Annotated in this window: 198 protein-coding genes, 3 tRNA genes and 1 riboswitch (1 of these 202 only partly in view); of the genes, 88 read left to right on the top strand and 113 right to left on the bottom strand. The window is 37.4% G+C overall.

Features of this window, described 5'->3' with window-relative positions; translation table 11 throughout:
* Positions 1-66 precede the first annotated feature (66 nt).
* The 5 genes from HNP77_RS05140 to HNP77_RS05160 form a co-directional block, all read right to left on the bottom strand.
* Positions 67-1,521 (bottom strand): alanine/glycine:cation symporter family protein, encoded by a 1,455-nt coding sequence (locus HNP77_RS05140; protein ID WP_184652104.1) that lies wholly within the window; start codon positions 1,519-1,521, stop codon positions 67-69.
* Between the two features lie 80 nt (positions 1,522-1,601).
* Positions 1,602-1,693: riboswitch (glycine riboswitch) on the bottom strand.
* A 99-nt stretch (positions 1,694-1,792) separates the two neighbouring features.
* Positions 1,793-1,864, bottom strand: a tRNA-Val gene (locus HNP77_RS05145).
* A gap of 147 nt (positions 1,865-2,011) precedes the next feature.
* Positions 2,012-3,370, bottom strand: a complete 1,359-nt coding sequence (gene gdhA, locus HNP77_RS05150) for an NADP-specific glutamate dehydrogenase (RefSeq protein WP_184652105.1) — start codon at positions 3,368-3,370, stop codon at positions 2,012-2,014.
* A 133-nt stretch (positions 3,371-3,503) separates the two neighbouring features.
* Complete coding sequence (locus HNP77_RS05155) at positions 3,504-4,406, bottom strand: DMT family transporter (RefSeq protein ID WP_184652106.1); 903 nt, start codon at positions 4,404-4,406, stop codon at positions 3,504-3,506.
* Positions 4,407-4,414: 8 nt separating this feature from the next.
* Positions 4,415-4,621: a SlyX family protein gene (locus HNP77_RS05160; RefSeq protein WP_184652107.1), complete on the bottom strand. Its 207-nt coding sequence runs from the start codon at positions 4,619-4,621 to the stop codon at positions 4,415-4,417.
* 133 nt (positions 4,622-4,754) lie between these two features.
* Between HNP77_RS05160 and HNP77_RS05165 the strand changes: the two genes are divergently transcribed.
* Complete coding sequence (locus HNP77_RS05165) at positions 4,755-6,254, top strand: P83/100 family protein (RefSeq protein WP_184652108.1); 1,500 nt, start codon at positions 4,755-4,757, stop codon at positions 6,252-6,254.
* A gap of 80 nt (positions 6,255-6,334) precedes the next feature.
* Positions 6,335-7,453, top strand: coding sequence for an aldo/keto reductase (locus tag HNP77_RS05170; protein WP_184652109.1), 1,119 nt, complete (start codon positions 6,335-6,337; stop codon positions 7,451-7,453).
* A 139-nt stretch (positions 7,454-7,592) separates the two neighbouring features.
* On the opposite strand, the gene HNP77_RS05175 is transcribed toward HNP77_RS05170, so the two are convergent.
* The 3 genes from HNP77_RS05175 to HNP77_RS05185 all read right to left on the bottom strand — a co-directional run bounded on the left by HNP77_RS05175 (position 7,593) and on the right by HNP77_RS05185 (position 11,344).
* Positions 7,593-9,083 carry an acyl-CoA carboxylase subunit beta gene (locus HNP77_RS05175; RefSeq protein WP_184652110.1) on the bottom strand — a complete coding sequence of 497 codons (1,491 nt, stop codon included), beginning with the start codon at positions 9,081-9,083 and terminating at the stop codon, positions 7,593-7,595.
* A 90-nt stretch (positions 9,084-9,173) separates the two neighbouring features.
* A complete protein-coding gene (gene lgt / locus HNP77_RS05180; protein WP_184652111.1) occupies positions 9,174-10,202 on the bottom strand; it encodes a prolipoprotein diacylglyceryl transferase in 1,029 nt (342 codons plus the stop codon).
* Positions 10,199-11,344 (bottom strand): P-loop NTPase, encoded by a 1,146-nt coding sequence (locus HNP77_RS05185; RefSeq protein ID WP_184652112.1) that lies wholly within the window; start codon positions 11,342-11,344, stop codon positions 10,199-10,201. The genes lgt and HNP77_RS05185 overlap by 4 nt, the downstream gene beginning before the upstream one ends.
* Positions 11,345-11,450: 106 nt before the next feature.
* On the opposite strand from HNP77_RS05185, the gene HNP77_RS05190 reads away from it, so the two are divergent.
* Genes HNP77_RS05190 through HNP77_RS05205 form a run of 4 tightly spaced genes read left to right on the top strand, consistent with a single transcriptional unit; the run spans position 11,451 to position 15,495 of the window.
* On the top strand, positions 11,451-12,911 hold the full coding sequence (locus HNP77_RS05190) for a S41 family peptidase (protein WP_184652113.1): 1,461 nt from the start codon (positions 11,451-11,453) through the stop codon (positions 12,909-12,911).
* Positions 12,908-13,747, top strand: coding sequence for an RsmE family RNA methyltransferase (locus tag HNP77_RS05195; RefSeq protein ID WP_184652114.1), 840 nt, complete (start codon positions 12,908-12,910; stop codon positions 13,745-13,747). The genes HNP77_RS05190 and HNP77_RS05195 overlap by 4 nt, the downstream gene beginning before the upstream one ends.
* The gene (locus tag HNP77_RS05200; RefSeq protein WP_184652115.1) at positions 13,729-14,469 is read left to right on the top strand and encodes a WecB/TagA/CpsF family glycosyltransferase; all 741 of its coding nucleotides are present in this window, start codon (positions 13,729-13,731) and stop codon (positions 14,467-14,469) included. The genes HNP77_RS05195 and HNP77_RS05200 overlap by 19 nt, the downstream gene beginning before the upstream one ends.
* A gap of 12 nt (positions 14,470-14,481) precedes the next feature.
* Positions 14,482-15,495 carry a sigma 54-interacting transcriptional regulator gene (locus HNP77_RS05205; protein WP_184652116.1) on the top strand — a complete coding sequence of 338 codons (1,014 nt, stop codon included), beginning with the start codon at positions 14,482-14,484 and terminating at the stop codon, positions 15,493-15,495.
* On the opposite strand, the gene HNP77_RS05210 is transcribed toward HNP77_RS05205, so the two are convergent.
* Entirely contained in the window at positions 15,465-16,202 is a 738-nt protein-coding gene (locus tag HNP77_RS05210) for an RNA methyltransferase (protein WP_184652117.1), read from the bottom strand. The genes HNP77_RS05205 and HNP77_RS05210 overlap by 31 nt on opposite strands.
* Positions 16,203-16,248: 46 nt before the next feature.
* On the opposite strand from HNP77_RS05210, the gene HNP77_RS05215 reads away from it, so the two are divergent.
* The 16 genes from HNP77_RS05215 (at position 16,249) to HNP77_RS05290 (ending at position 38,714) form a co-directional block, all read left to right on the top strand.
* Positions 16,249-16,947, top strand: coding sequence for an SDR family NAD(P)-dependent oxidoreductase (locus HNP77_RS05215; RefSeq protein ID WP_184652118.1), 699 nt, complete (start codon positions 16,249-16,251; stop codon positions 16,945-16,947).
* Between the two features lie 117 nt (positions 16,948-17,064).
* Positions 17,065-18,630 (top strand): cysteine--tRNA ligase, encoded by a 1,566-nt coding sequence (cysS, locus tag HNP77_RS05220; protein WP_184652119.1) that lies wholly within the window; start codon positions 17,065-17,067, stop codon positions 18,628-18,630.
* 31 nt (positions 18,631-18,661) lie between these two features.
* A complete protein-coding gene (locus HNP77_RS05225; RefSeq protein ID WP_184652120.1) occupies positions 18,662-19,219 on the top strand; it encodes an RNA polymerase sigma factor in 558 nt (185 codons plus the stop codon).
* Complete coding sequence (locus HNP77_RS05230; RefSeq protein WP_184652121.1) at positions 19,203-19,934, top strand: anti-sigma factor family protein; 732 nt, start codon at positions 19,203-19,205, stop codon at positions 19,932-19,934. The genes HNP77_RS05225 and HNP77_RS05230 overlap by 17 nt, the downstream gene beginning before the upstream one ends.
* Positions 19,931-21,610, top strand: a complete 1,680-nt coding sequence (locus tag HNP77_RS05235; protein ID WP_184652122.1) for a transglutaminase domain-containing protein — start codon at positions 19,931-19,933, stop codon at positions 21,608-21,610. The genes HNP77_RS05230 and HNP77_RS05235 overlap by 4 nt, the downstream gene beginning before the upstream one ends.
* A 21-nt stretch (positions 21,611-21,631) precedes the next feature.
* The gene (gene pyrH / locus HNP77_RS05240) at positions 21,632-22,363 is read left to right on the top strand and encodes a UMP kinase (protein ID WP_184652123.1); all 732 of its coding nucleotides are present in this window, start codon (positions 21,632-21,634) and stop codon (positions 22,361-22,363) included.
* Between the two features lies 1 nt (position 22,364).
* On the top strand, positions 22,365-22,946 hold the full coding sequence (locus HNP77_RS05245) for a glucosaminidase domain-containing protein (RefSeq protein ID WP_184652124.1): 582 nt from the start codon (positions 22,365-22,367) through the stop codon (positions 22,944-22,946).
* Between the two features lie 49 nt (positions 22,947-22,995).
* Complete coding sequence (locus HNP77_RS05250; protein WP_184652125.1) at positions 22,996-24,168, top strand: phosphoribosylaminoimidazolecarboxamide formyltransferase; 1,173 nt, start codon at positions 22,996-22,998, stop codon at positions 24,166-24,168.
* Positions 24,169-24,302: 134 nt separating this feature from the next.
* A complete protein-coding gene (locus tag HNP77_RS05255) occupies positions 24,303-24,842 on the top strand; it encodes a glutathione peroxidase (protein WP_184652126.1) in 540 nt (179 codons plus the stop codon).
* Between the two features lie 58 nt (positions 24,843-24,900).
* A complete protein-coding gene (locus HNP77_RS05260; RefSeq protein WP_184652127.1) occupies positions 24,901-27,831 on the top strand; it encodes a VIT domain-containing protein in 2,931 nt (976 codons plus the stop codon).
* An 88-nt stretch (positions 27,832-27,919) separates the two neighbouring features.
* Positions 27,920-30,958, top strand: coding sequence for an adenylate/guanylate cyclase domain-containing protein (locus HNP77_RS05265; RefSeq protein WP_184652128.1), 3,039 nt, complete (start codon positions 27,920-27,922; stop codon positions 30,956-30,958).
* A gap of 48 nt (positions 30,959-31,006) precedes the next feature.
* Positions 31,007-32,200, top strand: coding sequence for an urea ABC transporter substrate-binding protein (urtA, locus tag HNP77_RS05270; protein ID WP_184652129.1), 1,194 nt, complete (start codon positions 31,007-31,009; stop codon positions 32,198-32,200).
* 98 nt (positions 32,201-32,298) lie between these two features.
* Entirely contained in the window at positions 32,299-34,062 is a 1,764-nt protein-coding gene (locus HNP77_RS05275; RefSeq protein WP_184652130.1) for a bifunctional metallophosphatase/5'-nucleotidase, read from the top strand.
* A gap of 284 nt (positions 34,063-34,346) precedes the next feature.
* The gene (locus tag HNP77_RS05280; protein WP_221266526.1) at positions 34,347-35,996 is read left to right on the top strand and encodes a peptide ABC transporter substrate-binding protein; all 1,650 of its coding nucleotides are present in this window, start codon (positions 34,347-34,349) and stop codon (positions 35,994-35,996) included.
* Positions 35,997-36,017: 21 nt separating this feature from the next.
* Positions 36,018-38,135: a methyl-accepting chemotaxis protein gene (locus tag HNP77_RS05285; protein WP_184652132.1), complete on the top strand. Its 2,118-nt coding sequence runs from the start codon at positions 36,018-36,020 to the stop codon at positions 38,133-38,135.
* An 18-nt stretch (positions 38,136-38,153) separates the two neighbouring features.
* Positions 38,154-38,714 carry a rubrerythrin family protein gene (locus HNP77_RS05290; RefSeq protein WP_184652133.1) on the top strand — a complete coding sequence of 187 codons (561 nt, stop codon included), beginning with the start codon at positions 38,154-38,156 and terminating at the stop codon, positions 38,712-38,714.
* A 119-nt stretch (positions 38,715-38,833) separates the two neighbouring features.
* Here the strand turns inward: HNP77_RS05290 and HNP77_RS05295 are convergent, their stop codons facing one another.
* The 11 genes from HNP77_RS05295 to xylB form a co-directional block, all read right to left on the bottom strand.
* Positions 38,834-39,484 (bottom strand): MmcQ/YjbR family DNA-binding protein, encoded by a 651-nt coding sequence (locus HNP77_RS05295; protein WP_184652134.1) that lies wholly within the window; start codon positions 39,482-39,484, stop codon positions 38,834-38,836.
* A gap of 76 nt (positions 39,485-39,560) precedes the next feature.
* A complete protein-coding gene (locus HNP77_RS05300) occupies positions 39,561-39,794 on the bottom strand; it encodes a hypothetical protein (protein WP_184652135.1) in 234 nt (77 codons plus the stop codon).
* A gap of 286 nt (positions 39,795-40,080) precedes the next feature.
* A complete protein-coding gene (locus tag HNP77_RS05305) occupies positions 40,081-42,693 on the bottom strand; it encodes a heavy metal translocating P-type ATPase (protein ID WP_184652136.1) in 2,613 nt (870 codons plus the stop codon).
* 12 nt (positions 42,694-42,705) lie between these two features.
* Positions 42,706-43,068 (bottom strand): metal-sensing transcriptional repressor, encoded by a 363-nt coding sequence (locus HNP77_RS05310; protein ID WP_184652137.1) that lies wholly within the window; start codon positions 43,066-43,068, stop codon positions 42,706-42,708.
* 132 nt (positions 43,069-43,200) lie between these two features.
* Entirely contained in the window at positions 43,201-45,228 is a 2,028-nt protein-coding gene (locus HNP77_RS05315) for a GGDEF domain-containing protein (protein WP_184652138.1), read from the bottom strand.
* A 136-nt stretch (positions 45,229-45,364) separates the two neighbouring features.
* Positions 45,365-46,099, bottom strand: coding sequence for an acyl-[acyl-carrier-protein] thioesterase (locus HNP77_RS05320; protein ID WP_184652139.1), 735 nt, complete (start codon positions 46,097-46,099; stop codon positions 45,365-45,367).
* Positions 46,100-46,111: 12 nt separating this feature from the next.
* The gene (locus HNP77_RS05325) at positions 46,112-47,449 is read right to left on the bottom strand and encodes an MATE family efflux transporter (protein WP_184652140.1); all 1,338 of its coding nucleotides are present in this window, start codon (positions 47,447-47,449) and stop codon (positions 46,112-46,114) included.
* Positions 47,446-48,387: a TraB/GumN family protein gene (locus HNP77_RS05330; protein WP_184652141.1), complete on the bottom strand. Its 942-nt coding sequence runs from the start codon at positions 48,385-48,387 to the stop codon at positions 47,446-47,448. Before HNP77_RS05330 ends, HNP77_RS05325 begins: the two co-directional genes overlap by 4 nt.
* Positions 48,388-48,701: 314 nt before the next feature.
* Positions 48,702-50,201, bottom strand: coding sequence for an L-fucose/L-arabinose isomerase family protein (locus HNP77_RS05335; RefSeq protein ID WP_184652142.1), 1,500 nt, complete (start codon positions 50,199-50,201; stop codon positions 48,702-48,704).
* 78 nt (positions 50,202-50,279) lie between these two features.
* The gene (locus HNP77_RS05340) at positions 50,280-50,918 is read right to left on the bottom strand and encodes a DUF4867 family protein (protein WP_184652143.1); all 639 of its coding nucleotides are present in this window, start codon (positions 50,916-50,918) and stop codon (positions 50,280-50,282) included.
* Positions 50,919-50,950: 32 nt separating this feature from the next.
* The gene (gene xylB / locus HNP77_RS05345; protein WP_184652144.1) at positions 50,951-52,474 is read right to left on the bottom strand and encodes a xylulokinase; all 1,524 of its coding nucleotides are present in this window, start codon (positions 52,472-52,474) and stop codon (positions 50,951-50,953) included.
* Between the two features lie 100 nt (positions 52,475-52,574).
* Here xylB and HNP77_RS05350 point away from each other — a divergent pair, with 100 nt between their 5' ends.
* Positions 52,575-53,453: an EamA family transporter gene (locus HNP77_RS05350; RefSeq protein WP_184652145.1), complete on the top strand. Its 879-nt coding sequence runs from the start codon at positions 52,575-52,577 to the stop codon at positions 53,451-53,453.
* 36 nt (positions 53,454-53,489) lie between these two features.
* Positions 53,490-54,227 carry an IS30 family transposase gene (locus tag HNP77_RS05355; RefSeq protein ID WP_246428871.1) on the top strand — a complete coding sequence of 246 codons (738 nt, stop codon included), beginning with the start codon at positions 53,490-53,492 and terminating at the stop codon, positions 54,225-54,227.
* Positions 54,228-54,261: 34 nt separating this feature from the next.
* On the opposite strand, the gene HNP77_RS05360 is transcribed toward HNP77_RS05355, so the two are convergent.
* Together HNP77_RS05360 and HNP77_RS05365 are read right to left on the bottom strand one after the other, a co-directional pair.
* Complete coding sequence (locus HNP77_RS05360; protein ID WP_184652146.1) at positions 54,262-55,077, bottom strand: NADase-type glycan-binding domain-containing protein; 816 nt, start codon at positions 55,075-55,077, stop codon at positions 54,262-54,264.
* 2 nt (positions 55,078-55,079) lie between these two features.
* Positions 55,080-56,666: an RHS repeat domain-containing protein gene (locus tag HNP77_RS05365; protein ID WP_246428872.1), complete on the bottom strand. Its 1,587-nt coding sequence runs from the start codon at positions 56,664-56,666 to the stop codon at positions 55,080-55,082.
* 608 nt (positions 56,667-57,274) lie between these two features.
* On the opposite strand from HNP77_RS05365, the gene HNP77_RS05370 reads away from it, so the two are divergent.
* The 7 genes from HNP77_RS05370 to HNP77_RS05400 all read left to right on the top strand — a co-directional run bounded on the left by HNP77_RS05370 (position 57,275) and on the right by HNP77_RS05400 (position 61,669).
* A complete protein-coding gene (locus HNP77_RS05370; RefSeq protein WP_184652147.1) occupies positions 57,275-57,655 on the top strand; it encodes a type II toxin-antitoxin system RelE/ParE family toxin in 381 nt (126 codons plus the stop codon).
* On the top strand, positions 57,624-57,929 hold the full coding sequence (locus tag HNP77_RS05375) for a helix-turn-helix domain-containing protein (protein ID WP_184652148.1): 306 nt from the start codon (positions 57,624-57,626) through the stop codon (positions 57,927-57,929). The genes HNP77_RS05370 and HNP77_RS05375 overlap by 32 nt, the downstream gene beginning before the upstream one ends.
* A gap of 101 nt (positions 57,930-58,030) precedes the next feature.
* Positions 58,031-58,423 (top strand): hypothetical protein, encoded by a 393-nt coding sequence (locus HNP77_RS05380; protein ID WP_221266527.1) that lies wholly within the window; start codon positions 58,031-58,033, stop codon positions 58,421-58,423.
* Positions 58,424-58,630: 207 nt separating this feature from the next.
* Positions 58,631-59,308, top strand: coding sequence for a hypothetical protein (locus tag HNP77_RS05385; RefSeq protein ID WP_184652150.1), 678 nt, complete (start codon positions 58,631-58,633; stop codon positions 59,306-59,308).
* Positions 59,305-60,108 (top strand): ankyrin repeat domain-containing protein, encoded by an 804-nt coding sequence (locus tag HNP77_RS05390; RefSeq protein WP_184652151.1) that lies wholly within the window; start codon positions 59,305-59,307, stop codon positions 60,106-60,108. The genes HNP77_RS05385 and HNP77_RS05390 overlap by 4 nt, the downstream gene beginning before the upstream one ends.
* 159 nt (positions 60,109-60,267) lie before the next feature.
* The gene (locus HNP77_RS05395; RefSeq protein ID WP_184652152.1) at positions 60,268-60,957 is read left to right on the top strand and encodes a hypothetical protein; all 690 of its coding nucleotides are present in this window, start codon (positions 60,268-60,270) and stop codon (positions 60,955-60,957) included.
* Positions 60,958-61,354: 397 nt separating this feature from the next.
* Positions 61,355-61,669 carry a hypothetical protein gene (locus HNP77_RS05400; protein WP_184652153.1) on the top strand — a complete coding sequence of 105 codons (315 nt, stop codon included), beginning with the start codon at positions 61,355-61,357 and terminating at the stop codon, positions 61,667-61,669.
* A gap of 524 nt (positions 61,670-62,193) precedes the next feature.
* On the opposite strand, the gene HNP77_RS05405 is transcribed toward HNP77_RS05400, so the two are convergent.
* From HNP77_RS05405 to HNP77_RS05415, 3 genes are all read right to left on the bottom strand, one after another.
* A complete protein-coding gene (locus HNP77_RS05405; protein ID WP_184652154.1) occupies positions 62,194-63,201 on the bottom strand; it encodes a glycoside hydrolase family 43 protein in 1,008 nt (335 codons plus the stop codon).
* A 91-nt stretch (positions 63,202-63,292) separates the two neighbouring features.
* A complete protein-coding gene (locus HNP77_RS05410; protein ID WP_184652155.1) occupies positions 63,293-64,507 on the bottom strand; it encodes a glycoside hydrolase family protein in 1,215 nt (404 codons plus the stop codon).
* Entirely contained in the window at positions 64,508-65,617 is a 1,110-nt protein-coding gene (locus HNP77_RS05415) for a glycoside hydrolase family 43 protein (RefSeq protein ID WP_184652156.1), read from the bottom strand. It lies immediately after the preceding gene.
* A 158-nt stretch (positions 65,618-65,775) separates the two neighbouring features.
* Between HNP77_RS05415 and HNP77_RS05420 the strand changes: the two genes are divergently transcribed.
* Together HNP77_RS05420 and HNP77_RS05425 are read left to right on the top strand one after the other, a co-directional pair.
* Positions 65,776-66,807 carry a LacI family DNA-binding transcriptional regulator gene (locus tag HNP77_RS05420; protein WP_184652157.1) on the top strand — a complete coding sequence of 344 codons (1,032 nt, stop codon included), beginning with the start codon at positions 65,776-65,778 and terminating at the stop codon, positions 66,805-66,807.
* Between the two features lie 91 nt (positions 66,808-66,898).
* Positions 66,899-68,245, top strand: a complete 1,347-nt coding sequence (locus HNP77_RS05425; protein ID WP_184652158.1) for a hypothetical protein — start codon at positions 66,899-66,901, stop codon at positions 68,243-68,245.
* Positions 68,246-68,309: 64 nt separating this feature from the next.
* Here the strand turns inward: HNP77_RS05425 and HNP77_RS05430 are convergent, their stop codons facing one another.
* Both HNP77_RS05430 and HNP77_RS05435 read right to left on the bottom strand, forming a co-directional pair.
* Entirely contained in the window at positions 68,310-68,984 is a 675-nt protein-coding gene (locus tag HNP77_RS05430; RefSeq protein WP_184652159.1) for a DUF4956 domain-containing protein, read from the bottom strand.
* 21 nt (positions 68,985-69,005) lie between these two features.
* The gene (locus HNP77_RS05435) at positions 69,006-69,725 is read right to left on the bottom strand and encodes a polyphosphate polymerase domain-containing protein (protein ID WP_184652160.1); all 720 of its coding nucleotides are present in this window, start codon (positions 69,723-69,725) and stop codon (positions 69,006-69,008) included.
* Positions 69,726-69,903: 178 nt separating this feature from the next.
* Between HNP77_RS05435 and HNP77_RS05440 the strand changes: the two genes are divergently transcribed.
* From HNP77_RS05440 to HNP77_RS05465, 6 genes are all read left to right on the top strand, one after another.
* On the top strand, positions 69,904-70,734 hold the full coding sequence (locus HNP77_RS05440) for a carbohydrate-binding domain-containing protein (protein WP_184652161.1): 831 nt from the start codon (positions 69,904-69,906) through the stop codon (positions 70,732-70,734).
* A 28-nt stretch (positions 70,735-70,762) separates the two neighbouring features.
* A complete protein-coding gene (locus HNP77_RS05445; RefSeq protein ID WP_184652162.1) occupies positions 70,763-71,554 on the top strand; it encodes a carbohydrate-binding domain-containing protein in 792 nt (263 codons plus the stop codon).
* A 94-nt stretch (positions 71,555-71,648) separates the two neighbouring features.
* Positions 71,649-72,674 carry a helix-turn-helix transcriptional regulator gene (locus HNP77_RS05450; RefSeq protein ID WP_184652163.1) on the top strand — a complete coding sequence of 342 codons (1,026 nt, stop codon included), beginning with the start codon at positions 71,649-71,651 and terminating at the stop codon, positions 72,672-72,674.
* A gap of 47 nt (positions 72,675-72,721) precedes the next feature.
* Positions 72,722-73,558 (top strand): carbon-nitrogen hydrolase family protein, encoded by an 837-nt coding sequence (locus HNP77_RS05455; protein WP_184652164.1) that lies wholly within the window; start codon positions 72,722-72,724, stop codon positions 73,556-73,558.
* 36 nt (positions 73,559-73,594) lie between these two features.
* A complete protein-coding gene (locus HNP77_RS05460; protein WP_184652165.1) occupies positions 73,595-73,852 on the top strand; it encodes a type II toxin-antitoxin system HicA family toxin in 258 nt (85 codons plus the stop codon).
* A gap of 1 nt (position 73,853) precedes the next feature.
* A complete protein-coding gene (locus HNP77_RS05465; protein WP_184652166.1) occupies positions 73,854-74,246 on the top strand; it encodes a type II toxin-antitoxin system HicB family antitoxin in 393 nt (130 codons plus the stop codon).
* A 357-nt stretch (positions 74,247-74,603) separates the two neighbouring features.
* On the opposite strand, the gene HNP77_RS05470 is transcribed toward HNP77_RS05465, so the two are convergent.
* The 7 genes from HNP77_RS05470 to HNP77_RS05500 form a co-directional block, all read right to left on the bottom strand.
* Entirely contained in the window at positions 74,604-75,821 is a 1,218-nt protein-coding gene (locus HNP77_RS05470) for a hypothetical protein (protein WP_184652167.1), read from the bottom strand.
* Positions 75,822-75,940: 119 nt separating this feature from the next.
* Positions 75,941-79,060 (bottom strand): sacsin N-terminal ATP-binding-like domain-containing protein, encoded by a 3,120-nt coding sequence (locus HNP77_RS05475; RefSeq protein ID WP_184652168.1) that lies wholly within the window; start codon positions 79,058-79,060, stop codon positions 75,941-75,943.
* Between the two features lie 40 nt (positions 79,061-79,100).
* Complete coding sequence (locus tag HNP77_RS05480) at positions 79,101-79,268, bottom strand: hypothetical protein (RefSeq protein WP_184652169.1); 168 nt, start codon at positions 79,266-79,268, stop codon at positions 79,101-79,103.
* A 30-nt stretch (positions 79,269-79,298) separates the two neighbouring features.
* Positions 79,299-82,682, bottom strand: a complete 3,384-nt coding sequence (locus tag HNP77_RS05485; RefSeq protein WP_184652170.1) for an InlB B-repeat-containing protein — start codon at positions 82,680-82,682, stop codon at positions 79,299-79,301.
* Positions 82,683-82,699: 17 nt separating this feature from the next.
* Positions 82,700-83,614 (bottom strand): hypothetical protein, encoded by a 915-nt coding sequence (locus tag HNP77_RS05490; protein WP_184652171.1) that lies wholly within the window; start codon positions 83,612-83,614, stop codon positions 82,700-82,702.
* 17 nt (positions 83,615-83,631) lie between these two features.
* Positions 83,632-84,618: a hypothetical protein gene (locus HNP77_RS05495; RefSeq protein WP_184652172.1), complete on the bottom strand. Its 987-nt coding sequence runs from the start codon at positions 84,616-84,618 to the stop codon at positions 83,632-83,634.
* Between the two features lies 1 nt (position 84,619).
* Positions 84,620-85,327, bottom strand: a complete 708-nt coding sequence (locus tag HNP77_RS05500) for a hypothetical protein (protein WP_184652173.1) — start codon at positions 85,325-85,327, stop codon at positions 84,620-84,622.
* A gap of 98 nt (positions 85,328-85,425) precedes the next feature.
* On the opposite strand from HNP77_RS05500, the gene HNP77_RS05505 reads away from it, so the two are divergent.
* From HNP77_RS05505 to HNP77_RS05530, 6 genes are all read left to right on the top strand, one after another.
* On the top strand, positions 85,426-85,647 hold the full coding sequence (locus HNP77_RS05505) for a helix-turn-helix domain-containing protein (RefSeq protein WP_184652174.1): 222 nt from the start codon (positions 85,426-85,428) through the stop codon (positions 85,645-85,647).
* A 135-nt stretch (positions 85,648-85,782) separates the two neighbouring features.
* A complete protein-coding gene (locus HNP77_RS05510) occupies positions 85,783-87,330 on the top strand; it encodes a glycoside hydrolase (RefSeq protein WP_184652175.1) in 1,548 nt (515 codons plus the stop codon).
* Positions 87,331-87,566: 236 nt separating this feature from the next.
* Positions 87,567-87,719, top strand: a complete 153-nt coding sequence (locus tag HNP77_RS05515) for a hypothetical protein (RefSeq protein WP_184652176.1) — start codon at positions 87,567-87,569, stop codon at positions 87,717-87,719.
* A 394-nt stretch (positions 87,720-88,113) separates the two neighbouring features.
* Positions 88,114-89,826 carry an efflux RND transporter permease subunit gene (locus tag HNP77_RS05520; RefSeq protein ID WP_184652177.1) on the top strand — a complete coding sequence of 571 codons (1,713 nt, stop codon included), beginning with the start codon at positions 88,114-88,116 and terminating at the stop codon, positions 89,824-89,826.
* Positions 89,799-90,365 (top strand): hypothetical protein, encoded by a 567-nt coding sequence (locus HNP77_RS05525; RefSeq protein ID WP_184652178.1) that lies wholly within the window; start codon positions 89,799-89,801, stop codon positions 90,363-90,365. The genes HNP77_RS05520 and HNP77_RS05525 overlap by 28 nt, the downstream gene beginning before the upstream one ends.
* Before the next feature lie 19 nt (positions 90,366-90,384).
* Positions 90,385-90,537, top strand: coding sequence for a hypothetical protein (locus HNP77_RS05530; protein WP_184652179.1), 153 nt, complete (start codon positions 90,385-90,387; stop codon positions 90,535-90,537).
* A 1-nt stretch (position 90,538) separates the two neighbouring features.
* Here HNP77_RS05530 and HNP77_RS05535 read toward each other — a convergent pair whose 3' ends face one another.
* Positions 90,539-91,486, bottom strand: coding sequence for a DMT family transporter (locus HNP77_RS05535; protein WP_184652180.1), 948 nt, complete (start codon positions 91,484-91,486; stop codon positions 90,539-90,541).
* Between the two features lie 101 nt (positions 91,487-91,587).
* Here HNP77_RS05535 and HNP77_RS05540 point away from each other — a divergent pair, with 101 nt between their 5' ends.
* Entirely contained in the window at positions 91,588-92,925 is a 1,338-nt protein-coding gene (locus tag HNP77_RS05540) for an MATE family efflux transporter (RefSeq protein ID WP_184652181.1), read from the top strand.
* 67 nt (positions 92,926-92,992) lie between these two features.
* Here HNP77_RS05540 and HNP77_RS05545 read toward each other — a convergent pair whose 3' ends face one another.
* The 4 genes from HNP77_RS05545 to HNP77_RS05560 form a co-directional block, all read right to left on the bottom strand.
* A complete protein-coding gene (locus HNP77_RS05545; RefSeq protein WP_184652182.1) occupies positions 92,993-94,246 on the bottom strand; it encodes a diguanylate cyclase in 1,254 nt (417 codons plus the stop codon).
* Positions 94,247-94,309: 63 nt separating this feature from the next.
* On the bottom strand, positions 94,310-96,028 hold the full coding sequence (locus HNP77_RS05550) for a DUF4080 domain-containing protein (RefSeq protein ID WP_184652183.1): 1,719 nt from the start codon (positions 96,026-96,028) through the stop codon (positions 94,310-94,312).
* A 24-nt stretch (positions 96,029-96,052) separates the two neighbouring features.
* A complete protein-coding gene (locus HNP77_RS05555; protein ID WP_184652184.1) occupies positions 96,053-96,655 on the bottom strand; it encodes a GNAT family N-acetyltransferase in 603 nt (200 codons plus the stop codon).
* A gap of 62 nt (positions 96,656-96,717) precedes the next feature.
* Positions 96,718-96,790, bottom strand: a tRNA-Ile gene (locus HNP77_RS05560).
* 213 nt (positions 96,791-97,003) lie between these two features.
* Between HNP77_RS05560 and HNP77_RS05565 the strand changes: the two genes are divergently transcribed.
* The gene (locus HNP77_RS05565) at positions 97,004-97,336 is read left to right on the top strand and encodes a hypothetical protein (RefSeq protein ID WP_184652185.1); all 333 of its coding nucleotides are present in this window, start codon (positions 97,004-97,006) and stop codon (positions 97,334-97,336) included.
* A gap of 225 nt (positions 97,337-97,561) precedes the next feature.
* Here the strand turns inward: HNP77_RS05565 and HNP77_RS05570 are convergent, their stop codons facing one another.
* The 7 genes from HNP77_RS05570 to HNP77_RS05600 form a co-directional block, all read right to left on the bottom strand.
* On the bottom strand, positions 97,562-98,464 hold the full coding sequence (locus tag HNP77_RS05570) for a hypothetical protein (RefSeq protein ID WP_184652186.1): 903 nt from the start codon (positions 98,462-98,464) through the stop codon (positions 97,562-97,564).
* Positions 98,465-98,932: 468 nt separating this feature from the next.
* Positions 98,933-100,702, bottom strand: a complete 1,770-nt coding sequence (locus HNP77_RS05575) for a DUF6788 family protein (protein WP_184652187.1) — start codon at positions 100,700-100,702, stop codon at positions 98,933-98,935.
* 292 nt (positions 100,703-100,994) lie between these two features.
* Entirely contained in the window at positions 100,995-102,320 is a 1,326-nt protein-coding gene (locus HNP77_RS05580) for an MFS transporter (RefSeq protein ID WP_184652188.1), read from the bottom strand.
* A gap of 145 nt (positions 102,321-102,465) precedes the next feature.
* Entirely contained in the window at positions 102,466-102,750 is a 285-nt protein-coding gene (locus HNP77_RS05585; protein ID WP_184652189.1) for a hypothetical protein, read from the bottom strand.
* Between the two features lie 21 nt (positions 102,751-102,771).
* Positions 102,772-103,371, bottom strand: coding sequence for a cytidylate kinase-like family protein (locus HNP77_RS05590; protein WP_184652190.1), 600 nt, complete (start codon positions 103,369-103,371; stop codon positions 102,772-102,774).
* A gap of 43 nt (positions 103,372-103,414) precedes the next feature.
* Positions 103,415-104,791, bottom strand: a complete 1,377-nt coding sequence (locus tag HNP77_RS05595; protein ID WP_184652191.1) for an ArsB/NhaD family transporter — start codon at positions 104,789-104,791, stop codon at positions 103,415-103,417.
* 101 nt (positions 104,792-104,892) lie between these two features.
* A tRNA-Ser gene (locus HNP77_RS05600) sits at positions 104,893-104,979 on the bottom strand.
* A 136-nt stretch (positions 104,980-105,115) separates the two neighbouring features.
* Here HNP77_RS05600 and HNP77_RS05605 point away from each other — a divergent pair.
* A complete protein-coding gene (locus HNP77_RS05605) occupies positions 105,116-106,525 on the top strand; it encodes a sodium-dependent transporter (protein WP_184652192.1) in 1,410 nt (469 codons plus the stop codon).
* A 68-nt stretch (positions 106,526-106,593) separates the two neighbouring features.
* Positions 106,594-107,622, top strand: a complete 1,029-nt coding sequence (locus HNP77_RS05610) for an aldo/keto reductase (protein ID WP_184652193.1) — start codon at positions 106,594-106,596, stop codon at positions 107,620-107,622.
* Positions 107,623-107,890: 268 nt separating this feature from the next.
* Here the strand turns inward: HNP77_RS05610 and ettA are convergent, their stop codons facing one another.
* Entirely contained in the window at positions 107,891-109,654 is a 1,764-nt protein-coding gene (gene ettA, locus HNP77_RS05615) for an energy-dependent translational throttle protein EttA (RefSeq protein ID WP_184652194.1), read from the bottom strand.
* 182 nt (positions 109,655-109,836) lie between these two features.
* On the opposite strand from ettA, the gene HNP77_RS05620 reads away from it, so the two are divergent.
* From HNP77_RS05620 to HNP77_RS05630, 3 genes are read left to right on the top strand one after another with little or no spacing between them, the layout of a single operon-like run.
* Complete coding sequence (locus HNP77_RS05620) at positions 109,837-111,684, top strand: M30 family metallopeptidase (RefSeq protein ID WP_184652195.1); 1,848 nt, start codon at positions 109,837-109,839, stop codon at positions 111,682-111,684.
* A gap of 42 nt (positions 111,685-111,726) precedes the next feature.
* Positions 111,727-112,830, top strand: a complete 1,104-nt coding sequence (locus HNP77_RS05625; protein WP_184652196.1) for an aminopeptidase — start codon at positions 111,727-111,729, stop codon at positions 112,828-112,830.
* A gap of 23 nt (positions 112,831-112,853) precedes the next feature.
* Positions 112,854-113,051, top strand: coding sequence for a hypothetical protein (locus HNP77_RS05630; protein ID WP_184652197.1), 198 nt, complete (start codon positions 112,854-112,856; stop codon positions 113,049-113,051).
* On the opposite strand, the gene HNP77_RS05635 is transcribed toward HNP77_RS05630, so the two are convergent.
* A complete protein-coding gene (locus HNP77_RS05635; RefSeq protein ID WP_184652198.1) occupies positions 113,052-113,447 on the bottom strand; it encodes a hypothetical protein in 396 nt (131 codons plus the stop codon). It lies immediately after the preceding gene.
* Between the two features lie 84 nt (positions 113,448-113,531).
* Here HNP77_RS05635 and HNP77_RS05640 point away from each other — a divergent pair, with 84 nt between their 5' ends.
* The 3 genes from HNP77_RS05640 to HNP77_RS05650 all read left to right on the top strand — a co-directional run bounded on the left by HNP77_RS05640 (position 113,532) and on the right by HNP77_RS05650 (position 115,261).
* Positions 113,532-114,008, top strand: coding sequence for a YkgJ family cysteine cluster protein (locus HNP77_RS05640; protein WP_184652199.1), 477 nt, complete (start codon positions 113,532-113,534; stop codon positions 114,006-114,008).
* A gap of 77 nt (positions 114,009-114,085) precedes the next feature.
* On the top strand, positions 114,086-114,859 hold the full coding sequence (locus HNP77_RS05645) for a NifB/NifX family molybdenum-iron cluster-binding protein (protein WP_184652200.1): 774 nt from the start codon (positions 114,086-114,088) through the stop codon (positions 114,857-114,859).
* Between the two features lie 15 nt (positions 114,860-114,874).
* Positions 114,875-115,261: a C-GCAxxG-C-C family protein gene (locus HNP77_RS05650; protein ID WP_184652201.1), complete on the top strand. Its 387-nt coding sequence runs from the start codon at positions 114,875-114,877 to the stop codon at positions 115,259-115,261.
* Between the two features lie 75 nt (positions 115,262-115,336).
* Here HNP77_RS05650 and HNP77_RS05655 read toward each other — a convergent pair whose 3' ends face one another.
* Entirely contained in the window at positions 115,337-116,455 is a 1,119-nt protein-coding gene (locus HNP77_RS05655) for a cation diffusion facilitator family transporter (protein WP_184652202.1), read from the bottom strand.
* Between the two features lie 260 nt (positions 116,456-116,715).
* Here HNP77_RS05655 and HNP77_RS05660 point away from each other — a divergent pair, with 260 nt between their 5' ends.
* On the top strand, positions 116,716-117,711 hold the full coding sequence (locus HNP77_RS05660) for a 2-hydroxyacid dehydrogenase (RefSeq protein WP_184652203.1): 996 nt from the start codon (positions 116,716-116,718) through the stop codon (positions 117,709-117,711).
* Positions 117,712-118,039: 328 nt separating this feature from the next.
* Here HNP77_RS05660 and HNP77_RS05665 read toward each other — a convergent pair whose 3' ends face one another.
* The 14 genes from HNP77_RS05665 to HNP77_RS05730 all read right to left on the bottom strand — a co-directional run bounded on the left by HNP77_RS05665 (position 118,040) and on the right by HNP77_RS05730 (position 131,561).
* Positions 118,040-120,130 carry a methyl-accepting chemotaxis protein gene (locus HNP77_RS05665; protein WP_343042528.1) on the bottom strand — a complete coding sequence of 697 codons (2,091 nt, stop codon included), beginning with the start codon at positions 120,128-120,130 and terminating at the stop codon, positions 118,040-118,042.
* Positions 120,131-120,446: 316 nt separating this feature from the next.
* On the bottom strand, positions 120,447-120,845 hold the full coding sequence (locus HNP77_RS05670; protein ID WP_184652205.1) for a hypothetical protein: 399 nt from the start codon (positions 120,843-120,845) through the stop codon (positions 120,447-120,449).
* Positions 120,842-121,432, bottom strand: a complete 591-nt coding sequence (locus HNP77_RS05675; RefSeq protein ID WP_184652206.1) for a hypothetical protein — start codon at positions 121,430-121,432, stop codon at positions 120,842-120,844. Before HNP77_RS05675 ends, HNP77_RS05670 begins: the two co-directional genes overlap by 4 nt.
* Before the next feature lie 191 nt (positions 121,433-121,623).
* Complete coding sequence (locus HNP77_RS05680) at positions 121,624-121,911, bottom strand: helix-turn-helix domain-containing protein (protein ID WP_184652207.1); 288 nt, start codon at positions 121,909-121,911, stop codon at positions 121,624-121,626.
* On the bottom strand, positions 121,901-122,260 hold the full coding sequence (locus tag HNP77_RS05685) for a type II toxin-antitoxin system RelE/ParE family toxin (RefSeq protein ID WP_184652208.1): 360 nt from the start codon (positions 122,258-122,260) through the stop codon (positions 121,901-121,903). The genes HNP77_RS05680 and HNP77_RS05685 overlap by 11 nt, the downstream gene beginning before the upstream one ends.
* Positions 122,261-122,673: 413 nt before the next feature.
* On the bottom strand, positions 122,674-123,276 hold the full coding sequence (locus tag HNP77_RS05690; protein WP_184652209.1) for a hypothetical protein: 603 nt from the start codon (positions 123,274-123,276) through the stop codon (positions 122,674-122,676).
* Between the two features lie 248 nt (positions 123,277-123,524).
* Positions 123,525-125,081, bottom strand: coding sequence for a phenylalanine--tRNA ligase subunit alpha (gene pheS / locus HNP77_RS05695; protein ID WP_184652829.1), 1,557 nt, complete (start codon positions 125,079-125,081; stop codon positions 123,525-123,527).
* Positions 125,082-125,162: 81 nt separating this feature from the next.
* Positions 125,163-125,576 (bottom strand): hypothetical protein, encoded by a 414-nt coding sequence (locus HNP77_RS05700; RefSeq protein WP_184652210.1) that lies wholly within the window; start codon positions 125,574-125,576, stop codon positions 125,163-125,165.
* Between the two features lie 15 nt (positions 125,577-125,591).
* Entirely contained in the window at positions 125,592-126,362 is a 771-nt protein-coding gene (locus tag HNP77_RS05705) for a hypothetical protein (RefSeq protein ID WP_184652211.1), read from the bottom strand.
* A complete protein-coding gene (locus HNP77_RS05710; RefSeq protein ID WP_184652212.1) occupies positions 126,338-127,000 on the bottom strand; it encodes a rhomboid family intramembrane serine protease in 663 nt (220 codons plus the stop codon). Before HNP77_RS05710 ends, HNP77_RS05705 begins: the two co-directional genes overlap by 25 nt.
* Before the next feature lie 4 nt (positions 127,001-127,004).
* The gene (gene dgcA / locus HNP77_RS05715) at positions 127,005-128,147 is read right to left on the bottom strand and encodes a diguanylate cyclase DgcA (RefSeq protein WP_184652213.1); all 1,143 of its coding nucleotides are present in this window, start codon (positions 128,145-128,147) and stop codon (positions 127,005-127,007) included.
* Complete coding sequence (locus HNP77_RS05720) at positions 128,147-129,724, bottom strand: DUF5312 family protein (RefSeq protein ID WP_184652214.1); 1,578 nt, start codon at positions 129,722-129,724, stop codon at positions 128,147-128,149. Before HNP77_RS05720 ends, dgcA begins: the two co-directional genes overlap by 1 nt.
* A 37-nt stretch (positions 129,725-129,761) precedes the next feature.
* A complete protein-coding gene (dusB, locus tag HNP77_RS05725; RefSeq protein ID WP_184652215.1) occupies positions 129,762-130,775 on the bottom strand; it encodes a tRNA dihydrouridine synthase DusB in 1,014 nt (337 codons plus the stop codon).
* A gap of 3 nt (positions 130,776-130,778) precedes the next feature.
* On the bottom strand, positions 130,779-131,561 hold the full coding sequence (locus tag HNP77_RS05730) for a TatD family hydrolase (RefSeq protein ID WP_184652216.1): 783 nt from the start codon (positions 131,559-131,561) through the stop codon (positions 130,779-130,781).
* A gap of 208 nt (positions 131,562-131,769) precedes the next feature.
* Here HNP77_RS05730 and HNP77_RS05735 point away from each other — a divergent pair, with 208 nt between their 5' ends.
* The 4 genes from HNP77_RS05735 to HNP77_RS05750 are packed head-to-tail and all read left to right on the top strand — an operon-like array spanning position 131,770 to position 134,684.
* The gene (locus HNP77_RS05735; protein ID WP_184652217.1) at positions 131,770-132,780 is read left to right on the top strand and encodes a M23 family metallopeptidase; all 1,011 of its coding nucleotides are present in this window, start codon (positions 131,770-131,772) and stop codon (positions 132,778-132,780) included.
* Between the two features lie 5 nt (positions 132,781-132,785).
* Positions 132,786-133,199, top strand: a complete 414-nt coding sequence (locus HNP77_RS05740) for a bactofilin family protein (protein WP_184652218.1) — start codon at positions 132,786-132,788, stop codon at positions 133,197-133,199.
* A gap of 2 nt (positions 133,200-133,201) precedes the next feature.
* Positions 133,202-133,726, top strand: coding sequence for a YaaR family protein (locus HNP77_RS05745; protein ID WP_184652219.1), 525 nt, complete (start codon positions 133,202-133,204; stop codon positions 133,724-133,726).
* Between the two features lie 40 nt (positions 133,727-133,766).
* The gene (locus tag HNP77_RS05750; protein WP_184652220.1) at positions 133,767-134,684 is read left to right on the top strand and encodes a PSP1 domain-containing protein; all 918 of its coding nucleotides are present in this window, start codon (positions 133,767-133,769) and stop codon (positions 134,682-134,684) included.
* Here the strand turns inward: HNP77_RS05750 and HNP77_RS05755 are convergent.
* The gene (locus HNP77_RS05755) at positions 134,677-135,408 is read right to left on the bottom strand and encodes a class I SAM-dependent methyltransferase (protein ID WP_184652221.1); all 732 of its coding nucleotides are present in this window, start codon (positions 135,406-135,408) and stop codon (positions 134,677-134,679) included. The genes HNP77_RS05750 and HNP77_RS05755 overlap by 8 nt on opposite strands.
* Before the next feature lie 65 nt (positions 135,409-135,473).
* Between HNP77_RS05755 and HNP77_RS05760 the strand changes: the two genes are divergently transcribed.
* A complete protein-coding gene (locus tag HNP77_RS05760) occupies positions 135,474-135,926 on the top strand; it encodes a low molecular weight protein-tyrosine-phosphatase (RefSeq protein WP_184652222.1) in 453 nt (150 codons plus the stop codon).
* Here the strand turns inward: HNP77_RS05760 and HNP77_RS05765 are convergent.
* The gene (locus tag HNP77_RS05765) at positions 135,916-137,295 is read right to left on the bottom strand and encodes an OmpP1/FadL family transporter (protein ID WP_184652223.1); all 1,380 of its coding nucleotides are present in this window, start codon (positions 137,293-137,295) and stop codon (positions 135,916-135,918) included. The genes HNP77_RS05760 and HNP77_RS05765 overlap by 11 nt on opposite strands.
* Positions 137,296-137,841: 546 nt before the next feature.
* Here HNP77_RS05765 and HNP77_RS05770 point away from each other — a divergent pair.
* A complete protein-coding gene (locus HNP77_RS05770; protein WP_184652224.1) occupies positions 137,842-138,258 on the top strand; it encodes an Hsp20/alpha crystallin family protein in 417 nt (138 codons plus the stop codon).
* Positions 138,259-138,508: 250 nt separating this feature from the next.
* Here the strand turns inward: HNP77_RS05770 and HNP77_RS05775 are convergent, their stop codons facing one another.
* On the bottom strand, positions 138,509-138,859 hold the full coding sequence (locus HNP77_RS05775; RefSeq protein ID WP_184652225.1) for a hypothetical protein: 351 nt from the start codon (positions 138,857-138,859) through the stop codon (positions 138,509-138,511).
* 9 nt (positions 138,860-138,868) lie between these two features.
* Positions 138,869-139,663: a leucine-rich repeat domain-containing protein gene (locus HNP77_RS05780; protein ID WP_184652226.1), complete on the bottom strand. Its 795-nt coding sequence runs from the start codon at positions 139,661-139,663 to the stop codon at positions 138,869-138,871.
* Positions 139,664-139,825: 162 nt separating this feature from the next.
* Here HNP77_RS05780 and HNP77_RS05785 point away from each other — a divergent pair, with 162 nt between their 5' ends.
* Positions 139,826-142,390 (top strand): phage tail protein, encoded by a 2,565-nt coding sequence (locus HNP77_RS05785; RefSeq protein ID WP_184652227.1) that lies wholly within the window; start codon positions 139,826-139,828, stop codon positions 142,388-142,390.
* Between the two features lie 284 nt (positions 142,391-142,674).
* Here the strand turns inward: HNP77_RS05785 and HNP77_RS05790 are convergent, their stop codons facing one another.
* The 4 genes from HNP77_RS05790 to HNP77_RS05805 all read right to left on the bottom strand — a co-directional run bounded on the left by HNP77_RS05790 (position 142,675) and on the right by HNP77_RS05805 (position 144,542).
* Complete coding sequence (locus tag HNP77_RS05790; RefSeq protein ID WP_184652228.1) at positions 142,675-143,130, bottom strand: hypothetical protein; 456 nt, start codon at positions 143,128-143,130, stop codon at positions 142,675-142,677.
* A 35-nt stretch (positions 143,131-143,165) separates the two neighbouring features.
* Entirely contained in the window at positions 143,166-143,636 is a 471-nt protein-coding gene (locus HNP77_RS05795) for a hypothetical protein (RefSeq protein WP_184652229.1), read from the bottom strand.
* A 46-nt stretch (positions 143,637-143,682) separates the two neighbouring features.
* Positions 143,683-143,916, bottom strand: a complete 234-nt coding sequence (locus HNP77_RS05800) for a hypothetical protein (RefSeq protein WP_184652230.1) — start codon at positions 143,914-143,916, stop codon at positions 143,683-143,685.
* A 128-nt stretch (positions 143,917-144,044) separates the two neighbouring features.
* The gene (locus tag HNP77_RS05805) at positions 144,045-144,542 is read right to left on the bottom strand and encodes a hypothetical protein (RefSeq protein WP_184652231.1); all 498 of its coding nucleotides are present in this window, start codon (positions 144,540-144,542) and stop codon (positions 144,045-144,047) included.
* A gap of 134 nt (positions 144,543-144,676) precedes the next feature.
* Between HNP77_RS05805 and ribD the strand changes: the two genes are divergently transcribed.
* Genes ribD through HNP77_RS05830 form a run of 5 tightly spaced genes read left to right on the top strand, consistent with a single transcriptional unit; the run spans position 144,677 to position 149,245 of the window.
* Complete coding sequence (gene ribD / locus HNP77_RS05810; RefSeq protein ID WP_184652232.1) at positions 144,677-145,825, top strand: bifunctional diaminohydroxyphosphoribosylaminopyrimidine deaminase/5-amino-6-(5-phosphoribosylamino)uracil reductase RibD; 1,149 nt, start codon at positions 144,677-144,679, stop codon at positions 145,823-145,825.
* Positions 145,826-146,491, top strand: a complete 666-nt coding sequence (locus tag HNP77_RS05815) for a riboflavin synthase (RefSeq protein WP_184652233.1) — start codon at positions 145,826-145,828, stop codon at positions 146,489-146,491.
* Positions 146,492-146,516: 25 nt separating this feature from the next.
* Positions 146,517-147,728, top strand: a complete 1,212-nt coding sequence (locus HNP77_RS05820; protein WP_184652234.1) for a bifunctional 3,4-dihydroxy-2-butanone-4-phosphate synthase/GTP cyclohydrolase II — start codon at positions 146,517-146,519, stop codon at positions 147,726-147,728.
* 14 nt (positions 147,729-147,742) lie between these two features.
* Entirely contained in the window at positions 147,743-148,219 is a 477-nt protein-coding gene (gene ribH, locus HNP77_RS05825; protein WP_184652235.1) for a 6,7-dimethyl-8-ribityllumazine synthase, read from the top strand.
* A gap of 21 nt (positions 148,220-148,240) precedes the next feature.
* Positions 148,241-149,245 (top strand): alpha/beta hydrolase, encoded by a 1,005-nt coding sequence (locus tag HNP77_RS05830; protein WP_184652236.1) that lies wholly within the window; start codon positions 148,241-148,243, stop codon positions 149,243-149,245.
* Positions 149,246-149,356: 111 nt separating this feature from the next.
* Here HNP77_RS05830 and HNP77_RS05835 read toward each other — a convergent pair whose 3' ends face one another.
* The 3 genes from HNP77_RS05835 to HNP77_RS05845 all read right to left on the bottom strand — a co-directional run bounded on the left by HNP77_RS05835 (position 149,357) and on the right by HNP77_RS05845 (position 152,454).
* Complete coding sequence (locus HNP77_RS05835; protein ID WP_184652237.1) at positions 149,357-150,700, bottom strand: tetratricopeptide repeat protein; 1,344 nt, start codon at positions 150,698-150,700, stop codon at positions 149,357-149,359.
* Positions 150,701-150,793: 93 nt separating this feature from the next.
* Positions 150,794-151,963: a pyridoxal phosphate-dependent aminotransferase gene (locus HNP77_RS05840; protein ID WP_184652238.1), complete on the bottom strand. Its 1,170-nt coding sequence runs from the start codon at positions 151,961-151,963 to the stop codon at positions 150,794-150,796.
* Positions 151,960-152,454 carry an Lrp/AsnC family transcriptional regulator gene (locus HNP77_RS05845; protein ID WP_184652239.1) on the bottom strand — a complete coding sequence of 165 codons (495 nt, stop codon included), beginning with the start codon at positions 152,452-152,454 and terminating at the stop codon, positions 151,960-151,962. Before HNP77_RS05845 ends, HNP77_RS05840 begins: the two co-directional genes overlap by 4 nt.
* 134 nt (positions 152,455-152,588) lie before the next feature.
* On the opposite strand from HNP77_RS05845, the gene HNP77_RS05850 reads away from it, so the two are divergent.
* Positions 152,589-153,419, top strand: a complete 831-nt coding sequence (locus HNP77_RS05850) for an undecaprenyl-diphosphate phosphatase (protein ID WP_184652240.1) — start codon at positions 152,589-152,591, stop codon at positions 153,417-153,419.
* Between the two features lie 209 nt (positions 153,420-153,628).
* Here the strand turns inward: HNP77_RS05850 and HNP77_RS05855 are convergent, their stop codons facing one another.
* Positions 153,629-154,747 (bottom strand): hypothetical protein, encoded by a 1,119-nt coding sequence (locus HNP77_RS05855; protein WP_184652241.1) that lies wholly within the window; start codon positions 154,745-154,747, stop codon positions 153,629-153,631.
* A 43-nt stretch (positions 154,748-154,790) separates the two neighbouring features.
* Complete coding sequence (locus HNP77_RS05860) at positions 154,791-157,592, bottom strand: PQQ-binding-like beta-propeller repeat protein (protein WP_184652242.1); 2,802 nt, start codon at positions 157,590-157,592, stop codon at positions 154,791-154,793.
* 56 nt (positions 157,593-157,648) lie between these two features.
* Here HNP77_RS05860 and HNP77_RS05865 point away from each other — a divergent pair, with 56 nt between their 5' ends.
* The 4 genes from HNP77_RS05865 (at position 157,649) to HNP77_RS05880 (ending at position 161,081) form a co-directional block, all read left to right on the top strand.
* Positions 157,649-158,605: a diacylglycerol/lipid kinase family protein gene (locus tag HNP77_RS05865; RefSeq protein ID WP_184652243.1), complete on the top strand. Its 957-nt coding sequence runs from the start codon at positions 157,649-157,651 to the stop codon at positions 158,603-158,605.
* Positions 158,606-158,689: 84 nt separating this feature from the next.
* Positions 158,690-159,352 carry a TVP38/TMEM64 family protein gene (locus HNP77_RS05870; RefSeq protein WP_184652244.1) on the top strand — a complete coding sequence of 221 codons (663 nt, stop codon included), beginning with the start codon at positions 158,690-158,692 and terminating at the stop codon, positions 159,350-159,352.
* A 104-nt stretch (positions 159,353-159,456) separates the two neighbouring features.
* Positions 159,457-160,263, top strand: a complete 807-nt coding sequence (locus HNP77_RS05875) for a CDP-alcohol phosphatidyltransferase family protein (RefSeq protein ID WP_184652245.1) — start codon at positions 159,457-159,459, stop codon at positions 160,261-160,263.
* 2 nt (positions 160,264-160,265) lie between these two features.
* A complete protein-coding gene (locus HNP77_RS05880) occupies positions 160,266-161,081 on the top strand; it encodes a phosphatidylserine decarboxylase (protein ID WP_184652246.1) in 816 nt (271 codons plus the stop codon).
* Here HNP77_RS05880 and HNP77_RS05885 read toward each other — a convergent pair.
* The 7 genes from HNP77_RS05885 to HNP77_RS05915 all read right to left on the bottom strand — a co-directional run bounded on the left by HNP77_RS05885 (position 161,057) and on the right by HNP77_RS05915 (position 170,840).
* Positions 161,057-162,355, bottom strand: a complete 1,299-nt coding sequence (locus HNP77_RS05885; RefSeq protein WP_246428873.1) for a hemolysin family protein — start codon at positions 162,353-162,355, stop codon at positions 161,057-161,059. The two genes, HNP77_RS05880 and HNP77_RS05885, sit on opposite strands and share 25 nt — an antisense overlap.
* Positions 162,348-163,601, bottom strand: coding sequence for a hemolysin family protein (locus HNP77_RS05890; protein WP_184652247.1), 1,254 nt, complete (start codon positions 163,599-163,601; stop codon positions 162,348-162,350). The genes HNP77_RS05885 and HNP77_RS05890 overlap by 8 nt, the downstream gene beginning before the upstream one ends.
* Positions 163,602-164,606: a thioredoxin family protein gene (locus HNP77_RS05895; protein ID WP_184652248.1), complete on the bottom strand. Its 1,005-nt coding sequence runs from the start codon at positions 164,604-164,606 to the stop codon at positions 163,602-163,604.
* 106 nt (positions 164,607-164,712) lie between these two features.
* Positions 164,713-168,645 (bottom strand): phosphoribosylformylglycinamidine synthase, encoded by a 3,933-nt coding sequence (locus tag HNP77_RS05900; RefSeq protein ID WP_184652249.1) that lies wholly within the window; start codon positions 168,643-168,645, stop codon positions 164,713-164,715.
* A gap of 249 nt (positions 168,646-168,894) precedes the next feature.
* A complete protein-coding gene (fabV, locus tag HNP77_RS05905; RefSeq protein ID WP_184652250.1) occupies positions 168,895-170,124 on the bottom strand; it encodes an enoyl-ACP reductase FabV in 1,230 nt (409 codons plus the stop codon).
* Between the two features lie 91 nt (positions 170,125-170,215).
* On the bottom strand, positions 170,216-170,566 hold the full coding sequence (locus HNP77_RS05910) for a type II toxin-antitoxin system RelE/ParE family toxin (protein ID WP_184652251.1): 351 nt from the start codon (positions 170,564-170,566) through the stop codon (positions 170,216-170,218).
* Positions 170,556-170,840 (bottom strand): type II toxin-antitoxin system Phd/YefM family antitoxin, encoded by a 285-nt coding sequence (locus tag HNP77_RS05915; protein WP_184652252.1) that lies wholly within the window; start codon positions 170,838-170,840, stop codon positions 170,556-170,558. Before HNP77_RS05915 ends, HNP77_RS05910 begins: the two co-directional genes overlap by 11 nt.
* Positions 170,841-171,187: 347 nt before the next feature.
* On the opposite strand from HNP77_RS05915, the gene HNP77_RS05920 reads away from it, so the two are divergent.
* The 3 genes from HNP77_RS05920 to HNP77_RS05930 all read left to right on the top strand — a co-directional run bounded on the left by HNP77_RS05920 (position 171,188) and on the right by HNP77_RS05930 (position 173,667).
* Entirely contained in the window at positions 171,188-171,751 is a 564-nt protein-coding gene (locus HNP77_RS05920) for an MptD family putative ECF transporter S component (RefSeq protein WP_184652253.1), read from the top strand.
* Positions 171,748-172,209, top strand: a complete 462-nt coding sequence (locus HNP77_RS05925; protein WP_184652254.1) for a CbiQ family ECF transporter T component — start codon at positions 171,748-171,750, stop codon at positions 172,207-172,209. The genes HNP77_RS05920 and HNP77_RS05925 overlap by 4 nt, the downstream gene beginning before the upstream one ends.
* A gap of 93 nt (positions 172,210-172,302) precedes the next feature.
* Complete coding sequence (locus HNP77_RS05930) at positions 172,303-173,667, top strand: ABC transporter ATP-binding protein (protein WP_184652255.1); 1,365 nt, start codon at positions 172,303-172,305, stop codon at positions 173,665-173,667.
* A 1-nt stretch (position 173,668) separates the two neighbouring features.
* On the opposite strand, the gene HNP77_RS05935 is transcribed toward HNP77_RS05930, so the two are convergent.
* Complete coding sequence (locus HNP77_RS05935; RefSeq protein WP_184652256.1) at positions 173,669-174,385, bottom strand: hypothetical protein; 717 nt, start codon at positions 174,383-174,385, stop codon at positions 173,669-173,671.
* A 33-nt stretch (positions 174,386-174,418) separates the two neighbouring features.
* Complete coding sequence (locus HNP77_RS05940; RefSeq protein ID WP_184652257.1) at positions 174,419-176,089, bottom strand: SPOR domain-containing protein; 1,671 nt, start codon at positions 176,087-176,089, stop codon at positions 174,419-174,421.
* A gap of 83 nt (positions 176,090-176,172) precedes the next feature.
* On the opposite strand from HNP77_RS05940, the gene HNP77_RS05945 reads away from it, so the two are divergent.
* On the top strand, positions 176,173-176,943 hold the full coding sequence (locus tag HNP77_RS05945) for an RluA family pseudouridine synthase (protein ID WP_184652258.1): 771 nt from the start codon (positions 176,173-176,175) through the stop codon (positions 176,941-176,943).
* Here HNP77_RS05945 and HNP77_RS05950 read toward each other — a convergent pair.
* Together HNP77_RS05950 and HNP77_RS05955 are read right to left on the bottom strand one after the other, a co-directional pair.
* Complete coding sequence (locus HNP77_RS05950) at positions 176,924-177,919, bottom strand: Gx transporter family protein (protein WP_343042529.1); 996 nt, start codon at positions 177,917-177,919, stop codon at positions 176,924-176,926. The two genes, HNP77_RS05945 and HNP77_RS05950, sit on opposite strands and share 20 nt — an antisense overlap.
* A complete protein-coding gene (locus HNP77_RS05955) occupies positions 177,888-178,235 on the bottom strand; it encodes a NusG domain II-containing protein (protein WP_184652260.1) in 348 nt (115 codons plus the stop codon). The genes HNP77_RS05950 and HNP77_RS05955 overlap by 32 nt, the downstream gene beginning before the upstream one ends.
* A gap of 96 nt (positions 178,236-178,331) precedes the next feature.
* Here HNP77_RS05955 and HNP77_RS05960 point away from each other — a divergent pair, with 96 nt between their 5' ends.
* Positions 178,332-179,345 (top strand): omptin family outer membrane protease, encoded by a 1,014-nt coding sequence (locus HNP77_RS05960; protein ID WP_184652261.1) that lies wholly within the window; start codon positions 178,332-178,334, stop codon positions 179,343-179,345.
* 174 nt (positions 179,346-179,519) lie between these two features.
* On the top strand, positions 179,520-180,167 hold the full coding sequence (locus HNP77_RS05965) for a cytidylate kinase-like family protein (RefSeq protein WP_184652262.1): 648 nt from the start codon (positions 179,520-179,522) through the stop codon (positions 180,165-180,167).
* 73 nt (positions 180,168-180,240) lie between these two features.
* Here the strand turns inward: HNP77_RS05965 and gltA are convergent, their stop codons facing one another.
* From gltA to HNP77_RS05995, 6 genes are all read right to left on the bottom strand, one after another.
* Positions 180,241-181,740, bottom strand: coding sequence for an NADPH-dependent glutamate synthase (gene gltA / locus HNP77_RS05970; protein ID WP_184652263.1), 1,500 nt, complete (start codon positions 181,738-181,740; stop codon positions 180,241-180,243).
* Positions 181,741-181,782: 42 nt separating this feature from the next.
* On the bottom strand, positions 181,783-182,622 hold the full coding sequence (locus tag HNP77_RS05975) for a sulfide/dihydroorotate dehydrogenase-like FAD/NAD-binding protein (protein ID WP_184652264.1): 840 nt from the start codon (positions 182,620-182,622) through the stop codon (positions 181,783-181,785).
* A 106-nt stretch (positions 182,623-182,728) separates the two neighbouring features.
* Positions 182,729-184,006 (bottom strand): hypothetical protein, encoded by a 1,278-nt coding sequence (locus HNP77_RS05980; protein WP_184652265.1) that lies wholly within the window; start codon positions 184,004-184,006, stop codon positions 182,729-182,731.
* A 2-nt stretch (positions 184,007-184,008) separates the two neighbouring features.
* Positions 184,009-186,987, bottom strand: coding sequence for a hypothetical protein (locus tag HNP77_RS05985; protein ID WP_184652266.1), 2,979 nt, complete (start codon positions 186,985-186,987; stop codon positions 184,009-184,011).
* A 145-nt stretch (positions 186,988-187,132) separates the two neighbouring features.
* Positions 187,133-188,494: a PFL family protein gene (locus HNP77_RS05990; RefSeq protein ID WP_184652267.1), complete on the bottom strand. Its 1,362-nt coding sequence runs from the start codon at positions 188,492-188,494 to the stop codon at positions 187,133-187,135.
* 57 nt (positions 188,495-188,551) lie between these two features.
* On the bottom strand, positions 188,552-189,547 hold the full coding sequence (locus HNP77_RS05995) for an LPP20 family lipoprotein (protein WP_184652268.1): 996 nt from the start codon (positions 189,545-189,547) through the stop codon (positions 188,552-188,554).
* Between the two features lie 153 nt (positions 189,548-189,700).
* Between HNP77_RS05995 and HNP77_RS06000 the strand changes: the two genes are divergently transcribed.
* Entirely contained in the window at positions 189,701-190,123 is a 423-nt protein-coding gene (locus HNP77_RS06000) for a cytidine deaminase (protein WP_184652269.1), read from the top strand.
* Positions 190,124-190,173: 50 nt separating this feature from the next.
* Positions 190,174-190,605, top strand: a complete 432-nt coding sequence (locus HNP77_RS06005) for a hypothetical protein (protein WP_184652270.1) — start codon at positions 190,174-190,176, stop codon at positions 190,603-190,605.
* A gap of 44 nt (positions 190,606-190,649) precedes the next feature.
* Here the strand turns inward: HNP77_RS06005 and purD are convergent, their stop codons facing one another.
* Genes purD through HNP77_RS06030 form a run of 5 tightly spaced genes read right to left on the bottom strand, consistent with a single transcriptional unit; the run spans position 190,650 to position 199,373 of the window.
* Positions 190,650-191,963, bottom strand: a complete 1,314-nt coding sequence (gene purD, locus HNP77_RS06010; protein ID WP_184652271.1) for a phosphoribosylamine--glycine ligase — start codon at positions 191,961-191,963, stop codon at positions 190,650-190,652.
* Positions 191,964-192,017: 54 nt separating this feature from the next.
* Positions 192,018-192,716 (bottom strand): hypothetical protein, encoded by a 699-nt coding sequence (locus HNP77_RS06015; RefSeq protein WP_184652272.1) that lies wholly within the window; start codon positions 192,714-192,716, stop codon positions 192,018-192,020.
* 10 nt (positions 192,717-192,726) lie between these two features.
* On the bottom strand, positions 192,727-193,074 hold the full coding sequence (locus HNP77_RS06020; protein WP_184652273.1) for a hypothetical protein: 348 nt from the start codon (positions 193,072-193,074) through the stop codon (positions 192,727-192,729).
* Position 193,075: 1 nt separating this feature from the next.
* The gene (locus HNP77_RS06025; protein ID WP_184652274.1) at positions 193,076-195,340 is read right to left on the bottom strand and encodes a fibronectin type III domain-containing protein; all 2,265 of its coding nucleotides are present in this window, start codon (positions 195,338-195,340) and stop codon (positions 193,076-193,078) included.
* Entirely contained in the window at positions 195,306-199,373 is a 4,068-nt protein-coding gene (locus HNP77_RS06030; protein WP_184652275.1) for a fibronectin type III domain-containing protein, read from the bottom strand. Before HNP77_RS06030 ends, HNP77_RS06025 begins: the two co-directional genes overlap by 35 nt.
* A 266-nt stretch (positions 199,374-199,639) precedes the next feature.
* On the opposite strand from HNP77_RS06030, the gene HNP77_RS06035 reads away from it, so the two are divergent.
* Positions 199,640-200,500 (top strand): flagellin N-terminal helical domain-containing protein, encoded by an 861-nt coding sequence (locus HNP77_RS06035; RefSeq protein WP_184652276.1) that lies wholly within the window; start codon positions 199,640-199,642, stop codon positions 200,498-200,500.
* 122 nt (positions 200,501-200,622) lie between these two features.
* On the opposite strand, the gene HNP77_RS06040 is transcribed toward HNP77_RS06035, so the two are convergent.
* The 5 genes from HNP77_RS06040 to HNP77_RS06060 all read right to left on the bottom strand — a co-directional run bounded on the left by HNP77_RS06040 (position 200,623) and on the right by HNP77_RS06060 (position 207,455).
* Positions 200,623-202,215, bottom strand: a complete 1,593-nt coding sequence (locus tag HNP77_RS06040; RefSeq protein ID WP_184652277.1) for a DUF3502 domain-containing protein — start codon at positions 202,213-202,215, stop codon at positions 200,623-200,625.
* A 104-nt stretch (positions 202,216-202,319) separates the two neighbouring features.
* The gene (locus tag HNP77_RS06045; RefSeq protein WP_184652278.1) at positions 202,320-203,285 is read right to left on the bottom strand and encodes an ABC transporter ATP-binding protein; all 966 of its coding nucleotides are present in this window, start codon (positions 203,283-203,285) and stop codon (positions 202,320-202,322) included.
* Between the two features lie 54 nt (positions 203,286-203,339).
* Positions 203,340-204,983 carry an ABC transporter permease gene (locus tag HNP77_RS06050; RefSeq protein WP_184652279.1) on the bottom strand — a complete coding sequence of 548 codons (1,644 nt, stop codon included), beginning with the start codon at positions 204,981-204,983 and terminating at the stop codon, positions 203,340-203,342.
* Between the two features lie 33 nt (positions 204,984-205,016).
* A complete protein-coding gene (locus HNP77_RS06055; protein WP_184652280.1) occupies positions 205,017-206,009 on the bottom strand; it encodes an ABC transporter substrate-binding protein in 993 nt (330 codons plus the stop codon).
* A 102-nt stretch (positions 206,010-206,111) separates the two neighbouring features.
* Positions 206,112-207,455 carry an aminopeptidase gene (locus tag HNP77_RS06060; protein WP_184652281.1) on the bottom strand — a complete coding sequence of 448 codons (1,344 nt, stop codon included), beginning with the start codon at positions 207,453-207,455 and terminating at the stop codon, positions 206,112-206,114.
* Positions 207,456-207,530: 75 nt separating this feature from the next.
* Between HNP77_RS06060 and HNP77_RS06065 the strand changes: the two genes are divergently transcribed.
* Positions 207,531-209,864, top strand: a complete 2,334-nt coding sequence (locus HNP77_RS06065; RefSeq protein ID WP_184652282.1) for a radical SAM protein — start codon at positions 207,531-207,533, stop codon at positions 209,862-209,864.
* A 79-nt stretch (positions 209,865-209,943) separates the two neighbouring features.
* Here the strand turns inward: HNP77_RS06065 and HNP77_RS06070 are convergent, their stop codons facing one another.
* From HNP77_RS06070 to HNP77_RS06085, 4 genes are all read right to left on the bottom strand, one after another.
* Positions 209,944-212,331, bottom strand: coding sequence for a helix-hairpin-helix domain-containing protein (locus HNP77_RS06070; protein WP_184652283.1), 2,388 nt, complete (start codon positions 212,329-212,331; stop codon positions 209,944-209,946).
* Positions 212,332-212,458: 127 nt separating this feature from the next.
* Positions 212,459-213,271, bottom strand: coding sequence for an ATP-dependent sacrificial sulfur transferase LarE (gene larE / locus HNP77_RS06075; RefSeq protein WP_184652284.1), 813 nt, complete (start codon positions 213,269-213,271; stop codon positions 212,459-212,461).
* A 75-nt stretch (positions 213,272-213,346) separates the two neighbouring features.
* Positions 213,347-214,897, bottom strand: a complete 1,551-nt coding sequence (gene putP / locus HNP77_RS06080) for a sodium/proline symporter PutP (protein WP_184652285.1) — start codon at positions 214,895-214,897, stop codon at positions 213,347-213,349.
* Positions 214,898-214,973: 76 nt separating this feature from the next.
* Positions 214,974-216,254, bottom strand: a complete 1,281-nt coding sequence (locus HNP77_RS06085; protein WP_184652286.1) for a DUF763 domain-containing protein — start codon at positions 216,252-216,254, stop codon at positions 214,974-214,976.
* A 47-nt stretch (positions 216,255-216,301) separates the two neighbouring features.
* Here HNP77_RS06085 and HNP77_RS06090 point away from each other — a divergent pair, with 47 nt between their 5' ends.
* Together HNP77_RS06090 and HNP77_RS06095 are read left to right on the top strand one after the other, a co-directional pair.
* Positions 216,302-216,997, top strand: a complete 696-nt coding sequence (locus HNP77_RS06090; protein ID WP_184652287.1) for a tRNA1(Val) (adenine(37)-N6)-methyltransferase — start codon at positions 216,302-216,304, stop codon at positions 216,995-216,997.
* A 59-nt stretch (positions 216,998-217,056) separates the two neighbouring features.
* Entirely contained in the window at positions 217,057-218,775 is a 1,719-nt protein-coding gene (locus HNP77_RS06095) for a hypothetical protein (protein ID WP_184652288.1), read from the top strand.
* A gap of 197 nt (positions 218,776-218,972) precedes the next feature.
* Here HNP77_RS06095 and HNP77_RS06100 read toward each other — a convergent pair whose 3' ends face one another.
* The 4 genes from HNP77_RS06100 to pheT form a co-directional block, all read right to left on the bottom strand.
* The gene (locus tag HNP77_RS06100; RefSeq protein WP_184652289.1) at positions 218,973-219,359 is read right to left on the bottom strand and encodes a hypothetical protein; all 387 of its coding nucleotides are present in this window, start codon (positions 219,357-219,359) and stop codon (positions 218,973-218,975) included.
* On the bottom strand, positions 219,352-219,933 hold the full coding sequence (gene lspA / locus HNP77_RS06105) for a signal peptidase II (protein ID WP_184652290.1): 582 nt from the start codon (positions 219,931-219,933) through the stop codon (positions 219,352-219,354). Before lspA ends, HNP77_RS06100 begins: the two co-directional genes overlap by 8 nt.
* Entirely contained in the window at positions 219,926-220,759 is an 834-nt protein-coding gene (locus HNP77_RS06110) for a hypothetical protein (protein ID WP_184652291.1), read from the bottom strand. Before HNP77_RS06110 ends, lspA begins: the two co-directional genes overlap by 8 nt.
* Positions 220,760-221,064: 305 nt before the next feature.
* Entirely contained in the window at positions 221,065-223,407 is a 2,343-nt protein-coding gene (gene pheT, locus HNP77_RS06115) for a phenylalanine--tRNA ligase subunit beta (RefSeq protein ID WP_184652292.1), read from the bottom strand.
* A 144-nt stretch (positions 223,408-223,551) separates the two neighbouring features.
* Here pheT and ppdK point away from each other — a divergent pair, with 144 nt between their 5' ends.
* The 3 genes from ppdK (at position 223,552) to HNP77_RS06130 (ending at position 228,774) form a co-directional block, all read left to right on the top strand.
* Positions 223,552-226,500 (top strand): pyruvate, phosphate dikinase, encoded by a 2,949-nt coding sequence (gene ppdK / locus HNP77_RS06120; RefSeq protein WP_184652293.1) that lies wholly within the window; start codon positions 223,552-223,554, stop codon positions 226,498-226,500.
* A gap of 74 nt (positions 226,501-226,574) precedes the next feature.
* On the top strand, positions 226,575-227,363 hold the full coding sequence (locus tag HNP77_RS06125; protein WP_184652294.1) for a histidinol-phosphatase: 789 nt from the start codon (positions 226,575-226,577) through the stop codon (positions 227,361-227,363).
* A 43-nt stretch (positions 227,364-227,406) separates the two neighbouring features.
* On the top strand, positions 227,407-228,774 hold the full coding sequence (locus HNP77_RS06130) for a GntR family transcriptional regulator (RefSeq protein ID WP_184652295.1): 1,368 nt from the start codon (positions 227,407-227,409) through the stop codon (positions 228,772-228,774).
* A gap of 4 nt (positions 228,775-228,778) precedes the next feature.
* Here the strand turns inward: HNP77_RS06130 and HNP77_RS06135 are convergent, their stop codons facing one another.
* Together HNP77_RS06135 and hrpB are read right to left on the bottom strand one after the other, a co-directional pair.
* A complete protein-coding gene (locus HNP77_RS06135) occupies positions 228,779-229,573 on the bottom strand; it encodes a hypothetical protein (protein ID WP_184652296.1) in 795 nt (264 codons plus the stop codon).
* Between the two features lie 77 nt (positions 229,574-229,650).
* On the bottom strand, positions 229,651-230,686 hold the 3' end of the coding sequence (gene hrpB / locus HNP77_RS06140) for an ATP-dependent helicase HrpB (RefSeq protein ID WP_184652297.1). It continues 1,346 nt past the right edge of the window; 1,036 of the gene's 2,382 nt are visible here — the last part of the coding sequence; its start codon lies beyond the right edge, outside the window — the gene reads right to left on this strand; it ends in the stop codon at positions 229,651-229,653.

Genomic DNA, 230,686 nt, shown 5'->3' on the forward strand with positions numbered 1-230,686 from the left:
ATTTGAAGTGCACTTCAATTTTCTGTCCAGTCTGAGGGGTATTCTTTTTTTATGCCAGACTATTAATTACTGGTTTTCTGACTGCAGTGTCGGGTACTTCTGGAAATAAGCTTTTGTTGCTTTTGAAACAACTCCGCTTAATACTATCAATGAGATACAGTTAGGAATTGCCATGAGACCGTTTGCAATATCAGCAATGTCCCATACCTGACTTACTGTGAGATACGGACCGATAAATACGGCACAGATATAAACAATTCTATAGAATTTTACGATGCCCATCTTACCGTTTGTAAGATATTCAATACAGCGTTCTGAATAATAATCCCATCCAAGAATTGTTGTAAATGCAAAGAATACAAGACAAATCATAAGAAGGAACTGTACGCTCTTTCCGTCTCCGCCAAGTACATTATTGAATGCAGCAGAAGTAATTGCTACTCCTTCAAGTCCTTCAGGAATTCCTGCTGAATTACCTGTAAAGAATGCGATTACAATTGCAAGACCTGTCATTGTACAAATGATGATTGTATCAATGAATGTTCCCGTCATGCTTACAAGTCCCTGAGCTACAGGTTCTTTTACGTCAGCAGTAGATGCAGCAATTGGGGCAGAACCAAGACCAGCTTCGTTTGAGAAAATTCCGCGGGCAACACCTTTCTGCATGGCTTCTCTTATCGTCCATCCTACAGCACCGCCGGCAACAGCCTTAAGTCCGATTGCAGACTTAAAGATTACTTTGAAAGCCTGAGGAATATATGTTGCATTCATAATAATTACTGAAAGTCCGAGGAAAACATATATAATTGCCATAAAAGGAACAACTACAGATGCTACTTTAGAGATTCTCTTAAGACCGCCGATAATTACAAGTGCTGCAAAAAGAGTTACCAGGAGACCTGCAATAACAACTGACCATGAATAGCTGTTGGAGCCGATTTCAAATGCAATCTTTGCTTCCGTAGGGTCAAAAGCATTCTTTACAGCAGAAGTAATTCCATGAACCTGTGTAATTGTACCGATTCCAAGAAGTCCTGCCATAATTCCGAATACTGCAAACAGAACTGCAAGCCACTTCCAGCTGAATCCTGTAAGTTCTTTCATTCCCTTTTCAATAGTATAGAAAGGTCCGCCAAGAATATGACCATCCTCTTTCTTTTCGCGATAGAGAACAGCGAGCATACATTCAGCATATTTAGTTGCAATACCCACAAGAGCTGCAACCCACATCCAGAACAAAGCACCTGGACCTCCGGCTGCAATAGCTGTTGCAACACCAACGATGTTTCCTGTTCCGATTGTTGCAGAAAGAGCAGTACACAATGCACCGAAAGATGAAACTTCACCATGTCCGGAATCTGATTTTCTAAAAATAGATTTCAATGCACGTCCAAGTTTTGTAAACTGCATTCCCCTCATTCTGACAGTCAGAAGAATTCCTGTTGCCAGAATCAAAATAATTGTAGGAAGCCCCCAGACTACATCGTCTATGAGCTTAAGAATTGAAGTGAACTTTTCCATAAGACAAGTCCTTTAAAAAAAATTAGAGCCGGGATTCATCTTTTAATGAAATCCGGCTCTCCAAAGAGGTGGAAGGAACTTTTTAACACTCCGTCCTTTGTGCCTGAGATATCAGTCTTTCTGACCTTAACCCTTCGGCGTCACATAATGTGATCTCTCCAGAGAGCAGCATACTGACAACGCAGTATTACAGCATGAAAAAAGTTTAGCATAAAATAATTTTTTATTTCAATGTAGAAATCGGAAATAAAAAATATCAGGACTCAACATATGGTCGATGTTAGGATTGAACTAACGACTTCCACCATGTCAAGGTGGCACTCTCCCACTGAGTTAATCGACCGGATTTTTATGCCCAAATAATATTGGAGCTGAGTTTTATGGTCAACCGTTTTTAAATAAAAACAGCCGCCATTTGAATTGCACTTTTACAGTACACTTCAACAGACGGCTGCTTTACTTTTAATATGATACTACCTTAAGGTTCTTATCAAACAAGACCCTGTGCAATCATTGCATTTGCAACTTTTACAAAACCAGCAATGTTTGCTCCGGCAACGTAGTTTACAAAGTTACCGTCTTTTGCACCAAACTTAACTGCTGTATTGTATGCATTGTCATGAATGTTGATCATGATGTTATGAAGCTTTTCATCAACTTCTTCAGAAGACCATGAAAGGCGTTCTGAGTTCTGGCTCATTTCAAGACCAGATGTTGCTACACCACCTGCGTTAGAAGCTTTTCCTGGAGCATAAAGGATTTTTGCAGCAAGGAACTTGTTAACAGCATCGATGTTTGAAGGCATGTTTGCACCTTCTGCAACAAGTTTTACACCGTTATCAAGAAGTTTCTGAGCATCTTCACCAAGAAGTTCGTTCTGTGTTGCACATGGGAATGCACAGTCACATTTTACTTCCCAAACTTTCTTTCCTTCAAAATATTTTGCTGAAGGGAACTGCTTAGCATATTCAGAAATGCGGCCGCGGCGAACACCTTTAAGTTCTTTAACCCAGTCAAGTTTTTCCTGAGTAATTCCATCTGGATCATAAATGTATCCGTTTGAATCAGAAAGTGTAACAACTTTAGCACCAAGCTGAAGAAGTTTCTGTGCTGCATAAGTAGCAACGTTTCCTGAACCAGAAACAACACATGTCTTACCCTGGAAGTTGTCTCCAACTTTCTTAAGCATTTCCTGTGCAAAGTAAATAAGTCCGTAACCTGTAGCTTCTGTACGGATCAAAGAACCACCGAATGTAAGTCCTTTTCCTGTAAGAACACCAGTGTATTCATCACGGATTCTCTTGTACTGGCCGAAAAGATAACCGATTTCACGTCCACCAACGTTCTTGTCACCTGCAGGAACGTCTGTATCAGGACCAATATGACGATAAAGTTCTGTCATAAATGACTGGCAGAATCTCATAACTTCTTTATCAGATTTTCCGTGAGGATCAAAGTCTGAACCACCTTTACCGCCTCCCATAGGAAGTGTTGTAAGAGAGTTCTTGAGAACCTGTTCAAATCCAAGGAACTTCAAAACTGAAAGGTTTACTTCTTTAGAAAAGCGCAGACCTCCTTTGTAAGGTCCGATTGCACTGTTATACTGTACGCGGAAACCACGGTTTACGTGATAATTACCTGCATCATCCATCCAAGGTACTCTGAACTGAATAACGCGCTCTGGTTCTACAAGGCGTTCAAGAATTGCATTTGGCTCAAGTTCCGGCATCTGATCTACAACTGGATCAAGTGTTGTCAAAACTTCTTCTACAGCCTGAAGAAACTCTGGTTCGTTCGGGTTCTTTGCTTTTACTTCTTCCCAAACACGATTTACGTATGCGTTTTTCATAATTTGTAACTCCTAGTTTCAGTTGTGATTCTCACGGTGAAACTTTCTTCAGTTTAATAAAAATTATTAAATACGTAAGGGAAAATTGTAAATTTCGGAAATAATTTCATTGTAAATTTCGGCAGTCAGAGAATTATTCAGCCTGATTTTTAGAAGTCTGACCTGCAGCTGCCTTACGGTTATACAGAAAATTCAATACAGCCATCATGATGATTATTACATAGCCTGTAATGCTCATCCAGTCAGGTATCATTCCGAAAAAAATAAATCCCATGGCTGCAGAAAAAATTATCTGTGAATAATCGTAAACCGAAATTTCACGGGCAGGTGCGTAATAATATGCTGCCGTAATTCCAAACTGCCCGCCGGCTGCACATATTCCGGTACAAATAAGCATTGTCAGCTGATATAAAGAAAGCGGTTCCCAGTGAAAAATAAGATATGGTACAGAAAGCAAAGTTGAAAAAGCAGAAAAGAAAACTACAATCAGTTTTCCGTTGCACTTCATCGAGCTGAGTTTTCTTACACAGGAATAGGCAAGTCCCGCACCTGCTCCACCGGCAAAACCGACTAAAGTAGGAAGCATTGCAGAAAAATCAAATCCCGGTTTTACGACAAGAAGCGCTCCCATAAATGCACCCGTAATTGCAAGAAGAGGAACAGGCCGTATCTTTTCTTTCAATAAAATAATGCTGAATAACACTGCAAAAAAAGGAGACATCTTGTTTAAGATTGCAGCATCAGAAAGAACAAGATGATCTACAGCATAAAAATTTCCGAAGATTCCCACAGAACCAGCTGCGGATCTGATTAATAAAAATGGAATGAATGCCCTGCGTATTTTTATAGATTCAATTCCGCTGGTTTCTGCATCTCTTATTAAAAGTACCAGTGCAATTATAAAAGCAACACTGTTTCTGAAAAAAGCTTTTTCAATAAAGTAAACATCACCTGCAAGCCTGACAAAAAGTGCCATGGCTGCAAAAGAGAATGCTGAAAGTATTATGCAGATTATTCCTTTAGTTGTATTTGTCATTTTAAATATCAATAATGCGGAGGACGGCGGTTCGGTACGTCAGCATTTTCTAAGAGCTCTTTATAACGGTCTGCAAGAATCTGATTTTCTTTTCTTAAAATTTCTATCTGCCTTGACTGCTCTACTGTTTCCGTCTGAAGTTTTTCTACAAAATCTTCCATATAAGCGAGTTTTGTTTCAAGCGCAATGAATCTTTCTTCTGTTTCTGCGTCCATGCCCTGCATATTATACTTTTGTAAGAAATAAATCAAAAGAAAAATACTATTTCTATTTTTGAAATTTCCCTTCCTTAAATAGAGATTTACATTTATAAAAAATGTGCCGATAATCATAAAAACCGGAGTATATATGAAAAAACTTACACTCACTTTAATATTTGTTTTTGCATCAGCCTTTGCTTCTTTTGCACAGGAAGAATCTCAGGATCTCTCTGCAATTTCCATAAACAGAAGTGAACTTGAAAACACGGCAGAACAGGCAGTTCAGTTTGAAAACTTCGGAGGCCCCTATGCCATTATAGAAACTGCTGCTGCCATTAAAGGAATCGGAGAAAACTTAGGACGCATTGTTGCCCGGGATATTTTTTCGCAGGGAGTAATTGAACCGCTGGCAAAATACACCCTCATACATGCAGTGAATCCAAATGATACGGAAAAACTTTCTGCAGACATTCTTGTTCTTAATGAAAATGCAGGCGTTGACCATATAAACAACCTCAGAAGAATTTTAAGCGGCTACCTTGAACAGGCCTACGGATATTCTGAAGAGGAATCAGCAACACTTTCTGTATTCATCACTGTATACAATGCAGTATACCGTGGCAACATGAATAACTTTACGGAAAAATACAATGACGTGGTACTTCAGTATCTTTCTCCGGAAAAAGCAGGTTTAAGTACAAACTGGGAAGAATGGAAAGGAAACTCTCAGATTGTAATTCCCCTGGGAACGCTTTCGGAAACTGTTTCTTCAGTTGATACTACTACAATAAGCGATGACAATGTAATTGAAGCACTGCGCACGACTGAAGACAAAGGCATTGAAGACAGAGAACAGCTTACGGAAATAAAACAGAAGGAAGCTGCTGCTGCCAGTGAAAATGCAAAACAGTCTCAGAAAGAAGCCGCACAGCAAAAAAAAGACGGGAACAAAGAACAGGCTCAGGCTTCAGCTCAAAAATCTTCTGAGCAGCAGAAAATTGCTGACCGCAAGACAGAAGAAATAAAAAAAGAAAAAGCTGAGATTGAAAAAGATAAAAAAGAACTTGCAGCAGAAGTTCCTGCAGATTATCTGACCGGACTTTTTATCTCTGATGAAAAAAAAGGATTCTACCAGCTTGTAACAGTAGATTCTTCAACAGGCAAAATCATCCGTAAATCTCCTGTATCACAAATCAGAAGCAAAGCTGTTTATATAGTAGACAGTGTTACAATAACAAATCTTGAAAATGAGGTAAAAACATATCCGCAGCTTTACATGGCAGTGTGCGGTACAAACGACAAACATTCCGCCGTACGACTCTGTCTTATTGATACAGAAAAACTTGAACTTCAGAAACAGAGCGAAGAAATTCTTTCGGAAAGTGCAGAACTCATTTTAACGAGAGCAGGATTCATCACTGTCGTTCAGGATGGAAAAAATTACCGCATTGCCCTTTATGATAAAAATCTTTCTGTTACTGCAAGAAGTCAGGAAACTGTAAAAGAAAAGACTCCGCTTAACATGACGCAAAAGGGACTGCTTGTAACTGCAGAAAACGGTTCACCACTGCTGCTGGATCCAAAAACCCTTTCATCCCTCTGGAACAAAGGAAACACAAATGTTCATAACGCAGGAAATGAAAAATAAAAACCATGTCGGAAATCTAAAACTTTTTTTAAGCTGACTGAATACTAACCGGGGCTGTATTTATTAAAAGAGGAGAATACATGGAAAATAAATTTTTTTCTGAAGTAAAAAACAACTTTGGCTTTGGATGCATGCGCCTTCCCATGAGAAAAGACGGAGAAGTAGATACACAGGAATTCTGCAAAATGGCAGATGCGTTTATTGCACAGGGCTTTAATTATTTTGATACGGCCCACGGTTATATAAGCGGTAAAAGTGAACTGGCCATAAAGGAATGTGTCTCTAAACGATTTAAAAGGGACAGCTTCATTCTTACTGATAAACTTACCGAACCATATTTTAAAACCCAGGATGACATCAAACCATTTTTCTACAGTCAGCTTGAAGCCTGCGGGGTTGAATACTTTGACTTTTATCTTGCCCATGCACTCACACAGGAAGTTTATCCGAAATTTGTAAAATGCAATGCCTTCAAAGTTCTTGGGGAACTTAAAGCTGAAGGTAAAATCCGCCATGTAGGTTTTTCTTTTCATGACAGCCCGGAACTTCTGGAAAAAATCTTAAAGGAAAATCCTGAAGTAGAAGTTGTACAGCTTCAGATAAATTACGTTGACTTTGAGGATTCCGGTGTACAGGGAAAACGCTGCTACGAAATTTGCGAAAAATATAATAAGCCTGTCATTGTAATGGAACCTGTAAAAGGCGGCGGTCTTGTAAATCTTCCTGACTCAGCAAAGAAAATTTTTGACAGTCTTAACGGAGGAAGCTATGCAAGTTATGCAATAAGATTTGCAGCATCGTTCCCGAAAATTTTTATGGTACTCTCCGGAATGGGCAGCATGGAAATGATGAACGACAACCTGAGCTTCATGAAAGACTTCAAGCCTCTTTCTGATGCTGAATTCGAAGCCGTATGGAAAGTCCGTGATATTCTCAATGGCATGGGAGGAATTCCATGTACCGCATGCCGTTACTGCACTGATGGCTGTCCTAAAAAAATTCTTATTCCAGATTTGTTCTCTGATTACAATGCAAAGACAGTTTTTAACGACTGGAACAGCGGAATGTATTACGGAATACATACAACATCAAACGGCAAAGCTTCTGACTGCATAAAATGCGGAAAATGTGAAAAAGCCTGCCCGCAGCACCTGCAGATTAGAGAACTGCTTAAAAAAGTAAGTAAAGTATTTGAATAGAACAATAAAGTTACTGTTTCATTCACAGCAGCAACGATAAAAAAAAGCCGCCGGTTCTTTCTGAAGTGCTTGAAGTGTACTTCACTTCAGACTTCAATAAGTGCCGGCGGCTTTCTTGTTCCCTGTAATCTGAAATTAATTACAGAGGAATATTTCCATGTTTCTTCAAAGGTTTATCCATAGATGTCTTTTCAAGAAGAATGTCAAAACTCTTTGCAATGTACTTGCGTGTATCAGCAGGCTGAATAACTTCACTGATGTAACCGCGTTTTGCAGCAATTGTCGGTGTCATGATTTCCTGTTCATATTGAGCCTTCTTTATTGCAACTTCCTGAGCACGATTTGGATCAGCCATTTCTTTTGCATAAAGAATACCAACAGCACCTTCAGCACCCATAACAGCAATTTCTGATGCCGGCCATGCATAAACAAAATCAGCACCGATGTGTTTTGAACACATTGCGATATAAGCACCACCATATGCCTTACGGGTAATTACAGTTACCTTTGGAACCGTACTTTCTGAATAAGCATAAATAACTTTTGCACCGTGACGGATGATACCTTTCTGCTCTTCCTGTGGTCCAGGAATAAATCCAGGAACATCAACAAAAGTAAGAAGCGGAATATTGTAAGCATCGCAGTAACGTACATGACGTGCAATTTTATCTGAAGCATCACAGTCAAGAACTCCACCCATTCCGGCAGGATTATTGGCAACGATACCTACAGAACGGCCTTCAATCTTTGCAAAACCTGTTACACAGTTAATTGCAAATTCAGCTGAAGTTTCAAAGAATGAATCATCATCTGTTACATCATTAATGATTTCACGGATATCGTATCCCTTGCGTGTATTTTCAGGAAGAACTGTTTCAATATGCTTTGCCTTTTTCTTTTCATCGAAATGGAATTTGGCAGCCTGAACAATTTCATCCCCGTAATAATGAGGAATATAATCAAGAAGCTTGCGTACGCTTTCGTAGCAGGAATTTTCATTTTCACAGCGGAAGTGTGCAACTCCAGATTTCTTTGAATGAATTGAAGCACCGCCAAGATCTTCAGCAGTAATGTCCATAAACATAACGGACTTAACTACTTTAGGACCTGTAATAAAAAGCTGGGAAATCTTATCAACAGCAAAAATAAAGTCTGTAATTCCTGGTGAATAAACTGCACCGCCGGCACATGGACCTGCAATAATTGAAATCTGTGGAACAGAACCGGATGCGCGTACATTCTGATAGAAAAGGTCACCGTAACCGCAAAGTGCGTCTACACCTTCCTGAATGCGGGCTCCACCCGAATCATTGATTCCGATGACCGGACAGCGGGCCTGTATTGCTTTATCGATAAGCTCAGCAATTTTCTTTCCGTGCATAAGTCCAAGAGAACCACCCTGTACGGTAAAATCCTGAGCATAAACAGCTACTCTTCTTCCGTTGATTTTTCCAAAACCAGTAATTACACCGTCGTACGGAATGTCTTTTGTTTCCATACCGAAACTTGTGCAGTTATGACGAACGCCTGAATAGATTTCAGTAAATGTGTCTTTATCGCAAAGAGCATTGATGCGCTCAATTGCATGAAGCTTGCCTTTTGCATGCTGCTTCTCAACATTGTATTCCATGTTTTCCTCCAGGAATTGATAGTTGAAAAAATCATACAAAAAGGCTCAATAAGTGTCAATGACACTTTTTAAATATTTGTCATTTTAAATTCAATGTTTTAAATTTGTTTTACGTTTACTAAGGCGCCACAAAACAAACATAAGAATAAGCCCGCCTGTAATCATACCGAAACACAGAATCTGTCCTGTAGAAATATTAAGCAGGGAGGTATTCCTGTAAAGTTCCGCAGCCCCGGACTTTGAGTCAGGCCCGATTCTGTAACCAAGATTTGCTCCTGAATCAGGATTACGGAAATATTCAATTACAAAACGAACGCAGCCGTACAAAATCGTGTACATGGCACCTAAAAAACCATCAAAAGGCTTTTTCTTCCTGAGAAGCCAGAGGACTCCCCATACAAAAAGTCCTTCAAAGAAAGCTTCGTAAAGCTGACTCGGATGACGCGGAAGATTAACAAACCTTTCTCCTGCCTTTACCATAACACCGCAGGCTTCTGCCATTTCCTGAACCCATTCATTATGATAGTCAAGGTGTTCTGCCGTAGGGAACATTATACCCCATGGCATCGAAGTAACACGGCCATACAGTTCTCCATTAAGGAAGTTTCCAAGACGACCGAAAGTATATCCCAGAGGAATGGCAACGCACATTGCATCTATCCATTTCCACAGAGGCTTTTTCTTTCTGAGGCACCAGACAATCATACCGATAAGACCGCCGATGAATCCGCCGTGGTAACTCATTCCTGCAAGGCCTGTAAATTTTCCTTCAGAATCAAACGGCCAGAAAATAAGCCACGGTTTGTGAACATAATCTACGGAAGAAGGATCCTCCGGATTGTAAGAACTATATACAAGGGTAGAGAAAATTCTTGCACCTAACAGAAGAAATACAATTCCGCAGAAAATAAAACTGAAAAGATCATCATCTGTTGCCTTATAATCTGCTGTATCAAGAGCACCCTCTTTTTTCTGCCTGCGTAAAACAATAAATGCCGTGCCGAATGCAAAGATATACATAAGTCCATACCAGCGCAGCATGCTTAAACCCGGCACGCCAGGAAAAATCTCAGGTTTTATCCATGACGGATAATTCAAAAATAACGGTGAAAAATTCATACTTTAAATCCCATACGAGCTGCATCAAGCAGTTTTTTCTTTAACAGTGTGTTTTCATTTCTCAGCTGAGTAATCTCATACTGCTGCTGTCTCAGAGTTTCTGCCAGTTCTCCGGCTGTTAATGCACCTGTTCCTGCAAGTTCTTCCACATAAGCCATTTTCTGACCGAAATCATCACCGGCTTCTTCTGCAGCAATATCAAAAGAAATATCTGATGCTTCCGTAAGGTCATATTCATCATCAAACGACCTTGCTTCCGACTGCATTATCTTTTCTGCAATTCTGTAAACCGCCTGACTTAAAATTGACTGCGGTTTATAAACAACAACAGGAAGCCTTGAAGAAAGTGCCTTGTCCTGCATTGTATCCCGATAAATGACACCAAGATGTTCCAGATCCAGTCCCAGATACTGCTGGCATGAACGCCGTATTTTCTGAGCACGCTCCGCATCTTTAGGATCATCAATCATGTTAAGCACAAGCCGCGGCCTGAATTCTGCCATGCGCTTTTTAAAAAGTTCCGTACTTTCAGGATCTTTTTCGGAAAGAATCTCTATAAGCTTCGGAATATAAAGTCTCTGAAGGGAAGCAGTATCTTTTTTCAGTGTTTCCAGATATTCATAAGCTTTAGAATTTTTCTTAAAAGTATTGTACATCATGCGGAATACAATATTTTTAAGGAACAGATAACCGTTAAGCGTTGCCGTTACCGTAGGTGCCGTAACAACAATTCCCTGTGGAGAAAGAAGGAACATATCAAGAATGGTAAGATGTGTTCCTGCACCAAGATCAAGAATAAGGTAATCGTAATCTGTTTTTGTAAAACTCTTTATGAGTTCATTTTTCTGAGAAACTTTAAGGGATGTCAGCCCCGGTATTTCGGAATCTCCGGCTATAAACCATACGTTTTCATAATCCGTCGGCATTACAATGTCTTCAAACTTTGTCTGGCCTGTAAGAAAAGTTCCTATTCCGTTTTTTGGAGATTGCTGACCTATTACTAAATGAAGATTGGACGCACCAAGATCCAGGTCTACAAGGAGAACTTTTTTCCCAGCCTGACCTAAAGTAATGGCAAGATTTGCACTTAAAAGACTCTTACCTACACCGCCCTTTCCGCTTGCTATTGGAATTATCTGCATGTTTCCATTATATCACAGTATCCGGACAAATTTAAAGCAATGAAGACCCATTAATAAGAAAAGATTAGTTGAAAACGCAACCTTTTTTGCATAAAATATCAATATTATGAAAAAGAAAATTTTATTACTTACAGCATCCGTTGCAGTCTGTGCTTTCTTTGCAGTGCAGTGTTATTCACAGAGTCTTCGCCGCTCAAGCACATCTGAATCCGATAAACAGTATACAGAAATATTAGACCAGGTTTTTGCCTACGTTCAGCAGAATTATGTTGAGGAAGTTGATCCTGAAGTTCTATATCAGGGAGCCCTTAAGGGAATGCTTGAAAGCCTGGAAGATCCTTATTCAGTTTACATGGACAAGTCTGAATGGAGAAGCCTTACCGATACCACTATGGGAAACTTCGGAGGAGTAGGACTTTCCATTACAAAACCGGCTGAATCAACTCCAGAAAAACCGGCTTATGTAGAAGTTGCATCTCCGATTGACAATTCTCCGGGATTTAAGGCCGGAATTCAGTCCGGTGACCTTATCATTAAAATAGAAGGCGTGGACACTTCTACAATTTCCATGGATGAAGTCCTTAACATGCTTCGGGGAACTGTAGGAGAAAGCGTAACTGTAACTATCCGCAGAGGTAAAACCCTGGAATTCGACAAAACCCTTGTAAGGGCAGTTATTGAGAATCCTACGGTAAAATACGGCATGATCGGAAAAACCGGTTACATTGCCTTAAGCGAATTCTCCACAAATACGGCAAAACGTTTTGATGAAGCAATCGAATCCTTCAGGAAAGAAGGTTATACAGCACTGATAATCGACCTGCGCAACAATGGCGGCGGACTTTTAAGTACAGCAGTTGCCCTTGCAGATAAATTCATGGAAAAAGGAATTATTGTTTCTACAAAAAGCCGCATCGCCTACGAAAATTCCGTTTACTATGCAAGCCGTGCCAAAACTACTGTAAAAGACATTCCTGTAGTCGTTCTTATTAACAGAGCCAGTGCCAGTGCTTCAGAAATTTTAAGCGGTGCCCTTAAAGATTCTAAGAAAGCAATCCTTATCGGAGAAAATACTTACGGAAAGGGAAGCGTTCAGGTTCCGGCAGGGCTTTTGAACAATGACGGATTTAAAATTACAGTTGCCCGCTATTATTCACCTAGTGATGCAAACATCGATAAAATCGGAATTGCACCGGACGTTGAAGTTAAGTACTACGAATTCACGGAAGATGAAGAAAAAGCTTACACAGAACTTGTAAAAGCTGAAATCATTCCTGAATACGCAGAAAACCATCCGGACATGACGGAAAGCGATATTGCAGCTTATGCAGATACTCTTAAAGCAAAATATAACGTACCTGTTCAGTATATCCGCAAACTTATCCGTAATGAACTTGACCGTAAAAAGTCATCAAGACTTTATGACCTTGATTTCGACGTTCAGCTAAATGCCGCACTGGATATTTTAAAAGATAAAAAGCGTTATGATGAAATTCTGTCAAAGAGCAGAACTCTTAAACAGATAGAAACAGAAAAAAACTCAGAAGAAACAAAAAAAGCTGAATGAGACAGTTCATAGCAGAAACGGAACTTGATTCAAAAGGATGCCTCTATGTAACCGGAAAAAAATTCCGGTACCTGTCTTCTGTTTTACGATGCCGCGGGGGAGACATGATTGACGTACGTCTTCCCGACGGTTCCCTTCAGCCCATGACAGTTGCATTCATCAACACGGATGAAAAAAAAATAACCCTTCAGGTTGCAGGAACAAACGTTACTTCAAAAAATAACTTTCATGCAAAAGCAGAATCCTGCCTCACTTCAAAAACGGAATTCTGGCTTTTTATGTTTGCGGCAAAACCGCCTAAAATGGAACTCATAATAAGACAGGCTGTTGAATGCGGAGTAGCTGCCATCGTTCCTGTCGAAGGAGAATTCTGTCAAAAAAGCTGCATCGAATCTGCAATAAAGAAATCTTCACCGTCAGACGACAGATGGCAGCGGATTATAACGGAAGCAAGGCAGCAGAGCGGAAGTCCAGTTGAGACAAAAATTTATCCCTGTATGAAACTTCAAAAGGCACTGGAACTGTGGCAGACTCACGTAAAAGAAAAATGCCCTTCAGAAAAAAACAGTCTCGCCATTGTTTTGTACGAACAGACGGCAGGAACAAAAACTCTTCATGAGTGTGCTGCAAATGCCGAAAATATAACAGCAGCCTGTGTTGTTTCAGGTGCTGAAGGCGGAATTACCCCCGATGAAATTGCACTGATGCAAGACAGCGGTTTTATTCCCGTACATTGCCGGACAAACATTTTAAGATGTGAAACGGCAGCACTTTACGGGACAGCCGCATTACAAACCGTTCTTCTGGAGAAAGAGTTATGGCAGTCGAAAGAATAAACTTACTTGGTGTCGGCATTGACATCTGTAAACCTGAAGACATGGAAAAAACAATTCTTGATCTTCTGGACAAGCAGGGACCTAAGCAGATTGTTTTCTTAAATATCTGGGACTTTCTTAAAGCACGGGGTAAAAGCCAGTATGCAGAATGCGTAAGAAATGCAGATCTGGTTATTCCGATTTCCAAAAGCATTTTAGGCGGTGCAAAATTCCTTAAAAAAACAGTTCCTGTAAGATATAATCCTTTTAATGCCCTCATAAACATTCTTTCAATTCTGGAAAATCATTATAAATCCGTCTATTTTTTAGGCGGAAGAAAAAAGACTGTAATGACGGCAGAAAAAAACGTCCGCAGTACTTTTAAGAACCTGCAGATTGTAGGCAGATGTGTCGGTTACTATCATAAGTCAATTGAAGAAGATGTAGTTCAGGCAATTTACAAGGCATGCCCGTCTCTTGTTCTTATGAGTGAAGGTATAAAAGAAAAAGACTGCTGGTCCTATTCAAGGCGGGACAGACTCAACTCAAGTATTTTTCTTTTTTACAATGACGCAATCGGTATTTTCAGTGACCGCAAAAAACGCATAAGTGAAAAAACCTTCGAGCATGGAACAGAATTTTTACATGAATTGGCAAAAAAACCTCTTAAAATAGTATTAATATTTCCGTTCTTCTACTATATAATCCGCCTGGTTTGGGAAAAAATATTTAAAAAAGGTTGATTTAAAATTGAAGTGCCATTTTCAGATTGTCTGTTTGTTACAAACAGTCCGGATACCGCAGTTACAGTAAACTGCTCACAGAATTTTTCTTTTAAAAACTGCAGGGATTATTCTTTTTCAGAACTTTTAAGAGAATGCAGAAAGGCAGCCTTCCACAGCGAACCTGCCTCACTTGTTTTTTCAGAAAAATTTTCCTGCAGGCTCTATGAACTCCAGGCATCATTTCCTCAGCTGTATTTTAAAAAAATGAATTCAAAAATTCATTCCGACTCAAATCAGCTTAACAATACAATTAATAAAAAAAACAGAGACTATCTGCTTAAAATAAATCAGGCAATCAAAACAAAAATTCCTGTACTTATGATCGGTGAAAGCGGCTGCGGTAAAAACTACAACGCAAGACTCATTCATAAAAAAACCGGCAACCCGCAGAATAATTTTTTTGAACTGAACATCAACGAAATAAACCCTAACCTTATGGAAACAACTCTGTTCGGTTCTGTAAAAGGAGCCTTTACCGGAGCTCAATTTGATTCCATGGGATTTTTTGAATGCGCAAAAAACGGCACACTTTTTCTGGACGAAATTTCTTATCTTTCAAGAGACATGCAGGTAAAACTGCTGGGAGTTCTTGATAAAAATACCTTCCGCAAAGTTGGAGGAATAAAAGAAATTGCCTCTACAGCAAGAATGATTTTTGCAACAGACTCAAACCTCAGGAACCTTGTAAAAGAAAAAAAATTCATACAGCCGCTGTTTTACAGAATCAGCGTCCTCATCATAAGAATTCCTCCGTTACGGGAACGGCTTGAAGAACTTACAATGCTTGCCATAAACTTTGCCCGGGAACAGCAGAAAACAATTGCTCCGGATGCACTTAAAAAGCTTCATTCCCATCACTGGCCGGGAAACATCCGTGAATTAAAAAACTGCATTCAGAGAAGCTGCGTTCAGACTTATGAAAATACGATTCACAGGGAAGACATTGCCTTCGATCATGAATTCTTTGATTTTTCTGAAGCCTGAGTTTTTTCTGAAAGTCCTGCTGCCTTAGTAAAAGTTTTTTCTATATATTGAGCTTCACTTTCGCTGAGAGCTGAACGGGACAATATGCTGCGCCAGAATAATTCCATGTCTTTACGGCCGGTAACTTTGAAAAACCCAATCTTCTGCAAAGAATCGGCTATCGTTTTTACAGCTTTATCCAGACGTTCAAGAGTAACAGGAGTATAACCCTTTTCTCCCTTTTTAGTTTCTCTGAACAAATGATAGCACATAACCTGAACTGCATGACTTAAATTCATTGAACCGAATTCTTCACTCGTCGGAATTGTAACTGCAATAGTACACTCTTCAAGTTCATCATCCTCAAGCCCCGTACGTTCATTTCCAAAAACAACGGCACACTTTCCTTCCTGAACATTTATGAGCGAAGTAAGTTCTTCCGGCAGAAGAAGCTTTCCCTTGCGTTTCTTACCGCGGCGGCGGGTTGTAGCAGCAACAAGAGTACAGTCAGCAGTTGCTTCTGTTATTGATGAATAAAACTTTGCATTGTCATAAATTGAACCTGCATGAATTGCAAGTATGTGAACTCTTTCTTCATCGATAGTACTTTTATCTGCGACAATTCTCAAATCATGAATTCCACAGTTTGCCATTGCCCGGCACACGGCTCCGATATTTCTGGATTCTTCAGGTCTTGAAAGAACAATTACAACATTATCTAAATTCATGGTTCTATTTTACCGTTTTTTTATAAAAATCTGCTATACTTTTTTTATGGAAACGAAATCTGTCTTTTATAAAAAAATTGCATTTGTTGCAGGAGCCACTAAAGGCACCGGTCTTGAACTTACAAAGCTGCTTCTTAAAAACGGCGCGCACGTTTTAGCTGCAGGCAGAAATTATTCTTCAGAAATAAAACAGCTGCAAAGTGAATATGACGGGCTTACCTTTGAACAGATTGATTTTAATTCCCTGACACCGGCTCAGATAATTCAAATACCTTCCATAAAAGATGTGCTTTCTAAAATCCAGATACTTGCAGTTCCTTACGGACCATTCATTCAGAAAAAACTGGAAGAAACAACTGCTGAGGACTGGACAAGTCTTGCCCTTAACGACATTGCCCTGCCCGGAACTCTTTTAAGTGCTTCCCTTCCCTCAATGCAAAAAAACGGTTTCGGAAGAATAATTCTCTTTGGAGGAACAAGAACAGATTCCGTCCGTTCATATAAAACTACTGCTGCATATTCTGCATGTAAAACAGCCCTCAGCGTACTCGTCAAATCTGCTGCTGCCTGCGGAGGACAGAACATTACCTGCAATGCCATACTACCAGGATTCACATCAAATGCTCCTGAAAATACAACTGAAGTTTCTGCGGATTTTCTTGCAAGACAGGCCTTTTATCTTATGAGCACGGAAGAACTTAACGGAGTACTATTGAATGCAGACAGAGGCTGGACTCCGGCATAAAAACAGATAGCGCCGGATACCAGAAAGCGGCTCTACAAATAACATAAAATAACAACGAATTGAAACAAGAATGTTTTTAAGATATTCTATTAACTAGATTTTTACAAAGAGGAAACCATGTCACTTAAACTTTATAATACAATGGGTCGCAGATACGAAGAATTTAAACCTATCCACGAAGGTTTCGTTGGTTTTTACGGATGCGGTCCTACAGTTTACAATTATGCCCATATCGGAAATCTCAGGGCCTATGTTTTTCTTGACACCCTTGACCGCACCCTTACATACCTTGGCTACGATAAAAAGCACGTAATGAACATCACTGATGTAGGACACCTTACAGGCGATGCAGATGAAGGTGATGATAAAATGGTCAAAACTGCAGAAGAACGCCACCAGTCTGTAATGGAAGTCGCAAAATTCTACACAGATGCGTTTCTTGCTGACATTGATGCACTTAACATAATACGCCCGGATGTAATCTGCAAGGCAACAGACCACATTAACGAAATGATTGAGCTTATCAAGAGAATTGAAGCCAACGGACACACTTATATGGCAGGGGGAAACCTCTACTATGATGTAACTACATATGAACATTACGGAGATCTTGCCCAGCTTAACATGGATGAACTTCGTGCCGGAGCCGGAAAACGCGATGTTGTAGTTATTGATGAAAACAAGCGCAATCCTCAGGACTTTGTTCTCTGGTTTACAAAATCAAAATTTGAAGATCAGGCCCTTACATGGGACTCTCCATGGGGAAGAGGATATCCCGGATGGCACATTGAATGTTCTGCAATGAGCATGAAATATCTTGGAGAACACTTTGACATTCACACCGGCGGAATTGACCATGTTCCAATTCACCACACCAATGAAATTGCACAGAGTGAAGGTGCTACCGGTCATAAATGGGTAAACTACTGGCTGCACAACGAATTCCTTGTTGTCGTAAAAGATAAGGATGCCTCTGCTGACGGTTCAAAAGAAAAGCCGGAAGTAGAAAAAATGTCAAAATCCAAAGGAAACTTCCTTCGTCTTCAGAGTTTAATAGATAAAGGCTATCATCCTCTGGACTACCGCTTCTTCCTTTTAGGCGGACACTACAGAAAACAGATTTATTTCAGCTGGAGTGCAATGGATTCTGCAAAAAAAGGCCGTGAAGCCCTGATTCAGCGTCTGGTAAAACTCGTTCAGAATGCAAAACTGGAATCTTCTATAGAGCAGCTTGCAGCAAAAAAATACGAAAAAGGTCAGGCTGATGACAGGACAGGTCTTTCAGAAAAAGCTGCTGAATATCTTGAAAAATTCCGTGCAGCACTGGAAAACGACCTTTCTACACCGGTTGCCCTCAGCCAGCTTCAGAAAGCTGTAAAAGATTCTTCTCTTGAGCCTGCGGAAGCTCTTGAACTTGTAGCAAGGATGGACTCGGTTATAGGACTTAAACTCCTGTCAACTACTGCAGAAGCTGTAAAAAAAGCACAGGAAGCAGCAAAAGCAGCTGTTCCGGATCACTCAAATGACCCTGAAGCAGCACAGATTGATGCCCTTGTTGCAGAACGTATTGCAGCTAAAAAGGCAAAGGACTTTGCGCGGGCAGACCAGATTCGTGATGAACTGACGGCTAAGGGTATTGTCGTTACTGATACTCCAAACGGCCCTGTCTGGGAACGAAAATAATTTCACTGAATGTAACCTTAAGGGCATAAAATTGTTTGTTAACGGAAAGAAAGTTGAATCCGTACAGATAAACTGTGATGATTCAGCTGATTTTAGAAAATTATATGACGCAACCTATACTACGCTTTTTAAAGTCTGCTACCGCATAGTTGAAGACGAAGAAGCAGCAGAAGACCTTGTGCATGATTCATTTATAAAAGCAAATGAAAAGCACATGGTTTTTCCGACAATGGATGATGCCAAGTTCTGGCTTATCTGTGTCGTAAGAAATGCTTCACTTAACTTTGCAAAAAAGAGACTTCGGGAGGCAAAAGCGTACCATAAGGCGTTATATGAAGGACGTCAGCATATTGAAAGCGGAGAAGTCGACCTTCTTAAAGGAGAATCAGTCCGTCTGACCCGTGAAGCAATAAACAAGCTCAGCCCTAACCTGAGGGAAGTTGTTATTTTGCGTGAATATGCCGATATGAACTACAAAGATATTGGAAAGGCACTGGGAATCACTGAAGGCAACGTTAAAGTAAGGATTTTCCGTGCCAGAGAACAGCTTGTTAAAATATTAGGAGAAGAAGATGTCTACCTGTCCTGAAAAAAGCATTCATTCTGTTTACCTTGACGGTGAACTCCCGCAGAATTATGTTACCCGCTATGAAGCTCATGTTGCATCATGTCAGGAATGTCAGAAAATACAGAACGCTCTTAAAAAGCTTCGTGACTTCATGCAGAAAGATGCAGATTTGCCGGCTTTCAGCAGGGAAGATCTTGATTCAAGTTTTAACAGGCTGCAGGTTAAGCTTTCTTATCACAAGATTACAGGTCAGAGCCGGCCGGCTTCCGGCAGATTTACTGCACTTAAATACGCTGCAACCGGAATTGCAGCAGCTGCCGCAGTTGCCCTGGTTCTTCCTTTTGCAATTACAAAGAAAACTAATACCGTTACTTCCGTAGAAGAAAAATTCCAGCCGATTACAAGGAATGTCCTTAAATCTCCGGCAAACAATACAGTTTATACAGACGGAACCTTCAACACAGCAGAACTTTCTTCTGTTTTCGGAGGAAAATCAACTGTTGATTATTCCGTTCAGGCAACGGAAACAGTTCCTTACGTAAAGTTAGCTACTTCTGCAGAAAAAAATAAAGATAATTTTTCAAGAATGCATCTTTCCAGCTATGACATGTTCATTCAGAGTCCGGACATGATTAATGAAATCCCAAGTTATGAACAGTATTCCGGAAATTCATTCAACTTTTATACACCGACAACTGTATCTTACAATAACTTTAATTCGGATCATACAAAGTGAATTTTAAAAATCCATTTTTTAATCTCATAAGACGCTCTCCGGCAGTCAGATTCGCACTGTTTTTTGGTCTGATTGCCCTTATTATTTTCGGTTCCGCATTCATCGGAAAACAGACTCAGAAAAAACCTGTCATCAGCCGGATAACTCCAGTCATAGGACTTCCGGGAAGCATGATGACAATCTACGGAGAAAACTTCGGAAAAGTAAAGGACAGTTCTTACGTAGAAATTTCAGGCTCAAAAATCAATGAACAGAATTTTTCTTTCTGGTCCGATACTAAAATTCAGTTTACCATCCCGGACAATGTATCCGACGGACTTGTAATCGTAGGAAACTCTTCAGGCAGGTCGGCTCCGGCTTTTTTTGCCAATGAAAACAGAATTCCTGTTGCAGTACGGCCGGATCCTCAGACAACAATTCCTGTCGTATCTTCCATAACTGATTCTGCACAAATCGGTGACATAATTACGATAACCGGAAAAAACTTTGGAACAGCCCGGGGCAATTCAAAAGTATTCTTTACGGCAAACCGGGATGAAATTTCCCTTGATAATACCTTCGAAAACTTTATCTGTGCCAGCGAAAATGATTATGACTACATTCTCTGGACGGACGGAGAAATTTCTGTAAAAGTTCCGGATGGAGCTGCTTCAGGTCCGGTTTATGTAATGACTTCAAAGGGCTCAAGCGAACCGGTACGTACGGCAATCAGCTTTCCTGCCGGGAAAAAATCCTTTAACAATAAACATACTTTTGTAGTTCAGATTACTGCAGACGTTTCTACCGGAAATGCAGCAAATGAAGCATTCATTACTCTTTATATGCCGCGCCCTGCCGAAAGTTCCGTTCAGCCGTCAGTAAATCTTAACGAGTATTACCCTGAACCTTTAATTAAAGATGATCCTAAAGATATTATTTATCAGAAATCAATTAATTCAATTACAAATCATAAACAGAGATTCAGCCAGACCTATGTAATTTCTTCATATTCCATGAATTCAAATATTATTCCGGCAAAAATTACAGGCTATGCAGATACAAAAAGCGTTCTGTACAATGCATATACAACCCCGGATTTTTGTATTCCTTCAAACAATGAAACGGTTATCGAACTTAAAAACCACATAATCGGAAAAGAAAAGAATCCTTACAAAAAAGCACTTCTTATATACAACTATCTTCTGGATAATTATAAACTGGAATCAAAAGTACGTACCGGAGACGCAAGCGTTCTGGATCTTCCACGACGGAATTCCGGAGATGCGTATGACTTTGCAATAATGTTTACAGCTTTGTGCCGTGCTGCAGGTATTCCGGCTATTCCATGCAGCGGAATTCTTGCAGAAAGTTCTTCCGTTACACATCCCCACTGGTGGGCTGAAATTTACTTTGAAAAATTCGGATGGTTCCCGGTTGATCCGGCTCTTGGTTCAGGAATGGAATTTACACCTTTCGTTCCGGTAGAAAATCCGAGAAACTATTACTTTGGAAACATCGACTGTCAGCATATTTATTTCAGCAGAGGCTGGAATCAGATACGTGCCTCCCTTACAAACAGCAAGACTGTTTATCTGCCGAGAAGTTATGCACTTCAGTCAATCTGGGAAGAAGCAAGTGATGAAACTTCCAGCTACAGTTCACTATGGAACCCGCCGTCTATAAACGGTATTTACTAATATATTAAGGAGACCTGAAAAATGACTACAAAAGTTTTAAGTGTCGGAGGATCAATTATTGCCCCTGATGCACCTGATACTGAATTTCTCAGTGCCTTTGCAAAAATGATATGCACATGGCTTGAAGAAAACAAAGATGCCCGCCTTATTTTTGTTGCCGGAGGCGGCGGTCCTGCAAGAACATATCAGAATGCATATAAAGATGTTGCTGCAAAATTCGGAGATACAGAAAAAAAAGCTGCAGCTTTTGAAAATGAAGCAGATCTGAACTATGCCTGTGACTGGCTTGGAATCATGGCTACCCGTCTTAATGCACAGATTCTTAAAACAGTTTTCGGACCTTTGTGCAAACAGGATGTGGTTACAGATCCTACTGCCGTTTCTGATTTTACAGGACGCATTCTTGTTGCAGCAGGATGGAAACCAGGTTTTTCTACAGATAACGATGCCGTTCTTCTTGCTGAACGTTTTAATGCCGACACAGTTGTAAACCTTTCTAATATTGCAAAAGTTTATACTGATGATCCAAGAAAGAATCCTGATGCAAAACCGATTGATGAAATCAGCTGGGCTGACTTCCGTAAAATTGTCGGAGATGAATGGGTTCCAGGTAAAAACTGTCCGTTTGATCCGATTGCTTCTAAAAAATCACAGGAACTTGGTCTTACAGTAATCTGTGCTGCAGGAAAAGATATTCCTAACATCCGTGCAATTCTTGACGGAAAAAACTATACGGGAACAACAATCAGATAAGATGAAAAAACTTATAGCTGCATTATTCTGTGCAGCTGTTTTTATTTTAAGCAGCTGCGTATCCACCTCCTCTAACGGTTTTAGAATTTCGAGGAACCTTACTGATAAAGGGGTCATGTCAAAAGACTCTCTTGTAAACTTCTTTATGGCAAACAATCCGGATGCAGACAGGAAGGAAATTAAAAAACTTGCAGCCCTCTACATCAGCGAGGCAAAAACTGAAGGAATAAACAGTGACTGCGCTTTTATTCAAATGTGCCACGAAACAGGCTTCCTTAAATTCGGAAACCTTGTTACTCCAGACATGCACAACTACTGCGGACTGGGGGCAATAGATGCTGAACATACAGGAGAACGTTTTGCCACAATGAAAGACGGAGTCAGGGCACATATTCAGCATCTTCATGCCTACGCTACACCCGAAACAGTTTCTCTAAAAAACAAATGCATCGACAGCAGGTACAAATGGGTAAGACCGCGGGGAAAAGCACCCACAATAGAAGGACTTACAAAAACCTGGGCTGCAGATCCTGAATATTCAGTAAAGCTTGAGGCAATGCTTGTCCGTCTGGAAAAGTTTTAGCACTCAACCTTCTTTACGTAAGGGCCACTTTTAAACTATGATGTGGTGCATGAAAGAAATCGAATTAAAGTACGGATGCAATCCAAACCAAAAACCCGCAAGAGTTTTCATGGAAGACGGGGACTTGCCGCTTACAGTATTAAACGGAAAGCCCGGTTACATCAATTTGCTTGATGCACTTAACGGCTGGCAGCTTGTAAAGGAATTAAAAGAAGCTACCGGAATGCCTGCTGCAACAAGCTTCAAACATGTATCTCCTGCAGGAGCTGCTGTCGGACGTCCTTTAAGTGACACTCTTAAAAAGATTTATTACACGGACGATGTTGAACTTACACCTTTGGCCTGTGCTTATGCCAGAGCAAGAGGTGCGGACAGAATGTCCAGCTTCGGAGATTTTATATCTCTCAGCGATAAGTGTGATAAAGCAACTGCCCTTCTTATAAAAAAAGAAGTCAGCGACGGAATCATAGCCCCTGGTTATGATGATGAAGCTCTTGAAATTCTTAAGGCAAAGAAAAAAGGCAACTACTGCGTTCTTCAGATTGATGCAGATTATGTTCCTGCTGCTTCTGAAAAGAAACAGGTGTTCGGAGTTACTTTTGAACAGGGACACAACTTCATTAAAATTGATGACAGTGCCGTTTCTAATTTTGTAACGGAGAATAAAACAATCTCTAAAGAAGAAAGAGACAATCTTCTTATAGCACTTATAATACTTAAATATACACAGTCAAATTCTGTATGTTACGTTAAAGACGGACAGGCAATCGGTATCGGTGCCGGACAGCAGAGCCGCATTCACTGTACACGCCTTGCCGGAGACAAAGCTGATAAATGGTGGCTCCGACAGTCTCCAAAAGTTCTTAACCTTCAGTTTAAGGATGACATCAAGCGCGCTGACCGTGACAATACTATCGATGTCTATACAAGCGATGATTATGATGACGTACTTGCAGAAGGCGTATGGCAGAACTTCTTTAAGGTAAAGCCGGAACCATTTACACGGGAAGAACGTAAGGAATGGATTTCTAAAAATACCGATGTTGCCCTTGGAAGTGATGCATTCTTCCCGTTTGGAGACAACATCATACGTGCTCACCGTTCAGGAGTAAAAGTAATTGCACAGCCGGGCGGTTCAGTTCGTGATGACAATGTCATAGAAGAATGCAACCGCTACGGTATCGCAATGGTATTTAACGGAATAAGACTTTTCCATCACTAATCCAAAACATACTGATGCGTAAACATACACGGCAGGCTTTAAAGCAGGCCGTGTTTTTTTTGTCTATTTGCTTGACATTATTTGATTGTATACAATATAATTGTATTATAAGTTAATTAACAGGAGGCTTTTTTATGGCAATTTACGATTACACAGTTAAAGACAGAAACGGCAATGATGTTCCCCTTTCTCAGTACAAAGGCAAAGTTATGCTCATCGTTAACACAGCAACAGGATGCGGATTTACTCCTCAATATGAAGGTCTTGAAAACCTCTGGAAAAAATTCCATGACAGGGGACTGGAAATACTTGATTTTCCGTGCAATCAGTTTGGCAATCAGGCTCCTGAAAACGATGAAGAAATTCATTCCTTCTGCCAGATGAAATACAACACAAGCTTTGATAATCTTAAAAAAATAGAAGTAAACGGACCAGATGAAATTCCGCTGTACACATTCCTTAAAAGTCAGAAAGGATTTGCAGGATTTACAGGCGAAAATGCTGCTTTTATGGAAAAGCATGTTGCACAGTTTGATCCTGACTTCAAAAACAATGCCGAAATTAAATGGAACTTTACAAAATTTATAGTAGACCGGAACGGAACTGTTGCCGCACGTTTTGAAAGCACCACTGAACCTTCAGAAATTGAAGCCTGCATCGAAAGCCTGCTTTAATAACCTTTAACCTTTTCAATTTTTCTTTGTTTGCATACTATATAAGCGAGGTATGCAAATGAAGAAAATTTTTATTACATCCATATTTCTTTTTTTTACTGCAACTATTTTTGCACAGCAGACATCTTTCATAAATATAAGAATTCGTGACTCAAAAACAGAAGGCACTGTAAGACTTAAAGAACTTTCTGCAGAAGCTGAAGTTTATGCAGACATTGCTGTAACAAAGCTGGACATGATTATAGAAAACACAACCGCTTCAATTCTTGAAGGAGAAATTGAATTCCCCCTTGGAGAAAATGAATCCATAACAGGATATGCTCTGGACATTGACGGACGGATGAGGAACGGTGTTGTTGTAGAAAAAGAAAAAGGCCGGCAGATTTTTGAAGCAGTTGTCCGCCAGGGAATTGATCCGGGACTTGTAGAAAAAACAGCCGGCAATAATTTTAAAACAAGAGTATATCCGATTCCTGCAAACGGAGTACGCCACCTTCAGATTACATATCAGACAGAACTTAAAAACACAGACAGATATATTTTTTCTGCACTCCCGGAAAACCAGCTGGATTCTTTTGATTTTAAAATTACTATTTTAAAAAACAATGCCCTCATGCCAAAAGAACTGTCTGATAAAAATACCTTTTCATTTTCAGAAATGAATACGGGAATTACTGCAACCATTTCTAAAAAAAATTATAAACTGACCTCACCAATTATTTTTGAAATACCTTCAGAAACTTCTGATGTGCAGGATGTTTATACGGAAGACATAGGAAGCAGCACATATTTTTATTTCAGTAAAAAAATAAAAACTGAACCGGAAGAAAAAACTCTGCCTGAAAAACTTACTGTGTGGTGGGACATTTCTTCTTCAGGAGAAAAAAGAAATATAGAAAAGGAAGTACAGCTTCTTGAAACCTATGCAGCACGCCTTGATAATCCTGAGATTATGATTATTCCGTTCTGCAATGAAGTTCACAAGGCAAAAGTATTTACAGGAAATTCAAAACAGGAACTTAAAAAACTCCGGGATTTTATTTTATCCCTTGAATATGACGGGGCAACAAACCTTGACGTAGATTTTAATTTTGCCGGTGGGGATGAACTTCTGATTTTTACCGACGGCCTTTCTTCCTGGAAAGACGGCTCTGATTTTCAGCAAAATATTTCCGTCCCTGTATATACAATAAACTCAAGCCCGTCAGCAGATCACTCCCGGTTAAAAGCAATGGCAGAAAAAAATTCAGGAGCTTACATAAATCTTTCAAATCCATCTGCTGATGTTTCTTACGGGTTAAAAAAGCTTCTGGAAAATCCGCTGAGGCTTATAAAAATTGAATATAATAAAAAAGCTGTTGAAGAAATTTTTCCTTCAGAAAAATCTATAGTTGATGAAAATTTTTCTGTTGCAGGAATTCTAAAAAAGAAGGAAGCTGATGTGACACTTTACTTCGGACATGGTACAAAAATTGAAAATTCCTTCACCGTTAAAATCAGTGCTACTGATACAATTCAAACTAAAAATATTGCAAGACAGTGGGCAATAAAAAAGATAAACTTCCTGAATGAAGACTATAAAAAAAATAAACAGCAGATTATTGAAACTGCAAAAAAATTCGGAATAGTAACAGACGATACTTCACTTATAGTTCTTGATACGGCAGAAGATTATGTAAGATACAATGTAATTCCTCCAAAGGAAGACGAAAAACTCTACCGCAGATATTCTGAACTCATAAAAAATTCAAACAATAATTCAGCAAAAAATAACCGTGAAGAAAACAGCAGAAAAATTCCTGAAACTGTTTATAAGAATTTTGAAGCCTTCAGAAAATGGTGGAATACTTCATCTGAAGAATTTAAAAAGAAAACTAATTTAAAAAGCAAAGATGAATCTGATTCTTACGAAATAGAACCGCCTGTTTTAAGCAGACTGTTTTCAGCAGGCAGAAATAATGAAAGAGAAAATTATGCAGCAGAATCCGCTTACGCTTTTACAGATTCACTCAGTCTTGAAGTAGAACTGGAAGAAAAAGAAGCTTTTGCAGAAAATCCTTCTGCACAAAACAAAGAAGCTTCCATTCAACTTGAAGCCTGGTCTCCTGATGCAGATTATCTTTCTATCCTAAAACGGACAAAAACAAATGAGATGTATAAAAAATATCTGGAACTGAAAAAAGAACATTCTTCATCCCCTTCATTCTATATAGCAGTGTCAGATTATTTTGCACAGGAAAATCTTTCTTCAGAAAGTCTCCGCATACTTTCCAATCTGGCAGAACTGAATCTTGAAAGCACAGATATTCTGCGAGCCCTTGCAGATAAGCTTGTTGAACATAAATACTATAACCATGCAATACAGATTCTCGAAAAACTTGTTACCTTAAAATCAGAGATACCTCAATTCCTGAGAGATCTGGGCATGGCCTGTTATCTTAACGGCGAATACCAGAAAGCAGTCGATACGCTGTATTCAGTTGCATACAAACACTGGGACGGAAGATTTGCTGAAGTGCAGCAGATTGCCCTCAACGATATGAATGCTATTATTGCTGAATGCAAACAGAAAAAAATAAAACTGAACCTGTCTGACATTGATAAAAAACTGATTCAGAATTTTGACTGTGACATCCGCATCATCCTTACATGGAATATGGACGACTGCGATATAGATTTATGGGTAACGGATCCTGATAACGAATTATGCTATTTCGGGAATAAACTTACATATCTTGGAGGAAGAATCTCAAATGACTTTACACAGGGGTACGGCCCTGAAGAATTTTGCATACACGAAGCTCCCGAAGGAACATATAAAATTGAAGCAAATTACTATGCAAATCATCAGCAGAAAATCCTCCAGCCGGTAACCGTTCAGGCAGAAATATATACAAACTTTGGACGGCCTGATCAAAAAAGACAGGTTCTTACCCTGGAACTTACCGAAAAGAAAGAAACTTTCCTTATAGGAAATATAAATTTCTAAAGACATAAACGCAGAAGCAGTACAACTTCTGCGTAACAGCAATTTTAATATTGTAAATTCCAATTTTAGCTTTATAATTTAAATTATTATGAAGAAAGTTGGAATTTTTTTTATTTTTTCCCTTCTATGCTCTACCGAAATATTTTCACAAACATCTTTTTTTGACAACTATGTTTATCAGTCCTGGAATTCTTTCGGTCAGCTGAACGGCACTACCGCAACTGACATCATTCAGACAAAAGACGGATACATAGACATAGGTACTTATGAAGGCCTTGCCCGCTTTGACGGTCTGACATTCACCACTCATAAACGTTCAACGACAAACGATCTTTCTTTTGTTTCTGTAAGGTGTTTTTTTCAGGACAGCCACGGTGCACTCTGGATTGGTTCCAACGATGAAGGCGTTCAGAAAATAACTGGTGACAGAAAAAAAACTTATACCACGCAAACTGGACTTCCAAGCAATTCAATACGCAGCATAACCGAAGACAACGATGGAAATATATGGATCGGAACTGCCTCTGGTGTAGTTTATCTTACCCCCGACGAACATCTTATTACTCCCCAATTCGAACCTGGAACTATTACCAAAGGAATCATTACGACCCAGATTTTCTGTGATACAGCCGGAAGAATATGGCTGCTCACTGCAAATGAAAAAGGACTTTTTATTTTTACTGACGGTATTTTTAAATACAATGTAGCCTTTGACTATCTTGGTTCGTATCTTCCTACAGCAATCACTCAAGATCCTAAAGGAAAATTCTGGCTTGCCCTGGGAGATAAAGGCATATTCTGCATGAGCGACGGAACAATTGAACATGTTACAAGCGGAACGATAATCGACTATGTTCCGACAACTGCGTTCTATTGTGCCGGAGACGGAACCGTCTGGATTGGAACAGAAAAAGGACTTGTTACTTACTACAACGGAAAATATTACGAATATAACGGAGACATCTTAAACAATGCAAAGATAAGTAAAATAATTGGAGACAGAGAAGGAAACATCTGGATTGCAACCGACAGATGCGGTATCGGAAAACTTACCCACGGAAAATTCAAAATGCTCAGGCTTGGAGTTCCAGTAAACACAATCTGCAATGACTCAGACGGAAATTACTGGATAGGAACTGATAATGGTCTTCGCTGTATAAAAGATGATGAAGAAATCACAAACGAACTTACCGAATTTGCCAAAGGTGTCAGAATCAGAGATGTTACTGCAACAGAATATGGAAATATTCTTGTAAGCTGCTATTCCAAATACGGACAGATAAAATACGACGGTAAAAAAATTACGAACTGGACCGTAAACGAAGGTATTTCTGGAAACAAAGTCCGGGTTGCCATCGAAACAAAACCTGATGAATTTTATATTGGAACTACAACCGGATTAAGCATAGTACATGCTAACGGTTCAATTAGAAACTTCAAACAGGCAGACGGTCTTGATAACGAATACATAATGGCTCTTCTTAAAGACATTAATGATATCGTCTGGATAGGAACTGACGGCGGCGGAATTTATCTGATGAAGGATGAAAAAATAATAGCCCGGATAACTTCTGATGACGGTCTTGCAGGAAACGTTATTTTTAAAATAACACAGGAAGCAGACGGTTCTGTCTGGGTAACAAGTGGAAGCGGTATAACCAGATGCCGCCGCTTTTCTGAAACAGATTACAAACCGACGATATACGAAACCTTAAACTCAGAAAACGGTCTTCAGACTGATGCTGTCTTCCAGATTCTTGCTGACAACACAAATAACCTCTGGATGACCAGCAACCGCGGTATCTGTTCCGGAAAATTTTCAGATATTCAAAATGCAGCTGAAGGAAAAACAAGAGACATCAGCATAAAATTTTACAATAAAAGTGACGGTCTTGATTCAGGAGGACCAACTTCTACTTCAAAAAGTATCATTGACGTGTACGGACGTATATGGTTTGCAATGATTGATGGAGTTGCAATTTATGATCCCATCAAGGTAAAAGAAAATCAGGTTACGCCACTCATTCAAATTGAAACGGTAACTGTTGATGATGTAGTGGTTCTTGATAACAGATTTTATCCTCAGGAATCTTCAGCAATTACACTTCAACCGGGAACTAAACGTGTAGAAATTACATTTACAGGTTTAAGCTTTGACGCACCGGAACGAATAATGTTTACTCATAAACTTACAAACTTCGAAGATGACTTCAGTGCGCCTTCTCCTGGAAGAACACTTTCATACACAAACCTTTCTCCTGGAAAACACACTCTTCTCCTTAATGCAATTAATGGAGACGGATTTTATTCAAAACAGGCAGAAACGGTTTTATTTGTACAAAAGCCATACATATATCAGATGCCGGCATTCTGGATTATATCTGTAATAACAATTTTGGGTTCAGTGATTCTGCTCTTCTACTTAAAGCAGCGTGCAATCATGAAAGAAAATCTTAAACTGGAAAGCATGGTTCTTCAGCGAACAGCTGAACTTAATCTTGAGCGGGAAAAATCTGATGAACTGCTCCGTGCAATTCTGCCAAACGAAATTGCAGATGAATTAAAAGACGGCATTCATTCCATCGGTCAGAATTATAATGACGTTACAATTCTCTTTGCGGATATCGTAAACTTTACAAAAACTTCAAGCGATTATTCTGCAAATGAAATCGTCAGTGCCCTTAATGACCTTTTTACCCTGTTTGATGTACGCGCGCAGAAAATGGGTGTGGAAAAAATAAAAACTATCGGAGACGCATACATGGCAACCTGCGGACTTCCAAGTCTGAATGAAAAACATGCACTAATAATGGTTGAATATGCAAAAGGAATGATTGAAGACGTCAGACAGTATAATCATACGGCAAAAATTCCTTTCAATATACGAATCGGTCTTAACAGCGGACCTGTCACTGCAGGTGTCATCGGAAAAACCAAATTTATCTATGATGTCTGGGGCAATACGGTAAATGTTGCCAGCCGAATGGAAACCGCAGCGGAAGCCGGACATATCAGAGTTTCTGAAACTGTGTATAAGCACCTGCAGGACTCTGACATAAAATTCAGTTCTCCGATGGAATGCAACATTAAAGGAAAAGGTTTAATGACCACCTACGATATTTTATAGAAGACATTCCCGCCAGATAAAAACAGCGGGGATTTAACAGGAGGAATAATGAAAAAGAAACTGTTTTTGATTCTTGCTTCTATTCTGACAGTAATGACTTTTATTTCTTCAGGCTGTAAACATAAAAATAAAAATACTGTAAAAGTCGGACTCCTTCATTCACTGACGGGAACAATGGCCATCAGTGAAAAACCCGTCCTAAACGCAGAACTTCTTGCCATAAAAGAAATAAATAACAAAGGCGGGGTTTTAGGAAATATTATTGTCCCTGTAATAAAAGACGGAGAAAGTGATCCTGATGTTTTTAATGAACATGCAGAAGAATTACTTACAAGTGAAAAAGTTGCCACCGTCTTTGGCTGCTGGACATCTGCCTCCAGAACCGCGGTAAAGAAAACCTTTGAAAAAAACTTTGGCTTACTGTGGTATCCGGTTCAATATGAAGGTCTTGAAGCAAGTCCCAACATAATGTACATGGGTGCAGCTCCAAACCAGCAGGTTATTCCGGCGGTAAAATACTGTTTTCAAACATTTGGAAAAAGAATGTACCTGATTGGAAATGATTATGTTTTTCCTCATACCGCAAATAAAATGATAAAGGCTCTCCTTAACTATACAGGGGGAAAATGCTGCGGTGAAGTTTACGTTCCCATGGATGCTTCAAATTTTACCAGCATAATAAAAGATATAAAGCAAAGTCATCCCGACGTAATTTTAAATACTCTCAACGGAGATTCAAACGTTCATTTCTTTCAGCAGATGATAAAAGCCGGACTTACTGCAGATATTATTCCAACAATGAGCTTTTCAATTTCTGAAAACGAAATAGAAAAAATCGGCATTGATAATTTAAAAGGCCAGTATGTTACGTGGAATTATTACCAGAGCACGGATACTCCGGAAAACAAAAAATTTGTTTCTGCATACAAAGAGGAATATGGTTCTGAAAATGTTACGGGAGATCCTGTAGAAGCCGCCTACATTGCAGTTTACATGTGGGCTGCAGCCTGTGAAAAAGCAAAAACTTTTGATGTAGAAAGCGTCCGTATTGCTGCAAAAGGTTTAAGTTTTAAAGCCCCGGAAGGAACAGTAACCATAGACGGAAACAATCAGCACTTAAACAAAACAGTCCGCATAGGACAGATAAATGATGACGGACAGATAAATGAAATATGGACTACAGAAGGACCTGTCCGCCCTGATCCATACTTAAGTACTTATGAATGGGCACTGGGATTATAAAATTTCCTGCAGATAAAATTTTAAACTCCTCTTTATAAAATTCAGGTGTATAATAGTCAGCATAAAATCTATACAACCAAAATCAGGAGATTTGAAAAATGAAAAAAATTATCGTCGGTCTCAGTGCTGCTTTAATTCTTATAGGGCTCCCTGTTTCTGCAGAAAAAGTTACACTTACAATGCTTGAAACAAGTGACATTCACGGTGCAATTTCACCTTATGACTATGCAACAGACAGTGTAACTGACAATGGTCTTGCAAAAGTTGCAACCGTTGTAAAATCAGAGCGGCTAAAAGATCCGGACCTGCTTTTATTTGATGCCGGTGACTGCCTTCAGGACAATCTTATTCAGGAATTCCGTTTTGAAAAAAAGAATCCTATGATAAATGCAATGAATACCTTAAAGTACGATGCAAATGTTTTAGGAAATCACGAATTTAATTTTGAATTTAAGACGCTTCTTAAAGAAATAAAACAGTTTAAGGCTCCTGTTCTTGCAGCAAACATATACAAAAAAGACAGCAAACGTTTTGTAGAAGGCTGGACTGTTGCAGAAGTCAAAGGCGTACGTGTAGGAATCATCGGAATTACGGCTCCTCATGTACCAGTCTGGGAAGCAAGCGCTCCTGAACACTACAATAACATGACCTTTACATCTCCGATTGAAGAAGTTGGAACTGCCCTTTCTGAAATAGAAGGAAAAGCAGATATCATTGTAGTTGTTGCTCACTACGGTCTTAATGGTGAATTCGGTGAGCACGGAATGGGCGATGTTGCAGAAAAATACGGTGACAGAATACCGGTATTTTTTATAGGTCACGCTCACGATGTTGTAAACCAGACAGCTTCCAGCGGTGCACTTATCGTTGAACCTGGAGCAAAAGGTGCATATGTTGCAAAAGTTACAGTTGAACTTGATAACGAAAGCGGTTCATGGAAAGTTACTTCTAAAAAAGGAGAACTTCTTGCAGTAAAGGGTGCCGGAATTGAACCGGATGCAGAAATTGAAAAACTCAATAAATCTACCCACGAAAAAAGTCTGAAAATTGCAGGCAAGGTAGTAGGAAAAATAAAGGATAACTTCCTTCCTTCCCTCTGGTGGAATGGACTTGAAGGAATTCCGACAGCTGCAGTACAGGATACGGCAATGATGGACCTGATTAACAAAGTTCAGATGGACAATGCTACTCTAGGTGGAAAAAAAGCCGACGTTTCAATGGCAGCTCTTTTTGAATCCTATTCAAATCTCGAAAAAGGAGAATTCCACAAGCGTGACGGTGTAAAAATCTATAAATTTGACAATACACTTTTTGCTGTTCGTGTTACAGGCAGACAGCTTAAAGCCATCATGGAAAAACAGGCAGGTCGTTTCTTCAATACATTCAGAGCCGGTGACGTAACAATATCCTTTAATGAAAACATGAGACTTTATCTTTATGACATGTTTGCAGGTGTTGACTATGAAATTGATATTTCTAAACCGGAAGGAAGCCGCATCCAGAATGTAATGTTTAAAGGAAAACCTCTCAATGATGATGAATCGCTGATTTTAGCCCTCAACAACTACCGCTTCGGAAACCTTAAATCTGAAGGAATGTTCGGAGAAAATCCTGAATACCGTGATACTTCTCTTGCCGTACGGGATATGATAAGTGACTATGTTGCAAAACACAGTCCTCTTGCTCCGGAATGTGACAATAACTGGAAAATTACCGGCTATGAGTTTGCTCCTGAAGCAGAACAGGTTTATGCCCTTGTACATGATGGAAAACTTAAAGTTCCTGCAAGTGCAAACGGCAGGACACCAAACGTAAAGGCCCTTAACGTAAATGACCTCCGTGCTCAGGGACTTTTAAAATAAAAAGATTTTAATATACAACAGCAGCTTTACAGCAAAAATATATAATGAATAATATTTTTTTGATAAAAGAAGCTGCTGTTTTTCTTTATTCTCATCCTAAAGGTTCTGGTAAATTATATAGAAAAAAATTATAATAGAGATAATAAAATTTTGATAAAAATTTAAAAAAATATGAAAAATTCTGCCATTTTTGAAAAAAAGACATCATGCCGTTCTTGTAAAGATTAGTATTCTCCAGTTTAAAGTGTTATAATCAAATTTAAGAATATACAAAGGAAGTACACATGAAACACACGACTTTATTATTAACTTCGATGCTGTTCGCTATTCTTCTGCCAGGATGTTCAAAAAACGGCTCAGGTAAAAAAGGACCGCTGCCTGCAAAAACAGTGAATGGTCCTGTTCTCAACGTTTCTCTGGAAGCAGCAATTGATACTCTGGATCAGCAGACTGCCGTATTTGCAACAGCATTTGAACTTATCGGCAATATGGTTGACGGTCTCATGCAGATGGCTGACGATGGTTCTGTAAAAAAAGCAGTATGTAAAGATTATACAATGTCTTCTGACGGTCTGAAATACACATTCAAGCTCAGAGATGACGTTTACTGGTCTAACGGTGATCCGGTTACAGCCCATGACTTTGTATACGGCTGGCAGCGTGCCATTGATCCTGCGACAGGTTCTGAATATGCATTCATGATAAGCGACATTGCACAGATAAAAAATGCAACAGCAATTCAGGCAGGTCAGATGGATCCTAACCAGCTTGGAGTACGCGCCGTTGACGACTATACTTTTGAAGTAGAACTTCAGGTTCCTGTTTCTTATTTTGAACAGCTGCTGTATTTCTGCACTTTCTATCCTGCAAATCAGAAATTCGTTGAAAAATGCGGCGATAAATATGCAACAAGTCCGGAAACCTGTCTTGCAAACGGAGCATTCGTAATTACAGAATACTCTCCTACAGGCAGAACAATTTCATTTAAGAAAAATACGGCCTATTATGATGCTGCAAACGTTAAACTTGGAGGACTTCACTATGAAATCATCAGCAATGGTGATGAAGCTCTAAGAAAATATCAGAGCGGTCAGCTTGATTTCGTTGAGCTTTCAGGAGAAGCCGTAGAAAAAATGAAATCTTCTCCAGAATTTACACCGGTTGACTCTGGATTCCTTTATTACCTTACCTTTAACTTTGATGATCCTATGTTTGCAAATAAAAACCTTCGTCGTGCATTCACCTTTGCCATCGACCGTGAACGTGTCATCACAGAAATGGCCGACGGTTCCGCTGCAGCCTATTCTGCAATACCAAGAGGTTACGCTTTCTCTTCAACAGGAGAAGACTTTACTCCAAAAGGAATCGAATTCCCGGATGACTGTTCCTACAATATAGAAAAAGCTCGTGCTCACTTACAGCAGGCAAAACGTGAACTTGGAGTAAGCAAGTTCAACCTTCAGCTTCTTACAGCAGATGGTGAAACCCAGGTTATTGCTTCAAATTCAATCAAACATCAGATAGAAGCCCTCTTCCCTGAAGTAAACATTTCCATCAAAGCTGTACCTAAAACCGAGCGCCGTAAGATCATGAGTTCCGGAAACTTCCAGTTTGGTCTTAACAACTGGGGTCCTGACTATGCAGATCCTATGACATATCTTGCCATGTGGGTAACAGGAAACGACAACAATCAGGGAAATTATTTTAACCCGAGCTACAATGCACTTATTGCAAGCTGTACTGACGGAGATCTCTGTACAAGAATTCCTGAACGCTGGGCAGCTCTTAAAAAAGCAGAATCAATGATCATGGAAGATGCAGTAATCTCTCCTATCTATCAGAAATGTAATGCAAACCTGATTAAGAAAAATGTACGCGGCATAGCATTCCATGCAGTAGCTATCAACCGTATCTATAAAAACACAACAAAATAATTAAGGCAGAGAGGTATCTTTATGGAAGAATCTACAGACAATAAAGAAAACACACCAAAGAAAAAATATGCACGCCTTGCCTTTCAGTTTTCAATAAAAATTCTGGCAATCCTTATTGCTTCATTTGTAATCCAGAATATTTTTATTGTTCAGAGTGTAAAATCATCTTCAAAAGATGACTATTCTTCTTTCAGTGAAAAAATTATTGAAGAAGATGCAGGTAAAATACAGCACTGGAACGAAGTTCTTGTAAATGACCTGCGTATTTATTCTGACAATGACGTAACAAAAGACGGGAATACTGACGCAATCATTGAATGGCTGCTTACTCACGAAAGCATCCGTAACAAGCTCTTTAACTACGTAATGTTCTGTACTCCGGACGGTGTCGGACATTCCAGCGACGGAAAGATAATTACAGTTATTTCTAAACCTTTCTTCCGCGCAATCATGAATGAAAGAAAAAGCATTTTCGTTTCTAACATTGACTTCCAGCTCGATGGTTCTGTCTGTTATTACATTGCACGTCCGGCATACAATAACAGAGGTGACCTTATCGGGGTATTTGCAGGAGCAGTTAAACTTGATGAAATTGACAAGATGATTTCCAGCCTTACCATGGGAAAAAACGGAAAAGCAATTCTTGTAGGTTCAAACGGAGTTTTGATTTCTCATATCCGCGGAATGGATAAATACATGGACCTTTCTTACAGTGATAAAGCAGGATACAAAGGACTCGATGAAATTGCGCTTAAAGCCTGCAACGGACAGCAGGGAGAAGGTTACTATACAGATCCGGACGGAGTTACAACTTTTGCTTCCTACACACCTGTTGAAGGAACCCCATGGTCAGCAATCCTTACAATTCCTCAGAGTCAAATTGATGCTGCCGGAAATTCTCTTGGAACTGTCATTATCTTCATCAGTATTTTTGTAGGTCTTATAGTATCTGCTGCATGTTCATTCATGCTTGTAATTGCAGTTAAGCCTCTCCGCATCGTACAAAACTCCATTCAGCATATTGCTTCCGGTGATGCAGACCTTACCCAGCAGATTGTCGTTAAAAGTAAAAACGAAATCGGTGCTCTTGGTGACGGCTTTAATGCATTCATGAACAAGCTGCGTACAATTGTCGGCGGAGTAAAAGATTCTAAGGAAATGCTTGGAGATGTAAACGTTGGTCTTCAGAAGCGTATTGAAGATAACGGAAGTTCCATCTCTGAAATCATCCAGGACCTTCACAATATCGGTTCACAGGTACAGAATCAGGCTGCCAGTGTTTCTGAAACAGCAAGTGCCGTTGAAGAAATTTCTCAGAACATTGAATCTCTTGAACGAATGATTGAAACCCAGTCTTCCGGTGTAACTCAGGCAAGTGCCGCTGTAGAAGAAATGATCGGAAACATCAGGAGCGTTAATGTTTCTGTCGGCCACATGGCTGAATCATTTGAAAGCCTTACCCGTAATGCAGAAGACGGTATTCAGCGCCAGAATGATGTTAATATCCGTATCAAGAAAATTGAAGAACAGTCTAAGACACTTCAGACTGCCAACAAAACAATCAGTGATATTGCAAGTCAGACAAACATGCTTGCCATGAATGCCGCAATCGAAGCTGCCCATGCCGGAAAAGCAGGACAGGGATTCAGTGTAGTTGCAGATGAAATCCGTAAGCTTTCTGAAACTTCAAGTGCACAGTCTAAGACTATTCGTGAAGAACTTAAAAAAATTGCAGGCTCTATTGATGATGTTGTAAACGCTTCTCAGGCTTCAAGTGATTCTTTTGCAGCCGTTAATAATTCAATCAATGAAACACAGCAGCTTGTTCTTCAGATTAAATCTGCAATGGAAGAACAGCAGGAAGGTTCAAAACAGATTGGAGATGCACTTAAGCTTATGAACGACAACACAAGTGAAGTTAGGGCAGCATCACATGAAATGGCAGAAGGAAATAAATCTATTCTTGTTGAAGTTGACCAGCTCCGCAATACTACCGGAGAAATCAAGGACAGCATGGATAAGATTTCTAAAAGCGCCGGTAATATTCGTGAAACAAGTAATTCCCTTTCTGAAATTGCAGACAGCGTAGAAGCAGCCGTAGGTCAGATTGGAAATCAGATTGACTTGTTTACAGTATAATAAAAGGAGAAACGAAATATGAGTAAATACTCAGGAACAGAAACAGAAAAAAACATCCTTGCCGCATTTGCAGGAGAATCACAGGCAAGAAACAAGTACACATATTTTGCTCAGGTTGCAAAAGCAGAAGGCAATGACAAAATAGCAGATGTATTTACAAAAACTGCTAACAATGAAGAAAACCATGCCAAAATGTGGCTTAAAGAACTGGAAGGTATCGGAGACTCAAAGACCAACCTTACTAATGCTGCCAGCGGTGAAAACTATGAATGGACAGACATGTATGTTAAGTTTGCAGAGACAGCAGAAAAAGAAGGCTTCCCGGAACTTGCTGCAAAATTCCGTGCAGTAGCTTCTATCGAAAAACGTCATGAAGAACGTTACCGCGCACTTCTTAATGATGAAGATGCAGCTTCAGCACAGCTTAAAAACAGTTCCGTAAAAGTATGGGAATGTGTAGTCTGCGGTCATATTGTTGTAGGACCATCAGCTCCAGAATACTGTCCAACCTGCAATGAATACAATGCCTACACACAGGTGACAGAAGAAAACTATGACTTAATCCGTACATGGGGTTAATTCATAATATTCCCTAAAAAATTACAGCTTCTGAAATAACAGCAGCTTGAGATTTAAAAAATTAAATCTGCTGTTTTTCAGAAGCTATGTAAATTTACCGTTTATGCCATTATTTGTATTTATTTCTGAACCAGGGCAAAACTTTTCTTTGTAAGCTCACACAGCTTTTCGAAATCTGTCACAGCAGTAAGCAAGACTGTGATCCAGTATTTTTTATTCATGTGATATGCAGGGAAGATTGATTTTTTATCTGTGATTGATTCAACCTTTTCTGCTTTCAGATTAACAGCCCAGACCAGCTCATCACTTTCAAATCCAAGATTCTTAAACTTGATTTGCATTATGAGGGCAAACCATTTATTATTCGGGCAGCGGTAAACAGTGCTGCTGTTATAAGGTTCTTCTGCCCAGGGATTATCCCCCGGTGCATTAAAATATGAATGCAGAAAATCAACATATTTTTCTTTGATGTCCCGGCTGATAAAACACTTGTCCCGGATTTCTTCAATCACATTCTGAACTTCGCTGCGAATCTGTCCGACAAAAGCTCCCTGCGCAGAAGCTACATTAAAAAGCACATACTTTTCATCTGTCGCGGTTTCAAAAACATCAGCGGTAAGAGTTTTTTCTGAAAGTTTGATTTCTGCATAAAACTGGCTGTCAGTGATTTCTTTCTTAACTACAAGATTGCCATCAGCTTCTGTAAATCCATAAGCAAGCAGTTTTTCTTTCTGAGGAACGGATGTATTCAAGATATAGCTGTAATCCATTTTATAAGAAAATTGTAATAGTCTTTAAATTTGTTTTCAACAGATGTGAGAAATGACAGAAAACATTACAGCTCACTCATTCTTCCACAACCTCTTTTCCAAGTATTCTTCCATACTCATCACGAATAATATATCGTGTTGTCTTTCTGCGCTTTTTTGCTGCCTGATTTTTTTTCATGCGCTTTTTCAGCAGTCTCATCCTTTCCCGATGTCGTCTCTCTGCTTCTCTTTCTCGATATTCAAACTCTTCTTCACAGCACCAGCTGTTCAGACCATAAAGCAAAAGGATAACTATTATAAGTGTAAACACAATCTGCCTCCTCTCACAATGGCATGTTTGTATGCTACTTTAATTATATACCTGTTTCTTTTCACCTTACAACAATAAATGCTGTCTTCACTCTATACTGTCACAACTTCAGTCTGCCGCAATGAAAACGGGGCTGTCCAAAAAGTTTACATCCTAGTGTCATTTTCGGGCACGACCCGAAAATCCCCCTGCATGAGATTGCCGCATCAAGTGCGGCAATGACAGGCTGTCGAGCACGGCAATGACTCATACTTTTTGGACATCCCCCACTTACAATAATAAAAAACTACGCAATTACTCCGGCATACTCATAACCGGCTTCTTCAACGGCAGCTTTAATCACGCTTTCATCAACAGGCTTTGATGTTTCAATAGTAACCTCTGCCTTTTCGTGAGAAGCTGCTGCTTCTGTAATTCCATCAATTGCTTCCAGTGCTTTTTTTACGTGCATTTCACAATGACCGCACATCATTCCTTTTACTGAAATTTTCATTTCTGTCTCCTTATTTTGAAAATTGTTTAATATTAGATTTCCCGTAACAGGATTCTTCACTTTTTTATCTCGTCTTGAATCCTGAGACTTCAGGAAATTCAGACGAAGGGCGTTAGAAACGACACAGAAACTGGAAAGTCCCATTGCAGCCGCACCGAACATCGGATTAAGCGTCCAGCCGAAAGCAGAAACATAACAGCCGGCCGCAAGAGGTATTCCGATTATATTATAGAAAAAAGCCCAGAACAGGTTTTCATGAATGTTTTTTATGACAGCCCGTGAAAGCCTGATTGCAGCGCTCACATCCCGTAAACTACCTTTCATCAAAACTACATCGGCAGCATCTATTGCTATATCAGTTCCGGCACCAATTGCTATTCCCAGATCTGCGCGGGTAAGAGAAGGAGCATCATTTATTCCGTCTCCAACCATGGCAACTTTTCCACTCTCCATAAGTTTTCGGATTACAGCTTCTTTTCCATCAGGAAGTACACCAGCCACAACTTCATCAACTCCAGCCTGTTCTGCAATTGCCCGGGCAGTTATTTCATTATCGCCGGTAAGAAGCACAGTGTGGATTCCCATGTTTTTAAGTTCACTTATCGCCTGAGCAGAATCTTCTTTGATTGTATCACTGACTGCAATAATTCCAAGAAGTGTCCTGTCCCTGGCAAAAAGAACCGGTGTCTTTCCCTGAGAAGCAAGTTTTTTAACTTCCGTTTGGATGAATGCTGAATCAAATTCAGCATGATGAAGTTCAAGATTGTCATTCCCAACTCGTTTCGGAATCTCGTTTACGACAGATTCGATATATCTTGCGTTTCCGCCGGTGATTGTTTTTCCGTCGAGTCTGGCAGAAAGTCCGTTTCCAGCCTTGATTTCAAATCCACTCGTTTCAAGAAGTTTAATCTGATTTTTTTCGGTATATTCAACAATAGCTTTTGATATAGGATGCTCACTTTTTACTTCAAGGGCATAAGCTGCTTCAAGTAAGTCTTTTTCCGAAGAATCTTCTGCTGCAATAACATCTGTTACCTGCATGATTCCCGTGGTGACAGTTCCTGTTTTATCAAGGGCAACTATCTGTGTTTTGCCTGCCATTTCCTGAGCAGCAGCAGTTTTAAACAGAATACCTGACTTTGCCCCCATCCCGTTTCCAACCATGATTGCAACCGGTGTAGCCAGTCCCAGCGCACACGGACAACTGATAACAAGAACGGAAACTGCACGTGCAACAGCATATCCGACACTCTGACCTGCAATCAGCCATACTATAAAAGTCACAAGAGCAATCAAAATAACTGCCGGAACAAATACTCCGGAAACCCTGTCTGCTATTTTTGCTATAGGTGCCTTTGTAGCAGCAGCATCACTTACCATCCTGATAATGGCGGAAAGAGTTGTATCTTCACCGACACGGACAGCTTCACAAATCAAAAACCCTGAAGTATTTATCGTTGCAGCAGAAACCGTACTTCCAGCGGATTTTTCTACAGGAAGACTTTCTCCTGTAAGCGCTGCTTCGTTTACGGCACTCTCCCCTTCAATTACAATTCCGTCAACCGGAATACTGTCTCCAGGCCGTACAATAAAACGATCACCTTTTTTTACCTGATCAACCGGCACAGTTTTTTCAATTCTGGCTTCCCCTTCCCCTTCCACAAGCACTGCAGTTTTTGGAGCCATCTTCATCAGGGATTTCAAAGCATCTGTGGTCTTTCCCTTAGATTTTGCCTCAAGCATTTTTCCTACAGTAATAAGAGTTAAAATTGTTGCGGCAGATTCAAAATAAAACTGATCCATCAGGTACTTTATTTTTTCATCATCACCAGCCAGAACCGCACTACTCATTGCAAAAAGTGCAGTCACGCTGTAAACAAAAGCAGCCCCTGCGCCAAGGGCAACAAGGCTGTCCATATTCGGAGATTTATAAATCAACCCCTTGAATCCGCTTACAAAGAATTTCTGATTTATCACCATGATAATTACAGAAAGCAGCAGCTCATACAAACCCATCGCCACATGATTTCCGTCAAGAAATGCCGGCAGCGGCCAGTTCCAGAGCATGTGTCCCATAGAAACGTACATAAGCGGAATCAAAAAAAGAACGGAAGCGATAAGTCTCTTTTTCATTTTTGGAGTTTCCCTGTCCCGAAGCTCATCCCCGTACGCATCTGCTCCAGCGGAAGAATTAGCTCCAGAAGAGGATTTTTTCAGGCTGGCACCATAACCTGCATTTTCTACCGCTTTGATTATTTCTGAAGGCGAAATATCCCCTTCCACTCCCATAGAATTTGTAAGCAAACTTACAGCACAGCTTTTTACCCCAGGAAGCGCATTCACAGCTTTTTCAACACGAACCTGACAGGCTGCACAGCTCATTCCAGTAACATTATATTGTTCCATGACATACCCCCCTTATTTCATCAGTTTTTGCAGTGTTACGACAAATTCATCAATTACAGAGTCATCTCCCCTGCGGATTCCTTCTGCAACACAGGTTTTCATATGATTTGCAAGCAGGGCTTTATTAAAACTGTTAAGAGCACTTGTTACTGCACAAACCTGTACAAGAATATCAGTACAATAAGCATTGTTTTCCAGCATTCCCTCTACACCACGAACCTGACCTTCAATACGCTTAAGACGATTCATCAAATCTTTATATTCCGAAACATCCCGCTTTTTATGTTTTCCGGAACAATGCGGACATGAAGCTTTTGCTTCTACAGACTGTTCAATTTCTTCACAGCACAAATCTATATTCTGATTTTCTGACATAAAGAGCCTCCTGAAAAATAATACCCCTTAGGGGTATACGCGCTTTAAAAGTAAAATATACCCTCTAGGGGTATAATGTCTAGAGGCATTTTATTTTGCTAATAATTGATTCTACAGGGAATAAATAAAAAACTATCTCCTGGACTTAAGCTTCTTTTTGTCTTCGTACATTTTTTTGTCAGCACGCTCAAATACTTCTGAAACAAAACTATCATTTTCAGAATCATATTCAGCCATTCCGACTGCAAGAATTATTCTGGAATGTTTCTTTTTATTTTCTTGAACCTGACTGCGTAATTTGTCCATAAGTTCGTTTCTTGCTGAATAATCATTACCATGAAGAAAAACAACAAACTCATCTCCGCCAACTCTAAACACAGGACTATGAACAAAAATATTACACAATAGACGCGCTGATGCCTGAATACATTCATCACCGGCACTATGCCCCTGAGTATCATTTATATGTTTCAGATTATTCATATCGCAGACAACAATTGCAAAATTCAGATAATCCACGCCATTGTCAATATTTCCCTGCACAGAATTTTCAAGTTCCATATAAGCAGTTTTATTCTTTATTCCTGTAAGTTCGTCTCGTCTTGCCAATTCTTTTTCAAGTTTTAATTCTTTAAGACGCTGCTTTTCTTTTTGAATCTCATTATCTATATTTTCAACACCAATAATAAAATGCGTTCCGTCGCTGCTTTTTCTAACCGTCATTCTCGTATACTGGTCTTTTCCTGCCACAATAAGCCGGTAATTTATACTGCAGTCTTTATGTTTTTCCATTACGGAAATCAAGTTTTCTTTCTTGATAAATGTACTAACCCGTTCACAATCCTGCTTATGAATCATCTCTGGAATAGTAATAAGAGATTCTCCAAAAAAATCATCGCCTGACCTGTATACTTCAAGCTGACCATAAATCGCATTAGTCTGATAACAAATATAAGATGAATCCACAATGTTAACGTAGTAAATTACATCATATACAGAAGCCAGGCTCTCTGCAATCTGACCGAATGTAATAGTCTGCTTCTGATTTTCTTTCTGAACTTTTTCTGCATTAAGTTCATCTTCAATATCCTTTTCATAAAAAATAAGATACTTTCTGTTACTATCCTGCATCATCGTAAAAAGAAAGAATCTTGGTTTATTATTTATCAAAACCCTGTATTTAAATGAAAATGAACGCCTTCCTTCAAGATTCTTTAACATTGTTTCCTTGTTATAAAAACTCTTTGCATATTCTATATCTTCAGAATAAACACATTCATCAATACTTTTCAGAGCATCCGTAAAAAAATCCTTTCCAGTTTCTATGGCTTCAATATCCATATACTCCTTACTTTTGGAAAAACTCTGATATTCACAGGATTCTATATCAATATAAAAAATCGCATCATAATCTTTCGCCATTGCATATGCAATATGGTTATAGACTTCCTTTTCTTTTTTTTCGCTTGTTTGCACAAAAGAATGAATAAGACATATTCCAATCAAAAGTCCTAAAGCATAAAAAGGAAAAAGAGCATATATAATCTGGAATGTAAGAAATATTCCAAGTACCATGCTTGTTCCGGCAACCGCCTTATATCGTGTTTTCTGACGCCCCGTACTATTATGGGCAACATACATCATATAAGTAGTAATTACAGCATAAAAGGCAATCTGAAAAAGAAAAGAAATATTCCTTCCCACTTCTCCAATATATTCATGCTTATCGTTATATGAAAACATAAAATGATAGAAACGATTAAGTATCAGACATACTACACCAGTTATAAACAATGCCCATACCATATGAATGAGCAGATTACTGCGCCATCCGCTTTTATCAAGATATGCAACCATATAATGTGTCCACGTCAGCATAGTCAGAAGCATGAACATAAAATAAAACACGGTCAAATAATATGTATATGGAAAAAAAGCAGAAACTTCTTTGTGTTCATACAAAAGTCCCCATGTCATATCCACAACAATGTATAAACACGCAGAAAGAAGAAATCTATTGTAAAGAACATTTACAAGATTCTGTTTATCGTGAGTCCGGTCAGCCTTTTTTCTGGTAAAAAATCCATACCTTGTAAATAATTCCCAATTCAATATTAAATTCAAAATCAGCATTGATGCCGGGGTTATCGCATAAAGCATTAACTTTATAACCTCCATATATTTCAGGGTCTTGCTGAATCATTCAAATTTTTAAAATGAATCCTATATAATTATAACATGATTTTAGAAATTTTCATAAATTTGGAGTTTTTACCAGGCAAATTTCTTTGCAATATCAGTTGAATTTTATTTTCATCTCAAATACAGACCGTTCCATTTCTTTAATTACTATATAATAAGACTCACCTTCCAGACGGCTGTATACACGAAGAACCTGTCCTTCTTTACTTTCTCCAGTATAATGCACTTCAAGTTCAGAAGGCTCATGATCAAGAAGAAACTGTTCATCAAAAATATTCAGGGCAAGCTTAATGTATTCGATGTTATTCAGATGATGCGACATATCAATCTGCTGGGAACGGATTATATGTTCATACTTAAAATCAGAATCTGTAAAATCAGATATGAATTTTTCAAACGGCTGCGTAAACACTGGATCCGGAAAACCATCCTGCGGATATGGAACAGTCGAAAGCTTTACAGGACGATGGCGAATCAGATCAAGAACACAGGCTTCCTGATTTGCCGTAATCAGGGTTTTTCCGTCAGCATCAGTAAGAACAGTATTTACATGTGTTTTAAAACCGGCATTATCAACAGGAAAAGTTGCTGCAATAATTTTTTCTCTCCAGTCAGGTCTCCTTGTAAAACTTACTTTTGTTTTTGTAAAAACCCAGAATGAATTATACTTTTCACGATATACGATTCCATCACAGCCTAACTTTGCAAAACATTCAGTAAGATTATCCTGAACCATCAGAACAGTCTGTGCGATTCCCATTTTTACTGAACTGTCAATAAATGCAGAAGAAATATTTCTCTGCTGAGAAAAAACAAGAACTTCATCCATAATAATTTACCTCTAGGAAAGAACTTTATACCATTTTCCGGATTTTAACCTTAACAGCCCGGCACTTGCCTTAAAAATCTGCTCTGTACAGATTGCCATATAAATAAGATACCCCGGTGCATGTAAAACAAAAGCAACCACACAAGCTAAAGGAATAGAAATCAGATACATCCAGCCAATATCATTTACAGCAGCATAAACCGTATCACCGCCGGAACGACAAAGTCCGACAATGAAGAACATGTTAAATGCATTAACCGGATACAGACACATCAGAATGTAAAGCATTCTCTGCGCCTGAGTAATAACTTCCGGCCCAACCTTAAACAGCAGCGGAAGCAGAGCGGACAGAGGAAACAGAAGCATACCCAAAAAAACAGCACACAGCGGCATAAACCATGCAAATCTGTGGGCATAGGCTTTTGCAAGATCATGGTTTCCCTCACCAATTTTATGACCGATTATAATTCCGGCAGCATTTCCTACACCAATAAAGAATACCCAGGTTAACTGAGAAATTGAACCGGTAATGTTGAAGGCTGCAATAATGTCCGTTCCTGCATGAGAAAAAATTGAATTCTGCATTGTAACACCGAAGCCCCATAATGATTCATTTAGAATAACCGGAAGTGCAATCTTAAAAAACTTTGCCAGCGCTGAACTGTCAAAACAGAAAAGTTCTTTAAATGAACCGCAGCCAGAAAACTTTTTACGGTATGAATAAACTATGAGTATTGCAAATTCCAGAAAGCGGGAAATAACCGTAGCAATTGCAGCACCTTTTACTCCCATCGGGCTTACGCTGCCAAAGCCGAATATCAAAAGATAATTAAGTACAGCATTTACCAGAAAAGCAACTGCCGTTGTTACCGTCGGAAGAATTACGTGATTTGTCGAACGGAATGCAAACTGAAACGGAAAGCTTAACGCAATGAGAATATAGCTTAATCCTACAGTACGAAGATATTCCTCTCCCAGGGCTAAAACGGCAGCATCTTTAGAATAAAACCGCATCAGTGCCGAAGGAAAAAAAATTGCTCCTACAGAAAAAATCAATGCTGCAATAAAAGAAAACGTTACCATAATTCCCACGGTACGCTTTATTCCTGCAAAATCTTTTTTTCCAAAATACTGCGCTATAAAAATTGAACCGCCGGATGAAATTCCAAACAGAACCATATTAAGCAGAAAGAAAATCTGATTGCCCAGTCCCACGGCTGCTATTTCTACTTTGCCGAGACGACCTATCATTATAGTGTCCAGCATGTTTACAAGAGTCATGAGCATGTTCTGCAAAATAATCGGCAGTGCTATTTTAAAAACTGAACTGTAAAATTTTTCCAGCTTCATTTTTCTATAACTCCATCTGCCTTAAGCAGTTCGAAGACAGATTCTTCTCCAAGCCAGTGTGCCGCACCGGTAAAAATAAATGTTGTACCACCGGCATCAAGATATTTTTTTATGTCCTTTACCCAGTCAGTATTTCTATCCAGCATCATAGCTTTTTCGTACTGCTCATAATAGGGAGAATCTATCTTGTCCTCTTCCGATTCTTTTTCTGCTTCTTCTAAAAATACTTCCAGATCATCATCCAGATAGGCTTCATACATATCAATAAACTGTTCGGATTCACCTTCGCTAAGCCCTGTTAAAAAATATTTTAAAACCGCAATCTGAAATTCATAATCACCAAAAGAAAATAGTTTCAACTGCTCCTCAAGTTCATCAAGTCCTTCAACTGACTTTCCGTTTTTTCTGGCACGATCATAAAAAAACATATCAAGACCGGATTCTGAATCAAGACCAAATTCCGATGCAACTTTTACAGTAAGATAAGATTCAAGAACAAGAGGATTCATCCTTATTAAGTTTTCATATCCAGGTTCACCACCGATATATTCATTTAATTCAATTATTTCTGCATCATTCAAATAATCAGTAACTACTTTTCCGTCTTCATTCGGACGAACAATCCTCAGTGAATAAAATCCCATCCGGTTATAATCCCGGGAAGAACATTCTGCAACAATCCTGTCTGATGAATCAAATGCAGCGATAACTTCGTCATCCAGAGGAAGCAGCCTGTCATCTCCAATATGAATCGTCCCCTGAACATAAACAGTAGAACTTCTGCCTTTTAAATCTGTTCCATCAATACGCCAGAACATTCTGTGAGGGGTTTTTGTTACTCTGGCTTTTTCACGTACCGGAACAGAAGCACAGGATACAAAAACAAAAAAAACTGTAGTTAAAAATAATCTTGTAAAATTCTTTTTCTGATTTCTCATATCAAAATCATTTTAACAGAAGAATAAAAAATAGGGGAGAGTCTGAAAATACGTTTAAACAAGGCTTGCTTCGTTTAAATAAAAACGGGGCTGACCAATAAGTATGGGTCATTGCCGTGCTCGACACGGCAATCTCTTGTATTGAGGGGATAGTACAAACCCTCAAAACGGCGAAGTCAAGGCTTTAAGCGTTAGCGTGCCTTGACTCGACGTATTGTAATTAAATAGATTTTCGGGTCGGGCCCGAAAATGACATTTTTTGAACTTATTGGTCAGCCCCTTCAATCCATTACAGTCAGTAATAACTATAGTAATTAGAATGGATTTTCATCCGGATATCTTTCTGTCTTAGGCTGGTTGTATGCAACATCAGGAATTCCAAGATATTTGAACAGAGTCCAGAGAGCTTTTCCGTGATGACCGAATGCAACTGCACCGTGATGAGGATACTGTTTGCCGATCAGTACATGACGGTAGAAGCGTCCCATTTCCGGAATTGCAAATACACCGATTCCACCAAAGGAACAGGTTGGTACAGGAAGGATTTCTCCCTGAGCAATATATGCCTGAAGTTTTGTATCAGGAGTTGTCTGAAGACGGAAGAATGTAATTTCACCAGGTGCGATATCTCCTTCAAGAGTTCCGCGGGTAAAGTCTGGAGTACCACCATTTTCAAGAATACGGTTCTGAATAAGCTGGAATTTTACGCCAGGCTTTGACTGTGGATTAAGACGGCACAACGGTGTGTTTCCGCAGTGGAATGCCATGAATGTATCCTGAAGAGTATATGGATATGCAAACTTTCCTTTGATTTTGTTTTCATACATGTCTGCAGGAACAGAGTTATTAATATCAAGAAGTGTAACCGGTGCTCCAGAAATACAGGTTCCGATATATTCAGACAATGCTCCGAAAATATCTACTTCACATGCAACAGGAATTCCGCGGCTTCCGAGACGGCTGTTTACATAGCAAGGTTCAAATCCGAATTCCTTAGGGAAAGCAGGCCAGCATTTATCTGCAAGAACAACATACTTGCGGCTTCCTTTATTCTGTTCAATCCAGTCAAGAAGTGTAATTTCAAACTGAGCCATACGTGGAAGAAGATCCGGGAACTGATTACCTGAACCAAGTTCTTTTTCCATATCAGCAACAACTTCAGGAATGCGCTTGTCATCTTTATGTGCACGGTATGCAACCAGAAGATCAAGTTCTGAGTTTTCCTGAATTTCAACACCGATGTCATAAAGTCCTTTAATAGGTGCATTGCAGGCAAAGAAATCCTGAGGGCGTGGACCGAATGTAATAATCTTAAGTCCCTTAAGACCGATTATTGCACGGGCTACAGGAATAAATTCTTCAATCATCTTAACGATATCATCTGCCGTACCAACAGGATATTCAGGAATGATTCCAGGTATCTTGCGGAGATTAAGATTGTAAGAACAGTTAAGCATTCCGCAGTATGCATCACCGCGTCCGTTAATAAGATCTTTATCTGTTTCTTCTGCAGCTGCAACAAACATACACGGACCGTCAAAGTTCTGCGCAATTTCTGTTTCCGGTGTTTCAGGTCCAAAGTTTCCAAGGAAAACAACAAGTGCATTACAGCCGGCTGCCTTAACCTCTTCAACAGCCTTAAGCATGTCACATTCGTTTTCTACAGTAGTTTTTGCTTCGTAAAGTTCACCTTTTCCATTAAAAGCTTTTGCAATAGCAGAGCGTCTCTTTTCAGAAAGCGAAATCACAAAACAGTCACGGCTGACCGCAATAATTCCCAGCTTTACGTCAGGAATGTTCGTTACCTTTTCCATATATTCTCCTTATCATAAGCGTCACGGATGACGCATATTTAACAGACATAGTATGCCTAAAATTCAAGTTAGACATAGCTAATTTACAAGGTCAATATTTTTACCGAGTATCCCTTTAAAGGCTCCGAGCTTTGCTTCTGCAGTTGAAGGATGAGCTATAAGCCATTTATTTTTTGCCCATAAAAGTTTATCTTCCCAGTTTTTAATTTTTATTTCTTCTTTATCTGTATTTGTATCTGCAGGAAGAACAATAGCAACCCTGAATCCATCCGAAACTTCATTTCCTCTGACGTCACAGCAGGGAGCATAGTGCAATGTAGTTTCATAAATTTCTACAACCGTACCTGCCGGAACTCTGAAGGCTTCAACTTTTTTTGAATGAATAAAACCTTTCTTTACATCTGCAAGAGATGCAACTAGAAGAATCATATCCTGCTCCGGAATATTCAGTTCACTTCCCCGGTGATATTCAAGGCAGTTGAGTTTTGTATTAAAGCCGTTGCAGTAACCGATTTCTACAGCAAGCCCGCCGTAAGCATTAACAGAAAACTCTTTTGCTACAGGAAGCTTTTCCATTTCTGAATGAGGTTCATAAATAACAGCTGCAGCCGGTTTATCTGTCTTTTTTAATTCTTCAATAAGAGGCTTAATGTCATAGCCTTCAAGAACTTTTCCGTATTTTGCAAATGAATCAGAAAACACACTTTTTATTTTCAATTTAAATTTTCCTCCAAAAAATTTTACTGCCTTTACAGAGAACTCAGTTTTGCAAAGTTTTCTTTTAATGCGGGATAAAGACTTTTATAAACTGAATAAAACTTTTCGTATTCAGCAGAATTTTCTGCAACAGGATTCTGAGCAGGATTAGTCTTAATAATACTACAGCAGGCTTCAGGAACCGATGCATAAATTCCTGCTGCAACTCCGGCAAGAATTGCTACACCCAGAGCAGGACCTTCTTTACTTGCTACAGTTTTTACAGGACAGCCAAAAACATCTGCAAGCATCTGCCTCCATAAAGGACTGCTTCCTCCTCCGCCACAGGCATACATTTCTTCTATAGAAATACCCATTCCCCGAAGAACTTCAAGAGAATCTCTCTGACTGTATGTAACGCCTTCCATAACTGCACGAAGTAAATGCTGCTTTGTATGAAGTGCAGAAAGTCCAAAAAATACACCCCGGCAGTTTGGATCAAGATGAGGAGTACGTTCGCCCATAAGATACGGAAGATACAAAAGCCTTTCACAGCCAATAGGAATTCTTTCTGCCTGAGCATCCATTATATAGTAGGGATCTTTATTCATTCCCTTTGCTGCAAGAATTTCTTCATTACAGAAATTATCCCTGAACCACTTTAAAGAAAGTCCTGCGGCCTGAGTTACACCCATAACATGCCATTCACCTGGAACTGCACAACAGAAAGTATGAACTCTTCCAGCCGGATCAATGCTGACTTTAGAAGTGTGGGCAAAAACAACTCCGCTGGTTCCTAAAGTTGTAAAGGCCTTTCCGTCAACAACTGTTCCCGTACCGACAGCAGCTGCTGCATTATCTCCCGCACCCCCTGCAACAACAGTTCCTTTTTTTAAGCCTGTAACTTCTGCAGCCTTCTGACATACAGCCCCTGTAACCTCCGGAGACTCGTAAACCTTTGCAAGAAGAGCTTTATCAATATCAAGTTTTGCTAAAACTTCATCAGACCATTTGCGCCCCGGAACATCAAGAAGCTGCATTCCGGAAGCATCGCTTACTTCCGTTGCAAACTCTCCCGTAAGCATATAGCGCACGTAATCTTTTGGAAGAAGAATGTGTGCCGTCTTTTCATAAACTTCAGGCTCATGATTTTTTACCCACAGAATTTTTGATGCCGTAAAACCTGTAAGAGCAGGATTTGCTGTAATTTCAATCAATCGTGAAGCGCCCACCTTCTGCGTAATTTCTTCACACTCTGCTCCGGTACGCTGGTCACACCAGATAATTGATTTTCTTAAAACATTTCCGCCTTTATCAAGAAGAACAAGGCCATGCATCTGCCCTGAAATTCCGATTCCCTTTATCAAAGATGAATCAATTCCGCTTTCTCCAAGAACCGATTTTATTCCTTCAACAGAAGCATTCCACCAGTCAAGAGGATCCTGTTCTGCCCATCCGTTCTGCGGCTGATATAAAGGATACTCCACAGTTTTTGATGCAACCGGAACTCCTTCTAAATCAAAAAGCACGGTTTTTGTTCCGCTGGTTCCTAAATCGATTCCAAGTAAATATTCCATGTAAAAAACCTCTAGGCTACATTATCAGCCTGAACCAAAGAATTTGAAATATCAATTTTTTCAGTTTTTTTGTTTGAAATTTTCTGATATAACTTTACCCATGTGGATTGCGCTGGTTTTATTCTACGGAATATGTAAAGGAATCCGTGAAGTCGGAAAAAAAGAAGCATTAAAAACAAGTTCAACTTTTGAAGTTCTGCTGATTTATTCAGCCATAAGTTTTTTATTTGTTCTTCCTGATTTTAAAAATGCAATGGGACTTGAGGCAAAATACTACGGATATATAGGGATAAAATCTTCCGTAATTTTTCTTGCATGGATTTTCAGTTTTATTGCAATAAAAAAACTTCCCATAAGCCTTTACGGAGTTCTGGATTTATCCCGGGTACTTTTTGCTTCCTTCTCAGGACTCATTATCCTTCACGAAACGATGAATCTTCTTCAGTGGACCGGACTGGCTTTAGTCTGCATCGGACTTATAAGCCTGAAATTTTCAAAAAAGAAAACGTGTGAATCTTCTGAAAAAACTCAGAAACCTCAGACCGCTTTTGTAATCCTTGCCTTTGCTTCCTGTGCCCTTAATGGAATTTCCGGACTGCTAGATAAAATACTCATGCGCCAGATTAACAGTTCCCAGCTTCAGTTCTGGTACATGCTTTTTATCGTGCTGCTGTATACTGCCTACTCTATTATTACAAAACAAAACATCCGCATAGTTAAGACATTAAAAAATCCCTGGGTATGGCTCATCAGCATCCTCTTTGTAATTTCTGACAGGGCACTTTTTATTGCCAACGGAATGGAAGGCAGCCGCATTACAGTAATGACGATGCTTAAACAGTCCGGCACGCTGGTTACGATTCTTGCAGGAAAATTCATTTATAAAGAAGAAAGTATCCTGCATAAATTAATCTGTGCCGCAATAATAGTTACAGGAATTCTTTTTGGAGTTTTATTTAAAGATGAATTTACAATCTAAGTGCAACAAAAGAAAAGACTCATAAAATCAACTATAATGGTGTTTGTTCAAGACATTATTACAGGAGATAATATGAGTCAGTACAAACATTTTAGCACGAAAGAAAGAGAATTCATACTGTCCGGAATATCAAAAGGGCTTTCTCTTTGTATGATTGCTAAAGGAATAGGAAGAAATAAATCCACTGTAAGTCGTGAACTGAGGCGGAATAAAGTAGCAGAATATTACAGTCCTTGTGAAGCACAAAATTACTATTTAGAAAGACGAAGAAACTGCTGTCCGAAGAAAAAACTATTAAATCAAGAAATATTTAATCTCGTAAAAGATAAATTTCTGAATCAACAGTGGTCTCCTCAGCAAATTTCTGAAAGGCTCAGGCTTGAAAAGATAGAATATTTTGTAAGTTTCAATACAATCTATCGCGGAATATATTCAGGGATGTTAGATTCCAGGAAACTTTCACACGGTGAAAAGGGAGCAAAAAGACACTTAAGACACAAAGGCAAGCCAAGGCACAGAAAAGGAAATGAAGAAAAAAGGGGAAAGATTCAGATAACTAACAATATTGCAGTTGGTTTGGTGCAATTGCATATTCATCAGTATTTTCTGCAAAAAACTCATCTATTGTCAAAAATGGCAGTTTGTCTATCTAAGCAGGTGGTTTTATGGCAAAAGTACGGTTTTCTGTACCAAACTGTGTCCTTCCCTAAAAAATTTCTGCCTCAAATCTATCACACTGACTGCGTTTTGTATGCAGGGCTTACGATTTGCTGACATGAGGCAGACAAATTTCTATTGATGGGAATAGTTAATAAACTCTAAAAAATATTGTATTGATACATGTATCCTGATATTTTGTTCCTTCATAGACTTCAAGAATTTCCAGTTCTACATTACTTTCTATTCTTTCTCCTAAAGTAATTTTTTGAGGAGCGGGCGTATCTTCAAGTTCTATTATCATCGGTTCCTTACTCACATCAAGAAATGTAAGCTTAATTTTTTTTGGTCGTGAATTTTCTTTATAGAGATATGGTTTTTCATAAGATACGTATCCTGTCATTATGTAAATAACACTATCGTCAATTCCAAATGTTACTTTCTGACCAATCCCGTTTCCTTTAACATTTTCTACCCAGGGAGTTTCCAAATCCCATGTTCCAATATTTTCTGCAGGATATTCTTTATTTTTTTCTTTTAAATATGTACTTGCCTCAAAACATAATTTATTAGGAAGACGTAAAGCCTCATAAGCTCTAAGATTAAAATATCCAAAATACTCAGGTTCTTTTTTATTTTGTTTATAGAGAAGTAAAACGTCATCAGATGCTATACAAAGATAAGTTGTTCCATTTTCTAAATCAAGAAAAGTTAGGCCGCCATCCTTTCTTTCTCTATATTTGTAACTTTCAATGATATAGTTTTCAGATTTTTTTCCTTTTTCATAATCAATGAAAGACATAGTATTATCTTTAAATCTGATACTGTGATCTACGCTAACACCAAGATCGATGTCATACCATTTATCTTCAAGCGTAAAATCTTTCATATCTATTTTCTGAAAAGTTTCAGCCTGCAAAAAAATTAAATTCACTATAAATAACAAAAATAAAATATTCTTTTTCATGATTATTCTCCTATTGGTAATGGATCTCTTATTATTATTTTTATTTTATCTCCAGCTTTCCATTCCTTAATTTTATCAGTTTCTTTTGGCTCTCCTCCATGCATATCAAACTCATGCAGAATATTCATAATCTCCTGAAAATTATTAAGCTCTGAAATCTGACATGCTAAACTCTGAGGTTTTCCATCAGAGCGATATGGAGTATTTATCCCTTTTGCAGTATATGCATTTGGATGAACTAAAACCCATTCTTCATATGCAACACCATTTCCTGTAATTGAGATTGCACATAAATAACATCCGGACATATTCAATAAAGTTCCTGTATACTCCCCAGCTGGAATTGTCCTGCCTTCATATTTTGGCTCACCATTATTCAACTTATCATGATCGGCAGTTGATTGTATTGGAACTTCATTAAGTGATATATCAAAAGCCTTAAGAGTTGCAGTTGAACGATAATACATTCCATTAAAGCCATTATCATCTGCGCTTCGCTGTATTTCCAGTACAATATTGTTTTTTAGACTTTCCTTAAAGTTTGAGTCCCCTGATGCTAAATTTGAAAAAGCGGTAACCTGTTTCTTTTGAGCATCGGTCTGCTCATTTCCATCCGGGTCCACATACTTAACCGGATTATTTCCTGCGTAGTGGTACAAATTGCTGTTGATCGGGTTAAAGAGACCTCCCATACCCGGTAAACTTCCAGAATCTTTAGCATTTGCCTTGCCTACGGCAGGTATATACTCACCTAAAGCAGGATCTGTTGATATCCAAATACTGTATTTTGGATCAAGATAGCGTGCTCCATAGTAATAAAGCCCTGTTTCTTCATCCATTTCCTTACCAGTAAACTTATATGGAAGATACTCATTACCAGTATTAGTAGTTTTTTTTATCCAAATTTCACCGTAAGGTGTATATTCCAGTCTTTGATACTCATCACCTTTATAATCACTTATAAGTGAAGCAGAACCTAAATGATCACTGTGATAATAATACTGCTTATAATATTCCTCCTGATATGTAGGTGAATTGCCGGAATTTAGTTTTGTAACAATTCTGGTATCACCAAGATATATATTTTTCGCATACTGTCCACCGGATACACTATTTCCGCTATCTGTATGCAAAGTCCACATTTTATTAAAATATACTGTTTCTGATGTTTGTGTAAATTTATTACTACGTTGTCCATCCTGTCCATAAACATAAGTTGTGCTATAAGTAGAATCAACACTGCTTATCAGCTGATTCTTTTCATTCCATGAATATGAACGCTTATAACTTACTGACGACTGATTATTATCTGACGATTCTTTATACAATCCCCATCCGTAATCAGTTGAATAAACATTTTCTGTTTCTTCATTTATTGCATGTCCATAAGTTATCTTTTCTTCAGACGGTTTTCCATCCTGTTCGCAAATTATATTACCGTTATCATCATATGTATAATATCTATTGCCAACATTAATAAGGCGATGAGCATAATTTACATTATCATAATTGTACTTTAATTCATAATTTAAATCATCACCAACCTTTTTATCTGGCGTAACATTTTCTGTGCTTATCTTTGATGTCATATTACCAAGACCAACAGGCCCATTTTCATCAAATTTAAATACTTGATGGTAATTTGAAGTGAACTCTGGAGTAGCGGAAGAATAAGGATTATAAACAGAAGTTCCGGAGACATCTATTAACTGGTAAAGAGAATCATATGTATACCTTTGTTCTGTACTATAGTTTCCATTTACGCCAGAAAGACAATCATTCTTATAATATTGAACATTTCCTACACTATCAAATTCATAATCAATTTTTTGGAATTGAACATTCCATTTATTGTGTGTCTCAATATTTTTAAGCCAACGCCTTTTTGAGTCATATACATAACTGGTTTTTGTTCCATTTCCATATTCAATATAAATACGCTGTCCATATTCATCATACCCAATATCATTTACATAATTAAATGTTTTATTAAAGTTTTTTCCAGTAACAGAAATAACTTGTCCACCCTCATCAGCTGTGTTATAAAAGAAAATGAATTGATTTTTGGATTCGGAAATATTGATATAATTCAGCCATAAGTAAAGTAATCACATATCAAAAGTTAGAGAGCTACGGCGGGTTAAGCCCGCTTTTTTTTGCCTTGACAAATATTCACTTTAGTTCATATAATAATTTCATGTGGAATGTTGATTCATCAGATGAATATGATGCTTGGTTTCTGAGCTTGGACGAAGACTGTAAAGAAGCTGTATTACAAAGAGTTCTTTTACTACAACAGTACGGCCCAAATCTTACTCGTCCTTATGCAGATGTTCTTCATGGTTCAAAAAAATATAAGAACCTGAAAGAATTAAGAAATCAGACTCAACAACATCTTTTGAGAGTTTCCTATTATTTTGATTCCAAAAGGAAAGCATTTTTGCTTACCGGCGGAGATAAGAAAGGGAAAGATCAAGAAAAATTTTACAAGGATTTGATTACAGAATCCGAAGTAATCATCGAAAGACATGAGAAGGAGTTGGAAAATGAAAGACGCAATCAAAATGATGGAAAGTAATATGTCTCCCGAAGCTGTTAGAAGAGCTCATATAAAGGCTGAACAGGATATTATGTCAATTCGACTTGCTCAGCTTCGAGAAGAGCAAAATATAAAACAATCAGAAATGACTAATTTTACTCAGTCATCTGTTTCAAAAATCGAAAAAAGAAAGGATATGAAAATTTCTACTTTAATAGATTACCTGGACAGTCTTGGAATGGGATTGGAAATAATTACATATCCAAAGGTTGCCGTATCAAAGAAACAAGAAAAAGTTTTGTTGAAAGTATAAATTCACATAACAAAAGTTCAAAACCGACAAACCGGTCAAGCCGGTTTGTCGGTTTAACTCATTATTACCATCACCCATGAACACTACATTAAAACCTAAATGTGCTGTATGATTTTCTGAATTTTCAGTTTTATGTTGCTTTATATTTGTCTGATATTATAACCAAAGAGAAGTGTCTAGATTATATTGGAGCTGTATATCAAAAGTATATTTCATCAAATTCTGGATATGAACAAATAAAATTTCCCTATGCAGTATATTTGTATTTAACAAATAAGAAAAAAGATTCAGAACTTCTTTTGAATGAAATTTATCATAGGGACTATGTTTATAATTATACTAATCCATCTAATAAAGATGTAAAAAATTTTGTGTCAGGAGTTTTACTTTCCAAAGTTAAAATTGAAGATTTTGAAAATACTTTTTATGAATCTTTATATTATACACTTGATGACGACGAATACATTACCTTGCTTCAAGGACTTTATTCATAGGTAAATCAATAGAAATTTGTCTGCCTCATGTCAGAAAACCGTAAGCCCTGCATACAAAACGCAGCCTATGTGATAGATTTGAGGCAGAAAATTTTCAAAGAAGGACACAGTTTGGTACAAAAAACCGTACTTTTGCTGTAAAACTGCCTGCTTAGCTAGACAAACAGCAATTTGTACCACTACGCAGGAAACAATCCGGTTAAGTATGTGGATCCGGATGGAAATGAAATAACAATTAAAGGGTTATGGATTGATATTGGAGAAAGCGGATTCCGAGATGGTGCACCACAAGGAATAGCAGGTTATGGAGACTGGATGGATTCTGCCAGTTCTTTAATAGGATTTGATATAGATGCAATTTCTATTAATGCAGGTAATTGCACTGTAAGGCTTTGGAAGGGAAATTATGCAGGTGTAGCTAAAAATATGCAGGAAAGATGTTCAAAAAAAGGCTTAAATATTATAGCTGATGCTTTATCAAATATTGGTGGTTGCGGTGGAGAAATAGGATTATATAATAAAGATAATGGTGGTATTGGTGGTGGTTCATCAATGAGTCCTGAGCAAATGGCAGAGATGGGGATAGTAAGTACAGAAATTGCTATTGTCAATAAACTTTCTAGAAGAATAATTGGTCGTAGAAAAGAATCTACACCAAGTTTTTGGACAACTTATTTTAGCTGGGGAAATAATTCTTCTAAGGAAGAAATATTTACACTTAATATATTTAATTTTAAGGATAAAGATTCAGCATCTTCATTTGCGAATAAACTTAAGGATAACCATGATAAAGCCATTGGTTATAAACATAATAGAAATCTGGACTATAAAGTTTATCAAAGGGGAACAAAAGTAACAGTATCATGGGGGGATTCGTATAAATGAAAAAAATAATTAGTTTTTTTATTTTAACTTTGATTTTTTTATTATCTGGCTGTGATTTTATTAATAAACGATTGGAAAAAAAAGTAAAAAATGTTCTTACTGAAATAAGAGAAAATGCTGTAAATCATATGACTGAAGAGCAAAAAGAAAACAGAAGGATGTATTATGCAATCAATTGGTATGAAGACAATCCCTTACTTTTAAAGGAATTATTAGAAAATGGACATAATCCTGATTTATGTTTTGGTGAATGCGGGTGGATTGAATCAAATCCATTATTGTTAGTAGCAGAAAGTCATTATACTACTTATTATAGATTATTACGTGGAGAAAAAATTCCAGATCCAACGCCAGACGTGCAGGTATTAAATCTTTTAATAGATTATGGTGCTGATATTTCTTTGTATCCTTATGTTTTTGTAATCGTATATGACAGTTTCTTTATTGGCAAAAAGGGATATAAAGAACAGGTCTGCTATGTAGAAGATACCAACAGACTGTTAAAGGCATTTTTAGACAAGGGTGCAGATGTTAATGAAAAAGGCAACGGTAAGGCGTTTGACTGGCAGACATATAAAGATGAATTATCCTATAACGAATTTAAGAAAATGTGCAGGGCAGATGATGCAACAACGCCACTATATGAAGCAATAAAAAAAGGAATGATGTGGGAAAGCCAGGTGGATTTGCTTCTTGAATATGGGGCAATACTTGATGAATCCTGCTTAAAAGCAGCCAAATTAAGCAACGATAAAGAGATGATAAAAAAGATAGAAAGTATTTATTATTCCCATCAATAGAAATTTGTCTGCCTCATGTCAGAAAACCGTAAGCCCTGCATACAAAACGCATCCAGTGTGATAGATTTGAGGCAGAAAATTTTCAGGGAAGGACACAGTTTGGTACAGAAAACCGTACTTTTGCCATAAAACCACCTGCTTAGCTAGACAAACAGCAATTTGTACCACTACGCAGGAAATAATCCGGTTAAGTATATTGACCCTGATGGAAAACAATCTTTAAGTTTTAGTTTTCAGGATTTTATAAATTTACTTGATAGCGCTGGAGATCCAAGTGTAAAAGTTTATAATGAAATGAGAAGAGCTGATAGTGGAGATGAATTTGCAAAGGCTCGTTTAAAATATATTTTCCATGAAGCAAGTAAAGAAACTTTAAAACAAGCATCTTCAAAATTAAGTGATATGGCTATTATTAGTCTTTGTATGGGATTTCCAGAAGGAACAACTGTATTTGGAAATGCAGCAGGTGCTTGTGATCTTGCCTTAGCAATAGATTCTCTTGTGACAGATTTAAGTAATTCAAAAAACATGAGTGATTGTTTAAATGCTGCAAAAAACTTTGGTACGACAGGAAGCGTAGTTATTGCAGCCTTTGCTTGGGGGGAAGTAACAAAAAAAAGTGCAACCGCAATTTCGAATGCCATAAATGTAAAAATTGGAAGTACAGGACGTTTTTATGAACTAGGACATCGTGGATCTATAAAGTCAAGAGAAGGATTTAGAAAATTACTAGAGAAAGATATTGCATCAGGTTATTTTGGACAAGAAATTATTCCAAATGCTCCTCTGATAGTACAAGAAGCAATGAAAGTTTATGATGCGATAAAGGAAACTGAAAATGAAAAATAAATATCATGTTAAGTTTTTATTTTTGGGGATATTTACGGTATTGTTAAACATTGTTTTAATATATTTTTTTAAAGATACTACGCATCCTTTTGTTTTTCTTATTTTAAATTTTTTGAGTTGCTTATTTTTACTTCCAAATGCAATTCATAATATTCAAGCTGGGCAAGACCCAACACCTACTGATTGGAGAATATTTTTTGGTCTAATAATTTGGACGATAGGTTCAATTATTGGTCTGATAATATGTGTAGTATATTTAATTAAATTTTTATAATTTTTTTTGAAAATATAAAAAAATTAAAGGCGGTGCTAAATCAGTATCTGATGCACCGGGTCTGCAAGACCTAATCAAGTGCATCATTTTGCAACTAATAAAAGTTCAAAATATACACAATCGATGTCAGATATTGCTGATAAATATAGACTAAAAATTGTTGCTCAAGGTCAGGTAGATTTTATGACCGGGGATTTTAATTGTGAAATTACTGATACAGGAGCTGGTGCTTCATTTGAAGTAAACATGGCTTCTGTCTCTGGAACAATTGGAGGTAAGTTAAAAACTGAAAATCGAGATATAAAAGCTACAGTAAGTGGCTCTGTAGGCATAAATTTTGGTGGTGGTATTCAGTTTGATTTAGATAGAGGTATAAAAATTAATGCAGCATTTATTTTTGGTGGTTGTATTGAAATTTCTTGGAGGAAACGTAAATGAAGATTAGGAATTTAATAATATCATTATCTGTTTTTATTATTAATGTAATATTAGGAATTGTATTTTATAAAAAAAATGCAGAAACAGAAAAAATCTCATTTAGTTCTTGTGTATTTATTATAATATTATCTTATATAGTTTATGCATTTGTAAATTTACATTTATTTGTGCTACGTACATTGAAGCAAGATGTTAATTCTGAAGTATTTACTTTTCTAGGTACATTTGTTTGTACGTTAGCATTTATTGTTATTATGGTTAATATAAGACATGATCCTTTTTTATATTTGCCATTGTTATTTATTACTTCAATACTCGGTACATTAATCAATTATATAATATATCGTATTACTAAACGATAAATATTCCCATCAATAGAAATTTGTCTGCCTCATGTCAGAAAACCGTAAGCCCTGCATACAAAACGCAAACGTTGCATTTGATTTAACAATTCAAGAATAAAAAAAGGACTGACCTGCAAGCCTTTCTGCCTGAAGTCAGTCCTGTATTACTAAAAAACAAAACTATCTGTTAAGAAGTTTTTCCAGTTCTTCTTCCGTTACGCGTACTGTATTTGCATGGCGTACACCGAATGGAAGTGAATATTCTTTTTCATCAAGAAGGCGCCAGTCTGCAGGATCTGCTTCAAGATCTGTAGTTTCCCAGCATCCGAATACACCGTCTCTTCCATAGAAGTCTGCGTAAAGATACCATTTGTTTTCTTCCGGAAGTTTAATAATGAACGGACCTTCTGTATACATCTGTTCATCCTGTTTTGTTCCGCGGGTAATGTATTTTTTATTATTAATTACAGTGAATGAACCAGGTTTAAGCGAAGTTGATTTTGCTTCCTGAATATCTTTTGCATCATTTGCTTCACCCTTAAAGAACATGTACCAGCTGCTGTCATTTTTAATAAGGGTTGCATCGATTTCTGTAATGTTGTTTCCATTATCATCAAGAAGTTCAAAGAAAAGTTCCGGCTTGCTGAATGTAACAAAATCTTTTGTGTAGTTTACATATGTTCTGTTAATAACACTGTTTCCTTCAAGATCTCCGTCTCCGCTCCAGATTACACCATATTCACCGCGAGTCTCATCATAGAAAACCTCAGGAGCCCATGCATGCATATCAGGCCATCCGTGTGCCCTTCTGTTTGCTGTAGCTTCAGGTGTAAACTGTGCAAAATCAATACGGCGGGTATTTGTAAAGTGAATCAAATCATCTGAATCTGCAACGATAAGATAAGGACTTGGATTTGACCAGTAACCTTCACTGATGGCAGCAGGTGTCTGCCACAATGTCCAGTCGGTTGCAATCATAATGAATTTACCGTCATTCTTACGGTAAACAAAAGGATCGCGGATACGATTACCGCCAATACCTTCTACAACATATGCCGGTTTTCCGCCATTCAAGTTTTCCCAATGAAGTCCGTCACGACTGTAAGCCAGGAACAATGCATTTTCTTCTGCTGAGTTTCCCTGTCCCAGGAAATATGAAAGTACCCAGGCACCTTTTTTTTCTGACATTTTTTTCTCCTTTTTTGAGCACGATGTAAATGCGAAAGCTACACTAAGCATCATCAATAAGCCCATAATTTTTTTCATATGAAAACCTCCGCTATATATTCTCAAGTCCGAAAGCCCGTACAAGAGATATTGCCTCTTCCAGTGTGACGCTGACGGTAGAACCATGACGTATTACCCCGTCCGGAAATTCCGTAGCATCATTTTCTGATTTCCAGTTTTTTAAATCCGTAGAACTGAATGCTCCAAAAACTTTTTCTGCGTGAGCATCATGACAGTCTACAAAAAGATACCACAAGTTTCTGTCCTTGTACGGACGGAATGCAAATGGTCCTTCCCCTTCATTATACAAAGAACCGGTTACTTTAGTAATATCACCGTTTCCTTTATCTTTACTGTAAATTACATTAGAAAAATCTTTAGCCGCATCAAAAGAGTGAGAATCCAGGGACGAAGCTTCTACCTGACCAATTCCATGCTGATGCTCAACCTGATCCTTAAAAAACAGATAATATTTTTTTTCTGAAGAACCTGTCATTGCAGTGTCAGTTAAAACACTGGCATCAATATTCGCACTGGAATTTGCAAAATAAATTTCTCCCGGCGTAAAGGTTTCAAAATCATTCGTCCAGTTTACCCAGGTTTCATTATATTCCCTGTCATCAGAAATTTTTCTATGGCCGTTTTCTTCTCCGTCACCACTCCAGATAACCCCATAGCGGTATTCCGTTCCGTCTTTTGCAACATGAATTACTTTTGCACAGCCATTTTCATCTGTGTCAAAAACAACTTCCGGTGCCCAGCAGTGCATGTAATTGCCGCAGTTTTTATAGAATTCTTTTTTTAATTCATCACTGACCATCTGAATCTGACGGGGATTGCTCCAGTGAATCATGTCAGGACTGTCTGCAAAAATAAGGCAGGTGGTATTAACATCCCAGTAATTGTCGGTTTCGTAATCCCAGGAATTTTCTTTACTGATGCTTCCGTCATACAGTCTGTGATTTGCGTGAACTTTTTCTGCTCCGTAGAGAGTCCAGTCTGTTGCAATCATAAGATAAGTTCCGTCTGCTTTCTTTACAATATACGGATCCCTTATAAGATTTGAACCAATGCCTTCAACTGTATAAACAGGATTATTTTTATTCAAAGCTTTCCATTTTAATCCGTCTACAGTAAGGGCAAGATAAAGCGACTGATCTTTAAGGGAATGATCGCTGTCTTTAAAATATGCCATAACCCTCAGACAAAGATTATCTTTTGCCTGAGCAACAAGTTCTTCAAATTTCTTTACGTCTGCTTCTGCCATTTATTCTGCCTCACCAAAATCTGGAGTTCCGTCTGCTTTCCATTCAATCTCTTTTACCCTGGCACTTCTGTGAGGATCAAAAAGTCCGTCTTTTGTAGTACTGTAAATTGCACCACCTGTATAAAGCCCGTAATAATTTCTTGCATGGTAAACAATAAGATCTTTTCCGTCTTTATCGGTTGTAAAAGAACAGTGCCCCGGACCGTAAACACTGTTTGCAATGGAAGTAGTAAACACAGGAACCGGAGATTTTTTCCATGAAGTCATTTTTGTAAGGTCAGAATCTTTTTCTGCCGTAAGAAGTCCAAGACAATAAGCTTCATCACAGGCACTGGCACTGTATGCAATAAAGACTTTACCGTTTCGTTTAAGAATTGCAGGCCCTTCATTAACATTTACGTTTCCGGAATTATGTTCATAATGACCGCCGCGGAATTCAAAAGTTTCTGTTCCATACTCCCATCCGTACTCTGGAACAGCAATTATTGCAGCATCCGTTACTTTTGTAAAATCAGCAGGATTTGTTTTTCCGATAAAAATGCAGGACCAGCCGTTATTGTTTGCACCGTTTACATAAGACTTCCCGTGAAGAGTAAAGCAGCTTCCGCCTTTTACTTCATCAAAAGGCCCGTCTTTATAAACATACTGCGCCCAGGTATAGTACCACTGACCGTCAACTTCAAAAGCAGTTCCGTCAAGGTTAAAGCAGGTCATTATATCTTCACTTCCCCCTGGAACCGTTGCCTTAATTTTTCCAAGCAGCTTCCATTCACCTGTTAAAGGATCTGAATCCGAACACTTAGCTACATGAGAACGGACTGACCATACATTATTCTTTTCTACGCCTGCCGTAAAAAACAAATACCAGGCCCCTTCTATAAAATGAATTTCAGGAGCCCACACATGAGGATAAAGATTTTTCATCCAGCCAGTATCTGCAATTCCCAGAGTATATTCCTGAGCTGATTCAAGTTCCTCAAGAGAAGAGGCTTTGCGGATAATCAGCCGGTCAAAAGCATGATATGTAGCTGTATAATAGTAGAAACCGTCACTATGACGATAAACCCACGGATCTGCCTGATTTAAAGTAATTGGATTATTATATTTCATAATTTGCTCCGAATAAAAATAAAGTATCAGCCTGTCTGTAAAAATTATATTTCCTTAAGCCTTTTTATAAATTCTTGCGTTCCTTTGATAAATCCCTTATAATTTATGAAAAGGTTTTCATTATAAAATTATATTACCATAATGGTTCAAGGTGTACAATGAAAAAAAACATCACAATTGTTGATATCGCGCGAGAAGCCGGTGTTTCAGTTTCTACAGTTTCAAGAGTTCTTACCGGCAAAGTAAAGGTCAACGAAGAAAAACGTAAAAAAATTCAGGCTGTTATTGATAAGTATAATTTTCAACCTAACGCTTTAGCCCGTGGCCTTATCAGCAGCAAATCAAACCTTATTGGAATCCTTACAGCAGACATCCGCAACCCGTTTTACTCAACTCTTTTTGTAAGCTGTGAACAGGCAGCCACTGAAAGAGGATACAACCTGCTGCTTTGTAATTCTTTCAGTGACAGGCTGAATGAATTTTCTCTGGTAGACCGTCTTTCTCAGCAGAAGGTAGATGCAATGATTCTTATAGGCGGTGCTCCTGATGAAATAAACACTGATCAGGAATACGCTTCAAAAGTAAATGCAATTGCTGAAGACACTCCTGTTATCGTTACCGGAAATCTTACCGGAGCAAACTGTACCCGTGTAAATATTAACGAAAAAAAAGCCATGACCCTTGTTATGGATTATCTTCTTTCTCTAAAAGGAATCAACAGCATTGCCTTTGCCGGAGGAAGCTGCAAAAACTTATCAAAAGTCATTTTACATGACTGCTATAAAACCATGCTGAAAAAAAAGGGAATACCATACATTCCTGAATTTGATGTAGAAAATGAACGCTATGATGAAGTCGGCGGACATGAAGCCATGAACAAAATCTTCGACAGCGGAAAAGTTCCTGACGTAGTAATTGCCGTTAATGACTTTACGGCAGTTGGCATCCTTAAATCTATCCATGAGCATAATCTGAATGTTCCTCAGGATATAAGCGTTGTCAGTTTTGATGATACTTATATTGCTTCGCTTGTTACACCGCAGCTTACAAGTATCGGATATAATTACTGGGAATTCGGAGAAAAAATCATCTCTACCGCAATCAAGCTTATTGAGGGCGAAGATGTTCCATCAGAAATTCTTATTGAACCAAAGCTTATTATCAGAGGTTCCTGCAAAACTGAAAAATAACACAGGTTTATCTAAAATTTAAAATACTTAAAGATTCATATTTGAAAAATCCTTCATAATTGCTTACGTTAAATTATGGAGGACTTTTTTTATGAAAAAGATTTTTCTTACCGCAGCAGTTTTAACAGCAGCTGCCTCTGTTTCTGTCTACCCGGAAAAATTAACAATAAAAAATACAATAGGCTCAGATTTAGATACTCTTGGTGAATATGATTTATATTCACATACAAAACAGAAAGTGTATTCTGCATCAGGAGACACAATTTCTGAAAATGACAGTCTCGCTTTTGGAGATGAACTTCAGGCGGAATTCGAATCTGATTCAATAGAAATAAAAGGACGTCTGGAATTTTTATGGACTGATAATGAAGAAGCATATTCTGATCTTATTTTTATTCCATCGGGATACGTCTACTTTAAACCTTCACAATATTTTTCTATTGCAGCAGGTAATAATTTTTACAAACGGTTTTCAATTCCCTCAGCATATCTTGCCGCTGCAGATGATACTACTAAATACGGAAGACTGCTGACTGATTCTCTGGGGCACGAAGAATATTTTGGAACAGATTCTTTTTCTGTTTTCAGCAATGGTTTTGCTTTAGGTGCCACAAGTGAATGGAACTGGGGAGACTACAACCAGTTTAATCTTATCCTTGCAGCCGGTTCTACAATGTATCCGGGAAAAAATGAATTTGAATCGGCTTATGATTTTGGAACAGACTTTAACGTTACAGAGTTTATGGATTTTGGATTTACCATTCATAACTTTACGGCAGAGGATTATAAAATGGGATTCTTTGCAGGACTGACTTCTATAGATAATCTTATTCTCAATGCAGCTTTCTATTACAATTTTACAACTTCAGACTACCTGCCTGAAACCTGCGTCATCGGAAATGATGATGAAGACAATGATATTTACAAATTCAAAAAGCAGTCTACAAAATATGCTGTCGGCTTAAGCGGCGGATACAATTTTGAAAACCTCGGTTTCAGTATTTATGCAGATGTGATTTCCGGACTTAACGATGAATACATTGGAACTATAAAATACTATGACAGCAACGGAAACCTTATCGACACAAAAACAGCAACAATTTCCCGAGGTTCAACCATAGTAAAATATAAAAACGGAAAAGCAAAACGCAATGATAAATTTACTTCAGGTGCAATACCTTTCTATCATCAGCTCAGACTGTCAAAAACAATATCAGAAAACCTTGAACTGGAATTGAATTTCAAACTCAGGACGATGTTCGGAAATACAGATTCAACCTGGACTACCCTTTATCCGAAAGTCACCGTTGAACTTCCTTCTGATGCAGGGAGTATCAGTACAGGTATCCGGTTCGACTGGAACAATGCTCAATACGACGGACTTTCTTCAGTTTCAATTCCGCTTACCTGGAGCTATAAGTTTAAGAAAAAGTTCTAGCAAAAAAAAATGGGGCGCATCCGTAAACAAAATCCGGACACGCCCCAAATATAAATTTTTTTTTTTACAATACCGGCACCATCATATCTTCAGGATTTTCTATAATAATATTCAGATTACCGTTACGGGTTCTTAATTCATCAATAAAAGCTTTTGTATCAATATTTTTCTTCGGCTGAATCCAATACGAAATCGTAAACAGAGTTCCCATATTGGAAGTCTTTACATTTTTTACATCATACTTTTCAACATACTTTTCAAAAATATCTGTAAACACATCTTTGTAATTCATATCTTCAGGAATCGTAATTTTAAGAATCTGTTTATCTTCAACTTTCCAAAGTCGGGATGTCAGAACAAAAATAATGCTTACACAGAATACAAGAAGGAATCCAACAAAGTAACTGTTAAGACCGATTATAAGTCCCGTTGCAATTGAAAAGAAAACATAAAGAATGTCTTTTGAATCTCCAGGAATACTCCTGAAACGGCACAAAGCAAAAACCCCTGCAAGGGAAAGTGTCTTCTTAAGATCGCTGGCAATAAACGGAATCACAATAGTCATTATCACAGGAAGAAGCATAACTGTTATTACAAAATTCTTGGAAAACTTTTTATTTCTGTTTGCAAGAATATAACCGCAGGAAATCATCACTCCGGCAATAAGTCCAAGAATCATGTTCATAAAGATTGTTACATCTTCTGCCTTAATTGAAAAGCCCAATAAAAATTCTTTCATAATAAACCTCTGTCAGTAAATTTATTTTTTTGTCAGCACGTAATTTTTATATTCCGTACCGTATTTAGAAAAAGAAGTGCTGTAAATTTTCCTTGAAGAAAGGAACCTTACAAACCATAACGGAAAAGCCTTAAATGCCTTTGCTTCCATAAGCCACTTTCCTTCCGGAAGAAGCTGCTGTCCATATGCAGGAGAATCCAGTCTCAGATCTGTTCTCCGGGACTGAATGTTCCTGTCAATTGTCAGGCGAAAATCTGAATTATTTTTTTCAAAGAACGCAAGACGGTCATAAGAAATAAAAACCTTCGGTTTTAAATTATAAAAATTCATGATGTAATCTATTTCTTTCATAACCTGAGGATTCATTTTTACTTCAGGGTTTTGAGGTATTATTCCTTTTTCAAAATATTCATATACATCAGAAAGAATAAAAGCCGTGCGCCGCTTATTTACAACGTGATCATATTTCTTCTTACTTTCAAGATAAACTTTATCTGTCAGTGCAACTGTTCCATAGCTTCTTAAACGAATCTTTTCTTTAAATACAGGTTTTTCCAGCGATTTACGAATCAATTCATCAGCTTCTGTATCGAGATATAAATTGCAGATGGAATAAGTTTTTCCGTCTTTATTAAACGGATCACTGTTCATGTATTCACCAATAATCGAAAGCAATGCATTTTTGTCGTCATCATCGAGCATATATTTTATTTCACGCCTGTTGAAAACTTCAATTGCCATCTTAATCTTACCTCCTTGAAAAAAAAGTATAATTCAAAAACTCTTACAATTCTTAAAAAAATAAAATATAAAAAAAAATTATACGAATAATATTTATTTATATTTTGAATTCTTAAATTATCTTCATTGTTTTTAGAAAAACCGATGAATATAATTTATTTATATAAAGGAACTGCTTATGAAAAAACTTTTTTTATTTTCAATAATAATTTCTCTTATGTTTACATCCTGCTTTAAGAAAGTACCTGTAAAACTTTCTGTTAATTATGATGAAGCAAGAAAAAATTATGGAACGGAATTACAAATTTCACCTTTGAATGATTCCGTAAAATTTGGAAAAAACACTATCGTAATTGCACCAGAAGCAGAAGATGTTACCTATACACTCAGCGGATACTACAACGGAGAAATCTGCTGCACAACAAAAAACACTGTTATAAAACTAAAGAATGCATTTATCGAAAACTCAAACGGACGACCTGCCCTTCTGTGTGAAGCCAAAGCAGAAATTTCTGCAGCAAAAGACAGCACAAACTACATCGTTTCCTGGGGAAAAGGATTTGCTAAAACCGCAGCTCTTGAAGGAAAACGGGGACTTGTTTTAGGTGGCGGCGGAACTTTGTACGTATCGGGAAAAATCTGTCACGGAGTTGAATCAGAAGAAGCAAAAATAAAAGGTACCGGAAAGTTTTATATTGAAGGGACTCTAAAAGGCTCAGCCCTTAAATGCACGACACTTACTGTTGAAGAAGACAAAACCTTCTCCTGCTATCTATTAAATTCAAAAAACGGAATAAAAGCTGACAGCAATATTTCTGTTGCCTCAGGAAACTTTTATTTATACGACAACGGTACTGCCCTAAAAACAGATACTTCCGAAGACTCTCCTAATACGGCTCATTACATAAACCTGGCAGGAGGAACATTTCATTTATTCAACAATACAAGTCTTTATACAACCGATGAAGACAGCTGGAACACATCAGGCGCTATATTTATAGAAGACTAATACTTTTTAAAACCAGGGAGAAAACTTTATGAAAAAACTTTTTTCTGCAGCAATAATTTTTATTTTAGGAACATTCTGTTTTTCTCAGGACAAAAAAAATTACGGTGAATTCAAAATTATTCCTTCTGATTCATCTGTTAAAATAGAAAAAAACACCGTCACCCTCTGCCCGAAAAAGGAAGGAGCCGAATATATAATCTCAGGTTACTTTAACGGACAGATTATAAACAAAACAAAAAATACCGTCTTAAAACTTAATAATGCGTTTATTGAAAACACAAACGGACAGCCTGCAGTTTACGGAGAAGCAAAAACAGAAATCTCTTCAGTAGAAAAAAGCGTAAACTATATAATCGCTTCTGGTTCTTCCGGAAGTAAAACCGCCGCAGTTCAATGTAAAAAAAATCTTGAAATCGGCGGAAAAGGAACTATTTATATTTCCGGAAAAACTTATCACGGTGTAAAAGCTGATGATGTAAAACTCAAAGGTTCCGGCACTTACCACTTTGAAGGAACAAAAGACGGTTCTGCCATTAACTGTAAAACCTTTACTGTTGAAAAAGGAAAAACTTTTTCTGCATACCTTTCAAATTCAAAAAACGGAATAAAAGCAGATAAGACTATTTTTATTGATTCCGGAAACTTTTTTATTTCAAATAACGAAACAGCTTTCAAAACCGACACAAAAAAAGACGATGCCTCATCTGTTCACGAAATTAAAATTACCGGGGGAATATTCAAGCTGCAGGAGAACAATACACTCTTCTCCACAGAAAAAAACGGCTATAAAAAAACCGGTGGAAAATTCCTGGACGAATAACTTCACAAAAAATCCTCCCTGTTATTTCAAAGTGAGAAATAAAATTGACAATTCAATCTTATAGTCTAAAATATAAATAACGGGCGGAGATTTTATGGCCATAGACTTTACAGAAAAAGCAAAACGATTTCAGGCTATTGATGAAATTATAGCATCTGGACGAAAACTGAAATGGAATCAGATCATTTCTGAACTTAATGACAAGTATAAAATAAAAACTGGAAGAACATCTTTTTTCCGTGACATAAAGGAGCTTACAGAAAAATATCAGGCTCCAATTGATACAGATTTTGAAACAAGCGGATATTTCTATACTGATCCAAAATACCGGTTACCGCGTTTTTATACAGATGACAATGCTGCAAAAGCCGCAAAACTGATTAAGACTCTTATGGATATTGTAAAAGGAAATCCTCTTTACAAGGAAGCTCAGGAAGTTTTTGAATCCCTTGCTATAGAAAAGCAGGATTTATCAATTGAAAATATTAAAATAAATAAATCTCCCGATAATGACAGAATAATTTTTGTCGGTGCACCAAATAAAGACATTCCTGCAGAAACCTGGCGGCTTCTGGATAAAGCCCTGAGAGAAAACCTGATAATTACTTTTGATTATCAATCCCTCACGGATACCAAACCATCTCCAAGACGAGTACAACCGTGGCAGCTTATTTTTGATAACGGAAACTGGAATCTTCATGCTCTTGACGTAATAAAAAATGGAAAACGACGATATTCCTTAGGCGAAATGAAAAACATTCAGCTTACAAAAGAAGTTTTTACACTTCCTAAGGACTATGATTTCCGCAAAATGACAAGAGGGTCCTTCGGCTGTATGTGTCATGATTGTTTTTTAGATTATAAAATCCATCTTCACGGTTATGCAGCCCGCTATGCAAAAAACCGCATCTGGGGAGAAAACCAGAATATTTCTCCTGATAAAAAAAATCCCGGCCCTGACGGAGATGGAATTATATTAAGCTTCCGAAGCAACCAGCTTTTTTCTATTCGGCGATGGACCTGGCAATGGGCTGATGAAGCTATTCCAATCGCACCGGAAGAACTTGTTACAGACTGGCAGGAAAGAAGAAAACGGGTTAATTTAATTGATGAAGTGTAATATAAGTTATGTGGACGCCCGCATTGGGCAGCTAGATTGGAGAATGTATGAAGATAAAAATTGCAATGTTACAATTGCTTCCTGAAGCTTCAATTGAGCAAAATTTAAAAAAAGGATTGGATGCCTGCATAGAAGCAAAAAAACTCGGAGCGAATATAGCTTTATTTCCAGAAATGTGGAGTACAGGTTATAAAATTTCATTGGATCAAAAAGAACTTGAATCTCAATCAATAAATAAAAATTCTAATTTTATTCTTTCTTTCAAGAAACTAGCGCAAGAACTAAATCTTGCAATTGGAATCACTTTTTTAGAAACTAACAATCCCAAGCCGTTGAATTCCGTAATCTTCTTTGATAAGAAAGGAAACGAAGTTTTACATTACTCAAAAGTTCATACATGTGATTTTGACGTTGAAAAAGTACTTTCTTCGGGAGATGATTTTTACGTTGCTGATTTAGATTTGGGGTTTACAAAGGTAAAAATCGGTACAATGATTTGCTTTGACAGAGAGTTTCCAGAAAGCGCAAGAGTACTAATGCTTAAAGGGGCAGAAATAATTCTTGCTCCAAATGCCTGTCCTATGGAAATTAACAGGTTATCAGCATTGCGAACTCGTGCATATGAAAACATGCTGGCAGTTTGCACATGTAATTATCCTGCCGGTCAACCTGATTGCAACGGTCATTCCACTCTTTTTGATGGAGTTGCCTGGCTTCGCGAAGAAGACGGTGTACGGGATATGTGTGTATTTGAAGCTCCTGAGACAGAAGGTATTTATCTGGCTGAAGTTGACTTGGATTTGCTTAGAAATTATAGAGAAAATGAAATTATGGGATGGAAGTATAGGAAAGCCAAGAGTTATCAAATACTAATTGGAAAATAACTTGACACCATATATGACACCATATACAATATAATCATGGCACAATGGGAAAAATTATTAAGCAAAATAAAATCGCTTGATAAGAATATGCGGTTTGCAGAACTAAGCAAAATTCTGCAAAGCTATGGGTATGTTGTATCACAACCAAAAAGCGGTAGTAGTCATTATACATTCCGAAAACCCGGGTGCAATCCTATTACCATCCCAAATCATGAACCGATAAAAGTCGTTTATGTAAGAATGGTAAAAGAAATAGTTGAGGCAGAAGAAGCCAACAAGAAGAAGGAGGACTGATATGAAAACTTTTGAAGAATATATGAAATTACCATATAAATTGGAAATTATTCCAGATACAGAAGAATCTGGTTTCGTCGCTTCATATCCGGAACTTCCTGGCTGCATTACTTGTGGAGAAACTGTAGCTGAAGTCGTTGCAAATGCTGAAGACGCAAAAAAAGCATGGTTAACCGCTGCAATTGAAGATAATATAGAAATAGCAGAACCAGAAACCGCAAATTCCTATTCCGGTCAGTTTAAGCTTCGTCTTCCAAAGACATTACATAAAATTCTCGCAGAAGATTCAAAAAAAGAAGGCGTAAGCATGAATCAATATTGTGTATATCTTCTTGCTAAGAACTCAGAAAAAGAACATATATCTATTGCAAAGAAGAAGTCTGTACTCGTATAACAAGAAGTTCAAAGCCGACACAGGCTCAAGGCCTGTGCGGTTTAAGCAGTTGTTATCTCTGTGAATTAATAGTTATACAGATATACGCACTGTTGGCTGATGCTACGGTGTATATTTAATGTAACATGATAAATAAAAATCAGGTCTAACTTGACTTTGTGCAAAATATTAAATTTCATTCTCTAATTGTTGCTGGAGGTTTAATATGTCAGATGCACTTGCTTATGTAGAAAATCAAGCCTGTCAACCGTATGGGAGAGCATAAAAAATGACTCGTGGTGATGTTTATATACTTGATTTTGGTATTCCGTTCGGAAGCGAGCCATGAATGCATCGCCCTGTACTTCACATTCACAATTAATCCTTTATAAGAAACTGTCTTGCTTTTTCCGGAGTTTTTGGATATGAATATTTTCCATCGCGAATGTAACATGTAACATTATTTGCAACATTACTAAAAACTCGATAAAAATCCTTCTTAGACATAGCAAATGTACCTTCTGGTGTTATACATTCAAATATATCATTATCACCTAATGGCTCAATTATATCCCGATAAAAGATTAATCTATTAGAATAATACCTTGCTTTTACATCACAATCTTGAATTTTATGCTCCAGACTTATATCTACTGATTTTGAAAAATTATAATCTTCTTTGGCATTGTTTTTTGATTCCAGCGAAAACTTTTGCCAGCGAATTCCAATATCATTATTTAAATCTTTATTTTTTGAATAATTACCACTATCAGTAATCATAATTAATTTTAGAAATTCATCATAACTTTTACCATATAGTTCTGAAAATCTTTCTCGCGCGAATACCTGCAGAGGAGAATATTCTGCTATATCACTAATACCATTTTCACATTTATGATAAGAAATCCCATTTCTCATTGGCTTAGGAGTTAAAAAATAATTCATTGGGTCAATAAAACGTAAATAATGTGCAATTATAATACTTTTAGCTTCATCTGAAACCAATAAATCTCTAATATATTTACTTCCATCAAATTTCCAGTCTTCAATGTTACCTGCAGGAAAATATTTATCACAAATTTCCTGCATGTCTAATAACTTTCCTTCAACACAAAAATTCTTTCCAGAATCAATAATATGCGCCAGCTTATATTCACCATAATCAAATTTTTGAACTGGATAAAAAGCACGGCTCTTTTCTAAACTTCCTATAAATTCACTTACAGGCATTTCACCCGAAGACATGTATTTTTTAAAATCTGCATAATCCAATTCAATATTAGAATAAACTAATTTTGCAATAAATTTTGCAAATCCATTATCAGAATAAGTAAATAAAAACTTTTTATTTGTCCTTGTTAAAAGATCCCTTCTTGGAGTTTTATTTGTATTTGAAAATGCTCTTATAACAAATATAGGATCGTTTTCATTTATATATTCCATTAATAATTTATTCCAATAAAGAACAGTTTTCTCATTTGGTAACCTGGGTTCGACAAAATTATCCCAGAATTCTGGAATTGTTACCGCATAACCAGCATCAAATTCCGGCATAGTAGTTTTTCTCAAATTCACTAAAGCTTCATTAAATGTCATTTCATTCCTCCGTTTAGTTTAAAAATATACAATAGAGTCTACAGTTCCAATTGTTATTCTATTATGAACCAAGTTAATTAAGAAGTTTTAAAATAACTTTTCCTATCTCAAATGTATATTCATATTTTATTATTCATACTCTGTTTTAATTCCGAGATATGACATTCTGAAAAAAGGATTTCCTCATCTCTATCAAGATTAATTCTAAAAACATTAGTATTAGGCTGACTATGATAAATTCTATCATATAACTGTTTCTTACTATTTTTATTATACTGATAGTACACTTTCATTTTTGCAGAACATACAGGACATAATGCAACATAATTTTCCTTTACTTCTTTTTGAACTAATTCAGTCGAAAATAATTGAACACTTTCAAAATAATCTTCACCATCTTTATTTTTAAATGGCATAGTTTTTTTACATATTTGACAATGAATTCTATTATCCTCATCACTATAAATACTTCTTAAAAATGATTCTATAAGTTCTTTTTGTTTTTTACTTATCCGAACGCTTTGGTTTCTCATTTCATCAGATATCTCATCTATAAAATTAGAATCTTCGTTTTTAAGTATATTCATAGATTCTACAATTCTCTGTTTTGAAATACCTTTATTTTGCAAATCTTTGATTAGATGAACAAAATCTATATCTACTTCCATAAGAGATGAATCATTTTTTTGACTCTCATTTTTTCCAAAATTCATTAAAAGAAGCCATTCTTTGATACTCGAATTTTCATATTCCTTTTCATAATATTCTGGTAATCGAGATAAACAAGCATCTTCTGGTTTTACAAAATAAGTCTTATCATCCGTAACTTGTAAAACCCATTCATTATTACATAAATCTAAAACAATATGAGAATTATATGATTTTGGTAAATACTTTTTAGCAGGACTATATTCACAATTTTTCCATTCTAAATTTGCACTTTTTAAAAAATTCCAAATAAGCTCAAAAACAACAGCCTTAGAAGATCTTTTTAAAAATGAATCTAGATATTTTATTTCGTAATCCACATCTGTTTCAGTTGCATTTCCACCAAAAAACTTTTCAGAATTTTCCTGAATTTTCAACCACATTGGATTCATCTTACACGGCGATTCCCACACAACTATGGAAGTATATATTCCTATTATATCAAGAAAATCTAAAAATTTAGAGAAATCCACATCAGAGTAAAAGAAAGTCTTATATTCGGGATTTAATTTATACATATTTGGATAACTATAAGACTTATTATAAATCTTTTTATTTTCTTCATTCACTTTTAAATTATAGTAATCATAATAAATTGAAAGATTTTTACATGAATCCTTTAATTCTTCTGATAAATAAAAAAACTCAGCTTTATCCCATACACCATTATCAGAACAAAAAATTTTATACTGCTTTAATATATCAATAATTGAATTATCTTCTTTATAAAACTCATAAAACATCAAAGACTCTTGTATAGTTTTATTACTTTTTTCTTCAAATTTTCTACACTCGTTATGTATCAGATCTGATAATTCATATTCCTTTATTCCAACCAGATCTTCAAAAAAATACTCTAAATCATGTCTTGTTTCTTGACTAATCAAACAATCTATATTAACACAATGTATCGATTCTGAAGCCATTGATGAAACAGAATTTATTAAATAACAATCCTCAAATGGATAAAGCTTCTCATCATTACAATAACATAATTGCAACAATCGGATTGAATCTCTTGAAAATTGCGTTTCAATGGATTTCCATGCATCAAACATCAAAGAATATAATCGTACAAACCACGATATATTTCGATTTTGAAATCTTTCAATTATTGTATTAAAGACTTCTTTCTCGTCTCTTTGCTTTTTTATTAATATTTTTAAAAATTCTACAATTCCAAATTCTTTTATCCCAAGCGAAATAAGAAAATTATAATCTCGATTATTTTGCATTGGATTCTTTACCCAAAACTTTCTTTGATTTACATTATAGAACAAAGATAAATCTTCATCACTTAACAAATTTTGTATATTATGAGAACCAATAAACTTATTATGTGGATCCTCATAAGAACCATCAGACATTAAAATATATGGATTATTCAAAAAATAAGTAATTACTTTTGATCTTATTTTCTCATACTTTCCTAAATCGATATCATCTTTTAAATTTGGAAGTGTCTTATATAATTCTAAAGAAACTAATCCAACATCTTTTAACTCTTCCATTGACTCACAAATTAATTGCCCAATACACTCTATAACCCTAATATTTGCTTCATCATTTTCACGTAATTTCTCTCTATCAACAGTTAAAGCAAAAGGAGCATGTATATGAAAACAAAACTTACACTCCTCAGACTTACATGGAAAATATGCAAAAATTTCTCCACCCGGAGATGAATCTTTCTTCACTATTGGAAAAATTTTCCAATTTTTTTTCTCACTATTAATAACCTGAAAAGCAATACCAATTGTTATTTTTTTTTCATCAGTTCCATTTCTAACTTTTATTTTCTTAAAAAATCTTTTATAAAACTCAGGCTTTGTGTTTTTTCTATTGTTTCCACTGAAAGTACTTTTTTGAATTCTACAAACATTTTTTGGACAATTATCAAGTATATATGAATTTGTTCTTGAGATTTTAATTTTTGTTTCTTCAAAAACACAAGTTATTTCAGCAATATTTTGTAAGAATAATAAAACATCACTTTCTAATTCATTAAAAGAATTTTTTATTTCTTCATAACATGTTGTAGCATTTTTTTCAGTATTAAAAGGTAAAATAATTACAGTTTTAGATGGATCATAGTCCTTATAAGCATCTATACTTTTTGGAATAAATAAATCAATAATTTTAAAATGATAATTCGCTGAATGTATTTCCGGAGAAGCAGTATATTCAAAAACAGATTTAAAACCTACTCCATATTTTCCAATTGAATTTCCATCATCTTCTTTTGTACTATCTCCAATGTTTGTAATTGAATTAATATCATCGATATCAAAAGGTCGAGAACCATTGTGTTCAAAAACTAATCTATCTGTATATAATTCAAACTTTACTTCAGTTGCATAAACATCTTCCGCATTTTGAAGTAATTCAAAAATGAAATGACCTGAAGATGTATAAAGCTTTGTTAATGTATTTTTTATTCCATTAAAATTATTTAATTTTTTTGTTTGAACAACCCAATCTGCTTTTTCTTTCGACATTTCTTCAATTGTATTAAAATTAGATTTTTTCATAGTTAATATTTTCACTCCTAATTTATATATATAAAAAACTCTATTTTGAATTTTTAACTAACTTGCCTATACATCTATTTGCTCTCGAAATATTTACTGGCCAATATTTCCTTGTACATTCGTAAAGAGATTCCCTACCTTTTACTATAATTCCATTTGAAAATTTTTCAAAAGACTTATTAATACAAACAAACATTACTTTTTCCATAATAATCCCCCTCACTCAAAATGTATTTATCTACAGTTCTATTTCACCATCGCTGCAAATGATTTTTGTGATAGCAGAATTCTTCCCCATCCAGCTTGATGACTTAGATATTACATTCCACTGACTCTTTGTTCCTTCATAGTTAATTTCTGATAAAGAAGTGCACATTCCAAAAACACCTTCTCCCATAGTCTCAACAGTGTCAGGAATTACTATGCTGACTAATGAATCACAATTATAAAATACTTCTTTTTCAATTTCCTTAACACTTTCAGGAATATTTATAATTGTTATTTGCATACAGTGTCCAAACGCATTTTCTCCAATAGTTACAACAGTATCTGGAATTTCAATAGATTTTAAGCTATCACAATAATAAAATGCCTGATTACCAATTCTAGTTAATCCAGGTTTTATTAATACAGAACTAAGAGTTCTACAATTACCAAATGCATTCCACCCAAGAGTAGTAAGAGAAGATGGAATTGTTAATCTTTCAAGCCCAAAACAGTTATAAAAAGCAAAATCTGAAACCGATTCAAGCCCTTCCGGTAAATTTATTTCCTTTAGCCCTGTGCAATACACAAAAGCCGATTCACCAATGTTTTTTACACTTGAAGGGATAATTATAGACTCCAGCGTTCTACAGTCTCTAAAAGCATATTCCCCTATTTCTGTCAGATTCTCCGGTAGAATCACATTTGTAATATTACTGCATCCGTCTAAAAAAGAAGCTTTTCTGGAACCATTTGTTTCTGAAATATAAATACATTCCAAAGTTGATAAACCTTCTGCTTTTGATAAATCAAGTGTTGTTACTGAAGAAAACTTATTCAATCGTAATGCAAGTGTTCGTAATCCCTGCACTGCAATTTCTCCGGAAACGACAACTGTATCAACAGTACTTGCATCAAATGTGTTTACTGTCTTTGCCGTAACAACACATCCATAAATCCATTTTGCATAAAGAGTTACATTTTCATCATCAATACCAGATATCTGCGAAACCGGCTCTCCATTAAAATCAGCAGATGCATACCATCCCAGAAAAGAATAATTTTTTCGTACCGCAGGTTTTAAAACAAGCGGAATATCTTTTATTGTAAAAGTATTTAAATTCGCAGAAGAATTTTCTCCTTCGTTTAAATTATACGTAATTGAACAGGTTATTATCTCCCACTTTGCATATATAGTTTTATTTCCTGTTGAACCAGATTCAATTTCTGAAACCTGTTCTCCGGAAAAAGATGAATCCAGATACCAGCCTTTAAATATATAACCGGTTCTTGATGGATTTTCTAACAGAATTGTACTGCTTTCTATTGTATATGAATCAGGATTCTGACTGTTATTTATTCCCTCATCAAGTTCATACATAATCGTATAAACTGTTGGAGTCCATTTTGCATAAAAAGTTTTATTTCCAAAACTTCCATTTACAATTTGAATTGATTTATTTCCTGAAAATGAAGAATTTGCATACCAGCCAGCGAAAGTATATCCTGTCCGAACAGGAGTCGGTAAATAAAATGTTGCAGTCGTGACATAATAAGTTTCAGGATATGAAGTTATAAAACTTCCTCCATTTAAATTATAACCTATTGTATATTGTACAAGTTCCCATTTTGCAAAATAAACTTTATTTCCTGTTGAACCACTTTCAATCTGTGTTACTATATTTCCAGAATAGTTTGATGATGTATACCAACCTCTGAATATACATCCGCCACGAGTTGGATTCTGTAAAGTTATTAAATCACTTTCAATCGTATAAGTCCGGGGATTATTACTGTTGTTTTTTCCACCATTTAAATTATAAGTAATGGTATAACTTTTTACAGTCCATTTTGCATACAGAACTTTATCGCCATAAGAACCTTTTGAAATTTGATTACAGCTGCTTCCGTTAAAATCCGGATTATCATACCATCCAGCAAACGTATATCCAGTTCTAACAGGAGAATTCAAAGCAAAAGTTGATGTCACAATTGTATATGCTTCAGGATTTGATACCAGCAAAGTTCCTTCATTCAAAATATATGTTACTGAATATTTAATTATTTCCCATCTGGCATAAAAAGTTTTGTTTCCTGTTGTTCCGGCAGTAATCTTTGTAATTGAACTCTCTGAGAATGAAGAATCTGTATACCAGCCCAAAAAAACATATCCTTCACGAATTGGATTACTCAAAATTACTTCATCTTCAATTGTATATGAAAAAATATTTAATTCTGAATTCTTACCATTATTCAAAACATAATTTATAGAATAACTCACAGGTTCCCATACAGCATATAATGTAGAATTATTTTCTATTGCGTAGTAATCTTCATTCTCATAATCAATATTTCCTGTCTCTGTTTTTGACCAGCCTGCAAACACATATCCGCGTTTTTCAAAAGTATTGTCCGGTAACTGCGTGTTTACCCCATACCAGAAATTTTTATTTTCTATAATTCCACTTCCACCATTGGAATTAAAACTTAATGTATATATATTTCTATCATAATAAATTTCTACAGTAGTACAATTATCATCAGAAATTATTTTTTGCGTAAATGGAATTGCAGTAAAACCAGGATAATTTTTTGCAACAGCAATTGTTTGTTCCTCGGCAATACCATATTTAGTTTCATATTCAATAAATGTATATGAATTCCGGGATGTATCCTGCTGATAATGCTTTACAGTATAAATTGAATTACTTGCATCTACCCATCCTGCATATAAAGTAATATCTGAATTTACTTGATATGGAAACATAACCTGATTCACAAGTGCAGATTCTTTATACCATCCAATAAAAATATTTCCATCTTTTCTTGTAACAGGTGCACTGTTAATAATTGCAGTCTGAATAGGATTTATCCTTGTTCCATCATTTGTTTCAAAACTAACTGTATATATCTTCAACCACTTAGCATAAAAAATTGTTTCTTTCGTAACCTGATATGGGACTGTTACAGCTTCTCCTCCAAAATCAGACTGTTCATACCATCCCGCAAAAAAATACCCCTCTCGAGTTATGTCAGGTAACGTTAAAATTTCTGCCGTTTTATAACTTGCAATTTCAGATCCGCCATTTGATTCAAACTCAACTATAAATTTTTGATTCCATTTTGCATAAAGCGTAATATCTTTTTTTACTTCATATGGAAAAGTTATTGCTTCTCCTGCAAAAGAAGAATTCGTATACCATCCCACAAACATGGAATCAGGTTTTTCAAGCAGGGGAATACTTTCTATTTTTTTTGTACGATAACTTTCAAGTTCAGTATCTGTATTTGTCTCAAAAGACACTGTATACAATCCTGCCGCATCAATAAAAAAAGAATTTTCACATGATGAAAAACAGAAAAAAATAATAAACAAAACAACTACTCTGCTAAATTGATTTATTATTCTATTAAACATTTCTTCCTCCTGTTTTCCTAAAATCTTATTCCAGCTCCGACACCAGCTCCGAATAAATAGGGATACCCAGCACGAAACACAGGTTCCACATAAATCTTATTTAAAACAAATCTAAAACCAACAGCTCCACCGGCATTAGCTGCATTATCAAGTTCTGAATTTATAAATAAAAAAGACAACCCTCCCATAGCCTCTAAAAACAAACCAGATAATGGTTCACCTGTCGGAGATACAAGATAAAACCTCGAAGTCAAAAGTGATTCGACTGTTAAGACAGAATTATTTTTTTCATACAAATCAAAGCTTGTAATGAAATTAACTCCAACTGAAAAATTTCTTGTAAGCCCATAATTAAAAACTATTCCTATGGAAGGAGAAATAAATTCAAGCGAATTCTTATTAATTTCTAAAATATTTCCAATCGATGCCTTATGCCAGACTGAAGCCCGTCCTAAAAGCTGTTCCGTTTTGGACGACCGAGAAATCTCATAACTCTTCCTAAACAAATATGAAGCCTTCTCCACATCCAGCATTCGAACTCTGAGAATATACCCACCATTCAATTCTTCAAATTTTCCAAACACAATAGATTTTGCTCCAAGACGTTCTGCAACAGACACTATTGTTCTTTCACTCACTTTTCCTGAATTTTGAAATATTAATTCTTTTTCTATAATGTCCATTCTATCTCTTGTTACAATCTGGACTAAACCATCTTCGTGATAGATCAAATCTGCAATCTGTTCCCGAATATAAAAAGTCATTTCTTCAGCAGGTGATTCAAAATCATCAATTACAAGAATTGAATCTGCATCACATTTTTCCACAATATCACTCGCAACAATATTAAGAGTTTCATCAAGACTTTTTGCAGCAAAAGAACTACTGCAAAGAAATATAAACTGCAAAAGTTTTAAGAATCGTCTTTTCATTTTTTACTCCATAAAACTTAATACAGACATTCTTGAACAAATTGTTCTTCAAGAATTTTTTCAAGATTTGCCAGCGAAACTTTTTCTACCGTCTGTGCATTGTAAGCAGAAATTTTTTTTAATTCCGCTGCAAATGATGCCACCGTACTACCAGAACTATCTATAAATATTTCTATCTGCGGCATACATGAATACATTCCATTGTATTCATATACATCTGCCCGAATTGTTGCATTCAGTTTATATGCACCGTCTTTAGAAACTGTAAATCCATTTTTAGAAAGCTGACTTTCAATTTTAGTTTTTATCTGTTTAGAAAAATCACCACTTACTGTTACAGAAAAAGTAACATTCTTTTTCAGCACTGCTGCTTTTTGTTTTTCAATTGCAAAGCGCCGGGCTGTCTTAGTATAGGTACCACATCTTTTCGGATATACAGCAAGTGCCATTACATAAAGATTAAAAAAATCTTCTTCCTGCGAAAAAGTATGATTCACAGCAAGCAATTTTTTAAAAGGCTCCGTTTCTGATTCCGCAATAGAAATTCCATTTATGAATGCATTCTGCACAACAGAAAGTTTTTGCGTCAGAATACTCCATGCCTCATCTCTTGAAATATAAGCACACACAGTATAATTCTTACTAGCCGAATCAAAATAACACTCTGTATGCTTTATACCAAACAACTCAATATTAGATTTTATAATTATTTCTCTCGAAAGATTTTCTTTCGCTTCATCTGCATTTGAAAGATTTTGAGTAACTCTGGTAAGCGAAGAAATTTCTCGAGAAAAATAAGAAGCAAGATTTCCGTCCGCAGCAGAAACAGCCATCTCCCTTGTTTCTGCATACCCCAAGCCTGTAATATATTTTTCAGGCGGAAAAACTTGAACTACGGAAAAAGAATCTGCCCACAAAGGTTTTTTATTCTTTGGTAAAGAACTGCACGATGCACAAATAACTACGGTAAAAAAATAGAAAATAATGTGAACAGATTTTTTCATTTTAATACTGATAAGCATCTGTAATGCTACCGTCACTAACGGAATCCATCAAATCTTCCATAATTTTTTCCTTAAGTGCTGCTGTATCAGTTGCAGTTTCATCAATTCTCTTAAGGGCTTCTTTTAACTGATTGTTAAAAAGCTTTTTATCCATACCCCATACGGCATAGTATTCATAAAACGTTTCTATTGTTTCACCATCATCATCAACAATCTTATTTTTAGTCCAGTAACTTGCAACTTTTTCTAATCCAGAAAGTCTTACACTTGATAATGATTCCCTATACATTTTTATAGTTTCCTGCAAATCTTCATTATCACTACCGCTCATTGTTGCTTCTACAGATTTTACAGCAATTCTTTCCATAATACCGGCAACTTCAGTTTCTATTTTTACCAAATCTGTCCACTGCTCAATATAATTCAACTTATTGCCCCGGTTAGTAACTACAAACACTTTTTTTTCTTCAACACCTGGCATCGACTTTGATAAAACTTTTTCTGAATACTGTCCATCGGCTACAAGTTTAACCCACTCTGGAATTTCTGAACCAAATGTACCACCCTGATAATCAATCATAACACGCTTGCCTGTATCTATTGTCGATCCCTGACCTTTTATACCGGCTCCTTTTGTTTTAGTTGTATTACAAGCAATAAAAAGCAATGCAAAACACAACCCAGAAATTACAATTAAACCTTTTTTCATAAAAATCCTCCATTAATTTTATATAAGTAACTGCTTATATTCATAATTATAAGCTATTGCTTATAACTTTTCAATTTAAATGCCTTTATCCTATAAACATGCCGATTAATAATGCAGTTGCAGAAACTCTGCGGGAACTGCGCCAAAAAAAAGGTGTATCTCAAGAAAAATTTGCCGATGCAATCGATTCCCATCAGGTATATATTTCTGAAATTGAAAACGGCAAAAAAATTCCATCTTTAACCACTCTCTATAAAGCCGCTCATTATTTTGACCTCTCTTTAAGTGAATTCACTGCACTCATCGAGAAAAAAATATAACTCACTTCCATTCCCAATGCACGGGAACGGATAAATTTTTTCCTGCCTGGAAATAAAATTGACAACAAAAACTATCACTGATAATCTTAAAGGTGAAAACCTTTTCATATTATAGGTAAATTTTTCGGAGGAAAAATGAAAGCAAAAAAGATCATTGCAGCAACGGCTTTAGGTGCCATGATTGCAGGTTACGGATTTTCTCAGGACAATGAAACTTCAGACGCAGATAAAAAAACTGCTGACGTAATCGTTGTAGATAAAAAAAATGCATCACCATTCGGTCCTTTTGAAGGCTGGGGTACAAGTTTCTGCTGGTGGGCAAACAGAATCGGATATTCTGACGTTCTTTCACAGCAGGCAGCTGAACTTCTTTACAGCAATGAAGGAAACAGCCTGGGCTTTAACGTTATCCGCTTTAATATCGGCGGCGGAGACGATCCTTCCCATCATCACATCACCCGTACTGATTCCAACATGCCGGGTTATGCAACCCTTAATGAAGACGGCACTTTAAAATATGACTGGACAGCTGACCATAACCAGCGCAATGTTCTTCTTCGTGCACTTAAAGTAGGAGGCGACGGAGTAATCGTTGAAGCCTTCTCCAACTCAGCACCATACTTCATGACATATTCAGGCTGTTCTTCCGGAGCAGAACATGCAGAAGACAACAACCTTCGTGATGACCAGTACGAAAATTTTGCAGAATATATGGCAACTGTAATGGAACACTACAAAAAAGAATGGGGTGTAAGTTTCCAGAGCTGTGATCCAATGAATGAACCTGCTACAAATTACTGGGGTGCAAATTCCTGGAAGCAGGAAGGATGCCATTTTGACATCGGAGAAAGTCAGAGCCGCATGCTTGTAGAAATGAATAAAGCACTTAAACGCCACGGACTTTCTAAAGTAATTCTCTGCGGAACTGATGAAACAAGTATCGACACTCAGACTTACGCATTCAGCCAGCTCAGTGATGAAGCAAAAAAAGTTCTTAAAAGAATTGACGTTCACACTTATGAAGGTGTTGGCCGTGAAGAACTTCGCGAACTTGCAGTTGCAAATAAAAAAGGTCTCTGGATGAGTGAAGTTGACGGTGGCGACCGTGCAGGAGAAGATGCAGGAGAAATGGGACCAGCCCTTTCTTTTGCAAAAAGAATCGTTATTGATATGAACGGACTTCTTCCTTCAACCTGGATAATGTGGCAGGCAATCGACAATCATATTTCTAAAGTCGGCATGAATGGAAATGAAGACCGCCATGACATGATTGACCTTAATCATGAACGCTGGGGATACTGGGGACTTGTTGTAACAGATCATGACAACGAAAAAATTATTCTTACAAAAAAATATTTTGCATGCGCTCAGTTCTCAAAATATATTCGTCCAGGATGTACAATTCTTGAATCAGCAGACTTCTCTGTTTCTGCTTACGATCCAAAAAAGAAACAGGTTGTTATAGTTGCCGTAAATGATAAAAAATCTGACAAAGAAATTCAGATTGATCTTTCTTCATTCAAGAAGACCGGAAATACTTCCCGCGTAATCAGAACAAGCGGAAGCATGGCTGACGGAGAAAACATTAAGGAACTTGATCCTATCAACCTTGATGGAAGAATTCTTAACGCAACTCTCCTTCCAAACTCAGTTACAACATTCATCATTGATAATGTAAAATAAAAAATAAGGAAATCTCTAAAAATTGCAATTTTTAGAGATAACTCTGAAAGAGCGATGTTTTAAGTCGTGACATTACAACGACTTAAAACAAGACAACTGCCTGATAAGAAGCATCATACTTATCAGGCAGTTTTTTTTCTCCGGGTATTTTGCATTGACATTCATAACACTGTTATATAATATTAGATTTAGAGTTAGCCATTGCTAATATATTTCTATATTAAAGGATGTGTACCATGCAGATTTCTAACATAAATTCCTTTTTTAAGAAGGCTGGGCAGTTTCAGTTGCGGTTCAGATGGGTTATCCTGATTCTCATCTGTATTTTCTCAATCATCAGTCTTTCAGGTCTGCCAAAATTAAAAATGGCAAATAACGAAGAAGACTGATTTGAAGACTGGAAAAAGGTAAAAATTGACTCCGACAGATTTAAAGAATTATTCGGAAGTGATGACTTTATACTTGTCATGGTTCAGGCTGAAGATGTTTTTGCACCGGAAGTTCTTGAAGAAATAAAAATTCTGGGTGAACGGCTTGAAAACGAAGTTCCCTATGCAGACAAAGCTACTTCGATAATGACGGTTGAAATTCCTGTAGGAACAGAAGACAGCATCGAGATTAAAAATCCTTTTGACAATGAAGTTCCTCAAGACAAAGAAGAACTGCAGAGAATCAAAGATTTTATCTTGAGCAGGGAATCTCTTGTAAACAATATCGTATCTGATGATTCTAAAGAGACTTACATTATTCTCTCTTTGGAAAATTATGAGGGAGGGATTGAATATGCTTCAGAAAACATCGCACGTCCTGCTCTTATGTCTTGTTCTTTTTGTACGTTCACTCAGAGGTGTAATTGTTCCTATGATTGCAACTTCAGCAGGAATCGGTTCAGTTCTCGGCCTAAGTTCCCTTATGGGAATCACGGCAGACTCAAACATGATTACTCTTCCGATTCTTTTAGGAATGGCACTGTCTGTAGGATATTCCGTTCATTATGTTAATTCCTTCCGAATGCATTTCAGACGGACAGGTCTCCGAAAAGACTCCGTAGTAAAAGCCGTTGAAGAAACCGGATGGCCGATTTTATTTACCGTAATAACTACCGTTGCATCTTTGATTTCATTTCTGTTTGCCGGAATCGGACCTATAAGATGGGTCGGAGGAATTTCCGCTTCAATAGTATTTACGGTTTATCTTTACGTCATAACATTGATTCCTATTTTGATGAGTTTCGGAAAAGACAAACAGATACTCATTACAGAACCGGAAACAAAAAAAAACGGAGCAACAAAAGCAGACCTCTGCTTTGAAAAAATCGGAAACAAAATAATTGATAAAAAACTTCTTATATCCGCTGCATCATTTATTATCATAGCCGCCATGATTCCTGGAATTTTCAAAATCAGTGTAAACATGGATTACATTGAAATGATGGAAAAAAAAATTCCTTATGTTGAACGACTTCTTAACATGCTTTCCGGAAAACTTGGAAGCCTTTACAGCTACGATGTAATGATAAGCTATGACGATCCTGAAGCATTTAAAAATTCTGATTCACTTAAAAATCTTGAAGCTCTGGAAAACAAGCTGGGTAGTCTTAACCTGACAAAAATTTCAGGAGAAAAACCCCGTGTAACTTCTGCCTGTCAGATGATGAAAGAAATAAACAGAATGTTCAATGAAGATGACATTAACTTTTATTCAATTCCTGATGATGACGACATAATTGCACAGAATCTTGTTTTCTACTCCGACAGTTTCAAGGACTGGTTTGATATTGAAAGTGACAACTTTGGAATAACCCATGTTCATGTTGAACTTTCAGGTTATGATGCAAACCTCATTGTAGAAGATATTGATAATGCAAAAAAATATGCAGCAGAACTTTTTCCTGATGCCGGTATAAGCATTGTTGGAGAAGTTGTTGAATATGCGGAGATGAACCATAAGCTTGTTACCGCAGAACTAAAATCCTTTACACTTTCATTTATTGTAATCGCAATTCTTTTAATACTTGCATTCTCAAGCATTAAAACAGGTCTTATCGGAATGATTCCGAATCTTGCACCGGTTATTGTTGTTGGAGGAGTTATGGGATATGCACACTTCTCACTGGATATGCTTACCATGACAATCATGCCGATGATTCTAGGTATAGCCGTTGATGACACAATCCATCTTATTAACCATATAAAATATCAGCTGGAAGTGACAGGAAGCTATAAAGAAGCAATAATTATTTCCTTCCGGGAAAATGGTGGGCTCTACGGATTGGGCGCCAGATTACATCATGGGGAAAGGCAGACGGCCTGGAAGTTACAGACATTCTGTACCCTAAAGACGAAACTTCACTTTCTGCCTCTGACTATGCTGAATCACGATTGGGAATTAATGCAGCAAAACTTTCTTTTAAATCAGAAAAAATCTGTACCGACATTTACTGGATTCCGGTTTTTACACCAAGCACTTTGCCCCTTGCAGAAAATAATCCGTTAAAAAAAATTATTGTTCCTGACTCAATACAAATCGGAGAATATACTTTTCCTGTAAATAATGTCTCAGAAAAAAATCTTATTTTACCGGATAGAAATATTTTCAATTCAGAAACTGCCCTGCGAATAAGTTCCTATTTTTCTTCAGCAGATATTTCTCTTTACGGATTCTACGGCTATGACAGGGAACCTGTTCTTTCATATGCTGTCCGCACTGATGAAAATGATTCTTCCAAAACAATAGACATAACAGGAAACTACAAAAGACTTTCGATGTTTGGACTTGATGCTGCAATTCCTGTTAAAGAAATAGTTATCAGACTTGAAGGAGCATTTTTTTATAAACGCTTTATAACCGATGAATTAAAAAAGAATCAGTTTAAAGCTCTGGCAGGTTTTGACTGGATGCCTTCCTCATGGACAGTTACAGCACAATATTACATGGATTATATTTCCGGAACAAAAAATGAATTAAACCGGGAATCCTTTATTCATCAGACAAGCCTCAGTCTTTCTAAAACCCTTTTTTACAGGTCTTCTTGATTTAAATGAATTTTCATCCATGCTTTCTGTTGAATCTGAATACAGTATTTCTGACAGCCTGAAACTTTCTTTAAAAGGAGATTTCTTTATTCCAGGAAATACAGAAGACGGCCTTTATGGAAAATACAAAGACTTAAGCTGTTTCGGAATAACTGCAGTTTATAAATTCTAATTCAATTCAATGTTGAAGATTTTTTTTCGCTTATAAAAAGTCCCATAATTGTAATAACCGCTCCTGCAAATCCCAGGAGCGTAATTTTTTCACCAAGGACAAAAAAAGCAAAAACAATCGTTACCACAGGAATCAGATAAATTCCGCAGTTTACATTTACTGTTCCTAAAATATTGCAGGCTTTATTCCACATTGTAAAACAAATACCGCTTGCAACGACACCAAGGAACAGCATGTTGATAACATTCATTATATTAGAAAAACGAGCAGCATTAAAAGAAAGATTAATATTAAACGAAAGTGATTTAAGAAAATCTCCGTCTGCATGAGTAAAATTCATTCCAATCAATGATAACGGAATCATCATGATAACGGCATAAAAGAAAATACGCCGGGTCATACAGACAAGATTATACTTTCTTCTATTCAGTATAGAAACAATAACTGAATAGAATCCCCAGCATATTCCCGATGAAAGTGCAAGCAGATCTCCCTTCGGATTAAATTTCAATGCAGTATCTCCGTTAAGACATACAAGAGTTACACCGATTATTGAAATAATAAATCCGGTAATAAACCAGAAAGAAATATGCTTTTCTTTTAAGAAAAACTGACTGGCAACAGCAGTAAACAGGGGACATATACTTACGATAACACTTACGTTAGATGCATTCGTAAAATGAATGGCAATATTCTCAAACAGCTGATATAAAACTACACCGGACAAACCTGCAAGTGCAAAAAGGATGTTATCCTTAAATTCAATTTTTTCGTACTTAGGATGAAGTATCCACAATCCTGCATATGCTGCAACAAACCTGTAAAATAAAATTTCAAGAGAAGAAAAGTATCTGAGTAGATATTTAGTACATACAAAAGTTACACCCCAGATAAAAATAGAAAATGCTGCTAATAAGACACCAAAAAATTTCTGACGATTTTCAAACATAATCAGAGATTATAATGAATGAAAAAAAAAATTTACATCTGCTCCTATTAAAATTAAAAAACTTTTCCACTATACTTTAACCAGATTAAGTGAGACAAACTATGTCAAAAAAAATTGAAATGCTTTCAGGCTCCATCACAGATAAAATACTCTTATTTGCACTTCCTCTGGCATTAACAGGAATTTTACAGCAGCTGTTTAATGCAGCAGACGTGATGATCGTAGGAAGATACTCCAGCAAATTTGCAATGGCGGCAGTTGGAAGCAATACACCCGTAATAGGTCTTCTCATAAATCTTTTTGTAGGAATCTCACTTGGCGTTAACGTTATAATTGCAAGATATATAGGACAGAAGAATCCCGACAAAATAAACAAAGCAACAGGAACTGCCGTAATCATAAGCGTTTCAGGAGGAATTTTTCTTGCCATTCTCGGCCAGATAATTGCACGCCCGATTCTTTCCTTAATGTCCGTACCGGAAAACGTTCTTCCTATGGCAACTTCATATTTCAGAATCTACATGATGGGAATGCCGGCTATACTTTTATATAATTTTGAATCTGCAATATTCCGTTCATACGGTGATACAAAAACACCTCTCTTCTGTCTTATCATTGCAGGAATCCTTAACGTATTCCTCAATCTTTTTTTTACAATATGCCTCAAACGAAATGCAGATGGAGTTGCAATTGCTACTGTACTTTCTAATCTTGTAAGTTCACTTATAATGTTTTTTATTCTTCTGAATAATAAAACAGGAATTCGTATAGAAAAAAAATGCTTAAAGATAAATGGTCTTATTCTCAAGGAAATTCTTAAAATCGGAGTTCCTGCAGGAATACAGTCCATGCTGTTTTCTTTTTCAAATATCATCATTCAGTCATCAATAAACTCTCTCGGCGCAGACATAATGGCAGCTTCTGCAGCAGCATTTAATATAGAAATATTTGCATATTTCGTAGTTAATTCCTTCAGTCAGGCAGCCTCAACTTTTATAGGACAAAACTATGGAGCAGGACAGACAGAGCGATGTAAAAAAGTAACCCGCAGGGCTCTTCTTCTTGATGCAGGTTTTACTGTAATAATTTCTTTTATACTAATAGTTTTTGCAAGAAAAATTTTATTCTTCTTTAATGAAGACCCTGATGTTATTTCTTACGGACGGACAAGAATTTTATTCATCACATGGTTCCAGCTTGTAAATGTTTTAATAGAAGTCTTCTCCGGTACACTCAGAGGTTACGGACAGTCTTTTGCGCCTGCTGTAATTTCTTTCTTCGGAGTATGCGGTGTAAGAATAACATGGGTATATACAGTCTTTAACTCTCACAAAGATTTTTATACACTCCTTACATGCTACCCGATAAGCTGGTGCGTCACTGCAGTCATACTTACCGGATATTATTTCTGGTTCATTAAGAAAAAAATATGCAATTAAAACATGACAGAAACATGCTGTCTATCTAAAAACAAAATACAGAGTACATCCTCTTAAGTTTTAAGAATCAAAGAATATAGTAAGTGTTCTTTTTCCGTTTAGCCAGATAAAGCGCATCATCAATACGTTTTATGGCATCAACATACGATCTGTCTTTGGAATTAAAAATACTTGCTCCTATCGAAATCGTATAATTAATTTTCTCTCCAGAATCTGTAATAACCGTCTGCTGAGAATTCTTTTTATTTATTTTTCCTAAAACAGAGTCCAGACTACCAGACAGATTGTTATATGTAAGGATAAATTCATCACCACCCCAACGAATAATATGATCATCTGAATTCTGAAATTCTTTTATTGTATTTACCATAACTTTTATTACATCGTCACCAGATTTATGGCCATAGGTATCATTTATTTTCTTGAAATTATCTATATCAAGTATTGCAAGCGAATAATTTTTTCCAGATGAAATAAAATTATTATAGTATTCCTTCAACAAGGATTCTCCGTAACGACGGCTGCATGCTCCGGTAAGAGCATCTGTTGCCAGATTCCCCCTCAGCGATTCTGTTTCTCTTATCAGTTTTCTTGAACTGATAAAGTTAACTGCAACAATATAAACAAAAAGCAATACCGAAAGTGTAAATAGAATCATGCATAACGTATAAAAAATTAATTTGCTTTTATTGCTTACACCGCCAGCAGGTTCATATAACGAATTCAAATAAGTTCCTGTACAGACAATCCAGTTATAAGGTTCATATAATTTTGCATAAGTAATTTTTTCAGAAACATTATCCGAGCGATATTCTTTAAAATAATACCTGTACAGGATTTCTCCTTTTTCCTTTATTCCCTCAAGTTCAGTCAGATAAGGAGTGTTTCCTTTTGCATCTTTCATGGAAGTTGAAAGAAACATACCTTCTGTTTCCGGAAGATTTCCGTGAACCTGCCTTATACCGTAATTCTCACCGCCGTTAAAATCTACAACTTCATTAATCCATAAATAAGCACCGTTGGCAAAATTTGCTTCATGAACAACATGTCGAACAAAAGTTAAAGTTGCATTCTTTATGCTGTCTTCAGTATATTTAACTCCCTTTTTTTCAAGGTTAGCTATCATGTCCTTACGCATAAAATCAATAATCTTTATGAAATTTTCTACGGAAGATTTCATTTCTCTTTCCTGAAAGACAGAAAGATTTACTTTTAGTCTGTATTCATCAAATTTTTGAATGGAAAAAAACAAACCGGATATTAAAACAATAATGATTGCCGGTATGACAACCAGTGAATTCTTTTTAGAATGTACTTTCATCGTAATAAGTTCCTGCAAATATATAAAAGACTATTCTTAACGTATTATTTTATAGCAAAATTTTCAATTTACAATGTCATACTTTACAATAAATTCCGTGTGCCCCTGATTCTCTTCAGGTCTTTCTGTCCTGACATCATAATCAAATTCTTCATATTCCGTTACGGCAAAACCCATTCTGGCATCCTTCAGCTGAATGTCCTCTTCCAGCAGCTGTCTGTGTCTTGCTCTATCATAATTATGTTTATACCATGATGGAAAATTTCCTTTTTTTCCAGTTTTTATAAAATCATAACGGAGCAGATCGTTCATAAGAATTAAATTTAAACCACAGCTGCTTAAAAAATCTGCCTGTGAATTTATAAAATCATGAATAAGCTGAAACCAGTATGAATCTTTTCTTGCCTGGGCAAAGGCTTTTATGCTTCTGCCATAATCCAGCAGCCTGCAGAAAAAATTCCACGGACTCATTTTCCTGAATACATAATTCATCAGATGTAAAAAGTTTCCTTTATTCCAAAATGAATCCGTAATTATTTCCATATCTTTTAAAAAAGCCATGTCTTTAAAAGTCAGATATGGAGTAGAAAAGGTTTCATAAACAGGACTGTCCATCCACTTCCAGCCATTTTCCCTTGCATACTTTTCCATTGTGGTGCCATTCAAAACTTTTAAAAAACCAAGCTGCAGTGCATCAGGTCGAAGTTCCATAACAAAATCATAACTATGTCCGAAGCTTTCAAGATCTTCATAAGGAAGTCCTGCAATCAAATCAAGATGCTGATGAATTGTACGGGGAATAAGTTTTATTTTTTCTGCCAGCCCTTCTGTATTTGTTGAACGATTAATAGCTTTAAGAGTTTTTTTATTTGCAGACTGAACGCCCATTTCAAACTGCATTACACCTTCAGGAACCTTCTGTAAAAAATCCAGTGCTTTTTTTGAAAGGTATTCTGCCTCAATTTCAAAATGAAACATAGTCTTTCCATTGTGATGTTCCAAAATATAATCCCATATTCCGATATAACGTTCTTCATCCAGGTTATATGTGCGGTCTACAAATTTTACAAGTTTTATATTGTTATCAAGAAAAAGCTGTAATTCATTACAGGTACGTTCCAAGCTTTTAAATCTGACACGCTTATCTATGGAAGAAAGACAATAAGAACATCCAAAAGGACATCCTCTGCTTGATTCATAATAATAAATCTTATGATCAGGATCTGCTTCACCTTTTAAAATTTCTGGATACGGAAAAGGAATTTCATCCAGATTTTTTATCAGTTCCCTGCTACCGGTGTATTCTATGTGTCCGTTGCTGTTTCTGTAATATATACCTTTTATCTCTTTTAGCTTTGAAAGAATACCTGATGAATCAAATTCACTTTTTTCTATCATATCCACAAAGGTTAATTCCCCTTCACCAGATACAATAAAATCAAGAGCACTTATGGCAGAAAGATATTTTTCTGCACCGTAAGAATACTCTGGTCCTCCTGCGCCAAGCACACATCCCGGAAGAACTTTTTTTATTTCCGGCAAAAGTTTACTTACATATTCAGCATTCCAGATATAAGTTGAAATCAAAACCCAGTCCGCTTCAGAAAAAGCAATTTCTCTTAAAACCTCTGACAGCGGCTGATTGATTGTATATTCAGCAAAAGTAATCTGCGGCTTTTCAATTTTATTTTCAAAATATCTGTCGGCATAATTTTTTAAATCACGAACTGCAATATTTGTATGCATGTAACTTGCATTAACAGAAACAAGAAGTATTTTCACTTTTTCAGTATATCAAAATTCACATCACAAAGTCTTTTTAAAAATAAAAGTGGCATACTTATTTTTATCATCAGAAAATGGTTCGTAAATATTTTTCTCAACTAAATCAAATCCGTGTTTTTCATACCACTGCCAGTTGCATTCACAGTCTGTCCATAGAAAAACTTTTTTATGTCCCGCTGCCTTTAATTCTGTAAACACCCTTTTTAAAATTTCTGAACCGTATCCAGGCGCAAGGCTTATGAACAAAGCAAGCTTAACATCCTCCGAATCCATCAGAGAAAAAGTTCTGCTGTCCATAAGATTAAGATAAGTCCTGCACATTCCCGTAGTTACTTTAAGTTCCGTATTCAATCCTGAAAATGCTGAATCAAACCAGTCTTCAGCAACAGTATGCTCTCCTTTACGAGCAGCAAAAGCTGCAGCACAAAATGCTCCTGTTTCTGAATCATCCAGTTCAAACTGATATTCATTTTTAAATATATTATTGCGAATAATATATTCAACATAAAGTCTCTTAAAAACTTCATCCCCTGCCGGTGGCTGCCACAACGGATAAACTTTTTCAATTAGTTTGGGAATATTATTCATATCAAAATGCTGGAGTTTTATATTATCTGACTTCATCTTTACACTGACTGACTAAAAAAAAAGCTGCCACAAAAAGTAGCAGCTTGATATATAAAATGTGGGCCATCTAAGATTTGAACTTAGGACCAAAGGATTATGAGTCCTCTGCTCTAACCGCTGAGCTAATGGCCCGATGTAAAAAAGATTATATCAGAAAAAGGAAATTTTGGTCAATAAGCAGTTAAATAGTAAAACTAATATTAGACAATAAAGGTATTTAGAAAAATTGGGAACGGCAACAGCAACTCTTGTCCTGTAGTATACATCTCAATATAATATTTACATCCCTAATGTGTTTATAAGAGTTCTCAGAACTCAAAATAAATCATTTTTAAGGGGGTTTCTATGAAAAAGAAACTAAAAGATTTTTTTAATTCTCTGGAGGCTAGGCCTGAAGTAGTTGCACATGGTTGCCAAAAGGAAGTTTGTCAACTTCGTTCCTATGTCAGTGGCATAGATAGCAATCGCATTTATGCTTCACCTAAAGTCTACAATCGAATAACAAGGATTACAGTTCATTTACAAAGAATTGTTTTTGAAAAAACGATTATCCATGAACTAAGAAAAATCCAAAGTAAATATCAAAAGAAACATAATCGTCAAAATCATGATGAATACTGGGACTCTGTTTATCCAGAAATCGATTATTCTTTATGTATGTGTAAAGATGATTATTAATCTTTGATTGCTTAGTTTCTTGCTCCTTTGTGGAAAAAGAATTTATGGTTCGTGTATTCAGACAGGTTAGAGAATAACAAATTTGAATATACCTTATTACACTGTAATATTGCATTTATTCATCCACTCTGATAGGTATTTTCGTTGGTTGCTGTAAAAAGCCAAGATACCTTTTTGTTACTTTCCTTAAAAATGAAAACCGCAGATTGCCTGCGGTTTTGTTTTTTAGACTTCCATCATATCAATCAAGCTTCCATTACATTCTGGATAATGCTTACAGTAAACTAAAGGTTCATCATTATCTGGAAATTGAACAACATTTGCTTCTCTATATAAATATTCTTTTCCACAGTGAATACAATGTACTTTTGTATCCATTGTAAAATGAGTTTTAAAGGAATGTATTCCTTTTTCCAATGCAGCCTGTCTTGATTCTTTGTACATAATTGTTGGACTTAATACTTTATAATCAAGATAAGTTCCACGACAATCCGGATAGTTTTTGCAAACGACCATTGTAATGTTTTTTGTGTTTGATTTAATAACTTTTGATTGATTAAAGTTATAAGCTTTGTTACAGCGAGTACAGAAAATATAAGAATCTTTGCGCATAGACCGATTTGGAGCATGTTCAGCATCAAATTGTTTCATTTCATTTGCTTTTTGTTTACCTGATAGAATTGTGACTTCATCTACAGGTAAATATGCAATACTTTGTATTTCTTGCAATCCATAAAAGTATTGAGCATAATCTAATAATTCTTCTGCATTGTCAGGCGTAATGTGTGGGTCACCTGTCACTTCTTCCCATTGTTGTAAATCCTGAGCGTCTTTGAAATGGCGCAACAAGAACTCTGCTAATTCAAGTTCTTTTTCAGATGCGTTAGTCAGATCATCCCATTTCTTAAAACCAACCATCTGAGCAATGTAATGTTGTGCATGGCCAAGGCTGTAATTCTGTTCGTCTTTATCATCTAATTCAAAATAAAAGAACAGATCTCCAACATCGTAGAACTTCCAATCATAGTGATAAGAAATGTACCCATCACTTTCAACTGTTTTGGTTTGAGTCTGCCAATCCTTTAAAAAGTTTTTGGCCTGCTTTCGGATGAATTCAATATGATTCATAATATCTTCCTTGAGCATACATTTATTGCTTTTGCTTACTGTGTCAGTACCTTAAAGCAGCAATATCCCGATGCTCTAGGCAAATATTATTTAATTAGATTAGATATGGTATGATTAAAACCTTCACACTGACTGCTAGCTCTACCACGGAACTTCTTTAAATATAATCATGAAGAGAAAATATGTCAATTATTTTGGTTATATATCATTTAAGTATAGATGATTCCATCGGCGAAATTAAAAATGATTTTAATATTAAATATATAGACTTATTAGTTTTAGTAATTGAGAACAGCCGCATGAAAAATAATTTAAGAATTTAGGGAATTCACAGATTCAATTCCATCCTTGCAGTGTTTTACAAGCTCTGATTTATAAAGGCTCCAGTTTGGCGGAAGCGACATAAAATATATATGAAGCCCCTTTGCCTTTAATGAACAGGGCCTAGCTTTCAAGAAATTATATACATCAATTCTCAATCAAATATTCTTCCACATTTTTGTAGTGGATGCCATTTTCCTCTTCACAGGTTTCGCCACGATATAAGACGACTTTTTCCAGAATTTTTCCAAATCTGAATTCTGTCTGTTTACAATTCTCTTCGTTAATCAAATGTCTGTACTGGAACGGTGATTTTTCTTTGCTATGTTTTACTTCATAGATTTTGCAGCATACATTTTCCGGATCATAAACGACCATATCAAACTCACCAACGGCAAACTGGAGTTTGAATACTTCCAGATCTGGATTTGCTTTTTTTGTTTCAAGCTGCACGATTTCTTCAAGCATTCGGCCTTTTACATCATCAAGGATTCGTTCCGTAATACGCTTGCGTTCCTGAGCATCAACATTTCTGAAAGTTTCGTCCATCATTAAGCTCTTTATTAAAGATTCGACCTGTGAATATCGTAGACCTGGCTGGCTGAAAACTGTAGTAACTTTTTTGCTGGTTAAATCATTCATATTAACAAGAGGAATATCGCAGGTTAAATCAAGCAAATCAAGATATTCTTTTATTTCAAGCCTGTGGGCTTCCTGAATTTCAATTTTCTGTTCTTCCTGGTTCAGAATTCTTAGAAGCTTTTTAAGTTTTTCAGTAATTTTTTCACCGTCAACATTATCAAGAATATCAGTAGGATTTTCACGGTCCTTTCGCATTATATCTTTCGCACTGCCAAAGTCATGTGATTTGAACGTTCTTGTAAGTACTTCAATCGTGAAATCATGATTCATATCTTCAACGATTCTGTTTATGGCATTTGTAAGCTCACCTTTATCATAAAGTGCTTTTAGGTTTCTAAAGTGACTTCCATACTGATAATTTTTAAGTGAGTGCTGAATATTGCGGGCAATTGCAGTATTAACATATTCTGCAGTGCTTTTCTTCGTACCAAAAATTGCCTTGTTATAATTATCGCCACTCTGGCTCATCGTTCCGCCAAATTCCATGTACTGGTCAATATCATAAATTCCCAGAACATTTGCAAACTCACGGAAAGGAATAAATGTGGTATGCAATAGAAAGCATCTGTCGTAAAGCTGTTCATCTTCTGAAAATACAAATCCAAGAGAATCAGTACCTGAAAGTACAATCTTCATTCCGCTTGAGGCGAAAACATCAGAAAACAATGCGGCTCCCTGGATAAAATCATCCATCATCGTGACTTCATCGATGAAAACATATTTATATCCGAGAGTCTCAAGTTTGTGTAAGTCTTTATTTACTTCAGCCAATGTATTTGTAGGATTAATCTGAATGAAGACACTTTTATTTTTCTCTTCATCCTTCATGTTATAAATAATCTGCCTGATTAACGTTGTTTTTCCAGTTCTTCGCAGACCATAAAGAATGAATACTTTGTCGTGACTATCGCCATATACATATTGCTCAATTGCTGAGTATAATTCACGCTTCTTATAGTCTTTAATTGAAGCAGAAAAATCGTCCAAAGTTTTACCGATTCTTACATTCGTAATAAAAGCTGGTGTTTCTTCCTGTGAGGTTGCAGCATTTTTATTCTTATAAATCTCAAGATTTGAAAGCTGAGCCTGAAGTTCTTTTCTTTCCTCAATCTGATTTTTTAGATTATCGTACTCTTCTTCTTTTACAATTCGTGAACGTTGTTTTCCGTTTTCTGTCCATTGATAATAAGTATAAGCCTTGTCCCTGATTGTTTTTGTAGTAAGGCCACCTGATGGAAGAGAGTCAATTTTTTTAAGTATTTCTTCTGCATTCATAATGTTATTGTAACTTATGTAACTTAATATAGCAAGTTAATTAAGTTACATGTATTATTTGTTACTAAAATTGTATAGTTTTAGTAACAAATTTGTGTCGTTTACATAGTAACCGTAGTTGCATAATCCAATAAACAAAATTTCACCGAATTCGTATATCAGACTATACAAATTCTACTCAAACAACCTGTGTCTTACATTAAAAAACATACTTTTTAATAAACCCCAAAAAAAAGCGGTCCCGCAGTAACAGCTGCAGAACCGCCTTATAATTATTCTAGCTTTTCAAACTCTATTTCTTTACCGGTTTTACCAGGAATACAGAAAGAAGAAGTGCCACAATGTAAAGTGCACCGGTTACGATAAGAACATTCTGATATCCTGTAGGATTAACAAGAACACCATGCTGTTCAACAAACTTACCTGTATGACTTACGATTGCATTAGCCATCTGATTTCCGGAAAGACCTGCAAATGCCCATGCAGAAAGAGTAATTCCGTGAATTGCAGAAATTGAACCCATTCCATAGTGGTCAGAAAGAAGTGTCGGAATATTAGAGAAACCGCCGCCATATCCTGCGTTTACAATAAAAATAAGAGCGAGAACAAAAATAATCAGAAGAAGATTTCCGTCTCCGTTCGCAATTCCCTTTGTAAAATAAACAACTGCAGTAAATGCGATTGAAAGAATAAAAATAAGCTTGTAAACCGTATTGCGGTCTTTCATGTGATCTGCCCATGCAGAAAAACCAAGACGTCCGCCGGCATTAAATACAGCAGAGATTGTTGAGAAGAGACCTGCATAAGCTGCAAGACCGATACACTTAACAATCATCTTTTCCTGAGAAATAAGTGCAAGACCACAAGTAATGTTAATATAAAACATAAGCCAGATTGCAACATAACTTACAATCGGTTCACGTTTAAGAGTTGCAATGATTCCCTCATCCTTTGCCTTAGTCTGCGGTTCAACCCAGTCAGCCGGTTTTGCAAGAAGAAGATGTCCGAGGAACATCATTACAAAATAAACGCCGGCAAGAATAAAGAACATCATGTAGATTCCGCCTTCACGCTGAATCTGATTCTTAACATCTGAATAAAGAAGCTTCTGCATGATAGGAGAAGCAATTGCCTTTGCAGCACCAAATCCGGCTACGGCAAGTCCTGTTGCAAGACCTTTCTTATCCTTAAACCAGAGCATAAGAGTCTTTACCGGAGAAAGATAACCGGTACCAAGACCGATACCCATGATAAAGCCATAGCAGACATAAATACCTACCAGAGCAAGAACGCTGGCGTGACCTGCACCACCATTAAAGCTCTTTCCTCCGTACCAGATAAAGAAACCTGTTCCGGCCATACCTGCAGCAAATGTAATTGTTGCAATTAAAGAAGACTTGTGAATGTTTTTTTCAACAAGATTTCCAAGAAATGCAGCTGACATGCCCAAAAAGAAAATGGCAAAACTGAACGCCCATTCAATTGCCCCTTTTGAAAACCCGATGTAGCCGGCGATTTCCTGACTGAAAATAGACCAGCAGTAAACCGTACCGATACTGCAGTGAAGCAGCAGGGCCGGAATTGCACCCCTGATCCATTTGTTCTGAATGTTTTTCATAACAACCTCAGTTAGATAAAATAAACTATCCTATTATAATGTAATATGAACAAAAAAAACAGTGCCTGAGTAACCGTCAGCAGCAACTTCACTGCCATCCAGTCACTCAGGCACTGTCATAAGAATATAAAAATTTACTCGAAATTTACTTATGCTTGCGGGAAACATCATCAAAGAAATCATAGCTGCTCTTGGTTTTCCTGGTTCTCTTAAATAAAGTCTTATCCTGAACAGAACCGGTTTTTTCCATAGCTTTCGTTATACCCTTTTCATAAGGATTAAGCTGTTCAAACCTGAATTCATAAAGCACAGGTTCGTCTATAGAAAACTTATATATCTTTCTGGAAGCAACCATAAATAAAATAACAGCCACAACTGCAAGAATGATAGAAATCTTTTTTATAAGATTATAAATTTCTGTATCTGTCATTCTCACAGTATACAATTATTTTTAGTTATTGTCATTGCGGAATTTCTGAACATATTCAGCAAGAAAATCCACAGTTCCATCAATTCCCAAAACAGAAGAATTAATGCACAGGTCATAGCTTGATGCAAGACCCCACTTTGATTTACAGAAATGATCATGATAAGCACGGCGTGTTTTATCATGACGCTCTATTGTCTTACGTGCATCTTTTTCTGTCTTCTTACGGCATTCAACAACACGCTTAACTTTTTCTTCTTCATCAGCAGTTATAAATATAGAAACGTAATTTGCAAATCCTTTAAAGATTTCATCAGTACAGCGGCCGACAATTACAAAAGAATCATCATCTGCAGCTTTCTGCTTAAGAAGCGCAAACTGAAGTTCTGCAACATTTTCTTCCGGTGAATTACTATAGCCCCGCACTGTACGGCTGAAAAATCTTTTCTTCGGAACTTCATCATACTTCTTCAAAAGTTCCGCATCTGAATTCTTTATATGTGCAATTTCATCAAGAAGATTTCTGTCATAAAATTCAAGGCCAAGTTTTGCTGCAAGTTTGCGTCCTATCTCATGACCGCCTGAACCATATTCACGACCAATGGAAATTATAAGCTGTTTCATTTTATTTCCTCCGTCAAAACACTCTTCCAATTATACCGCATTTTTACAGATAACGGATAAAAATAACTGCAGTAGAAATTGCAAGAACAATTACAGTTGCCGGAGCAGATACCTTGCAGTATTTTCCCCAGCCCACAGGATGTCCGGCTTTTGCAGCTACAGAAGTTCCGACAACATTTGCACTTGCACCGATTGGAGTTCCGCTTCCACCGATATCAGTTCCCATAGAAAGAGCCCATGCCATTGTAGAAAGTGAAACACCGGATGTTGCAGCCAGGCTTCTGATTACAGGAACCATTGTTGCAGCAAAAGGAATGTTATCAATAAATGCAGAAGCAAAAGCACTTACCCAGATAATAATTGCAATCATAAGGTAAGCATTTCCGCCGGAAACTTTTTCAATAAAGCCGGCAATAAGCTTAAGTATTTCTGTCTGCTCAAGTCCGCCGACAACTATAAACAAACCTATAAAAAACAGAAGTGTCTGATAATCAACTTTCTTAAGAAGTTCAGGAATATGCTTTACTGAAGTTAAAAGCGTAATAACTGCAATACCGAGTCCGATTGTTGCAACACTTAAATGTGTATTCGCATGTGTAACAAGAAGAACAACTGCACAGGCAAAAATAATGCAGCTTACCGTAAAACTTGCCTTGTCTTTTATTGCACTTTCCGGAACCGGAAATTTTGAAGAATCAACTTCTCCTGAAGTCATGCTCAGTTCTTTTCTGCTGACAAAATAAAAATAAATGACAACAATTACAAGAGAGATTCCTGCTATAAGACCAGTATTTGTAAGGAAGTCCATAAATGAATATCCCAGCTTTGAACCGATGATGATGTTTGGCGGATCACCACACATTGTAGAAGAACCGCCAAGATTAGCACAGAAAATTTCTGCAAGAATCATAGGAACAGGGCTGAACTTCAGAAGCATGGAAAGTTCAACCGTAACTGCTGCAAGAAATAATATTACTGTAATTGAATCAATGAACATAGAGAGTACGGCACTCATGATCATGAATACAATAAAAATAGGAATTACTTTATAGTGAACTGCCTTTGCAAGACGAAGGCACAACCAGCGGAAAAATCCTGCATGAGCCATTCCTTCAACCATAATCATCATGCCTGAAAGAAAAATAATTGTTCCCCAGTCAATTCCACTGGATTCAACTTCACCGGCTGCTGTATACCAGAACCCCAGCTTGAAAATCGTATGAACATTAAGCGTCTCTTTTACAGCAAGAGCTGCATGTGACCAGTCCCCAAGCTTTACACCGAAGCCAACTACAAAAACTAAAAGCAGTGTAAGTGCACCGCAAACCAAAGTAGTGTACTGTTTAGGGAATCTTTCAGTAATGATCAGGGAAAACATTACCAGAAAAATTGCAACAGCAAAAATCTGTGCCAGCAACATAAAATACCTTCTGAATATGTAAGATAGATTTGATTTTGTAACGATTATAGTGATTATGAATTACAGTGTCATCGTTAAAAAAGGAAACACCTAAAAAAAAACGGAAAGAGGGGGATTCGAACCCCCGGCAAGCTTTCACCTGCGCACCCCTTCCAAGGGTGTACCTTAAACCACTCGGACATCTTTCCAAAAATCACTGCCATTATAATAAAAACTTTTTTTATCCGCAAGTTATTGCTCTTGCTGCAAAAACAATAGTCACAGTCTAATATTTATTATATAGTAGATTTTACATCAAAAAAATGTATAAGAGGTTTTAATTCTATGGATTCAGAAAAAAATTTATCTAAACCAAGAAACTCCTTTACAAGCTCAATCGGTTTTGTACTTGCAGCAGCCGGTAGTGCTGTAGGTCTTGGAAACATCTGGCGCTTTCCTTACCTTGCTGCAAAAGACGGCGGCGGCATCTTTCTTTTTATCTATCTGATACTTGCCGTAACATTTGGTTTTGCAATGCTCATCACAGAAGTTGCAATCGGTCGTAAAACTCAGGAAAGCCCTCTCACTGCTTATAAAAAACTGAACTCTAAGTGGAGCTTCCTTGGTTTCTTCTCATTCATTGTTCCGTTCATTATTTATCCATACTACTGCGTAATCGGCGGATGGGTAATGAAATACATGTTCACCTATCTTGCATTCCTTGGTGAAGTTACAACTGAAGAAGGCTTCTTCACCGGATTCATAACTTCACAATGGCAGCCAATTCTTTACACAGTAATATTTGCATTATGCTGCTTCATCATTGTTTACAAAGGCGTAGAACGGGGAATCGAACGCTATTCAAAAATCCTCATGCCTATTCTTTTCCTCATCGTTGTCTTCATTGCAATTTATTCCCTTACCCTCAAACATACTGATGCAGACGGAGTAACAAGAACAGGTCTTCAGGGCGCTTCAATTTATTTTATTCCTAACTTTAAGGGACTGACCTTCTCAAAACTTCTTTACATCATAGTTGATGCACTGGGTCAGCTTTTCTACTCACTGAGTATTTCCATGGGAATCATGGTTGCCTACGGTTCTTACATGAAAAAAGAAAACAACCTCGGCAAATCAGTAAACCAGATTGAAATCTTCGATACCGGTATTGCCATCCTTGCTGGTATGATGATTATCCCGGCTGTATTTGCATTCTCCGGTACAGACGGAATGAGTGCCGGCCCTGGACTTATTTTTATTACCCTTCCAAAAGTATTCCTTTCTCTTGGAAAGTTCGGAACATTCATCGGACTTATCTTCTTTGTAATGGTAATGTTTGCCGCAATTACAAGTGCAGTTTCCATTCTCGAAGCAATTGTTTCAAGCATGATAGACAGACTTCACTGGTCACGCAAAAAGGCAGTTCTCGTTATGTCATCAGTAGCTTTTGTAATTTCAATAGTTGTTTGTCTCGGCTATAACAAATTCTATTTCGAATACAACCTTCCAAACGGAGCTGTTGCACAGATTCTTGATATTTTTGATTATGTCAGCAACAACATCCTCATGCCTGTCGTAGGACTTCTTACATGTCTCCTTATCGGCTGGGTTGTTAAACCAAAAACTATTGTAGACGAAATCACCCGCAACGGAGAACATTTTGCACGCAAGACACTTTATATAATCATGATTAAGTTCCTGTGTCCTGTTCTGCTGTTTGTAATTCTGCTTGCATCATTCGGAATCTTCCGCTAAAAAATCCTGCCGTTATGGTTAATGCCATAGCGGCATTTTTTTAAACTAATACCAGACCGGAGATAATAATGAAAAACGTAATCCTTGGTTCCACAGGAATCTCTACCCTAAAAAATGCATTGGGCTGTCTTCCCCTTCAAAGAGATTCTACAGAAGATGCTGTTAAACTTATCCGCCGTGCCTATGAAGCAGGATGGACTTTTTTTGACACTGCGCGTTTTTATACCGACAGCGAAGAAAAACTCGGACTTGCATTTGAAGGCATCCGTGAAAAAGTTTTTATTGCAACAAAAACAATGTGTAAGACTCCGGAAGAATTCTGGAACCAGCTGAACACATCCCTTACAAACCTTAAAACAGATTACGTCGATCTTTATCAGTTTCATAACCCGGCCTTCTGTCCTAAACCAGGTGACGGTAGCGGACTATACGAAGCAATGCTGGAAGCAAAAGCCCAGGGAAAAATCCGCCACATCGGAATCACAAACCACAGGCTTAATGTTGCACAGGAAGCTATAGAAAGCGGTCTATACGAAACCCTTCAATTTCCCTTCTGCTACCTGTCTACAGAAAAAGAACTCAATCTCGTAAAACAATGCAGAGAAAAAAACATGGGCTTCATTGCAATGAAAGCTCTCTCCGGGGGATTAATTACAAACGCTGCCGCTGCATATGCATACATAAATCAGTTTGACAACGTGCTCCCTATCTGGGGAATTCAACGAATGTCTGAACTTGAAGAATTTATTTCTTTCCAGAAAAAAGAACCGGAATATTCCGGAGAAATTAAGCAGCTTGTAGAAAAAGACAGACAGGAATTATGCGGAAGTTTCTGCCGTGGCTGCGGTTACTGCATGCCTTGTCCTCAAAAAATAGAAATAAACAACTGCGCCCGCATGTCATTAATGTTAAGGCGAGCCCCAAGTGCTTCCTGGTTAAATGAAGAATGGCAGAAAAAAATGTCCCTCATTACAACCTGCATACACTGCAACAAATGCTCTTCTCACTGCCCGTACGGTCTGGATACACCTAAACTGCTTCAGGAAAACTACATCGACTATCAGGAAGTTCTTGCCGGAAGAAGAAGCGTCTCTTAATGCGGGCGTCCCCTGCCTGCCGGCAGGTCGGCTGTTCCGCCCTTCGCTCACCGCTCATCCCTGAGAGGGGATGACCAATAAGTTCAAAAAGTGTCATTTTCGGGCTTAACCCGAAAATCCCCCTGCATGAGATTGCCGCATCAAGTGCGGCAATGACAGGATGTCGAGCACGGCAATGACAGGGTATCAAGCACGGCAATGACTCATACTTTTTGGACAGCCCCTCTCAGGGACTGCTGCGCAGGGGCTCCATAGCCTGACGCAGAATTTATCTTGTAAGCTTACGGTAAACTGTCTTATGAGGATGATCATCATCAATGCCAAGTTCCTTCTTGCGCCACTCGGCATATTCACTCCAGTTACCTTCAAACCATTTAACTTCTGAATTATTTTCAAAGGCAAGAATATGTGTACAGATACGGTCAAGGAAGTAGCGGTCATGGCTTACAACAAGAACGACACCTGCAAATGAATTAATTGCTTCTTCAAGAGAACGGGTTGTTGCAATATCAAGATCGTTTGTAGGTTCATCAAGGAGAAGAACGTTTCCAGCTTCCTTAAACATAAGACCCATGTTGAGGCGGTTGCGTTCACCACCAGAAAGTACGCTTATCTTTTTATTCTGCTCTGCACTTGAGAAGTTAAACCATGAACAGTAAGCATGTGCGTTTATTTCGCGGACACCTCCGTTAAGCGGACGACCCTTTTCATCAACAGCACCAAGCTTTATTAAATCAGAACCGCCGCTTAAAGTTTCATAAATCGTCTTGTTCATATCAAGCTTGGAACGCATCTGATCAACATAAACCAGCTTTACTGTTTCTCCGATTTTAATATTTCCGGAATCAGGTTTTTCTTCACCAAGAGTTCCGTCAGGAAGTTCAACCTTCTGACCGGCAGCAGTTGCAATCATTTTAAACAGAGTTGTCTTACCTGCACCGTTCGGTCCGACAATACCCACAACAGCACCAGCCGGAATATGGAAATCAAGGTCTTCAAAAAGCACTCTGTCATCAAAAGACTTTGTAATTTTTTCTGCATCAATAACTACATTACCGAGACGAGGTCCTGCAGGAATTGAAATCTGCGTATCCTTAAGCTGAATGCGTTTTGATTCTTCAGCAAGAAGCTGTTCGTATTTAGTGATATGTTCCTTATGTTTAGCCTGACGTCCCTTAGCACCTGCATGAATCCATTCCAATTCTTCCTGCATTTCGCGGCGGCGGGTTGAAGCCTGCTTTTCTTCAAGAGCCATTCTCTTTTCTTTAGCTTCAAGCCATTCAGAATAATTACCCTTAAACGGATAACCTTCACCACGGTCCATTTCAAGAATCCAGCCTGCAACATTATCAAGGAAGTAGCGGTCGTGAGTAATAGCAATAATTGTTCCAGGATAATTCTGAAGATGACGCTCAAGCCAAGCAACAGTTTCTGCATCAAGGTGGTTTGTAGGTTCATCAAGAAGAAGAATATCCGGCTGCTGAAGAAGAAGGCGGCACAGTGCAACACGGCGGCGTTCACCTCCGGAAAGCACGTCTACAACCTGATCTGCCGGCGGACAGCGTAAAGCATCCATTGCAAGTTCAAGATTAGCATCAAGATTCCATGCATCTGCTGCATCAAGTTTTTCCTGAAGTTCAGCCTGACGGGCACACAATTTATCAAAGTCAGCATCTGGATCACCAAAAGCTTCATTTACTTTATCAAATTCTTCAAGAAGGTCTGTTATAGGTTTTACGCCTTCCTTAACGATTTCCATTACAGTCTTGCCAGGTTCAAGATAAGGTTCCTGCTCCAGATAACCCATTGAATATCCCTTTTCAAGATGGGTTTCTCCTGTATATTCAGTATCAATTCCCGCAAAGATTTTAAAGAGAGAAGATTTACCGGCACCGTTTTCACCAATGACACCGATTTTTGCACCATAATAATATGAAATGCTTATGTCCTTTAAAACAACTTTTGTTCCATACGCGCGGGAAACGCGATCCATCGTGTAAATAATTTTCTTATCGTCTACTGTTTTAGCCATATTCCTATTTTAGAGGAGAAAGTCAGTTTAGTAAATAAAGAAAGCCGTAACATAAATCAAAGTACCATGTTCTAAAATCAGGGGGAAGATTTTCTCAAAATTGCATAATCTGTAAAAATATTATGCTCCGGAGAAAATTTTGCGATATAATTTAATAGAAAATATTTTTTACGGAGTTAGACATGAAAATATTTAATCTTTATTCAAAAGGAATCCTTCTTGCAGCAGGCCTGTTTACCTTTTCGGGCTGTGGTTTTCTTGATTTTACTGAAAACGAAACTACTGAATACTATGCCAGTGACGAAGATACAGATTTTGTAAAAACTTTAGGTTCAGCAAATACAATTACCCTTGAAAACGTTAAGGGAAAAACCATTCTTTACGTAAACTATAATGAAAGTTCTTCATCAACTGTAAGCTCCAATAACCTGCGCTATCTGTCTTCTTCCACAGGATTAAACACTTCTACCTCCGGAATAACAGCAAGAACAGCTGATGCAGAAGAAGTTACATATGAAGATACAGAACTTAAAGAACCTGCAATAAAACACTTCATTCCAAAATCAGATATGGGAAAAGTCACAGCCTCCGGTGATCGTTCTGCTGTTATAACTGAACCAAGATTTTCAACTGTAAGCGCCAGTGATTTTACTGTAGGTGAAACAAAATCAATATTTGTTGATACAAACTCTTCAATATCCAGCTTTGCAAAAAAAACCGCCACGCTTTACGCAAAAAACTCTTTCTGCCTTGTATGGGTAGTCTCCGGATATACAACAACAAACTCTGCCAGCGGTAAATATGTAAACACCGCAGTCGCTGAATACATAGCAGAAAAATTTGCCAGCCTTTATAACCATGAACGCGCAGTATTTGGTGAAGAAGGCGAACTCCTTATTCACGAAACTTCTTCAGGCTCAGGCTATATATCTGAAACCGAAATGAAAGATGGAGACAGTCCTACAGGTTCCCTTGTAAATATCGTAATTTACGATATCGGTAATGACTACAAAGATGACAACACCAGCGGTGTAGTCGGATATTTTTATTCAAAAGATTACTGGGTTCCTGCATCAAACAGCACGACAATGGCTCAATATTCTAATGAAGGAAAATACTTCTATCTGGACTCATCATTCTGCAACTACGTAAGTTCTTCAAGCTCTGTTGACCTTAACTCCGTCAAATATGCTGGAGTTAAAGATTCAGAAGGTAACTCCATTGCCAGCGATACAGCCCTTACTACCCTCTTCCATGAATTCCAGCACATGATCAATTATAATCAGAAAGATTACGGCTCTGTAGAAACCTGGTATAACGAAATGCTTTCCATGCTTGCCGAAGATATGTTTGCCACAGGGCTTGGAGTAAGTGAAGATGATGCTCCGTGGGGTGCACGCTTTCCTGCATTCAATTCCTACTATTTTACTTCGGGAATTGATGAATACCGCACTGACGATCTTACAGTATATTCCTATTCAACAGCATATGCTTTTGGAGCCTGGCTTGCCCGTGAATTTGGCGGACCGGAACTTGTAAGCTTAATCAGCCAGAATGAATATACCGGTATGGATTCCATAAGAAATGCAATCTATGAACTTACAGGAGAAAATCTTTCTGCAAACCAGCTTCGCAGAAGATTCATTCAGGCCTGTGCCTTCAGAAATGATTTTGCCGCTGCCAATGACCTGCCAACCCTTAATAAGGATGCAGGCGGATCAATAACAGAAGATACCTTCACCAGCGTAATGAATGCCCTTGATATTTATTCCTCTGACTATGTACTTTCTGACACCGGAGTTTCATCACAACTGGGTCCTGCAATCTATAAAAACAAATCTTATCCAGGCTCAGTACGCGTCAACGGTACTACTTATAATCTGTCAGCATTAAGGCCTCACGGCTTCCAGATTCACTATGCAGGGGTTGCCTCCAGTGATACTGTCACCCTTAATTTTACAAGCCGTAAAAATTCCAGTGAAGATGTAATAATCCTTATTCAGGATGAATTTGACAATACAGTCAACTAAAGTATATGGTATTTCTAAAAATATAATTTTAAGGAAGCCATTATGAGTATATTTTCACCAAAAGAAAAAACACCGGCTCAGACAGTTGTAGAAGATGTTTGTAAAATAAAAAAAGGAGAAACAGTTTTAATTATCGCAAATCCTGAAACTAATTTAATTGCTCAGGATTTATATACTGCTGCCTGCGAAAGCGGTGCAAAGCCGACTCTTATATTCCAGCAGAAAAAATCCTCAATGGATGCAGCAGAAGCAGCTGTTGTAGGTGCAATAAAATCAGAACCGGACGTATGTTTTTCTATCAGTGCCGTAAAACTTGGCAAAGACAAAGAAGCCCAGGCAAATCCGTATAAAACAGAAGACGGAAAATCTTACGACAGTACCTTTGATTATCTTATGGACGGAAAAAAGACCATGCGTGCCGTATGGACACCGGGACTTACTCAGGATATGTTCAACAGAACCGTACAGATTGATTACAAACTTCTGGCTGAGCGCTGCAAAAAAATCTGCGAAAAATACAAAAATGCAGTAAGCGTACATGTTACGGCTCCTGGAGGAACCGATGTCATCATTAATGTAGAAGGAAGACAGGGACTTACAGACGACGGTGATTTTTCAAAACCTGGTACCGGCGGAAACATTCCTGCAGGAGAAGTGTTTATAAGTCCAGTTGTCGGAAAAACCCACGGCCGTATTGTTTATGACGGAAGCATGACTTTCAGTGACGGAGATTCAATTCTCGAGACACCGATTGATGTAAGAATAGAAAACGGATACATCACAGATATTTCCGGCGGAGAAGAAGCTAAGCGTCTTTTAAAGGATATTACAGCTGCCGAAAAAGCTGCCATAGAAATGGAAAGCAAAGGAACTCTTCCAAAAGGACAGGGGGAATTCTATGCAAAAAATGCCCGTGGAATCGGAGAACTGGGTATAGGACTTAATCCTAATGCAACAATTACAGGCAACATGCTTGAAGACGAAAAAGCATTCCGTACCTGTCACTTTGCAATCGGAGAAAATTACGACGGTGACGGTAATGCACTCATTCATTTTGACGGAGTTGTCCGTAATCCTACAATCGTAATTTCATACAGCGATAAAACTGAATTTACCGTATTAAAAAACGGAGAACTTCAGATATAAATAAATTTCAGCAGGAGATGAAAATGAAAAAATTACTTCTTACAGGCAGCATACTTTTAATATTTGCAGGATGCTGTTCTTCAAAAAAAGACGCCGGTTTGCCGGCAGATCAGTCTCCTGCTGAAGCTTTACAGATACAGGACAGCACAGCCAGACCAGGCGAAGGCGGAGGTTCAGGGGCTGTTGACGGTATGACAGATGTTTTAGTTGAACAGAATTAACTATTCATCAAGCCAGCTTTTTAAAACGTTTGTTACAATATCCGGATTATCACGAAGCTTCTTTATATAATCCGGATCAAGATTAGTACGTCTGGCAGTTTCAAAATCACTAAGTTCTTTTACGGCAAAACCTTTTTTCTTTCCCCATTCATAAAAAAATTCAAGAACAGAGTTTTCCCGCTTTACCATTTTTTCATTATCCGGATTATATTCACCAAGAGCCGATATTTCTTCCGTAAGTCGTTTAACCTGCTGCGGCTTGAGTTTAAGTTTTTTATATATTGTACTGGCAACACTATGTCCTTCTGGAGATGCTCCGATTTCACACAGCAGGATTGCTGCTTTCTGAGGACCTGTAAGCCTTAAAGCGCCGTCACCGACTTTAGTAAATTCCATAATTTAATAATACCGCATCTGAAATAGAATGTCATGTAAAAGCATATTCAAAATTTTAAATTTAGTGATATCATCTATAAAATTATGGAAAACAAATTTTACGATAACGGACTTCATTTTGAATGCCAGCGCTGCTCTTACTGCTGCGGTCACTCACCAGGATTTGTGTATCTTTCAAAAAGAGACCTGCTTACTCTCTGCACTCACTTCAATCTGAACATAGATGTTTTTGTAAAAAAATACTGCCGCTGGGCCGGATACTATGAAGGCAAAACCGTCCTGGCTTTATTTGAAAAAAAGAATTACGACTGCATTCTCTGGAACAACGGCTGCTCAGCCTATGAAGCCCGTCCTGTACAATGCTCGGCTTATCCATTCTGGTCCTGGATGATTGCAGATAAAACCACCTGGAATGAATGTGCCGCAGACTGTCCCGGAATGAACAAAGGCAGACTCTGGTCCAAAGAACAGATAGAAAAAGCTTCAAAAGAAAGTGATGAAAATATTCCCATAACAAAAGAAGAAGTTGAACTGCTTATAAAACAGCAGCAGGATTCTTAACTTTTAATTATTGACAAATGTCAGAAATATCCGTAGATTATCATAAATGACATTTGTCAATAATAATGGAGGTCAGATTGCCGCGCCCCGTCAGATGCAGACAGATTAATTCCCTGCCAGAATTCTGGAGTTTTATTCCGGAAGAAGGTTGTACCGGAGAATGCATAAACATGACTCTGGATGAATTAGAAACAATCCGGCTTTTAGACTGTGCTTCACTTACACAGGAAGAATGTGCTGCCAGAATGAATGTAGCAAGAACAACTGTTACCGCATTATATGAATCAGCACGAAAAAAAGTTGCAGACTGTCTTCTAAACGGAAAGCGTCTTGTTATTTCAGGCGGTTCATGGCAATTGAGTAAAAAACCAAAAATACCTCAAAGCTTAAAAAAGAAAGGAGTACACATTATGAGAATTGCAGTTACTTTTGAAAACGATTCAGTCTTCCAGCATTTCGGTCATACTGAACAGTTTAAAATCTATGACGCAGAAGAAAACAAAATAATAAAGTCAGAAGTTGTTTCTACAAACGGACAGGGTCATGGAGCTCTTGCAGGTTTCTTAAAAACAGCAGGCGTTGATGTACTTATCTGCGGAGGAATCGGCGGAGGTGCACAGGCAGCACTTGCAGAAGCCGGAATAAAACTTTTTGGCGGTGTAAACGGAAACGCTGATGATGCAGTAAACGCTTTCTTAAACGGTAACCTTAAATATAATCCTGATGTCAAATGCTCTCACCACGGAGAAGGTCATGAACACAACTGCGGTTCTTCATCACATTCATGCGGCTCACACAATGCAGTTTCCACAAACGAACATAAAGGAATTCTCAATCCCTTATCAAAATAAAACCAGAGGTTAAATATGACTGCACAGGAAAGAGCAGACAAAGCTGCAATGTTAAAATCCAGCGGAATGTGTAACTGCTGTCAGGCTGTTGCATCAGTTTTTGCAGACACAGTTGACTTACCGCCAGAAACCCTCAGCCAGATTACAGCCGGCTTTGCCGTAGGCATGGGAACAATGGAAGCAACCTGCGGTGCATTAATCGGAGCATCAATAATTGCAGGACTCCGCTCAAAAGGAAACGGAACAGTAAGACTTTCAAAACAGATATTAAGCAGTTTTAAAAACAAATGCGGTGCAACAATCTGCAATGAACTCAAAGGGGTTAAAACCGGAAAAGTTTTATGTGAATGCAGCGAATGTGTAAGAAATGCTGTGCTCGCAGCAGAAGAAGTGCTGAATTAAAAATTCATGTCTTTATAAAGGAATCACACTGAACCTGTTCTGTATAAAAAAGTTTCAGTGTGATTTTTTTTTTACTTAATCACTGACATCAGTATCCATATTAATATCAACTTTATAATCAGGAAATTCTTTACGAACATCATCAACAACATGTTCAAACAGATGCTTCATATTTCTTGAATTAAAAGAGACGATAACATCAAAGCTGATTTTTTTATTTTCTTCATCAAGATAAAAACCGTGCATACCAAGAATATTACTGTGATTCATAACCACATGAGCAATCCTGCTGCGGATACTCATGGCGTGTTCATCATCAACATTAACTGAATATACACCGATTCCCGTAAGCACAACAGAATGCTTTTCTATTACAACTTCCTGAATTTTTCTCGTAACAACATCAATCTTAGACGCAGTCCAGGTAGATGGAACTTCTATATGAACTGACCCCAGCAATCTGTCCGGTCCATAATTATTCAATATAAGATCAAAAGCCCCCTGAATCTCAGGATCAACTTCAACAATCGTATGCTTAATTTCTTTTGCAAAAGAGCTGTCGATTCTTTCTCCCAATATTGAACTGACTCCTTCCCGAATCATTTCACAGCCGGACTTTATGATAAAGAAAGATATTCCTGCACCAAGGTATGCCTCAACAGAAAAATTAAACAGAATAAAGGCAGCAGCCCCTGCAATTGTAGAAACAGAGATAATTGAATCCATCAGGGCGTCTTCTCCAGAAGCAACCAGTGAATCAGAATTCACTTTTGTTCCGATTTTCTTAAATGCAAGTCCGAGAAAAATTTTTACTACAACAGAAACAGCAATAATTATAAGTACAACCTTATTGTATTCAGGAATTATCGGTTTAAAAATTTTTTTAATGGATTCACCTAAAGCTGTAATTCCTGCATAAAGAATGATTACAGAAATTATCATTGACGTAAGATATTCGATACGTCCATGACCAAAAGGATGCTTTTTATCTGCAGGACGATTTGCCAGTTTAGTTCCAATAATTGTAATTACTGAAGAAAGTGCATCGCTAAGATTATTTACAGAATCAAGAACTATGGCAATAGAATGTGACATTAACCCGGCCAGAGCTTTAAATGCTGACAGTGCAATATTAACAAGAACACCGGCAATACTTGTTCTTATAATAGTTTTTTCTCTAATATTTTCTTTCATAAAAACTCCAGTAGAACAATTATAATTCAAATATATAGGGAATCTCTAAAAATTGCAATTTTTAGAGATAACTCTGAAAGAGCGATGTTTTAAGTCGTGACATTACAACGACTTAAAACTCGTCGGCATTCTCTAGAAATACACATTAGTGGATTTCTAGAGATGCCCTATATAAACAAAACAGTGGCACTCTCAAAAAAAATATAGTATTTTTTATAGTAAGAAAGCATGACAAAAAACGTATGCTGCCAGGAGGAAAAATGAAAATTGCATTCTACGACACACATTCTTATGACAAAAAATCATTTGAAGAAACAAACAAAAACTTTAATTTTCAGATTGCATTCCATGAATTCAAACTGAATGAAAACACTGTTATTACAGCTCAAGGCTTTGATGCAGTCTGTGTATTTGTAAATGACGTAGTAAATGCACAGGTTATAAACAGCCTGAAAGAATACGGAGTAAAGCTGATTGCATTAAGATGCGCAGGTTTTAACAACGTAGATTTAAAAGCTGCTGCTTCTGCCGGAATAAAAGTTGTACGGGTTCCAGCCTACTCTCCTTATGCAGTAGCTGAACATGGCATCGCTCTCCTTATGGCTCTTACCCGTCATATTCCACAGGCATACCTCCGCACAAAAACTGCAAACTTCAACATTGAAGGATTAACAGGACGGGACCTTCACGGACTTACAGCTGGTGTTCTCGGTACAGGAAAAATCGGCCGCATCATGGCAGGTCTTTTAAAAGCTTTCGGAATGAAAATCATAGTTTATGATCCGTTCCCTAATGAAGAATGGGCTAAAGAAACCGGTGCAGAATATGTTTCTCTGGAAGAAATTTTCAGACAGAGTGATGTTCTCAGTCTTCACTGCCCGCTTACGGAAGAAACCAAACACATTGTAAATCATGACACAATGAAAATGATGAAAAAAGATGCAGTCATAATCAACACAGGACGCGGTGCTCTTATAGACTCAAAGGCTCTGGTTCATGCACTTAAACATCAGCACATCGGCGGAATTGCAATGGATGTTTACGAAGAAGAAAGCAAATATTTCTTCAGCGACTGGTCCACTGACATTATGACAGACGATGTTCTTGCAAGACTGCTTACATTCCCTAACGTAATAATAACAGGACATCAGGCATTTCTTACGACAAATGCCCTTAAAAACATAAGCGAAACAACACTGCAGAACATAAAGGATTTTGAACAGAACAAAGAACTTGTAAATCAGGTTCAGGCATAAAAAAGGGGGCTGTCCAAAAAGTTCAAAAAGTGTCATTTTCGTGCTGTCAACAACTTTTTATAAGTGTCATTTTCGGGCTCAAAAAGTGTCATTTTCGGGCGCGATCCGAAAATCTATTTAGTTACAATACAAGAGATTGCCGTGTCAAGCACGGCAATGACAGGGGAGTGTCATTTTCGGGCGCGACCCGAAAATCCCTCTGCATGAGATTGCCGCATCAAGTGCGGCAATGACAAACTGTCGAACACGGCAATGACAGGGTGACGAGTGTGGCAATGACTCATACTTTTTGGTCAGCCCCTTTGTTTTTAAGACTCAGAAATTATTATTAAACCTTAAACTGGTCAATTTCACTTCCGATTTCTGCAATAGTAGTTTCAAGTTGCTGTGCAATTCCCCTGAGAGCTTCGCCAGTTTCATTAATCTTCTTTGCTCCGACAGACATTTCTTTCATGCTGTCTTCCATAACTCCCGTTGCATCCTGAAGATTGCGGACTTCCTCAAGAATAGCTTTATTACCTTCTGCCATTTCCTGACCTGCAGTATGTACTTCAAGAGAACTATCATTCATGACATGAAGAACATCACTTATCTGCTGAGAACCTTCATTCTGCTCCTGCATTGCAGCTTTTATCTGACGTACAAGCTCATCTGTTTCTTTAATTTTATTAGAAACAGAATTAAATGCTTCACTTGACTGTTCAGAGGCTCCTACTACAGACATTATTGAATTCTGAATATTTGTAAGCTGCTCTCCAATAGTCTTTGACTGCTGTGTAGAAGTTTCAGAAAGTTTTCTGATTTCATCTGCAACGACAGCAAATCCCTTACCCGCTTCACCAGCATGTGCTGCTTCAATAGCTGCATTCATTGCAAGAAGATTTGTCTGTTCTGCAATGGCTGCAATTGCTATATTTGCTTCCTGAAGAGTTTCACTCAGAACTTTAATCTGTTCAATCTTTTCACTTACTTCAAGCTGAACCTGAAGACCATTCTGTGCATTTGTAGTAAGTTCATTAAACGAATCAGACATTCTTTCCATAGAAGAGTTTACTGAACGTATGTTGCCTATCATCTGTTCTACAGCAGCCGAAGCTTCAGAAACTCCGGAACTCTGCTTCTCTATCATATGTTCAAGAGACTCTATGTTAGATGCAATTTCATTTACGGCACCTGCAGTTTCATGAACACTGTGAGACTGATTGGTTATCTGATTATGTACTGATTCAATATTTGCTATAATCTCCGTTATTGAAGAAGACGTATCCTCGGTACTTGCCTGAAGATCTACACCGGCTGTACCCAATTTTTCTTTAGATAGTTTTATCTGTGCGATAATTTCCTGAAGCTTAACCATAAAGTTGTTAAAGCCTTTTACTACATCAGATATTTCATCATTTCCTTTATTTTCAATTCGCTTTGTAAGATCAGCATCACCAGAAGCAACATCATCAACTGCATTTTTTACACGCTTAAGCGGCTTAAGACTGATGGACATTGTTGCACCGACACAGACAAATGCTATTATCATCATAACAATTGCTATGGTTCCAATCAAAGTTGACATACGATCAATGCCGCTGTAAAAATCATCACGACCGCAGACACCAAGAACAGACCAGTTTGTTCCAGGAACAGGACGATATGCAGCAAGCATTTTCATACCGTTTGCAGGATTAACAAATTCTCCAATACCGGTATTTGCATTCATCAGATCTTTAAGTACGGGCTTAATGCCTTCATCAGCATCTTCATTTACATCCTGAAACTGAAGAACCTGTTCAAAAACATTGGAAGCAATCGTATGCCCGCTGGTTCTGTTTATAACCTGAATATGCGAATCTGATGTTCCAAAAGTAACCTGTTCTATTTTTTTAGAAAGAACTTCTCCAAGAACATTAACCGTTAAACATCCTACAGGTTTATGAGAATCATCAAAAACAGGAACTGCATATATCTGAAATAAAATATTTGTTACAGGATTTATTGCCGGATCAGCTGCATACCGCTCACCCCGGGCAGCAGCATCTATATAAGCTCTCTGCAACTGAATAGGCTGACCGGCAGCAGTATAACTATGTCCTTCCAGGTCATAAAAACCAATATTTTCGTATTCTGAAGGATCAATCTTTGCAATACGAGTAAGCTGCTGACATTTTTCAATAAGAGGTACACTTTCGTCTTTCAACACATCCATTTCAGCAAGTGCCGTAATCATACGAAACTGCTTTTCAGTCTCGCCTTTGATTTTTCCGGCAGCAGAATCTGTTACGGCATTCAAGAGCTCAGAAACCGTAGCTTCATTTGTTGACGTAGAAATATTTAATGAAACAGAAACCAGAATAATGTTAGAAACAATAAAGATGGTCAGAACAATAACAATTAATCTGAATTGAAGGCTTTGTAAAAATTTTTTCATGTACATCTTCTCCCTCTGTATGTAATTATAAATCAGAGAAAGGAGCATTTCAAAATTTTTTTTACTTTATATAAAAATTTCAGAACAACAACAGAAATTTTTTGTTATTGAGAATTATTTTCAATACCAGCCAACATGCCTATTCAGCAGAACCCCCTGCTTCAAGCTCTGCAGCAGGTGTTTCTACAGATTCTGGAGCTTTTACTGTTTTTTTCCTGGAATTCTTCATAGGAAAATAATTTGCAGATTTCATTCAGATGTCATGCACTGCAGTGCTAGACCGGAAGGAGATATTATTATAAATTAATAATACTCCCTAATAATATTCAAAAGAAAAATGTTCTCCATCTAAATAAACCTTAGACGGTATGCCCGAACTTAAATCTATCGTATTTCCATATTGTTCTCTGTATTCTAGAAATATAAGGCATTGATCTTTAACTATTGGTATATCATTTATACCACCATATGAACCGATAGGTTCCCCATTCTCAAAGATAATTATTCTTCCTGTCATTCGGTTGTTTCCCCAAAAATGCTGATTATATGCAACTGTATAATTTTGAATTTTACCCAAAATCATAAAATCATCTTCCAATGAAAAATACCCAGGTTCTTTCGTAAGAATTTTTCTTTGCAATGTAGTGTTACTATTTGACAAACAACTTATATTCATTATTAGAACGAAAATAAAAAATACTATTTTATTTTTCATTGCGATAACTCCTGTTCTCGATCTGCATACCATTCTCGATGTTCTCTATCAGAACCATCTGGTGCTGGTCTTCGGTTTCCATTATAATCATAGTTTGCTTTCCAATCTCCTTCCCACTCAGTTTCATTTCCATTATTGTCATGTATATATCCTTTGTATCTTCGCCATTCCAAAGCTGCAGCCGCACTTGTCTCTGGTGTCATTTCTTGACCACGTGTTAATCCACATATTCTTGCCTTTTCTGGAACCCAATCATCATAATTATTAACTTGCAACGGATCCGTTAAAAAAGCATCCTTATCATTTGCACCACCTGATTCAACCATTGCCTGTGCTTTTAACATTCGAGGAGAGACATAACCATCATCACCTTCTGATAAATTGTATTTTGAATTATAGTTATTACATGCATCGATAAATACTTGATCATTAGCAGCACGCCATTCTGTATCACCTGTTTCTGGATATCCTTCTATTTCTCCTATTAAATGGAGTATAGGTATATCATCATCCCTACCTGTTGGGTCGATATACTTAATCGGATTGTTTGCAGCGTAGTGATACAAATAGAAATTTGTCTGCTTCATGTCAGCAAACCGCAAGCCCTGCATACAAAAGGCTCTTTAAGAGCCAGCGGGTGCCAAGCTGCAATAGGCTTGAACGTATGTGATATGTGAAAGCGTGGGACTTAAGTCTCAGCTTAAGACCCTAGCCTTATAGGCTAAGAGCAAACCACCCGTTTGACAGGGTCGGTTGTGATTTTGTTATGACAATTTTTTTACAACATTGCAACTCTAAGCTGTTTTCCAAATACAGATGCAACTTTTTGAAGGGTAGATAATCGGATATCTTCGGAATGATTTTCCATTCGCGAAATAACGCTTTTCTTAGTTTCAAGTTTTTCTGCCAACTGTTCTTGTGTCATTCCGCTCTCTAGTCGCATTTCTTTTATAATCATACCGATTTTGAATTCTTCATAACCTGTATCAAAATTTTTTGCAAATTCTGAATCTTTTTCTTTACGCTGAGAAATATAATCATCTAAATCAAATGTTTTATTTGCCATTTTCTTTACTCCTTTTCAAAAAATCTTTCATTCTTGCTTCACAAACTTCTATTTCAGATTTCGGTGTTTTCTGAGTCTTCTTTTGGAAACCATTTGTAAGAATTACAATATTTCCATTGTGAAAGAATCCTAGCAGCCGATAAATATTTCCACCCAACTCAATTCTGACTTCGTAGAAATCGGTATCTGATAATTTCTTAAAGTATGTTTTTGGAACTTTTTCAATTTCCTGAACAGCCTTAAGAACCCATGCTATTTTCTGAGCTACTTTTACTGGTTGAGAATCTATAAACTCCACAACAGGACATTTTCCGTCGGAAGTTGTATAGAACGTTACTTTTCTGTACATAGGTTATGTTAGCATATATGCTAACTTCTTGTCAAATAAAAACAGTGTCGGTGATTGCTATTTCACGCGGCGTAAAGCCGCGTACAACAGCTACCTTGTTTTGCCCCAAGGTTTAATTTCATTTCAAAAAACAAGCTTGACTTGCTTTCTGAAATATTCTTCTTATTTTTTCATTTTCCAAGATTCAAAGACTTTATTCATAGGTAAATCAATAGAAACTTGTCTGCCTCATGTCAGCAAACCGCAAGCCCTGCATACAAAAGGCAAACGTTGTGATAGATTTGAGGCAGAAAACTTTCAGGGAAGGACACAGTTTGGTAAAAAAACTTACTTTTGACATAAAACCATCTGTTTAGCTAGACAAACAGAAATTTTTTGTTATTGAGAATTATTTTCAATACCAGCCAACATGCCTATTCAGCAGAACCCCCTGCCTCAAGCTCTGCAACAGGTGTTTCTACAGGCTCTGGAGCTTTTACTGTTTTTTTCCTGGAATCCTTCATAGGAAAATAATAAGAAAAACCAATATTCAGTTTAGGAATGTTAAAGAGTGTTCCAAAGAAGGTACCCAAAACATCACCAAGACCATCATCTGTATCGGCAATATAAACTGTCGGTGAAATTTCAAAACCAATATCTATTGCTGCTGTTCCTCTTCCGATATTCCAGTTGCCGACCATAACACCGGTTCTTGCAAACCACAAAATATCTGAACTGTCCTGAAGCGTTGACGGAAGCATAAGTCCGCCTCCGAGATACCAGTTCTTTACATCAAGCTGAATAAATGGATTTGTATACAGATGAGGAACATATCTGTAGTTTTCCATAAGACGTACACCAGCCTCAAAACCCACTCTGTTATCACTTTGAATCTTAAAGCTTACATCTTCATAGGTGTAGAAATTCATCAGACTGACATCAACTCCGGCTTCTGCACGAAATCCAAAATCATAGGCATATGAATTTACAGCTGCCAGTGAAACCAAAAATGCTAAAATAAAAAACTTCTTATTCATAACCGCCTCCTGTATTCATCTGTTTTAAACATATTGCATTTTCGGACAAAAATCTAAATTTTAAAATAAAAAAGCGGTTACCACAGATAATGCAGCAACCGCTCATACAGCCTAGAATTTAGCCTTTCTTAAACGAACACGTTCGATGTCCTCACAAACATACCGGAATCAAGCTTGCGAGTGCCGCAGCAAGCGCCGGTATGCCTGAGTGCAGGACACTCTTGAGTGTTAGGGCACTCAGGGTTATCCTAGAATTTAGCCTTTCTTAAACGTACACGTTCTATATCTTCACAGAACAACTCCCTCAGGTCATTCAATCCAAGGGCCATAAGTGCCATACGGTCAATACCGATACCCCATGCAAGAACAGGAACATCAATTCCCATAGCCTTTGTAACTTCAGGACGGAAAATACCAGAACCACCAAGTTCAAACCAGCCAAGTTTAGGATGCTTAATATGAACTTCAATAGAAGGTTCTGTAAACGGGAAGTATCCAGGAACATATTTTACTTCTTCAGCCCCTGCAATTTCCGTAGCAAACATCTTAAGCATACCAAGAAGATTGCGAAGATTTGCATCTTCACCAAGAATAATTCCCTCTGTCTGATAAAAGTCACTTAAGTGAGTTGCATCTACCTTATCATAGCGGAAACAGCGTGCAATACCAAAGTATTTACCTGGAATTTCTGCCTTATGAAGCTGATGTGCAGAAAGAACAGTACCCTGAGAACGCATAATCAGACGACGGGTAAACTCATGATCAAAGTTATAGTTCCATCCGCGGCTTCCTGTATTACCACCGTCTTTATGAACGGCAGCTACGTTGCTCAAATATGGTTCTTCAATTTCTTTAGCATGTGTCGGATATTTCAAGCGGTAAACATCATGAATATCACGGGCTGCATGGAACTGAGGCATAAAGAGGGCATCTCCGTTCCAGAATTCTGTTTCTACAAGCGGACCGTCAAATTCCTGAAATCCAAGAGAACAAAGCTTGTCTTTTACACTCTCAAGAAACTGAACATAAGGATTTGTACGTCCAGGAATAATACGTGCCGGCGGAATTGAAATATTATATCCGCGGAAAGTACCCTTTTTCCATTCACCGCTTGCAAGCATTGAAGGAGTAATTTCTCCGATTTCATTACCTGTAATTCCGGCAGACTTAAGGGCATCCACAACTTCCTTAAATGCCTGTGTAAGTTTATATGCTACAGTTTCACGTTCAATAGTTTTAAACGGAGTTTCCGAAATTCCGCGTTTCTTTGTAAGCCCTGACATAACCTCAAGTTCTTCTTTACTGAGGTTTGCAGCATCAAGCTGACCGTTTTCTGCTTTAGAAGCTTTTTCAATAAGAGCCTTTGCTACTGTAAAGCGGGCAGGAAGTTCTTTTCCGGTATATTCAGCTTTTTTTTCTGAATTCATAGAAAGAACACCGTCTTTACTTAAAGGACCAAATGCAGATCCAACATCTTTATTTTCTATATTAAGAGCTGCTGCAATTTCTGGAAGTGTTTTTGCACCATTAGCCTTAAGATAATCAACAATTCTCTCTTCTGCAAAACCTTCACTTAAAACTTTTCTACCAAAATCAGTAATTTCATAATAAGTTTTTGGAGTGCGGCTTACTTCTGAAAGCAGTTCCTTTCCAGAAAGCCAACTGAATGCCTGATTTGCATGACCTTCCTTATAACCAAGATCCTTCTGAAGTTTTGCCGATGTAAGTTCATCATTAAGTCCGTATTTCAAAAGAACCTTTGTTTCCAGCGGATGAAGGTTTTTAATCAAGTTTTTAACATCAATCATTTTTATTTATCCTTTAAAAAAATAAACGGTGGCTGAGTAATCTCCAAACCACCGTCACTCAGCATAACAGCTGAAAAATTACCTGGTAAATATTACATACGAACTGTATGTTGCCATTCTCATGCCGCTTTCATTCTTAAAGTACTTGGTTTTATCCTTTCCTTTATAAGAATAATGCTTGTATTTATTATCAGCAGCAAAATCTTCATAAACGGCCATGGCAGTATTCATTGCTTCACCCTGGTCATATCCGGCTGCAAGACAAGTGTAATACAGACGAACTTCACCAGTAAGCGGAGTATACTCAAGTTCAATCTTCAAAGACTTAGCCTTTGGATGCAAGTCTCCGTATTTATCCTCGATCTGAATTGTCTGTGTCGAAGTATCTGCATAACTGTCGGAACTTTCAATAAAACCGCTTGAGGCAGACTGAGCAAAAGCTGCAGCAACTACAATCAAACCTACTGAAATCAATGTAAGAATCTTTTTCATAAGAGCCTCCTTAACTTAATAGTAGTTGTATGAAACTATTCTATCAGTTTCCAGGAAAAAATCAAGGTCAACAACATATTGACCGCTACTTATATAAATACGCGGATCCCTGATAAGTAACACTTTTCCTGAAATTTCTTTTGGTTTATTTTTAATGTAAATTCTCCAGTAATCCCTTACGGCATTTTTTGCCGCTTCCGATACCGCATCCTGTATTCCCTTAAAGCCGTCCTGAACACTACCGGTCCCCTTTCCGTGAATATGGGGATGAACTATAGATGTCCAGGCTTTATAATTGCGCTTCTGACTTTCCGTACGGTTACAGTAAACCCAGCACACAAGCCGGTCTTCCTCAACTTTAGGGCTATTGAACGTAAGCTGATTAACATCTTTATTAAAAGGAACCAGCTGGTTGAATTCCCAGTATTCATCCACCCTGCGGGTTTTATCATAAGGTGTATATTCAAAAGACCAGCCGTCCAGCATTCCGGCAATCAAAAAAGGAGAAATTTCTTTAGTACGATCAATGGCAAAATCAAATTTCTGATGAAAAATCTTTTCTTTAAGGTTTTGTTCTTTTAATGCAGCACTTTCCGATTCTTTTTCCGCTTCCGCTTCTGTTTCTGTTTCTGCCGTTTCAGACTCTGATTCAGAAAAAACTCCGGGGAAAGGATCTAAATCTGCCCAAACCTGAATCCTTAACTGATCAATCTGGGACGGTGCCTGTGAAAATACTGAAAAAGCGGAAAAAACTAAAATTATTAACGGAAGTAAGCGTCTTTCCATATACGTATCGGGTGAACTCCCATTCTTACCAAAAGATAAAGCCACGCCAATATAAAGCCCACCAAATGTGTAAGATGAGCCACATTATCTCCAGCCCTGAAGTTAAACTGACTTAAAAATTCGATAACTGCATAACCAAGAACAAGAAGAGGTGCCGGGACAGGAATGATTCCCCAGATAAAAATCCTGTTTCTTGGAAAAATTACTGCATAGGCAAATAATACTGCATAAATGGCACCGCTGGCTCCCATAAGCCAGACATACTGTAATCCTGTATTTGCATAAACGATAATAGAAATTATTCCGTCTAAAGTTCCGCAAAAAATATAAAAAAGAAGGAATTCTCTGGAACCAATGGCTTTTTCTACCGCATAACCAAAACACAAAAGACCTATCATATTGAAAACAAGATGGGTTATGTTTGCATGAACAAACATGTAAGTAAACGGCTGCCAGTAAAAATTAAAAATACGCATTATGATATAATTCGCACTGAAAATATGGGTTATATCAAATGGAATTCCCTTTACAATAAAACGCAAACCCAAAGTACCTGCAAGATAAACAATGACATTTATTCCTATAAGATACAGCGTTACATTAGAAAAAGTATATTTAAATGGTTTTCTTAAAAACATAGCTTTAATTAAAAACTGATTCGTCAGCAAATGTTACACGGTTACGTCCGTTTCTTTTTGACACATAAAGTGCTTTATCTGCCTGATCTACAAAGGCTTTTGCCGAAGTTACCGGATTATAAGTCATAGAAAGTTCAGAAACTCCGCAAGAAATCGTTACTTTCATATGCTGATTTTCGTAGAAAAAATCATTTTCTTCTATTTTTGAACGAATTCGTTCTGCTATCTCAAGCGCCTCTTCTTTTTTTGACCCCGGAAGCATAACCGTAAACTCTTCACCGCCATATCGGGCAGCCATATCTGTAGGACCGATATTTTCGCTGATTATTCTTGCAACTTCCTGAAGAACATAATCTCCGCAGGCATGTCCGTAGTTATCGTTAAACTTCTTAAAAAAGTCGATATCAAACATAAGAACACTTAAATGTTCATTTCGAAGATAAGCTGCATCAATTTTATCTGTAAGAATATTGAAGAAATAATATTTAAGTTTAAGCCTGGTCATCATATCTGTAGAAGACTGTTCTACAAGAGATGCATTATTAACTGCTACAGAAGCAAGAGATGCTATATTAAATAATTCCTCTTTTTCGTAATCACTGTATGCTGCATCTTCATCACCAATTGCAAGCCGCTCTCCAAGAACAAGATACCCGTTTACACGATTTTTAAGAACAAGAGGAACAACTATTGAAGGATTAAGGGAAGACATCATTTTGAATTCTTCTGTCTTTTTTACAGCTGAATTCATTTCTTTTAATTCAAATGGAATCCTGAAAAAAGAGGTCTGCTCATAAAATTCAGAATCCATTGCAATTTCGTACTTTATTGAAGAATCTGGCTCTAATCCTGTAAAATTCGTATCCAGAGTAAGCTTTTCTGTTTCTATTCCTGGTTTTATAAAAAGACCTACACCATTTACACGCATCTGTGCCATAACAATGTAGAAAATCGATTCGATAAGTTTATCAAGTTCCAGAGTAGAACAAAGAGAACGGCTGATTTCAAGAAGCTGCTGTAAATCGTAAACCTGCTTTTCATACATAGGAATTGTCATCTCTTCATCAACAGAAACAACAGGCTGCGGCCTGATATAATGATGAGACGATTTCCTTGAAAAGTTGACACGTTTAGCTTTTCTACCCATTATTTTTTCTCAATGTTACCGATTATAACATAATTCTTCATTATTTCAAGGAACACTTTCCACAGCGGATACTGAACTTCCAGCTGTTCTGCCTTATCCCTGTTTCTTGAAGAAATCATAAGAACCTTAAGGTTTGTAATGGAATCAGAACTTACCTTTTTGGCCTCTATAACAATATCGGAGAGAATTTTGTTTAACTGAAAAAAATTATTTGTTTCATCCTGCAGAAGCTTTTTTACGGCACGATTTACTCCGTCTACCATATCTTTAAGCTTAACCCCAAAAGAACTGTCTTTATGACTGTCATGAATCAGCCCCGTAATAAGTGCTTCATCAAATTCACCGCCCCGGAGGAACTTCTTTTCGAATTCAGTAATACGCTCGTAACTATCATTACATGCAAAAACTACGGCAGAAAAATCTGTTTTATAAGCCGGATTATTAAACAAACCTTCAATAACTATGTCATTAAGAAGCGACTTTATACCGTCTTCATAAAACTGAAATACAAATGTCTTGAGCACCTGAAATGGAAGAACCAAGGTAAAGGAAGCCGGCGTACTCTGTTTAAGCTGTGTATTTACTTCATTATTGTAGCCGTGGGTCTGCATCATTGCTTTACCGCCAAACAACTCACTTACTTTTGCTATAATCTGTTCATCCTGAATCTCTACTTTCAGACGCTTTTCGTCTACATTAAACCGCTCTTCAAGGAAATCTGCATATTTCTTACGGTAATTGCCCTCATAAACCGCTTTCTGAGGTACATAATCCGGATCTCTTTTTGCAAGTTTAATCATTGCCAGAAGTGCATTCTTTGTAAGAACATGACGGAAAATTCCCTGAAGCTTACGGAGATTCTCTTCTATACCGTTGGAACGGCGTTCCGTATAACTTGTACGGTGATAAAGCTGATAAAGGGCACAAAGGGCATTGTAAACTGCAACGGAAATATCCATGTCCGCAACAACATAATACAGGTCCATAAGTGCAGTCTCTAAAAGATCAATGGCAATTTCCTGATATTCCGGCGTATATGCGCCTATACTCTGATAATTAGGATCAAAAAGGCGGAGGGTAGAAGTGTAATTATACTTACAGATATCATTCAGCTGTTTTACCTTATTCATTACAGCTTCAATTTTGGCAAAAGCAGGCGTATTCAGCTGACGGGCAACTTTTTCTACTTCCCTGTGCTCCCCTTCAAGATAACGGTTAAGGGATTTAGCTTCCCGGGCTTTTTCTTTACGAACCTCATACGACATATTCTGGATTATGGACTGAGCTTCTGAATCAAATCCCGTAAGAAGCAACTGTTCCTCAAAGCGGCGGTTTCTTCCGATATCTTCCGTACACATTGTTGAGGAAAGCAAATCATTTATAGGCTTAGTATTAATGCTTAACACACGAAGGGCTTCAGCAAAATTAGGCTGAACCATTCCGTCTTTATAAAATCCGGGAGCAATAATTTTAAGGTCATTCTCCAGTTTACGCTTCTCCTGGCGTTTTTTTACTTCAGGTGATGAGGCTTGAAATATTGACTGAAAAAATTCAATAACACTCTGAATGAATGACATAAAGTTATTCTAGTAAATAAAAAAAATTATGTCGACCTTAAGACAGGTAATCTGCAAAAATCTGTTTATATTCTGCAGCAGTCTGGGCTTCTACAATCTGACGGCGAAGTTTTGCCCCCCCCTGAATTCCTGAACTGTAGGCACAGAACTTTTTCCGCATCTGAAGGCAGGCTGATTTTTCTCCAAAATCTTCTATATTCAATTCAAGTTCCCTGAATCCTGCACGAATCCTTTCCTGTACGCTTTCCTGTACATATTCACCAGTTGTCAGGTAATCTACAGTACGCTTAAACAGAAACGGATCTCCCATTGCACCACGGGCAAACATTACTCCGTCAACACCAGTTTCTTCCAGCATCTGCCTTGCCGTTTCAGGAGTATTAGCATCACCGGAACCAAACACAGGTATCCTTCCGTTTACAAATTCAACCAGCTGTCTCTGAATATTCCAGTCAGAATGACCGGCATACCCCTGAGCTTTTGTCCTTGCATGAATCGTAATTGCATCAGCACCGGCACTTAAAGCAGCTTCCGCACACTCTTTCCATGTAATGTGGGAAGAATCCCAGCCGCTGCGGATTTTTATGGTAACAGGAACGTTTCCCCGTTCAGGATGTTCTGCCCCATATTCAGCACAGGAGTCTTTTACGGATTTTACTATTGAATAAAGCCTGTCAGGTTCTTTTGTAAGCATGCTGCCTGCTCCGGATTTAATAATCTTAGGAACTGGACAGCCGCCGTTTATATCTATTGTATCACAGTCAGTTTTTTCAAGGACGAGTTTTGTTCCCCGAAACATTACGTCGGCATTTCCACCGAAAATCTGTACGGAATACTTTTTTTCTGCAGGAGAACGGCGCATAAGGCTCTCTGTTTTATCTGAACCTCTGGTCAAAGCTTCCGCACTTACCATTTCTGTTGTACAGAAAGCCGCTCCGTATTCAACACAAAGGGTTCTGAAGGCCCTGTCGCTATAACCTGCTATAGGAGCCAGAAAAATATTACCTTCCAGCTCAACTCCGCCGATTTTTACCGGATGATATAAAGCCATTTATTATTCCGGAAGATTGAATACTTTGCAGCTGTTCTTCCAAAGCTGATCTGCAAGTTTCTCAAGATCTGTTTCAAGCATTTCTGCAAGGAATTTTGCTGTAGAAGGAAGCATTGCCGGCATTGTGCGTTTCTTTTCCCTGAATTCTGCAGGAATCATAAACGGACTTTCTGTTTCAAGAAGCATTCTGTCTGTAGGAACAGAAAGAACTGTTTCATGAAGATTGCGGGCATTTCTGTAAGTAAGGTTTCCGGCAAAAGAGAAATAAACGTTCAGCCCGGCATCAAGACATTTTTTTGCATAGGCACCGTCTTCACTATAGCAGTGGAATATTGCTCCCTTTTCAGGAATCCTGTCTTTGAGAATATCAAAAATATCCTGTCCTGCTTCACGATTATGAATGATAACAGGAAGATTATGTTTCTGTGCAAGTTCAAGCTGGGTAATAAAAAGCTCTATCTGACTGCGCTTATCACCATACTGCTTGCAATAATCAAGCCCGGTTTCTCCAATTGCAACAACGTTAGGAAGCTTAACGCTTTCTTCAATTGTCTTTATCCAGTCTGCACCAGGATTTGTAACTTCAGAAGGACCTACGCCTACTGCATGATAAATACCGGCTTTTGCCTTTAATACAGTATATTCCTTTTTGAAGTCATGAAGACTGTTGTTTATGCTGACGATTCTGGTAACTCCGGCACTTTTTGCCTGCTGAATTACGCGAAACTGTTCAATAGGACTATCATAGATTAGGCCTATGTGGGCATGAGTATCAAAAAACTGCATTGCTTATTCCTTAAAAAATTATAGAACTGCCTCAGTACCGTCTGCACAATCATTTACGATACCGAGCCTGATAAAGATCCGATTCAAGTTTTTACTACTTTATACCGATAAAATACCATACCCATGCCGCAAAGTCAACGAAAGACTTCATTTGACCTTATCAGCATGCTTGTGATATACTCATTCAGTTTTATAATGGAGTTAAATTTTGGCACGTTCTAGAAAATACAGGAAGAGTGATAGGAATTTTATCTCAAAAGTTATATATCATTCAGGTTCTATTTTAAAGAAAACAGGTCATTTTTTTGTTCGCGTGTTTAAAATTTTTGACCAGAAACTGACCCTTATGATTGTTCCTCATTCCCAGGGAAAAGTCTTTAACCTGCGTACAAACGTATTTGCACTGGTTTTAGGAATTCTTGTCGTAACAGGTATTGCAGCATCATTTATATATTTTAACAGAGTAAATCTCGAACTTTACGCAAAAAACAAAACAGAACACGAAGAGCATCTTGAAACACAGGCAAATCTTGATGAACTGAGAAGTGCAAGCAATGATAACGTACAGGTAATCAAACGCGTACAGAAGACTCTTTCCCAGTTCTCTCCGCTCAGCGCAAACCAGACTAATCAGATTTCCAGCGCAACTTCAAAAAACAGTGACCTTTCTTCACTTTTTGATACCCAGGACATTACATCCGGAACCCTTAAAGAAGTTTCTGACTTACGGCAGGCAACCTCTTATCTCGAAAGCACGATTCAGCCGCTTGAACAGATCGGTAAAATGCTTGAAAACCAGAATACCCTTTTTACAGACATTCCAAATATATGGCCTATCAAAAACGGTATCGGTCACATTTCCATGAAATTCGGACAGACAATTCATCCTATCAAGCAGCAGTGGTACATTCACAAAGGTCTCGATTTCAGTACATGGCGTTCCGGCGACCCGGTAGTTGCAACCGCTAACGGACAGATTGTTACTGTCGGATACGATGACAGTTTCGGTAACTATATCATCATCAAGCACAAACACGGAATTTATACAAGATATGCCCATCTTTCTACAATAAAAGTTTTCAAAGGTGACAGCGTAACACAGGGACAGGTTATCGGAACTATCGGAAACACCGGTATTGTAACAGGACCTCACCTTCATTACGAAGTTCACATCGGTTCTGACGTAGTTGATCCGGCAAAATACATCAACCTGAAGTAAAAAACATGGCAATCTTTAACGACGACATCTCTATAAATACTCTCATCGGTTTTGGTTCATCAATTAAAGGCGATATAAAAATAAACGGCTTTACAAGAATCGACGGGGATCTTGACGGAAATCTTGAAACTTCCGGAAACGTAATCATCGGAAACAAAGCCCGCATTAACGGAAACATAACAGCCCGTTCAGTAACTGTAGGCGGTATCGTAAAAGGCAACATTCTTGCCCCGGAATCTGTACACCTGCTTTCTACAAGTGCAGTAATCGGTGATATTCAGTCTCACAGAATCTGCGCCGAACAGAATGTTCTTATTCACGGACACTGTATAGCTCTTTCTGATGAAACCAACTATAACAATGCCGTCAGCGAATGGAACAACCGTCTGGCTGTTTCTGCAAGTTCCTATAAGGTCTGAGAATGCAGATAGATTCTACGGGACTGTTTTTTTCAGCTGCAAATTCCGCTGCAATGACCGGCGCAGGAATCAATAAAGACCAGAAAACATCTAAAATCAAAAAAAAGACTTTTGCTTCTGCGTTAGAAAAATCCACTTATCAAAATCAACTTATTCAGGAAGGATTCCCTGTAGAAATTGCAGAGATGGAAGTAGAAGAAGCTGCTGTTTTTTTACGGGATGAAGCAGAAAAAGCCGCAGATGCCTTACGAGAAAGCCAGATGCCGGACAAATTTGCGGACTTCAGAAAAAAAGTTTCACAGTTCATGCGGTACCTGGAAAAAAATAATTTTGAAGTAAAAGTAAAGGCCCGCAAAGGGTTTAATTCAAAAGGACAGCCTCTGCCCCCGAGAGTTCAGGTAAAAATAATAAACAAAGACCTTGATGAAATGGCTGCTTATTTTATTTCAAGCCAGAAAGATACACTTAAAATGCTTGCAAAACTAAATGAAATCTCAGGCCTTTTAGTAGACTTATTGGCAAGTTAAATATATTATAAAACTGATGCTCAAAAACATGGAGTTTTAAATGTCAGATATTTTTGAACAGGATATGGATGAGGCTGAAGACCTTTCTTCTCTTGAAGATGAAACTTTTGAAGATGAAGCCTCAGGTAATTTTGTATTTCCAGATAATCTTTATAAATTAAAGCTTGAATATTCCTGCGAAGGAATCTATGCTTCTGTTCCGGAAAAGCTCAACCTTAATCCGGGAGATTTTGTAATCATTCCTACAAGATACGGTAATGACCTGGCAAGAAACCTGGGTAAATGTACTACACCGGTAGGAATAAAACCGTCTGATGTTGTTCAGGTTATCCGTGCAGCTTCAAAAGAGGACCTTGACCATGCAGCAGATCTTCTTGAACGGGAAAAATCAGCTTTTGTTACTTTCAAAGAAAAAGTTGCATATCATCATCTGGATATGAAGCTTATTTCCGTTCATTTTTTAGTTGGTGAACCTAAAGCCCTTTTCTTTTTCTCAAGCGAAAACCGGGTTGACTTCAGGGAACTTGTAAAAGACCTGGTTTCTGTCTTTAAGATGAGAATTGAACTGCGCCAGATTGGTGTTCGTGACGAAAGCCGCATTACAGGCGGTCTTGGTATCTGCGGAAGACCTTACTGCTGCCACAGTATAAATGACAAACTTAAACCTGTAAGCATCAGAATGGCTAAAGACCAGAATCTCAGCCTTAACTCAATGAAAATCAGCGGTCAGTGCGGAAGACTTCTCTGCTGCCTCAGTTATGAGTATGACTGGTACGCACAGGCAAGAAAAAGCCTTCCTAATGAAGGTATACGCATTTACTATGACGGAACGAACTTCCGCGTAACAGAAGTTAATCCTATTACCTTTATGATTAAAATGTCTGGAGAAGATGGTCGCCTTCTTGAAGTAAACGCAAAGCGCTTTGTAAAAGACGGAAATCACTGGAAAATTAACTAAATACGGCAACAAAACTTTCTTCATTGCCTGTAAACGGGGTTTCATCAAAGCCGGCAAATAAGCTGACTTTCTTAAACCCCGATTTTTTTGCCGCTTCCTGAAGTTCCATAACAGTCGGAATATAAACAGGCTGATCCTGCATTACGGAAAGCATTTTTCCATTACCAGTTTCTATATTCTGCACAAGAGTCTGAGAACCGTCTTCCTGCAGCCACAACTCTGTAAAAAGCTTAACCCTTACATTCTGAAAACACGGAAGCTGAACCATCGGACGGCCTGTAAAAGCATCAATATTAAGCAGCTGAATTATAAGACTTCCACCCGGAGCAAGAATATTCCTGCAGTCTGAAAAAAACTTATCTAAAAATTCCCTGTCTGAACTGAAAATAATCCGTGAATTAAGACTGTAAATTACATCATAAAAGCCTTTTGTCAGAAACTTTGCTGCCTCTCCCATTTTCATCTGAAAAAATCGAACGGACATAAGCTGATTGCGGCGCTTCAGATTGGCACTTCTAAGCATTTCTGGCGAAGATTCTATTCCGGTAACGTCACACCCCTGCTGCGAAAGATAATTTTCAAAACAACCTGTTGCACATCCCATTGAAAGCATTTTTGCAGGAGTTTTATATTTTGAAATAATTTTTTTGTAAAATTCTTTCTGTTCCTGGGTTATCGGAAATAATTCATCATAATATTCCACAAGATTCTGAATTTCTTCCATAAAGTAAATTATAATTTCACATTATTCATTTTGCAAATTATTTTTTATATGCTACAATCCCCACCATGACCAGAATACTGTTTATCTGCCACGGAAATATCTGCCGTTCAACAATGGCTCAGTTTGTTATGACAGATTTAGTTAAGAAAGCAGGCATATCAGACCAGTTTTTTATTGATTCAAAAGCAACAAGTACGGAAGAAATCGGCAATCCACCCCACTATGGCACAATAAACAAGCTCAGACAGATGAACATCCCTGTGTTAAAACACGCAGCTTCTCAGATGACAAGGGCTGATTATGAAAATTTTGATATGATTATCGGAATGGATGAATGGAATTACCGCAACATAATGCGGATTATAAAAAAAGACCCGGAACAGAAAGTGTCTCTCCTGCTGGATTACACAAACCGTCCGGGTGATATTGCAGACCCCTGGTATACCGGTAACTTTGACCAGACCTTCACAGATGTTATGGAAGGATGTCAGGGGCTCTTACAAAAGCTTACAGATTAGGAAATTTATAAGTTACGCCAAATGAAAGGTTAACTACAGTTTTGCTCAGTTCTGTCTTGTATGATTCAAGATAGTAATCTGTATCAAAGTACTTAGCATAAAGACCTGAAAGTGTAACAGTAAGATTTTCTGCAGGATAAACTTCAACACCTGTTCCTACGCAGAAACTGTCAAGAACCGGATTAAATGTGCTGTTTGAAGTATCTTTTGTTCCCTGCTTTCCGTACTGAAGACCAAGGCTGTATGAAGCCCATTTGCAGATATCCCAGTCAGCTCCAACTGCAACTTCCCATGAATCATCATAGTCTGTTTCTCCAAGAATTGAATCCTGATTTGCAAACTTGTTAAAATACCAGTTAAAGCTTGCACTTAAATACAAAGGTTCAATTACCTGCCATCCTGCACCAAGATTAAGGGCAGCCGGAAGATCTGTGTGGAAAGTTTTTCCATTATAAATATTAAACTGAGAAGCAAGAGCACCCTTTACTTCTTTTACTTCATATTTAACAGAAGATTTTGACTGGAACTGAACTGCCAGGTCTACTTCTTCAATAGGACGGTAATGAATGCCGAATACACCGCTTACAGTATAACCATTTGCTTCATAAGAAATTGAATCACTTCCGTTTCCGAGAGCTACAAAATTAGAAGACTGGATTTCCATGCTCTGGGTTCCGTGTACATAGCGGAGACCTGCTGCAAAAGAAAGGTTATCAAGGAACATGTATGCTACGCCCAGCTGTCCGCCATATGTAATTGAAGTTACATCAAGGGAATGATTTGTAGCAGCCCCCAGAAGAGCTGTTGCTGCTGCAGAAGCCTGATCACCTGCTGCTGTATAAGCTGCTGCTGTTGTAGAATCGCCTGCTGCTTCATAAGTTGCAGCTGCTGTATAAGCCTGTGTTGCCTTCTGTTTGTAAGACAAAGCTGACTTTCCAAAAAGAAGTGTCGTAGCACTTGTTCCTTCACTGTAAGAAAGGGAACCGCCGCCGGCATATACACCGAAGTTACCGAATACGGCAAATTTATCATGCTTATAAACAAAATCAGCATCAGGATAAAGCCATACTGTTGTTTCGTCATTAGAATAGTAATCATTTATACCATAGGAAGCAAAAGCATTTCCTGTCTGAAGTTCGTTTCCGTATTCTTTAAATACAAACTGGTTTCCTGCTTCAAGATAAAGGCCGTCTGCCATAAAAGCTGTTCCTGCTACGTTATAATAAGAAGCTTCAGGACGCTTAGCTTCCGTATTACGGCTCGGATTACGAAGATAACCCGTGCTCATGTTTGTCTTGTTTTCTACACCACTGGCAAACAAACCTGCTGCAGTAAAAGCAGCTGCCACAAAAAGTACTGATTTTTTCATAACTCTCTCCTATAAAGCCTCAATGCCAGTCCTACAGCAAAAATACTGCAAACAGACATTCCTTTATGGCTCCACTATACAAAATGACATTTTACGTCTTTTTGTCAAAATAGATTTCTACTATACTTGCACTAATAAAGTTTGTCTACTGGAATTCCTAAAAATTTTACATTTATTGAAGAAGAACTTAAAAACAAATACCAGAATGAATATTTCAACAGAATAAAAACGGTCTAAGATGAATCAAAATGTATCATTATGACACATCAACCTGCGTCAAATTTACCCACTATAACAGGCCAGCGCTGCAAATTGTTCCCTGAGTTTAATAATCTGCCTTATACAGGACAGATAAAACTGCTGTCTCTAACCCAAAATCTTATGGGAAAGACGCTGAAAACACCTTATTTATGGCTTATAAAACCGATATGAACAAAAAAAAGTAAAAATTTCCTGATTTTTGAATTTATTCATATAACTTGGCACAGAAGTTGCTATATATATTAGTGAAAATAAAAAATAAATCGTACTGCAGGAGGTAACGATATGAATACACTTTCACTTTTTGACACACTTTTTGGTAATGATGGCTTTGCATTAACTGGATGCAGCACAATGCCTCAGGTTGATGTAATGGAAACTAAGGATTCATACGTTTTGAACATGGATCTTCCTGGCAAAACTGAATCTGACATTGAACTTTCCCTCAAAGAAGGAATCCTTACTATAGCATCAGTTAAACAGGCAGATGCAAAAGAAGACAAAGAAACTGAAAAGGAAGAAGAAGAGACAAAGTGGCTCATAAAAGAACGCCGCAACTCTGACTTCAGGAGAACCTTCCAGCTGCCAAACGACATTGATGCTGAACAGGTAAACGCATCCTTCAAAAACGGAGTTCTTACGGTAACAATGAAAAAACGTCCTGAACCTTCCGTAAAGAAGATTGCAATTACAGCTGCATAAGGATTAACAAGAATGCCGTGCTTTACTGCACGGCATTTTTTTATTTTTCAAAAAATGTCATTTTCGGGCTGTCAACAACTTTTTATAAGTGTCATTTTCGGACTTGATCCGAAAATGACACTGCATGAGATTGCCGCATCAAGTGCGGCAATGACAAGGTATCAAGTGCGGCAATGACAAGGTGTCGAGCACGGCAATGACAGGGTGGCGAGTGTGGCAATGACTCATACTTTTTGGACAGCCCCTTTTTTTATTTTTCAAAAACAGTTCTCTGCTTTACGGCATGAGCAAGAGATGCAACGTCTTTCTTAAATTCATCCCCGTTTCTTCCGGTTATAGCCTGAGAACAGGAATAATGAGTCATAGTAAGTTTTTCAAGAATATTATGTTCAAACTTAAGGGCCGTAGGATTAGATTCCGGCAACAATGCTGCTACGACATCACAAGTTTCTTCAATCTTTTTCTTTTCTGCTGAATAAATTTCAGGAAGCGCAACAGACTTTTCTTTTAAGGTAACCATATGGTTTTTTATTTGACTTAAAAAACTGTTCGGATCTTCCTGAATTTTTTTTGACGTGAACTTTTTTAAAAAATCAAACATAGCTGTAAATTATGCAATCTCGTCTTCAAGCTGCTTTAAGCCACTTTCATGACACCAGTTCTCTGCATAAGAACCTTTATGACACAATACCTTTGCATGTTTGTCAAAAGCACTCAATTCAATATAATCAACAGTTTCCGGAAGAATTACACTGATTCCCTTTGTTCCGGCAAAAGCTTCCTCACTTATTGAAGTTACGCCCTCAGAAATGCGTACAAGCTTTGCTTTAGTACCGTAAAATGCTCTTGGAGAAATTCCACGTACTTCACGGGATGTTTTTACTTCTTCTGCATCACCGTTATAGAACAAAAGCATGCTGTTACCGGTATTTATCATCATATTATCCTGATAAAGATAATTCTTATTTACAGAAAGATACTTGCTTGTATTTGGAAAAGCTGAAGCTGCACAGGAAGTAAGATTATCAGGCAGAACAAGATTTTTTACGCCAGTACAGTTTGCAAAGGCACGTTCCTTAATTGCTGTTACACTTTCCGGAAGAACAATTGATTCAACACTTACACAGTCGCTGAAAGTACCGTCATCAATAACAGCTATTCCATCAGGAATTTCTACGGAATCAAGGCTTTCACAATTAGCAAAGGCATATTTACCTATAGCCATAACTGTAGATGGAATTTCTATATTTGTAAGATGAATACAGTCAGAAAATGCCCTGTCACCAATAACAAGAACACTTTCCGGAATCTTTACGGAGCGTACGTTTCTGTGATTTTCTATAGTATCTTCAGTAATTTCGATAGTTCCTTCAGGAATAACTACATCAACAAGAATATTAGCCATATAAAACCTCGCCAAGAAGAATGATACCATTGAAAAGCCCTGTTGTCCATAATAAACCGTCCCTCAAAAACTATGTAAAGCTATACCCGTAAAATTTGCACTCTCAGAAAAACGGTCGTATAATTTTTGAAAAGGTTTTCATGAAATCATAAGGAGGATTTAATGACTAGATTTACAAAACTTTTTTCACTACCCGTCATTGCAGGATTACTGCTTACTGGTTGTTCAGACTCTGGAGGAGGAAGTTCTGATTCAAACCCGGGCATAAGCTTAACCTGCGGAACAACACTTCAAATCACTGATGCGGTTCCACTAAGCACACTGGAAAACACCATCAGTGCCATCCAAAAAAATTCTACTGCTGATTTAAAATGGACGTCTTCAGATGAAAATGTCATAAAAATTACAAATACAACATCTGCTGCACCAAAACTAATTATCTATCAGGAAGGAACTTCAACTCTTGCTGTAAGTTTTACGGAAAACGGATCAACTTATTCTGCAGAATGCAATGCTACCGTAACATTTAAGGACGCTTCAGAATCATCCCCGTCTTTCAGTGTTGATGAAGTAGCAGACCACTATGCAACCATAAACTGGAGTGCGGCTGATAACGTTACCTACGAAAAATTCCTGCTTTTAACTTATAAAGGCACCGATCTGCTTTCAAAAGAAGAACTGGGAAGTTCTGCCGTAACAAAAGCTCTGTCTGCATTAGACTCGGAAACGGAATACACCGCTAAACTTTACGGTATATTCTCCAATGGTTCTGAATACACTGTTTCTTCCAAAACTTTTACAACATTAGAAGATACAACAGCGCCAGGTTCTGTAACCTTCAATGAAGAAAAAATAACTGCCAGTGCAGCAGAAGAAGCCATAACCCTTTACTGGTCAAACCCTGCAGACACAGATCTTGCAAAAATAGTAATTTCAATTTCGAGCACGGAAGATTCAACTGTTTTTGATGACATTGAACTTACTACAGCATCTTTCTTAAAAGCAGGAGCTGCAAACCTTTCTAAAAAAATTACAGGACTCATGGATTCTTTAGAAGGTACACCATACAGCTTTACAATAAAGACTTATGATACTTCAGACCTTCATGCGGAAGCTAATGATGTAACAAAAACCTTTACAACAAAAGCTGATCCTGCTCCTGGAAACGTTACATTTACTTCATATTCATCAACAGAAAGCTCAATAACCGTAAACTGGACCAACCCTGCTGATACGGATATTACCAGTGCAGAGATTTCAATTACAAGTACGGAAGATACCCGGACAGACCTTTCTTCCCTTTCTGCATCACTTACAGGCAGTAAATATAAAACTGCTAATGCTGAATGTTCATATTCTTTCTCAAATCTTCTTACTGACGGAACAGATGGTTTTGCTTACACAATAACAGTAACGCTTACAGACAGCCACCAGCACAAAAACAGCGGTACAGCTCAGACTGTAAATACGAGCAAAGACGTAACGGCTCCTGGTGAAGTAAACATTACTTATGTAAAAACCAGGGCATCATCAATTACCGTAACCTGGACAAATCCATCTGACAGTGACTTTACAAAAACAACAGCCTCAATTTATGACTCAAGCGCCAGTATCATAGGAGAAGCTGTAACACAGACAGGTTCTGCCGGAGCAAGTCAAAACTGCAGCTTTACGGAACTCACAGAAGGAGAAACCTATTCTGTTGTCATTCAGACAGTTGACGAATGGGGCAATACAAGTACCGGAACAACGAAAACAATTACTGCAGAAAACCCGGCCGTTTCTTCTGTCAGCGCCGTAACAGGATTTTCAGGACAGGCTGTTGTTTCCTGGACCGACTGTGATGAAGACGGACTTTCTTATATTGTTAGTGCACAAAGCCAGACTTCAGGCGCAACTATTCCAGACCCAATAACAGTTGCCTCAGGAAAAGAAAAAATTGCCGTTTCAGGCCTTGATATCGGAACAGCCTACACCTTTACCGTAACACCAAAAGATGATGAAGGAACATACACAGCCGTTAAATCCAGCTCCCTGAGTCCTGTAGCCGTTATCTGGCAGTTAAAATCAGGATATAATGAAAAAATGATACACCCGGCAGTTCTTGTTGAAGATTACTCTAAAGGATACGTAACTGCTTCCAGCATGCACATCATTGCCTCGGATCATAGTGATAAAGCAGATGGTCCTGACGTAAGCCGTTCAAGTGCAAAATATGATAACTGGGTTGTTCTTCCAGGTCTGGCAGATCCTACAAATCCAGACTATTTTTCTTTGGTAGCAGATGCTACTCAGAAATATTCAGCAGATACAACAGGAGCAACTTCTACTGTACCGTCACCAAGCAGTTATTATATTTATTTTGATACAGAGGGCACTCACGCTCCTATACCTGCAGGCTCTGCATACTCCAGCTGGGGTGGAAGCTCTCTTGATGCCAACAATGCAGAATCAAACAGAATGTGGATTGGAGGAAAATCTGAAATTTCTGATCCAGACAACGCAACCTTCTATATTGTAGAGCAGTCTGATGTTACAAAAAATCCTACAGGAGAACACGATATTCCTGATTATGAACCGTATGTATACTTCAAGAGTACAGGAGGACTTTTCTGGCAGCATTCCTTCTGCACATTCCTTGGAGTAAGTCAGGTAAATGATACTCCATGTGCTGCCATTGCCCGTCAGATTTATACTTATTCTGGAGCTATAACGCTTCCGGAATAAACTTACATGTCATTCCGGACTTGATCCGGAATCTCTGAATAAACTTACATGTCATTTTCGAGCTTGATCCGAAAATCCTCCTGCATGAGATTGCCGCATCAAGTGCGGCAATGACAGGGTGGCGAGTGTGGTAATGACTCATACTTTTTGGACAGCCCCCTCTGAATAAACTTACATGTCATTCCGGACTTGATCCGGAATCTCTGAATAAACAAAAGGGGCTGCAGTTCATACCGATTATACGAACCGCAGCCCCTTCTGTTTTTATTAACTGTAAAAGTTAACTACTCCTGTTTTGTAAAGATCATTGAAGCTTCCATTTCACCGTCTGCAGAAACAATCTTTATTCCAAAATATAACTTTTTCTTATTGTCTGAAAGACGCCATGAAGTATCACCTTCAATAGTGATTCCATAATTAGAAGCCTGTTCAATAATATCATCAGTTAATGGAATCTGTCCCGGAAGCTGGTTAAACATAAGATCTTTAAGCTCTTCAAGAGTCATCTCTTCTTCTTCTTCATCTGCAGTAAGAAGAACTTTTGAAGAATCTTTTTTTCCTGTGATGTCTACAACAGCATGTTCTGTTTCTGAAGTTGTTCCATCATTCATTGAAATTTCAAGATCCCATTTTCCTACAGCCCATTTTGAATTCATGTCATCAGCTTTAATTACCTTATCAGCAAATGTCATTGCTGAAACCAGAAGCAGACCTGCAAGAACTGCCATCAATTTTTTCATATCATCCTCCTAGATGAAATATTTATTTATTAAAATTACTGTTTTTTTACCATAGTAAAATAGTAGGTTTCAGTACGGCCATCCAATTCTATAATTTTAATTCCAGAAGAAACCTTATCTCTTTTTCCATTCAAATACAAACGACCGTCTCCTTCAATCGTCAGACCGTCAAAAGTAAGCTTTGCTATATCTTCCGTTCCCGGAATATCTGAAACATAATAGTAGAAAACTTCATCTCTTAAACCGTCCATATCAGTAAGCTCTTTTGAACCTGAAGCACGAAGGATTTCTACTTCATCCTCTGATTTTACATTAACGGTAAAGTTTCTGTTTATCTGATATATTCCTTTAGTTTCTGAAATTGTTGCTTCCCACGAACCTTTTAACCAGTCCACTGAAAAATCATCAACCGTTACACACATATCTTTCTGTAATTCTGTTTTTTTACCGATACAAGACAGAAAAATAAGTGGTGTAAACAAAACTAAAAATACTACTTTTTTCACGATAATTAATTATTTAGTATAAATTTTATAATGTCAATTAATCTAATTATTCGATATATTCAAATTCAGATTTATCGAATCCAAAATCATCCACTTCTTCATCACCAAGATCAAAGACGCCCTCATCATACTCTGGAGGAGTAAGCTTTCCTTCATATTTTTTTTCTACAGTACTGAGTTCACGTTCTCCAGAAGCCTTCTTCTGAGTTTTTTTCTTACCGCAGCTCACCAGAGAAAAAACACATGCAAAAACAGTCATAAAAAATATTATCTTTTTCATATTATCCTCTACTTAAAGTAGCATGTAAAAAAATGTCTATCAAGATTATTTTTACTTTTAAACAAAAAAAAGGAGTCTCCTTTTACAAGGAAACTCCTTTAGTAAGAAAAATGTTTATGATTTACAAATTAGAAATCAAAGTCGTAATCGTCTAATTCATCCTGAAGAGCACCACGAATTGCATTCTTCATACCTTCAGCTAAATCATCTTCATCGTAGTCATCATCGTCATCATCATCTTCGTCATCGTCAGATGCTTTTTTTGACGAAGCTTTTTTATCATCTTTATCTGATTTTACTTCTGTGAAAACTACTTCTTCATCTGCATTTGTTTTATCAATGAGTTTTCCGTCTTCGTATACGAATTTACCATCCTGACCATCAGCCTTAACTTTAATTACGTTTCCGCTTACAGTATAAGGAAATTCCATTTTCTGGAAACCTGATTTAATCTCAAGGTTTTTGCCATCAACAAAAGTAACTGTTGTTGTTGTGAATCCTTCTTTTAATTCGAAAACCTTTCCAGTCATATCAACAGATGACGAGCTTCCAGAATCTTTCTTACTGCAGCTGCCAAGTGAAAGAGCTGCAACCATTGCAACAAGAACCAAACCAAATTTTTTCATTTATGTCTCCTTTAAAGCTTTCTACTGCTTATTAACAGTAGTTACTCTATTATAATCCCATAATTATTATTTTCAAGATACATGAGAAAAAAAGTCTATTGAATAAATTGTATAAAATGAAGTAATATTAAAACATGAAAAGTTCGATATCAAACTATTCTGAAAAAGACTTTATGCGCCGTGCAATTAAACTTGCTTTACAGGGAGAAGGTTTTGTTCATCCTAATCCGATGGTGGGAGCAGTTATTGTACGCGATAATAAAATTCTTGCAGAAGGATATCATCATAACTATGGCAATCTTCATGCAGAACGGGATGCATTAAAAAATGCTGCCGAACAGAATATTTCTGTAGAAGGTGCTGAACTTTTTGTAACGCTGGAACCCTGCTGTCATCACGGAAAACAGCCGCCATGCACTCAGGCAATTATCGATGCAAAGATAAAAAAAGTTTACATAGGAAGCAGAGATCCTAATCCTCTTGTTAACGGTAAAGGCGTTCAGATTTTAAAAGACGCCGGAATAGAAGTTATTCAGGATTTTCTAAAAGAAGAATGTGATTCAATAAATAAAATTTTCTTTCATTATATAAAATACAAAACACCATACGTTATTTTAAAATACGCCATGACTTTAGACGGTCAGACTGCAACCTATACAAAAGACAGCAAATGGATAAGCGGAAATTCCTCAAGGACAAACGTTCATAAAACACGGGCAAATGTTTCTGCAGTTCTTACAGGAATTCAGACAGCCCTTGCAGACAATCCCATGCTGAACTGCCGCCTTGAAGACGGAAAAAAACATTTTAACCCTGTACGCATAGTTTTAGATTCCTCAGTGCAGTTAAAAAAAGACAGCGCCCTTGTCCGCACTGCAAAAGAAATTCCTGTTATAGATGTATGCGCAGAAAATCTTTCTTCTGAAGAATCAGAACGCATGACTGAATTAAAAAATCTGGGAGTTGAATTTATTCAGATTGAAAGCTGCGAAGGCAAAATAGATTTAGAAAAACTGCTTGTACTTTTAGGTGAGCGGGGAATAGACAGTATTCTTGTAGAAAGCGGAGGTTTTTTAAACGCATCGTTTTTATTCCAGAAAAAAAATCCTCTTGTAAATGAAATACATGTTTACCTTGCACCAAAATTTTTTGGTAATGACGGAACTAGTATTTTTAATCCGGTAAGAGGTCTGGGAGTTGAGCTTGCTAAAGATGCCCTGACACTAAAAAAACCGGAAATAGAATTTTTTGATGACGACATTCTTTTAAAATATGAGGTTTAAATGTTCACGGGAATTATAGAAGAAAAAGGAAGCGTATCTCAAATAACTCAGAACGGATCTTCTCTTGTTCTTGAATTAAACTGTTCCTTTGCAAAAGAACTTTCTTTAGGAGAAAGCGTAGCTGTAAACGGAGTATGTCTTACTGTAACAAATATTTCTGATTCATCTTTCTGTGCTGATGTTACTCCTGAAACTTTCAGAAGAACTTCACTAGGTGCACTTTCTGCAGGAAGTCCTGTAAACCTTGAACGGGCAATGAAAGCAGACGGTCGCTTTGGAGGACACATAGTAAGCGGTCACATTGACGGTACCGGAAAACTTTTAAATTCAGTAAAAGAAGATAATGCCGTAAATGTATTTTTTTCTGTTGATGAAAAGCTTGGCCGATACATTATAGAAAAAGGTTCTGTTGCAATCGACGGAATCAGTCTTACGGTAGCTTCAGTTTCTAAAGAAAACAGCCGGTATATATTCAGCATAGCAGTAATTCCCCACACCTGGGAAAACACAACCCTGTGTAAAAAAAATGCCGGTGCTGTAGTAAATATTGAGTGTGATGTTGTAGGAAAATACATCGAACACTTCTTAAATTTTAAATCCGATACAGGAAAGAATGAAGAAAAAATTCCTGAAGAATTTTATTCAAACTTTCCCAGCTATCACTGATAAACAGATTCAAAGGAGTTTATTTATGGAAGAAACTTTTAACAAAATAGAAGAAGCTCTGGAAGATCTCCGTAACGGTAAAATCATTATGGTTACCGATGACGAAAACAGAGAAAATGAAGGCGACCTTATTGTTGCAGCAAGATATGCAACTCCAGAAAACGTAAACTTCATGGCTTCTTATGCAAAAGGTCTTATCTGCATGCCTCTCAGTCTTGAACTTGCACGTAAGTATGAATTTGTTCCAATGACTTCTAACAATACGGACAATCATGAAACTGCATTTACAATTTCTGTTGATCATGTTTCTACTTCAACAGGTATAAGTGCATTCGACCGTTCTGCAACAGCCCTTGCTCTTGTTAATCCAGAATCAAAACCTGAAGATTTTAGAAGACCGGGACATATGTTTCCGCTTATTGCAAAACCAAAGGGAACTTTTGAGCGCAACGGTCATACAGAAGCAACTGTTGATTTATGTCGGCTTGCAGGTCTGGAAGAAGCAGGTCTCTGCTGTGAAATTATGAGTGATGACGGACACATGGCACGCCTTCCTGAACTTAGGGAACTTGCTAAAAAATGGAATATGAAACTCATTTCTATTGCAGATCTTATCACTTACAGAAAGAGTCATGAAAAAATAGTGGAACGTGCTGCCTGCGCAAATCTTCCGACAAAGTACGGCCAGTTTAAAATGTACGGTTACAAAGATTTAATCACAGGAGCAGAACATGCAGCCCTTGTTATGGGAGATGTTTCTGACGGTAAGCCTGTTCTTTGCCGCGTACACAGTGAATGTCTTACAGGAGATGCTTTCGGTTCATTAAAATGTGACTGCGGAGATCAGTTTGAATCAGCAATGAAACACATAGCTCAGGAAGGCAGAGGTGTTCTTGTCTATCTTCGTCAGGAAGGACGTGGTATTGGACTTTTAAATAAAATAAAAGCTTACGCACTTCAGGATGAAGGAATGGATACTGTTGATGCAAATCTGGCTTTAGGTCTTCCGGAAGATGCCCGGGACTACAACTGCGGAATTCAGATTTTAAGAGATCTGGGAATAAGCAGGCTTAAGCTTATGACAAACAATCCTAAAAAAATCTACGGACTTAACAGTAAAGAATGTGGTCTTGAAATAACTGAACGGGTTCCGATACAGATGCCGGTTCGTGCTCAGGATAAATTTTACTTAAAAACTAAAGCTGTCCGCATGGGACACATATTAACAAATGTTTAAAAACGGAGGATTTTATGAACATTATTGAAGGAAAAATGATTGCTTCTAAAAAAGACGGAAGCAAAATCAAAATCGGAATTGTTGCAGCCCGCTTCAATGAATTTATCGTATCAAAACTTATTGAAGGAGCAAGAGACGCTCTCTTACGTCATGATGTTCCGGAAGAAAACATTGATCTCTGCTGGGTTCCGGGAAGTTTTGAAATTCCTGTTGCAGCACAGAAAATGGCAGAAACAAAAAAATACGATGCCCTTATCTGTCTTGGTGCAGTAATCCGCGGTTCAACAAGCCACTATGATTATGTATGTGCAGAAGTTTCTAAAGGAGTTGCACAGGTTGGCCTTAACGAAAAGATGCCGGTAATGTTCGGTATCCTTACAACTGATACCATTCAGCAGGCTATCGAAAGAGCAGGTACAAAAGCCGGAAACAAAGGCTATGACTGCGCTCTCGGTGCAATTGAAATGGTAAACATGATGAATCAATTCTAAAACAGTGTTATAATTACAGGTATGAAAAAGTCACTTAAAATTTTTATACCTGTAATTTCATTTTTTTTAATCATAATCCTTTCATTATTCCTTGCTGCAAATTATCTTTTAAAAGAAGCCCTTTCACCTGTTCACCCGAATGATGCACCTGACTCAGATTACTATATCGGGCAGCCGGAAAAACCTGCGCCGGATCCTTCTGATACTGTCGAGACAGCAGCTTACAATTCTTTTAACGCTTCCTACGCCTGGCTTAAAGAAAATTCCATAAAATGTTCAACACAGAGCTTTGACGGTCTTAAGTTAAATGCTTATCTTGCAAAACAGAAAGATGAATGCCACAACTATATAATAACTGTTCACGGCTGGAAATCAAAACCAAAAAATATTTCTTCATACGCAGAACATTTTTATCAGAATAAGTTTAACGTACTTGTCCCGGGAATGAGAGGTCACGGCTGGAGTGACGGAGACTTTATTGATATGGGATATTTCTGCAAATACGATATAAAAGAATGGTGTTCCTATATAACCCAAAACGATCCTGAAGCACGCATTGCCCTTTGGGGTATTTCTATGGGCGGAACTACAGTAATGCTTACAACAGGACTTGAACTTCCGCAAAACATACTTTGTGCCGTAGAAGACTGCGGCTACGCTTCTGCATGGGATCAGTTATGTTACAGACTCAAAATTGAATATAATCTGCCGGCCTTTCCATTAATGAACATGGCAGATTCATTTATAAAATCAAAATACAACTTCAGTTTAAAAGACGTAGACTGTCTTGAAGCCTTAAAAAAATCCAGAACGCCTATACTTTTTATTCATGGTCTTAAGGATGATTTTGTTCCGCCAGACAACTTACAGCGCTGTTACGATGCCGCTGCCTGTGAAAAAAAGCTTCTTGAAATTCCAGAAGCCGTTCATGCAAGATCAGTCTTTACTGATTCAGAAAAATACTGGTCAACGGTAGATGCATTCCTGAATAAATACTTCTTTCCTCAGGAAGAAATAACAGAATGAAATTTGGTCTGAAACACACGACCGTCAGCTGACATGCGGTCGTGACGCAGCAGTCGGAATGACATAAAGATTCTGAATCAAGTTCAGAATGACATAATTAAAATGACATAATTAAATCGAAATAACTTTTAAAACTTTAACGAGTTCTGATTTTTCTATAAGATCAATAGGGCGGCCTTCCGTATACTTACGGCCTTCTTCTGTAAAAGTTCCGGCACTTACACAAAATCCACGGTCTGCTTTTATATCCTGAATGTGACCATGGAATTCACGTACATAAAGTTCTCCTGTAGAACCTGAAGTCCTGAAGAAACGATAAACTTCTACGTTACTCCATTTAAGTGTAGAAACATCCGCAACTATATCCGTAAACACTGGTCCGACATTTATATCCTGAATTTTAACGAGGGCATTCTTATAGCGTGCAGCAATAAACTTACGGCACAAGGTTACGAAATCACTGCTTCCTGCACTAAGATAAATCTGAAGGTTAGAGTTCTGACTTAATTCCTGATAACGGCTGATAAGTGCATTTACGTCTTTATAATTTGAATTAACATTTCGTATTGTTTTTAAAAGAGTAAGACCTTTTGCAACCTGATTCTTTTCAAAATAAACCTGAGCAAGATTATATTCAATTTCAAGTTTTATTTCCGGAAGGGCATTCTCATGTTTAAGACCGATTTCAAAATCCTGAATTGCCGTTTCGCTATCACCAACTTTTCTGTGATAAACACCTGCATGAAGACAAGACTTTGAACCATAAACAGGATCCGGCCTTAAGTGCATAAAAACCTTTATAGCTTTTTCGCCATGTCCTTCTTCTGTCATAGCATCTGCCATATCATAAAGAGCTTCTTTATTGGAAGGATCTTCATCAAGAGCTTTCTTAAAACAAGGAAGGCTGTCACGATACTTTTTTGTAAAATAAAGCGCCTGTCCTAAATAGAAGTAAACACCTTCCGCATCTGACTTTGCAATAAGGGCTTTTTTAAAACAGGGAATTGCCTTTTCATACTGCTGGCTTTTAAAACATGCAAGACCAAGATAATAATTAACTTCAAAATTACGGGAATTAAGTTTATAAGCTTCAGACAGAGACATAACTGCTTCCTGAAACTTATTCTGATGAACGGCACAGATTCCGCATCTTAAAAGAACTAGAAAATATTCTTCTTCCGTAAGTTTTTCCCGTGGAAGTTTTGAAAGCTGCATATAAACAGGAAATGCCTTATCCCATAACTGTTTTGAAAAATAAATGTCTCCTATAGGAAAAAGCCCTTCCGGATCATAGGGATCCTTTGCAAGTTTTTTATTTGCCAGACGAATTATCTGTGCCTGATTCTTATGTTCTCCAGAACCACCGGCAGACATTCCTCCGCCTTTTTTTCCGAATATAAGCATAAGCACAGCTATAAGAGAAATTACAACTACTCCGGCTATAAGATAAGTCATTTTTCAATAAACCTCAAATTTTTGTAAATTATCGTCTGGTATACTTATTTAGTATCGGCAATAATCCATAAAAAATTGAATTTTTTGAATTTTCTACTTTCTGTTTTCCTGAACAAACTGCTTTATCCTGTCCAGGGCGACTTTTATCTTTTCTATACTCGTTGCATAGCAGACACGTATATGTCCTTCTCCGCCAAGACCAAACACACTGCCCGGAACAACCGCAACATTATGCTGCTGGAAAAGTTTAGTGGCAAACTCTTCACTGGTCATACCAGTTGAAGAAATATCCGGGAACATATAAAAAGCACCCTTTGGCTCAGGAACAGGAAGTCCCATGTCATTAAATGCCTTTACCATGAGGTTTCTTCGCTGCTGATAACTGATGCGCATTTTTTCTACATCTTTCCATCCGTGGCGAAGTCCTTCAAGAGCTGCATACTGACTGAATATAGGAGCACAAATAGTATTGTATCCATGAAGTTTAACAATCTGTGCAAGAATTTCTGCAGGAGCTGCAATATATCCGATACGCCATCCCGTCATTGCAAAAGATTTTGAAAATCCATTAAGTACAATGGTGTAATCTTTCATTCCGTCAAATGAACCTATGCTCACATGTTCTGCATCTTCATAAGCAAGCTCACAGTAAATCTCATCACTGATAACCCAGATCTGATGTTTCTTACATACTTCTGCAATTTTTGCCAGTTCTTCTTTAGGAATCATTGTTCCCGTAGGATTATTTGGAGAACAAATCATAAGGGCTTTTGTTTTTGGAGTAACAAGAGATTCAATCTGTTCTGCTGTAGGATAAAAATTATTTTTGCTTGAATCTACCGGAACAACCTTTGCATGACACAACTCTGCAAGAGGAGTATAGTTTACGTAACAAGGCTGACTTACAAGAATTTCATCCCCTTCATTAAGAACGGCACGGAGAACAGCATCTACACCTTCACTTGCACCTACAGTTATAAGAATTTCATTTACAGGATTATAATCCATTCCATAACGGTTCATGTACTTTGCAATTTCTTCACGAAGTTCAAGAAGACCCCAGTTACTTGTATAGCTTGTATGTCCTTTTTCAAGATGATAGAAAGCTTCTTCCCTCATGCACCATGGCGTCGGAAAATCCGGTTCACCAACAGACAGAGAAATTACATCATCATGTCCGATAAGCATTTCAAAAAATTTACGAATTCCACTTGGAGGAATTTTCTGTATTGTCGTACTCAATCTGTCTTCACGAGTATTCATGCCATAGCTCCTTCACGACGATCGCAATCAGTTTCTACATAAACGATGTCGTTTTCTTTATATGTCTTAAGAATAAAACAGGTCTTTGTAGCTCTTACGCCCTCAAGAGTTGATAATTTACGGGCAACAAAGTCAGCTACTTCCTGAAGAGTATCTCCTTCGATTATGACCTTAAAATCATAACCGCCGCTCATCAGGTACAAAGATTTTACCTGCGGGAATCTGTATATACGGTCAGCAATTCCATCAAAACCATGCTCACGCTCAGGAGTAACCTGAATTTCAATTTCTGCACGAACCATTTCTTTTGCGCTCAAATCTTTTTCCGGATTAATTATCGCCGCGTACTTCATGATTACGCCGTCATTTTCAAGCTTCTGAATAATGGCGCTGACTTCTTCCACGGATCTTTTTGTCATGGCAGAAATGTCTTCAACTGAAATACGTCCATTGTCACGCAATAAATTTAAAATTTCTTCTGATTCGTTCATGTTTAACTCCACTGCTGTAGATTATACCGACTATCATAACTTTTTTCATCAATACACGGAAATTTTTTAGGTGATTCAATTAAATGAATTCCAACTTTTCTTAAAATCTTATAGTCTGATAAACGGAGAAAAAAATGTCGGTCTTACAAGGAATTATTTTAGGTTTTATTCAGGGAATCGCAGAATTTCTGCCTGTTTCATCCTCAGGACATCTTAAACTTGCTCAGCATCTTTTTGGATTAAAAGAAGTTCCTCTTCTTTTTGATGTCCTGCTTCATCTTGCAACACTTTGTTCTGTAATTTTATTTTTCAGAAAAAAAATATGGAATCTGTTATGCACTTTTTTCAGACTTATTACTTTCAGAAAAATAAATTCTGAAGACACTGTCCTTGCAGAAAACGAAATGAAAAACAGAAAAATGATTCTTGCTGTAATTCTTGCAACTCTCGTAACCGGAATCATCGGAATATTTACATCAAAACTTTTAGATTCAGATTCTGTTTCTATTAAACTCATCTGCGCCGGTTTTATCATAACAGCAGTGCTTCTTATAACTTCTGCTTACGTAGAAAAACACATCAATAGTAAAACAGATGTGCCATCCTGGATTCAGTCTTTAATCATAGGATTTGCCCAGGGTATCGGTACACTTCCGGGAATTTCAAGAAGCGGTTCTTCCATTGCAGGTGCCTTGTACAGTAAAGTTGACCGGGTTTCTGCAGGAGAATTTTCTTTTATAATTTCCATACCTGCCATCCTTGGAGCTTTTATCCTTGAAGCAAAAGATTTAGGAAATGTAAAGGAATCTGTTGGAGTAGTTCCTGTTGCTGCCGGATGTATTACAGCATTTGCCAGCGGATTTTTTGCACTGGCATTTTTAATGCGTCTTATAAAGAAAGGCCGGCTTGAATGGTTTGCCTGTTACTTAATTCCACTGGGAATCTGCGGAATTATTTTTTTCTAAATAAAAACTTCTAAAAAAAGGGGCTGTCCAAAAAGTTCAAAAAATGTCATTTTCGGGCTCAAAAAGTGTCATTTTCGGGCCCGACCCGAAAATCCCTCTCCATGAGATTGCCGCATCAAGTGCGGCAATGACAAGCTGTCGAGCACGGCAATGACTCATCATCTAGTTCTATACACTAGGATGTAAACTTATTGGTCATCCCCATTATTTTATTTTATTCCTTTAGCCCACTTATTAATCTGAACACCGGAAGGTGTAGTTTCAGGCTCAAAAGAATCTCCGTCTTCAAGATCCATTATTTCATTCTCAACACAACCAAGAACGGCATCAAAATCTTCACTGTTCACATCAACATCCGAAATCGGAGAACCAAAACCGGCTGACTTATAAAACTTAGAAAACTTTGCCGAATCAAAGCCTTCATTTTGACGTGATACATAAATATTCCACAAAACCCGGGCACACAAAATTTTTGTCATAACCTGATTTCTGTCTATGCCTTCCTGAAGTTCATAAGGTGCAGAATTTAAAACAGAGCGCGGACTGAAAATCCCTTCTTTTTTCAAAACTTTATACAGCTCTTTTTCTGAAAGAGTTTTTCCGGAAGTATAGGCATCAAACAAATCTGTAGTATCCTGAGTAATCAGAAGCATTTCACTTAACGTAATCTGATTCTTCAGCAGCAGTTCCTGAATTTTTTTATTATCAGTAACATCTTCAACACTGCGAAGTTCCCATGCAGAACTTTTAATAAGACCGTAGTACTCAGCATAATGTTCCGGAAGCATCATAAATGCCTTATCAAAATAAACAACACTCTCTGAAAAGTTTTTTCCAAAGTATGCCTGTATTCCACGTTCAAGAATAAGAAGTGCATTTTCATTACTTCCGGCAACAAGATCTTCACTGTTAAGATTTTTTATTTCTCCAAGACGCACTCCAAGAATTATTGTCTGGGAATCGCCTTTACATGAAGCAGTAGAAAGCTTATAAAAATCTTTTGCTTTAGAAGTTTTTCCGGCAATAAGATATGTTCTTCCTTCAAGAGCATAAAGTCGTGCAAGAAGAGCTTTATTCATTCCGGCTTTTTCTATGGAAGTCTGAATGTCTGCAAGAATATAATTACAGTCTGACTGTAAAGTTTTTGCATCAACAAGCTTACATATAGATTCACTGTCTGCCTTTATTAATTTTTTTTCTATGCGAAGAACGTCTTCTGTCTGAACCTGAGAGTCAGTAGACATGATGATATCCTTCTGCAAAGAACGGCAGCTGAATGACATTATTGCAGCAAAAGCTATAGCCCCGTAAAAAAACAATTTTTTCATTTTACTTCCTCCGTTTTTTTACTTTATATGATTTCAGAAAATCTTATTTCAAATTCCATGCATACAGTTTCTTATCTACAGTAAGGGCAAAACATTCTTCCCTGTTGTCTCCGTTAACATCTGCAAAGGCAGGTTTTCCCCATCCGAGAAGAGGATATCCGTAAACCATTTCAAGATTTGAATCAAATGCATGAATTACATTAGAGTCTGGCGTAACGTAAATATTTTTTCCTGCACTGATAAATCCGTCTTTTGCTGATTCGCACGGAACCTTTACAGAAAGAACCGAACCGTCTGTTCCAACTCTATAAAGAACTGAACCATAAGAAAGCGCATAGAAATATTTTCCGTCTGTTACAAAATTCTTAAAGAATATTCCGTCGAGCTTTACCGGTGTTCCCGTTACAGATGCACCGTTCTTCCAGATAAAGGCCTGACCGTTCTGAGTAACAAATGCTGCATAAAGATCCTTGTCTTTCTTCATAAGTGCCGGAGATTCATAACCGATGGAAGAAACCATAAGGCGGCTTTCTTCAGCAGAGTTTTCGTTCAGAACAATAATGCTTCCTAAGAAACTCTTATCATAAACTGCAATCGTATCTCCAAGAACAGCCGGTGCTGATTTTACTGAACCGGAAAGTGAAAGTGTACGGGAAGTTACATTTCCTTTTTTATCAACAAAAATTAAATTGCCGTTTTCTGTAGGAATGACAGCCTTTTCTTTTGTACATGAAAGTGGAGCCGAAGGTCTTTCATCAAGAGCGATAGGGAAATTCGGCATAGATTTAAGTTTATTATCCAGAAGATTAAGTTCTCCTTTTTCTGTCAAAGTCCACAGACATCCGTTTTTATTTAAAACTTCACTTCCAGCTTTTATATAAGTTTTGTAATCGCATTCCTTTGTATAAACCTTTGTACTCGGAACTCCCATTGCTTTTATGACACGGTCATTTTCAATCCAGAAAATAGAAGTACCGCTCTTTTCAAGAATACCGTTTGTTTTTCCTTCAAGCGGAACCGGGAATCCCGGAACACAATGCATGTCGATAATGTGTTTTGAAACTGCTTCAATCTGAATTTCAACATAATCTCCGTGCAGTCCCAGAGTAAATCTTCCGTTTGAATAAAGCTGGAGAACTTTTGCAAGTCCTGCATTGCTTCTAAGGAAGAACGGAACACTTCTTTCAAGATTATAGTAAAGGTCAATTGTATTCTTATTGCCGGTTGAACCGACTACAGATTTATAAACTTCACTATCAACAAGCGTAAGCTCTTTCTTTGCCGCACCGTTGATTCCTGCAAGAGTTTCAGGATTCTCTGAGAAATAAATATAACCTTCTTTTACCATATAATATGGACGAGGAATATTTACATCAAACAATGCGATAATGTTCTGAAGGAAATCCGGAAGCATAATACGGCGCATCCTCATTCCGTCAAGAATCAAACTTGAATCTTCTTCTATTACAATTGAAGAAATAAATTTGTTGAATACAAGTTCCCGCTGGTTTTCATCATCAATCTTAAGAACAAATACCGGATCATTCTGATTTTCAAGACCGAGGGCTGCAAATTCACTGCCGGTCCATGAGAAAATCATTTCTTCAATAGAAAGACCGAATACTGTTCTTGATAATTTGTTTCCTGTAGCCCAAACTTCATCTGCCTTCTGTTCTTTAGGAATATAACTGAAAGCAACATCCTTTAATTCTGCAAAGGTTCCTGCATTTAAAATCGTATAATACTGAACGTTTTCTGTAAGGTGTGACAAAAGTTTTGGTTCTTTAGAATTTCTTCCTATAATTTTTGCAAGGGAATCACTGTCTGCATTTTCTTTTTTCAGAGGAAGGGATGCCTTAAGTTTTATATTGTCATTTGTAATTGAAAGAGAAACTTCAGTAAGGGTATCTTCAGAAATTACAGCAGAAAGACGTGAAAGCATCGGGCTGTCTTTTACCGCACCGTCTGCAAACTTCCTTGAATCAACAAGAACCTTTATAGGATCCTTTGATTTTGAAGTCATTAATTTCTGCTCTTCTTTAGAATAGTTATTATTATTTGTACCGACAGCCTTTTTAAGAAGTTCTTCTTTCTGAGCAACAAGAACCAGGTTTCTTACAGGTTTTATATAAATAACGTCTTCTGGTTTTTCTGCATTTCCATCTTTAGCAGGCTGTGAAGAAGTATCACGGTATTCAAAAAATCCAGTTTCTGAATTATAGGTAATTCCCTCAATTTCAATAAAGTTTAATGCCGGTTTTGCAAGGCGGGTAGCAATGGAAAGATAACTTAAATCAACGACAGCAAGAAAATCAAATTCATTTTTTTCATTCGGATAAAGAGCAATATCAGCCCTGCGGGAAGCAAGAAAACCAAGTGCAGGATTTTTTCTCCATTCAGCACTCCTGAACTCCATAAACGGTTCACGTAAATCCGCAAATTCCGGATCACTGAAGAATAAATCAGCCGCATCAAGATCTGCCATAGGTTCTGCTGCAGCCCATACAGAATCCATATGAACATAAACAGTAAAGCCTTCCGGAATAACCTCAAGGACATTTTTTCTATGAAGGGCACAAACTGCCATCACAATAAACAGAATAAGAACAACGGCACAGACAACTTTAAGAATACCGCCAATCAAGCGAAGTAAAAACGGTTTCTTCTTTTTTACTTCCTTATCAAAAGCTTTTTCTTCCTGCACTTCCGCAGCCTTCTCTTCAGACGGAACAGTTTCATCAACTTTATCCGTCTTAAACTCTACCTTTACATCTATATCTTTTTCCGATACAGAATCTGCCTCTTTCTCAATCTGAGATTCGCCATTAACGTTATTTTCTTCCATAAATAAATTATATTATAAACATTAACACTTGTTCAAATCGATGTTATACTTTTGTGATGTATTATTTTATTGTTAATAAAACCGGTGGAAGCGGTAAAGCCGTTAAACGCTGGAATAAATTGCAGAAATTTCTTAATAAGTCAAATATTGAATACAAAGTTATCTTTTCTGAATACGTAATGCACGCAAAAAAGATTGCTTCTGAATTATGCAGCCTTAACGAAAAAGTAAAAGTTATTGTCGTAGGCGGAGACGGCACTCTTAATGAAGTCATAAATGGAATTACAGATTTCTCTAAAATTTCTTTGGGAATAATTCCCGCCGGCTCCGGAAATGATTTTTCAAGACAATTTAAAATTCCACGGCACAATTCAAAAAGAGCCTTTAAGAAGATTCTCCGCAATCAGGCTTCAGGTAAAGAAAAATTTATTGATTTGGGACAGGCCCGCTTTACCACTGAATCCGGAGAAGAAAAGAACCTGCTCTTTTCAATAAGCAGCGGAATGGGATTTGACGCCCTTATATGTGAAAAAAATGATTCCTCAAAACTGAAAAAGGCCCTTAATAAAATGCACATGGGAAAATTCAGTTATCTGGCTATTTCCCTGCAGACCATTTTTTTAATGAAGCCTTTTGGTGCAACAGTACATTTTGAAGATGCCGGTACACCAGAAAACAGTACTTTACGCCTCGACCACATGATTTTTCTTGCAGCAATGAATTTCAGGGCAGAAGGCGGCGGTATAAAAATGAGTCCGATGGCTGTTCCTGATGACGGTTATTTTACAATATGTGCCGTCAGCAACGTAAAAAAACTCCTGCTTTTACAGAAATTCCTGCTGCTGGCAACGTCACTTCATGTAAAAAACAAGAGTTTTACCTTCAGAAACACGGCAAAATTCAGCATAAAGTCCGATGTTCCAGTAACAATTCACACAGATGGAGAATTTTTTACGAATATCAGTGAAATTCACTATACCTGCCACCACAACAAGCTTTCTGTACTTGTGTAGTGAATTAATAAAGAATTTTAGTTTTTAAAGGTTTCATTAAAACTAACTGACTTTATTTATATAAAATGTTATATTTGTACTGCTATGAGTTCAGAAACAAGCTTAGAAGATTCATCAGTAAATAACACTGATGAACACAATAATTGTACTTCTACTGATTCCGCACCAAAGAAAAAAAGTTATTTTAAATTAACTCTTACAATTTTGTTTTTAATAGCTTTTGTAATAGTCGCAGGATTCTTAATCTATCAGTATAAACAGGGAAGTTTTAAGAACTGGCAGACTTTCAAGAATTATATAAACAGTTTCGGACTTTTCGGACCAATCTTCCTTACAATATTCCAGTGCGTAAAAGTTCTTTATGTAGTTATTGCCGGCGGTATCGGCTGTGCTGCAGGCGGCGCTTTATTTGGGCCTCTTGTAGGATTTATCTGCAACTATATCGGAATTGTCAGCGGTTCAATCCTGGCATTCTGTATTTCTAAAAGATTCGGACCTTCATTCATGCACATGCTGTTTTCTGAAAAGAAAATCAACAAATACATGACATGGATGAATAAATATAAAAAGCATTATACGATTTTCCTCTGGATTGCCATCTGTTCACCTATTGCACCGGATGACTTCCTCTGCTACTTTACCGGAGCGTCAGGAATGTCCTACAGAAGATTCCTTCTGATAATATTTACTGCTAAAATCTGGAGTATTCTCGGTTACAGCCTTATTTTTGGACTGAATTTTCACTAATTGACAGAATTTAAGTGTACCAGGGAAGCTTGAATTAAACCTTGCTTCACTTGTGGTATATTTTCTTCCAATATTGTAGAATTGGTAATCGGAGAGAGTTTAAAATGTTAGGTGTTTACAATTATACAGTTATTCTTACTTATTTAGGAATGCTTTTTTCTTTTGCAGGAATACATTTTGTTTTTTCTGAAATGGACAGAAGCTTTATTCTTGCTCTTCTTTGTCTTATGGTTTCCGCCGTTATGGATATGTTTGACGGCAAAGTTGCTTCAACAAAAAAAGACAGAACTCCAAGTGAGAAATTATTCGGCATTCAGATTGATTCCATGGCAGACATCATCAGTTACGGAGTTTTCCCTTCTCTGATTGTTTATAAGCTTGCAACCCTTTCTGAATTTAAATCAGCACATCCAAGCGGAAAATACGTTGTAATCTGCATCTGTGCTGCATATCTTTTATGTGCCCTTATCCGTCTTTCTTACTTTAATGTTGAAGAAATGGAACGCCAGACTCAGACAGATGAATGCCGCCATGAATACCGCGGTCTTCCTGTAACAAGCATTGCTCTTATTCTTCCATTCGTATTTATCGTAAGTTATTTTTCCGGTTCATCAGAACCACCTGTTGTTCCATGTGCCTTCCTTCTTGCCGTAATGGGACTTGCATTCATTACACCGTTTAAGCTTATAAAGCCGCTTTTCATCGGTAAAATAATCATGATCATCATAGGACTCATGGAACTTGTACTTCTTCTCTGCGGCAAAGCATACATCCGTGAATCAAAAACTGATCATAATAATCCTTCTGCTCCACAGCAAAGCTTAATCTGGGACTCAAAAGTTCATCCGGAAACTGTTGACGAAACAGTTTTAGAACAGATCCCAGTAACTGAAGCTGAAGTGGAAAACTAAGTATGGCAGCAAACGATAAATCTGTTGAATTTTTATACGGAACTAAATTCGGAAGAATGCTTCTTGAATTTGCACTGGCAATACGCATTCCAAAATTGCTGGGGGCTTTTTTAAGAAGTCCGCTTTCAAGATTTTACATCAAGAAATTTATTGCTAAAAACGGCATTAACATGGATGCCTGGCCTGATGTAAAATTCAAAACCTTCAACGACTTCTTTACTCGAAAAAAAGAAATTACTTTTGACAGCGAACCGTCCCACTTTATCAGTCCAAGTGACAGTCTGCTCAGTGTATACGATATAAAACCGGACAGTACTTTTTTTATAAAAGGTGCCGATTATTCAATCAGTGATTTTCTGCAGAATTCTGAACTTGAAAAAAAATTCGACGGCGGACTTTGTCTTGTTTTCAGACTCTGCGCTACAGATTATCACCGCTACTGCTACATTGATGACGGTCATATTGATGACAATCATTTTATTCCCGGAAAACTCTACAGCGTACAGCCGCTGCCTCTTGAAAAGTTCCGGGTGTTTACAAAAAACAGACGTTCCTGGGCTGTACTTCACACCAGAAATTTTGGTGATATTGCACAGATAGAAGTAGGAGCCTTCAGCGTTGGCGGAATTATAAATCATGATTCAAATGCAGACTTTAAGAAAGGTTCTGAAAAAGGATACTTTGACCTTCACGGTTCAACAATTGTTCTTTTAATTCAGAAAGATAAAGTTGAACTGCTTGAGGAAGTAAAAGCTGCAACTGCCGGTGATAAAGAATACCGCGTAAAATGCGGTCAGTTCATCGGTACTGCAAAATAGTTTCCGATAAATTTAATTCTAACACTTTGAATGCGGCGTGCACTCTGGTCTTCTACCATATAAAGCACGCCGTCTTTTTTATACACAGCGCCTATGCTAGGTAATTCACCAAAACGCTCCAGCAGCCATCCGCCTAAGGTATCAAAGTAAGAACTGTCCAGATTAAGATTTAAAACTTCATTTACATCATCAATTTTAAGATCACCGGGAACAAGAAATTCCGTAGAGCTGATTACAGTAACTCTACTTTCAGGAGAAAGTTCTGAACTGCCGTATTCATCCGTCATACGTCCAAAAACTTCCCTAAGTATATCGTCCATCGTAACGATTCCTGCCATACTGCCATACTCATCAACAGCTACAGCAAAATTGTTATGCTCGCGCTTAAAGGTTTTAAGCAAATCTTCTGCAGAAAAGGTTTCAGGAACAAACAGAACCGGGCGCATGCAGATTTTAATAAAATCCTTACTTTTCGTAATGAATTCATCTGCAAAAAGAACAGCTTTATAATGAAGCACACCTACAATATTTTCAGGCGTTCCTTCATAAACCGGGATGCGGGAATATCCTGAGTCAGCAAAAACTTTAATTACTTCTTCAAGAGTATTTTCTATGTTAACGTATTTTATCAGAGAACGGTGCTTCATGATTCCGTGAACCGTAAGATCTGAAAATTCAAAAATACGGTCAAGCATTCTCTTCTGATCCGTTTCAAGAGTACCTTCATTTTCTCCAAGTTCGAGAAGTGTTTTAAATTCCTCCTCAGTAATAATCGGACGCTTTTTCTTAATAAAGATTTTTTCTGTAAGTTCAATAAATTTTGTAAGCTGAGAAAAAATCCATACTATCGGAAAAATCAGAACCTGAATTACAGAAACCGGAACAGCACTCATCTGTGCAGTCTCTTTAGTTTTTACAGCCGCATAAGTTTTTGGAAGAACCTCTGTAAAAATAATTATAAAAATACTTATCACAGCCGTTCCATAAGAAACATAAGCTGCTCCCGCAACTTTTAAAGTAAAAGCCGTTGCCAGAGAAGAAGCCAGAGCCGTTACAAAATTTGTTCCTATAAGAACTGTAGAAATCAAACGGTCAAGATTATTTTTTAAAACCTGAACGCGCTTTGCATGTTTTTCATTATCCTTAATCATCTGCCTTACTGTAATTCTTGAAATGGCAGTATAGGCAGTTTCTGTCGAAGCAAAAAATGCGCCGCAAAAGAGAAGAAGGATTTCTGCAAGTACAGGACAGACTATCATAAGTACATCATTCATTTTCTGCTCCCAAACTCCTTATTAAAACTGCAGAGACCCGCTTGTCATCCATCTTTGTAACCGTAAACCTGTAATTTTCTTTTGTGATGCCTTCTCCTTCTTCAGGTATATGTCCGAGAACTTCAGAAATATAACCTCCGATTGTCTCACAGTTTTTTGAATAAAGCTTTATGTTCAGCTGTTCATTAATATCCGTAAGCCGGGACAGTCCGTTTACTTCCGTATTTTTTTTATTGTTAATTACAACATCAACTCTTTTTGCATAAGGTTTATATTCATCTGCAATTGGACCGAATATTTCGCGGGCAATATCTTCTGTTGTAAGAACTCCATTTGTTCCGGAATATTCATCTATAACAACTGCCATACTCTGATGATTTTCCGTAAGCATCTGCTGAATTGAAGACATTTTTTTTGTCTCAAGAATAAAAAGGGGCGGACGCATGACCTTTTCAACAGAAAATTCCTCTACACAGTTTTTATAAAAAAGCAAATCTTTGACGTAAAGAATTCCTACGATATCATCTATATCTTTTTTATAAACCGGAAATCTGGAAAGTCTGAACCTTTCTGAAAACTCAACAACATTTTTATAATTTTCATTAACAGAAATAGCCTTTATTTCTTTTCGGGGAATCATAATGTCTTTAGCTTCAAGGTCACTAAATTTAAAAACCTTATGCATCATGGTCTTTTCGCTTTTTTCAAGCACACCATGTTCACCGCTGACATCAATAAATGTTTTTATCTCATCTTCCGTAAACGAAACTTTCTTTTCGTTAGTCTGAACTTTAAAAATCTTTAGAATAAATCTTGAAAAAGCAGAAAAAACAGAAACAAAAGGATACAGAATTATTTCAAGAAAAACGACAAATCCGCTGAAAAAAAAAGCAATCGGTTCCGGATGATGAGTTGCAAAAGTTTTTGGAGAAATCTCTCCGAACACTAAAAGAATAAGCGTAGATATAAAAGTCGCAATTCCCACACCGGCACTGCCGAAAAGCTTTATCGAAATATATGCAAGAATTGATGACAGGGAAATATTAACTATATCGTTAGCAACCAGCAGAGTGTTTATAAGCCTCTCTTTATCACTGAGAAGCTTCCACACTCTGACAGCCGCTTTATTTTTCTGATCCCGTAAAAAACGGATGCGAAGTTTATTTGCTGCAAGAAAAGCACTTTCTGTTGCAGAAAAAATCATCGAGAGAAGAATTAAACCAATTGCAACAAAAACAAGTATCATCTATTTTGTTTGAGCTTTATACTGCTGTCTTGCTTTTTCAAGCTGATAAAGAATATCTGGTCCAATCTCATTATTCGGATCACAGTCATATGCTTTCTGAAGATAATCAACTATTGCGCCGTAATCATAACTTCCTGTATCTTTTCCTTCCTGAAGTTCTACAAGAGCTGCCATAAAATACATATTCTGACGTTCTGCTTCAGAAAGATGATTGTCTTTATTTTCTGCAACTGTTACATAAACAGCAGCAGCATCCCTTCCGTGAACAAGTTCATCATAAGCATCAAAATATGCCTTTGCCTGTTCAAACTTACCGAGATTACCTGTTTTGTTTTCCGGATCATATTCAGGATATGAAGCTATAAGATCCCGCAACGGAGCAAGATATATTGCCGGTGTCGCTTCATAAAGTTCATTAATTGCTTCTGCCTTTTCTATTCCTGAAGACTTACGGACTTTTTCTGCAAGAGAAGAAAGCTTTTCTATCTGAGCTGAATGACAGGCTTTTTCAAAACCTGTAAACGTAGAAGTTTCATCCGTGTAAATAACAGAATCAAAATACCAGCCTTCCTGACTTAAAAAAAGAACTGTCGGATACTGGTTTACGCTATAAATATCACGGGCAATATAATCTCTTTCTGCAAAATCTTTCTGTGCTTTTTCTATACGGTCTGCTTCTTCCTGAGAATCATTTTTTGGAAGATATGCCGCATTAAATTCCCTTTCTGCAAAATCAAAATTCAGGAATACAAAATCATCTGCATATTTTATAAGAAACTGTTCTGATTCAACAACATTCTTTTTAAACTTATTGCTGTAACGGTCCCAGTCTGAACCTGTAAATAAAAACATAATGCCTTTATTATTTTCTGCAGCAATCTTTTTTGCAGCTTCAAAATCTGTCTGCCATACAAGTTCCGGGACTTTCTGTTTTTTTGAACAGCCGGCAGCACTCAAAAGAATTACTGCTGCACTTATAAGTTTAAAAATTTTCTTTAATTTCATTTTAATTCCTAACAAATAATTTTGACGATAAAAAAGGGAGTCCGCCTTAAGATTCTCATAGACAGGAATCATAAAGCGGAGCCTCCCTTATTTATAACATAAAAAATTATTTAAAGTAACGTACGCCTGCACGGAAAATATTTTCGCATGAAGTTTCGTTTGCTCCGTCCCAGGTAACGTTCTTAATAATGTCATTACTTGAACCGTCTGAGCAAAGTCCCATTGTACGTTCATTATGACCCATCTTTCCAAGAACATGACCGTCAGGACTTACAAGACCTTCTATTGCAAAATAACTTCCGTTAGGATTATCCGGTTCATAAATTGACGGCTTACCGTTTTCGTCTACATACTGAGAGAAAACCTGTCCGTTCTTAAACAGTTTCTTTGCAAAAGCTGCATCGATTACGATACGGCCTTCTCCGTGACTTATCGGAATAAGATGATTTCTTTCATCAAGAACACTTTCATCCATAGCCCATGGGGTTGCGGCACTTACAACTCTCGTACGAACTATGCGGCTGATGTGACGGCCGATTTTGTTAAACGTAAGAGTCGGCATGTCTTCTGAAGGTTCACGGATTTCTCCATAAGGAACAAGACCTGTCTTTATAAGAGCCTGGAAACCGTTACAGATACCAAGAACAAGACCGTCACGATTCTTAAGAAGATTCATGATGCTGTCTGCAATACGTCCTTCACGGATAACGTTGGCAATAAACTTTCCTGAACCATCAGGTTCATCACCAACACTGAATCCACCAGGGAATGCAATAATCTGTGAATCATCAATTTCTTTCTTAAAGGCATTGAGGCTTTCTGTCAGATCTTCCGGTGTACGGTTTTTGAAGACAAGTATTTTTGTCTCAGCCCCATTAAGATTGAATGCACGGGCCATATCGTATTCACAGTTTGTTCCAGGGAATGCCGGAATAATAACTTTTGGTCTTGCAGAAGAAACAATCGGTGTAAATGACTTACGTTCTTTCTTCAGAGACTTATGTATCTTCTTTGCAAAGCCAGGAAGTGACGGCTGTGGTTTTGCCCCGGAAACAGGAGGGAATACCTTACTGAGTTTTTCTTCCCAGACACCATTAATTTCATCAAGAGAAATTTCTACATCTTCGATTACAATCTTTGCAGAATCAATAGTAGAACCAATCTTGAATACTGTTCCTGTTTCAAAAGCTTCGTTTTCAAAAGCTGTTGTTGTTTCTACAATTATCGAACCATAAAGTGGAGTAAACAGATCTTCTGCACCGGCAGATTTTTCTATTCCCGTACAGGTTGCACTTAAAGGAATTTCATCAAGTTCAACACCGATTCTGTTTCCTAATGCCATCTTTGTAACGGCTTCTGCAATACCGCCTGCCTGAACCGGATACATTGCACTTATCTTTTTATCAGAATTCAGTTTATAAAGAACAGCTGCATTCTTTTTGAATACTTCCCATTCCGGAGCAAGTTGTTTTGTATATGGAACTGTAACAAGATAAACTGAAGAACCAGCCTTCTTAAAAGAACCGCTGGTTATATTCTTTACATCATCTGTATCAACTGCAAAGGAAACAAGAGTATGCGGAACATTAAGATTTTCAAAAGTTCCAGACATTGAATCTTTACCGCCGATGGAACCTGTTCCCATAGCAATCTGTGCATCTATTGAACCAAGTAATGCTGCTGCAGGATATCCCCAGGTTTTTTCACTAACTGCACGACCGAAAAATTCCTGGAAAGTAAGACGTGAACATTCCGGCTTTCCACCAAGACAGGCAATCTTTGCAAGAGAAGAAAGAACTGCTGTCTGAGCACCATGCCACGGAGACCACTGTGCAACACGAGGATCATAACCGTAAGTCATAAGGCTGACCGTAGAAGTTTCTTTTGGAGATACAACAGGAATCTTTGCTGCCATACCTGCTTCCGGAGTACCCTGATACTTTCCGCCAAACGGGAACAATACTGATGATGAACCGATTGAACCGTCAAAGCGTTCACACAGACCGCGCTGAGAACAGCAGGCAAGATCATTCATATCAGCAAGCCATGCTGCCTTTAAATCAGGAGAATCTTTATCATCATCAAGAATCTTCTTTACACTGTCCAGTGGATTTGTCAACGGAGATTTTTCCTGAACATCTGGAGATTCAATGGAAGCAACGGCATGATGAGGAGCACCTGCTGCATCAAGGAATGAACGGTCAAGCTCAACAATTGTCTTTCCACGCCATTTCATTACAAGCTTGTCTGTATCAGTAACTTCTGCAACTACTACGGCATTTAAGTTTTCATCATTACAGAACTTAATGAACTTTTCTACGTCACCCTTGCGGACTACGACAGCCATACGTTCCTGACTTTCTGATATTGCAAGTTCAGTACCGTCAAGACCTTCATATTTTTTTGGAACATTATCAAGATTAATATCAAGTCCCGGTGCAAGTTCACCAACAGCAACGGAAACTCCACCTGCTCCAAAGTCATTTGAACGGCGGATCATGCGGCATACATCTTTATTGCGGAACAGTCTCTGAATCTTGCGCTCTTCAACTGCATTACCTTTCTGAACTTCAGCAGCAGCAGTTGTTACTGATTTTACATCATGTACTTTTGAAGAACCTGTTGCACCGCCAATACCGTCACGGCCAGTTCCACCACCAAGAAGGATTACTACATCACCAGCTTCCGGCTCTTCCCTCATAACCTGATCTGCCGGAGCAGCTGCAATTACAGCACCAAGTTCCATGCGCTTTGCAAGGAAGCCCGGATGATAAATTTCTGCAACCTGTCCTGTTGTAAGACCAATCTGATTTCCGTAAGAAGAGAATCCCTGAGCTGCTTCACGGGTAAGTTTCATCTGAGGCAGCTTACCTTTAAGAGTTTCATTTACAGGAACTGTCGGATCTCCTGCCCCTGTTACGCGAAGTGCCTGATAAACCCAGGAACGTCCGCTTAAAGGATCACGGATTGCTCCACCGATACAAGTTGCTGCACCACCAAAAGGTTCAATTTCTGTAGGATGATTATGAGTTTCATTCTTAAACTGAAGAAGCCAGCGTTCAACCTTTTCTTCAGAAGAATTTTCTGTAACATGAACATCAATATAAACGGAACAGGCATTTATTTCTGCACTTACTTCAAGATCATCAAGCTTTCCGTGTGCACGAAGGAACTTTGCTCCGATACATGCCATATCCATCAGGGTAACAGGTTTATCTGTCCTGTCTTTATAAAGGTCTGTCCTGAGAATATTGTAATTCTGAAGGGAACGAAGGAACAGATCCTGATACGGACCATTTTCTACCTTTACTTCATCAAGCTGAGTAAGGAATGTTGTATGGCGGCAGTGATCAGACCAGTATGTATCAAGAACACGAATCTCTGTAATTGTAGGATCCCTGTTAATAGATTTGAAATAATCCTGAAGGAATTTTATGTCTGCAAAATCCATGGCAAGACCAAGTTCCTTTCTGTAAGATTCAAGGTCTGCGTCATTTAAAGAAACAAAGCCTGCAACAGTCGGAATGTCTGCCGGAACTTCGGCTTTCATTTCAAGTGTTTCAGGCTTAACATCATCAGTCAGTCGTGAATCAACTGGATTTATAAGATAGTGCTGAATCTTCTCAACATCAGAAGCAGACACCGCTCCCTCAAGGAAGACAATCTTAGCACAATGAACACGAGGCGGTTCTGTTCCGACCTTCGTAGAATTCTTCATGCCTTCACGCAGAAGAGAAAGACACTGGGCAGCACTGTCGGCACGCTGATCATACTGACCTGGAAGATATTCCCAGATAATCTCAGTCACACCAGACGGAACCTCAAGCTTTTCAAAAGTTACTGTATCACTCTGAGGTTCAGAAAAGATACGAACAGCCGCAGCTTTTGCAACTTCGTCAGCAACATTTTCAATGTCATAACGATTAAAGTAACGCACACCTGTAACACCAGATATGCCCAAAAAACCTGTGATTTCAGAGTAAATACGATTTGCCTCGTTCTGAAATCCGTCCTTTCTTTCTACGTATATGCGGTACATTCTCAAATTATATTGATAATAATTATGAGTTTCAATAAAGGCCGGCAGATAAAAACAAAGGGACTGTCCAAAAAGTATTGTCATGCTGAACGCTACGCCACATTCGCACGCACCTGCTACGAATGTGTGTTTCAGCATCTACACCACATCTAGTTCTATAGATTCCGAAACAAGTTCGGAATGACACTAGGATGTAAACTTATTGGACAGCCCCGTAAAGCATTTATATAAATTTAACTATATAAACTTTCAGTCAATTTTTGACATATCTGCTACATCAGCAGAATAATCTACACCTTCAACATCAAAACCGTTGATTGCAAGGAAGTCATGACGGATTCCTGCAATATCAACTGTCTGTTCAAGATTTTCTTCTGTAACTGTAGGCATGATTCTGTCAATTTCTGCCTGAACATCAGCAGCAAGTTCCCAGTCATCCATACGGATACGGTTTTCTGAATCAACAGGAACCTTTGCAGGTGAATTATCTGCGCCTGTATAAAGACGTTCTGCAAAAAGACGCTCCATCTGTTCGATACAACCTTCGTGTGTTCCCTTTGCCTTCATTACCTTGAAGAGAACTCCAAGATACTGAGTAATGATAGGGATAACAGAACTTGAACGGGTGATAAGTCCCTTATTTACAGAAACATAAGCTGCACCGCCGATTTCTTTAAGGCTTGCATCAATATTATGAGCACGTTTTTCAAGATCTTTTTTAGCTTCACCGATTGTTCCGTCGCGGTAAATTGCATGGCTCAAAGAAGGTCCAATGTAAGAATAAGCAATTGTACGGCATCCGTCTGCAAGAACACCAGCTTCTTTAAGCTGTTTGATCCAGCGTTCCCAGTCTTCTCCACCCATTACCTTTACAGTGTTAGGAATTTCATCCCCTTCTGCCGGCTGTGTAGAAGCCTGTGTAATTTTTCCTGTCATCATATCAAGTGAAGCACCTGAATAAACCTGACCGATAGGTTTGATTACTGACTTGTAAAGAACTTTTGTATCAGGGTCAATGCGAACAGGGCTTGCAAGTGAATAAATGATAAGGTCTACTTTTGTATTCCATTCTTTTATCTGATTGATAATTGTTGCACGTGTTTCGTCAGCAAATGCGTCTGCATTGAAAGTTGCAGTCTTAAGTCCGGCAGCTTTTGCTTCACGATCAAATGTAAGATTATTGTACCAGCCAGGAGTTCCACCTTTTGTCTGTGTAGCTTCTTTTTCAAAACTTACACCTATTGTATCTGCTCCATATTCAAATGCAGCTGAAATGCGGCTTGCAAGTCCATAACCTGTAGAACAACCTACAACAAGAACTGTTTTTGGTCCTTTACCGCCTTCTGCAAGTGTCTTTGTTCCGCGTTTAGCTTTCTGTGATTTTACATAATTAATCTGATTTACTGTTTCTTTGGCACATCCGATCGGGTGAGCATTGATACAGATGTTACTGCGAATCATAGGTTTGATTACTGCCATAGTTTTCTCCATATATACTTAGGATAATTGAATTGTTTAATGATAATCCACTATGACATTTTTTGCAATAGTGTCAGCTTTGAACTTCTTGTTAGGTTTTGTTACCATAATATCGAGATAATTTTGAAATTATTATTTCTTCAAAATTTCTTCTGCCGTCAACTATTGTGTGAACTATTACTTTATTTCCTGAGATTTCATAAACAATTCTATAGTATTCTTGAATCAATTCTCTATATTTTGTTATTCCCTGACGTTCCAATTCTGGAACAGTTCTTCCACTTTTAGGATGTTTCTGGAGAGACTCTATATTTTCTTCAAATTCAGAAATTATTCTTTCAACGTAATTTGGATTTCGAGAATAATGATAAGCGGCAATTTCATCCAAATCTGCTTCAGCAAATTCTGAAACTATAATTTCTTCAATTTCTTCATCTTCCAAGATTATACTTCCTTCTTAAATTTGAAAAAACTTCCTTTGCAGGTTTTGTTCTTCCAGCCCGTACATCCATTTCGGAGAATTGAATAATTTTCAACAAATTGAACGCATCTTTCATTTCCTGATACGACTCAACATCGATTAAAACAGCCCGTGATTCACCGTTTTGTGTAATGACAAGCGGTTCTTTTCTATCATTTACGAACTTCATCATATCTGCGGCATTTGTCTTAATATAAGAAATCGGCTTAATACATTCTTGAATGTTTGGAATCATAAAAACCTCCAGTCTTTTTATATTACCATATTTAGACTGGATTTACAAGTAAAAAGGGGATGACCAATAAGTTCAAAAAATGTCATTTTCGGGCTCCGACCCGAAAATCTATTTAATTACAATACGTCGAGTCAAGGCACGCTAACGCTTAAAGCCTTGACTTCGTCGTTTTGAGGGTTTGTACTACCCCCTCAATACAAGAGATTGCCGTGTCGAGCACGGCAATGACTCATACTTATTGGACAGCCCTGTGAAATGTAAAAAATTAGATACTCAATTTTTCTTGCAAAAACTCATAAAATTTGTACAATCGTTAGCAATAACTAATATAAGTTAGAGGTGGTTAATTGTCTGACTCTGTTTTTGATTCTTTCAAAGTAAAAGATATTGTTTTTCTGGCTTTAATTTCTGCAGTAGCTTTATGTACGGCTGCGGTCATGGCTATTGTTGCACATATTTACATTTACGGGCTTGCTCAACTTGTTACTGCTTTTCAGTTTGCTTTTTTTTCTGCCATTGCAATTATGAAAGTTCGTAAAATCGGTACGCTTTTTATATTTGCTCTTTTTACAGGTTTGTTTGAACTTTTTATGGCGCCGGTAATGTTCGTGTCCAGCGTGCTTACAGGAATAATTTTGGAAGTTCTGGTAATTCTTATTTTCCGGAATTATAAAACTTCAATTAAACCTGTTTTTTTTGCAAGCATGTTAATAATTCCGGGAACAATGCCCTTCAATCTTTTATATTACAGACTTTTTTCTAAACAGATGTGGGACTTATTTTTTTCAGGCGGATTCAAAATCCTCTCCATTGTATTTATAGCCGGAGCATTTGCAGTTGCAGCCCTCGGTTCAGCACTGGGAATAAAAATATCTAAAGAACTTTTAAAAGCCGGTGTCTTAAAACAATGACAGATAATTTTCACGTAAAAAAACCTGTATACCCGGTCTTAAGCATTCTATGTTCTGTCTTAATTTTTTCAGGTTCTCTGATTTTTGCAAAAAGTATCTGGGGAATTTTTTTCTTACTTTCTGTATTCCTGCTCCTCACAATATCCGGCTACGGTAAAACCTGTTTTTTTATGCTGCCTTTCATAATCATTTATACAGGAATATTTTCTGTAATATTTTATTTTTCCAGCGGAAGAGATGCAGCATTTGCAGTTCAGATGGCAGTCCGCTTTGGAGGAGTAGCACTGGCTGTAATTCCAGGTCTTGCTCTGGAGCCGGTTCTTCTTGTAAGAAATCTGACACAGTTGAAATGCCCGCGGCTTATTACACTGGGAATGCTCATTACCCTTTCATTCATTCCCGTTCTGGCAAAAGAAATAAATCAGATACGGGGTGCAATGAAAACTTTCCTGCTATAAAAAAATAAACTTCACAATGAAGGATACTATTTTTACGATTTTTTTCTTTTCTATTTTTATAGTCTGCACTGTTCTTTTTATTCTGGAGAAAAAATGAAACCTGCCGTTCAAATATCATGTAAAAAATTCAAATATAGTTTTTCTGATGAATATATTTTACAGAATCTCGAAATGGAAATTAACTTTGGAGAAGTTACACTGCTGTCTGGATTATCAGGCTGCGGAAAATCCACTTTGCTTTCATTAATAAACGGAATAATTCCCCGAGTAATCCCAGGTGAATTTGAAGGAAGAATTTTTATCGATGGAGAAGATTCATCTTTAAAAACCATGAGTCAGATTTCCCGCAAAGTTGGAAATGTTTTACAAAATGCTGAATCTCAAATAATTCATTCCATTGTTGAAGATGAAATTGCATTCGGCTGTGAAAACTTTGGATTTGATCCTTCTGTTATTCATGATGAAATTGAAAACTCCTGCCGTCTGATGCAGATAAACAAAAACTGGAAAACCCGGAGTTTATCGGGAGGACAGAAACAGCGTCTTGTTACCGCTTCAACTCTGGCAATGAAAGGTGACATTCTTATTTTTGATGAACCTCTGGCAAACCTTGATGCACAGGGAGCTGACATTCTTCTTAAGCTTTTACGGCAGCTTGCCTCTATCGGAAAAGCAGTTCTTCTTGTTGAGCACAGACTCGATGTTGTTCTTCCCTTTGTAGATGTTATCTGGCAGTTAAAAAATAAAACTGTAGAAAAAATTTCTGACAAAGAATCTTTCTTAAAAAATCAGACAGACATTATTGAAGATAAAAAAGAAAACAATATTACCAGTTCAACTAATGCACTGGAAATACGAAATCTAAAAAAATCCTTTGGAACAAGAACAATTCTTTCTGATTTAAATCTTGATATAAAAAAAACTGAACGGCTTTTACTTAAAGGAGAAAACGGCTGCGGAAAATCTACACTTATGAGTATAATTGCAAAACTTCAGAAAGCAGATTCCGGAACGGTTACACAGTTTCTTGATGCACAATTGGGAAAACGGTCTGATAAAAAATGGTTTAAAACCTGTGGTGTTGTTTATCAGAATCCTAATTATCAGCTGTTCATGTCAAACGTTAAAGATGAAATTCTTTTTGGTGCAGATGATAAAGAATATGCACTCACGCTTGCAAAACAGTTTGAACTGGAACCACTGTTCAGCCGGCACCCACATTCACTCTCTGAAGGTCAGAAACGCCGTGTTACAGTCTGCGCCATTCTCGCTCAAAAACCAAAACTTCTTTTACTTGATGAACCGACAGTAGGACAGGATTATAAAACTTTACAGAACATGATGATGATTCTTAACACAATTCATCGTGAACAGGAAAACACTATGATTTCCATCACTCACGACATCCGCTGCATGAATGCTCTGAGTGATAGAAATGTTTGCCTCTTACCAAATTAATTTACAACCATTCCTTAGTAAACGGACTGTCTATTGTCCAGGTATATTCTTTGATTTTAATTTCCACATTTCCAGAATCATCTGTCTGGAAATATTTATCAATATATGAAAACTTGAGCTGCCCGGTTTTACTTCCTTCCGGACGAACTATTTCCGGATAATCATCAATCTCTAAAATAATATCTGGAAGATACCTTATCACCTTATATGGTTTTACTTCGTTTTTATTTTTATCAATAAAAATTTTAATTACATCACGAACTTCATTACATACGAGATTATATGAAGGTAAGCTGTTTATATCTGTTACAGTATTTGTAGTATACTTTAACCCGACTTCTTCATCTCCTTTCACATTTACCTCAACTCCACAATAATAAGTTTTTCCTGAACTATCTTTAGACACTTTATGATATGGAATTACACTTACAGTTTTTGATACGGCATCAGAAACTAACGCAGGTATAGAAATATCTGCAGTTCCATCATTATGATAATCCACATATGTACTTAAACAATCACCATCTTCTGTAAGAAGATAATTTTCATCTGAAGTTATAACTAGTTTTCCGTATGATGTTTCATATTCACCGGTAAGATAACTATACGGCTTTTCTTCATTATCAGATTTCACTTCAGAAGAACAGGAGGTTAATGTAATAAACAGTACTCCTGCAACAGCAAATTTTAAAAGTGGCAGTTTTTTTATTTCTATCATAGCAACCTCTTTTTAAGTATATACACAAAAAATCTACTTCCAGATTTTTAAATCCAATCCTGTATTATACAGATCTTTAAGTTGAATACCGGAATAAATATTACTGTCGATTGCGATTATGTAAGATTTTATTGAAAAGGAAAGTTCTTTTCCAGAAAGATTATTTAAATACCATCCTGAAACATCATTTATTTCCTGAGGATGATTATCATCGTCAATGAAAATAGCACTCTTTTCATCCATAAATATCTGATGAATACTCTTTGCATTATAATCATAATCAAGATCAAAAAAATTAATCTTTATCTGTTCTGAATTCTGAGCAATATATGCATTTGCATTCCAGTGTCCAACTATTGGTATAGACCAGTTTGAATAATTTTTTTCTCTTGCATAATCCATGCCGATTTTCTTTAATTCAAAATAACAAAACTCTCTTTCTATTTCAGAATTTTCATCAGGAAGAACTAAAAGGGTTCTTCGCATCTGAGGATAAATAAGAAGATCTTCTCCTTCTGAATTAGAATCCAGGAATGCTAAAAATTCTTCCTGCGTAAAATTTTCACTGTACATGTAAAGATAAAGATTTTTTTCAGGACAATTACCATGTAAAATATATTCTTTATTATCAGATCCGGCTATATCTGTTTCATAAATATCACAATGTAAAATTCCATCTCTGATTTTAAAATTCTGTGAAGCAACCGCTACGCTCTCCTCTTTAAATAAATCAAAAGTTTCATCTGCTTCAACCATAAATACAATTATCTGCTTATTAAAAAGTTCATCATTATAAAGAACGCTGGAGCACGCAATCACGTCCTCTCTTTTTAGCAACTCAGAAACAAAACTCCCTGATCCATACGAAAGTTCATTCTTACGACAGTTTTTTACGTCAAAAATATATGCTTCTTCTATCTGATAAAATTTATTTACCGGAAAATTATTAAGCACGTTCTGAACTGATTCCGAAAGAATTTCTGGAGCAACATAAATACCATTATCAAAAACTATATCTTCATTTTGAACAACTTCATCGTATTTTTTTATTGCTTCCTTTTCTTGCGTAAAATCAACAACTTCTTTTGTAACAACTCCTGCTTCTTCGATTATTTCTTTATGCTGTTCAGCCTCTTCTTTAGTTTTATAAGCACCGGAATTTAAATCAAAAGAAAACAATTCTTCGTCATCATATTTTTTTACAATATAAGAATCTATTTCTTTTTCTTTTAAACGTTCTTTATCTGTTTGTGCAACACTTTCTTCTTTGTAAGTATTTATCACAACAGAATAAGGTTTTTCTTCAGTAAAGGTATTTTCATCAACAGAATTTTTTTCAAGTTTTACTGAGCTTTTTTTTATCATCCGCTGACATACCCACAAGCCTTTTAATCCAAGTTCATCTGCCGTTTTTAAAGAACTTAATTCATCCCTGTACTTTCTTGCATCCTGAATTGAATCAAACTTTTCTTTTGTAATAAGTCTGTAATAAACTTCATCCTTCACAGATGCTTCACTACAAAAAGTTTCTATATCATACTTTTTCAATTGTTCAATACGATTTAAGGCATTCTTTTTTACTTTATATGAGCCCACACAAACATGCCATTCTTTGGAATAATTGAACTCAGAGTCTTCTCCAAACAGCCCTGCAGAAAAAAACACTAATAAACATAAACAAAAAATTTTCTTTATATTTCGCATAGATTCATTCTAACAGTGATAATTTTATATGGCAACAAACCGGAGTATTTCATTTTCAACAATCTTCCATTATACTTTCTCTTATGAAACAAATTGCTGATTTTACGACTGTCTATTCAGATGATGATATCGTTGTGCTGAACAAACGCTCAGGACTTTTAGTTGCTGCTGACCGATACGATGCAAATGCACCTCGACTTGATGTTGAGGCAGAAAAAGAATTCGGTACATTATATGCAGTTCACCGTATTGATAAGGACACCAGCGGTCTTGTTATTTATGCCCGCAACGCAGAAGCTCACAAAGCACTTTCCATGGCTTTTGAAAACCGTGAAGTTCAGAAAACTTATCACTGTCTGGTTCATGGACGCCCGATGTGGAATGACTTACATGTAACTCTTCCTCTCCAGCCGGATGGAGACGACAGGCACCGCACTGTTATAAACAAAAAATTTGGTAAACCTTCTGTTACGGATTTCAGACTTCTCGGAAGCTGCAGTGAATATTCCTGGATAGAAGCAAAACCACACACGGGCCGCACTCACCAGATTCGTGTTCATCTTCATGCAAACGGATTTGATATTGTGTGTGACCCTCTTTATTCCGGAAATCAAAAACCTGTCCGCTTAAGTGATTTTAAACGCCGCTACAATGGTGATGTGGAAGAAGAACGTCCTTTGCTCAACCGTCTTGCCCTTCACGCTTATAAGCTGGAACTCAAGCATCCGAAAACTGGAGAACTCATGACGTTTACAGCTCCATATCAGAAAGACATGGATGCACTTAGAAAACAGTTTGCTAAGATTTTTAAAGTAGATCCGTTAGAAGAAAATATTACTGCTGACCCAGAGTAATTTTTATTCTTCTAAAAATATTTCCTTGTGCTGACCTGAATGTATCACTGAGTTTTCTGTAATATTGAAGTGTCAGCGCAAGTATTGTTCCTTCCGGCGGTCTCAGACAGACTGCACACTGACTGAATGCACTTACGGCAGAAAGCCTTAAAGATTTTTGTAATGCCGTTATCAGTGCTCCCTGCGTAAAAGAAACATTCCAGATTTTAAAAATAATTTTTCCATCCGGAACAAATACTGTCGAAATAAAAATAAACAGCCAGAGAGAAATATGAGGAAGTAAATAAATTCTTCTTTTACATAATTTTTGTATAATCAGAGCAGCAATAAATATTCCGGTTAATAAAAATAATTTATTTATAAAAAATACTGATGCACAAGCAAAAAAAATTAACAGCGCAATAAACAGATGCAGTCTGGTCTTTGAAGAATCATTTTCAAAAATACAGGTATCCAGCTGTAAATTTATTTCTTCCGGCAAAAAAATCTTTGTGCTGAAAAAAGCTGTAATGATTCCGCTTACAGTATTAAAAATCAGCATAGGTCCAAGAAGTATGAAAGTTCCTTCTCCCAAATAAAGCGAACTGCAATAAATCTGAACAACTGCACTTACAGCTGAACCTATGACAGAAATTCCATAGACCGAAAAAAGTTTCTGCTTTGCAAATCTATTAAACATATAAAGCAAGTACATTATGAATGCACTGAAAAAACTTTGTGCAAGAGAAATTAAAAAAAACGGCGTAAACAAAATGCCGCTCATCAAAGACCCGGCTATTGCTTTTATTAATGATATCAATATGAATGAACTGAAAGACAGATTCAATGCCAGAAGTACTGCTATGTTTGCAAGCCCGAATCTAAAAAAAGGAACAACTCTCGGTATGATAATTTCGACATACGAAAACAAAAGTGCAAGGGCACAAAAATACGCGGTCTTACTTTTACTGTGCAACTGCATCATAATCATCCTCATTGCCTTTTAGTGTTATGATCACATCATTGGGAAGACACACTACAGGTGCATGCCATCCCTGCCTGATACAGGTTTTATTAGGACAGGGAGAATCTATTATCCTTACTTTTCCATTTTTTATTTCAAAAGTTGTAAAACCTAACCTGCCCTTTACTTTATATATTCCCTCTGCATTTGCAGAATATTCATATTCATTACCGTCTGCTTTTACCGAAACTATTGAAGCAGAATGAAGTGTAGTTTTTATAATTAAAATGATTCCGGCTGATACAACAAGAAGTATTATTACCAGATCCAGAATACGTATTTTTTTCATAATCACATTATAAAAAATATCCGGCACTTAAAAAAGTCTGATACTGTCTTTAATTTTTTTTACCAATAATTCCATATATACGATATAATTTAAGGCATGAAAAAACAAATATTTAATTCCCTTACTTTTTTATTGTCAGCTTCGGTATGTTTTTCACAGAGCCTGGAAATTTCTCCATCAGTTACTGTCAGAAGCGGAGAACAAAAAGAATTTGTATACACTAAAAATATAAACGGAGATTCTGTAACCCTCAGCCGGCTTGACTGGGAAGAAAGTCCGGTTTATTTTTTTAATCTGAATGCTTCCGGGGAATATAAAAACTTTATGCTTTCTGCAGGAGCAAAAATCGCACTGCCGTCTGATACAGGAAAAATGTATGACTCTGACTGGCAAAACATTAATGTTCTTGATCCGACAGAAGAACTCTATGGTGTAAAAACCGATTATTCAAATCACACGAATCATTTAAATTTATATTACGGTTTCAGCGGACAATTTTCTTATTCAATAGAATTTAATAATCTTTCTGCAGCACCGTTTAATGCATTAAAAATAAATTCTATTGCCCTTTCTCCATTTGCAGAATTTGAATATTCCTATTCCAGCTTTACAGGAAAAGGTGGCAGCGGACAATATGGTTATGAAAACAAAAATGATTCTCCAAAGCATACATACAATGATCCTGTCTTTTCTCATACATCAGATTTTTTCGGAGACGTAATTCAGCTGGAACGAATTTCTTATGTAACATGGGCGGGTCTTTCTTTTAATTTAAACTTCCATCAGGATTTTTATACTGTGCTTTCTTTTGCAGTAAATCCTTTTATCTATGTTCAGTCTCTTGATTCTCACCTTACAACTAATTATTACTTCTATGATACGATGCATGAATTTTTTAGCGGATATAAACTGGGACTCACAGTAGGAAAATATTTTAATGCCCATCATGCAGCCTTCGTTAAAACAAACTTCATGTGCATTGATACAATAAAAGGTTCAACCGCTTATTCTGTAGGCAGTAAAACCGGAACATATAATTCCAGTAACGATACCTGCGGTGCTTCATTTGAATGGTTTGAAGTTTCCCTTGGATACACCTACAGGTTCTGAAACTTTTTTTGAAAAAGAAAAAAATTTATCTGATTAAAAAAATGTGCTATAATTAATTGAAAAAAATTTTATTTTAAAATTTATTTGTCTGATTCGACATATATCTAAAGCCTGCAACTGCTGTCCGCGACTTCCTTGTCGCGTGGCTGCCGCCAGGGCTTTAAAGGAGTTTTTATGAATAAGATTATTACTATAAGCCGTGAATACGGTTCAGGCGGACACACTATCGGCCAGAAAACCGCAGAAATTTTAGGTATTCCTTTTTACGATAAAGAAATCATCGATATGACTGCAAAAGATTCCGGTCTGTCTCCAGATTTTATTCAAAAAAATGAACAGAATATTTCTTCCGGATGGCTTTATACGCTTTTACTTGGTGCAAGTTATGCTACACCAGGAACTTCATCCCGCCTCGGTATGAATACTCAGGCTCCTGCAATGCCTCTTGCAGATCAGGTATTTAATGCCCAGCGCCGTGTAATAATTGATCTTGCAAAAAAAGGACCATGTGTAATCGTCGGAAGATGTTCTGATTATATTCTCCGCCACTGTGATGAAATCAATCCTGATAATCTTCTTAATATTTTCATTTATGCACCGCTGGCAGATAAAGTAAAACGCGCTATTGAACAGAAAGGTCTTGATCCGGCAACTGCAGAAAAAGAAGTTAAGCTTATTGATAAACGCCGCGCTAATCATTACAACACTTTTACAGAAAGAACCTGGGGCAACCGCATTCATTATGATTTACTGATTAACAGTTCTCTCGTAGGAGTTGAAAAAACAGCCCAGATGATTGCACAGATTGCACAGCACTGTTAAAAAAAACAAAGGGCTGTTCGGTAAGAGTTTCTCTTCCAAACAGCCCTTTATAAATTCAAGCAAGTATTACTTTTTATTTTGCAAGATATTCGTTAATTGAAGCTGCAGCTTTGCGGCCTTCACCCATAGCAAGAATTACAGTTGCAGCACCGAGAACAATGTCTCCGCCTGCCCAAACTTTTGCCATGCTTGTTTCCTGTTTTTCATCAACAGTAATATGACCGTGATCATCAACCTTGATATCCGGAGTTGTTGCAGGAATAAGAGGATTAGAATTATTTCCCAATGCAACTACAACGGCATCACACTGAATCTCATGTTCACTTCCCTTGATTTCAACAGGGCGACGGCGACCTGAAGCATCCGGTTCACCAAGTTCATAAGAAAGAGCTTTAATACCTGTTACGCGGCCTTCTTCATTACCAAGAACTTCAACAGGATTTTCAAGGAACTTAAACTCTACTCCCTCTTCCTCTGCATGTGCAATTTCTTCACGACGAGCCGGCATTTCTGCACGGGTACGACGATATACAATGTAAACTTTTTCTGCACCAAGACGAAGTGCCATACGTGCAGCATCCATTGCAACGTTACCGCCGCCACATACTACAACAGTTTTTGCTTCATAATAAGGAGTATCAGCTTCTCCCTTCTTATAAGCCTTCATAAGATTTGCACGGGTAAGATATTCATTAGCAGAGAAAACACCAATATAGTTTTCACCAGGAATACCAAAGAATTTTGGAAGACCTGCACCAGTTCCAACAAATGCTGCATCAAATCCTTTTTCTGTAAGGAACTGCTGAATTGTAGATGTACGTCCAACAAGATAATTGTACTCAAACTTTACGCCCATCTTTTCAAGATTAGCAACTTCATTCTGAACAATTGATTTTGGAAGACGGAATTCCGGAATACCGTAAACTGTAACACCACCGGCTTTATGGAAAGCTTCAAATACTGTTACGTCATGTCCGGCTTTACGACAATCAGCGGCAACGGTAAGACCAGCAGGACCAGAACCGATAACTGCAACTTTCTTTCCTGTTGAAGGAGCAATTTCCGGATTAGTTGTAAGATTGTTTTCGCGTTCGTAATCAGCAACAAAGCGCTCAAGACGACCGATACATACAGCCTTTTCCGCACTCTTGTAAACTTTTCCTACAGTACACTGAGACTGACACTGTTTTTCCTGAGGACATACACGACCACAAATTGCAGGAAGAAGGTTTGTTGTTTTAATAATATCAACAGCCTTTTTAAATTCACCCTTTGCAACCTGTGCAATAAATTCAGGAATACGAACATTAACAGGACATCCGTTTACACACGGCATGTTTTTACACTGAAGACAGCGGTTTGCTTCTACAATTGCCTGTTCTTTTGTATAACCCAGTGCAACTTCTGTCATCTGACGTGCACGTTCTTTTGGTTCACCTACAGGCATTTCCTGCTGAGGAATTGCCATACGGTCTTTATTTGTAAGAGGAGCTTTTGATTCAAGTTCCTGAAGTTTCTTATATTCAGCTTCACCAATCTGTGCAAGCTGTTCTGATGAAATATATTCTGACATAAAATATAACTCCTGATCTGAATAATGTTCCGGCAGAATGGATTAGTTAAAAATTCCAGACTTACACTTATGGAATGCTTCTGTTTCCTGAGGTTTGAAGCTCTTCATACGCATCATCATATTATCCCAGTCAACTTCATGTGCATCAAAATCAGGTCCGTCAACACAAACGAACTTTGTTTTACCGCCAACACTTACACGACAACCGCCGCACATTCCTGTTCCGTCAATCATGATTGTATTGAGAGAAACTGTTGTTTTAACATTATATTTCTTTGTTGTAAGAGCACAGAACTTCATCATTATCGGAGGTCCGATTGCAATAACTTCTGCAGGTGGAACATCACTCTGACAGAGACGTTCAAGAGGAACTGTCGTAACACATTTTTCTCCGGCAGAACCGTCATCCGTACAAATAATAACTTCATCACATACGGCTTTCATTTCATCAACGAAAATAAGAAGATCTTTTGTACGTGCACCTTCAATAAGAATTACTTTATTACCGGCTGCTTTAAGAGCCTGAACAATAGGATACAATGGAGCTGTACCAAAACCACCACCTACACAAACTACAGGGCGGTCATATTTTTTAATTTCAGAAGGAGTTCCCAAAGGACCAAGAACGCCACCAAGATAATCACCGGCATTTAACTTTGAAAGTTTGTATGTTGAAGCTCCAACCGGCTGGAATGCAATTGCAACCCAACCTTCTTCTGCATTTGCATCAGCGATTGTAAGCGGAATACGCTCCGTTAAATCCTGATCAACCATTACAATCAAAAACTGACCCGCTTTACGATTTTTTGCAATGTCAGGAGCTTCAAATTTAATGTAGAAAACATTTTCTGAAAGCTGCTTCTTTTCAAGAATCTTATTCATGTTTTTTTCCTTACACAAAGTTGTGCAGAATCTCTGCTGTTCTGAATAGTATACTGAAAGTGCAGTTTTTATGAAAGTGTTTCTAATTTTAGTAACAGTGTGTTTTTTAAAATCCGAATCTTATCCCTGCTTTTGCTTCAAGTCCGGATATAGACCAGGTCTTTGCAAAATCGGCACCGCATGTTGCAAAATCAACACCTAATTCAAACAAACGGAAATTTAACCCAAAACCGAAGTGCTGAGAAAAAATTTCATTTCTGTAAAGTGAAGCAAAATTAAACTTCATAAAATAAAGCACTGCCATTTCTGCACGAAGTTCATATTCAAAAAATATGCTTTCTTCTTTTGAAAAATCATCACCCCACGGATTTCGTGCCGCAATACCAAGTAACGGCCTGAATGTACACCAGTCACCAAAAGGACGCCATGCTGCTTCAACCCCAAGCCTGAATGGAGTACGAACTTTATATGTAGAAGTTTTTGTTTCTCCAAGATTCAAATCCTTTGACCAGGATTTTTCCAGAGACTCATCTGTTCCTACACAATCAAGAACTGTTCCTAAAGTTGCTTCAACAGTTGCAGAACCAGCCGTTTCATACTTAAGCCTTCCCGCAATAACAGGAATATCCGTATACGCAGCTACACAAAGAGTATTAAATAACTGATACTCACATTCAGCACCAAAAGAAATTCCTCCGCCGGAAAGAATTGCCGGTGCATCATCTTTTAACGCAGACATCAAAGCAGAGGTTCCCACATATTTGAAATCCTCATCAAAAGCTTTTCTCAAATCAAAGTTAGAATGAACGGAATACTCAGCCGTTCCGTATGCACGAAGCGTATAACCTGCATCTTCCGTAGAAACATCCATAGACATTTTTGTATACGGCAGATAATACACAGGAATATAATAAGCAGGCTTAAATGTCCAGCCGAACTTTCCGATTTTAGTTTTTATAGTTGCACCGGTTTCAATAAACATTTCACTCTGCGCACTTAATGCCGTAGAAATTTTACCGTCAGCGTTTCCATGTCCAAGAAAATCAAACAGACCTTTGCCTGTTGTAAACCTTCCTGTACCATTTACATCAAGATAAAAACCAAAACCTTTATTCTTATCATCACCGGTATTTATGTTTACAAAAAACTTTTCTTCTGTTCCAAATGCAAAAACAAGTCCTTCGTCTGTCATTGCATCTGCCATTTCTGTAAGATCAACTTCAAGATGCTCAACCAAAACTTCTGTAATTCCAAAGGTGTTTTGAGAAAAACCAAAATCTGCATCTATACCGATATCAAGATATCTTGAAGCAGGACGCAGCTGTGCAAAAGCTGTTAATGAGGAAACAACGCTGATTAAAACTGCTGACAAAATCTTTTTCATAATCAGTCCTCTCCCCAGATTTTTATATAAGCACGATTACTCAAATCAAGCTTAAGTTTAACTGATGCACCAAGATATGCTCCATCTTCAGAATCCATCTGCTTGCGGGACATGGTAAGATCTTTTGGCGAAGATTCTGTGCCACCCGTTAACGTCATTGTTACAGACGGATGGAACGGATATGTTGTAAGTATCTTTTCTATCTCTCGTGAAGAAAATGAAAGTGTATTTAATTTTCCTTCACTTAAATCTATTTCTTTTTGAATTCCTGTATATGAATCATCAATGCCGGCTTTAAAATCAAGCCCATTGAAAACTTCATTATCAATTCTGTAATACATGGCAAAGCTGTCTATTGCATCACAATACTCAGCATACTTTTCGTAAGTTGAAGCACTATCCCTGCTAAGCAAATCTTCATCTGATGTAGCCCAGTCATCTTTATAGAAGCTCATTATATCAACTACAATGTCTCCCTTTAATTCAAGATTAAAAGAAAGAATAATTGCCATATCTATCTTTATGCTGGTATCACTGACTGTACTTTCTGAACCGCTGCCTCCAGAAGAAATATTTGAAAGCATTTGAGAATAAATTACCGTATCAGAATTTGTTCCTCCTAAAGCAAGCGAATATTTAAAATTCATTGTTTCAGGATAAGCATTTATAATATCTGCAAGATCTGTTGTAAAACTGTACTTATCTGCATTTGCTTCATTAAGATAAGGAAGCACTTCAGAATCAAAAACTTTTCCTTCTGCCGCAAGAGCCGCAGCTGTTTCATCACTGGCAATTATAGTAGAAATATCAGCAGGCCACGGAACAGTATCTGTCATAAAATTCAAATTTTCTCCTGAACTTTCTGAACCAAGTACGTAAACTGAATCATTTTGAGTATTTCCGCTTGAATCCGTCGTTGTATAATCAATACTGATTTTTCCAGAAAGATGCAGTGCATTTAAAATATCAGACAAACTGTCATCAGTGGATGTCGGCTTCTGTGCATAAAAAAATACAGGAAGCGTTGCAATATTAATATTCTTTATTGATTCCTCATCAAGAGAAAGACCGTCCAGCAGAGAAGAAAGATCAAAACTCTCAAGACTGTTTTCTCCATCAACAGAAGTTCCATCGGAGTTTAACGTTACAGAGTCCCAGTCATAAAGCATTTTTTCAAATGCAAGAGAAAGTTTATAATCCTGACCAAGTGTTATAGAATTTAATGTAATAGTTGTATTTGCAAATTCAAAAGTAAAATCAACATAATTTTTCTGAGAAGTATTCAGCGCTGTAAAATCTACTTCAGGATACTGAACCCAAGTCTGACTTTCACCGGAATCACTTGTTGTAGAAAGATTTTTCGTAAGGTGATAATTCATTATATTTGAATTTACATTAATCGTAAGATCATCAGTATCAAGTGTATTTACAAGTGTAAACTTAAACCCAAGTCCTTCTGCAGGAATTGTATTATCCAGATTTCCTGAAGAATTATGCTTGTAATAAGAAGTACCTGACTGTTCTCCAAATGTTATGGACTTTACATATTTAGTAAGCTGATCCGTAAGTTCAATGCAGCTGCCAGTTCCATCTGTAGAAAGGGAATAACTTGTCTGAATGTTATTGTATTTAGGTGACGTCAGATCTATTTCTACATCAGAGAGAGAATTTATTTCATAAGAATATGCAATCTCAAGAGAAGAAACATCTGTAGTAAAATCTATTGTTGCTCCGTAAACTTCAACAGTTACCGTTCCTCCAATTGCAATCGGAGTTTCAGAAGGAGTAATTACTGTTCCGGAAATATCTGCTACTTTATCAAACAAAGTTGTTGCAGCAGATGGACCATCTGTTATATCAGAACCAGAAATCGTGTTTCCGGCAAAATTAAATTCAATTTCTGTATCAACTCCAGACCATCCGCTTATCGGACTTGTAGACAATTCAATATTTCCGTCGCTTATTGTTGCAGAATTAAAAAGCCCTTCCATTTCAGAAGTACTTACTTCCATTTGAAAATCAACCGGATCAATTCCAAAATCTGCTGAATGTTTTTTTATGTTTTCAACTCTCAAAAGATCAGAACCGTCAGCAAGTCCTATATTTACTTTATAACTATGAGCAGTTCCTAAATCTCCACCAGAAGATTTACCTTTCAAGCATACATAAAATTCTGAAGGCAGTCCTTCTGCATTATCCAGAGGAATCTCTATAGTGCCACCGTCTTTTACACTGACCCAGTCACTTCCTCCTAAGTCACTTGAAGTTCCATCGGAAGAAAGAAATCCCATTCCTTCAAATACAAACCCTTCCGTACAGGCATTGGAATCTGTTTTTTCAAAAGTAATTTCTATTGCAGAACCTGTTTTGTAATAAATTTTTTCTGCTTCAGAAACAATAGAAATTGATCCATGATTAGATTCAAGTTCCTGTTTAATACCAGGTTCATAACAAGTATCAATAGTAAAACTGTTTGCAGAAAGATTTTCATCAATAGTTTCTTTAAACTCATCCATAAAATCCAGACCAATCGGAGTAGTAGATGTTCCGCTTACCGACGGAACAGAAATAGTCTGGTCAAAATTAAATCCAAAATCTGCACTGGAGAAAACACTGTCAAAATCAAGATCATCAAGATAAGAACCAATATCAACCGGTACTTCATAAACCGGATAATGAAGCACGTAAGACAGGATGTCACTTTCATCTTTTTCTGTATCAGCAGCATCATCCTGAATATAATTATAAAGCTGCATGCTGTTGCCAAGACTTTCCTGCATCTGTTCTGTAATTGCAGAAGTGCTTAAAGTATCAGACAGACTGTATTTCATTGTTCCAAGATTTACATTATATTCTGCATCAGTTGCAACCGACACTGACTTAGGAATCTGCATGTTAAACAAATCCTTGCAACTAAAAAATGAGAAGACTGATAATGTTACTGCCGCAAAAACTGCGGATTTTATAAAAAATCTCTTCATAACCCGAATTTTAACATGCCGGAATATTAAATTCAAATTTAGACCATAAAAAAAGCACCGCCTGCGTACACAAACGATGCTTTTTTCTTCTATATATATGTATTAATTACTTGATTTCAAAAATCTTATGCAGTTAAAGTTTTCCCTAATTCCTGAATGAATGAATAGGAGCAGGAATACGTCCGCCGCGATTAATGAAATCTGCACAGCTGAAGTTGTTTACCGGCATTACAGGACATCCGCCAAGAAGTCCGCCAAATTCAACCCAGTCACCGGCCTTTTTTCCAGGAGCAGGAATAAGACGGCATGCAGTTGTTTTATTATTAACCATTCCGATTGCAAATTCATCTGCAAGAATTCCGGAAATTGTAGTTGCAGTTGTATCTCCAGGAATTGCAATCATATCAAGACCTACTGAACAAACTGTTGTCATAGCTTCAAGCTTTTCAAGACAGATTGAATTCTGTTTAACGGCATTTATCATTCCTTCATCTTCTGAAACTGGAATAAATGCACCGCTTAAGCCGCCGACGTTTGTTGATGCCATAACACCGCCTTTCTTTACCATATCAGTAAGCATTGCAAGAGCAGCTGTTGTTCCAGGAGCACCGGCACCTTCAAGACCAATTTCTTCAAGAATACGTGCAACTGAATCACCTACTGCAGGAGTTGGTGCAAGACTCAAATCAAGAATACCAAACTTAACGCCAAGACGACGAGCTGCTTCTGTTCCTACAAGCTGACCCATGCGGGTAATTTTAAATGCCATCTTTTTAATTCCGTCAGCAAGTTCATTAATCGGTTTTCCTTTAAACTGACGTGCTGCTGCAAGAATAACTCCAGGTCCGGAAACACCAACATTGATTACAGAGTCTCCTTCTCCAGGTCCATGGAATGCCCCGGCCATAAACGGATTGTCTTCCGGTGCATTGCAGAATACTACAAGTTTTGCACAACCGTTAACAGGATTTTCTTTTGAAAGATCTGCCGTCTGCTTAATGATTTCTCCCATAAGTTTTACGGCATCCATGTTGATTCCGTTTTTTGTCGTACCAACATTCACAGAAGAACATACGTTATCTGTTACAGAAAGTGCTTCCGGTATTGATTCAATTAAAGTTCTGTCAGCCGGGGTAATTCCTTTCTGAACAAGTGCACTGAATCCACCGATAAAATTTACGCCCAGTTCTTTTGCACAGCGGTCAAGGGTCTTACAATAAGAAACATAACTCTTTGCTCCACTGGCACCTGCAACAAGAGAAATAGGTGTTACGGAAATTCTTTTATTAATAATCGGAACTCCCATTTCTTTTTCTATATCCTGTCCGGTCTTAACAAGATTTCCTGCAGTACGCATAATCTTGTCATAAATTTTCTGATTAGATTTTTTTTCATCTGAATCTGCACAATCAAGAAGATTAATTCCCATTGTAATGCAGCGAACATCAAGATTCTGATGACTGAACATATTTACGGTTTCTTCTATTTCTACCGGCGTAAAAATCATTTTATATCTCCCGATTTAAGTTGAAGATAGTTTATATAAATTCACAGTTTTTTGCTATTATCTTGCAGAAAAATCCTTTCCGAAATCAGCGGCAATTTTCTTTGCTAATTTTTTTAATGATTCCCGCCGGAGTTTATCCATGCCGTAAGCAAGGGTTTTTTCGTCAACCGAAACAGTGATTGTATAAACCGTTTCATCTTTATAAAGAATCTCTATTTCTGCAGACGGACGGGCAACAAGAAGTTCTCCATCGCCTTCAGTTACTTTATTTAAATCAACAGTTACATTTGCCTTATAGGCAGCAGCTCCTTTTGAAACTCCAAGCCCGGCATTTTTCAAAGATGCTTCTACCTGGGAATAAATAATATTTTCATAATCTTCATCAATTTTCTGAATCTGCACGGCACTCTTTTTTAATGATTCATTCTTCTTTGTTTCCAGCAGCGAAATCTTTTTTGTACACTCTGCATATTCATCTGCAGCACGACCAGAATCAATGGCTGTAAGAATATTTATTTTTTCAATTAAAGCAGGCGTAAACTGTTTTGCTTTAGAAAAATCAGAAACTGCTGAAAGAGGATCTTCTTTTTCTGCTGCGGAATACAATTCAAGGAATTCATTCATAAGAATTTTTGTTTCTACATTTACCTGATTATACGCCTTTGCTTTTTCTATATAAGCGGCAATATAATAAGTTTTCTTCGGCTTATAAACTTCAGAATACTCAAGCCCCGTAAAAATAAAATTCGATTTTGATGAATTTACACTAGAAGAACTTTCATTTAAATTTATTTTTCCATCTGTTTCTTTATAAAACATTTCTATTTTTACATTTGAATCAATTTCTGTCTGAATGTAACGGCTGATTTCTACAGCAGCAGCAATTCTTGCTTCTTCCAGAGTCTTGCCTTCACCTACTGCGCTTAAATAAATTCCCTCATCATAATATTCATGACAATCAGATATATATTCCGGAACAGGAACCTTTGTTGATGAACAGGAAACAAAAACAACCGACAGCAATACGGACAAAATACTCTTAATGTTTTTCATAGAACTATTTTACAATGTGCAGCCCGCTTTCTCAACTGCAATACCCTACTTATCTTCTTTTCTATTTACCGTTATTTACAAAAGATTTTAATTCACAACTGAATTTTTCTGTGTTATACTGTTCGTTACCACTAAATTTTCTGGAGGTAATTTATGGATAAAAATGCGACATACAAAAAGCTGGTTGAAGAAGCCATAAAAATGCTGAACTTTTCTTACGTTCCATATTCACATTTTCACGTCGGAGCTGCACTTCTTACAACAGAAGATGAAATTTACACAGGCTGCAACATAGAAAACTCGGCTTTCGGTCCAACAAACTGCGCTGAACGTACTGCTTTTTTCAAAGCAATAAGTGAAGGTAAAAAAACATTTAAGGCCATTGCAATAGTTGGAGGTCCAAACGGAATTATAAAAGATTTTTGTCCTCCATGCGGTGTATGCCGTCAGGTTATGCGGGAATTCTGCAAAGATGATTTTGAAATCATTCTTGGTAAATCACCGGACAATTATATTGTAAAAACTCTTAAAGAAATTCTTCCCCTCAGTTTTGGCAGCGAAGATTTGGAAAAATAATTCTGAATTCCTATTGCGGCAGCCCGCCGCTTCATTTTAAAATAGACTTCATGGAATATATTTTACTCGGAGGATCACTTCTCGTTCTTGTGTTCCTCCTTAATTTTTTTATTAACTATAAAGCCTACGGAAAACAGGAAAAAGCCTGGAAAAAACGCAGGGAAAAACGGGATGCAGCAGCAGCTAAAGGTCTTCTTGTAAACTGTCCCCTCTGCAGCAGCCCTCTTTACCCGGGAGAAGATTTATTTACCAGGATATACCGCCCTATGAGCGTTAGCGACCAGTTATGTATTATAAAAGGATGCCCGCACTGTTATCCTTCAACAGAATCCGGCATAAAAAGAGAATGTCCTGTCTGCCACAAAGAGGTTGACAGCAAAACAGGACATCTGGTTGCTCATCTTTTTAACAAAACAAGTGACGGCAAAAAACACGTTGTTGTTTCCGGCTGCAACCTGTGCTGTAAAAGCAAGCTTTCTTAAAAAAAAGAACCTGAGCCGATGATATGCAGCTCAGGTTTATATTACTAATTAGATTCTGCAGCTCCAGGAAGTCCGATATCTTTACGATAGAACATACCTTCAAAACTTACTGCTTCAAGGGCTGCATAAGATTTTTTCCAGGCTTCATCAAAAGTTGAACCATGTGCTGAGCAGGCAAGAACACGTCCTCCGCTTGTCTTAAGAACAGTTTTTCCTGATTCAGATTCTGCAACGGCACCTGCTATAAAAATCTTTGCTCCAGTTTCTTCAACTTTAGCTTTATCTTCAGAAATCGTCATTCCTTTTTTATATGCCTTAGGATATCCTCCGCTTACTGCAACCGGAGCAACCTGATAACCAGACTTCCACTTAAAATCAAAGTTCTTCAAGTTACCGTCGATTATAGCCTGACACATTTCTACAAAATCAAAATCCATCATCGGAAGAACAGCCTGTGTTTCCGGGTCACCAAGACGAACATTATATTCCAGAGCTTTAGGTCCGTCTTTTGTAAGCATGATACCGAAGAAAATAAATCCGCGATAATCGTAGCCTTCTTCAACAAGACCCCGTAAAGTAGGAAATTCTATTTCTTCATAAAATTTTTTCTTAAGATCTTCAGTAAAATCATCAACAGGACAGATAGCACCCATTCCACCGGTATTAGGACCTTTTGCACCATCAAGAAGGCGTTTATGATCACGGGCACTTAAGAAAGAAGCTATGGCAGCTTTTCCTTCTTTTGCATATTCAGGAGTAACGCTGACTGCTGCAAGAACAGAAATCTCTACTCCGCGAAGATATTCTTCAATTACAATTTTCTTTCCGGCATCTCCAACTGCAGATCCTTCCATCAAATCTTTTACGGCCTGCTTTGCTTCATCAAGGGTAAGTGCAACAACAACACCCTTTCCGGCAGCAAGACCATCTGCTTTTATTACAATCGGTGCTCCCTGCTGTTCAACATATTCAAGAGCAGATTTTTCATCAGTAAATGTTTCGCTTTTTGCACAGGCAACTCCGTACTTTTTCATGAATGCTTTTGCAAGATCCTTACTTGCCTCAAGCTGAGCCCCTGCTTTTTTTGGTCCTATAACAGGAATACCTGCTGCCCACAAAGCATCTGCTGCACCTTCTGAAAGCGGATTCTCAGGGCCAACAACAGCAAGCGTACATCCATTTGCTTTTGCAGCTCCTGCATAATCTGAATTCTGCACTTCTACGTTGCGGCACTTGTTTTCTAATGCTGTACCGCCGTTTCCAGGAATACAGATAACCTCTTCAACATTGCTGCTCTGAGCAATCTTCCAAGCGATTGTGTGTTCGCGTCCACCGTTTCCAATTACTGCTACTTTCATGGAAGAGTATTTTACTTTATTTGAAAAATGTTGTCACCGTTAAGACAAAATATTTTAAAATAGTTTTTTAATCTGCCTTACGTAAGAATACTTATTTGTCTTCTTTCTGCTGTAACGAACTCCCACATCAAAATGATACTGCCAGGAATAATCATAAGGCTGTACATGTTTATTCGTTCCAAGATTAGGATAATCCAGATCAAAACCGCCGTTTACAATAATATTCCACCGGTGTGCTACAGGAAGATCAAGACCTGCAATAAGTCCAAGTCCAAGATAATGATAATGATATTCATCACTGAGCTGATACATGTAGTGCAAACCTATCGCATATCTGAGGCGAACATATTCCCACATGCTTGCTTCAAAAACAGGACCGGCAAATAAATCAAAGGCATATAAAAGTGTCTGCTTTGCCAGCTGTTCTACATCATTAAAATCATGTGCAAACGGATAATAAGCACTTATCTTTATAATGCTGTCTACAGGCTTAATATTTACCGACTGTATTGCAAAATACGCACCTATCATATAATCCGTCCATACAAAATTAGAACGGCCCGATTCTTTTTCAAGTCGCGTAACAGAAGCAAAACTTAATCCTTCATCAAAAACAATATACGGAATATCTTTTATAACAGGAAATCCAGTTTTAGGATTAAGTTCTTCTTCTGAATTCTGCGCTTCACTCTGGGCAAAAACTGAACCACTGCAAAATAAAAATACTAATGCTGCAAAAAAAACTTTCTTCATATTCAGCCTGCTACTTACTTGTATGATAAAGAGTAAGATGTTTTGATGTATCACTTGTTATCCAGTCAAGATAAAGCATTGCACCGCGGATATCCCACTCACTGTTTATTGAATAAGATTTTCCTTCAACTGAATATTTAAAAACAAGAACATTGTCTACAACACTATAAGTTCCTTCATAATCAATGATTTCTTTTTCAGAGCTTTCTATTGATGCTGTAAAACTTCCGTCATTCATAAATGAAAGTTTGTTGCCGTTATTATCTGCCCAGGTTCCGTAAAGCGGACTCGGTTCATAACATCCAAAAAAAACTGCTGAAACTAAAACTACAAATGCTGCAAAAAAATATTTTTTCATTTTATCTTCCTTCCTCTCCAACTTTCCAGTTAACCTGCTCGTTTGAATAAATTTCATTACCTTCAAGATCCTGTGCACTTATGGTGTAATAACCGCCGCCTGCTGCACCACTTTTTATTTCAAGATTATTGTAATAATTTGAACCAGGGTACATTCCTGTACAGGTTACAGTTCCCTTCATATTTCCGTTAGCACTCATGTTTGATGATGTATCAGAGTTTCCGTTAAATACGAAGTGAGATTTTTCTATCCATTCACCATTTGTAAAGTAAGTATAAGTATAGTCTGCATAATCCGTATATTTCATTACGATTTCTGCACCAAGTCCGGCGATTGCTGCATTATAATAAAGCGTTCCGGAAACATCCCCGCTAACAGTTTCCTTACCAAGCTTGTCCATGTCATTCGGTTTATGCATAAGCGTAAGATGTTCCTGTGAACGAAGACTTGTTTTATTATATTCACGCATCCACTGGTCAGGAGTAATTGCACCATAACCATAATCAACAAGTCCCTTATTACCCTGATAGAGATTATTCAAAGAAACAACTTTATAATAATAAATTACGCTTGCCTTTGCCTTCGCATTGTAGTCAACGTAAACAAGTTCTGTAACAGGAGTTTCAGTAATTTTCTTAAATCCTGAATCAGGAGATGTTGAACGATAAATATAATATGCAGCAGGAACATCTTTTTCAGGAAGCGTCCATTCAATCTGAACCGGATAAACATTATTTGAATTATATGAAGTATCCCAGTCAACTATAGAAAGTTTCTGTGTTTTAGAAGCAGTCACAGACGAAGGAGCTGACGGCATTGGAGCATAAGTAACACTCATTACACTTTCCGTATCTGTTCCATCCGGATTTTTTGTCGTAAGTTTATAGTAAGCTTTCTTTTCAACTTCAAATTCATAATAGTCTTCTGAATTTTTTTCTGTAACGGACGGCTCTGTCAAAAGTACATACGGTCCGTCTATATTATCTGAATAATAAACAGCATACGTAAAATTAATGGAATCATATTCCGCACCGATTGAATCTTTCCACTGTATCAGAACATGATCTTCATCACTTCCATCAAGAACCTGAATTTCTGTCGGAGGACTTAAAAGGAATCCTACTGCAGGATTTTCAGAAGCCTTTCCGCTTTCTGAGAACGGACTCTTCATCTTTGTACCGTCGTCAGATGTACAGACAGCCTGAACATAATAATAGTAATAAACGCTTATCTTTAATCCCGATTTATCTGTATAAAGCGGCGTCGTAAGATTTGAAGCAAGCAGTGTATACTCACTGTCCTGAGAAGATGTTCTGTACACTGAATAAGAAATTGTTCCGGTAGTGGTTTCAACTTCATCCCACATTACATTAAGACCGGAAGCACCTCTGCTGATTTCTGCAAGCCCGTTGTTTACTTTTACATTTACCGGAGTTTCAGGAGCACCAGGCAAAAGTGAATATCCCATTGCAATTGAACTTAATGCAGAAACTGTTCCCTCTTTAGTAACTGCTGAAATCTTGTAATAAAATTCTGTTCCCTGTTCAGAAGTCAAAACAGTATTCTCATAATAATTCTGATTTCCATAAACACTGTCTATCAGTTCCATGGAAGTACCGTTTGATTTTTCTCCACGGTAAATATTATAAGAAACCGCATTGCTTATTTTATCCCAGGTTACTCTTATGTACTCTGTAGATGTACCTTTTGAAGCTTCAGTATTTTTTGGACTTCCCAGCAGCCAGCCGCATCCCTGTGTTTCTGAAACAGCTGAATAATCACTTTCTTCATAACCTTCACCGATATTTTTCGCCGTAATTTTATAATAATACCGGTAATCATATTCTTTATTCGTACTGCCTGGATTTTTTAAAATTACATCCGTATAATTTGTTTTAGCACAATATTCTGAAACCACAGAAAAATCCAGCTCATCATAATTTACAATAGAAGTCTTGTCTTCTACATATGCCCGTTCTACCGTATAAGAAGTTGCATTATCTACAGCATTCCACGTTAATTTTATTGTGCCTGAATAAAGTCCCTGAGAAGCAAGAACCTGCTCCGGTGCCTCCAGCTGATCTATCTTAACTTCCGGAGTTAAAAAATCAGAAAGAGAACTCTGCTCAGCATCTGTATCCATTGCAACTTTTCCCTGAAACCAGTCTGCGCAGGATGTAAAAATAAAAATCATCAAAGTAAGTAAAACAAATTTTTTCTGCTGCATTTTTTTACCACCAGCCATATTCTTCTGAATTAAGATCATATCCGGAATTACCACTAATCTGCATCGGGAACCATTGTCTTCGAGTTGTATTATCTGAAGTTTCCACAATTGTTTTTGTTACTCCATTACGAGTCAACTTTAAAGTCATCGTATTATTATTCGGACAGTAAAAACTAATGACAGCACTCTGACTGCTTAATGCAGAAACAGAACCTTCAACTGTAATATCGTGAGTATCAGCAAACTCATATAGATAATAATCACTTAATCCCTGCATCCATACTTTATGTGTATCACAGGAAATTTTTACAGGCATAACCGTATATTCAGATAACGGTCCATAAACTTTTGGTGTATAAGAACTGAAGGTATACTTAGCACTATATTTGCCCCAGTGAGAAGTATCCGTAATACCTGCAAGCTCTCCTTTTGTAAACACGGCACTTCCGTTTTCTCCAGATATAGTTCCGGCATCACCATACTTCAGATGATTTCCTGCATTACTTAAATCTTCACTGCCACCATCATTCAAATAGAACGCATATGCAAGAGAATACATCGCACTCTTCACCAGTTCCTCATCAGAAAGTGCACGAGTTCCCCATTTAACATATTCATCCTCAGTACCAAAAGTAAATTCGGTCGGAGCACTATAACAATATTTTGAATCCCGAAGAACATAACTTCTTACGCGATAAAAATGTTTATAGTCACGAAGAATTTTTGTAGCAGCATTTGCAGAACCATCAAAGGAATAACTGTAATTTGCAGTTTTATCTGCCGTATCAAAAGAATAACTTGCAACTTCCGTCCAGTCACTTAAATCATTACTGAGAACTTCAATAACATATCCGTTTATTCCGTAATTTGCTTCTTCATTTATTTCTGCTGCAGTCCATATCAGTTTTTCCATGGTTCCCATAGAATCATTTTTATTTGCATCAACAACCTTTGGCTGAGAAAGTACCCAACCATGATTTATAGATTTATCTGAATAATTTGAATCTGCAACGCCATCATAATAAGAAAGCATATACTCCCTTTCATTCTCATTCTTCACTGGATAAGAACGTGCACTTCCGCAGCTCATTCCTACAAGATAGCGGTAAACTTTTCCGTACTCAGCTTTTGTATCAATGTAATACAACGATGAAGTCTGACCTGTCAGTTCCCATGAAGAACCATCATATCTGTAAATATAGTAAACAATATCTCCTGAAGGAATTTCCGGTTTAGACCAGGAAACATAAATCGAATTATTATCTGCTTTATCCTCTTTATTTAATACATCCGTCTGCCAGCCCTTAGATGCATTTACTTTTATTCCGTAACCAAGGGCAAAACCTGTTCTTGAAATACTACTTACACCGGAAGAATAAGAAGCTCCGTTTTCCACATCAAGAATTCCGGAAGCATATGTTCCGCCTAAAATTTCTCCTTCTTTTAACGGTACAACTATATATTCAAACTTCTGCCCCCAGGCAAGACGCGACTGCTGTTTTTTATAAACTTCCTTATAACCGTCTGCAGTAAATATTTCTTCGCTTACACAGTCCTTCAATGTATAGACACCATCTGACAGACTTACGAAAGAAACACTTGCTGTTTTCTGATTCACTTCAGAAAGCTCACAGGTTGAACCATCAACCCAGTAACTTATAACATCATCAGACCATAAAGCCGGAGTTACAGTTGCATCATAAAATCTTCTGATAACAAGATAACTGTTTGCACCTTCAAAAGCATTCCAGCTTACAGAAATACTTCCTGCTGCTGTTCCCTGAGAAACTGTTGCAATAGTTGCTGCCGGACCAAACAGCTTCATACTTTTTTCTACAGCAATTTTATTTTCATCGTCTAATGAAGAATTCATCGCCTCAACTTTTACCGTCAGAGGAAGACCGGCATACTGCGCATTGTCATATCCTGCAATTTTTGTAAAAGGAATTTCAAAGTTACCGAATTCATCTGCTTCATTTTCAGAAAGCGTAACTGTCTGTCCTGCAAAATCAGAATCCAGTGCAAGAGAATCCGTATCATTTTCGTAAACATAACTTACAACATAACTGTCAGCTTTATTTACTTTTGCAAAAGAAACAGTCATTCCTGTATAGCTGATGTCAGAAATAGTAACTGAAGGAGTTCCCAAAGTTCCGCATTCAACAGCATCAGCGCCCTTTCCTTTTTCCTGAGTTTCTGTTTTGTAAATATCTGCCTTAAACCAGCGGGTTTCTCCACTTGCAATATCCTCAGGCTTATATTCATAAATGTAATCCTGAGCTTCAGTACATTCATAAGTAAGAATATTTTTCCATTCAGCTTCCGTATCAGAATTTGAATCACACTCTTTTATTACATATGTATTTCCTGAAGTTGCAGAAAACGAAATTTCATATTTATTTAAATAACCGTCCTGAACAAAAAAGTTTTCAAGTTCAAGCGGATTCAGATCAGCAGTTATAAAGCGGCTCTTCTGAGAAGTAATCATTTCAACATTTTTCTGCGTAGAATTCTTTTTTACGATTACAGAATATGTATAGCGGCCGTTCATTGACGGGAGAGGTTTTATTTCATCAACATAAGAATTTAAATCTGCCACCAGAGAAAAATCTTTTGTTGAATATTCAGTTACTTCAGAATCAGTTAACGACACTCTCTTTCTGGAAAGAACAAAAGTATAATCTGATTCAACATCTGTATCATTAAAAGTAAAATTAAACGTAAGACTTGCACCGCTATAACTTAACGGGGTTGTTCCGTCTTCATCATAAACAACTGTGTATTCTGGATTGTTTACACTGAAGGAAGTTTTTCCCAGCGGCCATCCTGCACTCTGAACAACAGATGCAGCTGATGTAGTCAGTTTTGAATAAGAAGTTGAAGATGCAGATGAAGGTGTTGTATTTTCATCATAGTAATAATCTGTATAAGACTGAATCTTATAATCGTAGCGGGTATTTCTCAAAACAGATTTATCCGTAAAATAAATTTTATATCCGCCAACATAATCAGGATAAAGAGAATTTTCTTCCGTTGCTTCTGCCGCTTCAATTGTAAGCAGTGAATTATTTGTTGAACAATCCTGTGCATTAAAAGTATAGATTGTTTTTGAAGAAATATATTTGCTTACATAACCTTCATTTACATTACAGTTTGAACCTATGTATGCAACATAAGGAACCGTACTGAAATTTTCTTCCGTAGAAAGCTTGCGGTAAACCTTAAAGTAAATCGGACGGCGTGCATAAGTTGAACCTTCCTTTATGTCAACAAAAGTCGGAAGTGTCCATGACAAGGTTACACTTTCTGTTGATTCCCCCTGCTCTGCTGTAAAATCAAGCGCTTTTTCCGGCGTAAGTTTTCTTGCAGTTTCTGAATCTATTATGTCACTTTTTTCTTCATAAGCTGCACCCTGCAAAGATGCAATTACCTGAAAATAATAAGTTGTATTCGGAGACAGGCCATTGATTTCTGCACTAAGGCTTCCATCAGTTATAAAAGGTTCAGTTCCGGCAGTAGCACTTCCCTTTTCATCCGTGTAGCAGACAACTTCATATTGAACTGATGAAGCATAAGTTTCTGCCGTACAGTTTTCCATCCACCAGTTTACAATTACATCAGTTTCATCTGATTCTGAATTCTGTTCCACTGAAGTTATTACAGGAACAGCAAGTGTTGAACCGCAAACTATAGTACTTTCAGGACCCTCTTTTTCATTAGCGTCAACGGCAGTAACTTTAAAATATTTTGTAAGTCCGCTGGTTAAATTTGAAATTGTTTTTCCAGGTAATGAATTTTTTTCTGTCTCTGCAAAAAGTACAAAATCTCCTTCATAAATTGAATCTGAAGCATAAATTTTATACCTGAGTGCACCCGAAACTGCTGTCCAGGAAAGCGAAATACTTCTATAACCGCCCTGCGTTGCTTTTAAATTCTTAGGTGCAGTTAAATTACCGTTATTATAAATATTATTACCATTTCCAGCCGGAGAAGAAACTATATTTTCCCTGCAGGCCGAAAAGAAACTGAAAAGGCAAAGTACGCCTGTTAAAATCCCCACCACTCTTTTCATATATATTATGTTAAAAAATTGCTTTTATTTTTTCAATATATGTAAAGAAAACCTATAACTCATAAGGTTTAAGATATGTTCATATCATATACATTTACAAAAAGTTAACAAAACCTAAAAAAAATTCTAAAAATTTTTATTTTTTTGCTAAAGTAAAATTTTCAATCTCCGAAAAAAGAAGTATAGGGTGTCAAAAACAACCCGGGAGGGCGGCAGACCATCAGGCAACTGCTTGTAACTCTAGAAATTGTATAAGGAGATACATTATGGTTATTAATCACAACATGAGTGCAATGTTTGCACAGCGTTCAGAGGGAATCACGGAAGTAAATCACCAGAAAAACCTGGAAAAACTTTCATCTGGTATGAAAATCAATCGCGCTGGAGACGATGCATCAGGACTTGCAGTTTCTGAAAAAATGCGTTCACAGATCCGCGGTTTGAACCAGGCATCTACAAATGCTAAGAATGGTATTTCTTTCATCCAGACAACAGAAGGATACCTCCAGGAAACTGAAGATATCGTTCAGCGCATCCGCGAACTTGCTGTTCAGTCTTCAAACGGTATCTACACTGATGAAGATCGTATGCAGATTCAGGTTGAAGTTTCTTCACTCATCGCTGAAGTTGACCGCATCGCTTCTTGTGCACAGTTCAACGGTATGAACATGCTTACAGGACGCTTCGCTCGCCCAACTGGTGAAAATACACCAACTGCTTCTATGTGGCTTCACATTGGTGCTAACATGGACCAGAGAACTCAGGTTTACATCGGAACTATGAGTGCATCTGCTCTTGGACTCCGCAATGTTGGAACAGAAGAAATCATGACTCTTCAGACTCCTGATGAAGCAAACCGCGCAATCGGTACTTTGGATGAAGCTATCAAGAAGATCAACAAGCAGCGTGCTGACCTCGGTGCTTATCAGAACCGCCTTGAAAAGACAGTTGTTGGTCTTGATGTTGGTGCAGAAAACCTTCAGGCTTCTGAATCACGCATCCGTGATACAGACATGGCTAAAGAAATTGTTGAATCTACAAAGAACCAGGTTCTTCAGCAGGCTGGAACTGCTATGCTCGCACAGGCAAACCAGTCTTCACAGAACGTACTTTCACTTCTTCAGTAGTTCACTTAAAGCAGCTTAAAGCTGCTTAATAAAAAAAGCCGCCCGTTGTGGTTCATGAGATACGTTTCATAAATCACACGGACGGCTTCTTTTGTTTTAAATAATTAAAAACGAATTATTTTTTATCTTCTGCGTTCAGCATAATAATCATCAAGCTGTTCCTGCAGAGCTGCAATTACAGTTTCAATTCCATACTCTTTTAATTCTGCACGGAACTGTTTTACATATGCCTCAGGATCATCAACCTGACCATAAGTTATGTTCTTAAAATACTTTTCACAAACTTCACTAATTTTTATAAGTTCCCAGTTAACATAATCTACGTTCCAGACAATTTCACCAAAAGGATAAACCATCTGATTGGCAGTATAAATCTTATTTATGCTTTCAAATTCATCCCAGGAACCACCAATATCACGAACCTCAAGATTATCATTACGACCCCACCAGAAATCAGTTACAATACCGTCTCTGTCTCCGTTATATCCTGCAGGTCTCTTATAATAATCCTTACCATCCTTACCTTTTACGATTTCATACTGTTTGCCTTCAATACCATAATTGAAAAGACGATAACATTCAGGATCATTACGAATCAAATCATATACTGCAAGAGCGCGGGCCTTCTGTTTTGACGCAGAAGAAAGAGCCATTGCACCATGAGTTACAGTCATAGTCGTAACATTCTTTTTTTCTTCTCCAAACCAGAAAAATCCAACATCAGAACCAGGGAACCTGTTATCCATTTCTGCACGAACCTGTGTATACCAGGTCTGTGTATGATGCTGCTCAACACCAGACTTTCCTGAATAGAACTGCGTACGGTTATCAGAAGTTGAAGTAAGAACATTCTTTCTCCATACACCCATATCATTCCAGCGTTTCATCAGTTTAGCAAATTCTATAAATTCCCTTCCCTCAAAATAAGGTGAAACAATCTTAGAAAGATCTGATTTCTTTACACCAAAAAGACCGTAAGCATTAACACCGTCAAGAACAAGGAAATCTGTTGCAGAAAGAATATAACCACCGGCAATATCTGTATCACCCTTTGCATCCCACGGAACAAAACCAGGTTTATTCAAACTGATTAAATAAGAAAAATATTTTGTAAGATCATTCCATGAATGCACACCATCAAGACCTGCATCTCTTGCCCAGTCATTACGGTACATAAATCCATGATTAATCCACTGTGCATAATTATCTTCAGGAATCAAATAAATTTTTCCCTGATACTTACACTGATTCCAGTCGCCTTTTGCAGAAACCTGTGAATAAGTTTTGTTTGCATACTGTCTCAAATTTTCTTCAGAAAGAACAGCAAAGTTTCCGAGCTTTGTATTCTTCCATGCATCAAGCCAGTCTGTAGCTGTACCGACTAAATCAATCTTACCATTCTTGCGGGACAAAAGTCTGTTGTATTCACTAAGATAGTTATTCCACGGAAGGTACATGATTTCAAGTTCTGCATTTACCCGTTCCGTAAGAATTTTATTCAGCTTATTAAGCATTTCATCCGTTGCACCATTTGAAGGTGCATTACCCAATGTAAGATAAACAATTTTTACATGTTCAGAATAATCATTATACCATCCGGTTTTAATCAGACGATTTTCTTCCGGAGTATAAACCTTTTCTTTGGCATTATCTTTTTTACAGCCAGCTGCAAACAAAGAAACCAATGCCATCACTACTAATGAAAACCTTTTCATAAAAAACTCCATTTCCTCTTTTTTCGTTAAGCAGCAATGTTATAATGATTCATTTTACACAATTTATCATAATAAAAACAACTACCATTTTATAGAAACTTAAATTACAACGGCCATTTTCTTAGAATTTCTACATTAACATGCTCATTCTGTTTTATTACTTCCAGAGCACTGTTTGTACAGGCAACAATTTTTCTTCCATTAAAATCTAATTTATATTGAATCACATCACCAAAAAAAGAAGACGACAAAACTTTTGCATTTCCCTGCGCAATTCCCTCGTTTAATTTTTGAATTCTAATCCACTCAGGTCTAACTAAATATTTTTTTTCACCTTCATAAATTATGTTGGCACGACCTACAAAATTTGCAACAAATTCATCTTTCGGTTCAAAATAAAGTTTATGGGGATTATCATACTGAATTATTTTTCCGTCTTTCATTACAGCTATTTTATCTGAAAGACTAAGAGCTTCTTCCTGATCATGGGTTACATAAATTGTTGTAATTTTAAGTTCCTGCTGAATTTCTTTAAGTTCTTCCCGAACTCTTACTCTAAGATTTGTATCTAATGAAGAAAGTGGTTCGTCCATCAAAAGAATCTCTGGTTCCAGTACAAGTGAACGTCCAAGGGCAACCCGCTGCTGCTGGCCACCAGAAAGTTCTCCAGGAAGACGCTTTAAAAGTTTTTCTAGTCCCAGATTTTTTGCAACCTGATTAACACGCTCTTCATTTTCCTTTTTATTTTTTTTGAAGTCACTTTTTAGTTTTAATCCATAGTAAAGATTCTGCTCAACAGTTAAGTGAGGAAAAAGTGCATAGTCTTGAAAAACAATTCCGATTTTACGCTTGTTTGGAAGTATTCTATTTTGAATTTCTCCATTAATTTTTATAAGCCCGCCTTGCGGATTTAAAAAACCAGAAATAAGTCGCAAAACTGTAGTTTTTCCACAGCCACTTGCACCTAAAAGCGTAGTAAATTCACTTTTTTCGACACTAAGATTAAAATTTTTTATAACAGGTTCATCTTTATATCCAAAAGTTATATTCTCAAGTTCAAGTAAAGGCATATATTCCTCCTAAGCTGAATATTAAAAAAGCTAGCCTAATTTTAGTACAAATGTTTATTCCTTATGCTTTTTAAGAAAATTCAAAACAACAATTCCAATCGCAAGAATACCAAAAGTTAAAACCGTCAGAATTAATGCCAGAGAAGCTGATTTTCCCCAGTCTCCCTGCTCTGCCAGATTTACAATATTAATAGAAGTTAATGGCGTATTAAAAGAAACTAAAAAAATTACAGCACTTAAAGTTCCGACACCACGAATAAAATCATAAATAAAACCGCCAAAAATTCCGTCCGCACTAAGAGGAACTATTATTTTTGTAAGAGTAAAAAGCTGATTTGCACCAAGCGACCGGGAACCATCATCAAGGGTCGTCTTAATTGTGGAATATGACTGTGAAATAATTCTATAACTGAAAGGCAAAAATGCTACAGTCATGGCAATTATAATCAGCACAAACGAATTATTAAAACCAACTTTTTTTGAAGCAAGAAGAATAGCAAGTCCTAAAAGTGAACCTGGAATTGAAGATGGAATCTGTGCAAAAATATCCAGAGTCTTTTTTAAAGGCATTTCCGTTCTATGAACCACATAAGAAGAAAAAACCGCAATGACCGTACTTAAAACTGCAGAAATCAAAGCAAAACTCACAGAATTTTTCAAAGAAACAGAATATCTGCCGGACAAGACTGATTTTATATGATTCAGCGTAAAGGTCGTATTAATTCCCCAAAGCTTCTGAAAAGAACCAAAAATAATCGCTACAAACTGCAGCATTACACAAATAGAAACAACTATGACAAAAAAACTAAAGATTATTGTTGCCGGCCTGTTGAAATTTTTTACATCAGAATTTAACGATGACTTATAATACTTTTCCGGATTAAAATTTAAATTCATAGAAGCTTTTGTAAGTTGTTTTTTTAATAAATAATTCTGAACCAAAAATAATATCACAGAAGGAATAACAAGAATTATTCCAAGAACTGCACTTGTTTTTATATTTAACCAGCCTGTCAGCTGTGTATAAATTTCTACAGCAAGAACCCTAAACCTTCCTGCTACAATAAGCGGATTTCCAAAATCACTTAAAACATTTACGGCTACAAACAAAAATGAAGAAATTATTCCTGAAAAACTAAGTGGAAGTGTAATTGTAAAAAAGATTTTTAAACTTCCGGCTCCCATACTTCGTGCTGCCTGCTCAAGATTCTGATTTATTCCCTGCAGACTTTGCAGACAAATTAAATATGACAGCGGAAAAAAACAGAGACTTTGGGCTATTACAAGTCCTTTAAAACCATAAAGCGAAATATCAAGTCCTAAAAGCGTATGCGTAATAAACCCCTGTCTTCCAATCAAAAGAATGAACGCAAGCCCGCCTACAAAAGGAGGTGTCATTAAATGCACAAGGGGAACATACGAAAAAAAACGCTTAAAGGGAATATTTGTTTTTACAACGGCGTATGCAAAAAAATATCCAATTATAACGGCTGCCAGAGAAGAAAAAATACATTCAAAAAAAGTATTCTTTACGGATTCCTTAAAAATTGCAGAAGAAAAAACAAGCTTAAAATCTTTTATTCCGGCAGAAAGTAAAACGCAGAAAAGCGGAAAAACTATAAATCCTATAAAAAGAATAATCAAAAGAAGCCAAACAATTAATAATGATTTACTGTTTTTTCTAAAATCAATCTTCATACGTTTCCTTTCTGCTTGCACTGCATTTGCAATCTATTTTACTTCTTTTGCCCAACGCTCCAGAACATCATTCTTTTGAGTTGCAGCAAGATCTAAATCATAATCTATTAAATCAATCTCACTTAAAGCAACAGAACCTTTTGCTGGTGTTGCATCAGGATTTACCGGAAGTGTAAAATCAATTGAACTCATAAGTTCCTGTGCTTTTGGAGAAAGCATAAAATCTACAAATTTTTTTGCAGCTTCAAGATTTTTTGTATTCTTTGTAATTGCAATACAGTCAACATCACCTACAGATTGCGGAGGAGCAATAACTTTTACATCAAAACCATCAGCATTATACTTTGCAAGGGCATGAATATAAGAAACACCAAGAGCATACTCACCGGTTCCAATTAATTTTGCTGGTGCAGAACCTGAAGTAGGAAATTGTCCAACAAGAGGGGCCAGTGTCAAAAGATAATCCCAGCCTTTATTCCATCCAAGCCGCTGTAACTGATTTTGAACAAAAAGATAAGCTGTTGAAGAAGCTATCGGATTAGTAAGAACTATTTCTCCCTTATATGCAGGATTCAACAAATCTTCCCATGTTTTTGGCTCAGGAATTGAAGAAAATTTTTGAGCATAACGCTTTGTATTTACTCCAATTCCCAAAGTCAAAATACAAAATCCGGTATATTCTCCATTAGGAGAAAGTGCATATTCAGGAATATTTTTTGCAAGAGGAGAAACATAAGGCTCTAAAGCACCTGCTTCCGCTGCCTGCATATGATATGCTGTTGCACCACCAAGCAGAATATCAGCCTGAGGATCATCACGTTCTGCTATAATCCTGTTTACAAGTTCTCCAGTTGTTGCCCGTAAAAAAGAAACCTTAATTCCCGTCTCTTTTGTAAAAAGATCTGTTAATGCCTGGGTTTCTTCCTCATGAATAATTGAATAAATATGCAGTTCTTCTTCCTGAGCACAGGAAGAAAGCAAAAATCCAAAAATACATGCAAATACGATCCAGATATTTTTTTTCATAAAAGCCTCGTAAATTGTTAAATAAAATTGATATTAACAAAATACAAGGTTTTACAAGGTTTTTATATAACCAGATTTAAAAAAATATTATCTTACCACAATTTATATAGTAAGAAATGCCTTATATGCTTTATAAGCTTCCTCAATATCCGTACGGGAAGTTATTTCCCATGGAGCATGCATACTTAAAACAGAAACGCCTGCATCAAGAACATACATTCCATACTTTGCAGCAAGATATGCAATTGTTCCGCCGCCACCCTGGTCAACTTTACCGAGCTCTGCCATCTGATACTTTACATTATTCTTATCAAGAACATTTCTAAGCTTAGCAATAAATTCAGGAGATGCATCACTTGCACCACTCTTTCCGCGACTTCCAGTATATTTGTTGAATACAATTCCACCGCCAAGTAAAGATGCATTTGCTTTATCATACAGATCACCATTCATAGGATCATATGCAGCATTAACATCACTTGAAAGCATATTTGAATTATTTAATGCACGGCGAACTTTAAGTTCAGAATATTCCCCAAGCCGGTCAACAACTTCTGCAACAGCATTCTCAAAGAAATGACTTGCCATACCGGTGGCACCCACACTTCCGATTTCTTCTTTATCAACACAGATACAAACGTTTGTTCTTTTTTCTGCCTTTGATTCAAAAAGAGCACGGGCACTTGTATAGGCACAGCTTCTGTCATCCTGTCCATAAGCAAGAATAAGAGAACGGTCAAATCCAAGATCCCTTGCTTTTCCTGCAGGAACAATTTCAAGTTCTGCTGAACCAAAATCCTTTTCTGTAATTCCGTATGCTGATTCGAGAAGCTTGAGGATATTTTTCTTAGCAGAATCTTTTTCTGCTTTAGAATGTCCTTCTGAATTATCATCAGTTTTAGGATCACAGCTGCCGATAATCAGGTCAAGATTTTCTCCAGGAATAAAATCACTTGCAGTTTCTTTCATCTGCTTCTGTGCAAGATGAGGAAGAATATCGCTGATACAGAAAACAGGATCATCTTCCTTTTCTCCAATACTTACGTTAACCACAGTTCCGTCTTTCTTACATACAACACCATGAATTGCAAGAGGAAGCGTTACCCACTGATACTTTTTAATTCCACCGTAATAATGAGTGTTCAGATATACAACAAAATCTTTTTCATAAACTGGATTCTGTTTTACATCAAGACGCGGTGAATCAATATGAGCACCAAGAATATTCATACCGTTCTGAATGTCATCAGTACCGATATCAAAAAGCGCAACGGCTTTACCAAATTTTGTTACATAAACTTTATCGCCGGCTTTAAGTGAAGTTACATCACAGATATTTTTGTATCCGTTTTTTTCTGCAAGAGCTACAATGGCGTTGCAGCACTCCCTCTCAGTTTTTCCGTTGTCTAAAAAGTTTTTGTAATCGTTAATAAGTTCTTCGTTCATAATTTTTTCTCCATTTTCGCGGTGCATTCTACATCAAAAATTGCCGAATGTCTGTAAAAAGTGTAAATTCATTCTATGAAAGTTATTATTATTCAACCGCCATTAGTTCAACTTAATACCGCATATCCCAGCGGTGCATACCTGTCTTCTTTCTTTAAGAAGCTTGGCCATGAAGTAAAATGGTACGATCTCAGTATTAAACTGTTTCATAAGATTTTTTCTAAAGACGGACTTACTAAACTTTTTAACCTTACTCAAAACAAAGCCCTTAAACTTGCACAAACTGCCCGGACTTCCGGTGATGATAATACCTTCTCAAACCTTATGTCCTATCTTTCTCAAAGTCAGGCATGGATTAACTGGATAGACCTTATTATAAACATTCTTACAGACGGAACAAATTACAGTTCCAGAGAATTATGTCACCGCTTTATTTTTTCTCCTGATGCACCCCGCGGAATGAGAATGAATAATTATCTGGAAAATCTCAATCACGAAGCTTCCGTAGACGATGCAAGGTTTTTAGCAACCATGGCACTGGCAGATATCGCCGATTACATCACAGCAGTATTTGATAAAGAATTTGCCCTTATCCGTTACGGTGAATCAATCACTGTAAGTGAAACAAGTTTTTCTCAAATAGAAAAAGGACTTTCCTCTCCTGTTCTTACGGAATTCTATAAAGAAGTACTGGAGGATGTTTTTAACCCAACGTCAGGATTACATCCGGTAGTCTCTGAATCTACAAATCAAAAAACGCTGGTCTGCATAACCGTACCTTTTGCCGGAACTTTTTCTGCAGCCCTATATACAGGCAAATACCTGAAATCCGCTTTTGGAGACAGTCTTTTTATATGTGCCGGCGGAGGATTCATTAATACAGAACTCAGGGATTGCAACGAACGTTCGTTAGCAAATTATTTCGATGCTTTAAGCTATGACAGAGGATACGGAAGTTACATCGATTTACTGTCTTCCAGTTTCCTGAACACAGCTGCCTCTCAAAAAACTACCGAATGTTCATCAATAAAAACTTCAGAAAACCCCGAAAACAAGCCAGATTCAGCTGCTTCTGCCATAACTAACGACCGTAAGCTTTATAAACTAAAGTTATTTACCCTAAATCAAACCTATGAACATACGGACGTTAATCCAGACTTACAGAAATTAGAAGACGAATACACCGCATCCCTTACACCTGATTTTACCGATATCGATTTTTCAGAATATCCACGGGTTTGTGATGACATAAATCCTATGCAAAGAATGTGGAGTGACGGAACCTGGATAAAAGCCTATCTTGCCCACGGCTGTTACTGGCACCGCTGCGCTTTCTGTGATACAACCCTGGATTATGTAAAAGCCTACAAGCCCACAAAAATTCAGCCTCTATATGAAAGTCTTAAAACCCAGTGCCAGGAAAAAAATGTCTACGGAATTCATTTTGTAGACGAAGCTCTTCCCCCAAAAGCCCTTACGGAATTTGCACTCCTTAACATGTCCGAAGGCAACCAGCTTTCTTTTTGGGGAAACGTACGTTTTGAAAAAGTATATTCAAGAGATATGGCAGACTTCCTGTCATACGGAGGTTTACTCGGAGTTAGTGGCGGCATAGAAATTGCAACAGGTACCGGCCTTAACGAAATTAATAAAGGAACAGATTTAAACTCTATAGTCAGTGCCTGCTGCGCTTTTAAGGAAGCCGGCATTCTCGTTCATGCATACATGATTTACGGATACTGGCAGCAGGGAGATCTTGATACAATTAATTCCATGGAAACACTCAGACAGCTTTATGCAGCCGGTCTTCTTGACTCAAGCTTCTGGCATAAATTTGTCCTTACCCGGCACTCTGGAATCTATTCAGAATGGCAGCAGGGACTTCACCCGGAACTAAAACCAGTTGAAATAAAAAACGCCGGCATCTTTGCAAAAAACGGACTTCACTTTGAAGGCGAAAATAAATCTGAAAAATTCGGACGGGGATTAAACATCGCTCTTCAGCACTGGATGCATGGAGAAGGATTAAACAAAAATGTAGGAAAATGGTTTGATTTTAAAACTCCGCAACCAAATATTCCTTCTGATTTAATTGAAAAAGCCATAGCCATTTACGAAAAAAAACGGGATGAAAACTTTGCACAGCCTGTTAATCCAGATAAAGCCTTCTGGCTGGGAGGAAAGCTTCTTACAATGAATAATACTCTTATCTGGAATTACAAAGGAGAACTTTTTGAAGAAAGAATTCCCTCCGAACAAAAAACAATTTCAGAAATTCTCTGGCAGTTAAATCCTTCATCAGAGAATCGCAAAAAAGCTGTTTCACAATTAAAAGATGTTATTCAAAAAAATCCACAGATTCAAAAATTAATAAAAAAATTCAGGGGCAGGGGACTCTGCGTTTTATAAAAAAGAAGGGCTGTCCGGAAAACATATACTTTCCAGACAGCCCGTTGTTTTTAGAAAAGAAAATTATTCTTCTGCCAGCTTATTTTTTAAGAAGTGCAGCAAACGGATTGTATGAATATCCATCATCACTTCCATAGTTCTGTCTTTCACGGCGCTGACCTGCAGGACGATTTCCTTTATCAAAAGATTTTGTTCCGCCAGCTGTACCTGAAGCACCGCCTTTCTTAACAACAACAATCTTTTTCTTTCCTGTAGAACCAGAAGAAGAACCGCTTGTTCCCCTTGAAGCAGCATCACTCTTAAGAGAAAGAGAAATACGCTTACGGTCCATATCAAGTTCGATAATTGTAAATTCCTTTACATCACCAACTTTTATAACATCCATAGGATCACTTACATATTCGTCGCTCAATTCAGAAATATGAATCAATCCAGTTTCATGAAGACCGATATCAACAAAAGCACCAAAGTCTACAACGTTCTTTATCTTTCCGGTTACTTTCATTCCTACTTTAAGATCTTCAAAATTAACAACTCCCTTCTGCATGATAGGAGCAGGGTAGCCGTCACGAGGGTCACGATTAGGTTTTGCAAGTTCTTCAATAATATCATTAATAGTTGTTTCACCTACAGAATACTTTTCTGCAAGTTCTTTCTTTGCAGCAGCCGTTATTTTTTCTCCAGACTTAACCAGAGGAAGAAGTTCAGATGCTACAGGATAATTTTCCGGATGAACCCAGGTATTATCAAGAGGATTTTCTGATTCAGCAATCTTAAGGAATCCTGCACATTGCTCAAAAGCCTTTGGTCCAAGACCCGGAACCTTGCGGAGATCTTCACGACTTGTAATCTTTCCGTTTTCGTCGCGGTATTTTACAATTTTCTTTGCAAGGCTGGCATTAATTCCGGAAACATATTTAAGAAGCATATAGCTGGCTGTATTAAGGTTTACACCAACCTGATTTACAACTGAACCAACAACTTCATCAAGAGTTTCACTAAGCTTTTTCTGATTTACATCATGCTGGTAAAGACCAACGCCAATTGCTTTAGGATCAATCTTTACAAGTTCTGCAAGCGGATCCTGAAGACGGCGGCCCATAGAAATTGCACCACGAATAGTAAGGTCAAGTTCAGGAAATTCTTCCGTAGCAACAGGAGAAGCAGAATAAACAGAAGCACCTGATTCATCTACAACAGTGTATTTTACATCAGCATCAGAATAGTTTTCGCTGAGAACTTTTGCAACAACAGCCTGAACTTCCTGAGAGCCAGTACCGTTTCCGACAGCTACAACCTGAATGTCATACTTGTCGATAGCATCATTAAGCTGCTTATATGCATCTTCCGGCTGCTGTACCTGGAAAATCTTAAAGTAACCGAGATATTTACCTGTTTCATCAAGAGCAGCACATTTTGTTCCGGTACGAATACCTGGGTCAATACCAAGAACACGGCTTCCCTTAATAGGCTGAGTCATAAGAAGGTTTTTAAGATTCTCACTGAAAATACCGATTCCGTGATCATCTGCTTCATCTGTCTCATCACTGCGGATTTCACGAAGAACTGCAGGAGAAAGAAGACGAACAACACCATCTTCAATAGCATCAGCATAATATTTGTTTGAATATTTAACTCTCTTCTGAATTTCTGAAATAGCTGCTTCAACATCTACATCGAGAGTAACTTCAAGAGCACCTTCGCGTTCTGCACGGTTTATAGCAAGAATACGATGCGGCTTTACCTGATTGATTGGTTCTGAATAATCCCAGTACATCTTGTATGTTGATGTCTTTTCTGCAGTTTCAGCATCCTGACCTTCTGGAACAACACCTTTTGTCTTAAGGGTTCCGGTTTCCATGTAAAGATCATGAATTGCCTCACGATTTTTTGTATCCTGAGAAATACGTTCAGCAATAATATCTTTTGCTCCGGCAAGTGCATCTTCAGCAGATTCAACATTAAGGGCAGCATCTTCATTATCAGTCTTTATAAATTCTGCAGCTTTTGCTTCTACTGCCTTTTCATCATTTTCTCCGCAAATAAAATCTGCAAGAGGTTCAAGACCTTTTTCCTGTGCAACCATTCCGCGGGTCTTCTTCTTTTTCTTAAACGGAGCCCACAGATCTTCAAGTTCTGTAAGAGTTTTTGCACCTGATGCTGCATTATAAAGAGTTTCTGTAAGTTTTCCCTGATTAAAAATACCCTTTATAATTTCAATACGGCGTTCTTCAAGATTTTTATATGATTTGAATAAGTGATCACAGTCAGTAACCTGAACTTCATTCAAATTATCATGCTTTTCTTTGCGGTAACGAGAAATGAAAGGAATCGTACATCCTTCATTAACCAGGCTGATAACAGCGCTAACCTGCTGAACACGAATATTTAATTCTTCAGCAATTTTTTTCATAATTTCCACTTCGTTAACAACGAGTGCGTCCATTTGTTCTTGTGTGAATTCCATAGGCCGATATTTTACGTTTTTTTATCAATAGGGTAAAGTTGAAAAGAGTGTGTATTGCCTGTGGAAAACTCAGGTATTTTTCCACATTTCCTGTGGATAAGTAGGGTAGTTTTCCACAGACAGCCCGTCATAGATTTTTTACAGCTTCATTCATACTTCCGGAACGAAACCCCTGAAGATCAAGAGAAACATATATAAACCCGGCTTCCTTAAACTTATTTACTATATATTCTCTGTTTTCCAGGAGCTTTTCAAAATCTTCTGTATATATTTCAATTCTGGCAGAGTTTTCTCCATGCAGTCTTACCCTGAACTGTTTAAAGCCCAGTTCATATAATACCTGTTCCCCTGAATCAATCATCTCCAGCTTATGTTTATTTATAATTTCTCCATAGCCGATTCTTGTAGCAAGACAGGCAAAACTGCTTTTATTCCAGGTAGACAGCCCAAGTTCTTTAGAAAGCTGCCTTATTTCTTCCTTATATAAACCGCATTCCTTTAAAGGACTTTTTACACCAAGTTCCGCTACAGCTTTCATTCCCGGACGATAATCTCCTGTATCATCCATGTTGCTTCCTTCACACACAATTCCTATATTTTTAGATTCAGCATAATCAAGTATCTTCGTAAAAAAATTTTTCTTACAATAATAGCAGCGGTCTTTTACATTTTTTACAAATTCATCTACGGCAAAACAGTCTGCCTGTAGAATTTCATTTTTAAATTCATACTCCCTGCACAGCGCAAGAACTTCTTCGTACTCCCGATTGGAAAAAGCAGCCGATTTTATCGTTACAGCAACAGCCTTCTCTTTTAAAACATCTGAAGCAACTTTCATCAAAAAAGTAGAATCAACTCCGCCAGAAAAAGCTATTACCGCAGATCCAGCACTTCTGAAATATTCTTTCAGCGCTTCATATTTTTTTTGAAGTTCATTCATACTTTCCTCACAAAAAAAAACTGCCTTATAGAAAATCTTTCCTAAAAGGCAGCTTATATTTTTCTAGATTAACTGTTAATCTTCAAGAGCTTTATACTTTTCAAAATCAGCAAGTACTTCAGGATTCTTATTCTTATCAAACAAACTGACAATAACTGTACCTAAAAGATTTATTACAAATCCAGGAATAATCTCATAGATGCCGAATATCCAGTGTACGTCAGCACCAATGCCATGCCATACTACAACTGTAACTCCTCCAAGAATCAGACCTGTTATGGCACCCTTGTTAGTTGTTCCTTTCCAGAAAAGTGCTAAGAGAACAAGAGGACCAAAAGTAGCACCAAATCCAGCCCAGGCATAGCTTACAAGATCAAAAATAGAACTGTTAGGATTAAAGGCAAGAATAAATCCTACAATAGCTATTACAAAAACAGTGATACGGCTTACGTTAAGAACTGTTTTTTCACTAGCCTTTTTACAAAGAAGATTCTTAAAAATATCGCGGCTAAAAGCTGATGAAGCAACAAGAAGCTGACTGTCTGCAGTACTCATTGAAGCAGCAAGAATTGCACACAAAAAAATTCCGGCAATAAAAGCAGGATACATCTTACTCATTGTTACACTAAATACAGTTTCGGCATCACCTGTTGCAAATCCAGAAACAGATGCACCAAGAATAATGCCATGTTTATAAAGGTAAGAAGTTCCCAAAGTTCCGATTATAAATGTTCCGATGTATGCAATAAGCATCCATGAAATACCAATCCGGCGGGCTTTTTTTATTTCAGCATTTGATCTTATTCCCATAAAGCGGACAATAATATGCGGCATACCAAAATATCCAAGACCCCATGCAAGTGCAGAGATAATAGAAATACCGCTGTAATTTTTATTTGCAATAAACTTCGATTTAAGGATTTCACCGAATTCTCCGCTCTGTGCACGATCCATAAATACTTTTACGCTTTCAATTGAATCAGAGAATCCCCCGAGAGAAATAACGGCAATCACTCCAGAAACTATGAAGGCTACAAATATAAGGGTTCCCTGTATAAAATCAGTTGTACAAACAGCGATATATCCACCAAGAATTGTATAGCTCAAAATTACTATAAGACCGATTACAAGTCCCACATAGTAATTTAATCCAAAAACAGACTGGAAAAGTTTTGCACATGCAACAAATCCTGAAGCTGTATAAATAGTAAAAAACAATACAATAAAAACTACAGATATTATTGAAATAAGATTTGTCTTGTCTCTAAAACGGTTTGTAAAAAATTCAGGAATTGTTATTGAATCACCAAATGCAATTGAACATTTGCGTAAAGGTTTTGCAATAAAAAGCCAGGCAAGATATGTTCCGGCAAGCAGACCTATTGCTGTCCAGAAGGTTTCCCTGAATCCACCAAGGTAACAAAGACCTGGAAGTCCCATCAAAAGCCATGCTGAAGAATCACTTGCTTCTGCACTTAAAGCCGTTACCCATGGTCCTACTTTTCTTCCACCAAGAAAAAAATCTGATGAACTGTTGTTTTTCTTTACACTTCTCAAACCAACATAAACCATCATTCCCAGATAAATTGCAAATGCAATTAATTTTGCAACTGTTGCTGCCGTCATCTAAAACTCTCCTAAAAAATATCTGAGAAAAGTCTAAATAATATGGAGAATAAATGCAATGATAAATCAAGAGGTATTACCTGTCTTTACAAGTACGTCCGCCCCATTCTTTTGAATGTAACTTTTCATGTGCAATTGCTGCATCAAAATCTGCTTCTGGAGAACAGTTTCTTTCTATCTGAAGAGCTGTAGCATGAAGTCTTTTCAAGCAGTCAGATTTTTCGTTATAACCAAGCTTTGCCTTTTCTATAGCATCTCCGAGAATTGCTATGCTTTCATCATATACTCTTGTAGGAACAGGGAAGGGATGTCCGTCTTTTCCTCCATGTGCAAAACTAAAGCGGGCTGGATCTCTGAAACGGCTTGGCGTTCCATGAATCACTTCACTAACGAGCGTTAGCGACTGTAAAGTTCTTGGTCCCAGTCCAGGAGTAAGCAGTAAACTTTCAAAATCCGGATTATTGTTTTCATAAGCTGTAGCCAGAACTCCACCCAGACGCTTCAAATCCACATCTTCTGCACGAACTTCATGATGAGCAGGCATTATACAATTACGACTACCGTTAGTTAGTATAATTTCTTCCCCAGGTGATTCCTCTTCTTCAAACAAAGAAAGCTGACCGGAAGATTCCTTTTTAACTGGATTCGACAATCGAATTATATCTTTTAACTCCCGAATGGTAGTATCAGGGTTTTCATTGGACAAACTCAAAATAGAAGACCTGGTTTCTTTTGCATCAGCTGCCGTCAGATTAAGAATTTCTCCTGAATTCTCACCAATAACCCCTGTATGAGGTTCTTCTACAAACGAACGTAAGTTAGCAGAACACCAGTGATATCTTCTTGCTGTTTTGGCTTCCACATTCATTCCCTGCTGAACTACCGACCAGTCACCTTCTGTAGAAATAATAAAATTATGCTGATAAAGCTGATAACCATCCTGTACAGCTGTATTATCAACCTTTGCACACAGTTTGCTGGATTTAACAAGAGCATTACCATCTAACCCGGTTTTATCACTTATCTCTAATAATTCATCAGGAGTCTTTCTGGAAAATTTACCTCTGCCACCGCACACATAAAGACCAAATTCTCTGGACCTGGCATTTATTCCACGTTTTAACGCATACATTACACTTGTAGTAATTCCTGAAGAATGCCAGTCCATTCCTAAAACGCTTCCCAAAGACTGAAACCATAAAGGATCACTTATCCTGCGTAAAAATTCTTTTTTTCCATAATTAATCAAAAGGGCTTCTACTATTTCTGTTCCTAACAGCATCATTCTGTCTGCAAGCCATTTTGGAACTATCCCTGTATGTAGAGGAAGATCTGCATGTCCTGTACGTTTAATCATAAAATACCACTACCCAAAGAATACCACTTTTGTTTATAGTTTTAAACATGACATCTATTCAAACTGACAAACTGCCTGACTGCAACTTCAGTCTTATTCAGGATAAAAATCTTTTTTGCTATGGAACAGACGCACTTCTACTGGCAAAGTTCTGTCTGTCACCAGTAAACAGAATTCATGACAACGACATAACTGTTGATTTATGCACTGGCAACGGAATAATTCCAATTCTTCTTGCAGCAAAAACAAAAAGTAAAATCTATGGCATTGAACTTCAGAAAGAATCTTTTGATCTGGCTGAAAAAAACGTAGAACTAAATAATCTTCAAAATCAGATTACAATCTACAACGGAGATATATGCGAAATAGAAAAGTTTATCCCAAAAAACTCAGCAACAATTGTAACGGCAAATCCGCCATATATGAAATCTTCAAATTCAGGCATAAAAGAAAACAAGAACAACGCCCTTAACATAGCCCGGCATGAAATCAAATGCAAACTTACAGATGTAATAAAAGCAGCATCCGCATTATTAAATTCCACCGGAACCTTTTTTATGATTCACCGCCCGGAACGTTTAAGTGAAATATTTTCTGAATTAAAAAAATACAGCCTTGAACCAAAAAGAATGCAGCTTATTTATCCTTCCATAAATAAAAGCCCGACAATGGTTTTAATAGAATCTAAAAAAAATGCAAAACCTGGTCTTATAAACCTGCCACCTTACATAATGTATCCATAAAGGCTTAAAACCATGTTTCGTAGATGAAAATAACTTAAAAATATGATATACTGTTCATTATGAGTGACGAAATTGACCCAAGCATTGCAGCGCTTCTTTCAGAAACAGAAGACAGTCTGCCACAGCAAAAAGCTTTAAATCCTTCAGACGGTTTACTTTCTAATGTTGTAGAAGACAATTCTTTTGACCTTCAGCTTGAAAAACAAAAAGCCGCCCTTAAAAATCTTCAGGCTCAGGCTAAACCGGTTTCTACTGGACCAAAAAGCATTCACGAACCAGACCTTAACGTAAAACAATTTGCTCCTATTACAAAGTTCTTTGAAGACACGCCTTCTAAGGATTATGATGATCCGGCTTATTACAAAACCTGTTTAACCGGAGAAGGGCAGAGTTCTCAACGACTTCATCAGCTTCTGGCTAAATATCTTAACTGTACGGATAAAAAGGACCGTACAGTTTACCGTCAGCAGATGGTCACAGCTTACTGGGAATTTCTTAAAAATCTTGCCCCTAAAATGGCAAATCCGAATACTGCTAAATGTAAACATCTTGCCATGCGCTTTGGTGTTGTACTGCCATCACTTTTTGCACCAGAACACAAAGATTTTTTTTCCAGAGCAATTTATAAAAACACAACTAATGAACCAATCATGTACATGGATGAATGGATTTCAGAAATTGCTACAGGAAAATTCAAACCAAGTGCTACAGATGAAGTAAAAACTTCCTCAAGAGGCCCGGCTGCAGAACAGCAGCGAATCATGGCACTTAAAAGCAAAAACAGCGGTAAACTTCAGAGCGTAGAAAGCCTTGTAACAGTTAAAGAATCTGAACGACTCCAGCTCGAAATGGAAGTAAAAGACCGCGTCAGTGAATTATGCCGTCATCCGGAAATTCTCGGACTTGCACCACATACACAGCCTTATTCAGACAATCAGCGCCGTTTGTTTGCAGAAATCTCCCAGAGATTCCATGCACTTCAAAAAGTTGACCGTGAACTTACAAATTACATAAAAGAATATCAGGAAGCCAAATCTGTTGAGCAGACACTTGAAAGTAAATCATCAGAAATGGTTCAGGAAGTTAACGTCGGCCTTGAAGAAATTAACGGAGAAATGGGTACTATCCGTCAGATGGCCAAAATGACATGTGGACGTCAGGGTAACCAGTTCCCGGTATTTACAAGAGAATTCTTCCATTGCATGGATAAAAATACAGGTTTCAGGGAAAACGTAATCCGTGAACTTACATGGATTGAATCTATTGATCCGGAATGTTTCTGCCGTATTCATAAAAATATTCCTCATAGAATCGTTCCTTATGTTCTGCTGGTACCAACTTATGGAGATTCCGGATTCTGCTGGGAACCATTTGACCGCTATAACAGAATTACAAGCCGCGGACGTATCTGTATTCCAATGTATCCCCGCGACTTACGAACAGCCTGTCTTACAGCCGTAGCAGATTTACGCTGGCAGGTTGCAAAAGAAAAAGCCAGCTTTGACTGGATGACAGACGGACTTACAGGACATTACTATCAGTACCTTGAAGAACATAAAATGAAAGGTGATGTAAAGCAGTTCTTTATCGAAGACTACATTCTGTGGATGACAAAAGAATCTAACGGAACTCAGAAACTCGAAAAAGAAGTCCGTGGAATTTTCTGGCGTTACATGCCGTTCCCTCAGGCCCTTAAAGACGAACTTAAAAAACGCAGTCTTTGCTATCAGGAACTTTATCAGAGAGATATCAACCGCAGTATGTCAGACGGATATTGATATATTATTACAAACAAAACAGGGGATGACCAATAAGTTCAAAAAGTGTCATTTTCGGGTTCGACCCGAAAATCTATTTAATTACAATACAAGAGATTGCCGTGTCGAGCACGGCAATGACTCATACTGAACGCTACGCAACGAACTTTTTGGACAGCCCCTTTTATTTTAAACACAGTATTCTGTTTTATTGAAGATTAATCCCATTTTTCCCGTTCAGCAGCTTCCTCATCAGAAAGTTTTACAGAATCAGGCATATTAGTTTTTCTTGTAACAACAGGTTTTCCATTCTTATCGGTCTTTTTCCTTCCAAACCAGTTATCTTCAAATTTTTCATCCATGTTATAACGCTGAATAAGTTTTGTCGTAACTTTTGTATAAACAATGAAAGAAAGAACTATACCAAAAATCAGTCCGCCAAGAATGACATAAGCATAAACCTGAGAACCTTCCGGAACCTTAAAAACAAATCTTAAAGCTGCAGTTCCCAAAGAAATACTTGCAATAATAACAAGCAATGTAAAAATCAAATTCAGCGCCGTTGCAATAAGTACAAAAACTCCAGTATAAACTTTTTTATTCATCAGCCTTATCCTTTGATGCTTTTTTCTTTTTCATATCTTCAATAACCTGAAGTACAAAAGTTAAAATAAAGAGACAGCCGCAAATAACAACAGCCATATCTGCAACATTAAAAGTAGGCCATCTGCCGCTTGCTATCAGTTTTTTAGGAAACCAGCAGTCTATAAAATCAACAACACCTGCCGGTCTGAAAAACCTGTCTATAAGATTTCCAAGCCCGCCGCCAAGAATTCCACAGATACTCCAGCGCTGAAGCTTCGTAAATTCATTATTCCGGAAATAAATAACAAAAACAGCTGCTATTACAATCAGTACCATAACCTTAAACAGAATAACGCGGGCTGTATCAGAAAGTCCGGAACCAAGACTGAATGCAATTGCATTATTGCGGACATGAATCAACTGAATATAATCACCAGCCACAGGAATTTCACGTTCCTCAACAGGTGCTGTAAAATCTCCGTGCAGCGGAATATTTTTTACGACAATTGCTTTTGTAATCTGATCTGCTCCAATTACAAACAGACAAAGAATCAGCGGAAGAAGCTTTGTAATGATAAATGTTTTTTTACTCATGATAATAATATACTAATTTTTCTAAAGCGGTTGCAAGGTGACTGCTTATATAAAAACTTTTATCAGACGAAATATTCATAATTTTACAAATTACCGGATCAGTATTTTCAATAGGACCATATCCTGCCGTTTTATACGCTTCTACAGAAGATAAATCAAAAACAGTATCCCACGGCATAAGATATTTTTCATGCACAGCCTGCATAACGGAAGTTTCGTCATCAAAAACAAAATGCACAGTTTCTTCAACCGTCGGATTTACTATATCAAGAAGCACTGAACATTTAGTTATTCTATCAGATTCTTTTTCCTTACAAAGTTCAGCATACTTTTCAGGCTTGCGGAATTTTAAATATCTACTGAAAAACCTTCTATTAAATTTAAGATTATAAATTCCTGAAAAAAGTTTTTCACCTTTTAAACTGACTTCTGCGGCATATACAACAAAACCATCACGAGCAAGTTTATATAAAAACGGCTGATATATCTCAAGAGAAGAAGCTTCCGGAACAACAAACAGAATAAGATGATTTACATCAGAAGTTTTAACATATCCGTCTTTACCTTCCTGTATTTTCCATAGCCTTACATTTTTTTTATCAAATAATCCGTCTGCTTTCTTAAAAAAATAATTATCACACTGAGTATAAAATTCCTGTGTTTTTATTACAGAAAACTTTTCTTCCTTTACAATCGGTTCCCTGTAATAAATTACAAATACAAAAATAACGGCTGTTAATGCAAAATTCAGAAAGGATGAAAATATTGACAGAAACCCAAAGTTATCAATAACAAGTCCGGAATATAAACGCTGAAAAGCCCTCATATTCCACAATGCAGTAAAAAACGAAACTATAAGAATAATTAATCTTACGAAAGATAAACCAAAAGAAAGAATACTAAGAATAGAAATAAAAAAACAAACAATAGCAACAACTGAGAGTGTATCGTATTTTATTTTCCTGATAAAAAGAAACCTTATATTTACCAGCAGCAGTAAAAACAAGATTAATAACTCACTCAGCGTTTCATTTGTAAACATTATATTACCTGGAATTGAATTTAAAAATATACAAACAGGGCTGTTCATAATAAAACCTGTTTATCATGAACAGCCCTATTAAAATTTATTTATGATATTTCACCGTTAACGGTTTTTTCCATTACAATCGGCTGACCTGCGGCAACAAGATTTTTTCCTGCAGCCTGTGCATGCTTTTCTGTAATGCGGTAATCAATTTTACAGAAACGGTCAATATCTATCTTTGCAGGTTTTTCACATTCAGATTCACCTTCAAGAATAACCTGTGTTCCTGGTGCAGCCCATGGAGCAGTAAGAAGTTCTACCTTTTCTTTTCCATCTTCTTCATAATCTGCAGCAAGAAGCATACCGTGACTTTCTACACCCTTCATCTTACGTGGAGCAAGATTAGCTGCAATAATTACATTCTTACCAAGAATTTCTTCTTCTTTAAGATATGGACGAAGTCCACTCTGAATTATACGAGGTGTTCCGCTTCCATCATCCAAAGTTTCTATATAAAGCTTATCTCCCTGAGGATTAGTTTCAATCTTAGTAACTTTTGCAACAATAAGCTGAATGTATTTATTAAAATGTTCAACAGCAGCTTCTCCAGAAAGAACTTTATCAGCACTTTCTTCTTTTGCTTTTGCAGGAGCAGCAGGTGCAGCTTTAGCTTCTGTAGTTTTTACAGCAGCATGTTCCTTAGGCTCATTTGCCATAAGATATTCAAGATCAATTTCTCCGGCAACACAAGGAACAGTTACCTGCCAGTTTTCAAGAACCTGAGGATGTATTTCACCAAAGATTCCTGCCTGTTTTCCATTCACCATAATTCCAGCCTGACGACCAGGAATAAAGCGAGGGTCATTTGTTTCTACAACTTCATATTTATGATCAAGATAGTAGAGAAGTGTACTTACTTCACTTGCTGCATCATTGAAGTTTGCATTGTTTGCTGCAGTAAGGAATCCTAAAGACTGAATTGTTTTTGTTCCTGTATTTTCACTCGGTTCAATAAATGCAACTTTTCCAACTTCAAAAATCTTATGAGGATATACAGCATTTCCACTCTGAGCTTCAGCTTCAAAAAGAGAAGCAATAATTGAAGGACGAATGAACTGATAGTTTTCACTCATAGGATTTGCAATTTCAATTACATCTTTAGAATCAACATTCATATTATCAATGTATGATTTTTTTGATCCAAGATAATTGAAAATCATTTCCTGATAACCAAGACCGGACATAATGTTCTTTACTTTACGAGAATAAAGTGTAATAGGAAGAAGACGTCCGATTGTAAAATCAGAAGGTGCAACCGGTTCAAAATTATCAAGTCCATGTCCAATCATAACGTCTTCAATAACATCAACTTCATGAAGGAAGTCATTACGATACGGAGCCGGACTTACAGTAAATACAACATCACCGTCTTTCTCTGAAACAGAAATTTTATTTCCCATAAGTTCAAGAGCTTTTAAAACCTGTTCTTTAGAAAGATTAACACCAAGTTTTTTATTAATTGCAGACAGTCTGGCATCTGTTGTCTGCTGGAAATAATAAGGAGTTACAACATCCTTTCCAAAACCTGTTTCATATTCATGATGAACTTTTACAGGAAGAATTTTATAACCGGCATCATAAAAATCACATGCTACAATACTTGCTGCAAGCATAAGATTTTCCATATTATCACCGGTAAGTTCTACCATAAGTTCTGAATCACCAACTTCAATCTGTCCAAGAGTAGCACTGTTAATGATTGGTGCCATACTCATGATTTCTCCTGAATCATCTCTGAGAACCGGATACTTGTTAAAGTCTTTTAAAATCCATCCATAATCTTTTCCTTTCGGATGGTTTTCTACAATTTCACGAAGAGTCTGTTTTTTATCATCCTGAAGTGGAACAAAACTTACAGTATCAGGATCTGCTGCTTCATAATGAACCGGCCACTTCAAACCAGCTGCACGATAAACTCCCATTGAAAGAGACTTTCTCTTGCGTCCAAAATTCCATGCAAGTTTTTCCTGTGTCTGCATGATGTCTACAAGCATAGGATCATCAATCGGTTTTCCAGAAATAACAAATGCAACCATAAACGGACGAATGTCTTTGAGTGCAGGATCTACAACAGCATATCTGCTGCCAGTATCCTTAATGTTATCCTTGTAAGACATAAAGCTGGAATAATCAGAATGTGATGCACCTTCATGTTCACGAAGACATCTTGTAACTCCACCTGTAGACCACAGGTCAGGACGGTTTGTATCATTAAGTTCGATTTTAATTACACGTTTATCTGCCGGTTCAGATTCATCCGGCTTTTCATCAAGCTCTGCTTTTGCAAAAGTAAGTTTTTTTTCAAAAAGTTCTGTCTGTGTTTTCCAGTCGTATTTTGTTCCTAAAAGATTCCAGAATAATTTTTCATTAACTTCAATTTTTGGCATGATTTCCTCACAATATAAAGTAATTTATTTTAATAAAATTCACACCTATTGTCCATTGTTACAAATTCCCATCACAGGCAATTTCGTTGACGCTAAAATAAAATCGCTATATACTTAATTTTACATATATATATGGAGGACATAATGGCTAAGACCAAATATGTTTATTTCTTTGGTAATGGTGACGCAGAAGGAAATGAAACAATGCGTCCAATTCTCGGTGGTAAAGGCGCCAACCTTGCAGAAATGGCAAAAGCTCCTTTGAGCCTTCCAGTTCCACCAGGATTCACAATTTCTATTGACGTTTGTCAGGAATATTACAAGTTAGGCAGAAAGTATCCTGCTGGTCTCGATGCAGAAGTTGCAAAGTATCTTACTAAACTCGAGAAATCAATGGGAAAAAAGCTTGGCGATGAAAAGGATCCACTCCTTGTTTCAGTTCGCTCAGGTGCAGCAGAATCAATGCCTGGTATGATGGACACAATCCTCAACCTCGGTCTTAACGACAAGTCAGTTCTCGGACTTGCTGAAAAAACAGGAAACGCACGTTTTGCATGGGACGCTTACCGCCGCTTTATCCAGATGTACGGTAACGTTGCTATGGGTGTTGACCACGACAAATTTGAAGAAATCATTGATGAAGTAAAATCACATCGTGGAATTAAAGAAGATACAGATCTTACAACAGAAGAACTTCAGGAAATCGTTTCTAAGTACAAGGTAATGTACAAGAAAGAAAAGGGTGAAGACTTCCCACAGGATCCACAGAAACAGATGTGGGGTGCTATTGGTGCAGTATTCGGTTCTTGGATGAACCCACGCGCTATCACATACCGCAAACTCAACAACATTGATGAAAGAGTTATCAAGGGAACAGCCGTAACAGTTATGGCTATGGTATTCGGAAACAAGGGTGATACATCAGGAACTGGTGTATGTTTCTCTCGTGATCCTTCTACTGGTGAAAATGTATTCATGGGTGAATACCTTATGAATGCTCAGGGTGAAGACGTAGTTGCAGGTATCCGCACTCCACAGCACCTTTCACAGCTTGAAAAAACAAATCCAGCTATTTACAAGCAGCTCTGCACAATCCGTGCTCGTCTTGAAAAGCACTACAAGGATATGCAGGATATGGAATTTACTGTTGAAGAAGGCAAGCTTTACATGCTTCAGTGCCGCAACGGTAAACGCACTGGACCAGCAGCTGTTCGCATGGCAGTTGAAATGGTTGGTGAAAAACTCATTACAAAAGAACAGGCTCTTCTCCGCGTAAAGCCAGATCAGCTTGATCAGCTTCTCCACCCACAGTTTGAAGCAAAAGCTCTTAAAGCAGCTACTCCAATCGCAGAAGCTCTTAACGCTTCACCAGGTGCTGGTTGTGGACAGATTGTATTCACAGCAGAAGAAGCTGTTGAATGGAACAAAGCTGGTAAGAAAGTAATGCTCGTTCGCAAAGAAACATCACCTGATGACATTGCAGGTATGTACGTTGCTGAAGGTATCCTTACTTCTACTGGTGGACGTACTTCACATGCAGCAGTAGTTGCACGTGGTATGGGTACACCTTGTGTTTGTGGTTGTGCTGCAGTTGTATTCTCAGGAAAAGACGAAGTTACAATCGGTGGAAAAGTATTTAAGAAGGGTGATTCTATCTCTATCGACGGTTCAACAGGTAGAGTTTATGCAGGACTTATCCCTGTAGTTCCAGCTCAGATTTCCGGCGACCTTGAAACATTCCTTGGTTGGGCAGATGAAATCCGTGCTAAGTCAGTTCGCAAGACTGCTTCTGGAAAAACAGTTAAGGGATTCGGCGTTCTTGCAAATGCAGAACAGAACGAAGCTCCTATCGCTTTCCGCTTTGGTGCAGCAGGTATCGGTCTTTGCCGTACAGAACACATGTTCTTTGATGAACCAAAACTTACTTCATTCCAGAAGATGATTATTTCTGAAGATACAGCAGCTCGCAAAGAGAACCTTGCAAAGATTCTCCCACTTCAGGAAAAAGACTTCTACGGAATCATCAAGACAATGGAAGGACGTCCAGTTACTATCCGTCTTCTTGATCCACCTCTTAACGAATTTATCCAGGCTGCTACAGATGCAGAAGCTCAGGCTCTTGCTTCTAAACTTGGTGTAAATGTTGCAAAAATCAAGGCTAAGTTCGCTGAACTCAACGAACACAACCCAATGCTTGGACATCGTGGATGCCGTCTTGCAATCACATATCCAGAAATCTATGAAATGCAGGTTGAAGCTATTGCTCTTGCAACAGCTCGTGCAGAAAAAGACGGATGCAAATCTGATGTAAGAATCATGATTCCAAACGTTACTTCTGTTAACGAACTTAAACAGATTCGTGCTCAGGCAGAAGCTGTTATTGCAAAAGTAAACAAGGAAAAGAATACAAACCTCAAGTTCCAGATTGGTTCTATGATCGAGTTCCCACGTGCAGCTTGTTCAGCAGATCAGATTGCACAGTATGCAGACTTCTTCTCATTCGGAACAAACGACCTTACACAGACAACATTCGGTTTCAGCCGTGATGACTATGGTAAGTTCATCGATGCATACCTTGACCAGCACGTTCTTGATGTTGATCCATTCAAGACTCTTGATGCAGATGGTCCAGGAGCTCTTATGGAAATCGCAGAAGCTAAGGGACGCTCAGTTAAGTCTGAACTTCACCTTGGTATTTGTGGTGAACATGGTGGAGATCCAGCTTCTATCGCACTCTGCTACAAGATTGGTCTTAACTATGTATCTTGTTCACCATTCCGTGTACCAGCTGCTCGTCTTGCAGGTGCACAGGCTGTTATCAAAGCTGCTGCTGCTGCAAAAGCTGCAAAAAAACCAGCTGCTGCAAAAGCAACTGCAAAAAAAGCTCCAGCAAAGAAAGCTGCTGCTAAAAAAGAAACTGTAGCTAAAAAACCAGCTGCAAAAAAAGCAACAGCTAAAAAAGCTCCAGCTAAAAAACCAGCTGCAAAAGCAACTGCAAAGAAAGCTCCAGCTAAAAAAGCAACAGCTAAAAAAGCTCCAGCAAAGAAACCAGCTGCAAAAAAAGCTCCAGCTAAAAAAACAACAAAGAAATAATTTTCTTTAATGTAATTTGCTGAAATAAGGGCTGCATGATTTATCATGTGGCCCTTTTTGTTTATAATATTATTATGATTTCCATTCCAAATTTTCACACACATACAAAACTCTGCAAACACGCAGAAGGCCTTCCAATAAATTATGTAATTCAGGCAAATAAAGAAGGGTGCTCCGCTTTAGGATTCAGTGATCATTGTCCTTATCCGGAATCCTTTTATGATTACTGGCCACACATCAGAATGAATGTCAATGAAGTCCCTGTTTATTTTCAGTGGATAAAAGAAGCTGAACAGCAGGCACAGTTTCCAGTCTATAAAGGATTTGAATGTGAATGGGATAAAAATATTTCATCCTGGTATTCAGAAACATTAAAAGATAAATATAAAACAGATTATTTGATTCTCGGTTCACATTGGGTTACAGACGGAAAATCTCACATTTACGCTCCAGAAATTTCTACCCCACAGCTCTTAAACAAATACATAGATCAGACAATTGAAGCAATGAACAGCCGTAACTTTGCTTTCGTTGCACATCCGGATTTATTCCTCGCGCACAATACAGAATGGACAGAACAGACAAAAGCCTGCTCAAAAGCACTAATAGCAGCTGCAAAAGATTTAAATATTCCTTTGGAAATTAACGGATTAGGAACAGCAAGACAGCCAAACAATACTTCCCGGGGAATGAGATATCAGTATCCTGTAATTGAATTTTGGGAACTGGCCGCTCAGGAAGGAATAAAAGTTATTTGTAACGCAGATGCTCATGCTCCTCAAGATGTAATATTCAATGCCTGGAAAGCCAGAGATTTTGCCTCACGTTTTAATTTTAAACCCATAGAAAATTTGCAAATTTAGAATTCTAACTTTATAATTAAAGTATTAAAAATGGAGATTTTCCTTGAGGCTCGATTCTTTTGTCCTTGATAAAGACAGTAAAATAAAACTCTACCGTCAGCTTTACAATTCAATTGTAGAAGCAATAGAAGATAATTCTCTCAAATCAGGATCAAAACTCCCTTCCATACGCGAACTTGCAGATTCAATTTCTGCAAGTAAAAATACTGTTACAAAAGCCTATGATCTTCTGGAAAAAGATGGTTATATTTTTTCCATACCAAAAAGCGGTTATTATACAAAAAATCCAAATGAAGATTCAGAAACCCTAAAAGCAAAAAAAGACTCGGAAGAAATCATTCCAACCGTAGATTCTATCTGCAGGGATTATTCCTCAGGAGATGTCTTTGATGCAAATACCCTGTTAGATAATACAAAAAATAATACGATTATTTTGAAAAATGCCTTTTCAAATCAAAGATCAACTGAATCAGAAATAAAAGCCTCTTCATTTAAAACCGTTGATACTAAAACTGTAATTCTTTCTTCCGGTGATACCTATACATTAGAACAGCGAACAAATAATGCAGAAGCCCTTGATACATCTCTTGTTGAATCCTTAAAATCCGTTCTCAAAGGAGACAGAGCCAGGCTTAATACTTTCAGCGATCCCTTTGGAGACGAAAGTCTTCGCATAAGTTTTTCTACTTTCCTTTATGAAGAAACTCATATCGATGCAAATCCATCAGATTTAATTATTGATTCAGGAATTCAAAATCAATTACGCAATATTCTTTCTTTACCGGAAATTATCAGAATTAAAGAAAAATATTCTTCACTGCAGAGAGGGCAGGGACTTTTAAAAGCAGCAGAAGAGATTCAATATCCCGAACAAAAACAAAAACCCTCTATCTTATATGCGATAAATCCTGGTGAAGATATTAAAGCAATATTTACACTTGCAGGATTTGAATGTTACGAAAGTGATACGGTTTTTAAAGAAAACGGACTTTCAGATCTTGAACAGCACAATGTTGTTATAGCCTTTGTTTCTCCTTTAGACATAATCGGTCGTCCAGAAAAAGAAATTGAAAACGGATACAAAAACTTTGGTTCCTGGCTTACTAATCATGAACACATTATGATTGAACACGATTCTTCAATTTTAAAATCTGACAGAAGATATACATATCCGACATTCAGAGCTAAAAGTTGTGAAAACCAGATTATATTCATTAAAACACTGGACTTTATTCTTTCAAAAGGACTTAACGCAAGCTGTACTGTATTACCAAAAAATCTTGCAGAAGAATATAAATCCGTTTACAGGCATTTTGGTTGTGCGCTGCCTTTAATAAATCAACTGACGCTTTCTGATTTTATAATGACCGGAAAATTCAGTTCCTACTTAAAAAATCTGAAAAATCTTTAAATACTTAACAGCCAAATATTTCCTTACGATGTTTCCAGCCTAACTCCTTCAAACACCTTTGTAACTCTTCAAAACTAACGTTCGTTTTTCCACAACTATCTTTTAAATCTATCAAAAACCTGTTCATAGAAAAATGCTGGTACACATACACTTCCGACCATTCTTTTATCATGCTCTTTTTATCCAGATCTATATAAGCATCTTTCAATACCTGTTTATAATCAAGAAATATTCCTTTTTCCTTCAACTCTGAATACCCTACAAGCCACAAACTAACGTTAATTTCATCACTATTATCCCGATTTTCCAGCAAACCTTTATGAAGACCTGCCGTTAACTCTGCCATTTTACACTGAGAAACTAACAGCAAGTCAGCAATTTCCTTACTACCGTTCTTTTTTAAAAACTTAAGATGAGTTGTTTTAGCAGTATGTACCGGAGTTTTATTTGTGATCACAACATTTTTCCTGAAATCAATTTTGAACTCCGGATTACGCCTGAAAAATCCTTCGGCAATTCTTCCACTTTGACCTACCAGATACTTATTATTAATTAACAACTGCTCTTCCTTTCCAGGATTGTCTCCTACAACAATCAGACTAATCCTGTCATCAGGAGTTATTTCATCATATTGTGTGTTATAAACAACACTTGTTTCAAGAGGGTAGGGAGGAGTATCCTTTTGAGCTGCTTCTATCTGCAATGGCCGTAATTCACCTGCAAGTTTGCTCCATTCAATACAATTTTTCTTGTACTCATTCCTAAAATATTCAAACACTTCCCACTGCTTTTTATTCATATTAACCTCTAGTTTTCCACAATTTTACCTAACTTATACACAAGTTATCTACAAAAAGTGTAAAGTTTTCCACAGTTTTATTCACAGATTTGTCTATAATCCCAGTTATGCTTCGGATAACGTCCTTTCATTTCTGAACATATTTCCGGCCAGGTATTTTTCCAAAATCCTTCCAGGTCACTGGTTATCTGAAGGGGTCTTCGTGCAGGAGACAGAAGCTTCATCAAAACAGGTCGGTTCATAATCTTAGGAGTAGAAAAACATCCAAATGCCTGCTGAATTATAATTTCCAGCACAGGAATTATTTTATCCTTTTGAATTTCATATATAAGCTTACGTTTTTTTCCGTTTTCAAGAACTATTTCTTCCGGAGCCTGTTTATCAATTAAATTTCCTTCAAGATACCAGTATAAAGCATCATAAATAAGGTGTTCATCCACCTCCACCCGGGAAGCCATAAACGGAATTAGCCATTCTTCAACAGAAACAGGCAGGTTTTCATATTTTTCCTGAATTTTCTGCCATTCTGTACCCTTATTCTCACAATAAAACTGTACCCTTTGTAAAAAGGATGAACATTTTACGCTGACAGGCAAACATTTTATTCCTTTTTCTGCAATATATTCCTTAATTGCCTTACAATACACATCTGGCGTTACATTAATTTTCTTTTCTTTTAAAACGAGTTTTCCAAAACAGGTCTGTTCTGTAACCTTTAATTTGCAACTGTCACCATAAAATTCACTTACAAGCCTTGCTTCTGCCTTTGCTTCCATAAATTCAGATGCAGCCTGACTATCAATATTCTCATATTCATAAATAATGGCAGAATTACTACCTGCATCAGCATCTAACACAACAATATAAGAACCTGCATTTTCTACATTTAATATAGCCTTTCTACCTGTCACCAGCTGATAACTTCCGTCATCAAGTTTTCTAGCCAACCGGTCCGGATATCCACATAAAAGAGCATAGGTTGTGGAAAATTGTGGAAAAACCTGTGGAAAACACATCCTTAAATCTGTATCTGAATAAAACTTCTGTACCCCTTTTTTCAAGTAAAACCCTGTTTTTTCAAGGCTTTTTCCACTCTCAAATCTGGCTATAACA

Source organism: Treponema rectale (assembly GCF_014202035.1).
Lineage (GTDB): Bacteria > Spirochaetota > Spirochaetia > Treponematales > Treponemataceae > Treponema_D > Treponema_D rectale.

What these genes read in the sequence shown, in the direction of transcription:
- HNP77_RS05375 (WP_184652148.1), top strand. Translation starts at nt 57,624, where the DNA reads ATGAAAGACGCAATCAAAATGATGGAAAGTAATATGTCTCCCGAAGCT.
- HNP77_RS05280 (WP_221266526.1), top strand. Translation starts at nt 34,347, where the DNA reads ATGAAACACACGACTTTATTATTAACTTCGATGCTGTTCGCTATTCTT.
- HNP77_RS05975 (WP_184652264.1), bottom strand. Translation starts at nt 182,622, where the DNA reads ATGAATAAGATTCTTGAAAAGAAGCAGCTTTCAGAAAATGTTTTCTAC.
- HNP77_RS05885 (WP_246428873.1), bottom strand. Translation starts at nt 162,355, where the DNA reads ATGAATGATGTACTTATGATAGTCTGTCCTGTACTTGCAGAAATCCTT.
- HNP77_RS05655 (WP_184652202.1), bottom strand. Translation starts at nt 116,455, where the DNA reads ATGAAAGAAAATATTAGAGAAAAAACTATTATAAGAACAAGTATTGCC.
- HNP77_RS06125 (WP_184652294.1), top strand. Translation starts at nt 226,575, where the DNA reads ATGATTTCCATTCCAAATTTTCACACACATACAAAACTCTGCAAACAC.
- HNP77_RS05850 (WP_184652240.1), top strand. Translation starts at nt 152,589, where the DNA reads ATGTCGGTCTTACAAGGAATTATTTTAGGTTTTATTCAGGGAATCGCA.
- HNP77_RS05775 (WP_184652225.1), bottom strand. Translation starts at nt 138,859, where the DNA reads ATGTTTGATTTTTTAAAAAAGTTCACGTCAAAAAAAATTCAGGAAGAT.
- HNP77_RS05490 (WP_184652171.1), bottom strand. Translation starts at nt 83,614, where the DNA reads ATGAAAAGACGATTCTTAAAACTTTTGCAGTTTATATTTCTTTGCAGT.
- HNP77_RS05555 (WP_184652184.1), bottom strand. Translation starts at nt 96,655, where the DNA reads ATGAAGTCAGATAATATAAAACTCCAGCATTTTGATATGAATAATATT.
- HNP77_RS06050 (WP_184652279.1), bottom strand. Translation starts at nt 204,983, where the DNA reads ATGAAGATTGATTTTAGAAAAAACAGTAAATCATTATTAATTGTTTGG.
- HNP77_RS05430 (WP_184652159.1), bottom strand. Translation starts at nt 68,984, where the DNA reads ATGAAAGAATTTTTATTGGGCTTTTCAATTAAGGCAGAAGATGTAACA.
- HNP77_RS05595 (WP_184652191.1), bottom strand. Translation starts at nt 104,791, where the DNA reads ATGTTGCTGGCACAGATTTTTGCTGTTGCAATTTTTCTGGTAATGTTT.
- HNP77_RS06030 (WP_184652275.1), bottom strand. Translation starts at nt 199,373, where the DNA reads ATGAAAAGAGTGGTGGGGATTTTAACAGGCGTACTTTGCCTTTTCAGT.
- HNP77_RS05820 (WP_184652234.1), top strand. Translation starts at nt 146,517, where the DNA reads ATGGAAGAAACTTTTAACAAAATAGAAGAAGCTCTGGAAGATCTCCGT.
- HNP77_RS05540 (WP_184652181.1), top strand. Translation starts at nt 91,588, where the DNA reads ATGTCAAAAAAAATTGAAATGCTTTCAGGCTCCATCACAGATAAAATA.
- HNP77_RS05330 (WP_184652141.1), bottom strand. Translation starts at nt 48,387, where the DNA reads ATGAGAAATCAGAAAAAGAATTTTACAAGATTATTTTTAACTACAGTT.
- HNP77_RS05915 (WP_184652252.1), bottom strand. Translation starts at nt 170,840, where the DNA reads ATGATTCCAAACATTCAAGAATGTATTAAGCCGATTTCTTATATTAAG.
- HNP77_RS05260 (WP_184652127.1), top strand. Translation starts at nt 24,901, where the DNA reads ATGAAGAAAATTTTTATTACATCCATATTTCTTTTTTTTACTGCAACT.
- HNP77_RS05620 (WP_184652195.1), top strand. Translation starts at nt 109,837, where the DNA reads ATGAAAATATTTAATCTTTATTCAAAAGGAATCCTTCTTGCAGCAGGC.
- HNP77_RS05215 (WP_184652118.1), top strand. Translation starts at nt 16,249, where the DNA reads ATGGAAACGAAATCTGTCTTTTATAAAAAAATTGCATTTGTTGCAGGA.
- HNP77_RS05165 (WP_184652108.1), top strand. Translation starts at nt 4,755, where the DNA reads ATGAAAAAACTTACACTCACTTTAATATTTGTTTTTGCATCAGCCTTT.
- HNP77_RS05640 (WP_184652199.1), top strand. Translation starts at nt 113,532, where the DNA reads ATGGAAAACAAATTTTACGATAACGGACTTCATTTTGAATGCCAGCGC.
- HNP77_RS06110 (WP_184652291.1), bottom strand. Translation starts at nt 220,759, where the DNA reads ATGAGGGCTTTTCAGCGTTTATATTCCGGACTTGTTATTGATAACTTT.
- HNP77_RS05510 (WP_184652175.1), top strand. Translation starts at nt 85,783, where the DNA reads ATGAAAGCAAAAAAGATCATTGCAGCAACGGCTTTAGGTGCCATGATT.
- HNP77_RS06040 (WP_184652277.1), bottom strand. Translation starts at nt 202,215, where the DNA reads ATGAAAAGGTTTTCATTAGTAGTGATGGCATTGGTTTCTTTGTTTGCA.
- HNP77_RS05805 (WP_184652231.1), bottom strand. Translation starts at nt 144,542, where the DNA reads ATGAAAAAATTTGGTTTGGTTCTTGTTGCAATGGTTGCAGCTCTTTCA.
- HNP77_RS05505 (WP_184652174.1), top strand. Translation starts at nt 85,426, where the DNA reads ATGCCGATTAATAATGCAGTTGCAGAAACTCTGCGGGAACTGCGCCAA.
- HNP77_RS05995 (WP_184652268.1), bottom strand. Translation starts at nt 189,547, where the DNA reads ATGAAAAACATTAAGAGTATTTTGTCCGTATTGCTGTCGGTTGTTTTT.
- HNP77_RS05780 (WP_184652226.1), bottom strand. Translation starts at nt 139,663, where the DNA reads ATGGCTAATATTCTTGTTGATGTAGTTATTCCTGAAGGAACTATCGAA.
- HNP77_RS05765 (WP_184652223.1), bottom strand. Translation starts at nt 137,295, where the DNA reads ATGAAAAAATCAGTACTTTTTGTGGCAGCTGCTTTTACTGCAGCAGGT.
- HNP77_RS05790 (WP_184652228.1), bottom strand. Translation starts at nt 143,130, where the DNA reads ATGAAAAAATTGATGGCAGTTCTTGCAGGTCTGCTTCTGGTTTCAGCA.
- HNP77_RS06015 (WP_184652272.1), bottom strand. Translation starts at nt 192,716, where the DNA reads ATGAAGAAAGTTTTTTTTGCAGCATTAGTATTTTTATTTTGCAGTGGT.
- dgcA (WP_184652213.1), bottom strand. Translation starts at nt 128,147, where the DNA reads ATGGGTAGAAAAGCTAAACGTGTCAACTTTTCAAGGAAATCGTCTCAT.
- HNP77_RS05310 (WP_184652137.1), bottom strand. Translation starts at nt 43,068, where the DNA reads ATGTCAGAAAATCAGAATATAGATTTGTGCTGTGAAGAAATTGAACAG.
- HNP77_RS05160 (WP_184652107.1), bottom strand. Translation starts at nt 4,621, where the DNA reads ATGGACGCAGAAACAGAAGAAAGATTCATTGCGCTTGAAACAAAACTC.
- HNP77_RS05250 (WP_184652125.1), top strand. Translation starts at nt 22,996, where the DNA reads ATGAAAGAAATCGAATTAAAGTACGGATGCAATCCAAACCAAAAACCC.
- HNP77_RS06025 (WP_184652274.1), bottom strand. Translation starts at nt 195,340, where the DNA reads ATGATCTTAATTCAGAAGAATATGGCTGGTGGTAAAAAAATGCAGCAG.
- HNP77_RS05985 (WP_184652266.1), bottom strand. Translation starts at nt 186,987, where the DNA reads ATGAAGAGATTTTTTATAAAATCCGCAGTTTTTGCGGCAGTAACATTA.
- HNP77_RS05535 (WP_184652180.1), bottom strand. Translation starts at nt 91,486, where the DNA reads ATGTTTGAAAATCGTCAGAAATTTTTTGGTGTCTTATTAGCAGCATTT.
- HNP77_RS06095 (WP_184652288.1), top strand. Translation starts at nt 217,057, where the DNA reads ATGAGTGACGAAATTGACCCAAGCATTGCAGCGCTTCTTTCAGAAACA.
- HNP77_RS05635 (WP_184652198.1), bottom strand. Translation starts at nt 113,447, where the DNA reads ATGGAATTTACTAAAGTCGGTGACGGCGCTTTAAGGCTTACAGGTCCT.
- HNP77_RS05370 (WP_184652147.1), top strand. Translation starts at nt 57,275, where the DNA reads ATGTGGAATGTTGATTCATCAGATGAATATGATGCTTGGTTTCTGAGC.
- HNP77_RS06135 (WP_184652296.1), bottom strand. Translation starts at nt 229,573, where the DNA reads ATGAATAAAAAGCAGTGGGAAGTGTTTGAATATTTTAGGAATGAGTAC.
- HNP77_RS06005 (WP_184652270.1), top strand. Translation starts at nt 190,174, where the DNA reads ATGGAATATATTTTACTCGGAGGATCACTTCTCGTTCTTGTGTTCCTC.
- ribD (WP_184652232.1), top strand. Translation starts at nt 144,677, where the DNA reads ATGAAAAGTTCGATATCAAACTATTCTGAAAAAGACTTTATGCGCCGT.
- HNP77_RS05450 (WP_184652163.1), top strand. Translation starts at nt 71,649, where the DNA reads ATGGCCATAGACTTTACAGAAAAAGCAAAACGATTTCAGGCTATTGAT.
- urtA (WP_184652129.1), top strand. Translation starts at nt 31,007, where the DNA reads ATGAAAAAGAAACTGTTTTTGATTCTTGCTTCTATTCTGACAGTAATG.
- HNP77_RS05755 (WP_184652221.1), bottom strand. Translation starts at nt 135,408, where the DNA reads ATGGAAGAAATTCAGAATCTTGTGGAATATTATGATGAATTATTTCCG.
- HNP77_RS05460 (WP_184652165.1), top strand. Translation starts at nt 73,595, where the DNA reads ATGGCACAATGGGAAAAATTATTAAGCAAAATAAAATCGCTTGATAAG.
- HNP77_RS06055 (WP_184652280.1), bottom strand. Translation starts at nt 206,009, where the DNA reads ATGAAAAAAAATATCTGGATCGTATTTGCATGTATTTTTGGATTTTTG.
- HNP77_RS06020 (WP_184652273.1), bottom strand. Translation starts at nt 193,074, where the DNA reads ATGAAAAAATATTTTTTTGCAGCATTTGTAGTTTTAGTTTCAGCAGTT.
- HNP77_RS05785 (WP_184652227.1), top strand. Translation starts at nt 139,826, where the DNA reads ATGACTAGATTTACAAAACTTTTTTCACTACCCGTCATTGCAGGATTA.
- HNP77_RS05960 (WP_184652261.1), top strand. Translation starts at nt 178,332, where the DNA reads ATGAAAAAACAAATATTTAATTCCCTTACTTTTTTATTGTCAGCTTCG.
- HNP77_RS05665 (WP_343042528.1), bottom strand. Translation starts at nt 120,130, where the DNA reads ATGAAAAAATTTTTACAAAGCCTTCAATTCAGATTAATTGTTATTGTT.
- HNP77_RS05175 (WP_184652110.1), bottom strand. Translation starts at nt 9,083, where the DNA reads ATGGAATACAATGTTGAGAAGCAGCATGCAAAAGGCAAGCTTCATGCA.
- HNP77_RS06090 (WP_184652287.1), top strand. Translation starts at nt 216,302, where the DNA reads ATGACATCTATTCAAACTGACAAACTGCCTGACTGCAACTTCAGTCTT.
- HNP77_RS05230 (WP_184652121.1), top strand. Translation starts at nt 19,203, where the DNA reads ATGTCTACCTGTCCTGAAAAAAGCATTCATTCTGTTTACCTTGACGGT.
- HNP77_RS05680 (WP_184652207.1), bottom strand. Translation starts at nt 121,911, where the DNA reads ATGGCAAATAAAACATTTGATTTAGATGATTATATTTCTCAGCGTAAA.
- HNP77_RS05980 (WP_184652265.1), bottom strand. Translation starts at nt 184,006, where the DNA reads ATGAAAAAGATTTTGTCAGCAGTTTTAATCAGCGTTGTTTCCTCATTA.
- HNP77_RS05870 (WP_184652244.1), top strand. Translation starts at nt 158,690, where the DNA reads ATGAGTTCAGAAACAAGCTTAGAAGATTCATCAGTAAATAACACTGAT.
- HNP77_RS06085 (WP_184652286.1), bottom strand. Translation starts at nt 216,254, where the DNA reads ATGATTAAACGTACAGGACATGCAGATCTTCCTCTACATACAGGGATA.
- HNP77_RS05605 (WP_184652192.1), top strand. Translation starts at nt 105,116, where the DNA reads ATGGATTCAGAAAAAAATTTATCTAAACCAAGAAACTCCTTTACAAGC.
- HNP77_RS05305 (WP_184652136.1), bottom strand. Translation starts at nt 42,693, where the DNA reads ATGGAACAATATAATGTTACTGGAATGAGCTGTGCAGCCTGTCAGGTT.
- cysS (WP_184652119.1), top strand. Translation starts at nt 17,065, where the DNA reads ATGTCACTTAAACTTTATAATACAATGGGTCGCAGATACGAAGAATTT.
- HNP77_RS05840 (WP_184652238.1), bottom strand. Translation starts at nt 151,963, where the DNA reads ATGAATACTCGTGAAGACAGATTGAGTACGACAATACAGAAAATTCCT.
- HNP77_RS05190 (WP_184652113.1), top strand. Translation starts at nt 11,451, where the DNA reads ATGAAAAAGAAAATTTTATTACTTACAGCATCCGTTGCAGTCTGTGCT.
- HNP77_RS05140 (WP_184652104.1), bottom strand. Translation starts at nt 1,521, where the DNA reads ATGGAAAAGTTCACTTCAATTCTTAAGCTCATAGACGATGTAGTCTGG.
- HNP77_RS05650 (WP_184652201.1), top strand. Translation starts at nt 114,875, where the DNA reads ATGACTGCACAGGAAAGAGCAGACAAAGCTGCAATGTTAAAATCCAGC.
- HNP77_RS05325 (WP_184652140.1), bottom strand. Translation starts at nt 47,449, where the DNA reads ATGAAGCTGGAAAAATTTTACAGTTCAGTTTTTAAAATAGCACTGCCG.
- HNP77_RS05845 (WP_184652239.1), bottom strand. Translation starts at nt 152,454, where the DNA reads ATGAACGAATCAGAAGAAATTTTAAATTTATTGCGTGACAATGGACGT.
- HNP77_RS05365 (WP_246428872.1), bottom strand. Translation starts at nt 56,666, where the DNA reads ATGACATCAAAGATAAGCACAGAAAATGTTACGCCAGATAAAAAGGTT.
- HNP77_RS05210 (WP_184652117.1), bottom strand. Translation starts at nt 16,202, where the DNA reads ATGAATTTAGATAATGTTGTAATTGTTCTTTCAAGACCTGAAGAATCC.
- HNP77_RS05355 (WP_246428871.1), top strand. Translation starts at nt 53,490, where the DNA reads ATGGTGTTTGTTCAAGACATTATTACAGGAGATAATATGAGTCAGTAC.
- HNP77_RS05800 (WP_184652230.1), bottom strand. Translation starts at nt 143,916, where the DNA reads ATGAAAAAGATAATATTTTTTATGACTGTTTTTGCATGTGTTTTTTCT.
- HNP77_RS05880 (WP_184652246.1), top strand. Translation starts at nt 160,266, where the DNA reads ATGGCAGCAAACGATAAATCTGTTGAATTTTTATACGGAACTAAATTC.
- HNP77_RS05245 (WP_184652124.1), top strand. Translation starts at nt 22,365, where the DNA reads ATGAAAAAACTTATAGCTGCATTATTCTGTGCAGCTGTTTTTATTTTA.
- ettA (WP_184652194.1), bottom strand. Translation starts at nt 109,654, where the DNA reads ATGGCTAAAACAGTAGACGATAAGAAAATTATTTACACGATGGATCGC.
- HNP77_RS05435 (WP_184652160.1), bottom strand. Translation starts at nt 69,725, where the DNA reads ATGGCAATTGAAGTTTTCAACAGGCGTGAAATAAAATATATGCTCGAT.
- xylB (WP_184652144.1), bottom strand. Translation starts at nt 52,474, where the DNA reads ATGGAATATTTACTTGGAATCGATTTAGGAACCAGCGGAACAAAAACC.
- HNP77_RS05890 (WP_184652247.1), bottom strand. Translation starts at nt 163,601, where the DNA reads ATGATACTTGTTTTTGTTGCAATTGGTTTAATTCTTCTCTCGATGATT.
- HNP77_RS05545 (WP_184652182.1), bottom strand. Translation starts at nt 94,246, where the DNA reads ATGAAAGTACATTCTAAAAAGAATTCACTGGTTGTCATACCGGCAATC.
- HNP77_RS05875 (WP_184652245.1), top strand. Translation starts at nt 159,457, where the DNA reads ATGTTAGGTGTTTACAATTATACAGTTATTCTTACTTATTTAGGAATG.
- HNP77_RS05855 (WP_184652241.1), bottom strand. Translation starts at nt 154,747, where the DNA reads ATGAAAAAATTGTTTTTTTACGGGGCTATAGCTTTTGCTGCAATAATG.
- HNP77_RS06045 (WP_184652278.1), bottom strand. Translation starts at nt 203,285, where the DNA reads ATGCCTTTACTTGAACTTGAGAATATAACTTTTGGATATAAAGATGAA.
- HNP77_RS05660 (WP_184652203.1), top strand. Translation starts at nt 116,716, where the DNA reads ATGAAAATTGCATTCTACGACACACATTCTTATGACAAAAAATCATTT.
- HNP77_RS05390 (WP_184652151.1), top strand. Translation starts at nt 59,305, where the DNA reads ATGAAAAAAATAATTAGTTTTTTTATTTTAACTTTGATTTTTTTATTA.
- HNP77_RS05590 (WP_184652190.1), bottom strand. Translation starts at nt 103,371, where the DNA reads ATGAAACAGCTTATAATTTCCATTGGTCGTGAATATGGTTCAGGCGGT.
- fabV (WP_184652250.1), bottom strand. Translation starts at nt 170,124, where the DNA reads ATGGCAGTAATCAAACCTATGATTCGCAGTAACATCTGTATCAATGCT.
- HNP77_RS05585 (WP_184652189.1), bottom strand. Translation starts at nt 102,750, where the DNA reads ATGACAGATACAGAAATTTATAATCTTATAAAAAAGATTTCTATCATT.
- HNP77_RS05495 (WP_184652172.1), bottom strand. Translation starts at nt 84,618, where the DNA reads ATGAAAAAATCTGTTCACATTATTTTCTATTTTTTTACCGTAGTTATT.
- HNP77_RS05685 (WP_184652208.1), bottom strand. Translation starts at nt 122,260, where the DNA reads ATGTACAGAAAAGTAACGTTCTATACAACTTCCGACGGAAAATGTCCT.
- HNP77_RS05740 (WP_184652218.1), top strand. Translation starts at nt 132,786, where the DNA reads ATGGCAATCTTTAACGACGACATCTCTATAAATACTCTCATCGGTTTT.
- HNP77_RS05415 (WP_184652156.1), bottom strand. Translation starts at nt 65,617, where the DNA reads ATGAAATATAATAATCCAATTACTTTAAATCAGGCAGATCCGTGGGTT.
- HNP77_RS05420 (WP_184652157.1), top strand. Translation starts at nt 65,776, where the DNA reads ATGAAAAAAAACATCACAATTGTTGATATCGCGCGAGAAGCCGGTGTT.
- lspA (WP_184652290.1), bottom strand. Translation starts at nt 219,933, where the DNA reads ATGAGTAAAAAAACATTTATCATTACAAAGCTTCTTCCGCTGATTCTT.
- HNP77_RS05465 (WP_184652166.1), top strand. Translation starts at nt 73,854, where the DNA reads ATGAAAACTTTTGAAGAATATATGAAATTACCATATAAATTGGAAATT.
- HNP77_RS05860 (WP_184652242.1), bottom strand. Translation starts at nt 157,592, where the DNA reads ATGGAAGAAAATAACGTTAATGGCGAATCTCAGATTGAGAAAGAGGCA.
- HNP77_RS05610 (WP_184652193.1), top strand. Translation starts at nt 106,594, where the DNA reads ATGAAAAACGTAATCCTTGGTTCCACAGGAATCTCTACCCTAAAAAAT.
- HNP77_RS06000 (WP_184652269.1), top strand. Translation starts at nt 189,701, where the DNA reads ATGGATAAAAATGCGACATACAAAAAGCTGGTTGAAGAAGCCATAAAA.
- HNP77_RS05155 (WP_184652106.1), bottom strand. Translation starts at nt 4,406, where the DNA reads ATGACAAATACAACTAAAGGAATAATCTGCATAATACTTTCAGCATTC.
- HNP77_RS06100 (WP_184652289.1), bottom strand. Translation starts at nt 219,359, where the DNA reads ATGAATAAAAAAGTTTATACTGGAGTTTTTGTACTTATTGCAACGGCG.
- HNP77_RS06065 (WP_184652282.1), top strand. Translation starts at nt 207,531, where the DNA reads ATGAAAGTTATTATTATTCAACCGCCATTAGTTCAACTTAATACCGCA.
- HNP77_RS05770 (WP_184652224.1), top strand. Translation starts at nt 137,842, where the DNA reads ATGAATACACTTTCACTTTTTGACACACTTTTTGGTAATGATGGCTTT.
- dusB (WP_184652215.1), bottom strand. Translation starts at nt 130,775, where the DNA reads ATGGCTTTATATCATCCGGTAAAAATCGGCGGAGTTGAGCTGGAAGGT.
- HNP77_RS05425 (WP_184652158.1), top strand. Translation starts at nt 66,899, where the DNA reads ATGAAAAAGATTTTTCTTACCGCAGCAGTTTTAACAGCAGCTGCCTCT.
- HNP77_RS05705 (WP_184652211.1), bottom strand. Translation starts at nt 126,362, where the DNA reads ATGGAAAGACGCTTACTTCCGTTAATAATTTTAGTTTTTTCCGCTTTT.
- HNP77_RS05895 (WP_184652248.1), bottom strand. Translation starts at nt 164,606, where the DNA reads ATGAAATTAAAGAAAATTTTTAAACTTATAAGTGCAGCAGTAATTCTT.
- HNP77_RS05500 (WP_184652173.1), bottom strand. Translation starts at nt 85,327, where the DNA reads ATGAAAAAAGGTTTAATTGTAATTTCTGGGTTGTGTTTTGCATTGCTT.
- HNP77_RS05290 (WP_184652133.1), top strand. Translation starts at nt 38,154, where the DNA reads ATGAGTAAATACTCAGGAACAGAAACAGAAAAAAACATCCTTGCCGCA.
- larE (WP_184652284.1), bottom strand. Translation starts at nt 213,271, where the DNA reads ATGAATGAACTTCAAAAAAAATATGAAGCGCTGAAAGAATATTTCAGA.
- HNP77_RS05965 (WP_184652262.1), top strand. Translation starts at nt 179,520, where the DNA reads ATGAATAAGATTATTACTATAAGCCGTGAATACGGTTCAGGCGGACAC.
- gdhA (WP_184652105.1), bottom strand. Translation starts at nt 3,370, where the DNA reads ATGAAAAACGCATACGTAAATCGTGTTTGGGAAGAAGTAAAAGCAAAG.
- ribH (WP_184652235.1), top strand. Translation starts at nt 147,743, where the DNA reads ATGAACATTATTGAAGGAAAAATGATTGCTTCTAAAAAAGACGGAAGC.
- HNP77_RS05750 (WP_184652220.1), top strand. Translation starts at nt 133,767, where the DNA reads ATGTCAGATATTTTTGAACAGGATATGGATGAGGCTGAAGACCTTTCT.
- HNP77_RS05865 (WP_184652243.1), top strand. Translation starts at nt 157,649, where the DNA reads ATGTATTATTTTATTGTTAATAAAACCGGTGGAAGCGGTAAAGCCGTT.
- HNP77_RS05475 (WP_184652168.1), bottom strand. Translation starts at nt 79,060, where the DNA reads ATGAAAAAATCTAATTTTAATACAATTGAAGAAATGTCGAAAGAAAAA.
- HNP77_RS05470 (WP_184652167.1), bottom strand. Translation starts at nt 75,821, where the DNA reads ATGACATTTAATGAAGCTTTAGTGAATTTGAGAAAAACTACTATGCCG.
- HNP77_RS05670 (WP_184652205.1), bottom strand. Translation starts at nt 120,845, where the DNA reads ATGAAAAATAAAATAGTATTTTTTATTTTCGTTCTAATAATGAATATA.
- HNP77_RS05515 (WP_184652176.1), top strand. Translation starts at nt 87,567, where the DNA reads ATGCAGATTTCTAACATAAATTCCTTTTTTAAGAAGGCTGGGCAGTTT.
- HNP77_RS05455 (WP_184652164.1), top strand. Translation starts at nt 72,722, where the DNA reads ATGAAGATAAAAATTGCAATGTTACAATTGCTTCCTGAAGCTTCAATT.
- HNP77_RS05575 (WP_184652187.1), bottom strand. Translation starts at nt 100,702, where the DNA reads ATGAATGCAGAAGAAATACTTAAAAAAATTGACTCTCTTCCATCAGGT.
- purD (WP_184652271.1), bottom strand. Translation starts at nt 191,963, where the DNA reads ATGAAAGTAGCAGTAATTGGAAACGGTGGACGCGAACACACAATCGCT.
- gltA (WP_184652263.1), bottom strand. Translation starts at nt 181,740, where the DNA reads ATGTCAGAATATATTTCATCAGAACAGCTTGCACAGATTGGTGAAGCT.
- HNP77_RS05815 (WP_184652233.1), top strand. Translation starts at nt 145,826, where the DNA reads ATGTTCACGGGAATTATAGAAGAAAAAGGAAGCGTATCTCAAATAACT.
- HNP77_RS05440 (WP_184652161.1), top strand. Translation starts at nt 69,904, where the DNA reads ATGAAAAAACTTTTTTTATTTTCAATAATAATTTCTCTTATGTTTACA.
- HNP77_RS05625 (WP_184652196.1), top strand. Translation starts at nt 111,727, where the DNA reads ATGAGTATATTTTCACCAAAAGAAAAAACACCGGCTCAGACAGTTGTA.
- HNP77_RS05830 (WP_184652236.1), top strand. Translation starts at nt 148,241, where the DNA reads ATGAAAAAGTCACTTAAAATTTTTATACCTGTAATTTCATTTTTTTTA.
- HNP77_RS05580 (WP_184652188.1), bottom strand. Translation starts at nt 102,320, where the DNA reads ATGAAAAACATTCAGAACAAATGGATCAGGGGTGCAATTCCGGCCCTG.
- HNP77_RS05760 (WP_184652222.1), top strand. Translation starts at nt 135,474, where the DNA reads ATGACCAGAATACTGTTTATCTGCCACGGAAATATCTGCCGTTCAACA.
- HNP77_RS05930 (WP_184652255.1), top strand. Translation starts at nt 172,303, where the DNA reads ATGAAACCTGCCGTTCAAATATCATGTAAAAAATTCAAATATAGTTTT.
- HNP77_RS05200 (WP_184652115.1), top strand. Translation starts at nt 13,729, where the DNA reads ATGGCAGTCGAAAGAATAAACTTACTTGGTGTCGGCATTGACATCTGT.
- HNP77_RS05410 (WP_184652155.1), bottom strand. Translation starts at nt 64,507, where the DNA reads ATGGCAGAAGCAGACGTAAAGAAATTTGAAGAACTTGTTGCTCAGGCA.
- HNP77_RS05900 (WP_184652249.1), bottom strand. Translation starts at nt 168,645, where the DNA reads ATGTACCGCATATACGTAGAAAGAAAGGACGGATTTCAGAACGAGGCA.
- HNP77_RS05710 (WP_184652212.1), bottom strand. Translation starts at nt 127,000, where the DNA reads ATGTTTTTAAGAAAACCATTTAAATATACTTTTTCTAATGTAACGCTG.
- HNP77_RS05950 (WP_343042529.1), bottom strand. Translation starts at nt 177,919, where the DNA reads ATGAGGATGATTATGATGCAGTTGCACAGTAAAAGTAAGACCGCGTAT.
- HNP77_RS06070 (WP_184652283.1), bottom strand. Translation starts at nt 212,331, where the DNA reads ATGGAATTCACACAAGAACAAATGGACGCACTCGTTGTTAACGAAGTG.
- HNP77_RS05480 (WP_184652169.1), bottom strand. Translation starts at nt 79,268, where the DNA reads ATGGAAAAAGTAATGTTTGTTTGTATTAATAAGTCTTTTGAAAAATTT.
- HNP77_RS05445 (WP_184652162.1), top strand. Translation starts at nt 70,763, where the DNA reads ATGAAAAAACTTTTTTCTGCAGCAATAATTTTTATTTTAGGAACATTC.
- HNP77_RS06035 (WP_184652276.1), top strand. Translation starts at nt 199,640, where the DNA reads ATGGTTATTAATCACAACATGAGTGCAATGTTTGCACAGCGTTCAGAG.
- HNP77_RS05675 (WP_184652206.1), bottom strand. Translation starts at nt 121,432, where the DNA reads ATGAAGCAGACAAATTTCTATTTGTATCACTACGCTGCAAACAATCCG.
- HNP77_RS05720 (WP_184652214.1), bottom strand. Translation starts at nt 129,724, where the DNA reads ATGTCATTCATTCAGAGTGTTATTGAATTTTTTCAGTCAATATTTCAA.
- HNP77_RS05485 (WP_184652170.1), bottom strand. Translation starts at nt 82,682, where the DNA reads ATGTTTAATAGAATAATAAATCAATTTAGCAGAGTAGTTGTTTTGTTT.
- HNP77_RS05400 (WP_184652153.1), top strand. Translation starts at nt 61,355, where the DNA reads ATGTCAGATATTGCTGATAAATATAGACTAAAAATTGTTGCTCAAGGT.
- HNP77_RS05185 (WP_184652112.1), bottom strand. Translation starts at nt 11,344, where the DNA reads ATGCAGATAATTCCAATAGCAAGCGGAAAGGGCGGTGTAGGTAAGAGT.
- HNP77_RS05520 (WP_184652177.1), top strand. Translation starts at nt 88,114, where the DNA reads ATGCTTCAGAAAACATCGCACGTCCTGCTCTTATGTCTTGTTCTTTTT.
- HNP77_RS05195 (WP_184652114.1), top strand. Translation starts at nt 12,908, where the DNA reads ATGAGACAGTTCATAGCAGAAACGGAACTTGATTCAAAAGGATGCCTC.
- HNP77_RS05955 (WP_184652260.1), bottom strand. Translation starts at nt 178,235, where the DNA reads ATGAAAAAAATACGTATTCTGGATCTGGTAATAATACTTCTTGTTGTA.
- HNP77_RS05945 (WP_184652258.1), top strand. Translation starts at nt 176,173, where the DNA reads ATGAAACAAATTGCTGATTTTACGACTGTCTATTCAGATGATGATATC.
- HNP77_RS06060 (WP_184652281.1), bottom strand. Translation starts at nt 207,455, where the DNA reads ATGAACGAAGAACTTATTAACGATTACAAAAACTTTTTAGACAACGGA.
- HNP77_RS05265 (WP_184652128.1), top strand. Translation starts at nt 27,920, where the DNA reads ATGAAGAAAGTTGGAATTTTTTTTATTTTTTCCCTTCTATGCTCTACC.
- HNP77_RS05405 (WP_184652154.1), bottom strand. Translation starts at nt 63,201, where the DNA reads ATGTCAGAAAAAAAAGGTGCCTGGGTACTTTCATATTTCCTGGGACAG.
- HNP77_RS05350 (WP_184652145.1), top strand. Translation starts at nt 52,575, where the DNA reads ATGTGGATTGCGCTGGTTTTATTCTACGGAATATGTAAAGGAATCCGT.
- HNP77_RS05940 (WP_184652257.1), bottom strand. Translation starts at nt 176,089, where the DNA reads ATGCGAAATATAAAGAAAATTTTTTGTTTATGTTTATTAGTGTTTTTT.
- pheT (WP_184652292.1), bottom strand. Translation starts at nt 223,407, where the DNA reads ATGCCAAAAATTGAAGTTAATGAAAAATTATTCTGGAATCTTTTAGGA.
- HNP77_RS05285 (WP_184652132.1), top strand. Translation starts at nt 36,018, where the DNA reads ATGGAAGAATCTACAGACAATAAAGAAAACACACCAAAGAAAAAATAT.
- HNP77_RS05315 (WP_184652138.1), bottom strand. Translation starts at nt 45,228, where the DNA reads ATGCTTTATGCGATAACCCCGGCATCAATGCTGATTTTGAATTTAATA.
- HNP77_RS05990 (WP_184652267.1), bottom strand. Translation starts at nt 188,494, where the DNA reads ATGATTTTTACGCCGGTAGAAATAGAAGAAACCGTAAATATGTTCAGT.
- HNP77_RS05690 (WP_184652209.1), bottom strand. Translation starts at nt 123,276, where the DNA reads ATGAATAAGAAGTTTTTTATTTTAGCATTTTTGGTTTCACTGGCAGCT.
- HNP77_RS05275 (WP_184652130.1), top strand. Translation starts at nt 32,299, where the DNA reads ATGAAAAAAATTATCGTCGGTCTCAGTGCTGCTTTAATTCTTATAGGG.
- HNP77_RS05700 (WP_184652210.1), bottom strand. Translation starts at nt 125,576, where the DNA reads ATGAAAAAGATTCTTACATTGATTTCAGTAGGTTTGATTGTAGTTGCT.
- lgt (WP_184652111.1), bottom strand. Translation starts at nt 10,202, where the DNA reads ATGAATTTTTCACCGTTATTTTTGAATTATCCGTCATGGATAAAACCT.
- HNP77_RS05320 (WP_184652139.1), bottom strand. Translation starts at nt 46,099, where the DNA reads ATGGATGAAGTTCTTGTTTTTTCTCAGCAGAGAAATATTTCTTCTGCA.
- HNP77_RS05170 (WP_184652109.1), top strand. Translation starts at nt 6,335, where the DNA reads ATGGAAAATAAATTTTTTTCTGAAGTAAAAAACAACTTTGGCTTTGGA.
- HNP77_RS05835 (WP_184652237.1), bottom strand. Translation starts at nt 150,700, where the DNA reads ATGACTTATCTTATAGCCGGAGTAGTTGTAATTTCTCTTATAGCTGTG.
- HNP77_RS05925 (WP_184652254.1), top strand. Translation starts at nt 171,748, where the DNA reads ATGACAGATAATTTTCACGTAAAAAAACCTGTATACCCGGTCTTAAGC.
- pyrH (WP_184652123.1), top strand. Translation starts at nt 21,632, where the DNA reads ATGACTACAAAAGTTTTAAGTGTCGGAGGATCAATTATTGCCCCTGAT.
- HNP77_RS05360 (WP_184652146.1), bottom strand. Translation starts at nt 55,077, where the DNA reads ATGAAAAAGAATATTTTATTTTTGTTATTTATAGTGAATTTAATTTTT.
- HNP77_RS05730 (WP_184652216.1), bottom strand. Translation starts at nt 131,561, where the DNA reads ATGCAGTTTTTTGATACTCATGCCCACATAGGCCTAATCTATGATAGT.
- HNP77_RS05935 (WP_184652256.1), bottom strand. Translation starts at nt 174,385, where the DNA reads ATGATAGAAATAAAAAAACTGCCACTTTTAAAATTTGCTGTTGCAGGA.
- HNP77_RS05565 (WP_184652185.1), top strand. Translation starts at nt 97,004, where the DNA reads ATGAAAAAGAAACTAAAAGATTTTTTTAATTCTCTGGAGGCTAGGCCT.
- HNP77_RS05570 (WP_184652186.1), bottom strand. Translation starts at nt 98,464, where the DNA reads ATGAATCATATTGAATTCATCCGAAAGCAGGCCAAAAACTTTTTAAAG.
- HNP77_RS05745 (WP_184652219.1), top strand. Translation starts at nt 133,202, where the DNA reads ATGCAGATAGATTCTACGGGACTGTTTTTTTCAGCTGCAAATTCCGCT.
- ppdK (WP_184652293.1), top strand. Translation starts at nt 223,552, where the DNA reads ATGGCTAAGACCAAATATGTTTATTTCTTTGGTAATGGTGACGCAGAA.
- HNP77_RS05335 (WP_184652142.1), bottom strand. Translation starts at nt 50,201, where the DNA reads ATGGAAAAGGTAACGAACATTCCTGACGTAAAGCTGGGAATTATTGCG.
- HNP77_RS05295 (WP_184652134.1), bottom strand. Translation starts at nt 39,484, where the DNA reads ATGGATTACAGCTATATCTTGAATACATCCGTTCCTCAGAAAGAAAAA.
- putP (WP_184652285.1), bottom strand. Translation starts at nt 214,897, where the DNA reads ATGACGGCAGCAACAGTTGCAAAATTAATTGCATTTGCAATTTATCTG.
- HNP77_RS05630 (WP_184652197.1), top strand. Translation starts at nt 112,854, where the DNA reads ATGAAAAAATTACTTCTTACAGGCAGCATACTTTTAATATTTGCAGGA.
- HNP77_RS05255 (WP_184652126.1), top strand. Translation starts at nt 24,303, where the DNA reads ATGGCAATTTACGATTACACAGTTAAAGACAGAAACGGCAATGATGTT.
- HNP77_RS05530 (WP_184652179.1), top strand. Translation starts at nt 90,385, where the DNA reads ATGCTTTCTGTTGAATCTGAATACAGTATTTCTGACAGCCTGAAACTT.